Annotated in this window: 196 protein-coding genes and 3 pseudogenes (1 of these 199 only partly in view); 104 read left to right on the top strand and 95 right to left on the bottom strand. The window is 69.2% G+C overall.

Annotated features, from left to right (window positions below):
• From ACE3SG_RS10560 to ACE3SG_RS10550, 3 genes are all read left to right on the top strand, one after another.
• On the top strand, positions 1–1528 hold the 3' portion of the coding sequence (locus tag ACE3SG_RS10560; RefSeq protein ID WP_374564831.1) for a serine hydrolase. The gene continues 968 nt to the left of window position 1, outside the view; only the last 1528 of its 2496 coding nucleotides appear in the window; its start codon lies beyond the left edge, outside the window; its stop codon occupies positions 1526–1528.
• A gap of 112 nt (positions 1529–1640) precedes the next feature.
• Positions 1641–2378, top strand: coding sequence for a winged helix-turn-helix domain-containing protein (locus ACE3SG_RS10555; RefSeq protein ID WP_374564829.1), 738 nt, complete (start codon positions 1641–1643; stop codon positions 2376–2378).
• A gap of 43 nt (positions 2379–2421) precedes the next feature.
• A complete protein-coding gene (locus ACE3SG_RS10550; protein WP_374564828.1) occupies positions 2422–4500 on the top strand; it encodes a PAS domain S-box protein in 2079 nt (692 codons plus the stop codon).
• Positions 4501–4512: 12 nt separating this feature from the next.
• On the opposite strand, the gene ACE3SG_RS10545 is transcribed toward ACE3SG_RS10550, so the two are convergent.
• Complete coding sequence (locus ACE3SG_RS10545) at positions 4513–5304, bottom strand: Crp/Fnr family transcriptional regulator (RefSeq protein ID WP_374564827.1); 792 nt, start codon at positions 5302–5304, stop codon at positions 4513–4515.
• A gap of 235 nt (positions 5305–5539) precedes the next feature.
• Here ACE3SG_RS10545 and ACE3SG_RS10540 point away from each other — a divergent pair, with 235 nt between their 5' ends.
• Complete coding sequence (locus tag ACE3SG_RS10540; protein ID WP_374564826.1) at positions 5540–6043, top strand: ornithine carbamoyltransferase; 504 nt, start codon at positions 5540–5542, stop codon at positions 6041–6043.
• 45 nt (positions 6044–6088) lie between these two features.
• Here the strand turns inward: ACE3SG_RS10540 and ACE3SG_RS10535 are convergent, their stop codons facing one another.
• Entirely contained in the window at positions 6089–6703 is a 615-nt protein-coding gene (locus ACE3SG_RS10535; RefSeq protein WP_374564825.1) for a hemerythrin domain-containing protein, read from the bottom strand.
• Between the two features lie 140 nt (positions 6704–6843).
• Between ACE3SG_RS10535 and ACE3SG_RS10530 the strand changes: the two genes are divergently transcribed.
• A complete protein-coding gene (locus tag ACE3SG_RS10530; RefSeq protein WP_374564824.1) occupies positions 6844–7974 on the top strand; it encodes an ATP-binding protein in 1131 nt (376 codons plus the stop codon).
• A gap of 87 nt (positions 7975–8061) precedes the next feature.
• Here the strand turns inward: ACE3SG_RS10530 and ACE3SG_RS10525 are convergent, their stop codons facing one another.
• Entirely contained in the window at positions 8062–8748 is a 687-nt protein-coding gene (locus tag ACE3SG_RS10525) for a response regulator transcription factor (protein WP_374564823.1), read from the bottom strand.
• Positions 8749–8898: 150 nt separating this feature from the next.
• On the opposite strand from ACE3SG_RS10525, the gene ACE3SG_RS10520 reads away from it, so the two are divergent.
• The 18 genes and pseudogenes from ACE3SG_RS10520 to ACE3SG_RS10435 all read left to right on the top strand — a co-directional run bounded on the left by ACE3SG_RS10520 (position 8899) and on the right by ACE3SG_RS10435 (position 32216).
• On the top strand, positions 8899–10614 hold the full coding sequence (locus tag ACE3SG_RS10520) for a methyl-accepting chemotaxis protein (protein ID WP_374564822.1): 1716 nt from the start codon (positions 8899–8901) through the stop codon (positions 10612–10614).
• A 141-nt stretch (positions 10615–10755) separates the two neighbouring features.
• Complete coding sequence (locus ACE3SG_RS10515; RefSeq protein WP_374564820.1) at positions 10756–11802, top strand: peptidase U32 family protein; 1047 nt, start codon at positions 10756–10758, stop codon at positions 11800–11802.
• A gap of 13 nt (positions 11803–11815) precedes the next feature.
• A complete protein-coding gene (locus tag ACE3SG_RS10510) occupies positions 11816–12778 on the top strand; it encodes a U32 family peptidase (protein WP_374564818.1) in 963 nt (320 codons plus the stop codon).
• Positions 12775–13251 carry an SCP2 domain-containing protein gene (locus ACE3SG_RS10505; RefSeq protein ID WP_374564817.1) on the top strand — a complete coding sequence of 159 codons (477 nt, stop codon included), beginning with the start codon at positions 12775–12777 and terminating at the stop codon, positions 13249–13251. Before ACE3SG_RS10510 ends, ACE3SG_RS10505 begins: the two co-directional genes overlap by 4 nt.
• Positions 13248–14174, top strand: coding sequence for an acyltransferase (locus tag ACE3SG_RS10500; RefSeq protein WP_374564908.1), 927 nt, complete (start codon positions 13248–13250; stop codon positions 14172–14174). The genes ACE3SG_RS10505 and ACE3SG_RS10500 overlap by 4 nt, the downstream gene beginning before the upstream one ends.
• A gap of 16 nt (positions 14175–14190) precedes the next feature.
• Positions 14191–14409, top strand: a complete 219-nt coding sequence (locus ACE3SG_RS10495) for a DUF3079 domain-containing protein (protein WP_374564815.1) — start codon at positions 14191–14193, stop codon at positions 14407–14409.
• Between the two features lie 98 nt (positions 14410–14507).
• A complete protein-coding gene (locus tag ACE3SG_RS10490) occupies positions 14508–14807 on the top strand; it encodes a DUF2249 domain-containing protein (RefSeq protein WP_374564814.1) in 300 nt (99 codons plus the stop codon).
• Positions 14808–14846: 39 nt separating this feature from the next.
• Positions 14847–17120, top strand: a complete 2274-nt coding sequence (locus ACE3SG_RS10485) for a nitric-oxide reductase large subunit (RefSeq protein WP_374564812.1) — start codon at positions 14847–14849, stop codon at positions 17118–17120.
• A 9-nt stretch (positions 17121–17129) separates the two neighbouring features.
• Positions 17130–17603 carry an Rrf2 family transcriptional regulator gene (locus tag ACE3SG_RS10480; protein ID WP_374564810.1) on the top strand — a complete coding sequence of 158 codons (474 nt, stop codon included), beginning with the start codon at positions 17130–17132 and terminating at the stop codon, positions 17601–17603.
• Entirely contained in the window at positions 17600–18016 is a 417-nt protein-coding gene (locus ACE3SG_RS10475) for a metal-sulfur cluster assembly factor (protein WP_374564808.1), read from the top strand. Before ACE3SG_RS10480 ends, ACE3SG_RS10475 begins: the two co-directional genes overlap by 4 nt.
• Complete coding sequence (locus ACE3SG_RS10470; RefSeq protein WP_374564806.1) at positions 18013–19149, top strand: hypothetical protein; 1137 nt, start codon at positions 18013–18015, stop codon at positions 19147–19149. The genes ACE3SG_RS10475 and ACE3SG_RS10470 overlap by 4 nt, the downstream gene beginning before the upstream one ends.
• Positions 19150–19166: 17 nt before the next feature.
• Positions 19167–20342, top strand: a complete 1176-nt coding sequence (locus ACE3SG_RS10465; protein ID WP_374564804.1) for an NnrS family protein — start codon at positions 19167–19169, stop codon at positions 20340–20342.
• A 1-nt stretch (position 20343) separates the two neighbouring features.
• Positions 20344–20727: a SirB2 family protein gene (locus tag ACE3SG_RS10460; RefSeq protein WP_374564802.1), complete on the top strand. Its 384-nt coding sequence runs from the start codon at positions 20344–20346 to the stop codon at positions 20725–20727.
• Between the two features lie 141 nt (positions 20728–20868).
• Entirely contained in the window at positions 20869–22782 is a 1914-nt protein-coding gene (locus ACE3SG_RS10455; RefSeq protein ID WP_374564801.1) for a response regulator, read from the top strand.
• An 86-nt stretch (positions 22783–22868) separates the two neighbouring features.
• On the top strand, positions 22869–23897 hold the full coding sequence (locus ACE3SG_RS10450) for a diguanylate cyclase (protein ID WP_374564799.1): 1029 nt from the start codon (positions 22869–22871) through the stop codon (positions 23895–23897).
• A gap of 2 nt (positions 23898–23899) precedes the next feature.
• Positions 23900–29104, top strand: a complete 5205-nt coding sequence (locus ACE3SG_RS10445; RefSeq protein WP_374564797.1) for a PAS domain S-box protein — start codon at positions 23900–23902, stop codon at positions 29102–29104.
• A gap of 126 nt (positions 29105–29230) precedes the next feature.
• Positions 29231–31543 (top strand): annotated as a pseudogene (locus tag ACE3SG_RS10440) (ribonucleoside triphosphate reductase).
• Positions 31539–32216: an anaerobic ribonucleoside-triphosphate reductase activating protein gene (locus ACE3SG_RS10435; protein WP_374564907.1), complete on the top strand. Its 678-nt coding sequence runs from the start codon at positions 31539–31541 to the stop codon at positions 32214–32216. The pseudogene ACE3SG_RS10440 and the gene ACE3SG_RS10435 overlap by 5 nt, the downstream one beginning before the upstream one ends.
• On the opposite strand, the gene ACE3SG_RS10430 is transcribed toward ACE3SG_RS10435, so the two are convergent.
• The 4 genes from ACE3SG_RS10430 to ACE3SG_RS10415 form a co-directional block, all read right to left on the bottom strand.
• A complete protein-coding gene (locus tag ACE3SG_RS10430; protein ID WP_374564905.1) occupies positions 32217–33539 on the bottom strand; it encodes a 4Fe-4S binding protein in 1323 nt (440 codons plus the stop codon). It abuts the gene before it with no gap.
• A gap of 86 nt (positions 33540–33625) precedes the next feature.
• Positions 33626–34456 carry an FTR1 family protein gene (locus ACE3SG_RS10425; protein WP_374564795.1) on the bottom strand — a complete coding sequence of 277 codons (831 nt, stop codon included), beginning with the start codon at positions 34454–34456 and terminating at the stop codon, positions 33626–33628.
• Between the two features lie 11 nt (positions 34457–34467).
• A complete protein-coding gene (locus tag ACE3SG_RS10420; protein ID WP_374564793.1) occupies positions 34468–34809 on the bottom strand; it encodes a cupredoxin domain-containing protein in 342 nt (113 codons plus the stop codon).
• Positions 34809–35366, bottom strand: a complete 558-nt coding sequence (locus ACE3SG_RS10415) for an iron transporter (protein ID WP_374564791.1) — start codon at positions 35364–35366, stop codon at positions 34809–34811. The genes ACE3SG_RS10420 and ACE3SG_RS10415 overlap by 1 nt, the downstream gene beginning before the upstream one ends.
• A 158-nt stretch (positions 35367–35524) precedes the next feature.
• On the opposite strand from ACE3SG_RS10415, the gene ACE3SG_RS10410 reads away from it, so the two are divergent.
• Complete coding sequence (locus ACE3SG_RS10410; RefSeq protein WP_374564790.1) at positions 35525–36175, top strand: YitT family protein; 651 nt, start codon at positions 35525–35527, stop codon at positions 36173–36175.
• A gap of 79 nt (positions 36176–36254) precedes the next feature.
• Here ACE3SG_RS10410 and ACE3SG_RS10405 read toward each other — a convergent pair whose 3' ends face one another.
• Positions 36255–36755 carry a YHS domain-containing (seleno)protein gene (locus ACE3SG_RS10405; protein ID WP_374564788.1) on the bottom strand — a complete coding sequence of 167 codons (501 nt, stop codon included), beginning with the start codon at positions 36753–36755 and terminating at the stop codon, positions 36255–36257.
• Between the two features lie 35 nt (positions 36756–36790).
• The gene (locus ACE3SG_RS10400; protein ID WP_374564786.1) at positions 36791–37339 is read right to left on the bottom strand and encodes a carboxymuconolactone decarboxylase family protein; all 549 of its coding nucleotides are present in this window, start codon (positions 37337–37339) and stop codon (positions 36791–36793) included.
• Positions 37340–37478: 139 nt separating this feature from the next.
• Here ACE3SG_RS10400 and ACE3SG_RS10395 point away from each other — a divergent pair, with 139 nt between their 5' ends.
• On the top strand, positions 37479–38378 hold the full coding sequence (locus ACE3SG_RS10395; protein ID WP_374564784.1) for a LysR family transcriptional regulator: 900 nt from the start codon (positions 37479–37481) through the stop codon (positions 38376–38378).
• 70 nt (positions 38379–38448) lie between these two features.
• Here ACE3SG_RS10395 and ACE3SG_RS10390 read toward each other — a convergent pair whose 3' ends face one another.
• From ACE3SG_RS10390 to nosZ, 7 genes and pseudogenes are all read right to left on the bottom strand, one after another.
• Complete coding sequence (locus tag ACE3SG_RS10390) at positions 38449–39879, bottom strand: diguanylate cyclase domain-containing protein (RefSeq protein WP_374564783.1); 1431 nt, start codon at positions 39877–39879, stop codon at positions 38449–38451.
• 94 nt (positions 39880–39973) lie between these two features.
• Positions 39974–40498 (bottom strand): nitrous oxide reductase accessory protein NosL, encoded by a 525-nt coding sequence (locus ACE3SG_RS10385; RefSeq protein ID WP_374564781.1) that lies wholly within the window; start codon positions 40496–40498, stop codon positions 39974–39976.
• Positions 40495–41310 (bottom strand): ABC transporter permease, encoded by an 816-nt coding sequence (locus ACE3SG_RS10380; protein WP_374564904.1) that lies wholly within the window; start codon positions 41308–41310, stop codon positions 40495–40497. The genes ACE3SG_RS10385 and ACE3SG_RS10380 overlap by 4 nt, the downstream gene beginning before the upstream one ends.
• 5 nt (positions 41311–41315) lie before the next feature.
• Entirely contained in the window at positions 41316–42257 is a 942-nt protein-coding gene (locus tag ACE3SG_RS10375) for an ABC transporter ATP-binding protein (protein WP_374564780.1), read from the bottom strand.
• The gene (locus ACE3SG_RS10370; protein WP_374564778.1) at positions 42229–43488 is read right to left on the bottom strand and encodes a nitrous oxide reductase family maturation protein NosD; all 1260 of its coding nucleotides are present in this window, start codon (positions 43486–43488) and stop codon (positions 42229–42231) included. The genes ACE3SG_RS10375 and ACE3SG_RS10370 overlap by 29 nt, the downstream gene beginning before the upstream one ends.
• A 10-nt stretch (positions 43489–43498) precedes the next feature.
• A pseudogene (locus ACE3SG_RS10365) lies at positions 43499–46092 on the bottom strand (4Fe-4S binding protein).
• A 139-nt stretch (positions 46093–46231) separates the two neighbouring features.
• Entirely contained in the window at positions 46232–48163 is a 1932-nt protein-coding gene (gene nosZ / locus ACE3SG_RS10360) for a TAT-dependent nitrous-oxide reductase (protein ID WP_374564776.1), read from the bottom strand.
• A 199-nt stretch (positions 48164–48362) separates the two neighbouring features.
• Here nosZ and ACE3SG_RS10355 point away from each other — a divergent pair, with 199 nt between their 5' ends.
• The 3 genes from ACE3SG_RS10355 to ACE3SG_RS10345 all read left to right on the top strand — a co-directional run bounded on the left by ACE3SG_RS10355 (position 48363) and on the right by ACE3SG_RS10345 (position 51904).
• Positions 48363–48764 (top strand): cytochrome c5 family protein, encoded by a 402-nt coding sequence (locus tag ACE3SG_RS10355; protein ID WP_374564775.1) that lies wholly within the window; start codon positions 48363–48365, stop codon positions 48762–48764.
• Positions 48765–48784: 20 nt separating this feature from the next.
• Positions 48785–49837 carry an FAD:protein FMN transferase gene (locus tag ACE3SG_RS10350; protein WP_374564774.1) on the top strand — a complete coding sequence of 351 codons (1053 nt, stop codon included), beginning with the start codon at positions 48785–48787 and terminating at the stop codon, positions 49835–49837.
• A 156-nt stretch (positions 49838–49993) separates the two neighbouring features.
• A complete protein-coding gene (locus ACE3SG_RS10345; RefSeq protein ID WP_374564772.1) occupies positions 49994–51904 on the top strand; it encodes a serine hydrolase domain-containing protein in 1911 nt (636 codons plus the stop codon).
• 13 nt (positions 51905–51917) lie between these two features.
• On the opposite strand, the gene ACE3SG_RS10340 is transcribed toward ACE3SG_RS10345, so the two are convergent.
• The gene (locus ACE3SG_RS10340; protein WP_374564770.1) at positions 51918–52136 is read right to left on the bottom strand and encodes a hypothetical protein; all 219 of its coding nucleotides are present in this window, start codon (positions 52134–52136) and stop codon (positions 51918–51920) included.
• A gap of 268 nt (positions 52137–52404) precedes the next feature.
• Between ACE3SG_RS10340 and ACE3SG_RS10335 the strand changes: the two genes are divergently transcribed.
• The 22 genes and pseudogenes from ACE3SG_RS10335 (at position 52405) to ACE3SG_RS10230 (ending at position 80061) form a co-directional block, all read left to right on the top strand.
• Positions 52405–53136 carry a Crp/Fnr family transcriptional regulator gene (locus tag ACE3SG_RS10335; protein ID WP_374564768.1) on the top strand — a complete coding sequence of 244 codons (732 nt, stop codon included), beginning with the start codon at positions 52405–52407 and terminating at the stop codon, positions 53134–53136.
• Between the two features lie 66 nt (positions 53137–53202).
• Positions 53203–55053: a type IV pili methyl-accepting chemotaxis transducer N-terminal domain-containing protein gene (locus ACE3SG_RS10330; RefSeq protein WP_374564766.1), complete on the top strand. Its 1851-nt coding sequence runs from the start codon at positions 53203–53205 to the stop codon at positions 55051–55053.
• The gene (locus tag ACE3SG_RS10325; protein WP_374564765.1) at positions 55050–55715 is read left to right on the top strand and encodes a response regulator; all 666 of its coding nucleotides are present in this window, start codon (positions 55050–55052) and stop codon (positions 55713–55715) included. The genes ACE3SG_RS10330 and ACE3SG_RS10325 overlap by 4 nt, the downstream gene beginning before the upstream one ends.
• 275 nt (positions 55716–55990) lie before the next feature.
• Positions 55991–57292: a nitrate/nitrite transporter gene (locus ACE3SG_RS10320; RefSeq protein WP_374564763.1), complete on the top strand. Its 1302-nt coding sequence runs from the start codon at positions 55991–55993 to the stop codon at positions 57290–57292.
• A gap of 31 nt (positions 57293–57323) precedes the next feature.
• Positions 57324–58712, top strand: a complete 1389-nt coding sequence (locus ACE3SG_RS10315; RefSeq protein WP_374564761.1) for a NarK family nitrate/nitrite MFS transporter — start codon at positions 57324–57326, stop codon at positions 58710–58712.
• 196 nt (positions 58713–58908) lie between these two features.
• On the top strand, positions 58909–62715 hold the full coding sequence (locus ACE3SG_RS10310; protein WP_374564759.1) for a nitrate reductase subunit alpha: 3807 nt from the start codon (positions 58909–58911) through the stop codon (positions 62713–62715).
• Positions 62712–64235: a nitrate reductase subunit beta gene (narH, locus tag ACE3SG_RS10305; RefSeq protein WP_374564757.1), complete on the top strand. Its 1524-nt coding sequence runs from the start codon at positions 62712–62714 to the stop codon at positions 64233–64235. The genes ACE3SG_RS10310 and narH overlap by 4 nt, the downstream gene beginning before the upstream one ends.
• An 11-nt stretch (positions 64236–64246) precedes the next feature.
• Positions 64247–64951 carry a nitrate reductase molybdenum cofactor assembly chaperone gene (gene narJ, locus ACE3SG_RS10300; protein ID WP_374564755.1) on the top strand — a complete coding sequence of 235 codons (705 nt, stop codon included), beginning with the start codon at positions 64247–64249 and terminating at the stop codon, positions 64949–64951.
• Positions 64948–65757 (top strand): respiratory nitrate reductase subunit gamma, encoded by an 810-nt coding sequence (gene narI / locus ACE3SG_RS10295; protein ID WP_374564753.1) that lies wholly within the window; start codon positions 64948–64950, stop codon positions 65755–65757. Before narJ ends, narI begins: the two co-directional genes overlap by 4 nt.
• 15 nt (positions 65758–65772) lie before the next feature.
• On the top strand, positions 65773–66513 hold the full coding sequence (locus tag ACE3SG_RS10290; RefSeq protein WP_374564751.1) for a peptidylprolyl isomerase: 741 nt from the start codon (positions 65773–65775) through the stop codon (positions 66511–66513).
• A 12-nt stretch (positions 66514–66525) separates the two neighbouring features.
• Positions 66526–67356 (top strand): carbonic anhydrase, encoded by an 831-nt coding sequence (locus tag ACE3SG_RS10285; protein WP_374564749.1) that lies wholly within the window; start codon positions 66526–66528, stop codon positions 67354–67356.
• Positions 67357–67388: 32 nt separating this feature from the next.
• Positions 67389–69002, top strand: a complete 1614-nt coding sequence (locus ACE3SG_RS10280; protein WP_374564747.1) for an FAD-binding protein — start codon at positions 67389–67391, stop codon at positions 69000–69002.
• A gap of 22 nt (positions 69003–69024) precedes the next feature.
• Entirely contained in the window at positions 69025–70680 is a 1656-nt protein-coding gene (locus ACE3SG_RS10275) for an acetolactate synthase large subunit (RefSeq protein WP_374564745.1), read from the top strand.
• Positions 70681–71001: 321 nt separating this feature from the next.
• Complete coding sequence (locus tag ACE3SG_RS10270) at positions 71002–71994, top strand: methyl-accepting chemotaxis protein (protein ID WP_374564743.1); 993 nt, start codon at positions 71002–71004, stop codon at positions 71992–71994.
• Between the two features lie 6 nt (positions 71995–72000).
• Complete coding sequence (locus ACE3SG_RS10265) at positions 72001–72372, top strand: response regulator (RefSeq protein WP_374564741.1); 372 nt, start codon at positions 72001–72003, stop codon at positions 72370–72372.
• A gap of 9 nt (positions 72373–72381) precedes the next feature.
• Positions 72382–72741, top strand: coding sequence for an STAS domain-containing protein (locus ACE3SG_RS10260; RefSeq protein WP_374564739.1), 360 nt, complete (start codon positions 72382–72384; stop codon positions 72739–72741).
• A complete protein-coding gene (locus tag ACE3SG_RS10255) occupies positions 72738–75014 on the top strand; it encodes a chemotaxis protein CheA (RefSeq protein WP_374564737.1) in 2277 nt (758 codons plus the stop codon). Before ACE3SG_RS10260 ends, ACE3SG_RS10255 begins: the two co-directional genes overlap by 4 nt.
• Positions 75011–75556: pseudogene (locus tag ACE3SG_RS10250) on the top strand (PAS domain-containing protein); the annotation flags it as partial. The gene ACE3SG_RS10255 and the pseudogene ACE3SG_RS10250, both read left to right, overlap by 4 nt.
• Positions 75530–77599, top strand: a complete 2070-nt coding sequence (locus ACE3SG_RS10245; protein ID WP_374564903.1) for a methyl-accepting chemotaxis protein — start codon at positions 75530–75532, stop codon at positions 77597–77599. The pseudogene ACE3SG_RS10250 and the gene ACE3SG_RS10245, both read left to right, overlap by 27 nt.
• A gap of 11 nt (positions 77600–77610) precedes the next feature.
• Complete coding sequence (locus ACE3SG_RS10240; RefSeq protein WP_374564735.1) at positions 77611–78147, top strand: chemotaxis protein CheW; 537 nt, start codon at positions 77611–77613, stop codon at positions 78145–78147.
• Positions 78148–78172: 25 nt separating this feature from the next.
• Positions 78173–78988: a protein-glutamate O-methyltransferase CheR gene (locus tag ACE3SG_RS10235; RefSeq protein ID WP_374564733.1), complete on the top strand. Its 816-nt coding sequence runs from the start codon at positions 78173–78175 to the stop codon at positions 78986–78988.
• Positions 78989–78996: 8 nt separating this feature from the next.
• Positions 78997–80061 (top strand): chemotaxis response regulator protein-glutamate methylesterase, encoded by a 1065-nt coding sequence (locus ACE3SG_RS10230; RefSeq protein ID WP_374564731.1) that lies wholly within the window; start codon positions 78997–78999, stop codon positions 80059–80061.
• 18 nt (positions 80062–80079) lie between these two features.
• Here ACE3SG_RS10230 and ACE3SG_RS10225 read toward each other — a convergent pair whose 3' ends face one another.
• Complete coding sequence (locus tag ACE3SG_RS10225; RefSeq protein WP_374564730.1) at positions 80080–80841, bottom strand: hypothetical protein; 762 nt, start codon at positions 80839–80841, stop codon at positions 80080–80082.
• A gap of 290 nt (positions 80842–81131) precedes the next feature.
• On the opposite strand from ACE3SG_RS10225, the gene ACE3SG_RS10220 reads away from it, so the two are divergent.
• Complete coding sequence (locus tag ACE3SG_RS10220) at positions 81132–83294, top strand: ATP-binding protein (RefSeq protein WP_374564728.1); 2163 nt, start codon at positions 81132–81134, stop codon at positions 83292–83294.
• Here the strand turns inward: ACE3SG_RS10220 and ACE3SG_RS10215 are convergent.
• Positions 83286–85976, bottom strand: coding sequence for a GNAT family N-acetyltransferase (locus ACE3SG_RS10215; protein WP_374564726.1), 2691 nt, complete (start codon positions 85974–85976; stop codon positions 83286–83288). The genes ACE3SG_RS10220 and ACE3SG_RS10215 overlap by 9 nt on opposite strands.
• Before the next feature lie 127 nt (positions 85977–86103).
• Positions 86104–86526: a universal stress protein gene (locus ACE3SG_RS10210; protein ID WP_374564724.1), complete on the bottom strand. Its 423-nt coding sequence runs from the start codon at positions 86524–86526 to the stop codon at positions 86104–86106.
• 237 nt (positions 86527–86763) lie between these two features.
• On the opposite strand from ACE3SG_RS10210, the gene ytfE reads away from it, so the two are divergent.
• Positions 86764–87531, top strand: a complete 768-nt coding sequence (gene ytfE / locus ACE3SG_RS10205; protein WP_374564722.1) for an iron-sulfur cluster repair protein YtfE — start codon at positions 86764–86766, stop codon at positions 87529–87531.
• On the opposite strand, the gene ACE3SG_RS10200 is transcribed toward ytfE, so the two are convergent.
• Together ACE3SG_RS10200 and ACE3SG_RS10195 are read right to left on the bottom strand one after the other, a co-directional pair.
• A complete protein-coding gene (locus ACE3SG_RS10200; RefSeq protein ID WP_374564720.1) occupies positions 87511–88758 on the bottom strand; it encodes an NnrS family protein in 1248 nt (415 codons plus the stop codon). The genes ytfE and ACE3SG_RS10200 overlap by 21 nt on opposite strands.
• A 79-nt stretch (positions 88759–88837) precedes the next feature.
• The gene (locus ACE3SG_RS10195) at positions 88838–89293 is read right to left on the bottom strand and encodes a MarR family winged helix-turn-helix transcriptional regulator (RefSeq protein ID WP_374564901.1); all 456 of its coding nucleotides are present in this window, start codon (positions 89291–89293) and stop codon (positions 88838–88840) included.
• A 54-nt stretch (positions 89294–89347) separates the two neighbouring features.
• Between ACE3SG_RS10195 and ACE3SG_RS10190 the strand changes: the two genes are divergently transcribed.
• Positions 89348–89905 carry a YIP1 family protein gene (locus tag ACE3SG_RS10190; protein ID WP_374564718.1) on the top strand — a complete coding sequence of 186 codons (558 nt, stop codon included), beginning with the start codon at positions 89348–89350 and terminating at the stop codon, positions 89903–89905.
• Positions 89906–89968: 63 nt separating this feature from the next.
• On the opposite strand, the gene ACE3SG_RS10185 is transcribed toward ACE3SG_RS10190, so the two are convergent.
• Positions 89969–90256: a hypothetical protein gene (locus ACE3SG_RS10185; protein ID WP_374564716.1), complete on the bottom strand. Its 288-nt coding sequence runs from the start codon at positions 90254–90256 to the stop codon at positions 89969–89971.
• A 187-nt stretch (positions 90257–90443) separates the two neighbouring features.
• On the opposite strand from ACE3SG_RS10185, the gene ACE3SG_RS10180 reads away from it, so the two are divergent.
• Both ACE3SG_RS10180 and ACE3SG_RS10175 read left to right on the top strand, forming a co-directional pair.
• Positions 90444–91535, top strand: a complete 1092-nt coding sequence (locus ACE3SG_RS10180; protein ID WP_374564714.1) for a S1C family serine protease — start codon at positions 90444–90446, stop codon at positions 91533–91535.
• On the top strand, positions 91532–92806 hold the full coding sequence (locus tag ACE3SG_RS10175; RefSeq protein WP_374564712.1) for an MgtC/SapB family protein: 1275 nt from the start codon (positions 91532–91534) through the stop codon (positions 92804–92806). Before ACE3SG_RS10180 ends, ACE3SG_RS10175 begins: the two co-directional genes overlap by 4 nt.
• 7 nt (positions 92807–92813) lie before the next feature.
• Here the strand turns inward: ACE3SG_RS10175 and ACE3SG_RS10170 are convergent, their stop codons facing one another.
• From ACE3SG_RS10170 to ACE3SG_RS10130, 9 genes are all read right to left on the bottom strand, one after another.
• Entirely contained in the window at positions 92814–95939 is a 3126-nt protein-coding gene (locus ACE3SG_RS10170; protein WP_374564710.1) for an efflux RND transporter permease subunit, read from the bottom strand.
• Complete coding sequence (locus ACE3SG_RS10165; protein ID WP_374564709.1) at positions 95936–97186, bottom strand: efflux RND transporter periplasmic adaptor subunit; 1251 nt, start codon at positions 97184–97186, stop codon at positions 95936–95938. Before ACE3SG_RS10165 ends, ACE3SG_RS10170 begins: the two co-directional genes overlap by 4 nt.
• On the bottom strand, positions 97183–98418 hold the full coding sequence (locus tag ACE3SG_RS10160; RefSeq protein ID WP_374564707.1) for a TolC family protein: 1236 nt from the start codon (positions 98416–98418) through the stop codon (positions 97183–97185). The genes ACE3SG_RS10165 and ACE3SG_RS10160 overlap by 4 nt, the downstream gene beginning before the upstream one ends.
• A gap of 77 nt (positions 98419–98495) precedes the next feature.
• A complete protein-coding gene (locus ACE3SG_RS10155) occupies positions 98496–98882 on the bottom strand; it encodes a hypothetical protein (RefSeq protein WP_374564705.1) in 387 nt (128 codons plus the stop codon).
• Between the two features lie 72 nt (positions 98883–98954).
• Complete coding sequence (locus ACE3SG_RS10150; protein WP_374564703.1) at positions 98955–99308, bottom strand: copper-binding protein; 354 nt, start codon at positions 99306–99308, stop codon at positions 98955–98957.
• A 32-nt stretch (positions 99309–99340) separates the two neighbouring features.
• Positions 99341–99841: a plastocyanin/azurin family copper-binding protein gene (locus ACE3SG_RS10145; protein ID WP_374564701.1), complete on the bottom strand. Its 501-nt coding sequence runs from the start codon at positions 99839–99841 to the stop codon at positions 99341–99343.
• Between the two features lie 10 nt (positions 99842–99851).
• Positions 99852–101219: a multicopper oxidase family protein gene (locus tag ACE3SG_RS10140; RefSeq protein WP_374564699.1), complete on the bottom strand. Its 1368-nt coding sequence runs from the start codon at positions 101217–101219 to the stop codon at positions 99852–99854.
• Positions 101220–101236: 17 nt separating this feature from the next.
• Positions 101237–102667 carry a TolC family protein gene (locus tag ACE3SG_RS10135; RefSeq protein WP_374564697.1) on the bottom strand — a complete coding sequence of 477 codons (1431 nt, stop codon included), beginning with the start codon at positions 102665–102667 and terminating at the stop codon, positions 101237–101239.
• Positions 102668–102763: 96 nt separating this feature from the next.
• Positions 102764–103162 (bottom strand): hypothetical protein, encoded by a 399-nt coding sequence (locus ACE3SG_RS10130; protein ID WP_374564695.1) that lies wholly within the window; start codon positions 103160–103162, stop codon positions 102764–102766.
• 129 nt (positions 103163–103291) lie between these two features.
• On the opposite strand from ACE3SG_RS10130, the gene ACE3SG_RS10125 reads away from it, so the two are divergent.
• Positions 103292–103684 carry a hypothetical protein gene (locus ACE3SG_RS10125; protein WP_374564693.1) on the top strand — a complete coding sequence of 131 codons (393 nt, stop codon included), beginning with the start codon at positions 103292–103294 and terminating at the stop codon, positions 103682–103684.
• A 128-nt stretch (positions 103685–103812) separates the two neighbouring features.
• The gene (locus ACE3SG_RS10120; RefSeq protein WP_374564692.1) at positions 103813–104076 is read left to right on the top strand and encodes a heavy-metal-associated domain-containing protein; all 264 of its coding nucleotides are present in this window, start codon (positions 103813–103815) and stop codon (positions 104074–104076) included.
• Between the two features lie 48 nt (positions 104077–104124).
• Here the strand turns inward: ACE3SG_RS10120 and ACE3SG_RS10115 are convergent, their stop codons facing one another.
• The 7 genes from ACE3SG_RS10115 to ACE3SG_RS10085 form a co-directional block, all read right to left on the bottom strand.
• Positions 104125–104508 (bottom strand): hypothetical protein, encoded by a 384-nt coding sequence (locus ACE3SG_RS10115; protein ID WP_374564690.1) that lies wholly within the window; start codon positions 104506–104508, stop codon positions 104125–104127.
• Between the two features lie 46 nt (positions 104509–104554).
• Complete coding sequence (locus tag ACE3SG_RS10110; RefSeq protein ID WP_374564688.1) at positions 104555–105112, bottom strand: hypothetical protein; 558 nt, start codon at positions 105110–105112, stop codon at positions 104555–104557.
• A 118-nt stretch (positions 105113–105230) separates the two neighbouring features.
• Positions 105231–107543: a hypothetical protein gene (locus ACE3SG_RS10105; RefSeq protein WP_374564686.1), complete on the bottom strand. Its 2313-nt coding sequence runs from the start codon at positions 107541–107543 to the stop codon at positions 105231–105233.
• An 87-nt stretch (positions 107544–107630) separates the two neighbouring features.
• A complete protein-coding gene (locus ACE3SG_RS10100) occupies positions 107631–110231 on the bottom strand; it encodes a winged helix-turn-helix domain-containing protein (protein ID WP_374564684.1) in 2601 nt (866 codons plus the stop codon).
• 16 nt (positions 110232–110247) lie between these two features.
• Positions 110248–110631, bottom strand: a complete 384-nt coding sequence (locus ACE3SG_RS10095) for a cupin domain-containing protein (RefSeq protein WP_374564683.1) — start codon at positions 110629–110631, stop codon at positions 110248–110250.
• 67 nt (positions 110632–110698) lie between these two features.
• A complete protein-coding gene (locus ACE3SG_RS10090; protein ID WP_374564681.1) occupies positions 110699–110902 on the bottom strand; it encodes a hypothetical protein in 204 nt (67 codons plus the stop codon).
• Positions 110903–111019: 117 nt separating this feature from the next.
• Positions 111020–111493, bottom strand: coding sequence for a hypothetical protein (locus ACE3SG_RS10085; RefSeq protein WP_374564679.1), 474 nt, complete (start codon positions 111491–111493; stop codon positions 111020–111022).
• Positions 111494–111763: 270 nt separating this feature from the next.
• Here ACE3SG_RS10085 and ACE3SG_RS10080 point away from each other — a divergent pair, with 270 nt between their 5' ends.
• The gene (locus tag ACE3SG_RS10080; protein WP_374564677.1) at positions 111764–112123 is read left to right on the top strand and encodes a PilZ domain-containing protein; all 360 of its coding nucleotides are present in this window, start codon (positions 111764–111766) and stop codon (positions 112121–112123) included.
• A gap of 27 nt (positions 112124–112150) precedes the next feature.
• Here ACE3SG_RS10080 and ACE3SG_RS10075 read toward each other — a convergent pair whose 3' ends face one another.
• The 5 genes from ACE3SG_RS10075 to ACE3SG_RS10055 all read right to left on the bottom strand — a co-directional run bounded on the left by ACE3SG_RS10075 (position 112151) and on the right by ACE3SG_RS10055 (position 117542).
• Complete coding sequence (locus ACE3SG_RS10075; protein ID WP_374564676.1) at positions 112151–112684, bottom strand: hypothetical protein; 534 nt, start codon at positions 112682–112684, stop codon at positions 112151–112153.
• Between the two features lie 172 nt (positions 112685–112856).
• Complete coding sequence (locus ACE3SG_RS10070) at positions 112857–113078, bottom strand: DUF1161 domain-containing protein (RefSeq protein WP_374564674.1); 222 nt, start codon at positions 113076–113078, stop codon at positions 112857–112859.
• A gap of 299 nt (positions 113079–113377) precedes the next feature.
• Positions 113378–115492 carry a PAS domain-containing protein gene (locus tag ACE3SG_RS10065; RefSeq protein WP_374564672.1) on the bottom strand — a complete coding sequence of 705 codons (2115 nt, stop codon included), beginning with the start codon at positions 115490–115492 and terminating at the stop codon, positions 113378–113380.
• A 141-nt stretch (positions 115493–115633) separates the two neighbouring features.
• Positions 115634–116251 carry a CDP-diacylglycerol--serine O-phosphatidyltransferase gene (gene pssA, locus ACE3SG_RS10060; protein ID WP_374564670.1) on the bottom strand — a complete coding sequence of 206 codons (618 nt, stop codon included), beginning with the start codon at positions 116249–116251 and terminating at the stop codon, positions 115634–115636.
• 91 nt (positions 116252–116342) lie between these two features.
• Positions 116343–117542 carry a cation:proton antiporter gene (locus tag ACE3SG_RS10055; protein ID WP_374564668.1) on the bottom strand — a complete coding sequence of 400 codons (1200 nt, stop codon included), beginning with the start codon at positions 117540–117542 and terminating at the stop codon, positions 116343–116345.
• A gap of 170 nt (positions 117543–117712) precedes the next feature.
• Here ACE3SG_RS10055 and ACE3SG_RS10050 point away from each other — a divergent pair, with 170 nt between their 5' ends.
• A complete protein-coding gene (locus tag ACE3SG_RS10050; RefSeq protein WP_374564666.1) occupies positions 117713–118315 on the top strand; it encodes a DUF938 domain-containing protein in 603 nt (200 codons plus the stop codon).
• Between the two features lie 6 nt (positions 118316–118321).
• Positions 118322–119266 carry a pseudouridine-5'-phosphate glycosidase gene (locus ACE3SG_RS10045; protein ID WP_374564664.1) on the top strand — a complete coding sequence of 315 codons (945 nt, stop codon included), beginning with the start codon at positions 118322–118324 and terminating at the stop codon, positions 119264–119266.
• Here the strand turns inward: ACE3SG_RS10045 and ACE3SG_RS10040 are convergent.
• The 5 genes from ACE3SG_RS10040 to ACE3SG_RS10020 all read right to left on the bottom strand — a co-directional run bounded on the left by ACE3SG_RS10040 (position 119221) and on the right by ACE3SG_RS10020 (position 126873).
• Entirely contained in the window at positions 119221–119637 is a 417-nt protein-coding gene (locus tag ACE3SG_RS10040; RefSeq protein ID WP_374564662.1) for a VOC family protein, read from the bottom strand. The genes ACE3SG_RS10045 and ACE3SG_RS10040 overlap by 46 nt on opposite strands.
• 386 nt (positions 119638–120023) lie before the next feature.
• Positions 120024–121448: an efflux transporter outer membrane subunit gene (locus ACE3SG_RS10035; RefSeq protein WP_374564660.1), complete on the bottom strand. Its 1425-nt coding sequence runs from the start codon at positions 121446–121448 to the stop codon at positions 120024–120026.
• Positions 121445–124693: an efflux RND transporter permease subunit gene (locus ACE3SG_RS10030; RefSeq protein WP_374564658.1), complete on the bottom strand. Its 3249-nt coding sequence runs from the start codon at positions 124691–124693 to the stop codon at positions 121445–121447. The genes ACE3SG_RS10035 and ACE3SG_RS10030 overlap by 4 nt, the downstream gene beginning before the upstream one ends.
• Positions 124694–124721: 28 nt before the next feature.
• Positions 124722–125984, bottom strand: coding sequence for an efflux RND transporter periplasmic adaptor subunit (locus tag ACE3SG_RS10025; RefSeq protein WP_374564656.1), 1263 nt, complete (start codon positions 125982–125984; stop codon positions 124722–124724).
• A 25-nt stretch (positions 125985–126009) separates the two neighbouring features.
• On the bottom strand, positions 126010–126873 hold the full coding sequence (locus ACE3SG_RS10020) for an alpha/beta hydrolase fold domain-containing protein (RefSeq protein ID WP_374564654.1): 864 nt from the start codon (positions 126871–126873) through the stop codon (positions 126010–126012).
• A 115-nt stretch (positions 126874–126988) separates the two neighbouring features.
• Here ACE3SG_RS10020 and ACE3SG_RS10015 point away from each other — a divergent pair, with 115 nt between their 5' ends.
• The 5 genes from ACE3SG_RS10015 to ACE3SG_RS09995 all read left to right on the top strand — a co-directional run bounded on the left by ACE3SG_RS10015 (position 126989) and on the right by ACE3SG_RS09995 (position 133469).
• Positions 126989–127987 (top strand): LysR substrate-binding domain-containing protein, encoded by a 999-nt coding sequence (locus tag ACE3SG_RS10015; protein ID WP_374564652.1) that lies wholly within the window; start codon positions 126989–126991, stop codon positions 127985–127987.
• 96 nt (positions 127988–128083) lie between these two features.
• The gene (locus ACE3SG_RS10010; RefSeq protein ID WP_374564650.1) at positions 128084–128593 is read left to right on the top strand and encodes a pyridoxamine 5'-phosphate oxidase family protein; all 510 of its coding nucleotides are present in this window, start codon (positions 128084–128086) and stop codon (positions 128591–128593) included.
• Between the two features lie 76 nt (positions 128594–128669).
• Positions 128670–131048 (top strand): helicase C-terminal domain-containing protein, encoded by a 2379-nt coding sequence (locus ACE3SG_RS10005; RefSeq protein ID WP_374564648.1) that lies wholly within the window; start codon positions 128670–128672, stop codon positions 131046–131048.
• Positions 131045–132022 (top strand): amino acid ABC transporter substrate-binding protein, encoded by a 978-nt coding sequence (locus ACE3SG_RS10000; protein ID WP_374564646.1) that lies wholly within the window; start codon positions 131045–131047, stop codon positions 132020–132022. The genes ACE3SG_RS10005 and ACE3SG_RS10000 overlap by 4 nt, the downstream gene beginning before the upstream one ends.
• A gap of 301 nt (positions 132023–132323) precedes the next feature.
• A complete protein-coding gene (locus tag ACE3SG_RS09995) occupies positions 132324–133469 on the top strand; it encodes an FG-GAP repeat domain-containing protein (RefSeq protein ID WP_374564644.1) in 1146 nt (381 codons plus the stop codon).
• Positions 133470–133496: 27 nt separating this feature from the next.
• Here the strand turns inward: ACE3SG_RS09995 and ACE3SG_RS09990 are convergent, their stop codons facing one another.
• Together ACE3SG_RS09990 and ACE3SG_RS09985 are read right to left on the bottom strand one after the other, a co-directional pair.
• Complete coding sequence (locus ACE3SG_RS09990) at positions 133497–134834, bottom strand: sigma-54-dependent transcriptional regulator (protein ID WP_374564642.1); 1338 nt, start codon at positions 134832–134834, stop codon at positions 133497–133499.
• On the bottom strand, positions 134827–136686 hold the full coding sequence (locus ACE3SG_RS09985) for an ATP-binding protein (RefSeq protein ID WP_374564640.1): 1860 nt from the start codon (positions 136684–136686) through the stop codon (positions 134827–134829). Before ACE3SG_RS09985 ends, ACE3SG_RS09990 begins: the two co-directional genes overlap by 8 nt.
• A 306-nt stretch (positions 136687–136992) precedes the next feature.
• On the opposite strand from ACE3SG_RS09985, the gene ACE3SG_RS09980 reads away from it, so the two are divergent.
• From ACE3SG_RS09980 to ACE3SG_RS09950, 7 genes are all read left to right on the top strand, one after another.
• Positions 136993–137922, top strand: a complete 930-nt coding sequence (locus tag ACE3SG_RS09980; protein ID WP_374564638.1) for a branched-chain amino acid ABC transporter permease — start codon at positions 136993–136995, stop codon at positions 137920–137922.
• 22 nt (positions 137923–137944) lie between these two features.
• Positions 137945–139036, top strand: coding sequence for an ABC transporter ATP-binding protein (locus ACE3SG_RS09975; RefSeq protein WP_374564900.1), 1092 nt, complete (start codon positions 137945–137947; stop codon positions 139034–139036).
• Positions 139037–139049: 13 nt separating this feature from the next.
• Positions 139050–139826 carry an ABC transporter ATP-binding protein gene (locus ACE3SG_RS09970; protein ID WP_374564636.1) on the top strand — a complete coding sequence of 259 codons (777 nt, stop codon included), beginning with the start codon at positions 139050–139052 and terminating at the stop codon, positions 139824–139826.
• Positions 139827–139857: 31 nt separating this feature from the next.
• A complete protein-coding gene (locus ACE3SG_RS09965) occupies positions 139858–140562 on the top strand; it encodes an ABC transporter ATP-binding protein (protein ID WP_374564899.1) in 705 nt (234 codons plus the stop codon).
• A 122-nt stretch (positions 140563–140684) separates the two neighbouring features.
• On the top strand, positions 140685–141827 hold the full coding sequence (locus ACE3SG_RS09960) for a branched-chain amino acid ABC transporter substrate-binding protein (protein WP_374564635.1): 1143 nt from the start codon (positions 140685–140687) through the stop codon (positions 141825–141827).
• Between the two features lie 55 nt (positions 141828–141882).
• A complete protein-coding gene (locus ACE3SG_RS09955) occupies positions 141883–142818 on the top strand; it encodes a porin (RefSeq protein WP_374564633.1) in 936 nt (311 codons plus the stop codon).
• A gap of 59 nt (positions 142819–142877) precedes the next feature.
• Positions 142878–143267, top strand: coding sequence for a ComEA family DNA-binding protein (locus ACE3SG_RS09950; RefSeq protein ID WP_374564631.1), 390 nt, complete (start codon positions 142878–142880; stop codon positions 143265–143267).
• On the opposite strand, the gene ACE3SG_RS09945 is transcribed toward ACE3SG_RS09950, so the two are convergent.
• The 7 genes from ACE3SG_RS09945 to def all read right to left on the bottom strand — a co-directional run bounded on the left by ACE3SG_RS09945 (position 143225) and on the right by def (position 156407).
• The gene (locus tag ACE3SG_RS09945; protein ID WP_374564629.1) at positions 143225–144544 is read right to left on the bottom strand and encodes a patatin-like phospholipase family protein; all 1320 of its coding nucleotides are present in this window, start codon (positions 144542–144544) and stop codon (positions 143225–143227) included. The two genes, ACE3SG_RS09950 and ACE3SG_RS09945, sit on opposite strands and share 43 nt — an antisense overlap.
• Before the next feature lie 97 nt (positions 144545–144641).
• Positions 144642–145091, bottom strand: coding sequence for a hypothetical protein (locus ACE3SG_RS09940; RefSeq protein ID WP_374564627.1), 450 nt, complete (start codon positions 145089–145091; stop codon positions 144642–144644).
• A gap of 128 nt (positions 145092–145219) precedes the next feature.
• Positions 145220–148762 (bottom strand): DNA polymerase III subunit alpha, encoded by a 3543-nt coding sequence (gene dnaE, locus ACE3SG_RS09935; RefSeq protein ID WP_374564625.1) that lies wholly within the window; start codon positions 148760–148762, stop codon positions 145220–145222.
• A 91-nt stretch (positions 148763–148853) separates the two neighbouring features.
• The gene (locus ACE3SG_RS09930) at positions 148854–150437 is read right to left on the bottom strand and encodes a kelch repeat-containing protein (RefSeq protein WP_374564623.1); all 1584 of its coding nucleotides are present in this window, start codon (positions 150435–150437) and stop codon (positions 148854–148856) included.
• A gap of 206 nt (positions 150438–150643) precedes the next feature.
• Positions 150644–153463, bottom strand: a complete 2820-nt coding sequence (locus tag ACE3SG_RS09925) for a zinc-dependent metalloprotease (protein WP_374564621.1) — start codon at positions 153461–153463, stop codon at positions 150644–150646.
• A gap of 218 nt (positions 153464–153681) precedes the next feature.
• Complete coding sequence (locus ACE3SG_RS09920) at positions 153682–155763, bottom strand: DUF6600 domain-containing protein (RefSeq protein ID WP_374564619.1); 2082 nt, start codon at positions 155761–155763, stop codon at positions 153682–153684.
• A gap of 92 nt (positions 155764–155855) precedes the next feature.
• Positions 155856–156407, bottom strand: a complete 552-nt coding sequence (def, locus tag ACE3SG_RS09915; protein WP_374564617.1) for a peptide deformylase — start codon at positions 156405–156407, stop codon at positions 155856–155858.
• A 364-nt stretch (positions 156408–156771) separates the two neighbouring features.
• On the opposite strand from def, the gene ACE3SG_RS09910 reads away from it, so the two are divergent.
• The 3 genes from ACE3SG_RS09910 to ACE3SG_RS09900 are packed head-to-tail and all read left to right on the top strand — an operon-like array spanning position 156772 to position 159118.
• Complete coding sequence (locus tag ACE3SG_RS09910) at positions 156772–157971, top strand: tetratricopeptide repeat protein (RefSeq protein WP_374564615.1); 1200 nt, start codon at positions 156772–156774, stop codon at positions 157969–157971.
• A complete protein-coding gene (locus ACE3SG_RS09905) occupies positions 157968–158528 on the top strand; it encodes a DUF1697 domain-containing protein (protein ID WP_374564613.1) in 561 nt (186 codons plus the stop codon). Before ACE3SG_RS09910 ends, ACE3SG_RS09905 begins: the two co-directional genes overlap by 4 nt.
• A gap of 2 nt (positions 158529–158530) precedes the next feature.
• A complete protein-coding gene (locus ACE3SG_RS09900; RefSeq protein ID WP_374564611.1) occupies positions 158531–159118 on the top strand; it encodes a YdeI family protein in 588 nt (195 codons plus the stop codon).
• 16 nt (positions 159119–159134) lie between these two features.
• Here the strand turns inward: ACE3SG_RS09900 and ligA are convergent, their stop codons facing one another.
• From ligA to smc, 6 genes are read right to left on the bottom strand one after another with little or no spacing between them, the layout of a single operon-like run.
• Positions 159135–161189: an NAD-dependent DNA ligase LigA gene (gene ligA, locus ACE3SG_RS09895; RefSeq protein WP_374564609.1), complete on the bottom strand. Its 2055-nt coding sequence runs from the start codon at positions 161187–161189 to the stop codon at positions 159135–159137.
• Positions 161190–161222: 33 nt separating this feature from the next.
• Positions 161223–162107 (bottom strand): amidohydrolase family protein, encoded by an 885-nt coding sequence (locus tag ACE3SG_RS09890; protein WP_374564607.1) that lies wholly within the window; start codon positions 162105–162107, stop codon positions 161223–161225.
• Positions 162108–162109: 2 nt separating this feature from the next.
• Positions 162110–163333 carry a GGDEF domain-containing protein gene (locus ACE3SG_RS09885; RefSeq protein ID WP_374564606.1) on the bottom strand — a complete coding sequence of 408 codons (1224 nt, stop codon included), beginning with the start codon at positions 163331–163333 and terminating at the stop codon, positions 162110–162112.
• Positions 163320–164645, bottom strand: coding sequence for a hemolysin family protein (locus tag ACE3SG_RS09880; RefSeq protein WP_374564604.1), 1326 nt, complete (start codon positions 164643–164645; stop codon positions 163320–163322). The genes ACE3SG_RS09885 and ACE3SG_RS09880 overlap by 14 nt, the downstream gene beginning before the upstream one ends.
• Positions 164646–164679: 34 nt before the next feature.
• The gene (locus ACE3SG_RS09875) at positions 164680–165714 is read right to left on the bottom strand and encodes a cell division protein ZipA C-terminal FtsZ-binding domain-containing protein (RefSeq protein WP_374564603.1); all 1035 of its coding nucleotides are present in this window, start codon (positions 165712–165714) and stop codon (positions 164680–164682) included.
• A complete protein-coding gene (gene smc / locus ACE3SG_RS09870) occupies positions 165711–169226 on the bottom strand; it encodes a chromosome segregation protein SMC (RefSeq protein ID WP_374564601.1) in 3516 nt (1171 codons plus the stop codon). Before smc ends, ACE3SG_RS09875 begins: the two co-directional genes overlap by 4 nt.
• Positions 169227–169456: 230 nt before the next feature.
• Between smc and queF the strand changes: the two genes are divergently transcribed.
• Positions 169457–169888 carry a preQ(1) synthase gene (gene queF / locus ACE3SG_RS09865; protein ID WP_374564599.1) on the top strand — a complete coding sequence of 144 codons (432 nt, stop codon included), beginning with the start codon at positions 169457–169459 and terminating at the stop codon, positions 169886–169888.
• A gap of 15 nt (positions 169889–169903) precedes the next feature.
• The gene (locus tag ACE3SG_RS09860) at positions 169904–170332 is read left to right on the top strand and encodes an SET domain-containing protein (RefSeq protein WP_374564597.1); all 429 of its coding nucleotides are present in this window, start codon (positions 169904–169906) and stop codon (positions 170330–170332) included.
• Positions 170333–170342: 10 nt separating this feature from the next.
• On the opposite strand, the gene ACE3SG_RS09855 is transcribed toward ACE3SG_RS09860, so the two are convergent.
• The 3 genes from ACE3SG_RS09855 to ACE3SG_RS09845 all read right to left on the bottom strand — a co-directional run bounded on the left by ACE3SG_RS09855 (position 170343) and on the right by ACE3SG_RS09845 (position 174838).
• Positions 170343–171284 carry a hypothetical protein gene (locus ACE3SG_RS09855; protein ID WP_374564595.1) on the bottom strand — a complete coding sequence of 314 codons (942 nt, stop codon included), beginning with the start codon at positions 171282–171284 and terminating at the stop codon, positions 170343–170345.
• Positions 171285–171434: 150 nt separating this feature from the next.
• Positions 171435–173801, bottom strand: coding sequence for an ATP-binding protein (locus ACE3SG_RS09850; RefSeq protein WP_374564593.1), 2367 nt, complete (start codon positions 173799–173801; stop codon positions 171435–171437).
• Positions 173798–174838 (bottom strand): ABC transporter substrate-binding protein, encoded by a 1041-nt coding sequence (locus ACE3SG_RS09845; RefSeq protein WP_374564592.1) that lies wholly within the window; start codon positions 174836–174838, stop codon positions 173798–173800. The genes ACE3SG_RS09850 and ACE3SG_RS09845 overlap by 4 nt, the downstream gene beginning before the upstream one ends.
• A gap of 129 nt (positions 174839–174967) precedes the next feature.
• On the opposite strand from ACE3SG_RS09845, the gene dapC reads away from it, so the two are divergent.
• From dapC to ACE3SG_RS09815, 6 genes are all read left to right on the top strand, one after another.
• Positions 174968–176170, top strand: a complete 1203-nt coding sequence (dapC, locus tag ACE3SG_RS09840; protein WP_374564590.1) for a succinyldiaminopimelate transaminase — start codon at positions 174968–174970, stop codon at positions 176168–176170.
• Positions 176171–176182: 12 nt separating this feature from the next.
• Positions 176183–177007 carry a 2,3,4,5-tetrahydropyridine-2,6-dicarboxylate N-succinyltransferase gene (gene dapD / locus ACE3SG_RS09835; RefSeq protein WP_374564588.1) on the top strand — a complete coding sequence of 275 codons (825 nt, stop codon included), beginning with the start codon at positions 176183–176185 and terminating at the stop codon, positions 177005–177007.
• A gap of 71 nt (positions 177008–177078) precedes the next feature.
• Positions 177079–178257, top strand: coding sequence for a PilT/PilU family type 4a pilus ATPase (locus ACE3SG_RS09830; RefSeq protein WP_374564898.1), 1179 nt, complete (start codon positions 177079–177081; stop codon positions 178255–178257).
• A gap of 122 nt (positions 178258–178379) precedes the next feature.
• Complete coding sequence (gene dapE / locus ACE3SG_RS09825) at positions 178380–179525, top strand: succinyl-diaminopimelate desuccinylase (protein WP_374564586.1); 1146 nt, start codon at positions 178380–178382, stop codon at positions 179523–179525.
• Between the two features lie 6 nt (positions 179526–179531).
• Positions 179532–180404 (top strand): 50S ribosomal protein L3 N(5)-glutamine methyltransferase, encoded by an 873-nt coding sequence (gene prmB, locus ACE3SG_RS09820; RefSeq protein ID WP_374564584.1) that lies wholly within the window; start codon positions 179532–179534, stop codon positions 180402–180404.
• Positions 180405–180590: 186 nt separating this feature from the next.
• Complete coding sequence (locus tag ACE3SG_RS09815) at positions 180591–181208, top strand: hypothetical protein (RefSeq protein ID WP_374564582.1); 618 nt, start codon at positions 180591–180593, stop codon at positions 181206–181208.
• A gap of 21 nt (positions 181209–181229) precedes the next feature.
• Here ACE3SG_RS09815 and ACE3SG_RS09810 read toward each other — a convergent pair whose 3' ends face one another.
• The 4 genes from ACE3SG_RS09810 to ACE3SG_RS09795 all read right to left on the bottom strand — a co-directional run bounded on the left by ACE3SG_RS09810 (position 181230) and on the right by ACE3SG_RS09795 (position 184077).
• Positions 181230–182732 carry an AAA family ATPase gene (locus ACE3SG_RS09810; protein WP_374564580.1) on the bottom strand — a complete coding sequence of 501 codons (1503 nt, stop codon included), beginning with the start codon at positions 182730–182732 and terminating at the stop codon, positions 181230–181232.
• A gap of 156 nt (positions 182733–182888) precedes the next feature.
• Positions 182889–183311 (bottom strand): TfoX/Sxy family protein, encoded by a 423-nt coding sequence (locus tag ACE3SG_RS09805; protein ID WP_374564578.1) that lies wholly within the window; start codon positions 183309–183311, stop codon positions 182889–182891.
• The gene (locus ACE3SG_RS09800; RefSeq protein WP_374564576.1) at positions 183308–183463 is read right to left on the bottom strand and encodes a hypothetical protein; all 156 of its coding nucleotides are present in this window, start codon (positions 183461–183463) and stop codon (positions 183308–183310) included. The genes ACE3SG_RS09805 and ACE3SG_RS09800 overlap by 4 nt, the downstream gene beginning before the upstream one ends.
• A complete protein-coding gene (locus ACE3SG_RS09795; RefSeq protein ID WP_374564575.1) occupies positions 183460–184077 on the bottom strand; it encodes a TetR/AcrR family transcriptional regulator in 618 nt (205 codons plus the stop codon). The genes ACE3SG_RS09800 and ACE3SG_RS09795 overlap by 4 nt, the downstream gene beginning before the upstream one ends.
• A gap of 191 nt (positions 184078–184268) precedes the next feature.
• Between ACE3SG_RS09795 and ACE3SG_RS09790 the strand changes: the two genes are divergently transcribed.
• Complete coding sequence (locus ACE3SG_RS09790; RefSeq protein ID WP_374564573.1) at positions 184269–186260, top strand: ABC-F family ATP-binding cassette domain-containing protein; 1992 nt, start codon at positions 184269–184271, stop codon at positions 186258–186260.
• Between the two features lie 108 nt (positions 186261–186368).
• On the opposite strand, the gene ACE3SG_RS09785 is transcribed toward ACE3SG_RS09790, so the two are convergent.
• From ACE3SG_RS09785 to ACE3SG_RS09765, 5 genes are all read right to left on the bottom strand, one after another.
• Positions 186369–186872 carry a DUF1579 domain-containing protein gene (locus ACE3SG_RS09785; RefSeq protein ID WP_374564572.1) on the bottom strand — a complete coding sequence of 168 codons (504 nt, stop codon included), beginning with the start codon at positions 186870–186872 and terminating at the stop codon, positions 186369–186371.
• A 31-nt stretch (positions 186873–186903) separates the two neighbouring features.
• Complete coding sequence (locus ACE3SG_RS09780) at positions 186904–187572, bottom strand: NIPSNAP family protein (RefSeq protein WP_374564570.1); 669 nt, start codon at positions 187570–187572, stop codon at positions 186904–186906.
• A gap of 139 nt (positions 187573–187711) precedes the next feature.
• The gene (locus ACE3SG_RS09775; protein WP_374564568.1) at positions 187712–188932 is read right to left on the bottom strand and encodes a choice-of-anchor tandem repeat GloVer-containing protein; all 1221 of its coding nucleotides are present in this window, start codon (positions 188930–188932) and stop codon (positions 187712–187714) included.
• Positions 188933–189061: 129 nt separating this feature from the next.
• Complete coding sequence (locus tag ACE3SG_RS09770) at positions 189062–190489, bottom strand: dihydrolipoyl dehydrogenase (protein WP_374564566.1); 1428 nt, start codon at positions 190487–190489, stop codon at positions 189062–189064.
• A gap of 106 nt (positions 190490–190595) precedes the next feature.
• Positions 190596–191093, bottom strand: coding sequence for a MarR family winged helix-turn-helix transcriptional regulator (locus ACE3SG_RS09765; protein ID WP_374564564.1), 498 nt, complete (start codon positions 191091–191093; stop codon positions 190596–190598).
• Positions 191094–191288: 195 nt separating this feature from the next.
• Here ACE3SG_RS09765 and modA point away from each other — a divergent pair, with 195 nt between their 5' ends.
• Genes modA through ACE3SG_RS09745 form a run of 4 tightly spaced genes read left to right on the top strand, consistent with a single transcriptional unit; the run spans position 191289 to position 194273 of the window.
• Positions 191289–192041 carry a molybdate ABC transporter substrate-binding protein gene (modA, locus tag ACE3SG_RS09760; protein ID WP_374564562.1) on the top strand — a complete coding sequence of 251 codons (753 nt, stop codon included), beginning with the start codon at positions 191289–191291 and terminating at the stop codon, positions 192039–192041.
• A 19-nt stretch (positions 192042–192060) separates the two neighbouring features.
• Positions 192061–192735, top strand: coding sequence for a molybdate ABC transporter permease subunit (gene modB, locus ACE3SG_RS09755; protein WP_374564560.1), 675 nt, complete (start codon positions 192061–192063; stop codon positions 192733–192735).
• 7 nt (positions 192736–192742) lie between these two features.
• Positions 192743–193438, top strand: coding sequence for a sulfate/molybdate ABC transporter ATP-binding protein (locus ACE3SG_RS09750; RefSeq protein WP_374564558.1), 696 nt, complete (start codon positions 192743–192745; stop codon positions 193436–193438).
• Positions 193431–194273: a TOBE domain-containing protein gene (locus ACE3SG_RS09745; protein WP_374564556.1), complete on the top strand. Its 843-nt coding sequence runs from the start codon at positions 193431–193433 to the stop codon at positions 194271–194273. Before ACE3SG_RS09750 ends, ACE3SG_RS09745 begins: the two co-directional genes overlap by 8 nt.
• 9 nt (positions 194274–194282) lie before the next feature.
• Here the strand turns inward: ACE3SG_RS09745 and ACE3SG_RS09740 are convergent, their stop codons facing one another.
• On the bottom strand, positions 194283–194519 hold the full coding sequence (locus ACE3SG_RS09740; protein ID WP_374564554.1) for a SlyX family protein: 237 nt from the start codon (positions 194517–194519) through the stop codon (positions 194283–194285).
• A 156-nt stretch (positions 194520–194675) separates the two neighbouring features.
• On the opposite strand from ACE3SG_RS09740, the gene ACE3SG_RS09735 reads away from it, so the two are divergent.
• The 5 genes from ACE3SG_RS09735 (at position 194676) to ACE3SG_RS09715 (ending at position 198352) form a co-directional block, all read left to right on the top strand.
• Positions 194676–195560, top strand: a complete 885-nt coding sequence (locus ACE3SG_RS09735; RefSeq protein ID WP_374564552.1) for a hypothetical protein — start codon at positions 194676–194678, stop codon at positions 195558–195560.
• A gap of 123 nt (positions 195561–195683) precedes the next feature.
• On the top strand, positions 195684–196049 hold the full coding sequence (locus ACE3SG_RS09730; protein ID WP_374564550.1) for a hypothetical protein: 366 nt from the start codon (positions 195684–195686) through the stop codon (positions 196047–196049).
• Positions 196050–196447: 398 nt separating this feature from the next.
• On the top strand, positions 196448–196708 hold the full coding sequence (gene infA, locus ACE3SG_RS09725) for a translation initiation factor IF-1 (protein WP_374564548.1): 261 nt from the start codon (positions 196448–196450) through the stop codon (positions 196706–196708).
• An 80-nt stretch (positions 196709–196788) separates the two neighbouring features.
• Positions 196789–197175: an RNA recognition motif domain-containing protein gene (locus tag ACE3SG_RS09720; protein ID WP_374564546.1), complete on the top strand. Its 387-nt coding sequence runs from the start codon at positions 196789–196791 to the stop codon at positions 197173–197175.
• A 220-nt stretch (positions 197176–197395) separates the two neighbouring features.
• Positions 197396–198352: an ATP-binding protein gene (locus ACE3SG_RS09715; RefSeq protein WP_374564544.1), complete on the top strand. Its 957-nt coding sequence runs from the start codon at positions 197396–197398 to the stop codon at positions 198350–198352.
• Positions 198353–198569: 217 nt separating this feature from the next.
• Here the strand turns inward: ACE3SG_RS09715 and ACE3SG_RS09710 are convergent, their stop codons facing one another.
• From ACE3SG_RS09710 to ACE3SG_RS09700, 3 genes are all read right to left on the bottom strand, one after another.
• Positions 198570–199757, bottom strand: a complete 1188-nt coding sequence (locus ACE3SG_RS09710; protein WP_374564543.1) for an acetyl-CoA C-acyltransferase family protein — start codon at positions 199755–199757, stop codon at positions 198570–198572.
• Positions 199758–199853: 96 nt separating this feature from the next.
• Positions 199854–200366, bottom strand: coding sequence for a pilin (locus ACE3SG_RS09705; RefSeq protein ID WP_374564541.1), 513 nt, complete (start codon positions 200364–200366; stop codon positions 199854–199856).
• A 71-nt stretch (positions 200367–200437) separates the two neighbouring features.
• Complete coding sequence (locus tag ACE3SG_RS09700; protein ID WP_374564539.1) at positions 200438–201280, bottom strand: hypothetical protein; 843 nt, start codon at positions 201278–201280, stop codon at positions 200438–200440.
• A 23-nt stretch (positions 201281–201303) separates the two neighbouring features.
• Between ACE3SG_RS09700 and ACE3SG_RS09695 the strand changes: the two genes are divergently transcribed.
• Together ACE3SG_RS09695 and ACE3SG_RS09690 are read left to right on the top strand one after the other, a co-directional pair.
• Entirely contained in the window at positions 201304–201888 is a 585-nt protein-coding gene (locus ACE3SG_RS09695; protein ID WP_374564537.1) for a TVP38/TMEM64 family protein, read from the top strand.
• A 50-nt stretch (positions 201889–201938) separates the two neighbouring features.
• Positions 201939–202412, top strand: coding sequence for a GFA family protein (locus ACE3SG_RS09690; RefSeq protein ID WP_374564535.1), 474 nt, complete (start codon positions 201939–201941; stop codon positions 202410–202412).
• Positions 202413–202441: 29 nt separating this feature from the next.
• Here the strand turns inward: ACE3SG_RS09690 and ACE3SG_RS09685 are convergent, their stop codons facing one another.
• Positions 202442–204118, bottom strand: coding sequence for an NAD(P)/FAD-dependent oxidoreductase (locus ACE3SG_RS09685; RefSeq protein ID WP_374564533.1), 1677 nt, complete (start codon positions 204116–204118; stop codon positions 202442–202444).
• Positions 204119–204245: 127 nt separating this feature from the next.
• Complete coding sequence (locus ACE3SG_RS09680) at positions 204246–204413, bottom strand: hypothetical protein (RefSeq protein WP_329716279.1); 168 nt, start codon at positions 204411–204413, stop codon at positions 204246–204248.
• A gap of 111 nt (positions 204414–204524) precedes the next feature.
• Here ACE3SG_RS09680 and ACE3SG_RS09675 point away from each other — a divergent pair, with 111 nt between their 5' ends.
• Together ACE3SG_RS09675 and ACE3SG_RS09670 are read left to right on the top strand one after the other, a co-directional pair.
• A complete protein-coding gene (locus ACE3SG_RS09675; protein WP_329716278.1) occupies positions 204525–204671 on the top strand; it encodes a hypothetical protein in 147 nt (48 codons plus the stop codon).
• A gap of 19 nt (positions 204672–204690) precedes the next feature.
• The gene (locus ACE3SG_RS09670; RefSeq protein WP_374564531.1) at positions 204691–205578 is read left to right on the top strand and encodes an ion transporter; all 888 of its coding nucleotides are present in this window, start codon (positions 204691–204693) and stop codon (positions 205576–205578) included.
• A gap of 20 nt (positions 205579–205598) precedes the next feature.
• Here ACE3SG_RS09670 and ACE3SG_RS09665 read toward each other — a convergent pair whose 3' ends face one another.
• From ACE3SG_RS09665 to ACE3SG_RS09655, 3 genes are all read right to left on the bottom strand, one after another.
• Positions 205599–207041, bottom strand: a complete 1443-nt coding sequence (locus ACE3SG_RS09665; RefSeq protein ID WP_374564529.1) for an NAD-dependent succinate-semialdehyde dehydrogenase — start codon at positions 207039–207041, stop codon at positions 205599–205601.
• A 111-nt stretch (positions 207042–207152) separates the two neighbouring features.
• On the bottom strand, positions 207153–207653 hold the full coding sequence (locus tag ACE3SG_RS09660; RefSeq protein WP_374564527.1) for a hypothetical protein: 501 nt from the start codon (positions 207651–207653) through the stop codon (positions 207153–207155).
• A gap of 111 nt (positions 207654–207764) precedes the next feature.
• Entirely contained in the window at positions 207765–209198 is a 1434-nt protein-coding gene (locus ACE3SG_RS09655; RefSeq protein WP_374564525.1) for a PLP-dependent aminotransferase family protein, read from the bottom strand.
• Positions 209199–209297: 99 nt separating this feature from the next.
• On the opposite strand from ACE3SG_RS09655, the gene ACE3SG_RS09650 reads away from it, so the two are divergent.
• The gene (locus ACE3SG_RS09650) at positions 209298–210434 is read left to right on the top strand and encodes a pyridoxal phosphate-dependent aminotransferase (protein WP_374564523.1); all 1137 of its coding nucleotides are present in this window, start codon (positions 209298–209300) and stop codon (positions 210432–210434) included.
• Here ACE3SG_RS09650 and ACE3SG_RS09645 read toward each other — a convergent pair.
• A complete protein-coding gene (locus tag ACE3SG_RS09645) occupies positions 210424–210837 on the bottom strand; it encodes a CHRD domain-containing protein (RefSeq protein ID WP_374564521.1) in 414 nt (137 codons plus the stop codon). The two genes, ACE3SG_RS09650 and ACE3SG_RS09645, sit on opposite strands and share 11 nt — an antisense overlap.
• Positions 210838–210959: 122 nt before the next feature.
• On the bottom strand, positions 210960–213596 hold the full coding sequence (locus ACE3SG_RS09640) for a putative bifunctional diguanylate cyclase/phosphodiesterase (RefSeq protein WP_374564519.1): 2637 nt from the start codon (positions 213594–213596) through the stop codon (positions 210960–210962).
• A 261-nt stretch (positions 213597–213857) separates the two neighbouring features.
• On the opposite strand from ACE3SG_RS09640, the gene ACE3SG_RS09635 reads away from it, so the two are divergent.
• A complete protein-coding gene (locus tag ACE3SG_RS09635) occupies positions 213858–214349 on the top strand; it encodes an Lrp/AsnC family transcriptional regulator (RefSeq protein WP_374564517.1) in 492 nt (163 codons plus the stop codon).
• On the opposite strand, the gene ACE3SG_RS09630 is transcribed toward ACE3SG_RS09635, so the two are convergent.
• The 4 genes from ACE3SG_RS09630 to ACE3SG_RS09615 all read right to left on the bottom strand — a co-directional run bounded on the left by ACE3SG_RS09630 (position 214288) and on the right by ACE3SG_RS09615 (position 218300).
• A complete protein-coding gene (locus ACE3SG_RS09630; RefSeq protein WP_374564515.1) occupies positions 214288–215730 on the bottom strand; it encodes an ABC transporter substrate-binding protein in 1443 nt (480 codons plus the stop codon). The two genes, ACE3SG_RS09635 and ACE3SG_RS09630, sit on opposite strands and share 62 nt — an antisense overlap.
• A 162-nt stretch (positions 215731–215892) precedes the next feature.
• Positions 215893–216651, bottom strand: coding sequence for a LytR/AlgR family response regulator transcription factor (locus ACE3SG_RS09625; RefSeq protein WP_374564513.1), 759 nt, complete (start codon positions 216649–216651; stop codon positions 215893–215895).
• A complete protein-coding gene (locus ACE3SG_RS09620; protein ID WP_374564511.1) occupies positions 216644–217684 on the bottom strand; it encodes a sensor histidine kinase in 1041 nt (346 codons plus the stop codon). Before ACE3SG_RS09620 ends, ACE3SG_RS09625 begins: the two co-directional genes overlap by 8 nt.
• A 46-nt stretch (positions 217685–217730) precedes the next feature.
• A complete protein-coding gene (locus ACE3SG_RS09615) occupies positions 217731–218300 on the bottom strand; it encodes a hypothetical protein (RefSeq protein WP_374564509.1) in 570 nt (189 codons plus the stop codon).
• A gap of 157 nt (positions 218301–218457) precedes the next feature.
• On the opposite strand from ACE3SG_RS09615, the gene ACE3SG_RS09610 reads away from it, so the two are divergent.
• The 3 genes from ACE3SG_RS09610 to ACE3SG_RS09600 all read left to right on the top strand — a co-directional run bounded on the left by ACE3SG_RS09610 (position 218458) and on the right by ACE3SG_RS09600 (position 222199).
• Positions 218458–219213, top strand: a complete 756-nt coding sequence (locus ACE3SG_RS09610) for an ABC transporter ATP-binding protein (RefSeq protein WP_374564507.1) — start codon at positions 218458–218460, stop codon at positions 219211–219213.
• Positions 219206–221572: an ABC transporter permease gene (locus ACE3SG_RS09605; protein WP_374564505.1), complete on the top strand. Its 2367-nt coding sequence runs from the start codon at positions 219206–219208 to the stop codon at positions 221570–221572. The genes ACE3SG_RS09610 and ACE3SG_RS09605 overlap by 8 nt, the downstream gene beginning before the upstream one ends.
• 132 nt (positions 221573–221704) lie before the next feature.
• Entirely contained in the window at positions 221705–222199 is a 495-nt protein-coding gene (locus tag ACE3SG_RS09600) for a GNAT family N-acetyltransferase (RefSeq protein ID WP_374564503.1), read from the top strand.
• Here the strand turns inward: ACE3SG_RS09600 and ACE3SG_RS09595 are convergent.
• Entirely contained in the window at positions 222187–222714 is a 528-nt protein-coding gene (locus tag ACE3SG_RS09595) for a hypothetical protein (protein WP_374564501.1), read from the bottom strand. The two genes, ACE3SG_RS09600 and ACE3SG_RS09595, sit on opposite strands and share 13 nt — an antisense overlap.
• A gap of 132 nt (positions 222715–222846) precedes the next feature.
• Here ACE3SG_RS09595 and ACE3SG_RS09590 point away from each other — a divergent pair, with 132 nt between their 5' ends.
• Complete coding sequence (locus tag ACE3SG_RS09590) at positions 222847–223035, top strand: hypothetical protein (RefSeq protein WP_374564499.1); 189 nt, start codon at positions 222847–222849, stop codon at positions 223033–223035.
• Positions 223036–223062: 27 nt separating this feature from the next.
• Here the strand turns inward: ACE3SG_RS09590 and ACE3SG_RS09585 are convergent, their stop codons facing one another.
• Positions 223063–224292, bottom strand: coding sequence for an RICIN domain-containing protein (locus ACE3SG_RS09585; RefSeq protein WP_374564497.1), 1230 nt, complete (start codon positions 224290–224292; stop codon positions 223063–223065).
• Between the two features lie 91 nt (positions 224293–224383).
• A complete protein-coding gene (locus tag ACE3SG_RS09580; RefSeq protein WP_374564495.1) occupies positions 224384–225613 on the bottom strand; it encodes an RICIN domain-containing protein in 1230 nt (409 codons plus the stop codon).
• A gap of 206 nt (positions 225614–225819) precedes the next feature.
• On the opposite strand from ACE3SG_RS09580, the gene ACE3SG_RS09575 reads away from it, so the two are divergent.
• The gene (locus tag ACE3SG_RS09575; RefSeq protein WP_374564493.1) at positions 225820–226692 is read left to right on the top strand and encodes a GyrI-like domain-containing protein; all 873 of its coding nucleotides are present in this window, start codon (positions 225820–225822) and stop codon (positions 226690–226692) included.
• A 114-nt stretch (positions 226693–226806) separates the two neighbouring features.
• Here the strand turns inward: ACE3SG_RS09575 and ACE3SG_RS09570 are convergent, their stop codons facing one another.
• On the bottom strand, positions 226807–227247 hold the full coding sequence (locus tag ACE3SG_RS09570; RefSeq protein WP_374564491.1) for a hypothetical protein: 441 nt from the start codon (positions 227245–227247) through the stop codon (positions 226807–226809).
• Between the last annotated feature and the right edge of the window lie 321 nt (positions 227248–227568).

Genomic DNA, 227568 nt, shown 5'->3' with positions numbered 1-227568 from the left:
CTACACCGGCACCGGCCTGTGGCTGGATTTCACCCACCACCGCTTCGTGGTGCTGCTGACCAGCCGGCTGCACCCCGACGGCCGGGGCGACGCGCGCCCGCTGCGCCGCCAGGTGCTGGCACTGGTGGCCAGCCTGAGAGCCCCGGCGCCCCCGGGCGCCGAAGCGCCGCATGAGTCAACGAAGGGCCGCTCCCGAGTTGACTCACCCCCATGGGGGGCGGAAACGTCGACGACGTTTCCTGGGGGCGCTCTCTACCCGCAGGCGCCGCGGCCCGACGACGGCCCGGCCCCCGTGTGGACCGGCATCGACGTGCTGCGCCAGCAGGGCTACGCCATGCTGCAGGGCCACCGCGTCGGGCTGGTGACGCACTCGGCCGCGATCGACCGCCACGGCTGGCGCACGCTGGACCGGCTGCGCCACGCACCGGGTGTCCAACTCGTGCGCCTGTTCACGCCCGAGCATGGCTTGAACGCCGACGCAGAAGGCCGCATCGACTCGGGCACCGAACCGTTCAGCGGGCTGCCGGTGGTCAGCCTGTATGGCGCCTCGCCGCGGCCGTCGCCCGAATCGCTGCAAGGCATCGACACGCTGGTGATCGACCTGCAGGACGCCGGCGTGCGCTTCTACACCTACCTCGCCACGCTGGGCGAATGCCTGCGTGCCGCCGCCAAGGCCGGCATCCCGGTGGTCGTGCTGGACCGGCCCGACCCGGCGCGCGCCGACCGGGTGACCGGGCCCACGCTCGACCCGAACCTCAAATCGTTCACCGCCTACACCACGCTGCCGGTGCAGCACGGCATGACGATCGGTGAACTGGCCCGTTACCTGGCGGCAGAGCTGAAGGCCGACGAAGGCGTGGGGGTCGACCTGCAGGTGGTGGCGATGCGCGGCTACCGGCGGGCGATGGACTTCGAAGACACCGGGCTCGACTGGGTGCCGCCCTCGCCCAACCTGCGCCGCCCCGACAGCGCGCGCCTGTACCCCGGCGTCGCCTGGGTCGAAGGCGCGCCGGTCAGCGTGGGCCGCGGCACCGAGCACCCGTTCGAATGGGTCGGCGCGCCGTGGGTGGACGGCGCCCGGCTGGCCCAGGCGCTGACCGAGCTGACCTTGCCCGGGCTCGCGGTGCGGGCGATCCAGTTCGTGCCGAAGGCGGCGCCGTATGCCGACCAGCGCTGCGAGGGGGTGGCGCTGCGGGTGACCGACCGCGCGCGCTTCGACCCGGCGCTGCTGGGCGCGGCGCTGGTGCAGGTGCTGCACCGGCTGTGGCCGCGGCAGTTCATGGCCGAGCGCACGCTCGGCATGGTCGGCTCGGCGCAGGTGCTGCAGCAGCTGCGCGACGGCGTGCCGCCCGCCCAGGTGCGCGAGCGCTGGCAGCAGGCCTGGGGCGGCTTCGTGCAGCGGCGCACGGCCGCGCTGCTGTACGAGGCGCCGGGCCAGGCGCCGAACCAAACGCCGAACCAGGCGCCGAACGACGCCCAGCCGTCAAATATGACGGCCCCGACCGCTGCAGCATCGGCGACACGTTGACCCTACGTCGGCGGGCCGTTTTGCCGTCTGGGCAGGTTTACGATCGTATAGTGGCGCCGCCCTTGGCCGCTTGCGGACCAGCCAGCCAGCCCGGCCTTTTAGACGACCGAACGTGACCGTCCCACTTCACATTGCTGTTCTCGACGACGAAGTCGACATCACCACACTGCTGGCCAACTACCTGAAAAGCCATGGCTATCGGGTCAGCCAGCTGCACTCGGGCCGGGCACTGATGGAGCTGATGGCAGGCGACCCGCCGGCGCTGGTGCTGCTCGACCTGGGCCTGCCCGGCGAAGACGGCTTCTCGATCGCCCGCCAGTTGCGTGAGCACTGGCACTGCGGCCTGGTCATCGTCACCGGCCGCGGCGATTCGGTCGACAAGGTCGTGGGGCTCGAAGTCGGCGCCGACGACTACGTGACCAAGCCGTTCGATCTGCGCGAGCTGCTGGCCCGCATCAAGGCCGTGCTGCGCCGCCTGACGCCCGGCGACGCCCCGGCCGCCGCCGCTGCCGCAGCCAGCGCCCCCGCCAAGACCACGCTGTCCTTCGCCGGTTGGGCGCTCGACACCGCGGCGCGCCGGCTGACCGGGCCCCATGGGCAGGACGTGGCCTTGACCACCGGCGAGTTCGACCTGCTGTGCGCCTTTGCGCAGCACCCGGGCCGTGTGCTGTCGCGCGATTTCCTGCTCGAGCAGACGCGCGGCCGCGAAGCCGCCCCGTTCGACCGCACGATCGACGTGCAGGTCGGCCGCCTGCGCAAGAAGCTCGAAACCGATGCAGAAGACCCGCAGATCATCAAGTCGGTGCGAGGGGCCGGCTACATCCTGGTCCCGCCGGTGACTGCGGCGTGACGCCCCCGAGGCCTGCCTGAACCCCAACGGAGGCACCGCTGCCATGAACGCTCCGACGATCCCTGGCGCCCTGCCCTCCGGCATCGACGACGACAGCGTCTTTCTCTCGCTGTTCGGCGCCTACCCCGACGCGCTGCTGGTGGCCGACGCCGCCGGCAAGATCGTGCTGGCGAACCCGGCCGCCGCGAAGCTGCTGGGCTACACGATCGAAGAGCTGATCGGCGCCGGCATCGAGATGCTGGTGCCCGACAGCATCCGCCCGCGCCACGCCGCCTACCGCGAGGCCTATGGCCGCGCCCCCCGCTCGCGGCCGATGGGCACCCAGATGGAACTGGTGGCCCGGCGCCGGGACGGCAGCGAGGTGATGGTCGAGATCGCGCTGAGCCCGCTGCAGGACCACGGCCTGCCGCTGGTGGTGGCGGCCATCCGCGACATCGGCGCCTACCCGCGTGTGTTGCAGGCCCTGCAGCGGGCACGCTACAGCGAGCACCTGGCGCAGCTGGGCCGGCTGGCGGTGGATGCGCGCGACCCGCAGGCCCTGCTCGACCAGGTCCCGGCGATCGCCGCCGAAGCGCTGCAGGTCGAATCGGCATCGGTGATGCTGCTCGAACCCAGCCGGCTCGAGTTTCGCGTCGCCGGCGGCGTCGGGCTGCTGCCCGGCGAAGGCGTCGGCGCGCGGGTGCCCAACCGCCCCGACAGGCCCGCGGGGCTGGTCTACGCCGAGGGCAAACCCATCGTTGTCACCGATTACCGCACCGAACAGCGCTTCCAGATGCCGCCCGCCTACGCCGAGGCTGCACTGACCAGCGGCGTGGCCGTGCCGCTGTCCGACCGCGGCCGGGTGACCGGCGTGCTCACGGTGCATGCGCGCGGCGACCGCCGTTTTGGTGACGACGAGCTGCGTTTTCTCGAATCGTTGGCCAACCTGCTGGCCAGCAGCCAGCAACGGGCCCAGTCGGAAGAGGCCTTGAACCACGCCCAGCGGCTCGAGAGCGTCGGCCAGCTGACCGGCGGCATCGCCCACGATTTCAACAACCTGCTGACGGTGATCCAGGGCAACCTGCAGGTGCTGGAAGAGCTGCCGGGCCTGGCCGACGATGCCTATGGCCAGCAGCTGGTCGCCGCGGCCGCCCGTGCCAGCCGGCGTGGCGCCGAGCTGACCAGCAAGCTGCTGGCGTTCTCGCGCCGGCAGGTGCTGCAGCCCAACACGGTCGACGTGAGCCAGCTGCTGCATTCGCTGGCCGACATGCTGCGGCGCACGCTCGACCAGCGCATCCGCATCGAGGTCGACGCGTCGCCGGATTGCCCGGCGGTGCTGGCCGACCCGGGCCAGCTCGAATCGGCACTGCTGAACATCGCCATCAACGCCCGCGACGCGATGCCCGACGGTGGTTCGCTGCGCTTCAGCGGCCGTGCGCGCGCGCACCTGCCGACCGAGCTGCGCAGCGAGCTGGACGACCCCACGGCGCCCGACGAGCATTTCGTCGCGATCTCGATCGCCGACACAGGCACGGGCATGCCCGACGAGGTGAAAGAGCGGGCGTTCGAGCCCTTCTTCACCACCAAGGAACTCGGCCGCGGCACCGGCCTGGGGCTCAGCACGGTCTACGGCTTCGTCAAACAGTCCAAGGGCGCGGTCGAGATCCAGAGCGCCGCCGGCAAAGGCACTACGCTGACGCTCTACATCCCGCGGCCGGGCACCGACATCGGCCGCGAAGAGGTCGACCCCGCCACCGGCGACGCCGTGCCACTGGGCCTGAAGGTGCTGCTGGTCGAAGACGACCCGGAGGTGCGGGCGGTGGTGCGCACCTTCCTCGACACGCTGGGGTGCGTGGTGACGGCGTGCACGAGTGCCGAACAGGCGCTGGACGTGCTGTCGCCCGACGCCGATTTCGACCTGCTGCTGACCGACATCGCGCTGGGGGCCGGCATGCGCGGCACCGCGCTGGCCCAGCTCGCCCAGCAGCGCTTCCCGCGGCTAGCGATCCTGCTGATGTCGGGTTTCTCGTCAGAGCTGCTCGATGCCGACCGCGAAGCGCCAGCCAGCTGGGAGCTGCTGCCCAAGCCCTACACCCGTGCCCAATTGGCGCGGGCGATCGCCCGGGTCATCTCGCAGGCCTGAGCCTGCGCTGGGTCACTGGAGAACGGGGCTCGCAGCGGGTGCCAGGCAACCCTGGATGAACTCGCTCAGCGCGTTCACCTCGGGGATGTGGATGTCGCGGCGGCCCTTCTCGACGAAGCGAATCAGGTTGTCGCGGGCCAGCTTCGACAGTGCGCGGCTGACCGTTTCCAGCGTCATGCCCAGGTAGTTGCCGATCTCGGCACGGGTCATGCGCAGCGTGATCTGGTCGGTGCGCATGCCGCGCTTGGCCAGCGATTCGGCCCAGTAGCGCAGGAAATCGGCCACGCGGGCATCGGCCGGCAGCGTGCAGACCGACATCAGCGAGTCGCGGTCACGGGCGATTTCGCGGCTCATCGCCTCGTGCAGCACCGTCAACAGCGCCGGCTGGGCCGCGCAGGCCGCCAGCAGCGTGTCGTAGCGGACGATCCAGACCTCGCCGATGTCCATCGCCACCGCGTCGCAGGCGTATTCGTTGTTGGCGATGCCGTCGAAGCCCAGCCAGTCGCCGCGGAACTTCAGGCCCACGACCTGCTCGCGGCCATCGGGCGACACGGTGACGATCTTGAAGAAGCCCGAGTTCAGGATGTAGAGGTTGCCGAAGCGCTCGCCGGCCTGGTAGATCACGTCGCCAGCATGCACCACGCGGCGCTGCGGCGACAGGCGGTCACCCAGCAGCTTCAGCGTGTCCGAGGTCGCCTGGCTGGCGCGCTGGTTGGCGGCCGCATCGCTCTTGGGCACCCAGCTGGCAGCCACGGCAGCGCGGTTGAACGGGGCGGCGGCGTGGGGGGTGGCGGTGCTCAGCATGTCGGTCTCTCCTGAAGGGTCGGTGCTTGGGGCGGTGAGTGAATGCTAGGCAGCGCCCGGCAATGGCGTGACAACGGCCGGCGTCGCTCGGTAACGCTGCGTGAACACCTTGTGTCAACTCGGTATCAACACGGAGTGCACGGCGGTGGGTTGACGGGCATCAAAGCCGCGGCCGTGCGGGCCCGTAGGCTTCGTTCCCAAGATCCCTGTCGTGCGTACCACCTCCCCAAACGCCATGCACCCGCTCGCCCAACCCGGCTCTTTTGACGGACCTGCCAAGCTGCCTTGGCCCGACCGCCAGACGCTGCTCGACAGCGCACGCCAGTTGCAGCGCGCCGCCCAGGCCGGGACCACGCAACCCTTGTTGCGGGGAAAGAAGCTGGGGCTGCTGCGCGCCAACGACGAGACCACCGCCGCACAAGATTTTTGCGCCGCCGCCGCCGCGCTGGGCGGGCATGTGGCCGTCATCCGCTCGGCGTTCACGCCGCAAAGCCAATACAACGAGGTGCAGGACACCGCCCGCCTGCTCGGGCGCCTGTACGACGCCGTCGAATGCCAGGGCCTGCCGGCCTCGCTGGTGCAGCAGCTGGCCGGCGTCGCCAGCATCCCGGTCTACGACGGGCTGGCCACGGCCTCACACGCCAGCGCCGAACTGGCGCCACTGCTGACCGGCGACGAGCCGCTGGCCGACAAGCGCCGCTACGTGATGCAGGCCGTGCTGCTGTCCACGATCATCTGATGGACCGGCCGGCCGGCGCAGGCGGCCGGTCAACTCTTCTTCCACTCACCCCCGACGGGCAGCGGCCTTGGCCGCGGTCGATGCCGGGCCCAGGCCGAGCGGCGCAGGCACCAGATTGACGATGCGGGTGAACAGCGCGCGGTATGGGCCCTCGGCGTCGTGGCCGGTCAGCGGGTCCTGGTTGGCGGCAAAGGCCTCGTCCAGGTCGCGCCAGTCGTCGGCGGTGAGCACCCGTTCGGCCAGCGGCAGCACCTCGCGCTCTTCCAGCGCCATGTGGGCCAGGTAGAAATCGACGTAACGCGCCATCGCCTGCTCGAACGCGTCGCGCCGCGACTCACCCATCATCTCGAAGCCGAGCAACGCATGCTCCAGCTCGCGCACCCGCTGTTCGCCGCTCGCGTGGTCCTGGTCCAGGCGGTCCAACAGGGGCCGCGCCAGCGGGGTGCGGGCCCGCAGCTTCGGGAACAGCAGCTCGGTTTCCTTGCGGTGGTGGCGCTTCTCGGGAAACTCGTCGACGTAGAACAGCATGGCCCGCAGCACCGAGAAATCCGGCAGCGTGCCGCGTTGGCGGTGGTCGCCCAACAGCAGCAGCACCGAGCGCAGCATCGCGGCCAGCGCCGCGTGCTCGTCGCGAAGAACGGTCAGGGTCAAGGGGGCCATGGCAGAAATCTCCTTCACCACAGCTTCGCTCGGCGGCGCCCCTGCCCCCTTGCTGAAGATCAAGCCGCGAGACCGCTGGGGCACGGAACAGGCCGCAGAATGCCAAGAAGAAGCCTGATCCATCTTGCAAGGCCATCCCGATGAGCGACGAATTCGACAACGGTGTCGATTACTACATGCGGCTGCTGGTCGACCGTGTGCCGTCGATGCTGGCCTACTGGGACCGCAACCTGCGCTGCCGGTTCGCCAACCGGGCTTATGAGCGATGGTTCGGCGCCGACCCCGATCGCCTGATCGGCACTTCGATCCGCGACCTGCTCGGCCCCGACCTGTTCGCGCAGAACGAGCCGTACATGCGCGCGGCGCTGGCCGGTGAAAGCCAGGTGTTCGAGCGCATCGTCCCGGGCCCGGGGGGCGTTCAACGCCACAGCCTGGCAGAGTACATCCCCGACGTCGTGGACGGTGTCGTCCGGGGGTTCCTGGTCCAGGTGACCGAGGTGACCCAGCTGAAGGAGACGCAAGCCGCCCTGCGCCGCGAGCAGCTTCTTCGAAACCAGATCGAAGAGCATGCGGCGGCGCTGGATGCGTTGCTGCACGAGCGGACGGAAATGCTCGATGTCCTCGCCCACGAAGTGCGGCAGCCGCTGAACAACGCCTCGGCCGCCCTGCAGAGCGCGCAAGGGGCGCTGCGCACGATGGGCGAGGGTTTCGCGGCAGAGCAACTGGTGCGCGCACAGACCGTGCTGGGCCAGGTGTTGGGCAGCATCGACAACACGCTGGCCGTGGCGGCCTTGCTGGCGCGGCCAGAGCCCATCCTGCGCACCGATACCGATGTGGACACGCTGATCGCCGTGAGCATCGCGGACATGCCCGACGCCGAGCGACATCGGATCCAGGTTCGGCGCAACACGTCGACGCGGACCGCCTTCATGGACATGAGCCTGGCGCGGCTGGCGCTGCGCAATGTGCTGTCCAACGCCTTGAAATTCAGCCCGCCCGGCTCGCCGGTGAAGGTGCTGATCGACGATTCGGACGACCCGCTGGGCCTGGTCATCGAGGTGAGCGATTCGGGCCCGGGGATCCGCCCCGAACTCTTGCCCACCCTGTTCTCGCGCGGCGCACGGGGCAGCGACAGCAACACCGGCAACGGCCTGGGGCTCTACATCGTCCGGCAGGTGATGGCCCTGCATGGCGGCACCGTCGAGGTGGCGCGCACCGGGCCCGAGGGCACCACGCTGCGCCTGGTGATCGACCAGACGGGAGCAGGCTAGACGCCGCCGTCAGGGCGACGCTGAATAAGTCCCCGCGAGGCTGCGCGCAGGCACGCGCGACCCGCGAGGGACTTGTTCAGCGTTGACTTAGATCGCCTTGAGGGGGGCTCGAAAGGCGTAGCCGACCCCCGACTTGGTCTGCAGCGGCACGGTCGCCGGCGTGGCACGCTCGATGCGGCGGCGCAGGCGAAAGACCGTGGCGTTCAAGCCGCCCGAGGCCTCGGGGTCGTCGGTGCGGCCAAGGCGCTGCAGCAGCGTCTCTCTCGGGACGACCTCGCCTTTTGCCTCGACGAAGCACTCGACGAGGCTGCGGTCGGCGTCACTCAGGTCGACCCGCGCCCCGTCGGGCGCGATCAGTTGGCCCACGCGCCGGTCCAGGCGCCAGACGTTCTGCGTCGCGTCCAGCGCCACCGACCGGCGACACACCGCCTCGATCGCCAGGGCGATCTGCTCGAACTGCACCGGCTTGGTCAGGTACATGTCCGCCCCGGCCGTGATGACCTGTTTGAAGGTTTCCGGGGCCAGGCGGCCCGACACCACGAGCACGCCGGCATTGGTTCTTTGCCGAAGGATCTTGATGAGGTCCGCTCCGTCGACGCCCGGCAGCATCAGGTCGGTGACGTAGAACTCGTAGCCGTAGGGATCGGCGTGCGCCAGCAGGTCGTTGCTGTCGGCGAACGCGTCGACGCTGACCCCCAGTTCGCGCAGATAGCGCGACAGGCCTTCCGAGTATTCCTGATCGTCCTCGATCAGGGCCAGGGTCTTGGGGAGCATGGATGACGGAGTGGGTCAGGGCCCTGCCGATTCAATCACAGCGGCGCCAAGCCAAAAGCGCGATGAGCCCGGTGAATTCGCATTTCATTCCCGAAGAGCGAATAAATTCGCTAAACAGTACGGAGATTCGCGCCGATAGGCGTGTGACGGTTGCCGCCGCCCGGTCGCCGGCACTTCTGCCGATCTGAAATCCTCCAGGAGTCTCGCAGTAATGAGCGACTTTACCGATCTGAAAACCGCCGCGCCGCCGCGCTGCCCCTCACTCACCTGCGGGGGGAACCCATGATGTTCGACAACATGTCCGTCCGTCTCAAGCTGCTGACGTCTTACGGAGCGTTGGCGCTGATGGTGCTGCTGGTGGCGGGGCTGTCGCTGAAATCACTGTCCGATGCCGACACCCGTTTCAGCGGATTCGTTCACGGCGCCAATGCGCGCGTGCTGTTGGCCGAGAGCGTTCGCGACGCGGTGGGCCGCCGAGCCATCGCCGTGCGCAACCTCGTGCTCGTCACCAAGCCCGACGATCTGGCGGTCGAAAAGGCCGCAGTGACCCAGGCCCACGAAGATGTGCAGATGCGAATGGCCAAGCTGCGGGACATGGCCAATGCCCCCGGCGTGCCCGAGGATGTGCGCCAGAAGATCGGCGGCATCGACAAGGTCGAGGCGACCTACGGCCCGATTGCGACGGCCATCGTCCAGTTGGCACTCGACGGCCATCGCGACGACGCGATCACCAAGATGAACGACGAATGCCGGCCGCAGCTCGTGGCGCTCGTCAAGGCGAGCGAAGACTACCGCGCATTCGCCGCCAGCGGCGCCGCAGCGCAGGTGGCGCAGGCTGAAGAATCGTTCCGGACCCAGCGCAACCTGCTCGCGGCGACCTGCCTGTTGACCTTCGCCGCCGCGGGGCTGGCCGGCTTTCTGATCGCGCGCAACCTCACCCGCGCCCTCGGCGACGAGCCGGCTGCGCTCGGCGTGGTGGCGCAGCGTGTGGCCAATGGGGAGCTCACACCAGTCCCCGGCGCCGAGACCGCGCCCGCCGGCAGCGTGCTGGCTTCGTTGGGCGCCATGCAGGCCAGCCTGGCGCGCATCGTGGGTGACGTTCGTGGCGCCTCCGAGTCGATCGCCACCGGCTCGGCGCAGATCGCCACCGGCAACGCCGACCTCAGCCAACGCACCGAGGAACAAGCCAGTGCCCTGCAGCAGACCGCCGCGACGATGGATCAGCTGGGCGCGACGGTGCGAAACAACGCCGACAGCGCGAAACAGGCCAGTCAACTCGCCATCGGGGCCAGCGAGGTGGCGATCAAGGGTGGCGCGGTCGTCTCCCGCGTGGTCGACACGATGAAGGGCATCAACGACGGCAGCAAACGCGTCGCCGACATCATCGGCGTGATCGACGGCATCGCGTTTCAAACCAACATCCTGGCGCTGAATGCGGCCGTCGAGGCGGCGCGTGCCGGCGAGCAAGGGCGCGGTTTCGCGGTCGTCGCCAGCGAGGTCCGCAGCCTGGCCCAGCGCAGCGCCGAAGCGGCCAAGGAGATCAAGAGCCTGATCACCAGCAGCGTCGAACAGGTCGAGCAAGGCACCTCGCTGGTCGACGAAGCCGGCCGGACGATGGAGCAGATCGTGGGCGCGATCCAGCGTGTCAGCGACATCGTTGCCGAGATCAGCGCCGCGAGCACGGAGCAAAGTGCCGGCGTTGGCCAGGTTGGCCAGGCGGTGTCGCAGATGGACCAGGTGACGCAACAAAACGCGGCCCTGGTGGAAGAAAGCGCCGCCGCCGCGGAAAGCCTCAAACAGCAGGCGCAGCGTCTGGTGGGTGCCGTGTCGATCTTCAAGCTGACGGCGCAGCCCACCGGCTGCTGACGGCGGGGGCCGGGGGTTGGAGCCCGTCGCCCGGTGCGGCGCCGGGCTCGCCACCGCGTGTTTGCGCAACCCTTGCGGTGACGCAAAACCATGGTGGCGTCGGCTGGCGATAGTCGGCCGAATCTCGACCACCGCCTGACCGTGAACCCCAACGACCACCCGCCCACAACGGCCAAAACCCATGCCCGCCCACCTGAACTCGTCTGCCCTGCCGGCTCGCTGCGCGCCCTGGTGGCCGCGGTGGACGCCGGCGCCGACGCGGTCTACCTCGGGCTCAAGGACGCCACCAACGCACGCAACTTCGCCGGCCTGAACTTCGACGACGCGCAGGTGCGCGAGGGCGTGGCCCACGCCCACGCCCGGGGCGCGAAGGCGCTGATGGCGCTGAACACCTTTGCCGACGCACGCGACCCGGGGCCCTGGCGCCGCGCGGTCGACAAGGCCGTCACCCTCGGCGCCGACGCGCTGATCGTGGCCGACAGCGCGGTGATGGCCTATTGCCGCGATCACCACCCCAACCTGCGGCTGCACCTGTCGGTGCAGGCCTCGGCCACCAGCCATGCGGCGATCGAGTTCTACCGTCGCCGCTACGGCATCCAGCGCGCGGTGCTGCCGCGCGTGCTGACGCTGCAGCAGGTGGGCCAGGTCATCAAGCACACCGATGTCGACATCGAGGTCTTCGGCTTCGGCAGCCTGTGCGTGATGGTCGAGGGCCGCTGCGCGCTGTCGTCTTACGTGACCGGCCAGTCGCCGAACAACGCCGGCGTATGCTCGCCGCCCTCGGCCGTGCGCTGGCAGGACGACGGCCCGGCCGGCATGCAGGCACGCCTGAACGGCGTGCTGATCGACCGCTACGCGCCAGACGAGCCGCGCGGCTACCCCACGCTGTGCAAGGGCCGCTTCTCGGTCAACGGCGAGCGCGACTACGCGCTGGAAGAGCCGACCAGCCTGAACACCCTGGCCATCCTGCCCGAGCTGATGGCGATGGGCGTGAAGGCGATCAAGATCGAAGGCCGGCAGCGCAGCACCGCCTATGTCGAGCAGGTCACGCGCGTCTGGCGCGCGGCGATCGACCAGGCCGCGGCGCAGGGCCGCTACAGCGTCCAGCCCGAATGGACCACCACGCTGGCCAGCCACGCCGAAGGCCAGCAGCACACGCTGGGCGCCTACAACCGGCCCTGGCGCTGAACGCTTCGACACGATGACACCCCAATCGACGACAACCACCGCCGCCGCCGCGCCGCAACGCATGGCCCTGACCGTGGGCCCGGTGCTCTACCACTGGTCCCGCGACACCTTGCTGCACTTCTACGCCGACCTGGCCGACAGCCCCGCCGACACGGTGGTTCTGGGCGAGGCGGTGTGCGCGCGCCGGCGCGAGCTGCGGCTGGACGACTGGCTGGCCCTCGGGCGCGAGCTGCAGGCCGCCGGCAAAGAGGTGGTGCTGGTCGCGCAGACGCTGATCGAAACCGAGGCCGACCTGCGGCTGCTCGAGCGCCAGGCCGAGCAGCAGGGCTTTGCGGTCGAAGCCGGCGATGCCTCGGCGCTGCAGCTGCTGGCCGGGCGCGTGCCGCTGGTGCTGGGGCCGCACCTGAACATCTACAGCCGCGAGGCGCTGGCCGAACATGCCGACCTGGGCGCCTCGCGCTGGGTCGCGCCGGTGGAGCTGGCGCTCGATGCACTGGCGCTGATCAACCCGCCCGCCGCGCCGGTGCACACCGCCCAGGGCGAGGCGATCACGACCGAGGCCTGGGCCTTCGGCCGGCTGCCGCTGGCGTTCTCGGCGCGTTGTTTCACCGCACGCCACCACCGGGTTGGCAAGGACGACTGCGGATATCCTTGCTTGTCCGATCCGGACGGCCTCTTGCTGGCTTCGACCGAAGGCCAGCCATTTCTCGTGCTCAATGGCACCCAAACCCAATCCGCCGCGGTGCAAAACCTGATCGGCGATGCCGCAGCGTTGCGCGCCGCCGGCGTGTCGCGCCTGCGGCTGTCACCCTGCGCCAGTGGCTTCAGCCAAGTGCTGCGCGATTTCGACGCCGTGATGAACCACGGCCGCCCGGCCACCGGCTGCGCCGACGCCTGGCTCGGCCAGGGCGTGCCCGGCCCGTTCAGCAACGGTTTCTCGCGCCGCCTGCCCGGCATGGCCTGGAGCGCCGCATGAACGGCACCGCCCCCGAGTTTTCGCTGCCACCGGGCCTGCCGACGATGCTGGCGCCGCTGCACCGGCGCGTGTGCGCGCTGGTCGAGCGCTTGCCGGTGCAGCCGCCCTCGTTCGTGCTGGCCCGCGCGCTCGACCGCGTGCTGCTGCCGCGCCTGCCGGCCGATGCGCGCCAGGCCCTGGCCGGCCGCTGCGTCGAGCTGCGGGTCACCGATTTCGGCCTGCGCGTGCGCCTGCAGCTCGGGCCGGGCGGCTTTGCGCTCGCATCGTCAACGGCCGAGCCGGCCCTGCGCATCACGGCGCCGGGGTCGAGCTACCTGCGGCTGCTGCGGGGCGACGACGACCCAGACCGACTGTTCTTCGAGCGCGCCCTGGTGATGGAAGGCGACACCGAGCTCGGCTTGGTGCTGAAGAACACGCTGGACGCGATCGGCCCGCTGTGGCCGCGCCGCGCCGCGCCGGCGGCCCGGCGATGATGGTCGTGGCCTGGCTGCGCGGCGCCCTCACCGGCCTGCTGCTGGCCGTGAACACGGTGCTGGTCTTCTCGCTGATGATGCTGCCGGCGCTGGCCAAGCTGGTGCTGCCGGCCGGTGCGCTGCGTGTGGCCTGCGACAAGGCGTTGAACAGCCTGGCCTCGTGCTGGGTGGCGGTCAACAACGCCTGGCTCGCGGCCGCCGCCTCGAACCCCTGGGAGGTGAGCGGCCTGGACGGCCTGAACCCGCGCGGCTGGTACCTCGTCTCCAGCAACCACCAGAGCTGGGTCGACATCCTGGTGCTGCAGCGCGTGTTCCACCGCCGCATCCCGTTCCTGAAGTTCTTTCTCAAGCGCGAGCTGATCTGGGTGCCGGTGATCGGCCTGGCCTGGTGGGCGCTTGACTTTCCGTTCATGCAGCGCGGCAAGGGCCGCGGCGGCAGCCGTGACGACCTGGCCACCACCCGCCGCGCCTGCGAGAAGTTCAAGCGCATCCCGACCTCGGTGATCAACTTCGCCGAGGGCACGCGCTTCACCCACGCCAAGCACGCGGCGCAGCGCAGCCCTTACCAGTACCTGCTGATCCCCAAGGCCGGCGGCCTGGGCGTGGCGCTGGCGACGATGGGCGAGCAGTTCGACGCCCTGCTGGACGTGACGCTCATCTACCCCGAGGGCACGCCCAGCTTCTGGGACCTGCTCTGCGGCCGGGCCGGCGCGGTGTGGGTTCATGTGCGCCGGCGCCCGGTGCCCACCGCGGTGGTCGGCGGCGACCTGGTGCGCGACAAGGCCTACCGGCAGCGCGTGCGCGCCTGGATCGACGAGCAGTGGGCCGAGAAAGACCTCTTCATCGAGACCCGGCTGCGCCAGTACCACGCCGGCCGCGCCGCCGCCGGGGCTGGCGCGCTGCAACCGGAGCACGAGGCCTGAAGCCGCGCACCGCGCCATGGCCAAACGCTTCCCGATCCGCCCGAGCCACCCCGAGCGCAACTGCTGGGGCTGCGACCGCTTCTGCGCCGCCAACGACCTGATCTGCGGCAACGGCTCGGAGCGCACCCAGCACCCGGTCGAGCTGTTCGGCGACGACTGGCTCGAGGCCTGCACGGACGAAGCCGACCGCGTGCTCGCCCCACCAGGCCAGCCCGCCCCAGACCCCCAGCGCTGACAGACCTGCGCACGGCCGGGTTGATGTGGATCAACCTTGTGTGGCGGGCGCGTCCCTAGCATAGATGCATTCTGAATGCATCTTCAAAAGGACGCGCCATGCCCTCTGCCCAAGCCCAAGCCAAAGCCCACGCCACCATCGATGTCCGCACCGTCGCGCCGATGGAGCGGCACCCGCTGATCTTCTCGACCTTTCGCGAGTTGCCGGCCGGCCTGGCGATGGATCTGGTGAACGACCACGATCCGAAGCCGCTGTACCACCAGTTCCAGGCCAACATCCCCGGCCGTTTCGGCTGGGACTACCTGCAGTCGGGCCCCGATGTCTGGCAGGTCCGCATCACCAAGCTGGCTGACCCGCACGCCGAAGGCCGCTGCTGCGGCGGCTGCGGCGGCGCCTGAGCCACCTTCTCCCCGTCTCAACTACCGGGAAACCAAATCATGAACACTTCGCAAAGGCTGTGGCGTTGGCTCGGCCTGATCTTCGTGCTGTCGTTCGGCGCGCTGGGTTATCTGGGCGTCCAGATCTACCTCAGCGCCCCGCCGATCCCCAAGGCCGTCGTCAGCGCCGACGGCGAAACGCTGTTCACCGGCGAGCAGATCCAGCTCGGCCAGCAGGCCTGGCTTGCGGCCGGCGGCCAGCAACTGGGCACCGTCTGGGGCCACGGCAGCTATGTCGCGCCGGACTGGTCGGCCGACTGGCTGCACCGTGAGGCCGTGGCGCTGCAGGACATCCGCGTGCAGCAGTTGAACAAGGTCGCCAGCAACCTGACGCCGGCCGACCATGGCGCGATCGACGCGGCGCTGAAAGACGAGATGCGGCGCAACACCTATGACGAGACCACCGGGGTCATCAAGGTGTCGGCCGAGCGTGCGCAGGCGATCAAGCATGTTGCGCACCACATCGAAGGCCTGTTCGGCGACGAGGCCTCGCTGGCCCACTTGCGCGACCAGTACGCGATGACCGAAGGCTCGCTGCCGGCGCTGACCGACCGTCAGGCGCTCGCCGCGTTCTTCTTCTGGACCGCCTGGGCCGCCGCAACCGACCGGCCGGGCGAGCAGAACCTGTCGTACACCAGCAACTGGCCGCACGAGCCGCTGGTGGGCAACACGATGACCAGCACCGCGGCCGTCTGGTCGATGGTCAGCATCGTGCTGCTGCTGGCCGGCATTGCCGCGATGCTGTGGTTCCACGGCGGGCAGAAGCATGAAGCGCCTGCACAACCGCCCAAGACCGACCCGCTGATCGGCGCGGTCGCCACGCCGTCGATGAAGGCCACGCGCAAGTACTTCTTCGCCGTCGTCGGCCTGATGCTGCTGCAGATCGGCATGGGCGCGATCACCGCGCACTACGCGGTCGAGGGCCAGGCCTTCTTCGGCATCCCGCTGGCCGAGGTGCTGCCTTACACGATCAGCCGCACGATCCACACCCAGGTCGGCGTGTTCTGGATCGCCACCGCGTGGCTGGCCACCGGCCTGTACATCGCGCCGCTGCTGTCGGGCCGCGAGCCCAAGCTGCAGAAGCTCGGGGTGGACGTGCTGTTCTGGGCCCTGATCGCGATCGTCGTCGGCTCGACGGCCACCGGCTGGCTCGGCACGCTGCAACACCGCGGCGTCGACTTCAGCTTCTGGATCGGCAACCAAGGCCTCGAATTCACCAGCATGGGCCGCGTCTGGCAACTGCTGCTGTTCGTCGGCCTGCTGTTCTGGGTCTTCCTGCTCGGCCGCGCGCTGTGGCCGGCGCTGACCAAGCCCTCGGAAACGCGTGGCCTGATCGCGATGGTGTTCCTGTCGGCCACCTGCATCGGCGGCTTCTACGCCAGCTCGCTGACCTGGGGCCAGCACACCCACTACTCGATGATCGAGTACTGGCGCTGGTGGCTGGTGCACCTGTGGGTCGAAGGCTTCTTCGAAGTGTTCGCCACCGCGGTCGTCGCGCTGATCTTCACCAACCTGGGCCTGGTGCGCGCCGAAAGCGCCAACCGCGCGATCGTCGCCGAGACCATCGTCTTCCTGTTCGGCGGCATCCTGGGCACGCTGCACCACCTGTACTTCACCGGCACGCCCACATCGATCATCGCGGTCGGTGCGGTCTTCTCGGCGCTCGAAGTGGTGCCGCTGACGCTGATCGGCCTCGAAGCGCTGCAAACCTACCGCCAGTCGAAGTCGCTGCCGTGGCTGGGGGCCTACAAGTGGGTCATCCTCAGCTTCGTCGCGGTGGGCTTCTGGAACACGGTGGGCGCCGGCCTGCTGGGCTTCGCGATCAACCCGCCGGCCTCGCTGTACTACGTGCAGGGCCTGAACATGACGGCGGCCCACGGCCACGCGGCGCTGTTCGGCGTCTACGGCATGCTGGGCATCGGGCTGATGCTGTTCTGCCTGCGGGGCCTGTACGCCCGCGGCCTGCACGTCGACCGCCTGCTCAAGCCCGCCTTCTGGAGCCTGAACATCGGCTTGGGCATGATGGTCTTCCTGTCGCTGCTGCCGGCCGGCATCTACCAGGCCTGGGCCAGCGTCGACAAGGGCCTGTGGTTCGCCCGCTCGCCGGAGGTGATCCACTCGGGCGTGATGGAAACGCTGGTCTGGCTGCGTGTGCCTGGCGATATCGTGTTTGCCCTCGGTGGCTTGCTGTTGGCGCTGTATGCGGTCAAGCTATTGCGTCGGCCCACCGGGGCCCAGGCCACGGCAGCGCTGCCGGCGGCCCAACGCACCTGAAGCACCACCATGAAGCTCACCGCCTTCACCGACTACAGCCTGCGCGTGCTGATCTACCTGGCGGCCCAGCCGGGCCGGCGCAGCACGATTGCCGAGATCGCCAAGGCGTTCAACGTGAAGGAGAACCACCTGACCAAGGTGGTCCACTTCCTCGGCAAGGCCGGCCTGCTGGCCAATGTGCGCGGCAAGGGTGGTGGGCTCAACCTGGCGCTGGCGCCGGAAGACGTGGTCCTCGGCCGCGTCGTCCGGCAGACCGAAGGGGCCGACACGCCGGCCGAGTGCTTCGGCGAAGAGCCGAGCCTGGGCCGCTGCTGCATCGAACCGGTCTGCCGACTGCGCCCGGTGCTGCACGAGGCGGTCGAGGCCTTCTACGCGGTGCTGGACCGCTACACCCTGGCCGACCTGGCGCGCAACCGGCAGTCGCTGGCGAACATCCTGTTCGTCGACCGCCGGCCGGGCCCGCGGGAGGGGTTGGCATCGTGAGTACCCCCAAACCTGTCGCCCTGCGCCAGGCCCCCCAAGGGGGTCAAGAAGTCTCGGGAACGGCCCGTCGCCTTCTTGAGAGCACCGACACGCCGTTCCCCTACAGCGGCCCCGAGGCGCTGCGCCAGCCGATCGTCGCCGCGCTGACGCGTGTCGTCGACCCCGAGGTGGCGCTGAGCATCGTCGACGTGGGCCTGGTGCTCGGCGTCACCGTGTCGGCCGAGCGGCTGCACGTGCTGCTGACCATGACCTCGGCCGCCTGCCCGGTGGCCGGCCTGATCATCGAAGAAGTCGAGGCCGAGCTGGCCGGGGTGGCCGAACGCGGCATGGCGATCGATGTCGAACTGGTGTGGGAGCCCCCGTGGACCCCCGACCAGATGAGCGAGCGCGCCCGGCGCTTCATGCAGTGGTGACCCGCACCGCCCCACCCCGCAGCCCGGCGGCGTTTGCCAAGCCCCTGCTGCTGGGTCTGGTGGCGGTGTCCCTGGTCGGCGGGGTGTTCGGCGGGCTGGCGCGCTACGGCGCCGCCCCGGCCTTTCTCGACGGCCAGGCCTGGCTCGGCCAAGCGCTGCTGTGGCATGCGGCCTTGATGGTCTGCGGCTTTTTGGGCACCGTGATCGGCATCGAGCGCGCGGTGGCCGTCAAGCGGCCCGTCGCCTTCTTGGCGCCGGTGCTGTCGGGTGCGGCGGGCGTGTCGCTCGTCGCAGGCGCGGCCACGCTGGCCGGCGCGCTGCTCGTCGCCGCGGCCACGGTCTTCGTCGCCGTCAACATCGTCATCGTTCGCCGCCAGCGCGCGGCCCACACTGTGTTGCTGCTGGTGGCCGCGCTGGCCTGGCTGGTGGGCAACCTGCATTTCGCCATCGGCACCACCGTCGCGCGCCCCGGCCTGGCCACACTGGCCTGGTGGTTCAACTTCCTGGTGCTGACGATCGCCGCCGAGCGGCTGGAGATGACCCGGCTGATGCGCCGGCACCCGGCCGCGCACCCATCGTTCTACGCGGTCGTTTCGCTGCTGCTGGCCGGTGCTGCCGCGTCGGCCGTCTGGCCGGTCGGCGGTGGCCTGCTGTTCGGTGCGGCGCTGGCGCTGATGGCTGCCTGGCTGGCGGTGTTCGACATTGCCCGCCGAACCGTCTTCGCCGCGGGCCTGCCGCGCTACATGGCCGTGTGCCTGCTGGGCGGTTATGCCTGGCTCGCGGTGGCCGGCGTGGCCTGGGCCGCGATGGTGCTGGGGCTGCCCACGCGCGACACCGCGCTGCATGCCCTGGGCCTGGGCTTCATCATCAGCATGGTGATGGGCCACGCACCGGTGATCCTGCCGGCGGTGGCCCGCGTCAAGCTGCAGTTCGGGCGGCCGTTCTACGGGCCCTTGTTCGCGCTTCACCTGTCGCTCGCGCTGCGCCTGGGCGCCGGCGCGTTCGACGGCCAATTGGGCGCCGCGGGCGCCGCATTGAACGCCCTCGCCCTGGTCTGGTTCGCGGCCACCGTGCTGGGCGGTATCGTGGCCTGGCGCTGGGCCCACCCCTCTTTGAAAGAAAAGCCCCAATGACCGGCTTCGTGCAAATCATGGAACCGCCCCGGCGCCCGAACAGCGCCCCGGGCTTCGCGCTGTGGCAACTCGGCTTCCGGCCGTTCTACCTGCTGGCCAGCAGCTTCGCCGCGCTGTCGATCGCGCTGTGGGCGCTGCAATACGCCGGCTGGCTCGACCACGCTTACCTGCGCGGGCCGGCCTGGCACGCGCACGAGATGCTGTTCGGCTTCACGCTGGCGGTGGTCGTGGGCTTTCTGTTCACCGCCGGACGCAACTGGTCGAATCGGCCCACGCCGACCGGCGCGCTGCTGGCCGCGCTGGCGGCCTTGTGGGTGGCCGGGCGCGTGCTGGTTCTGACACCCTTCGGCCTGACGGCGGCGGTGGTCAACGCCGCCTTTCCGCTGTCTGCCGCGATCGCGCTGGCGGTGCCGTTCATCGCGGCGCGCAACCAGCGCAACTACTTCTTCATCGGCCTGCTGCTGCTGATGTCGGCCGCGCAGATGCTGTTCCACCTGGCGCAGCTGGGCGTCATCGCGGCGCCGCCGTGGATCGGCATCCAGCTCGCGCTCGATGTGGTGCTGTTCATCATGGCGGTGATGGGTGGCCGGGTGATCCCGATGTTCACCAACAACGGCATCGCCGGTGCCGCGGCCACGCGCCAGCCGCTGGTCGAGAAGGCCGCGCTCGGCTCGGTGCTGCTGCTGTGGGCGGCCGATGCGGCGCAGTTGCACGGCACGCCGATGCTGCTGCTGGCCGTGCTGTGCGCCGCCGCCCACCTGGCGCGCTGGTCGCTGTGGCAGCCCTGGGTCACCTGGCGCACGCCGCTGGTCTGGGTGCTGCACCTGGCCTACCTGTGGATCCCCGTGCACCTGCTGCTGCGTGCGGCGGCCGAGGCGGGCTGGCTGGCGCCGTCGCTGGCCACCCATGCGCTCACGGTCGGCGCCATCGGCGGCCTGATCATCGGCATGATGACCCGCACCGCACTGGGCCACACCGGCCGCCTGCTGCGCGCCGGGCCCTGGGAAACGACCTGCTATGTGCTGGTGGCGCTGGCCGCGGTGGTGCGCATCGGCGTGCCGATGCTGTGGCCCGAGGCCTCGCTGCACGCGGTGCTCGCCGCCGCAGCGCTGTGGTCCACCGGCTTCGGGCTGTATGCCGTGGTCTACTGGCCGATCCTGACCCGCTCGCGGGTCGACGGTCGACCCGGCTGATATGGACTACGCCCTCGTCAAGACCATCCACCAGACCGCCGTCGCGCTGTCGTTCACCGGCTTCTTCGCGCGCGGGGCGGCGTCGCTGCGCGGCGCGCGCTGGGTGCAGGGGCGCGCGGCCAAGACCTTGCCGCACATCGTCGATTCGGTGCTGCTGCTGTCGGCCCTCACGCTGGCCTGGATGCTGCGGCTGAACCCGGCCCATGCGCCGTGGCTGCTGGCCAAGATCATCGGGCTGCTGGTCTACATCGGGCTCGGCATGGTGGCGCTCAAGCCCGGCCGACCGGCGCCGGTGCGCGCCGCCGCGTGGGTGGCCGCGCTGGCCACCTTCGGCTGGATCGCTTCGGTCGCGATCACCAAGAATCCGCTCGGCCTGCTTTCCTAGGCGGCTCCTCACAAGGACCGGAGCGCACTGCCGCACGGGACCGGCAATTCCTTTATGCTCAGTCTCATCCGCCATCCCCTTGCCGACTGACAGAATAGGCAAGCCTTGACATGAGCGGCACACGAGCCCAGGGGACACGTCATGACTGAGCGTCAGTTCAGCTTGCTGCTTGTGGATGATGACCCTTCCGCGGTTCAGGCCATGAGCCGCATGTTGGCGGACTACACCAACCAGCGATTTGCCACCTCTGGCGCGGATGCGCTACGCGTGGCCCGCGAATCTCCACCGGACCTGATACTCCTCGACGCGGAGATGCCTGGCATGAGTGGCCTTGAGGTGTGCAAGGCGTTGCGCGCCGACTCTGCACTGGCGCACATTCCCGTCATATTCGCGACCAGCCATGACTCTGCGGAACTTGAAGTCGCGGCTCTGCAAAGCGGGGCAGTCGACTTCGTCACCAAACCGATCGCAGAAACGCAGTTGCGATCCCGCGTTCGCGCACGCTTGCGAACCCACCAGGCGCTTCATGAGCCTGCGGCTGCAGCGCGTCATGACGTGCTGCAGCCACCGGAGCGCCCCTCACGTTTGCTGATCGTCGACGACGAAGTGAACGCCATCCATGTTCTGTCCCAGACGCTGTCCCAGCTTGGCGAGCTTCACTATGCAAGCTCGGGCGAAGAGGCCCTCAGAATCGCCCCGTTGGTGTCGCCTGACATCATCCTTCTCGACATCCACATGCCGGGTATCGATGGCTTCGCCGTCTGCGGTGTGCTGAAGGCGTTGCCGGACTTCGCATCGGTGCCGATCGTCTTCGTGACGCGCCACTCCGAACCCGAAATCGAAATGCGTGCGTTGGATCTCGGCGCCGCCGAATTCATTGCCAAGCCCTACACGCCAGCGGTGCTTCGCGCGCGGGTGCGTAATCTCCTGCACCTCAAGCACCGAACCGACGCGGACCTGCGTGCCGTGAGCGAGCGCTGGCAGCGTGTGAGCGACGCCCGAGTGGCGGGCATCGTAGAGGCCGCGACGGATGCGATCCTGACGATCGACACCCATCAACGCTTGGTGCTGATGAATGGGGCCGCCTGCCGCTTGTTTGGCGTGCAACCGGACGAAGTCATGGGTCATCCGGTGCGGAATGTCCTCGGCAGCCTGTTGGACGATCTCAGCGTTGGCGGTGCAGCGCCCGTTCGCTTGTCACTGCCATTCAGCGGTGACGGAGCAGTAACAGTCGAGATGTCGGTTTCCACGTCAGACGAAGGCGCCCAGCGTTTGACGACCGTGGTGCTGCGCGACGTGAGCGACCGCGAGCGCCTCGACCGAGAAACCCAAGCACGCGCCGAGGCTGAAGCCACGGCGCAGATCAAGGCCCGTATGCTGGCCTACTTGGCACATGAGATAGGCAACCCGCTGAACGGCATCATTGGGTTCGGTCAATTGATGGCCGCTGACACTGAACTCGCCCTGCATCCGGTTCAAAGGCAAAGGTTGGCCCATCTGCTGTCCAGCGCCCGCCACCTTCAGACGCTGATGCGTGACGCGCTCGACTTGGGCCGCTTTGAATCAGGTCAATTGGCGTTCGAGATCCGAGATATCGATGTATCCCCTCTGTTGACCATGGCCATCGAGGCCAGCCAGTCCCTCGCCGCAGAGCATCGCGTGGAACTGCGGCTCGGTGCTCAGTCAACCTTCGCCGTCTGGGCGGACAGCAGCCGCCTTCAGCAAGTGTTGTTGAACCTGCTGTCGAATGCGGTCAAATACAACCGTGCCGGCGGTAGGGTCGACGTGGAAGCGTCCCGGCGTGCCTCCACCGTGGCCATCGCCATCCGCGATAGCGGCCTCGGCATGGACGCCGAACAGCGAAAACACTTGTTCGAGCCATTCAACCGCCTCGGCCGGCAGGGCTCGGGCACGCCGGGTGCTGGCCTGGGATTGCTGATCACCCGCCAGCTGGTGGAAGCGATGGGGGGGCAGTTGGAGGTCGACAGCATTCCTGGGAGTGGCAGTTGCTTCACGGTGCTGCTGCCCAGCGCTGACAGCCCGCGTCCAGACTGACGCAAACCTGCCGCCAAGATGCGCCCGGGGTATATATTTCTCTCGAAGCTCATGCCACAGCCGGCTGAAGCACCGAAAGGAGCAGGTTGAACCACGACATCTTGCTGGTGGACGACGATCCCGGCGCCATCCAGTTGATGGCCCGGATGCTGGCAGGCCTAGGCCGCCTGCGGTTTGCCACCAGCGGGGCGATGGCTCTCGGCATGGTCCGCGCATCGGCACCTGACCTGATTCTTCTCGACGCGGAAATGCCAGGCATGAGCGGCTTCGAGGTCTGCCGTGAGCTGCAGGCAGATCCAGCCTTGGCGAGCATCCCGGTGATCTTCGTCACCAGCCACAGCGACACGAAGACCGAGGTCGCGGGCTTTGAGTTGGGTGCGGCTGACTTCATCAGCAAGCCCATCAGCGAACCGTTGGTGGTTGCCCGCGTCAAGACCCAGCTGCGGATCAAACGACTGACCGACGAATTGAGGCGCCTGAGCACGATCGATGCGCTCACCGGGGTGGCCAATCGCCGCCGGTTCGACGAGACGCTGGTCGCCGAATGGCAGCGGGCACGCAGATCGGGAGACTCTCTGTGCCTGCTGATCGTCGACGTCGACCATTTCAAGCGATTCAACGACACCTACGGCCACCCGGCGGGCGACGCGGCGCTGTGCGCGGTGGCCCGGGCGCTCACCGAGTCGACACAGCGCACCAACGATTTGATCTCCCGTTTCGGTGGCGAAGAATTCGCCATGCTGTTGCCGTGCACGCCCCGGGCGGGCGGGAAGCATGTGGCGCACCGCGTCGTGCAGGCGGTCGCGGCCATGAACCTGCCCCACGCGGCCTCGCCCACGGCCCCCTGCGTGACGGTAAGCGTCGGGATGTCGTGCTACGACGAAGACAGCGCCTGTTGGATCACTGCATCGCCCGACTCCCTCGTCATGGGCGGCGACCAGAGGCGGCGCACCGCACAGGAGCTGCTCAAAGCCGCCGACGAAGCGTTGTATGCAGCCAAGAGGGCCGGCCGAGCCCGGGCCTATTGGCTTGATGTCTCAGACGTGGACGAGCCTGCCCGGGCTCAGCCCGTCGGCGAGATGCAGATCCAGGGAGCATCACCGCACGGCGAATGAGCATGCATCACTATCCCATCCGCGCAGCGCTCGGCGTCTTGGCCCTGGGGATGGTGGCAGCCCTCGTGCTGACGCAATGGTGGTCACGCCACGAGCAGGAGAACGCCGAAAGGCAATTCGAGGTCCTGACCGATCGCACGCTCGGCCAGGTGGCCGAGCGAATTCGAACCTACGAGTACGGTCTGAAGGGCGCGCGTGGAACAGCCGTCGTGGCTGGCAGGCAAGGCATCGATCGGGCGGGGTTCAGGCGCTACAGCGAATCCCGCGACATTGACCGTGAATTCCCCGGCGCGCGTGGCGTGGGCCTTATCTGGCGAGTGCCCGAGCAGCAGCAAGACACATTTGTGGAAGCTGCACGGCGCGATGGCTGGCCCACCTTCGAGATCCGGCAGCTCAAACCCAGCGCCGGTGATCGCTATGTGATCCAGTACGTCGAGCCGATTGAGCGCAACAAGCCTGCGGTGGGGCTGGACATTGGGTCTGAGCCTGTTCGTCGCGAGGCCGCCGACAGCGCCGCTCGCAGCGGCAAAGCCACATTGTCCGGACCCATCACGCTGGTGCAGGCCGCCGGCAAAGCCCGCCAGTCGTTTCTATTTCTCCTGCCCATCTATCGCGCGGGAGCCCCTTTGCGTACGCCCGAAGAGCGTGCCGAGGCGGCCATAGGCTGGAGCTACGCGCCGCTGGTGATCGACGAGGTCCTGGCCGGGTTGGACCTCCACGAGGTATCCGTCGTCTTGCGAGATGTGACCGGCCCGACGCCGCAGCAGTTCTTTGCGCCGCCAGAAGGCGACCAGGCAGCAGCCCTTGGACTATCGCGAGACTTGTCCGTGACGCTGTACGGCCGAACCTGGCAAGCCGACATGCGGGCCAAACCGGCTTTTGCCGCCCGTCTGAGCCGGCTCGCCCCACGGGCCCTTGGGGCGATGGCTACCGCCATCGCGGCGCTGCTGAGCCTGCTGACCTACGCCTGGGCGCGGAGTTCGGCGCAGGCCGCGGCGGTGCGCGAAGAGCAGGCCCGCCGCGCCACCTTGATGGCAGAGCTCAACGCATCCCTCGACAAGCTGGTGGCGGAACGGACGGCCGAGCTGGAACTCTCTCGCCGCGACCTGCAGACCATCCTCGACGCCGTGCCATCGATGATCGGCTACTGGGACAGTCAGCTGCGCAACCGGGTGGCCAACAAGGCCTACAGCGACTTCTTCCGGGTCGATGCCGCGCAGCTGCGCGGCAAGCACATGCTGGAGCTTCTTGGCCCGGAGCTGTACGAGCGCAATCGACCCTACGTCGAAGCGGCCCTGCGCGGCGAAGCCCAGACCTTCGAGCGCACGATTCCGCGGCCCGACGGTGCCGGGTCTCGCCACACATTGGCCCACTACCTGCCGGACACGGTGGATGGCGACGTGCGCGGTTTCTACGTGCTGGTCCATGACATCAGCGAGATCACTGCGAGCCGTCAACAGCTGGCAGCGGCACTGAGGGACAACGAAGCACTGCTGCGCACGATCCATCAACACGCACTTGTCTCCGCGACGAGCCCCGACGGACGGATCATCGAGGTCAACGACAGCTTCTGCCGAGTCTCCGGCTACACCCGGGACGAGCTCGTGGGCCGGGACCACCATCTCGTCAGCTCCGGGCTTCATGAACCGCCCTTCTGGGCTGACTTGTGGCAGACCATCAGCCAGGGCCATTCCTGGCGCGGAAGCATCTGCAACCGCACCAAGGACGGCGCGCTCTACTGGCTGGACTGCACCGTGGCGCCGTTCATCGACGAACAAGGCCGAATCGCGAAGTACATCGCCATCCAGACCGACATCTCCGCCGCCAAGCGACTGGAAGCGCAGCTGCGCGAGAGCCAAGCCTTTCTCGACCGTGCCAGCCGCGTGGCCGGTGTCGGCGCCTGGCAGTTCGATTTGGATCCACCGGCCATCACATGGTCGCCGGAGATGAACCGCATTCATGAGGTCGAACCGAGCTACCGCCCCAGCCTCAAGGAAGGTTTGGAGTTCTACCCACCCGAAGCGCGCCCGGCGATTGAACAGGCAGTTCAGCAGGCGATCGAGTCGGGCCGGGGCTGGGATCTCGAGCTGCCGCTGCGAACCGCCAAGGGCCGGCTGCGCTGGGTACGCGCCGTCGGCGAACCCGAATTCGCCGAGGGTCGGCCGGTGCGGCTCGTCGGCTCGATGCAAGACATCACCAACCGCAAGGAGATCGAAGCCTCGCTGGCCTATGAGCGCCATCTGATGAGTGCATTGCTCGACACCGTGCCCGACCAGATCTATTTCAAAGACCGCGACAGCCGCTTCTTGCGCATCAACCCCGGCTTGGCACGCCGCTACGGCTTGAGCGACCCGGCCGAGGCGGTGGGCCGATCGGATGCAGACTTCTTCACGCCCGAACACGCCCAACGGACCGCCGCCGTGGAGCGACATATCGTCGAAACCGGCGAACCGGTGCTGAACCTCGAAGAAATGGAGACATGGCCCGATCGCCCCCCCACCTGGAACATGACCACCAAGATGCCGCTGCGCGACCCGCAGGGCCACATCATCGGCACCTTCGGGATTTCGCGAGACATCACGGCCCGCAAACGCATCGAAGATGAATTGAAGGAGACCACCGAGCGTTTTGCGCTGGCGTCGGCCGCAGCCAGCATCGGCGTATGGGAATACCACATCGCCGAAGGCCGCCTCGTCTGGGACGAAGGCATGTATCACTTGTATGGCGTGAAGCGCAGCGGCAACGCCGCCCCATACGATTTGTGGGCCAGCCACCTGCACCCCGACGACCGGGCCCGAGCCGAGGGCGAGGTCCAGCATGCCATCGAGACCCTGGGCGCGTTCGAGTCCGAGTTCCGCATTCGTCGCCCCGATGGCGAAGTCCGCCACCTGCGCGCAGCCGCCCGCCTCCAGTGCGACGAGCAACACAGGCCGGTCCGGATGACCGGCGTCAACTTCGACATCACCGAGCGCAAGCGCGCTGAAGAGCAGCTCGTCGAGACCTCGTCGCTGCTTCGCAATGTGTTGGAGTCGGCGACGGAAGTGTCGGTGATCGCGGTCGCCCCCGACGGCACGATCCGGGTCTTCAACCGAGGCGCCGAGCGGCTGCTCGGTTACCAGCGCGACGAGGTCATCGGCAAGGCGTCGTCGCTTCAGTTCCACGATCGCGCAGAGCTGAAAGCCCGCGCTGAAGAGTTGACGGCACGCCTGGGTCGCCCGGTGCGACCCGGCACCGTCTTGGTGGAGCCCGAAGTGCTGGGCGAGCCGCACGAATGGAGCTACCTGCGGCGCGATGGCGGCAGCGTCACCGTGTCGCTGGTGGTGACGGCGCTTCGCGGCGACGAGGGCCAGTTCTTTGGCTATCTCGGCGTCGCACACGACATCTCACGGCAAAAGCAGGTCGAGTTGCGCCTGCGCGAAGCGGTTCACCAGGCCAAGCGGGCCAACCAGGCCAAAAGCCAGTTCCTCGCCAACATGAGCCATGAGATTCGCACCCCGATGAATGCGGTGATCGGCCTGACCTACCTGTTGGGCCAGACAGACCTGAGCGGCGATCAGGCCACCTTCGTCGAGAAGATTCGCCTCGCCAGCAAGTCGTTGCTGACCATCATCAACGATGTCCTGGACCTGTCCAAGATCGAAGCAGGCGAGCTGAGTATCGAGCGCGAACCGTTCGATTTGCACGCCGCGCTGGCCGAACTGCACGCCGTGATGCAAGTGCAGGCCCAGGCCAAGGCAATCGAATTGACCTTCGAACTGGCCGAGAACTTGCCGACTGACGTTGTCGGCGACTGGGTTCGGCTCAATCAGATTCTGACGAACCTGCTGTCCAACGCCATCAAGTTCACCGAACGCGGAAGCGTACGCCTGCGAGCCCAGTTGCTCTTGAGCGAGGCCGGACGCGCCAGGCTCCGCTTTGCCGTTCAGGACAGTGGCATCGGCATTGCCCCGGAGGTACAGGACAAGTTGTTCGTTCCCTTCGCCCAAGCAGATCAGTCCACCACGCGCCGCTTCGGCGGCACGGGCCTGGGCCTGTCCATCGTCAAACGATTGACGTCGTTGATGGGGGGCAGCGTCGGGCTGTCCAGCACGCCAGGCCAGGGCAGTGAGTTCTGGGCCGAGATCGAAGTAGGCCTGGTAAAGGCGCAGGGGACCGGAGCGCGTCAAAGCGTGGGGGCAGGCCCGGCGCCGGCCCCCGACCTGAACGGGCTGCGCATCTTGGTGGTCGATGACAGCCCCCTCAACCTGGAGGTGGCGCGTCGGATTCTGGAGCACGCTGGCGGAAAGGTCGATCTGGCTGACGACGGCCAGCAAGCCGTCGCACGATTGGGCGCAGGCCCAACCGACTACGACGTGGTCTTGATGGACATCCACATGCCGGTGATGGACGGGTTCACCGCCACCACCACGATCCGCCAGAACTTGGGGCTCGTCGACTTGCCAATCATCGCGCTGACCGCGGGAGCGCTTGCCAGCGAGAAGGAGCAGGCACGAATTGCCGGTCTCAACGACTTCGTCAGCAAGCCGTTTGATCCGCATGACCTGGTCCGGTGCATCCTGCGCCATGCAACTCCACCGGTTGGTGGCGACCGACCGGCTGTTGCATACGATGTCGCCCAGGCGGAGTCTTGGCCACCGATCAAGGGAATCGTGACCGCAGAGGTGAAGCTGCGCACTGGCGGAGACGTCAAATTCTTCCGCAGCATGCTCAAGCGGCTGTTCGCAGAATTTGGCGACCTGGCATTTCCCACAGACCAGACCAACCCAGGCGCACTGGCAGACCATACGCTTCGCATGCACAAACTGTGCGGCAGCGCGGGCACGTTGGCAGCTTCGGCCGTACAAGAAACCGCACGCCAAGCAGAAGCGGCCTGCCGCTCAGGCGACATTGCGCAGGCCGCAATCCTGACGGCCGGTTGCCGGGCGCAATTGGACGCGTTGCGCCAGGAACTGCCCCAAGACTGGCTGCAAGAGGACGAGACCCCACCCACTGTGACGGCGGACCCGCAAACTGCCATCGACAAGCACGCATTGACCGAGCTTCGGCGAAACCTGCGTGAGCAGAGCATGGATGCCCTTGATCGGTTTCAAGCTCTTTCCGACGTGCTGCATCAGCGGCTGGGCTCAACCGCCTTCTTGCGTCTGCTCGAAGACATCGAGAACCTTCGCTTCTCTCAGGCGCTGCAGTTGCTCGACCCTTTGGGCTGATCACCGATTTCGGCGCCGAGGCGTATGGCGAGCCCAGGAAGCGCCGGGCAAGCGCCGAAACCCTGATCCTGATCAAGTTCCAGGGCTTGGTTCGCCAGCAGACCCTACCTATAGTGTCTGCACCGAATGAACACCCCACATTTAGTGCCCGACATGCCCAACACCGCCTACACCCCGCCGTCGCCGGTCGCCCGCTCGCTGCCGATCGCGGTGATCAAACGCGAGGGGCGGACGGTTGGCTTCGACCCCGGCAAGATCGAGGGCGCGCTGGCCCGCGCCGGCGCCGCCACCGGCGAATTCGGCGGTGAACGCGCCGCTGAACTGACGCAGCAGGTGGTGGCACAGCTGCACGGCCGCGTGGCCGATGTCGAGACCATCCAGGACCTGGTCGAGCGTGTGTTGCAGCAGGCCGGGCACTTCGACACCGCCCGCGCCTACATCGTCTACCGCGAGCAGCGCCGCAGCCTGCGGCAAGACCGCGCGGTGGCGATCAACGTCGAGCGCTCGGTCAACGAATACCTCGCGCGGCAGGACTGGCGCGTGCAGGCCAACGCCAACCAGGGCTATTCGCTCGGCGGGCTGATCCTCAACGTGGCCGGCAAGGTGATCGCCAACTACTGGCTCGACCATGTCTACCCGCCCGAGATCGGGCTGGCGCACCGCGAGGCCGACTTCCACATCCACGACCTGGACATGCTCTCGGGCTACTGCGCCGGCTGGTCGCTGCGCACGCTGCTGCACGAGGGCCTGAACGGCGTGCCGGGCAAGGTCGAGTCGGGGCCGCCGCAGCACCTGTCGAGCGCGGTCGGGCAGATCGTCAACTTTCTCGGCACGCTGCAGAACGAATGGGCCGGAGCGCAGGCCTTCAGCTCGTTCGACACCTACCTCGCCCCCTATGTGCGCAAAGACGGCCTGAGCTTCCTGCAGGTGCGCCAGTGCATGCAGGAGCTGATCCACAACCTGAACGTGCCCTCGCGCTGGGGCACGCAGACGCCGTTCACCAACCTGACCTTCGACTGGACCTGCCCCGAAGACCTGCGCGAGCAGGTGCCGGTGATCGGCGGCCGCGAGATGCCGTTCAGCTACGGCGACCTGCAGGCCGAGATGGACCTGATCAACCAGGCCTACATCGACGTGATGATGCAGGGCGATGCCAAGGGCCGCGCGTTCACCTTCCCGATCCCGACCTACAACATCACCCGCGACTTCGACTGGGAGCACCCGAACACCGACCGGCTGTTCGAGATGACCGCGAAGTACGGCCTGCCCTACTTCCAGAACTTCCTCAACTCCGACCTCGAGCCGCACATGGTGCGCTCGATGTGCTGCCGGCTGCAGCTGGACCTGCGCGAACTGCTCAAGCGCGGCAACGGCCTGTTCGGCTCGGCCGAGCAGACCGGCTCGCTCGGCGTGGTGACGCTGAACTGCGCCCGCCTGGGCTACCTGCATGCCGGCGACGAGGCCGCGCTGCTGCGCCGCACCGACCGGCTGATCGAGCTGGCGCGCAACAGCCTGGAGATCAAGCGCAAGGTGATCCAGGGCCACATCGACAACGGCCTGTTCCCCTACACCAAGCGCTACCTCGGCACGCTGCGCAACCATTTCTCGACGCTGGGCGTGAACGGCATCAACGAGATGATCCGCAACTTCAGCGGCGGCACCGAAGACATCACCACCGAATGGGGCGAGGCCTTTGCGCTGCGCTACCTCGACCACATCCGCGAACGCATCGTCGCGCTTCAGGAAGAAACCGGCCACCTCTACAACCTCGAGGCCACGCCGGCCGAGGGCACCACCTACCGCTTCGCGAAAGAAGACCGCAAGCGCTTCCCGCACATCCTGCAGGCCGGCACGCCCGCACAGCCCTACTACACCAACTCGTCGCAGCTGCCGGTGGCCTTCACGACCGACCCGTTCGAGGCCCTGCAGCGGCAAGAAGCGCTGCAGCGCAAATACACCGGCGGCACGGTGCTGCACCTGTACCTGGGCGAGCGGGTCTCGTCCGCCGCTGCGTGCAAGGCCCTGGTGCAGCGTGCGCTGGGCCGCTTCCGCCTGCCCTACATCACCGTCACACCGACCTTCTCGATCTGCCCGACGCACGGTTACCTGGCCGGCGAGCATGTCTTCTGCCCACAGTGCGACGAGGCCGCGCTGGCCCGCAAGCGCCGGCAGTACGAAACCCAGACGCCAGCGCACCAAAGAGCCTGAGAGGCTCTGACCCTTCACCCACTCAAGGAGACCCCGATGTCCTCTGCCGCCTTCCTGTCCGAACCCTTCACCTTGGCCGAACACGAGCGCCAGCGCTGCGAGGTGTGGACCCGCGTGATGGGCTACCACCGGCCGATGGCCTCGTTCAACACCGGCAAACAAGGCGAGTTCAACGAGCGCCGCTACTTCGTCGAGCCGCCGGCCGACCCCTCGCCAGCCAGCCGTGATTGAAATCGGCGGCTTCACGCCGTTGAGCACCAGCGACTGGCCGGGCCGGCTGTGCGCGGTGGTGTTCATCCTCGGCTGCCCCTGGCGCTGCGGCTATTGCCACAACCCCGAGCTGCAGGTTCGCACCGGGCACAGCGACATCGGCTGGGCCTCGGTGCGCGAGACCTTGCAGCGCCGTGTCGGCCTGCTCGACGGCGTGGTCTTCAGCGGCGGCGAGCCGACGCTGGACCCGGAGCTGCCCGCCGCGCTGCACGAGGTGCGGGCGATGGGCTTCGAGACCGGCCTGCACAGCGCCGGCATCTACCCCGCCCGCCTGGGCCCGCTGCTGCCGCTGCTGGGCTGGGTGGGGCTGGACGTGAAGACCAGCGCCGCGCGCTACGACCAACTCACCGATCGGCGCGGCAGCGGCCGCGCCGCCTGGCGCGCGCTGGACACGGTGCTCGCCAGCGGCGTCGACCACGAGCTGCGCACCACCTACCACCCCGCGCTGATCGACGATGAAGCCCTGATGGACACCGCCTGGGCCTTGCGCGCGGCCGGCGCCAAGCGCTGGGTTCTGCAGCGCCTGCGCGGTGTCGATGGCGCGGCCACCGCCCAATGGCCCGATGGCTGGGCCTGGCCCGAACCGCTGCTCGATGAGGTCCGCGCGCTGGGGCTGGCGCTGACGCTGCGCTGATCAGGCCCCGAACAGCATCCAGACCCAGATCGTGCCCATCAACGCCACGGGCAGGCCATAGCAGGCCAGCGCCACGGCCTTGCGAGCGCCCCCGGCGGTGGCACCCGCCAGCAGGCGAGCCCCGAGCACCAGCGACCAGCCCACGGCACCGCCGAGCAACAGCACGCGCAACGGGCCGAGCCAGGCCAGCGGCACGCCCTCGGCGCGCAGGTGGTTCGCCGTCGTCATCGACAGGCCGAGCACCAGGCCGGCGCCGGCCAGCGGCACCAGCGCCATCGCCAGGCGGTGGCGTGTGAAGGCGCCATCGCCGAGCACGCGCACCGCGGCCCCCAAGGCCAGCCACACCAGCCCACCGACCAGCAGCGCATGGCCGCCGATGTAGGCCAGGATGGCCAAGCCGTCGAGCCAGCTGAACACGTCGCTCGCCGCGGGCTGGTGGGTCAGCAGCCACCACGGCGCGTTGTCGGCCAGCAGCGTGTACTGGTCGTGTGCGATCAGCCACTCGGCAGCGCCCTGCTTGGCCGCGACGAAGGCCGACGACAGGCTCCACTGGAAGGCGCCGACCGCCACGCCCAGCAGGCCGAACACCAGCAGGCCGGCCGAGGTGTCGTCGCCCGTGCGCACCGGCCCCAGGATCTCGGCGTTCGGCGAACGCGTCGCCAGCTCGATCGCCCCGCGGTGGCCGCTGCAGCGCCCGCACGAATGGCAGGCCGAGGCGCTGTCGAGGTGGCGCAGGTTCAGCAGCGGCGCGCAGTCCACCCGCGGCACCGCGCCCTGGTGGCGCCGCCAGGCCGCCTCGTCGGCGCGAAAGTGCAGCGGCGCCACCTTGGCCAGCAGCGCGAACACACCGCTGACCGGGCACAGGTAGCGGCACCACACGCGCTTGCTCTGGCCGTACAGGTAACCCACCAGCATGGCGGCGAGTGTCGAGCCGCCCAGGATCAGCAGCGTGGCCTGCGCGTAGTCGTAGACGCTGATGAGCTGCCCGTAGACCGTGGTGGCGATGAAGGCCAGCGTCGGCCATCCGCGCCAACGCACCCAGCGCGGGATGCTGCCGCCGCGGCCGTGGCGGCTGGCCCATTCGGTCAACGCCCCCTCGGGGCAGAACACGCCACACCAGACGCGGCCGAGCAGCATCGTGGCGGCGATGACCAGCGGCCACCAGACGCCCCAGAAGACGAACTGCGCGAACAGCGTCAGGTTGTCGACGATGCTGGCCCCGGCCGGCGGCAGCGGCAGGCAGGCCGGCAGCACCACGAGGAAGGCGTAGAACCCGACCACCGACCACTGCACGGCCTGGATCACCCGGCGATGGCGCTGCATCGCGTCGCCCAGGCGCGCCGGCCAGGGCCGCGGCGCCGGCGTGTGGCCCACGGCAGCGGCCGGCAACGGCGCCACCGCGATCGGGATCACGCGGCGCATCGTGCTGGCGCCGTTGCCGCCGGCTTGCCGGCCCGCGAAAGCAGCGCCCAGGCCAGCAGCCAGAAGCCCGCATAACCCGCCAACAGGGTGGCCGATGGCCGGGCGCGGTAGCCGGCAAAGTCGGCCAGCACACGGCCCAGGCCGGTGCTGTCGTCGAGCAGCCGGGCGCTGTCCCAGACCGGGTCCCAGCCCGGTGACAGCCAGTCGAGCGCGATCATCTGGTCGATGCCAGTGGCCACCAGCGAGGCGGCGACGATCAGTAGCAGCACCTCGCTCAACCGCATCAACCGGCGCGTGCCGAGCGAGCGCGCACCGCGCCCCAGCAGCCAGGCGCAAGCCAGCGCAGCCAGCAGCCCGCCCAAGCCCGCCAGCCAGCGCGCGGCGGCCGTGCCGCCGGTTTCCCAGCCGATGCCGCACAGAAAGACCACCGTCTCGGCGCCTTCGCGCGCCACCGCCAGCGCGGCGACCCAGGCCACGCCCGAGGCGCCCGACACGCGAGAGGCCTTGGCTTCGAGCGTGTGGCGCATCGAGGCACCGTGCCGGCGCATCCACGCCACCATCTGCAGGATCAGCGCCGCGGCACCCAGCGTGACCGTCAGCCGCACGGCGTCCAGCGCCTGGCCTTGCAGCTCGGACTGCGCCAACAGCGTCGCCACGCCCAGCAACCCGGCCAGGCCCACGCCGCCGGCGGCGCCGGCCCACAGCCCGCGCCGCAAGGGGGCGGGCGCCGGCTGGCGGGCGATCCAGGCCAGCAGCACGCCGATGATGAGCAGCGCCTCGACGCTTTCGCGCCAGACGACGATGAAGGTGTGGAACATCGAAGCAGCCTTTACTTGGCGGTCAGCGTGAGCGGCGCGCCGTCGGGGTGGAATTCATCGACGAACTGGTAGCTGCCCGGGCGCAGCGGCGGCAACACCACGGTCGACGCGGCGCCGGGCGCGAGCACCTTCTCGATGCGCAGGCCGAGGTTCTCGAACTCGCAGGGGCCGGTGCCCCCGTTGCTCACCGCCAGCCGCAGCCGCACGCCGGCGGGCACGGCCAGCGTGGCGGGCTCGATGCGGCCGTCGCGCACGACGACCGGGTAGGTCGGCAACTCGGCAGCCACCGCGCCGACGGTCATCACCGTGGCCAAGGCTGCTGCCAGCGCCGATGCAAGTCGTTGGCGAAACATCAGTACCCGCCCTTCTTGCCGACGCCGGCGAAGGTGAAGTCCCATTCCACGGCGAAGGGCTTGAACCAGGGCTGCACGCCGGTCGCGCGGTCGGTGTGGCGGCCGAAGTGGTGGCCGATCGGGTTCTCTGTCGCGCTCGGCGGGTAGACCGTGTACTTCAAGTGGTAGCGGCCAGGGCCTTGCAGCTTGACGTTGTCGCCGTAGTGCGGCCCGTCGCTGGCCACCATTGCCATGAAGTCGCCGACGATCGGCTCGCCACCACCTTGCTTGCGGATCTCGTAGCGCACGAACAGAAAGGGCACCCACGCGCCCTCGGTGTAGCCATGCGGGTTGTGGTCCAGCGCGTGAATGTCGGCCTCGATGTGCACGTCGGATTCGGCGGCCTTGCGCATGTGGCCGTCGGGCTCCATCTCGACCGGCTGCAGGTAGACCGCGCCGATCTCCATGCCCGCCAGCTTCTGCGGCGAGCCGATCGGGTACTCGAGCGCCGCGGCGGGCGCGCCGATGCCGGCGACGGCAGCCGCCACGAGTGCGGCGCGAATCAAAGAGGGTCCCATGGGTGCATGTCGAATGAATAGGAATGATTCGCATCATCTCCACTCACCCGCCGCATGGGTTTGATCCACGACAAAGACCCACGGGGTTGCCTCGATTGACCAACGCTTGCGCCATCTCAACCGGGCGCGCGAGGATCCGCACGACACTGGCAGGCAGCATGCCCCACCGCACCACACCCCATCCGCTGGTCGACGACCTGCAAGCGCTGGCCACGGCCATCCTGCTGGTTTCGCTCGGCCTGTCGCTGATCGGCAGCGCCGGCCTGTTGACGGGTGGCACCCCCGGCATCGCCTTCTTGCTCAGCTACGCCACCGGCCTGCCGCTGGGCGCCGCGCTGTTCGCCGTCAACCTGCCGTTCTACCTGCTGGCCTGGCGCGAGCTCGGGCTGCGCTTCACGCTGCGCACGCTGGCCGCGGTGAGCGCCTTGTCGGTGGGCGTCGAGTTGGTGGCCCGCTTGCTGAGCCTGCGCGCCGTGCACCCGCTGTACGCGGCGATCGCCGGCGGCACGCTGATCGGTGTCGGCCTGATCGTGCTGTTTCGCCACCGGGCCAGCCTGGGCGGCGTCAACGTGCTGGCGCTGAGCCTGCAGCGCCGCTGCGGCTGGCGTGCCGGCGCGGTGCAGATGGCGGTCGACGCGGCCATCTTGCTGGCCGCGCTGGTGTCGTTCGAGCCCGGCCGCGTCGCCTATTCGATCGTCGGCTCGCTCGCGTTGAACCTCGTGCTGCTGTGGAACCACCGGCCAAGCCCGTCACTTGGCGGTGGGCGCGAGCAGCTGCGCCCTGGGGGAAGGCACCTGAGGGACGCGTGAAGGGCGCATAAGGGGCGCATGAGGGGCGCGCGCCGAGCGTGCAGCCCCTTTCGCCAGGCGGGCAATGCCGCCTTGGCGCTCAAAGGTCCTTGGGCGCCTTGGTCTTGATCTGCGGCCAGCTGCCGTCGGCCTTCACCAGGTTGCCCGGCACGTCTTCCAGCCACTTCTTCTGCACGTCCTTGTTGACGTTCAGGTAGAGCTTGTTGTCGACGATCTTCCACGCGGTCGGGTCACCGTCGAGCTTTCGGCCCAGCGCCACGCCCATGGCGCAGAAACCACCGTATTGGGGCGCGTACTTCGCCGGGCTGGCCTTGAAGGCGTCGCGGTGGGCGGCGGTGGCGAACTGGTAGGTCACGCCGTCGTGCTTGACGCTGAATTCGGGCTTGCCGGGGGTCGGCGCACCGTCCATGAAATAGGCCACCACGTCGTGGCCCTTGACGGCAATGCCCTGCGCGTCGACGTTGAGCGCGCTGGTGGAGTTTTCGTCATAGGCCTGGGCCGACGAAGGCAGCACGGCCAACGCGGCCGCCACGGAAATCAGGGTGGCCAACAGCGAGCGGCCGACAAACTGGGTACGCATAGTGAAATCCTCGGAATGTGAATCGTTTGGGTGTGTCAGGCAGTGGCCTTGGCCGTGACCACGGGGAAATCGATGTCGGTCGACGCGACGTTGTTGACATAGTTGGTCAACACGTTGAGTGCCACGTTCAGCACGATCTCGATCACGCTGGCCTCGTCGAAATCCGCCGCCCGCAAGGTGGCCAGGTCGGCATCGCTGACGCGGCCGCGCGATTCGGCAACCCGGCGCGCGAACTTCAGCGCGGCAGCGGTGCGAGCGTCGTCCGAGCGTGCATCACGCGCCGCGTCGACTTCGGCGGCGCTGACCTTGGCGACGTTGGTCGCCAGGTAGGCGTGGGCCGAGAGGCAATAGTCGCAAGCGTTGTATTCGGCCACGGTCAGCGCAATGCGTTCACGCAGTTGCACGCTGAGCTTGCCCTTGGCGAGTGCGCCGTTCAACGCCAGGTAACCCTCGAGCGCGGCGGGGCTGTGGCCCACGAGCTTCATCAGGTTGGGCACCACGCCCAGTTGCTGCTGCACGGCGGCGAGCAGCGGCTTGGAAGCGGCCAGAGACTGGTCAACGGTGGGGATGCTGAGTCGAGACATGGTGGAACTCCGGGTGGGTCGTGAATGAGGTTCTTGGTTCGATTCGCGGCGGCGTGCAGCGAATGAATGCACTGTCGTTGATCCACTCGATGATTAGAATCACCGCCACATCTAAGACACCGTTTCGCCCGGAGTAATAGTGGACCAACTGCACCTGATCAACGTCTTTGTGGCCGTGGTCGACGCGGGTGGCTTCGCCGGCGCCGCACGCAAGCTCAACCTCTCACCACCCGCCGTGACGCGGGCGATCAGCGTTCTGGAGTCGCACCTCGGCGTGCGCCTGTTCACCCGCACGACGCGCGTGGTGCGCGTCACCGAGGCGGGGGCTCGGTATGTCGAAGACTGCCGGCGCATCCTGGCCGACCTGGCAGAGGCCAACGAGTCGGTGAGCGGCATGCATGGTGCCCCCCGCGGGCGCTTGACGCTGACGGCCCCGGTGTTGTTCGGCGCGCTGTTCGTCACACCGATCATCACCGAGTACCTTCAGCGCTACCCGGAAGTGAACGCGTCGTGCTGGTTCCTGGACCGCGTCGTGAACATGATGGACGAAGGCATCGATGTGGCCGTGCGCATCGGCGAGCTGCCCGATTCCAGCATGCAGGCCGTGCGTGTCGGGCAGGTGCGGCGCGTCATCTGTGCGTCGCCCGACTACCTTGCCGCGCACGGCAGCCCGGCAACGCCCGACGACTTGATGCACCACACCATCGTCTCGGCCACCGGCGTGACGCCGGCGCCGGAATGGCGCCTGGTCGAAAACGGCGCGCCCAAGGTCGTCAAGTTGGCGCCGCGCATGGTCACCACCACCAACGACTCGGCGGTGGCCGCGGTGGTGGCGGGCTTCGGCGTCTCACGCTTGATGTCGTACCAGATCGCGCAGCATGTGCAGGAGGGCCGCCTCCAGGTCGTTCTGAGCGAGTACGAGGCGGCCCCTTTGCCAATCCATCTGGTGCACCGTGAAGGCCGGCACGCATCGCAAAAGGCGCGCGCCTTCCTCGACCTGGCGATCGAGCGGCTGCGCGCGCAGGCCGCGTTGAACTGAGTCGGGGGCGAGGCCGGGCCTCGCATCCACTCCGGGCTCAGATGAGCATCTCGAAGCGAGCCCAAGCGCTCTACGCTTCGGGCTCGGCCCCGACCAGGACGACCCGGTTGCTGCCCTGCCGTTTGGCCCGGTACATCGCTTCGTCGGCCGCACGGGCCAAGGCGTCGCCGTCGGCGCCATCGGCTGGGTAGACGGCCACACCGATGCTGGCGGAGATCTGCAGCCGCTGGCCCGCCAGTTCGAAGGGCTGGTCCAGCGCCGCGCGTATCTTCTCGGCCACCGCCGCGGCATCGGCGGCGGCCGCCATGGGGTGCAAGACCACCACGAATTCGTCGCCGCCCACGCGCCCGACCGTGTCCGATGCTCGCAGCAGGCGGCGTATGCACCCCGCCACAGCCACCAACAGCGCATCGCCCACCGCGTGGCCGAAGTCATCGTTGACGGGCTTGAACTTGTCCAGATCGATGAACAGCAACGCCAGATGCTCGCCGCGCCGCCGAGCCTGGCTCAGGGCCGCGTCAAGACGGTCGTAGAACAGGGTGCGGTTGGGCAGATCGGTCAAGGCATCGAACTGCGCCATGTGGCGCAGCTGCGCGTCGCGCTGGGTGCGCTCGATCGAGGTGGCCAACTGGGTCGACACGAACTGCAGCAGCTCCCGGTCGGCGGGCGTGTAGTGGCGCTGCCCCGCGCGCGTCTGCACGACCAGCGCCCCGATGAGCTGGTGCTCGGCATGCAAAGGCACCCCCAGCCAGTTGCAAGGGCCCGGTGTCGGGTCCAGCGTCTCGCTGCCCTCGATGGTCGTGGCAAGAATGGGCTGCCCGGCCGACATCACCTGCGACGTGAGCGGTGTCTCGGCCCAAGGCACAACCGGCGGCGCCGGCACCTGGTCATCCGCCCAATAGGGAAAGCTCAGGCCGCCTGCATCGCCCTCACGCAAGGTCACATGCAGATGACCGGCCGGCAGGATGGCCGAGATGATGCGATGCACTTGCGGGTACAGCGCGGCGGGAGATTCGCAGTCGTGCGCGCACTCCGAAATGGCGTGCAAGGTGGCCTGCAGCAGCGCCGCGCGCTTGCGCTCGGTGATGTCCCTGAACACGACCGTCACGCCATAGCGATTGCCGCCCGCGTCGCACAGCGGTGCCGTGCGGTACTCGACCGGAAAGCTGCTGCCATCTTGTCGCCAGAAGACGTCTTCCGACACCTCGCGCGGCACACCGTCCTGGACGGTGGCGAAGATGGGGCAGTCCTGCAGCGGGAAGGCCGAACCGTCGGCGTGGTGGTGGTGAATGGCGGCATGGCCGAGCTTGCCCACCAGACAGTCGTCGCACCAGCCCAGCATGCGCACCGAGGCATCGTTCTCGATGATCACCCGGCCCTGCATGTCGATGACATGGATGCCGTCGCTCACCGAGCTGAGGATGTGCCGGTGCAGGTCCGGCGAGTCCAGGATATGGGCAGGAATGCCCTGCGGCTCTGGCGACGAGGCAGACTGAACCACGGCATGCCCTTTCGTGTGCACGTGCCGTGTTTTTACACCCGATGGCGCCGCCTCACACCGCGCGCGGCGCTCCAGGTGCGGCCAGCCGCCACCGCTACATGCGCGTGTCGTGCACCGCACCACCGCCCAGGTCGGCCATGTCCGGCGTGACCTGCGCGAAGGCCAGCACCTTGCCACCATTCGCCGCGGCGAAGGTCTTGGCATCGGCCTCGGCGGCGAAGCTGGCGATCGTCGGGCCCATCGAGCCGTGCCGCTTGCTGCCGACAACGTAGAAGCCGGTCTTGGCATCGAACCAGTGGCCGCGCGGCTGTTCCCAGTCGGCCTTGGCCATGTCCTGCACGAAGACCTTGCGCACCGCGCGCACCTGCTCGGGCCGCAGCAGCGTGGCGAACATCTCGACCGTGTCGCAGAAGTAGGTCGGCACGGCCTGCCCCACGTAATGGATCTGCGCTTTCGGCCCGGGGTAGTCGGCCAGCAGCATGCCGTCGAGGTCGCAGGTCGTGGCGCCGTCGATCTCGACCGGTGCCACGGCCTCTTCGGTGACCGATCGGCCGCAGCCGATCAACAAGGCGGTGGGCGTGGCGCAGGCGGCCAGCAGCAACAGGCGGCGGCGGTTCATGGTCGGAATCTCCAGGTCGCGATGCCGAGCGGCGCAACGATCCAGCCGAGCATCACCAGGCCCATCAGCCAAGGCTTGGCCAGGGCCGACGGAACGATGCTGGCGAGGCCATAAAGGCTGCGCACCTCGTCGAGTGAAAAGACATTCAGGATGCGGAACACATCGGCCGGGTTCAGCAGCAGCAGGTACGGGAACCACGCGCCGCCGGTCTCGCCGCCGGTGGCCACCAGCAGGCCCAGCAGCAGCAGGTCGAACACCAGCACGAAGAAGAACCACAGCGCGATCGCCAGGCCCGAGGCGCGCGCCCGGTCTGACGCCAGCACCGACAGCATCACCGCCAGGCTCAGGAAGGCCAGCCCCAGCAGCACCGAGCTGAACATGAAACCGAGGTAGGGTTCGAGCCCCGCGGTTCCCGTTTGCACCACCAGCAGCACCGCCACCAGCCCGAAGCCGACCAGCGTCGACAGGGTCAGCGCCGCGGCGAGCCCGAGGTACTTGCCCAGCAGCAGCTCGAGCCGCGTGATCGGCAGCGTCAGCACCAGCTCGAGCGAGCCGCGTTCACGCTCGCCCACGATCGCATCGAAGCCCAGCAACAACGCGATCAGCGGGATCAGGTAGATCACCAGGCTGACCAGGCTGGCGATCGTGAACTCGATCGAGCGCAGGCCCACCGCCCCTTGCTGGGCGCCGCCGAAGTAGGCGATGACCAGGGCCAGCGCCGCGAACACCAGCGCCACCGCCACGACCCAGCGGTTGCGCAAACGGTCGCGCAACTCTTTCATCGCGACGGCGAACACCTGACGCAGTTCCATCATGGTCAATCTGCAAAGCCGAAGAAGACGTCCTCGAGCGACGGCTCGTGGACCACGACATCACGCACCGCGCCATCGAGCGCGGCCAGCGCACCCAGCACCGCCATCTTCGCCGGGCGCGGGCAGTTGGCGTGCGAGCGCAGGCCCTGGCGCTGCAGGTCTTGCACCGGCAGCCGCGCCAGCGCCGCCGCCACCGCGTCGGCCCCCGCCTCGTGGGCCAGCACCTCCAACCTCAGCGGCAAGGCCATGTGCTCGCGCAGCTCTTGCACGCTGCCCAGGGCCTGGATGCGCCCGGCCGACAGGATGGCCAGCCGGTCGACCCGCTCTTGCAACTCGGCCAGGATGTGCGAGGTGATGATCATCGTCACACCTGCGTCGCGCAGCTGGCGCAGCGTCTGGTAGAACGCGCGCGTCGCCTCCGGGTCCAGCCCGGTGGTGGGTTCGTCCAGAAACAGCACGCGCGGCGAGCCGAGCAGCGCTTGCGCAAAGCCCAGGCGCTGGCGCATGCCCTTGCTGTACTCGCGCACGGCGCGCTTGGCCGCGGCGCCCAGGCCCACGCGGTCGAGCACGGCCTCGCACTCGGTGAGCGCCACGCCCTTCAGGCGGGCGAAGTAGCGCATCGTCTCCAGGCCGCTGAGGTTGTCGTAGAGCACCACGTTCTCGGGCAGGTAGCCGATGCCGCGCCGCACGCTGCGAAAGCTGCGCTCGTTGACCGGCGCGCCCTGGATCAGCAAGCTGCCCGCGTCGGCCTTGACCAGCCCGAGCATCATCTTGAACAAGGTGCTCTTGCCTGCGCCGTTGCGGCCGATCAGGCCGAAGACCTCGCCGCGCCGGATGTCGAGATCGACACCATCCACGGCGCGCACCGCGCCGTAGTGCTTGGCCACCCCGCGCAGCGTGATGGCGCAGGCCGACGGGTCAGCGCCCGGCCGGGTGTTGCTTTCCATTCCATTCGCTCCAGTTCGGGTGGGCCGGCCGCATCTGCGGCTTCGGGTCGACGACGCTGGGCACGCGCAGCACCGGGAACTGCTGGCCCACCAGGCGCAGCGCCTGCACCGCGGGGCTGGCCAGCAGCAACTTGGCCGACGGGTGTTGCCAGACCAGGCGGTCGACGATGTCGTTGGCCTCGTAGCGCACGTCGCCGCGGCCGTCGCCGTCGCGGTCCCAGCCGAGGTAGTTGTCCCAGTGGTTGCCGTGTTCGGCGCCCCAGGTCTCGTCGCGCGCACCCACGTAGCGCACCTGCTCGCGGTTGCCGACGAAGTCGTTGCCCTCGACCTGGTTGCGGGTCGAGCCGGCCGACAGGTGCACGCCGATCGCGTTGTCGACCACCAGGTTGCCCTTGATCTGCGCGTACTCGACGTCGTAGATGAAGAAGCCACGCCCGTTGCCGGCCACCACGTTGTTCTCGATCAGCGAGTCTTGCAAGGTGCGCAGCATGATGCCGTGGTCGCTGTTGCCCCAGGCGCGGTTGTTGCGCACCACCTGGTCTCGCACTTCCATCAATGCGAGGCCGCCGCGGTTCAAGTAGGTGTCGTTGTCTTCCCACAGGTTGTGGTACGAGTTCATGTAGTGCGTGCCATAGCGGCTGTGGTGCAGCCGGTTGCCGCGAAAGATCGCGTGGTGCGACACGTCGACATAGAGCGCATCACGCACGAAGCTGATCTGGTTGCCGATGATGCGCGCGCCGGTGGTGTTGTAGAGCTGCACGCCGTTGCCGCGCTGCGACGACGCGTATTCGCGCTTGCCGACGATCAGGTTCTGCTCGACATGCACGTCGTTGGCCTTCTCGATCCACAGCCCGAACAGGTTGTAGACCAGGTCGCAGTGCCGCACGACGGCGCGGTGCGCGCCGGGCCGCACGTAGATGCCGGCGTTCTGGGCCAGCAGGCTGTCGCCCGAGTCGCGCACGATCAGGCCTTCGATCGTCACGTCGGGTGCGGTCACGCGGATCGTGTCGCCCTGCATGCCGCCGCTGATCGTGGGGCGGCCCAGGCCGCGCAAGGTCAGCGGCTTGTCGATCAGCAGGTTGCCCAGGTAGTGGCCATGCTGCACCTCGACCATGTCGCCCGCGGCGGCGTGGTCGAGCACCGGCTGGATCGCCTCACCGGGGTGAACCGTCCAGGTCGCGGCCTGCGACCACAGCGGCAGCAGGCACAGCAGGCAGGCGAGCCACTTCATCGCATCGCCTTCACTCGGCCAGCCCTCCCAGCGCCTTGAGCACCAGGAACAGCGCCGCGCCGATCAGCAGGTTCTTGAAGCCCACGTAGCACAGCATGTCCATCACACTGGCCACGCGGTAGCGCCGGCCCCACCAGGGCCCGTCTTTCACGTAGCGCTTGGCGCCCAGGCGGATGATGACCTCGTAGACGCTCCAGCCGAACCACCAGCCGATCACCGCGCCGGCACGCAGCTCGCCGAGCGCGGCCAGGCCCCAGACGATCGTCGCGGCCAGTGCCAGCGAGACACCGGCCGCTTGCAGTGCACGGCTGGGTTGTGGTGCGCCACGGCGCCAGGGCCAGACATGGTCCCAGGCTTCGGCACACAGCCAGCCACAGACGCCGGGTTGACCGGCGGCATACGAGGGCTCGGCCGGGTCGGTGGGCATGCGGGGGTCGACCATGGGCCTCAGTCCTTTGCCGGGTAGATGGGGATGAAATAGCCGTCGCGGCCGATGCGTGTCAGCGGCTGGCCCTGGCGCTCGCGCTGCTTGCGCTCCTTGGCCAGCGGCGGGCAGGCGTGGCTGTCGGTGTAGAGGATCATGCAGTCCAGGCAGTGCAGGCACTCGCGGTGGTCGATGCGGCCATCGGCGTCGATCGCGAGCGAGCCGCAGCCGACGGCGCAGGCCTTGCAGGTGCTGCATTCTTGCTTGCGCCGCAGCCCGAACCAGCGGAAGGTCGACGGCATCGCCAGCGACGCACCCAGCGGGCACAGGTATTTGCAGAACGGCCGCTCGACGAAGATCGAGATGCCCAGCAACGCGCCGGCAAACAGCGTGTACGGCCACGAGCGCTGGAACCAGCCGACCAGGAAGGTGGTCTTGAACGGCTCGACCTCGGCCAGCATCTCGGCCCAGCCCATCGAGAACACCGACACCACCAGCAGGCCGAAGAACACGCCGTACTTGATCCACTTGAGCTTGTCGTGCAGCGGCTTGGGCAGGGCGAACTGGAAGCGCTTCAGGCCGACCAGCCCGCCGAGCTTGAACAGCAGCTCAGACAGCGAGCCGAAGGGGCACAGCCAGCCACAGAACAGGCCACGGCCCCAGACGAACACGGTGATCGCGATGAAGACCCAGAACAGGAACACGAACGGGTCGCTGAGGAACAGCTCCCAGGTCCAGTGGAACAGCAACGCGTGGAACCAGGTCAGCACCTGCGTGATCGACGGCTGCGCCATCAACCCGAAGCCGACGAAGCCGATGCTGATCAGCCAGGCCGAATACTTGAAGGCGTTGACCGGCCACTTGTTCTTGCGGGTCGAACGGCGCGTCAGTTGGTCGCGCAGCGCATAGACCACCGCCACGCCGACCAGCAGCGCGACGAACAGCACGATCTCGACCACCCTCGCCTTCCAGACCTTCAGCCACGGCGCGTCGGGCTTGTCGATCACCGGGCGGCCGCCTTCCAGCGTGGCCGCCGGCAGCCAGTATTCGGTGTCGAAGTTGGCGAAGCTGCGGGTGCCGGTAGCGCGGTCGACGCGGTTGCCCAGCAGGCTCAGCTTCCACGGGAACGCGGCCGAGAACGCCGGCGAACGCACGATGAAGATCGCCGACTCGTTGAAGCTCGGCGCACCGGCGGCTTCGAGGCCGTAGAGATTGAGGTAATCGAGGTCGCGGAAGGTGAAGGTGTCCAGCCCCTGGTGCACCTGCACGCGGTCGTAGATGCCGCCGCGCACGAAGCCCGAACCCTTGAACGACTCGGCACCTTGGGTGCGGATCACGAACAGCGCATGTTCGCCCGGCTTCAGCTGCGCCATCAGGCTGGTCCAGCCGGCCTCGCCGAGCAGCGAGCGGCCGATGTCGGGCTGGTTCAGGTAGCCGAACCACAGCTCGATGAAGGGGGTGGCCGATCGGTCCAGCCCGACCTGTTCGGGTTGCACCACCAGACGCTGCACGGCGCCTTCTTTGACCAGCGTGGGCCAGTCGGATGTTCGACCGGTGGCAACGAACTTCGCCTGCGGGCGGATCGTCGGCGCAAGGATGCCGGTCTGCCGCGCGACCGCGCCGCCCGAGGTCATCATGACCTGGTTCTGCGCGATCACCGTCACGGTGGCGCCCGAGATCGCGTCGAGGCCGATGATGCCCTCGTCGGGCCGCGAGCGGCCGATCTCGATCTTGTCGCCGACGAACTTGCCCAGGTACTGGTCGTTGAACTTCGTCAGCGCGGTTTCAGGGATGCCCAGCAGCAGGATCGGCTCGGAGTGCTTGAGCACCTTGACGCCGACGAAGCGGCCTTTCAGATCCATGCCGATCAGCGTCACCACTGGCTTGCCGGAATAGGCCGGCGTGTCGGTGATGTCGGTCGACAGCATCACATAGCCGAGCAGCTTGGGCTTGCCCTGCTCGTCGGCATACGCCTCGACATAAGGGGGTTGGCCCTTGCGCTCGGAAAACGAGGTCGCGCCGGGGAACACATCGGCACACGGCGCGAAATCGCACAGCTTCTTCGCGCTGTGGATCTCGGCCGGCAGCGCGGCTTCGTAAGCGGTGGCCCAGATTGACGGCGCAGCCAGCAATGCAGCGGCCGCCACGCACAGGCGCAGCACAAGGGCGAGCAGGTTCATGGAGGGTCAGTGGTTGAGGCGCATCCGACTCCGCCGATCCTCGCGCACGCCACCATCCAAGTGGCGTGCGCGGATCCGGCTCTGCCGGTCCGCTGCGCGAGCCCCCTCGGGGGGCAGCGACCGGCAGGGAGCGTGGGGGCTAAGCTTCCACGATCATGCGGCTGCGCATTTCGAGGTGCAGCGCGTGGCAGAAGTGGGTGCAGTAGCACCAGAACACGCCGGGCTTGTCGGCGATGAAGGTGACCGACTTCGTCTCTTGCGGGTTGACGATGAAGTTCACGTTGTATTTCGGGATCGCGAAACCGTGGGTCAGGTCTTCGACCTTGTCCAGGTTGGTCAGGATCAGCGTGACCTCGTCGCCCTTCTTCACCTTGAACTCGCGCAGGCTGAAGGCCGGCGCCTGCGACGTCAGCCTCACGGTGACCTTGCGGCCATTGCGCTCGACGCCGCTGTCCTTCGGGTCTTTCACCGCGAGCGGGAATTCGTCGAGCGTGTAGACCTGCTTCGGGTGCAGCAGCTCGCGCTTGAAGATGATGAAATCGTGCGGCTCGCCGCGCACCGGGTGGTCGGCCATCAGCACCATCTTCTCGCCCGAGATGTCGATCAGCTGTTCGTTCTCGGGGTGCAGCGGGCCGACCGGCAGGAAGCGGTCTTTCGAGAACTTGCAGCCCACGCACAGCCACTTGCCGTCGGCCGCCTTGGTTTCCGATTGCGAGGCGTTGACGTGGCCCGGCTGGTACTGCAGGTCGAGCCGGTCGACCACGTACTTGGCGTTCTTGTCACCGGCGTGGAACTTGATCGCGGCCTCGACGTTCCACTTGACCAGCGCGCTGTCGAGGAACAGCGTGGTGTAGGCGTTGCCGCGGCCGTCGAAGGCGGTGTGCAACGGGCCCAGGCCCACTTCCACCTCGGCGACGATCGCCGAATCGAGCTTTTCGAGCTTGCCGTCGAACCAGTCGAGCACCTTGGCCAGTTCGATCACCGTGCAGGTGGGCGAGAGCTTGCCGGCACAGATGAAGTACTTGCCGTCGGGCGAAGCGTTCACGCCATGCGGGTTCTTGGGCACGCTCACGTAGGCGGTCAGCGCGGTCTTCGGGTCCTTGTTGGATTCGCGCGTGCCGTCGACCACCGGCACCTTCGAGTCGCCGTAGGTCTTGAACTTGCCGGCCTTCACCGCCGCCTCGATGCGGGCGACGTTGAAGAACAGGCAGGCGTCGCGCTCGGCGGACATCATGTCCTCGTACTTCACGCCGTTCTCGACGTTGTACTGGTTGGTCGCGGCCAGCTTGCCGTCGTATGACGTGGCGGTCAGGTCGCAGTTGCCGTCGATCAGCACCTGCCAGCGCACCTCCATCGACTCGGCGTCGACGCAACTGAACAGCGCGCGGTACTTCTCCGGCTTGTCGATGTCGGCGCCGTTGTTCGGCAGCGGGATGTGGAACTCGGCGCCGCAGAACACGCGCGTCGTGTAGTTGATCTTCGGGTCGACCGGGTCGCACTTGTCGGGGAAGATGCCGTGGAAGCCCTGCACATTGGGCAGCTCGGTGATCTTGTCGCAGACGAAGTAGTCGAGCCGGATGCGCGCGATGCGGGCATTGATCTTGTCGTTGATCCAGGCGTAGCGGCCGTCGTAGTTGCCGTCCTTGTACGAAGCGTGCGTGTGGTGGGTGTCGGCCACCGTGTAGCGCAGGCTGCCGTCGGCCTTGCGGCCCATCACGTCCTTCGACTCGTTGGTCACGCCCCAGCCCACCAGCGCATCGGGCACGAAGCACGGGATGCGGGTGATCTCGCGGCCCGACGGCAGACCCAGCACGCGCATGTCGCCGGTGTGGCCACCGCTCCACAGGCCGTAATAGGTGTCCAGCTCACCGGGTTTCAGGTGCACCTTGCTGCTGCCTTCGGCGTGCCCGCTGGCGCTGCCGCTGGCGGCCGGTGCCACGGCGGTGGCCGGCTTCTCGGAGCATGCGGCCATGCCCACCCCCGCCAGGCCTGCGGCCGCGGCGGAGTTCAAGAATCGCCGACGCCCCATGCCGGTGTCGGAATCGGACGTGTTCTTCGTGCCTTCTTTCATGGAGGGTTCCTCGATCGGTTCGGTCACTCACTACGAGATGCAGTGCAGATCGGCAGCGTGGGCCGCCGCGCACCTTCTTTGGCTGAGCGAATGATCGGCGGGTGATCGCTTGACGGGCTTGCGCTGCGTCAAGTAAAAGGTGCATCGCAAAGGTTCCAATTGCCCCACTCCCATCCATTTCACCGACACCTGCTTCGCCATGAAACACCTGACCCTCACCTTGACCCTGTGTGCCGCTGCCCTGCTCTCTGCTTGTGGCAAGCAGGAAAGCGCGGCGCCGGCCTCGACGCCGGCCCCGGCCGCCGCACCGGCCCCTGCCCCGGCGCCCGCCCCCGCCGTGGCCGAGAACACCCTGGGCAAGTCGGTCTTCGGCAAGACCTGCGCGCTGTGCCATGCCGCCGGCGTGGCCGGCGCGCCCAAGCCGGGCGACAAGGCCGACTGGGGCCCGCGCATCGCGCAGGGCAAGGACGTGCTCTACAAACACGCGCTCGAAGGCTTCACCGGCAGCAAGGGCCAGATGCCTGCGCGCGGCGCCAACGCCGCCCTGACCGACGACGAGGTCAAGGCCGCCGTCGACCACATGGTCGACGCTTCGCGCTGATCCACCGGCAGGTGCATCCGATGAACGGCGCCCCCCGCTTCGCGGCCCCTCACCCGCCCGACGCCGGCCGGCGCCGCTTCGTCCAGGCCACGGCCATGGCGGCCTGCGTGGCCGCCTGGCCGCTGTCCAACGCCCAGTCCAACCCGCCCGCACGCTTGCGCGACTCGCGCACGCTGATGGGCACCCAGGTCGACATCGCGGCCGAGTCGAGCGACGCCGCGCTGCTGCGGCCCGCGCTCGACGCGGCGTTCGACCGCATGGCCGCGCTCAGCGCGATGATGAGCCACTACGAGTCGACCAGCCGCATCGCCGCCATCAATCTGGCCGCCGGCCTGATGCCGGTGGCGGTGCCGCCCGAGCTGATGCAGGTGCTGCAGATGGCGCAGGCCATGTCCCGCCGCAGCGATGGCGCGTTCGACGTGACCATCGGGTCGGTCGGGTCGTGGCATTTCGATCCGCAGAACCCGCGCATGCCGACCTCGGCCTACATCGCCCGCCACCTGCCCGATGTCGACTACCGGCACCTGCTGCTGTCGCCGCGCGACGGCACCGCGCAGCTGACGCGGCGCGGCATGCGGGTCGACCCCGGCGGCATCGCCAAGCTGTACATCCTCGAAGCCGGCCTGCAGACGCTGAAGCAGCGTGGGCTGGACACCGCCCTGATCAACGGCGGCGGCGACGTGGTGGCGATGAGCCGCCCGGCGGCCCGCCCCTGGCGCGTGGGCGTGCGCGACCCGCGCCAGCCGGCCCGCCTGCTCGGCGCGCTCGAGATCCGCGAAGGCTTCGTCGCTTCGTCGGGCGACTACGAGCGCTTCTTCGTGCGCGACGGGCGGCGCTACCACCACCTGCTCGACCCGAAGACCGGCTACCCGGTGAACGGCCCGCACGGCGTGACACTGGTGGGCAACGAGTTGGCCGCCCTGAACGGCCTGGGCGCGGCGGCGATGGTGCTGGGCACCTCACCAGCGCGCGAGCTGATCCGCAGCACCCCAGGCGTCGAAGGCCTGATCGTCGGGCGCGACGACAGCGTGTGGATCACGCCGTCACTGCGCCAGCGCCTGGCCGCCGCCTAACCCAGCGCCCGCGCGACGCTGCGCTCGATGCACCGCCGCCTCGTGCGGGGGTGCCCATGCATTTGGTCCTACGGCTCGTGCAGCCTGTCGCATGGTGGGGCGGCTCGAAGGGTGCCGTCCCTACAGTGCGCCGACCCAATCAAACGAGCAGGCTGCATGCGACTGACTTTCAATGGAGGGCGCGGCGCGCCGGCATCACGGCGCGCGCGCCTTTGGCTGCCGCTGGGCATGCTGATCGGCACGCTGCTGCTCGGCGGCAAGGCTGGTGCGGCTGCCGACGAAGCGGCGCTGCCGAGCGACATCGCGGGCCTGGACCGCCAACTGGCCGAGCTGTTCAAGGCCGGTGCGGTGCCCGGCGCCTCGGTGGTTCTGATCGAGAACGGCCAGATCACCTTTGAGAAGGGCTATGGATTCGCCGATGTGGCGAAGCAAGTCCCTGCCACGGCCGCGACCCCTTTTCGGGCCGGCTCCATCGCCAAGGGCCTCACGGCCATCGGGGTCATGGCCTTGGTCGAACGTGGGCGGCTGGCACTCGATGCACCGCTGCACACCATGGCGCCGGAAATCCCCTTCACCAACCCCTGGGAACAGACCAACCCCGTGCGCCTGGTGCACTTGCTGGAACACACCACCGGCTGGCCCGATATTTCGACGCGGGTCTTGTCCAAGAGCGAGGCGACCTGGTCGACCTTGCAAGGCATCGAGTTCAGCAGCACCGGCTTCACCAGCCAGTGGAAACCAGGGACGTTCCCGGTCTACAACAACGCCGGCCCCGCCGTGGCCGGCTACGCGATCGAGAAGGTCACGGGCCAGACCTTCGACGACTACATGCGAGCGGCCATCCTCGTGCCGATGGGCATGCGCGGCGCCGACTTTTCGCTGACGCCCGCCCTGGCCAGCAGCATGGCCAAGAGCTACGGGTCGGATGGGGCGCCCACGCCGTACCAACACATCGTGCTGAAGCCGGCTGGCTCCCTCGTCGTCAGCGCCCATGAATTGGCCCAATTGGCGCGCTTCTATGTCGGGCGCGGCAGCGTGGACGGCCGGCAACTGTTGACGCCCGAATCGGTGGCACGCATCGAGCGCGCCGAGTCCAACCTGGGTGCGAAGTTCGGTTTCGGCAACGGCTACGGCCTGGGCAACACGCCGATCGCCGACAGCGGCATCACCTTTCGAGGGCACAACGGCAGCATCGATTCGTTCACGTCGGTGCTGGGCTACACCCTGCGCAACGGATCCGGCTACGTGCTGATGGCCAATGGCGGTGAGGGCGTCGACTTCGCCAGCCCGGCCGCGCACCTGATCCAGCGCTGGCTGACACGGGGGCTGCCGCTGGACCCGCCGGCGACGGTGCCGCTCAGCCCTGCCGAGCTGCAGAAATACGCGGGCTTCTATCGTTCGATCACGCCGCCCAGTGACCTGCTGCGGCCCTACGCCGAGGTCCTCGGCCTGAGCCGGGTGGTGGCCGGCCAGGGCAAGTTGCTCGTAGGCGGCAAAGATTTTCTGCCGACCGGGCCCCACAGCTTTCGCCGCGCGGACCGCAGCGAAGCCACCGTGGCCTTCGTCGAGCAGGACGGTGCGGTCTTCAAGATCAACACCACCTCGGCCCAACGGAAAGTGACGCTGTGGCATGTGGCCGGGCTGTGGCTGCTGGGCGTGATCCTGGTGCTGGCGCTGCTGGTGGGCATCGTCATGCTGATCCCCTGGGTCCTTGCCTACCGGCGCGGGCGTCTGGCCAGCAAAGGCGGCTTGTGTTTTCGCTTGCTGCCCTTGGCGGCCGTGGCCGCATTGGTGGCCACTCTCGCGCTGCCTTTGCTGGCCTTGTCAGGCTCCGGCGGCACCGCCGTCCAGCAATTGGCGAGCATCGGCCCCTATTCGGTGCTGATCCTCGCCTGCAGCGTGCTGTATCCATTGCTCGCATTGACGGGGGTGGTGTCGACGGTTCGCAACCACGCCGCCCCGCGCTGGATTCGTGCCTATGTCGGCCTGTCGTCGCTGGCCCTAGCCAGCATTGCTACCTACGCAGCGGCCATCGCATGGCTGCCGCTGCGCACCTGGGCGCTGTAGGCACTGGCGGCGCTCAATGCACCACCGTCTCGATCGCCGGCGTGCTGAAGTCGCGCCCGATCAGCGTGTGGGCGAACAGGTAGTTGTTCAACGCGCGTGGGCTCAAGGCCGCCAGGTCGACGTGGCCTTGCGCGTCACACGGGAACGCAAAACCGCGGCCTTCGTCGAACAGCGAGCGAAAACGCAGCAGGTGATCGACACAGGCGGGTGAGCCGTTTGGCGTGGTGTTCATCGTGACCTCCAGATGCCAAGGTGAGAGTCGATGGCGCCACTGTGGGCGGCATCTGGCAACGCTCGGCCAACGCGAGGCAACGAACGGCAACGGTGGGTGAACGGCGGGTCGCGGGCCTGTAAACGGTTTCCCTGGCCGCACCGGCCCGCACGGCCGCCGCGGGATGATCTGGATCAAGTTCACCGGCGGCGGACTTTGACCTCCCACAATTCCATGCTTGCTTCAGGTGCTGAAAGTGGCCTCACCACCACGTCCGTACCGACACGCCATGGAAACCGTCTCCCTTGCCCGAACGATTGCGGGTTCCGCGCCGAAACCCGACTTCAGCGACAGCGACGGCCTGGTCGGCCTGTTGCAACAGGCCTGCCTGCCCACCGCGCTGCCCCTGGCCGATGCACGGGCGCTTGCGCGCATCGGGCAGATGCACCGCGTGGCCGCCGGCAGCAGCCTCTGGCACCAGGCGCCTGACGAGCCGGCCCTGTGGCTGGTCGCCAGCGGCTGCGTGACGGCCGGCGGTGTCGATGGCAAGGCACCGCCGCTGCGCTCGCTGCACCGGGGCCAGTGGCTGGACGCGGCCAGCGCCTGGCTGCGCCAGCCGGTCAAGGAGCGCTGCGTGGCCGACATCGACAGCAAGGTCTATGCGTTCCCGATCGCCGAGGTCGAGGCGCTGTGCCAACGCCAGCCCACGCTGGCGCGCGCGCTGCTGGGCCTGTTGGCCAGCCATGTGCGGGGCTCGATGCAGACCGCGCACAACCTGCTGACCAAGGACACGCTGGCCCGCAGCGCCGATTGGCTGCTTGAGGCGCTGCACGAGGCCAACGACGGCAACACCGTGGTGCTGGCCGAGCGCAAGAGCGTGGTCGCCTCGCAAATCGGCACCTCCCCCGCCACCTTCTCGCGCATGCTGCGGCGCCTGCGCGAGATGGGCGCCATCGACGTCAAGGGTGCCCGCATCCGCGTGCTCGACGAACGCGCGTTGCAACGCCTGGCCGCCGCGTAGCCCCAGGCGCGAAACGGCTTGACCGCCATCAAGCCGCCCGCCGGGTCGCGACCCTAGAGTGCGGCCATGCGGCCCCGCCAGACCCTTGCGTTCAAGCTGGTCGCCACCGGCACGACCTTCTTGCTGGTGGCGCTGGCGTCGATCGCCTTGACGCTGTGGGTCACCTGGCAGCTCGAAGGCGGCGCCGCCGCCGTCAACGAGGCGGGCCGGCTGCGCATGATGAGCTACCGGCTGGCGCTGCGCGCAGAGGCCGACGACCCGATCGCGCTGCGGGCATCGGCCCAGCAGCTGGACAACACGCTCGAACTGCTGCGCCGCGGCGACCCGTCGCGGCCCTTGTTCATCCCCTGGAGCGACGAAGCCCGCAACGCCTACGCCGACGTGCGAGAGGCCTGGGGCGGGCTGCGTGGCCGCTGGCTGGCCGGCGACCCGGTGCCCGAATCCGACATCGACGCGCTGGTCGGGCGCATCGACCACTTCGTCTCGTCGATCGAGCAACGCATGTCGTACTGGACCGCGGTGCTGCGCGGGGCGCAGATGGCGATGGTGCCGCTGGCGATCGCCAGTGCCGTGCTGATGCTGTTCGCCAGCCACCTGCTCGTGCTGGACCCGCTGCGCCGCCTGGGCCAGGGCCTGGCCAGCATCCGCGCGGGTGACTTCGGCGCCCGCGTCACGATCGACGTGGCCGACGAGTTCGGCGAGCTGGCCAATGGCTTCAACGACATGGCCGAGCACCTGGCCACGCTGTACCGCGACCTCGAGAGCAAGGTCGAAGAGAAGACCAACACGCTCGAGGTCGAGCATGCGCGGCTGCGTGCGCTGTACGAGGTCAGCGAGCTGGTGGCCCGCGCCGACTCGCTGGACGGCCTGGCGCGCGGCTTTGCCAGCCGGGTGCGCCGCGCCGCCGCGGCCGACGCGGTGGCGATCCGCTGGTCCGACGAATCGAACCAGCGCTACCTGCTGCTGGCACAAGAGGGCCTGCCGCCCACGCTGGCCTCGCAGGGCCAGTGCCTGCCCACCGGCCGGTGCCACTGCGGCCAGCCGGCGGGCGAGGCCCAGGTGCGCTGGGTCACCGCCGCCGAGCTGGCACAGGGCCAGGGCCATTGCCGCCGGGCCGGCTTCGAGGCACTGCTGACGGTGCCGGTGCGGCTGCACCAGCGCGTGCTGGGCGAGATCGACCTGTTCTTCCGCAGCCCGCACACCGCCGATGCCGACGAGCTGGCACTGATCGAGACGCTGGCCGGCCACCTGGCCGGCGGCATCGAAAGCCTGCGCGTCGCCGCGGCCGAGAAAGAGACCGCCGTCGCGGCCGAGCGCACGATGCTGGCGCAAGAGCTGCACGATTCGATCGCCCAGTCGCTCGCGTTCCTGAAGATCCAGGTCGGGCTGCTGCGCGAATCGCTGCGCCGCGGCGATGCCGACGCCGCCCAGCGCACGCTCGGCGAGATCGACACCGGCGTGCGCGAAAGCTACAGCGACGTGCGCGAGCTGCTGCTGCACTTCCGCACCCGCACCAGCGGCGAAGACATCGAGCCCGCGCTGCGCAGCACGGTGCAGAAGTTCGAGCACCAGACCGGCCTGCCGGTCAAGCTGGACATGCAGGGCCACGGCGTGCCGCTGCCGCCCGACCAGCAGGTGCAGGTGCTGCACGTGCTGCAGGAGGCCCTGTCGAACGTGCGCAAACACGCGGGCGCGCACCAGGTGCGGCTCACCGTTCGCCAATCGCCCGAGTGGCGCTTCGAGGTGGCCGACGACGGCCGCGGCTTCGACCCGGCCGACCACCCCGGCGAGAGCCACGTGGGCCTGCGCATCATGCGCGAGCGCGCGGCAGGCATCGGCGCCGAAGTCAGCGTGCAATCGGCCCCGGGCGAAGGCACCGTCGTGGCCCTGAGCGTTCCGGCACGTGCCCACTCATGAACAACACACCCATCCGCCTGCTCGTCGTCGACGACCACACCCTGTTCAGGCGCGGCCTGATCGCGCTGCTCGCCCAGTACCCGCAGGTGCAGGTGGTGGGCGAGGCGGCCGATGCCGGCGAGGCGCGCCGCGGCGCGGCCAAGCTGCAACCCGACCTGGTGCTGCTGGACAACCACCTGCCCGGCGTGCGCGGCATCGACGCGCTGCCCGAGCTGAAAGCCGCGGCGCCGGCGGCCAAGGTGCTGATGCTGACCGTCAGCGAAGACGAGCAGGACCTGGCCACCGCGCTGCAGGCCGGTGCGCAAGGCTATGTGCTGAAGACGATCGACGGCGCGGCCCTGCTCGACGCGATCGAGCGCTGCGCCCGCGGCGACACCGTCGTCAGCCCCGAGCTGACCGGCAAGCTGGTCACCGCGCTGCGCGGCGCGCAGCAGCGCCCCGCCGCCGACGATGACGAGGCGGCGACGCGCCCGGCGCTGTCGCCGCGCGAGCTCGAGATCGTGCGCCACATCGCCCGCGGCGCCAGCAACAAAGAGATCGCGCGCGCACTGGAGATCGCCGAAACCACGGTGAAGATCCACGTGCAGCACATCCTGCGCAAGCTGGGCCTCAGCTCGCGCGTGCAAGCCGCCGTCTACGCGACCGAGCACCTCGGCGCCTAAGAGCCCCCCGCCCGACGCGGCCGGGAGGCCGCGGACGTGCACGCCGCTGCCGCCCTGATACGCGGCATTCACACAGTGTCACCCGCCGTCACCGTCGGTTCGCCGCCGGTTGCCGGCGCGCACCGATGCTGCCGGCCGGGCCGCCGGCATCGTCCATTCGAACGATGCCGCACCGGGCCCGCATCGTTCTTCCGCCGCGCCCCACGCGCTCCACGGAAGGATGTTCGCGGCGCCTCGCAAGGTCGAAAGTTCAGTTCAGGAAAGAGGAGTACGTCATGGCCCTGGCCACCCACCCTGCCCCGTTATCGAGCGCCACCGCAACCAGCACTGCCCTGCCCAACCGCAGCCGCCAGGCCTTGTCGGTGCTGATCGTCAGCACGCTCGCCTTCACCGTTTGCTTCATGGTCTGGATGATGTTCGGCGTGGTCGGCATCCCGATCAAGAAGGCGCTCAACCTCAACGCCACCGAGTTTGGCCTGCTGACCGCGATGCCGGTGCTGTCGGGCTCGCTGGTGCGCGTGCCGCTGGGCATCTGGACCGACCGCTTCGGCGGCCGCATCGTGATGGCGCTGCTGATGGCGCTCACCGTGCCGGCGATCTGGATGATGTCCTACGCCACCGCCTACTGGCACTTCCTGACGATCGGCCTGTTCGTCGGCCTGGCCGGCGGTGCGTTCTCGGTCGGCACGCCGTATGTGGCGCGCTGGTTCCCGAAGTCGCGCCAAGGCTTTGCGATGGGCGTCTACGGCGCCGGCAACTCGGGCGCGGCGGTCAACAAGTTCGTCGCCCCGGCACTGGTGGTCGCCTTCGGCTGGACCATGGTGCCGCAGGTCTATGCCGCGGTGATGCTGGGCACGGTGGTGCTGTTCTGGATGTTCAGCCACAGCGACCCGCAGCACCTGGTGCCGAGCAACGTGACCTTCGTCGACCAGCTGAAGGCGCTGAAGGACCCGAAGGTGCTGAAGTACTGCCAGTACTACAGCATCGTGTTCGGCGGCTACGTCGGCCTGTCGCTGTGGATGGTGCAGTACTACGTCGGCGAATACGGGCTCGACATCCGCGTCGCGGCCTTGCTCGCAGCCTGCTTCTCGCTGCCCGGCGGCGTGCTGCGCGCGGTGGGCGGCTGGTTGTCCGACCGCTTCGGCGCGCACAGCGTCACCTGGTGGGTCATGTGGGTCAGCTGGATCTGCCTGTTCCTGCTGAGCTACCCGCAAACCGATTTCACGGTCTTCACCGTCAAGGGCCCGCAGACCTTCCACATCGGCCTGAATGTCTACTCGTTCACCGCGCTGATGGCGGTGCTGGGCGTGGCCTGGGCCTTCGGCAAGGCCAGCGTCTTCAAGTACATCAGCGACGACTACCCGAAGAACATCGGCGCCATCAGCGGCATCGTCGGCCTGGCCGGCGGCCTGGGTGGCTTCGTGCTGCCGATCCTGTTCGGCGCCCTGCTCGACCTCACCGGTGTGCGCTCGTCGGCTTTCATGCTGCTGTACGGCGTGGTCTGGGTCTCGCTGATCTGGATGTACTTCACCGAAGTGCGCCGCACCCGCCTGATGGGTTCGCCCGCCACCGCCTGAATCCCCCTCTACCCTCAACAAGGAGCACCTGATGGCTTCTTCTTCACTGATCGCGCAATGGAACCCCGAAGACGGCGGGTTCTGGCGCTCCCAGGGCGCATCGATTGCGCAACGCAACCTCTGGATCTCGATCCCTGCGCTGACGCTCGCGTTCGCGGTCTGGATGGTCTGGTCCGTCGTGGTGGTCAACCTGCCGCAGGTGGGCTTCCGCTTCTCGACCAACCAGCTGTTCTGGCTGGCATCGCTGCCGGCCCTGTGCGGCGCGACGCTGCGCATCTTCTACTCGTTCGCGGTGCCGCTGTTCGGCGGCCGGCGCTGGACGGCGATCTCCACCGCCTCGCTGCTGCTGCCGGCGCTGGGCATCGGCCTGGCGGTGCAGAACCCCGACACGCCGTACGAGGTGTTCATCCTGCTGGCGCTGCTGTGCGGCTTCGGCGGCGGCAACTTCGCCTCGAGCATGAGCAACATCAGCTTCTTCTTCCCGAAAGAGAAGAAAGGCACCGCGCTCGGCCTGAACGCCGGCCTGGGCAACCTCGGTGTCTCGCTGGTGCAGGTCGTCGTGCCGATGGTCATCGGTGCCAACGTCTTCGGTGACATCGGCGGTGCGCCGCAGGCCGTCACCAAGGTCGGTGGCCCGATGGTGCTGTGGCTGCAGAACGCCGGCTACATCTGGGTGCCGTTCATCGTCGCCAGCGCCCTGGCAGCCTGGTTCGGCATGAACGACCTGGCCGATGCCAAGGCCTCGTTCGCCGACCAGGCGGTGATCTTCAAGCGCAAGCACAACTGGCTGATGTGCTGGCTCTACCTCGGCACCTTCGGCAGCTTCATCGGCTACTCGGCCGGCTTCCCGCTGCTGATCAAGAGCCAGTTCCCCGGCATCAATGCACTGCAGTACGCCTGGCTCGGCCCCTTGGTCGGCGCCCTGGTGCGCCCGGTGGGCGGCTGGCTGGCCGACAAGGTGGGCGGTGCCCGCGTGACCTTCTGGAACTTCGTCGCGATGGTCGTCGGCGTGCTGGCGGTGATGCAGTTCCTGCCCTCGAACGGCCAGGGCGGCAACTTCATCGGCTTCCTGATCGCCTTCCTGTTCCTGTTCGCCGCCTCGGGCATCGGCAACGGCTCGACCTTCCGCATGATCCCGGTCATTTTCCTGAATGAGCGGCTGGCGGATGCCAAGAACAAGGGGCCGGCCGCCAAGGAACAGGCCGTGAAGGACGCGAACAAGGAAGCCGCCGCGGTGCTGGGCTTCAGCTCGGCGATCGGCGCCTACGGTGGCTTCTTCATCCCCAAGAGCTACGGCACCTCGATCGCGCTGACCGGCGGCACCGACGCCGCGCTGTACTGCTTCATCGCCTTCTACGTGACCTGCATCGTCGTCACCTGGTGGTACTACAGCCGCCGCAACGCACCGATGCCTTGCTGAGTGCCCTGTCCCGCAGACAGCGGGACACGGCATTGACCCGGGCGGCCCCAACGGCGGGGCCGCGCACGGGGCGAATTCAAACCCCGGTTACCGGGCTGACACGCAGCATTCACGCACTGTCACGCAGTGCCGTGATGGTGTCGCACGCCATTGCCCCTGGCCCCCAACACTCCACTCCGATTCAACGGAGCCCTCGATGAGCCACTTTCTCGATCGACTGACCCACTTCTCGCAACCCCGCGAAGACTTTGCCGATGGGCACGGCGTGACCACCGGCGAAGACCGGACCTGGGAAGACGCCTACCGCAGCCGCTGGCAGCACGACAAGATCGTGCGCTCCACGCACGGCACCAATTGCACCGGCTCGTGCTCTTGGAAGATCTATGTCAAGGGCGGCATCGTCACCTGGGAAACCCAGCAGACGGACTACCCGCGCACCCGGCCCGACCTGCCCAACCACGAGCCGCGCGGCTGCGCCCGTGGCGCCTCGTACTCGTGGTACCTATACAGCGCCAACCGCGTGAAGTACCCGATGGTCCGCGGCCGCCTGCTGCAGCACTGGCGCGCCGCGCGCGCGGTGGCCCGCACGCCGGTCGATGCCTGGGCGATGGTGGTCGAGAACGCCACGCAACGCGAAGACTGGGTGCGCCAACGCGGCCTCGGCGGCTTCGTGCGCTCGACCTGGGACGAGGTCAACGAGATGATCGCCTCGGCCAACGTCTACACGATCAAGAAGCACGGCCCCGACCGCATCATCGGCTTCTCGCCGATCCCGGCGATGTCGATGGTCTCGTACGCCGCGGGCTCGCGCTACCTGTCGCTGATCGGCGGCGTGTGCATGAGCTTCTACGACTGGTACTGCGACCTGCCGCCGTCGAGCCCGCAGGTCTGGGGCGAGCAGACCGACGTGCCCGAATCGGCCGATTGGTACAACTCGACCTTCATCATCGCCTGGGGCTCCAACGTGCCCCAGACCCGCACGCCCGACGCCCACTTCTTCACCGAGGTGCGCTACAAGGGCGCCAAGACCGTGGCGGTGACGCCCGACTACGCCGAGGTCAGCAAGCTCGCCGACCTGTGGATGCACCCCAAGCAAGGCACCGACGCCGCGCTGGCGATGGCCATGGGCCACGTGATCCTGAAGGAGTTCTACTTCAGCGGCGGTGCCGCCGACGGCTTCAAGGTCCGCAGCGCCTATTTCGACGACTACGCGCGCCGCTACACCGACCTGCCGATGCTGGTGATGCTCGAAAGGCGCACCCTGCCCGACGGCCGCGAGGTGCTGGCCAGCCAGCGCTACCTGCGCGCCAGTGATTTCAATGGCCGCCTGGGCCAGCAGAACAACCCCGAGTGGAAGACGCTGGCCTTCGACCAGGACGGCCGCGTGGTCGCGCCGCACGGCTCGGTCGGCTTCCGCTGGGGTGCCGAGGGCACGCTCGACGCCGGCAAGTGGAACCTCGAGAACAAGGAAGCCCGCCACGGCGAAGAGGTGACGCTGCAACTGTCGGCCAGCGAGAACGCCCAGGGCCACGAGGTGGCCGAGGTCGCGTTCCCCTACTTCGCCGGCATCGAGACGCCGCACTTCAGCGCCAACCAGCAAGGCGGCGACGTGCTGGTGCGCAAGGTGCCGGTGCAGCGCATCCGCCTGGGCAAGGAAGGCGAGCAACGCGAGGCGCTGGTCGCCAGCGTGTTCGACCTGATGGCCGCGCACTACGGCATCGAGCGCGGCCTGGGCGACGGCGCCAAGAGCTACGACGACGACGCGGCCTACACGCCCGCCTGGCAGGAAAAGATCACCGGCGTGCCGCGTGACCAGGTCATCACCGTGGCGCGCCAGTTCGCCGACAACGCCGACAAGACGCACGGCAAGTCGATGGTGATCATCGGCGCGGCGATGAACCACTGGTACCACTGCGACATGAACTACCGCGGCATCATCAACATGCTGATGCTGTGCGGCTGCATCGGGCAAAGCGGTGGTGGCTGGGCCCACTACGTGGGGCAGGAAAAGCTGCGCCCGCAGACCGGCTGGACCGCGCTGGCCTTCGCGCTGGACTGGACACGCCCGCCGCGCCAGATGAACAGCACCAGCTTCTTCTACGCCCACACCGACCAGTGGCGCTACGAGCGGCTGGGCGTCGGCGAGATCCTGTCGCCGCTGGCCGACAAGGCCGAGTTCGGCGGCAGCCTGATCGACTACAACGTGCGCGCCGAACGCATGGGCTGGCTGCCCTCGGCACCGCAGCTCAAAACCAACCCGCTGCAAGTGGCCCGCGACGGCGGCAGCGATGTCAAGGCCCACGTGGTGGCCAGCCTGAAGGACGGCTCGCTGCAGATGAGCTGCGAAGACCCCGACCACCCGGACAACTGGCCGCGCAACATGTTCGTCTGGCGCTCGAACATCCTCGGCTCGTCGGGCAAGGGCCACGAGTATTTCCTGAAGCATTTCCTCGGCACCTCGCACGGCGTGCAGGGCAAGGACCTGGGCCACGACGATGCCAAGCCGCAAGAGGTGCGCTGGCACGACAAGGCCCCCGAAGGCAAGCTGGACCTGATCGTCACGCTCGACTTCCGCATGAGCACGACCTGCCTGTATTCGGACATCGTGCTGCCCACCGCCACCTGGTACGAGAAGAACGACCTCAACACCAGCGACATGCACCCGTTCATCCACCCGCTGTCCACCGCGGTGGACCCGGCCTGGGAAGCGCGCAGCGACTGGGAGATCTACAAGGGCTTCGCGAAGAAGTTCTCCGAGGTCTGCGTGGGCCACCTCGGTGTCGAGAAAGAGGTGGTGCTCAGCCCGCTGATGCACGACACCCCGGGCGAGCTGGCCCAGGCCTTCGACGTGCAGGACTGGAAGCGCGGCGAGGTCGACCTGATCCCCGGCAAGACCGCACCGTCGATCGCGGTGGTCGAGCGCGACTACCCGGCCACCTACGCCCGCTTCACCGCGCTGGGCCCGTTGATGGAAAAGCTCGGCAACGGTGGCAAGGGCATCGGCTGGAACACCGCCGAAGAGGTGCGCCAGCTGGCCGAGCTGAACGGCAAGGTGCACACCGAAGGCCCGACCAAGGGCATGCCGAAGATCGAGACCGACATCGACGCCACCGAGGTGATCCTGATGCTGGCGCCCGAGACCAACGGCCACGTGGCCGTGAAGGCCTGGGACGCGCTGAGCAAGTTCACCGGCCGCGAGCACGCCCACCTGGCGCTGCACCGCGAAGACGAGAAGATCCGCTTCCGCGACGTGCAGGCCCAGCCCCGCAAGATCATCAGCTCACCCACCTGGAGCGGGCTGGAGAGCGAGAAGGTTTCGTACAACGCCGGCTACACCAACGTGCACGAGCTGATCCCCTGGCGCACCCTCACCGGGCGGCAGCAGTTCTACCAGGACCACGCCTGGATGCGCGCCTTCGGCGAAGAGTTCACCAGCTACCGCCCGCCGGTGGACCTGAAGGCGATCGCCGGTGTGAAAGGTCGAGAAGGGGGCATCAAGCCCAACGGCAACAAGGAAGTGGCGCTGAACTTCATCACGCCGCACCAGAAGTGGGGCATCCACTCGACCTACAGCGACAACCTGATGATGCTGACGCTCAACCGCGGCGGCCCGGTCGTCTGGCTGAGCGAGGACGACGCGAAGGAAGCCGGCATCGTCGACAACGACTGGATCGAGCTGTTCAACGCCAATGGCGCCATCGCGGCCCGCGCAGTGGTGAGCCAGCGCGTGAACCGCGGCATGACGCTGATGTACCACGCGCAGGAAAAGATCATCAACACACCGGGCAGCGAGATCACCGGCCAGCGCGGCGGTATCCACAACTCGGTGACTCGCATCGTGACCAAACCCACCCACATGATCGGCGGCTACGCGCAGCTGAGCTACGGCTTCAACTACTACGGAACCATCGGCACCAACCGCGACGAATTCGTCGTGGTGCGCAAGATGAACAAGGTCGACTGGCTCGACGACGAAGGCACCAACCCGGGAGAACAAGCATGAAAGTCCGCGCACAAATCGGCATGGTGCTGAACCTGGACAAGTGCATCGGCTGCCACACCTGCTCGGTCACCTGCAAGAACGTCTGGACCAACCGGCCGGGCATGGAATACGCCTGGTTCAACAACGTCGAGACCAAACCCGGCATCGGCTACCCGAAAGACTGGGAGAACCAGGACAAGTGGAACGGCGGCTGGATCCGCAATGCCGACGGCTCGATCGAGCCCAAGCAAGGCGGCAAGTGGAAGCTGCTGATGCGCATCTTCGCCAACCCGAACCTGCCGCAGATCGACGACTACTACGAGCCCTTCACCTTCGACTACGACCACCTGCAGTCGGCGCCCGAGAGCAAGGCCGCGCCGACCGCCCGGCCGCGCAGCCTGATCACCGGCAAGCGGATGGAGAAGATCGAGTGGGGCCCGAACTGGGAAGAGATCCTGGGCGGCGAATTCGCCAAGCGCTCGAAGGACAAGAACTTCGACGCGATCCAGAAGGACATCTACGGCCAGTTCGAGAACACCTTCATGATGTACCTGCCCAGGCTGTGCGAGCACTGCCTGAACCCGGCGTGCGTGGCGTCGTGCCCCTCGGGCTCGATCTACAAGCGCGAGGAAGACGGCATCGTGCTGATCGACCAGGACAAGTGCCGCGGCTGGCGCATGTGCGTGTCGGGCTGCCCGTACAAGAAGATCTACTACAACTGGCAAAGCGGAAAGGCCGAGAAGTGCATCTTCTGCTACCCGCGCATCGAGGCAGGCCAGCCCACCGTCTGCTCCGAGACCTGCGTCGGCCGCATCCGCTACCTCGGCGTGATGCTGTACGACGCCGACCGCATCCAGCAAGCCGCGAGCACCGAGCGTGACCGCGACCTGTACCAGGCGCAGTGCGACATCTTCCTCGACCCGAACGACCCCAAGGTGATCGAGCAGGCGCGTGCCGACGGCATCCCCGAGGCCTGGCTGGCCGCGGCCCGCAAGAGCCCGGTCTGGAAGATGGCGATGGAGTGGAAGATCGCGCTGCCGCTGCACCCCGAGTACCGCACGCTGCCGATGGTCTGGTATGTGCCGCCGCTGTCGCCGATCACCGCCGCGGCCAACGCCGGCGACATCGGCGTCAACGGCGAGATCCCGGACGTGCGCCAGCTGCGCATCCCCGTGCAATACCTGGCCAACCTGCTGACCGCGGGCGACACCGAGCCGGTCGTGCGCGCGCTCGAACGCATGCTCGCAATGCGCGCCTACCAGCGCGGCAAGCATGTCGACGGCGTCGAGAACCTGGCCCTGCTGCAACGCGTGGCGATGACCCAGCGCGAGGTCGAAGACATGTACCAGGTGATGGCGATCGCCAACTACGAAGACCGCTTCGTGATCCCCACCACCCACCGCGAGTACGCCGAGAACACCTTCGACATGCGCGGCGGCTGCGGCTTCTCGTTCGGCAACGGCTGCTCGGACGGCAGCAGTGACACCTCGCTGTTCGGCGGCAAGAAGCGCCGCACGGTGCCGATCAAGGCCACGGTCTGAAGGAGCATGGCATGAAGAACACCCCCAAGTCCCTGGCCCTGCGCGTGCTGTCGGCCCTGCTCGGCTACCCCAACGCCGAGCTGCGCGCCGCGATGCCCGAGCTGGCCGACGCGCTGGCCCGCACCGACGGCCTGTCGCGCACCCGGCTGGCCGAGCTGCAGGCGCTGACGCGCTGGATCGGCGCAAGCGACCCGTATGAAGTGGAGGCGCGCTACGTCGACACCTTCGACCGCGGCCGCGCCACCTCGCTGCACCTGTTCGAGCATGTGCACGGTGACTCGCGCGAGCGCGGCCCGGCGCTGGTCGACCTGCAGCAGACCTACGAACGCGCCGGCCTGCGCCTGGAAGGCAAGGAGCTGCCCGACCACCTGCCGATCGTGCTGGAGTTCGCCTCGACCCAGCCCGACAAGCTGGCGCGCGAGTTCCTCGGCGAGATGGCGCACATCCTGACCGCCGTGTTCAGCGCCCTGCTGGAGCGCGAGAGCCCCTACGCCTCGGTGATCGCCGCGGTGCTGGAGCTGTCGGGCCAGAAGGTGCAGGCCGTGCCGGTCGTGGCCGACGTCGCCCTCGACGAAGCCTGGGCCGAGCCGCCCGCCTTCGACGGCTGCTCGACCGCCGGCCAGGCCAAGCCGGGTGCGCCGCAGCCGATCCACATCGTTCGCAATCACAACACCAACAACACCGCTCGCCAGCCAGCCCAAGGAGCAAGCGCATGACCACCTGGTTCGACACCTTTCTGTTCGGCTACTACCCGTACATCTGCCTGTCGGTCTTCCTGATCGGCAGCCTGATCCGCTTCGACCGCGACCAGTACACCTGGAAGAGCGACTCGTCGCAGCTGCTGCGCGCCGGCAGCCTGCGCTGGGGCAGCAACCTGTTCCACCTCGGCGTGCTGTTCCTGTTCGCCGGCCACAGCGTGGGCATGCTGACCCCGCACTTCATCTACGAGCCGTTCATCAGCGCCGGCCACAAGCAGCTGATGGCGATGATCTCCGGCGGCCTGTTCGGCCTGCTGGGTTTTGCCGGCGTCTCGCTGCTGCTGCACCGCCGCCTGTTCGACGAGCGCATCCGCGCCACGTCGAAGACCAGCGACATCGTGTTGCTGGTGCTGCTGTGGCTGCAGTTCGCGCTCGGGCTGTCGACGATCCCGCTGTCGGCCCAGCACCTGGACGGCGGCATGATGATGCGGCTGGCCGAATGGGCGCAGCGCATCGTCACCTTCCGCGAAGGCAGCGTCGAGCTGCTGGCCGAGGCCAGCTGGGTCTTCAAGGCACACATGGTGCTTGGCATGTCGATCTTCCTGGTCTTCCCGTTCACCCGCCTGGTGCATGTGTGGAGCGGCTTTGCCAGCGTGGGCTACGTGTTCCGCCCGTACCAGATGGTGCGCAGCCGCAAGCTGAACCTGCCGGCCGGCCACCTGACCCCGCAGCGCCAGCTGGCCTCGCGCCCCGCAGCAGCGCGGCCGGCCCCCGCACGGGCGGCCGACGTGGCCCAGCCGGTGCACCGCCCCCGCAACGCCTGAGACGGAGCACCCACGATGACCACGACCCTGCTCGCCCCCGCCACGGTCAACGGCGTGCCGCTGCACCAGCCCGGCGAAACACTGGACGACGACACGCTGCGCCAACGCGCCTGCACCGAGCTGCTGCGCCAGGCGGCGCAGCGCGCCGGCCTCGAGACGGTCTCGGTGCCCGACGCGATCGAGCGCCTGCTGGACCAGGCGCTGACGCTGGACGAGCCGACCGAAGAAGCCTGCCGCCGCGCGTTCGACGCCAAGCCTGAGCGTTATGCACGGCAAGAGCGCCTGCACCTGCGCCACATCCTGTTCGCGGTGACGCCGGGGCTGGACATCGCGGCGCTGCGCCGGCGCGCCGAGGCGTTGCTGATCGAGCTGCGCTGCGCCGAGCCCGGCAGCGACGCCTTCGGCGACGCGGCACGCCAATGGTCCAACTGCCCCACCGGTGCCGCGGGTGGCGACCTCGGCTGGCTGACCCAGCAAGACTGCGCCGACGAGTTCGCCCGCGCCGTCTTCGGTCAAGAGACGATCGGCGTGCTGCCGCTGCTGGTGCACTCGCGCTTCGGCCTGCACATCGTCGAGGTGCTGGCGCGCGACGCCGGCGCCGCCCCGGCCTTCGAAGACGTGCGCGCTGCCGTCGCCCAGACGCTGCGCCAGCAGGCCTGGGCCAACGCCGTGCGGCACTACCTGCACACGCTGGCCGACGAGGCCGTGCTCGAAGGCGTGCGGCTCGACGCCGAGGCGACCACGCTGGCGCAGTGAGCTGACACCCTCATGCCCGACGAGCTGCTGCAGCGACTGCGCCGGTTTCGCGACGACGCGTTCCCGCGTTACCAGGCGCGCTTTCGGGAGCTGGTCGACGACGGCCAGCACCCGAGCACGCTGTTCATCGGCTGTTCCGACTCGCGCCTGGTGCCCTACCTGCTCACCGGCGCGGGCCCGGGCGATCTGTTCATGGTGCGCAACGTCGGCGCGCTGGTGCCGCCCTGCTGCGGCCGGCTCGACGCCAACGACCCCGAACCCGGCGCCGCCGGCTGGCTGACCCGCGCCGCCCCCGAAGGCCCTGCGCGCTGGAGCGGCGGCTACCACGGCACCGCCGCGGCGATCGAATTCGCGGTGCTGAACCTGCACGTGCGCCACATCGTCGTCTGCGGCCACAGCCACTGCGGCGCCATCAAGGCGCTGTACGAAGACCTGTCGCCCGAGGCGGTGAACCTGGGCGCCTGGCTCGACCTGGCCCGCGAGGCGGTGCTGCCGGTGCGCCTGTTCGCGCCCGAGGCCGACGACCCGAAAGACGGCCTGCGCCCCGAGGTGCTGCGCCGCACCGAGCAGCGTTCGATCGTGCTGCAGCTCGAACGCCTGATGAACTACCCGATGGTGCGCCGGCGCGTCGAGCGGCGCGAGCTGGCCCTGCACGGCTGGCACTACGTGATCGAAGACGGCGAAGTGCATGTCTTCGACCTGAAGAGCGGCGGCTTCGTGCCCGCCTCAGAGGCCGAGCACAGCGGCGACGGGCCCTTCACGCTGGCCGACGAATCGCCGCTGTTCAACGAGATCGACGATTCCTACGCCCCGGCCGCCCTGACCGGTGACGAGGGCCGCTGAGCGGCACCCGAGCTGCATCGATCGCCCGCCCGATGATCGATGACACAGCGTCCGATGTCGTGATCGCCGGCGGCGGCCTGGCGGGCATCGTCACCGCGCTGCAGGCGCTGCGCGCCGGCCTGAAGGTCACCCTGGTCGACCGCGACACACCCCAGCGCCTGGGCGGGCTGGCCCTGTGGGCCTTCGGCGGCATGGCGCTGGTGGGCACGCCGCTGCAGGCGCGCATGCGCATCCCCGACACCCCCGAGCGGGCCCTGCGCGACTGGCTGCGCTTCGGCGAGCTCGACCCGGGCGATACCTGGGCCCTGGCCTGGGCCCGGCACTATGTCGAGCGCTCGCGCGCCGAGGTCTACGACTGGCTGCTGGGCGAAGGGCTGCGCTTCATGCCCGCGGTGAACTGGGTCGAGCGCGGCCTGCACGGCGAGGGCAACAGCCTGCCGCGTTACCACATCGTGTGGGGCACCGCGCGCGAGCTCACGCGGCGCCTGTCGGCGGCCATGCACCAGGCAGACCCCGGCGGGCGCCTGGTGGTGTGGCACGGCCACCGTGTCACCGAGGTCGAGCGCTCCGCGGGGCGGGTCAGCGGCGTGGTCGCGGTGAACGAGGCCACCGGCGCCGAGCGACGGCTTCGCGCGGGCGCCGTGGTGCTGGCGATGGGCGGCGTGAACGGCAGCCACGAGCAGGTCCGCGCGCATTGGCCGGCCGGGCAGCCGCAGCCCGCCACCATGCTCAACGGCGCCCACCCCTTCGCCGACGGCTTGCTGCACCACCACGTAGGCGACCACTGGGGCGGCCAACTCGTGCGCGCTGGCGAGATGTGGAACTACGCCGCCGGCATCCCGCACCCCTACCCGCATTTCCGCGGCCACGGCCTGTCGCTCATCCCCTGCAAGTCGGCCCTGTGGCTGGACCACCGCGGCCGGCGCATCGGCCCCGAGCCGCTGGTGGCCGGGTTCGACACGCACTGGCTGTGCCAGCGCGTGTCGGCCCAGGCCCGTCCGTGGACCTGGCAGCTGCTGAACTGGCGCATCGCGGCCAAGGAATTCGCCATCTCGGGCGCCGAGCACAATCAGCGCATCCGCGACAAGCAGTTCCCGCTGTTCCTCAAGGAGACCCTGCTGGGCAACCACCGGCTGGTGCGCCAGATGGCGCGCGAAAGCAGCCACTTCCTGGTCGACGACACGCTGGCCGGCCTGGCCGGCCAGATGAACGCACTGACCTGCTCGCACGACGTGCAGGCCGCGGTGCTGCAAGCCACGGCCGACGCCTTCGACGCCAACTTCGCCCGCGGCGCCAGCCTGCACAACGATGACCAGTTGCGCCGCATCCTGCATGCCCGCCAATGGGGGCCCGACAAGCTGCGAACCTGCGCCCCGGCGCCGCTGCAGCAAAAGGGCGCGGGGCCGTTCATCGCCATCCACATCCAGCTCATCACCCGCAAGAGCCTGGGCGGCCTGCGCACCGACCTGCACAGCCGAGTTCTCGACAGCCACGACCAGCCCATCGACGGCCTGTATTGCGTGGGCGAGGCGGCCGGCTTCGGCGGCGGCGGCGCCCACGGCAGGCGCTCGCTCGAAGGCACCTTCCTGCCCGGCTGCATCCTCACCGCCCGCGCGGCGGCCCAAGCCATCGCCACCGGCCGCTGAACCACCCCGAGGAGACCCACCGATGATCGGCGCCCAAGCCCTGATGAAGACCCTGGTCGACGCCGGCGTCGAGGTCTGCTTCACCAACCCCGGCACCAGCGAGATGCATTTCGTCGCTGCGCTCGACGGTGAGCCCGGGATGCGCGCCGTGCTGGCGTTGTTCGAAGGTGTGGCCACCGGCGCCGCCGATGGCTACGCCCGCATGGCCGACAAGCCCGCCGCCACGCTGCTGCACCTGGGCTGCGGCCTGGGCAACGGCCTGGCCAACCTGCACAACGCGCGCAAAGGCAAGGTGCCGGTGGTCAACATCGTGGGCGACCACGCCACCACCCATGTGCGCTACGACGCGCAACTGCAGTCCGACATCGAGACCGTGGCGCGCAATGTCTCGCCCGGCTTCGTGCGCACCGCGCGCAGCAGCGCCGGCCTGGGCCGCGACGCGGCCGACGCGATCGCCGCGGCGCGTGGCCTGCCGGGCAGCGTGGCCACGCTGATCCTGCCGGCCGATGTCTCGTGGAGCGAAGGCGGCGAACCCTGCATGCCCCCGCCGCCAGCCACCCCGGCCGCTGCAGACCCCGCCAGCGTGGCCGCGGTGGCGGCGGCCATTCGCGCCGGCGGCCGGGTAGCGCTGCTGCTGGGCGGGCGGGCCCTGCGCGAGCCGGCGCTGCTGGCCGCCGGGCGCATCGCCGCGCACACCGGCGTGAAGCTGCTGGCCGAAGTCTTCCCCACCCGGCTCGAGCGTGGTGCTGGCCTGCCGCCGGTCGAGCGCATCGCCTACCTGGCCGAGATGGCGGGGGTGCAGCTCGCCGGGCTCGATCACCTGGTGCTGGTCGATGCCAAGGCGCCGGTGTCGTTCTTCGCCTACCCCGGCAAACCCAGCGACCTGGTGCCCGAGGGCTGCCAGGTGCTCAGCTTGTCCACCCCCGCGCAAGACGCCGCGGCGAGCCTGGCCGCGTTGGCCGAGGCCCTGGGCGCCGCCCAGGCCATGCCCGCGCGGCAAGCCGCGCAGCGCCCCGGCCGGCCCCGCGGCCGGCTCACGGCGCCCAAGGTCTGCAAGGCCGTGGGCCACCTGCTGCCCGAGCGGGCGATCATCGTCGACGAGGCCATCACCTCGGGCCTGATGCTGGGCCTGATGACCGCCGGCGCCCCGCGCCACGACCTGCTGACGCTCACCGGCGGCGCTATCGGCCAGGGCCTGCCCAGCGCCGCAGGCGCGGCCATCGCCTGCCCCGGCCGCCCGGTGCTGGCCCTGGTGGGCGACGGCAGCGCGATGTACACCGTGCAGGCCCTGTGGACCATGGCGCGCGAGGCGCTGCACGTGGTGGCCATCGTTTTCAACAACGCGTCGTATTCAGTGCTCAACGTCGAGCTGGAGCGCGTGGGCGCCGGCACCGGCGGCCCCAAGGCCCGCTCACAGCTGAACCTGGGCGAGCCGGCGCTGAACTTCGCGCAGATGGCCCAGTCGATGGGCGTGCACGCGGTGCGCACCGACGACGCCGGTGAATTCGCCAATGCCCTGGCCTACGCGCTGGACCACCCCGGCCCGCACCTGATCGAAGCCCTGGTGCCCGAATCGCTCAGCGGCGCCAAGCGCAAGCTGCTGCCCTGGTTGCTGCGGTCGTTGCCGCATCTGCCGCAGCCGCTGGCACAGGCGCTCAAACGCAAGATCGCGCCCTGATCGCTGCGGGCGTGGTGTGCGCTGGCCGCACACCCATAACCGCCCAAATAGCGGGCAAAAGCCACTCACCGGTTCGATTAGAAACAGGCGGGGCCGCTTAACTGCCCCGCCCGTTGGTCGATACATCGCAAAGTTGTGGCGACCCCACACCCACCACCCTCTGGCGGCAGGCCCTGTCATGCCCGCCACCGGAGGGCCTCACTTCAGAACAACCAAGAGCAGTAAAGCCCCCCAAACACGACACGGTCACTCATGAACGCATCCATGCTGGCAGGCGCGGGGACGACGCCTTCCGACTCCAATCGCTCAGCAGGATCGAGCATGACGAGGCGCTTTCTCTCCTGGTTTCGAACCGGGCCCGACAGGCAAGGCCTGCAGGCCGATGCGCCCACCGACCACGCGGCGCAGATCGCCCACTGCCTGGGCACCGCGGCCGCGACCTGGACCACCAACCTCGGCATGGCGCAGTCGCAGATGCGCGATGCGACGAACGAGTTGCTGCAAGGCTTTGCGGCGATCCTCGACCAGCTCGACGCCATCGTCGAGCCCGGCGGCGCGCGGCCGACCGAGGCATCGCTCGACCAACGCGCCGATGTGCTGGGGCAGTGCGAGGTGCAGCTGCGCAGCCTGCTCGACAACTTCCAGGGCTTCGTCAAATCGCGTGACGAGATCATGCAATCGGTGCAGACCTTGGCTGGCGACTCGGCGCATCTGCGCGGCATGGCCGAAGACGTGGCCAAGATCGCGCGCCAGACCAACCTGCTGTCGATCAACGCCGCGATCGAAGCGGCCCGTGCCGGCCCCGACGGCCGCGGCTTCGCGGTGGTGGCCGCCGAGGTGCGCCGCTTGTCGACCGAATCGGGCGACACCGGCAAGCGCATCGGCGACCGTGTCAACGCCTTCAGCTCGCGCATGCAGGACGCGCTGACGCGTGCCAGCGAACACACCGAGCGCGACGCCGGCACGATCCGCTCATCGGAACAGACCATCGGCCAGGTGGTGGCGCAGGTCAACGGCGCGGTCGAAGGGCTGAATGCCCGCGCGGCGGAGCTCGGCCAGCGTGGCCAGGCCGTGCGCGACCAGGTGCAGCAGCTGATGGTGAGCTTCCAGTTCCAGGACCGGGTGCACCAGATCATGGACCAGGTCGGCCAGTCCATCGCCCAGGGCATGGCCCGGCTGCAGGCCGACCTGCTGGCCGGCCGCGCACCGCAGCGCACCGAATGGGCCGCCCTGCTGAGCAACGGCTACACCACCCAAGAGCAGCGCACCGCTGCGCAGTCCCCCCGCGCCGAATCCACCACCACCTTCTTCTGAACCACCATGGCCAAGACCATCCTGATCGTCGACGACTCCAGTTCATTGCGCACCGTCGTCCGCATGGCGCTGGCGCGGGCCGGCTACGACGTGCTCGAAGCCGCCGATGGGGTCGAGGGCGTGGCCCAGCTCGACAAGGCGGGCAAGGTGAACCTGATCGTCAGCGACGTCAACATGCCGAACATGGACGGCATCACCTTCGTCACCAAGGTCAAGCAGCACCCGCGCCACAAGTTCACGCCGGTGATCATGCTGACCACCGAAGGCCAGGACGAGAAGAAGAACCAGGGCCGCGCCGCCGGCGCCAAGGCCTGGATCGTCAAGCCGTTCAACCCGCCGCAGTTGCTGGACGCGGTGTCCAAGCTGATCCTCCCCTAGGAGCGCACGATGGCCAGGCGATCCAAAGCCAAGACGGGCACCCCGCCCACCGCGTCTTCCCAGGCGTTGGTGCTGCCCGCTGAAATAACCATCTACACGGTCGGCGAGCTGCATCCGCAGTGGCTGGCCTGGCTGGGCCAGCTGAGCCCCGCCTCGCCGCCCGGCGAGGTGGCCGAGGTGCAGGCCGCGGCGGTCGACCAGGTCGACGCCGCCGGGCTGCAGCTGCTGCTGTCGCTGCAGCGCGCGCTGGCCGCGCTCGGCCGCCGCTGCTGGCTGCGCGATGCCAGCGCGGTGCTCGGTGCCGGCTGCGCAGCGCTCGGCCTGTCGGACTGGCTGGCCCAACAAACCGCAGCCGGGCAAACCGCATGAGCGCCGGCACCGACCTGGACCTCAGCTTCATCGCCGAGGCGTTGCCCGCCTTCATCAGCGAGGCGCAGGAGCAAATCGAGTCGCTGGAGCAACTGCTGCTTCAGCTGGAAGACCGCCCCGACGACCGCGAGCTGCTGAACGCGCTGTTCCGCTGCGCCCACACCGTCAAGGGCTCGGCCGGCATCTTCGGCCTCGACCTGGTGGTGGCCTTCACCCACCATGTCGAAACCCTGCTCGACCAGCTGCGCGAAGGCCGGCTGGCGCTGACACCGGCCCTGAGCACCCTGCTCTTGCAATGCAACGACCAGATCCGCAGCCTGGTCGAGCGCGCCCGCGACGCCGCAGGCGACGAAGACAGCGACGCCGCCACGCGCGAGGCGCTGGTGCAGCAGCTGCAGGCCGCGGCCGGCACCAGCCCCGAGGCGGCCCCGGCCACCGAGGTGCAGGCCGCCGCCGCGCCATCGGCCGTGGCCCACCGCTGGCATGTCTCGGTCACCTTCGGCCCCGACACCTTCCGCAACGGGATGGACCCGCTGGCGCTGCTGAACTATGTGCGCGGCCTGGGCGAAGTGCCGCAGATCGTTTGCGACATCGACGCCGTGCCGCCGCTGGACCAGCTCGACCCCGAAAGCTGCCACCTCGGCTTCGAGTTCGGCCTGGTCAGCGAGGCCTCGCGCGCCGAGATCGAGGGCGCGTTCAGCTTCGTGCGCGACGACTGCCAGCTGCACGTCATCCAGCCCGGCGCCACGCCCGAGCACTTTGCGGCGCTGATCGAGTCGATGCCCGACAACCCGCGCCTGGGCGAGATCCTGGTCGCCTCGGGGGCCATCACCCGCGCCCAGCTGCAGCTGGGCCTGCGCACCCAGGCCGCCGCGGTGGCACAGGGCAGCACCACGCGGCTCGGCGAGGTGCTGCAAACGGTGGCCGGTGTCAGCCCGCAGGTGGTGACGGCGGCCCTGAACAAGCAGAGCAAACAACGCGACGGCGCCGCGGCCGATGACCAGCGTTTCATCCGCGTGCAGGCCGACCGGCTGGACGCGGTGATCAACCTGCTGGGCGAGTTGGTGATCGCCGGCGCCGGCGCCCTGCTGCTGGCGCGGCAGACGCGCCAGGGTGCGCTGATCGAGGCCAACGACCAGATCAGCCACCTGATCGAAGAGATCCGCAACGGCACGCTGCAGCTGCGCATGGTGCCGATCGGCGAAACCTTCAACCGCTTTCGCCGCGTGGTGCGCGACACCGCCTGCGAGCTGGGCAAGGACGTGCAGCTGGAGATCGTCGGCGCCGAGACCGAGCTCGACAAGAGCGTGGTCGAGCGCATTGCCGACCCGTTGATGCACCTGGTGCGCAACGCGCTCGACCACGGCCTCGAATCACCCGAGCAGCGCGAAGCCGCCGGCAAGCCCAGGCAAGGCAAGCTGACGCTGTCGGCCTGCCACGAGAGCGGCAGCATCCTGATCCGCATCGACGACGACGGCCGCGGCATCCAGCGCCAGAAGGTGCTGCAGCGGGCCTGGGCCGTCGGCCTGGTCGAGCGCGGCGTGGTGCCGCCCGAGGCCGAGATCGACCAGCTGATCTTCGAGCCGGGTTTTTCCACCGCGAGCCAGGTGACCAACCTGTCGGGCCGCGGGGTCGGGATGGACGTGGTCCGCCGCAACATCCAGGCGCTGCGCGGCAGCGTCGAGATCCAGAGCACCGAAGGCGTGGGCAGCCGCATCGAGATCAGGCTGCCGCTGACGCTGGCCATCATCGACGGCTTCCTGGTCGGTGTCGGCCCGAGCAAGTTCATCCTGCCGCTGGAGTCGGTGGTCGAGGTGATCGAGTCGCGCGCCGCGCCGGCGCAGTCCGACGCACGCGGCCGCAGCTGCGTCGAGCTGCGCGGCCAGGTGCTGCCGGTGGTCAGCCTGCGCGCGCTGTATGCGCTGGATTCGCCCGAGCCCGATCGCGTCAGCGTCGTCGTCATCCAGGCCGGCGGCAACCGCTTCGGCGTGATGGTCGACCAGCTGCTCGGCCAGCACCAGACCGTCATCAAGCCGCTGGGCCGCATGTTCCGCAGCCTGCGCGGCATCTCGGGCTCGTCGATCCTCGGCAATGGCGAGGTCGCGCTGATCTTCGATGTTCCTGCCCTCGGCCGCCTCGCGGCCGAAGCTCGCACTTCTGGCCGCTTGGCGGCCGAGCCGTCCGCGTCGGTCTGTCATCCCGCCGCCGTCTCCACCCCCGCGCACTCCGAGCGCACCGTTCGCCAAGTTTCATCCGAAGGGAAAGCCACATGAACCCGTCCAGCCCATCCTGGATCGCGCGCTTGGTCGCCGGCGCCGAACTGCAGCAGGCCGATGCCGCCCTGGCGCAGGCCGAGAGTGCCCGCGCCGCCGCCGAGAAGGCCCGCGCGGACGCCGACGCGGCACGCGCCGACAGCGACGCGACGCTGGCGCAGCTGAAGGCGCGGCTGGACGCGGTCGAGTCGGAGCTGAAGGTGCGCACCGACATCATGAACCTGACGAGCATCGTCTCCGAGGCCGACAAGAAGGGCGACATCCTCAGCGTCAACCAGAAGTTCCTCGAGGTCTCGAAGTACCCGAAGAACGAGCTGATCGGCTTCGGCCACAACACCACCCGGCACCCCGACATGCCCAAGGAGGTGTTCAAGCAGATGTGGGCCACCATCGGCCGCGGCGACATCTTCCGCGGCACGGTGAAGAACCGCGCCAAGGACGGCACGCCGTACTACGTGGACGCGGTCATCGCGCCGATCCTGGGCGAGAACGGCAAGCCGATGAAGTACCTCGGCGTGCGCTACGACATCACCGAGGCCGAGCTCGAGCGCCAGAACGCACGCGGCATCCTCGGCGCGATCGACAACAGCTACGCCTTCGTCGAGTTCGATCTCGGCGGCCACGTGCTGGCGGCGAACGAGAACTTCCTGAAGACGCTCGGCTACACGCAAGACGAGGTCAAGGGCAAGCACCACCGCATGTTCTGCGACGCCGAGCTGGCCAACAGCGCGGCCTACACCCAGTTCTGGCGCGACCTGAACGCGGGCCAGCCGCGCTCGGACGTCTTCAAGCGCATCACGAAGGCCGGCAAGGAGATCTGGATCCAGGCCGTCTACGCGCCGGTGAAAGACGAGATGGGCCGGGTCGCCAAGATCGTGAAGATCGCCACCGAGGTGACCGAGGCCAAGCTGCGCGCCGCCGACTTCGAAGGCCAGCTCAGCGCCATCAGCAAGGCGCAGGCGGTGATCGAGTTCAAGCTCGACGGCACGATCCTGAGCGCCAACGAGAACTTCTGCCGCACCCTGGGCTACTCGCTCGACGAGATCAAGGGCAAGCACCACTCGATGTTCGCCGAGCCGGGCGCGGCGGGCTCGATCGAGTACCGCATGTTCTGGGACAAGCTGGGCCGCGGCGAGTACGACGCCGGCCAGTACAAGCGCATCGGCAAGGGTGGCCGCGAGATCTGGATCCAGGCCTCGTACAACCCGATCCTCGACCTGAACGGCAAGCCGTACAAGGTCGTCAAGTACGCCACCGACGTGACCGCCCAGGTCAACGCGGCGCGCATGCTGGAGCAGGCCGTCGAGCAGGCCCAGGTGGTGACCACCGCGGCCAAGAACGGCGACCTGGGCCAGCGCATTCCGCTCGACGGCAAGAGCGGCCCGATCCGCGCGCTGTGCGAAGGCGTCAACGCGCTGATGGAGACCACCTCGGTGATCTTCGGCGATGTCGGCCGCGTCTTCGGCGCCCTGTCGGCCGGCGACCTGAGCCAGCGCATCTCGCGCGACTACGACGGCGTCTTCGGCCAGGTCAAGGACGACGCCAACGCCACCAGCGAGAAGCTCTCGGCCATCATCGAAGACGTCGGCCGTGTCTTCAGCGCGCTGGCCAACGGCGACCTCACGCAGCGCATCAGCCGCGACGCCGAGGGCGTGTTCGACCAGGTCAAGAACGACGCCAACAGCACCAGCGAGAAACTGGCCGCGATCATCGAGGAAGTGCGCGCCGCCGCCGACGCGTTGACCGGCGCCGCCACCCAGGTCAGCGCCACCGCGCAGAGCCTGTCGCAAAGCGCCAGCGAGCAGGCCGCCTCGGTCGAAGAGACCACCTCGTCGATCGACCTGATGAGCGCCAGCATCTCGCAGAACAGCGACAACGCGAAGGTCACCGACGGCATGGCCACCAAGGCCAGCAAGGAGGCCGGCGAAGGCGGCACCGCGGTGACGCAGACGGTGCAGGCGATGAAGCAGATCGCGCAGAAGATCAGCATCGTCGACGACATCGCCTACCAGACCAACCTGCTGGCGCTGAACGCGGCGATCGAGGCGGCACGCGCCGGCGAGCACGGCAAGGGCTTCGCGGTCGTCGCGGCCGAGGTGCGCAAGCTGGCCGAACGCAGCCAGGAAGCGGCCAAGGAGATCGGCGACCTGGCCAGCAACAGCGTGAGCACCGCCGAGCGCGCCGGCAAGCTGCTCGACGAGATCGTGCCCAGCATCCAGAAGACCAGCGAGCTGGTGCAGGAGATCGCCGCGGCATCGCAAGAGCAGAGCCAGTCGGTCGGCCAGATCGGCAGCGCGATGGGCCAGCTGAGCAAGACCACGCAGCAGAACGCCTCGGCCTCGGAGGAGCTCGCCGCCACGTCGGAAGAGCTGTCCGGCCAGGCCGAGCAGCTGCAGCAATCGGTGGCCTTCTTCAGCCTCGGCGCCCCGGTGGCCGCCACACCGGCCCGCCGGGGTGTCGCCGACGGGGCCCCGGTCGATCGCCGGGCGCCGAACTCGCCGATGCGCGGCACCGCGAAGCCGGCCGCTGCGCTGCCGCGCGGGCACCTGGGCACCGGTACGAACGGCAACTTCCGCCCCTACTGAAGGAGGCCGCGATGGGCACCCTTGTGAAGGCCGAGGCGCCCGCCCAGGCGCCCTCGGCCACCGACGACGCCGCAGCGCAGTACCTGACCTTCTCGCTCGGCGACGAGGTGTTCGCGATGGACATCCGCACCGTGCGCGAGATCATCCAGCACGGCGCGGTGACCACCATCCCGCTGATGCCCGACTTCGTTCGCGGCGTGATCAACCTGCGCGGCGCAGTGGTGCCGGTGATCGACCTGCATGCCCGCTTCGGCCGCCCGGCCGCGCGGGTCGGCAAGAAGACCTGCATCGTGATCTTCGACGCGGTGCGCGACGGCGAGCGGGTCGAGCTCGGGCTGATGGTCGACGCGGTCAGCGAGGTGATCGAGATCACCGGCGACGACATCGAGCCCCCGCCGAGCTTCGGCGCCTCGGTGCAGCGCGACTTCATCAGCGGCATGGGCAAGGTGGCGGGCCGCTTCGTCATCATCCTCGACCCCGACCGCGCCTTCGATGTCGGCGAAATGGCCGACCTGTGCGAAGCCGCCCAGGCCACCGTCGCAGCCTGAGGCCGCACCGCAGCGCAAGAGACCCATGCCCGCACCGCAACTCGACGACCACGCCTTCAGCCGCATCAGCGCCTTGATGCACGCCACGGTGGGCCTGGCCTTTGCCGACAGCAAGCGGCCGCTGGTGTCGTCGCGCCTCACGCCCCGCATCCAGCGCCTGGGGCTGGGCAGCTTCCATGACTACCTCGCGCTGATCGAAGGCGGCGGCGATGGTGGCGAGTTCCAGGTGGCGGTGGACCTGCTGACCACCAACGAGACCTACTTCTTTCGCGAGCCGGCGCACTACGACCTGCTCGAACGCGAGCTGTCGCGCCAGCGCCCGGCTCACCTGGCGGTGTGGAGCGCGGCCTCGTCTTTCGGCGACGAGGCCTACAGCACCGCGATGCTGCTGGCCGACCTGGCCCAGCAAGGCCGCATCGGCGGCGACTGGTCGGTCCTGGGCACCGACATCAGCGACCGGGTTCTCAGCAGCGCCGCCCAGGGCATCTTCCCGGCCGAGCGGCTGCGCGACGTGTCGCCCGAGCGGCTCAAGCGCTACTGCCTGCGCGGCGAGGGTGAATCCGAAGGGCTGGTGCAGATGCAGGGCAAGCTGCGCCAGCGGGTGCAGTTCGGCCAGCTCAACCTGTGTGCGCCGATCGACAACCTGGGCCCGTTCGACGTGATCTTCCTGCGCAACGTGCTGATCTATTTCGACGCACCGACCAAGAGCGCGGTGGTCGACCGCGTGCTTGGCCAGCTACGCCCGGGGGGGCTGTTCTTTCTCGGCACCGCCGAGGGCCGCGTGCCTTGCGACACCGCGCTGGACGTGCTGGCGCCGGGCGCCTTCCGCAAGCGGGGCTGAGCGCGGCCATGGTGATCAAGGTCTTCGTCGTCGACGACTCCGCGGTGGTGCGCCAGACGCTGCAGCACCTGCTGCAGGGCGACCCGGAGATCGTGCTGCAAGGCAGCGCGCCCAACCCGCTGATCGCCGCGCCGATGCTGCGCAAGCAGGCGCCCGACGTGCTGCTGCTGGACATCGAGATGCCGGGCATGGACGGCCTGACCTTCTTGCGCCAGCTGATGAGCGAGACACCGATCCCGACCGTGATCTGCTCGACATTGACCACCGAGGGCAGTCACATGGCGCTGGACGCGCTGGCCGCCGGCGCCGTGAGCGTGGTGGCCAAGCCGCGGCTCGGGCTGCGGCAGTTTCTCGAAGACTCGCGCCGCGAGCTGTTGCAGGCGCTGAAGACCGCCGCCCGCTCGCGCCCGCGGCCCCGCAGCGCGGCCACCGCCACCGCCATTCGACCTGCGGCGCCGCTGGCCGCGGCACGACCCGTGCCGGTGCAGCACACGCTCAGCGTCAACAAGCCGGTCGTGGTGGGTTGCTCGACCGGCGGCACCCAGGCGCTCGAGCAGGTGCTGACCGCCCTGCCCGGCGACGCGCCGGCGATCGCCGTGGTACAGCACATGCCGGAGAAATTCACTGCGATGTACGCGCAGCGCCTGGACGGCCTGTGCGCGATGACCGTGCGCGAAGCGCGCGACGGCGACCGCATGGAGCGCGGCACCGTGCTGATCGCCCCCGGCGGCCGGCACCTGCAGCTGCGCAAGGCTGGTGGCCAGTATTTCGCGGTGGTCGCCGACGGCCCGCCGGTGAACCGCCACAAGCCCAGTGTCGACGTGCTGTTCCGCGCCACCGCCGACTGCGCCGGCAAGGACGTGCTGGCCATCATGCTCACCGGCATGGGCAACGATGGCGCGCGCGGCATGAAGAAGCTGCACGACGGCGGCGCCCGCACCATCGCGCAAGACGAAGCCAGCTGCGTCGTCTTCGGCATGCCCAAGGAGGCGATCAGGCTCGGCGCCGTCGACGACATCCTGCCGCTGGACCGCGTGGCCCGCGCGATCCTGCAATTCGACGCGCGCGGCTGATCAGCGCGCCACGGCCGATCACCGCACCACGATCGGCACCCGCCGCTCGCGCCGCACCAGCGCGCCGCCCACGCCCGGCAGGGCCTTGCCGTTGCGCAGGGCGGGCCGCACCATGAATACCGCCGGGTCTTCGCCGGCTTCGAGCAGCAGGTGGCGCACCCGCCGCTGCCACAGCTGCCCCAGCACGGCCATCTCGGCACTGTCCAGCGGCTCGCGCGCATTGCGCTCAATCAGGCGCTGCAGCTCGGGGTCAGCCGGCACCAGCGACAGGTCGGCCGCCGCGTCGACCGCGGCCCCGGTGTCGAGCCGGCGAAAGCGCAACGACATCGGCAGGTCGGGTGCGATGCGCAGCAGCCCGGCGCGAGAAAACCGGCCCCACAGGCCCTTGAACCCGGAGCTGCCGGCGGCGCCGGTCAGCATCTGCACCACCGTGGCGACCACGCCCACCTCGCCCGAACGCGCACTGTCCCTGAACTGCACCTCGATGCCGCCGCGCACCGGCAGCTCGCCCGGGTACAGCACCCGCAGCGAGCGCACGGTCAGCCAGTAGGCCATCGCCACGGTCGGGCACGAATGCCCGGTCAGCCGCACCGCATCGGCGTAGCCGTATTCGAACAGGCCCCCCTCGGCACAGCCCAGCAGCTCGGCCATCGGGTCACGCACCATCAGCTTCGGCACCTGGTCGAAAAACGCCGGCAGCCGCATCGTTGCTGTCGTTGCTGTCGTTGCTGTCGCAACGGGTATGGCGCTGGCGTCCGGGGGCTCGTCGGTCCGGTTCATCGGGGGCTCCGTGGGGGTGTGCTGCCGGGACCTTGATTGGCGCACTGCGGCGCGCCCCGGCGATTGACACCCGTCAAGCCGCCGGGCACGCTCAGCGCGGCGGCGTGAACTCTTGCGCACGCCGGCACGGGGCGGCCCGCCGCGGCGCTCGTGCCGATGCCGCCGCACCGGATCTCAGCAAGAGCCTTGCCAGAATTGGCGCCTGCACGCGGCACCGCGCCGTCTCTTGACCAACATCAAGCGCCGGACCCGGCGGCCCAGGCAGATTGGCAGCCTCAGCCTCCGCCCACATGAACGTCGTCCCCCTCGTCCCCTCGCCCGATCAGTGGCAATCGCCAGACGGCGCGCAGCTGCGCCGGCTGCTGGATTTCTACCGCGCGCTGTCCGACATGCACCGGGCCGCCGTGCAGCTGAAAGACCCGCAGGCGCTGTACGAGGCCATCTGCGGCATCGCCGTGGCGTCGAGCCCCGCGATCATGGCCTGGGTCGGGCTGCCCGAAGGCGGCCAGGTGGTCCCGGTGGCGTGCAGTGACTCGGCGCGCGACTATGTCAGCGGGCTCGAGATCCGCGTGCCGGCAGACCCGGGCAGCGAGCAAGACTGCGGCCCGACCGCGCTGGCGCTGCTGCGCGGCGCGCCCTACATCTGCAACGACTACATGAACGACGACTGCACGCTGCCCTGGCGCACCCGCGCCGCTGCCTTCGGCGTGCGGTCGGCCGCGGCGTTCCCGATCACCCGGGGCGAGCGCGTGGTGGGCACGCTGAACCTGTATTTCGACCGGCTCGACGTGTTCGACGACGCCCAGGTCGCGCTCGTCGACCAGATGGTGTCCGACCTGTGCCTCGCACTCGCCCGCCTCGACCACGAAGAGGCCCGCCTGGCCGCCGAGCGGGTCGCGCAGGAGAGGCAGGCGCAGCTGAGCAGCATCATCGAGACGGCGCTGGACGCGATCATCACGGTCAATGCGCGCTTCGAGGTGGTGGTGTTCAACCGGGCCGCGGCGCAGATGTTCGGCGTCGCCCCCGAAGAAGCCATCGGCCAGCCGCTGGACCGTTTCGTGCCGCTGGAGAACCGCTCGGCCCACCACCAACAGATGGCCGCTTTTGTCGCCTCGGACATGGCCTCGCGCTACATGGGCCGCCCGCGCGAGCTGCGCGGCGTGCGGGCCAACGGCGAGGTCTTCCCGATGGAGGCCTCGATCTCGCGCGCCGGCGAGGGCGAGCGGCTGCTGATGACCGTGACCGCCCGCGACGTGACCAAGCTTCGCCAGGCCGACAAGGCCAAGATGGCCAGCGCCGCGGCCGAAGCCGCCAACAGCGCGAAGACCCAGTTTCTCTCGCGCATCAGCCATGAGTTGCGCACGCCGCTGAATGCCGTGCTCGGTTTCGCCCAGCTGATGCGCACCGACACGCGCGACCCGCTGGCGCCGCGCCACCAGGCCCAGATCGACCTGGTGTTGCAGGCCGGCGAGCACCTGCGAACGCTGATCGACGAGATGCTGGACGTGACCCGCATCGAATCGGGTCGCATGTCGATCGAAGCACGCGACTTCGTGCTGTGCGACCTGTTGCGCAGCGTGCTGCACATCAGCGAGCCGCATGCACTGCAACACCAGGTGCGGCTCGAAGAGGCCTACTCGCCGACCTGCCAGCTGCAGCTGCACACCGACCCCGACCGGCTGCGCCAGGTGCTGCTGAACCTGGTGTCCAACGCGATCAAGTACAACCGGCCGGGCGGCTGGGTTCGGCTGGAGCTGATGCGCGACGAGTTCTTCGTCCACATCGTCGTGCGCGACAACGGCCTGGGCATGACCCCCGAGCAGCAGGCGCAGCTGTTCCAGCCCTTCAACCGCCTGGGCCGCGAACACAGCGCCGTGCAGGGCACCGGCATCGGCCTGGTGCTGGTACGCCAGCTGGTCAGCCTGATGGACGGCGACCTGTCGATCGACAGCGACCCCGAGATGGGCACCAGCGTGCGGGTCACGCTGCCGGCGCCGGACGCCCCGGCGGACGGTGGCCCCGACCTGCAGGCCCCGCCACGGGTGGTGGCCCCGGTGGGCGATGCACGCCCGCCGGTCGGCACGGTGCTCTATGTCGAAGACAACCCGACCAACGTCACGCTGGTCGAACAGTTGCTTGCCCGCTGGCCCGGCACCCGCCTGGTGGTGGCCACCGACGGCGCCAGCGGCCTGGCGCAGGCACGCGCGTTGCACCCCGATGTGATGCTGCTCGACATGCAGCTGCCCGACATGGCCGGCATCGACGTGCTGCGGCTGCTGAAGGCCGACCCGGCCACGCGCGACCTGGTGGTGGTGGCGCTGTCGGCCAGCGCGGTGCCCGCCGAGGTGGCGGCCACGCGCGAGGCCGGCGCGGCCGACTACTGGACCAAGCCGATCGACTTCGAGCGCTTCATCGAAGGCATGCGCCAGCGGCTGCCCGCCGGTTCAGACTGACGGCACCACCGCGTCGGCCGACGGCTGGCCCAGCGTCTTGACCAGGCGCACCTCGCCGCGGCCCTGGTCCTCGCCATCGACGCGGGCAAAGCCCAGCTCTTGCGCCAGCGCCAGCATCGCGCGGTTTTCCTCCAGCACCCAGCCCACCAGGCGTGGCGTGCCGGCGGCGCGCGCATGGCGGATCAGGTGGTCCATCAGCAGACGGCCCAGCCCCTTGGCCTTGAGGTCGCTGCGCACGCTGATGGCGAACTCGGCCTCGGTGTTGTCGGGGTCGCGCACGGTGCGCGCGACGCCCAGCGTCTCGGGCTGGCCCTGTTCGTCGTCGGCCACGGCGATGAAGGCCATCTCGCGGTCGTAGTCGATCTGCGTCAGCCGCGCCAGCTCGCTGCGCGGCAGCTCGCGCCGGGTCTGGAAGATGCGCATGCGGATGTCTTCCGGGTCCAGCCGCTGGATGAAGCGCAGGTGCTGGTCTTCGTCTTCCGGGCGAATCGGGCGCAGCAGCACATCGCGGCCCAGCCAGTGCAACCGCTGCTCCCACTCGGCCGGGTAAGGCCGGATCGCAAAACGCCCGGCCCCGGCCACCGGCTCTTTCGCCAGCCGGATGCGCGCATCCAGCGCCAGCACGCCGTGCTCGTCGGCCCACAGCGGGTTGATGTCCAGCTCGGCCAGGTGCGGCAGGTCGGCCAGCATCTGCGACACGGCGATCAGCACGTCGTGCAGGGCCTGCGCGTGCACCGGCGGGTGATCGCGAAAGCCGGCCAGCAGCCGCGACACGCGGGTGCGCGAGACCAGGTCGCGCGCCAGGCTGCGGTTCAGCGGCGGCAGCGCCACGGCGCGGTCGGCCATCACCTCGACCGCCGTGCCGCCCTGGCCGAACAGGATCACCGGGCCGAACAGCGGGTCGATGCTGGCACCGACGATCAGCTCTTGCGCATGCGGGCGGCGCGCCATCGTCTGCACGCTGAAGCCGGTCAGGCGGGCCTGCGGCCTGGCGGCCTGCACGGCGGCCAGCATGTCGGCCGCGGCGCGCTCGACCGCGGCCGCGTCAGGCAGGTCGAGCCGCACGCCGCCCACGTCCGACTTGTGGGTGATGTCGGGCGACACGATCTTCAGCGCCACCGGGTAGCCCAGCTCGCTGGCCAGGCGCGCCGCGTCGGCCGCAGTGGGCGGCGCGGTCACGGTGTGGACCACCGGCACGCCGTAGGCCGCCAGCACCGTCTTGGCCTCGACCTCGTTGAGCCACTCGCGCCCTTGCGCCAGCGCGGTCGCAACGCAGGCCTGCGCCTGGGCGAGATCAGGCACCGGGTTCTCGCTGGCCGAAGGCGCTTCGAGCAGCACCTCCTGGTTGCGGCGGTAGGTCTGCAGCATCGCGAACGCGCGCACCGCCTCTTCCGGGGTCGGGTAGTCGGCCGCGCCGGCGGCCTCGAAGCAGCTGCGGGCCTCGGCCACCGCCGCGCTGCCCAGCCAGCAGCTCATCACCCGCCCGGGTGCGGCCTGCACCAGCGGCGCGCAGGTGCGCGCGATGTCGATGCTCGGCACGATCGCGGTCGGCGAATGCAGGAACAGCACCGCCCCGCTGGACGGGCTTTCGATCAGCGCCGTCAAGGTGGCGGCATAACGCTCGACCGGTGCGTCACCGATGATGTCCAACGGGTTGGCACGCGACCAGTTGGCCGGCAGCACCGCGTCCAGCTTCTGCAGCAGTGCCGGGTCGACCTCGGCCAGCGCCACACCCTGCATCGCGGCCGCGTCGGCGGCCATCACGCCGGCGCCGCCGCCGTTGGTCATGATGCTGAGCACCGGGCTGTGATTGCCGCGAAAACGCGCCAGCGTCTCGGCGGCGGTGAACAGGTCTTGCAGCGTGTCCACGCGCAGCATGCCGGCGCGGCGCATCGCGGCGTCGAGCACCACGTCGGCCCCGGTCATCGCGCCGGTGTGCGAGGTGGCGGCCTTCACGCCATTGCCGGCGCGGCCGGCCTTGACCACGATGACCGGCTTGTTGCGCGCCGCCGCGCGCGCGGCCGACATGAACTTGCGTGGCGACTGCACCGATTCGACATACAGCAAGATGGCGCGGGTGCGCGCGTCGCTGGCCAGGTAGTCGAGCAGGTCGCCGAAATCGACGTCGCAGTGCTCGCCGATCGACACCATGTGCGAGAAGCCGATCGCCCGGCCCTGCGCCCAGTCGAGCATCGCGGTGACCAGCGCGCCCGACTGCGACACGAAGGCCAGCTCGCCCGGCGTGGCACCGATGTGCGCGAAGCTGGCATTGAGCCCGGCATGCGGACTCAGCAGCCCGATGCAGTTGGGGCCCAGCAGCCGCAGCACATGCGGGCGCGCCGCGTCGAGCATCGCCTGCTTCTGTGCCGCCGTCAGCCCGGCGGTGACGATGACAGCCGCCCGCGTGCCCAGCGCGCCCAGCTCGGCGACCAGCGCCGGCACCGTGTCGGGCGGCGTGCAGATGACGGCCAGCTCCGGCACCGCCGGCAAGTCGGCCGCGCGGGCATACACCGGCGCGTCGCCGAGCCGGCCACGCTTGAGGTTCACCGGGTACAGCGCACCGCGAAAGCTGGCCTGCAGGTTGCGCCAGACGGTGGCACCCACGCTGCCGGCCCGCTCGGAGGCGCCGAACAACGCGACCGAGGCCGGGTTCAACAGGTGGTCGAGATGGCGGATCGTCAATGCAGTCTCCCAGCGTGGAACGCCATGATGGCCAAGGCCCGAAAGCCCCGCTCGAGCACGGTCAAGCGGGGTGGGCACGCGAGCGCAAGGCTACGCGAATCGAATGACCCAACCTTCGTTCACCCCTTCAGGGCACCAGCAGCACCGGCCGGCGCAAGCGCGCCAGCACGCCGGTGGCCACCGAGCCGAGCACGACGTTGGCCAACGCGGTGTGGCCATGGGTGCCCATCACGACGAGGTCGAAATCGCCGTCGCGCGCCACCTGGGCGATGACTTCGCCGGCGTGGCCGACGATCTGGCGCGTCTGAAGCTCCCAGTGGTTCATCGCGGCGAACTTGCGCACCGGCTCGAGCACGGTGTCGCCCTCGCTCTCGTACCAGCCGTCGATCGCCGACTGCGGCAGGTTGGCCGACGCGTGCGACGAGATCGGCGTCACCACCGTGACGGCGGTGTAGCTGTGCTGCGGGCCGAGCAGCTCGTCGTGCGCGGCGATGTAGGCGAGCATGCGTTGGGTCGTGGCACTGCCGTCGACGGCGAGAAGAATCTTCATGGCGGGTCCAACAATCGGTTGTGCGGAAAACACGATCGTCGCGGCAGCCGCCCTCGCAGCGCTTGCGCGATGTCAAGCCCTGGGCCACTGCGCCGGCACCGGCCCACGCCTGGCCCCTCACCGCGGGTTGCCCGGGATCAAGGACCGGTCGCCCCCCAAAACATACACTTCAGATGCGTCTTATAGGTGCCCGGGCAGGCGACGTCTGCGCCGCGCGCCAACCCCTGGAGTACAAGCATGACTGCCTCGCCCCTTCTGGACCGTTCGCTCGGCGACCTGGCCCGCAGCATCCCCGGCGCCACCGCGATCTTTCACCAGCACCAGCTCGACTTCTGCTGCGGCGGCAAACAAAGCCTGCGCGATGCGGTCGCGCCCCTGGCCCTCGATGCCGAGAGCCTGGCCCGCCAGCTCGAAGCGCTGGGCGGCTTGGCCGACGTGCAGCAGCGGGACTGGCGCGAAGCCTGCGTGCGCGATCTGACCGAGCACCTGGTGGCGCGCTACCACGAGCGCCACCGCCAGCAGTTGCCCGAACTCATTCGACTCGCGCGACGGGTGGAGATGGTTCACGCCGATCGGCCCGAGTGCCCGCACGGCCTGGCCGATCACCTCGAAGACATGCAGCGTGAGCTGGAGAGCCACATGCAGAAGGAGGAGCAGATCCTCTTTCCGATGCTCAACCACGGCACGCCGCCGATCGGGCTGCCCCCGGTCGAGGTGATGCGGTTCGAGCACGAGCAACACGGCCAGGCGCTGGCCCGCATGGTCGAGCTGGCCCACGGCCTGGTGCAACCCCGGGGCGCCTGCAACACCTGGCGCGCGCTGCTGGCCGGCCTGCACACCTTGCGCGAAGACCTGATGCAGCACATTCACCTCGAGAACAACATCCTGTTCGAGGGCCTCAACGCCAGCTCGGCCGGGTGCGACGAGGGCTGCGCCTGCGCCGGCACGGCGGCGTCAGGCATATCGACATCAGGTGTATCGACATCAGGCACGGGCCACGCCTGAAGCCTTCGGCCCGCGCGCAGCCGGCTGCTGGCCCAGCCAGCGCCCGTGCCGCGCCGTCCATACCAGCGCCACCAGCAGCCACGCCACACCGGCCGCCGGCAGCATGAGGCCGCTGTAGGCCGGCCACCATGCCGCGGCCACGCGCAGGGCGGTGGCGGCCTGCAGCACCGCAAACAGCAGCCGGCCCTGGCCATCGATGGCCTGTGAACGCCCCTGGTGGGTGGCGCTGACCCGCGTCGCCATGGCCAGCAAGGTGCCGCCGAGGTAGCCGACGGTCAAGGCATGCAGCCCCGCCATATGCAGCCGCCGCGCTGCGTCCGGCGCCAGGCCGGGCCAGGCGGCAGCGGCCAGCATCAGCAAGGCGATCAGCCACCAGAGCGATGCGCCATACAGCATGCGAACCAGCGCAGACTTCAACGCCGGCGCCCCCAGCCAGCGCAGCGTCAGCGCCGCGCTGCCCGCGCAGGCCAGCAGCAGGTGGGCGCTGTTCAGCCCCCTGCCGATCTCGCCCCCCGTGCCGGGCGAGAAGGCCCAGGCGCCTTGTGATGCCGCCACCGAGACCAGCAGCCACAGCGGCCAGCGTGGCCAGCGCCGCTCGAGCGCCGGCCACAGGCCATCGCCCAGGAAGGGCAGCATTCGGTGCGAGGCGACGATGAAGACGCTCACCGGGCCCCACCACAGCGCGGCGCGTGCCATCGCCACAAGCATGCCACCCTGCGCCGCCCACACCGCCCACGCGGCGCCGACAAGCCCCAGGCTCATCAGCCCCAGCGCCCCGACGATGAGACGGGGATGCAGCGTGTCGGCGCGGGTACTGCCACGCACCATCAGCACGGCGCGCCAGGTGAGCAGGCCCAGGCCCGACGCCGCCGCCAGCAGGCCCGCGGCGGCCACGCGGCCATCGAGCGCGGCGCCCAGCGCGGTGAGCAGCCACCCGAGCGAGAACACCACCACGCCGACCCGCAGGCCGGACGCCTCGACCGCCGGCGCCTGGACCCATTTCGGCCCGGCCGTCAGCACGAAGCCCACGATGAACAGCGGCATCGCCCCGAGGCTGAACCACAGCGCGTGCAGCGCCACCGACGGCACGCCGGCCATGTCGCCCCCCCACACCAGGGTGGCGGCCCACCAGAGCGCGCTGGCCAGCCACTGAACCCCGGCGCCGAAGAAGCACAGCCGGTGCGGTGAATCGAGAAGCGTGCGCGGCCGCCACCGTGTCGGGCTCATGGCGGCGGCGCCTGGCGTTGTCCGGGCCTGGCGGAAGCTCTTCCACACGGCGAACGCACAGGCAAGAGCGCTCCGCCGGCTACCGCTTGCGCGGCGTTGGAGTCACCGCATCCGCCCGCAGCGTCATTCCCAGTTCTTCGAGTTCGCCGAGCAAGCGCCTGATCTCGTCCCGGTGCTCGGCGGCGACCCGCTCGAGCAGCTTTTCGCCCTTCGCCAGCAGGTGAACCTCGACGACGCGCTTGTCGTCGCGCCCAGGCTGGCGCTTCAACAGCCCCAGCCGTTCGCAGCGATCGACCAGCGCAACGACGCCGTGGTGCTGAGCCTGAAGGCGTTCCGCCAGCTCGCCGATCGTGGCCCAGCGGCGTTGCGGAAACCCGATCACGTGCAGCATCAGTTGGTACTGCAGCGCGGTCAGCCCGCTGCGCTTGCACAACACCTCGCTGGTACGCAGGAACCGTCGGAGCCGATAGCGAAAGCCGGACAGGCGTTCGAAATCGGCCTTGTCCAGGGGGGGTTGCTCGCGAAGTATTGACATCGAGGACACCCTGAATTTATAACCCAAAATATCATGACGTGATGTTTTGGGACCATGAAACTGACCGTGCTCGCCAAGATGCCGTGGTCCGTCAACGAAGGCTGGCCGGAACTCGCGCAACGCCATCCAGCCGTCCTCGATGTCGTCGCCTCGCTGGCCCTGCCGCTGGCCCTGTTGCCACCGGCCATGCTGTATTTCGCCGGCACCCGCTATCCGGAGGCTTTCGCTCCACTCGTGCCCACCAAGGACTGGGCCGCGGTGGCGCTTGTCTTCCTCCTGGCCGAGATGCTGACATTTGTCGCCATGGGTTGGCTGATCAAGAAGGTGGCCCAGACCTACGAGCTGCATGTCGACCGCCACGATGCCTATCTGCTGGCGGCCATCACACCCGTGCCCCTGTGGCTGGCTTCGCTGGGCCTGCTCATTCCCAGCCTGATCGCCAACCTGGTCTTGTCGGCATTCGCGCTGGGCATCTCTTGTGCGCTGCTCTACAACGGCCTGATGGCCTGGAGCCGCGAGCACGAGTCGATGGCCGCCGTGCGGGTGGTGCACGTGGTGACCAGTGCGGGCCTCGCGGCCTGGGCGCTCTTGCTGGTGCTCGCCTTCTTCTGACTCGTCGCACACGTGCCCGCAGCGGCCGCCAAACGCCAGGCAGGTCTCGGCCCGCGGGCGGGGTCAGGTGCGGCGGTTGCCCTGGCGGCCTTTCGGCCGGATCATGCGCCAGCAGCGCCACGCCGCCAGCGCCAACCCGACGAGCGAGAAGGTCTTGCTGCGCTGCCGCCGCCCCGCGCCGCCGACCAGGCCCACCAGGCCCACCACGCCGTGGCCCAGGTCGGCCCAGGGCGCCACCTGCGCCCGCAGCGCCGCCAGGTCATGGCGCAGCGCCAGCCGCTGCAACTCGGCCCGCATCACCAGACACTCGCGGCGGCGGGCCAGCGCATCGGCCTGCGTCGGGCTGGTCATCGTGGGGTCGAACACTTGAGCATCGGGCCATGCTACGGAGCACACGCCGACCCGACTTGATCGGGCGCAAGCCGAGCCACCCCGGGCGGGCTCCTGGTCGCACTTGCGCGCCGTCAAGCCGGGGCCGCCATCGGCCGCTGACACTGCAAGCCGAAGGGCAAGCTGGGCAAGGCCCGCGGAGTCGACCATGTTCTCAAGCATTCAGACACGGCTCGCCATGCTGGCCGCCCTGGCCGCGGCCCTGGTGCTGGCGGGCTGCGCCAGCGGGCCGGTGCGGCCCATGGTGCTGCGCGGCCATGTTCGCAGCGAGATGGCCAACTTCGCGACCGCGCTGGCGCGCGGCGGCCCGGCGGCAACGGGTGTCTACGGCGTGCACCAGACGCCCAACCCGGACGATGACGACGATGGCGCCACCGTCTCGCGGGCCGACGGCGAACGAAGCGAACCGACCGACGCCGCCCACCCCGGCGCCAGCGTGCAGCTGGGCTCGGGCTTCTTCGTCTCGGCCGATGGCCTGATCGTCACCGCGGCGCACGTGGTGGTCGATGCCACGCAGATCATCGTCAAGCTGGCCGACCAACGGGTGATGCTGGCCGAGCTGGTGGGGGTGGACGGCGATGCCGACATCGCGGTGATCCGCGCGCCGATCACCCGGCCCGCGCCGCCCGAATTCGGCAGCTCGGACGCGCTGTGGCCGGGCGACTGGGTGCTGGCGATCGGCGAGCCCTACGGCCTCGATCGCTCGGTGGCGGCCGGCGTGGTCGGTGGCCGCAGCCGGCACTTTGCCGACGATGGCGAGCTGCTGTTCATCCAGAGCGACCTGGCGTTGAACCCCGGCAACTCCGGCGGGCCGCTGCTGGACACGCAAGGCCGCATCGTCGGCATGAACCTGCGCACGGTCGTCGGCTCGCCCGGCGGGCCGAGCCTGAGCCTGTCGGTGCCGATCGAGCTGGTGCTGCAGATCGTGGCCGACATCACCAGCCCGGGCGGCAGCACCAGGCCCCGCTTGGGCGCCGGCTTCGCAGACGTGACGCCGCCGCTGGCGATCGCGCGTGGCCTGGCCTACGCCAACGGTGCGCTGATCAACGACGTCAGCCCCGACGGGGTGGCCGCCGCGCTGGGGTTGCGCAAAGGCGATATCGTGGTGGGCATGAACGGCCGGCCGATCGGCGACAGCGCAGACTTTGCCGACGCCTTGCTGCGCTGGCGGTCGGGCGACCCCACCCGGCTGACCGTGTTTCGCGATGGCCACTACCGGCACCTGACCACCGACCCATGAGCCTTGAACTGGCACGCAGCTTCCTCGCCGCACTGTTGATCGGCATCCTCGTCGGCATCGAGCGCGAAAAGAAAAGGCACACCGAGCCTTCGCACACGATCGGCGGCATCCGCACCCACGCGCTGCTGGCCTTGGCCGGCGGTGCCTCGGCGTGGTTGGCGCGCGAGCTGCAGATCGCCGGGATCTTTCTGGTGATGCTCGGCGCGGTGGGCGCGATGGCGGTCACCAGCCTGGTGCGCCGCGGCCGCGACGGGCAAGACGAAGCACCCGGCATGACCAGCGAGATCGCCGCGATGGCGGTGGTGCTGCTGGGCGCGATGGCGGTCGTCGGCAACCAGGCGCTGGCGGTGGCGCTGGCGGTCGCCGTGTCGGCCGTGCTGGCCTACAAAGAGCCGATGCACGAGCTGGTGCGCCGCGTCGGTGTCGACGACATCCTGGCGGTGCTCAAGCTGCTGATCGCCTCGGTCATCGTGCTGCCGCTGGTGCCCGACGAACTGGTCGACCCCTGGAAAGCGATCAACCCCTATCAGCTGTGGCTGCTGGTGGTGCTGATCTCAGCCCTGTCGCTGGCGGGTTATGTCGGCATGCGCTGGCTGGGCCCGGCCCGCGGCACCGCCGTCACCGGCCTGGCCGGCGGGCTGGTGTCGTCGACCGCCACCACCTTGAGCTTCGCGCGTGACAGCCGCGCCGGCACCCCCTTCACCAGCGACGCGATCAGCGCCGGCATCCTGCTGGCGTGGCTGGTGATGTTCTTGCGCGTGACGGTGATCGTGGCGATCGTCAACCAGCAGCTGCTGCAGGTCGTCTGGCCGCCGCTGATGGTGATGGCCGCGGTCACCGGCGCCTTCGCCGCGCGCCACTACCTGGCCGGCGCCGCTGCGGCGACGACCACGGCCGACCACCCGATCGTCGTGAAGAACCCGTTCAGCCTCAGCGCGGCGATCCGCTTCGGCGCGCTGTTCGCGGTCGTGCTGGTGATCGTGAAGCTGGCCCAGCAGCACCTGCCCAGCGCCGGCCTGTATGCCGTGTCGGCCCTGGCGGGCGCGGCCGACGTGGACGCGATCGTGCTCTCGCTGGCCAGCGACGGGCGCACCGCCCCACCGGGCGCCGAGCAGGCCGCGGTGGCGTTGCTGCTGGCGCTGGCGGCCAACACGGTGGTCAAGCTGGCGACCGTGGTGATTCTCGGCCGCGGCCCGGTGCGCCGGCACGTGGCCATCGCCACCGTCTGCATCGCCGCGGCCGGCGGCGCATCGGCCATGGCCTGGATCTGAACCGCCGTCAGCCCGGCCGGCGGCGGCGGTGCAGCAGGTACCACGCCGCCGGGATCACCAGCATGCTCAGCAGCGGCGCGGTCACCATGCCGCCGACCATCGGCGCGGCGATGCGGGTCATGATCTCGGACCCGGTGCCGCTGCCCCACAAGATGGGAAGCAGGCCGGCCATCACCACCGCCACCGTCATCGCTTTCGGCCGCACGCGCAACACGGCGCCTTCGCGGATCGCGGCGAGCAGCGTCTGCTCGTCGTCCGGCTCGCCGGCCGCGAGCCGCCGCTGCCAGGCGTGGTTCAGGTAGACCTGCATCACCACACCGAACTCGGCCGCCACGCCGGCCAGTGCGATGAAGCCCACGGCCGTCGCCACCGAGACCGCGTGGCCGAGCGCCCAGACCAGCCAGAATCCGCCCACCAGTGAAAACGGCACCGCGGCCATCACCAGCGCCGCATCACCGAACGAGCGAAACAGCAGGTACAGCAGCACGAAGATGACCGCCAGCGTGGCCGGCACGACGAGCTTCAGCCGCTCGCTCGCGCGTTCCAGGTATTCGAACTGGCCCGACCACGAGACCGCGTAGCCGGCCGGCAACGCCACCTGCTGCGCCACCGCGACCTGCATCTCGTGCACCACCGAGCGCAGGTCACGCCCGCGCACGTCCACATAGACCCAGCCCGACAGCCGCGCGTTCTCGCTGCGCAGCATCGGCGGCCCTTCGGCGACGGCAACCCTGGCCACGTCCTTCAACAGCACCGTCGCCCCGGCGGCGGTGACGAACGGCAGCTCGCGCAGCCGGTCGAGCGAGTCGCGGATCTCGCGCGGGTAGCGCACGTTGACCGGGTAGCGCTCACGCCCCTGGATGACCTCGCCGACGTTGTCGCCGCCCATCGCCGTCGAGACCACCGCCTGCACGTCGGCCACCGACAGGCCGTAGCGCGCAGCGGCCAGCCGGTCCACGTCGACATCGATGTAGCGCCCACCCGTCAGGCGCTCGGCCAGCGCCGACGACACGCCCGGCACGTTCTTCACCGCGGCTTCGATGCGGCTGGCCAGCCGGTCGATCGTCGGCAGGTCCGGCCCCGCGACCTTGATGCCGACGGGGCTCTTGACGCCGGTGGCCAGCATGTCGATGCGGTTGCGGATCGGCGGCACCCAGATGTTCGACAGCCCCGGCACCTTGACCGTGCGGTCCAGCTCTTCGACCAGCTGGTCGGGGGTCATGCCGGCGCGCCATTGGTCCCGCGGCTTGAACTGGATGGTGGTCTCGAACATCTCCAGCGGCGCCGGGTCGGTGGCGGTGTCGGCGCGGCCGGCCTTGCCGAACACGCGCTCGACCTCGGGCACCGACTTGATCATGCGGTCGGTCAGCTGCAGCAGCTCGGCCGCCTTCGACGCCGACAGCCCCGGCAGCGCCGACGGCATGTAGAGCAGGTCGCCCTCGTCCAGCGGCGGCAGGAACTCACCGCCCAGCCGCGCGACCGGGATGGCGGTCAGTACCAACACGAAGGCAGCCACCGCGAGCGTGGCCAGCGGAAAACGCAGCACCGCGTCCAGCAGCGGCCGGTAGGCGGCCATCAGCCAGCGGTTGAGCGGGTTGCTCGCCTCGCTCGGGATGCGCCCGCGGATCAGGTAGCCCATCAGCACCGGCACCAGCGTGACCGACAGGCCCGCCGCCGCGGCCATCGCATAGGTCTTCGTGAACGCCAGCGGCGAGAACAGGCGCCCCTCTTGCGCTTCGAGCGTGAAGACCGGCACGAACGACAGCGTGATCACCAGCAGCGAGAAGAACAGCGCCGGGCCGACCTCGGCCGCCGAGTCGGCCACCAGCCGCCAGCGTTCGTCCAGCGTGGGGTGCCGGCCGTGGCTGGTTTCGAAAGCTTCGAGCTGCCGGTGCGCGTTTTCGATCAACACGATGGCCGCGTCGACCATCGCCCCGAGCGCGATCGCGATGCCGCCGAGGCTGAGGATGTTCGCGCTGACGCCTTGCTGGTGCATCACGACGAAGGCCGCCAGCACGCCGATCGGCAGCGTCACCACCGCCACCAGCGCCGAGCGCAGGTGGAAAAGGAAGACCGCGCAGACCAGCGCGACGACGATGAACTCTTCGATCAGCTTGTCGCGCAGGTTCGTGACCGCGCGGTCGATCAGCAGCGAGCGGTCGTAGGTGGGCACCACCTCCACACCCTTCGGCAGGCTGGCCGTCAAGGCCTGCAGCTTCAGCTTGACCGCCTCGATCGTGGTGCGGGCGTTCTTGCCCGAGCGCATCACCACCACGCCGCCAGCGACCTCGCCCTGCCCGTCCAGCTCGGCCATGCCGCGCCGCATCTCGGGGCCGATCTGCACGAAGGCGACATCGCGCAGCAGCACCGGCGTGGCGCTGGACACGGCCAGCGGGATGGCGCGGAAATCGTCGAGCGACTGCAGGAAGCCGCGCGAGCGCACCATGTACTCGGCCTCGGCCAGCTCGACCACCGAGCCGCCCGCGGCCTGGTTGGCCTTTTGCAGCGCCTCGACCACCATCGCCTGCGACACGCCCAGCGCCCGCATCTTGTCCGGGTCGAGCACGACCTGGTACTGCTTGACCATGCCGCCGATGCTGGCCACCTCGGCCACGTCGGGCACGGTCTTCAGCTCGTATTTCAAGAACCAGTCGTTCAGCGCACGCAGCTGGCTGATGTCGTGGCGGCCGCTGCGGTCGACCAGCGCGTATTCGTAGACCCAGCCGACGCCCGTGGCATCGGGCCCCAGCGCGGCCGTGGCCCCGGCGGGCAAGCGGCTTTGCACCTGGTTCAGGTATTCGACGACACGCGAGCGGGCCCAGTACGGGTCGGTCTTGTCGTCGAACAGCACGTAGACGAACGAGTCGCCGAAGAACGAGTAGCCCCGCACCGTCTTCGCCCCCGGCACGCTCAGCATCGTCGTCGTCAGCGGGTAGGTGACGAGGTCTTCGACGACCTGCGGCGCCTTGCCCGGGTACGGCGTGCGGATGATGACCTGGGTGTCGGACAGGTCGGGCAGCGCGTCCAGCGGCGTGCGCGCGACCGAGAAGATGCCGGCGGCGACGAGGAACACCGTCGCGATCAGCACCAGAAAGCGGTTGGCCACCGACCAGCGGATCAGCGCGGCGATCACTTGGCGCCCTCCCCCGTGGCCAGCCGGTCCAGCACCGAGCGCAGCCGCGCCTCGGAATCGACCAGGAACTGGCCACTCGCCACCACCTGATCACCTTCGGCCAGGCCGTGGGTGATTTCCAGCTGGTCGCCAAGATCGGCACCGAGCGTCACCTCGCGCGGCTCGAAGCGTTGGTCGCCGGCTCGCACAATGGCTACCGCCCGCGTGCCGGTGCGGATGACCGCTTCGGCCGGCACGACCAGGCGCGACACGCCGGGCCCGTCGATGCGCAGGCGCAGCAGCATGCCGGGGATCAGCCGGCCCTGCCGGTTGTCGACCTCGATGCGCGCCTGCAGCGTGCGGGTGGCAGCGTTGACCTGCGGCAGCAGCTCTTGCAGCGCACCGTCGAACGCCTGCGACGGGTCGGCCTGCAGCGTGGCCTTGACCTTCTGGCCGCGCGCCAGGCGGCCGGCCTGCGCCTCGGGCACCTCGGCCACGGCCCAGACCTTGTCGAGGCCGGCGATGCGAAACAGCGTCATGCCGGGCGACACGGCCACGCCTTCACGCACGCCGAGCTCGGCCACCACGCCGTTGGACGGCGCCGCGAGGGTGTAGCGCGCTTGCGGCGTGGCCCCTGTTTCGGCCTGGCGGACCAGCTCGGGCGGGATCGACATCGCGCGCGTGCGCTCACGCGCCGCGGCCACCAGGTCGGGCGAGGCGCCGGCGCGCTGCAGCGCCACCAGCTCGTTCAGCGGGCCCAGCCAATCGGGCGCGAAGACGGTGGCCAAGGCCTGGCCCTGGCGCACCCGCTGCATCGGCGCACGCACCGCCAGGTGCTCGACCCAGCCCGGCGCGCGGGCCTGCACCGCAACGGTCAGACGCTCGTCGAACTGCACGCTGCCCACCGCGTCGAACGACGAGGCGACTTCGGTGCGCGCCACCGCCACCGTGCGCAGGCCGAGGTTCTGCTGCACCTGCGGGCTGATCTTGACGCCGGCCGCGTTGCCCGATTCATCGTCCTCGTCGGCATAGACCGGCTCCAGCTCCATGTCCATGAACGGCGACTTGCCGGGCTTGTCGAACTTATGCCCAGGCGACATCGGGTCGTGCCAATAGAGCACCTTGCGCGGCGCAGACGCTGCGGCTGCGGGCGCCGCCGCAGCTTGCGCCACCGCAGGCTCGACCGACCCGCGGCCGAGGTAGAAGGCGCCGGCCGCGATGCCCAGGGCAGCGGCCATGGCGGTGAGCGTGATGGGTAGACGGTTCATCGCGCGGCTCCCAGGGCGATCGGCTTGAGACTCAGTTGGGCTTGAGTGCGGGCCAGGTCGCGCTCGAGCGCGAGCAGCTTGCGCTGGGCCTGCACCTCGGCATGGCGGGCTTCGAACAGCGCCACCAGGCTCATCTGGTTGCCGCGGTAGGCGGCCAACGCCACCACGCTGCGCTGCTGCGCCGGCACCAGCACCGTGGCGCGGTAGCGCTCGATGCGCGCCTGCAGCCGCGCCGCGTCGTTGACCAGCGCGGCGTATTCCCCGGTGGCCGCGCCCTCGGCGTCGTCGAGCTCGGCCTGGGCCTTGTCGACCAGCGCCTGCTTGGCCGCGGTCTCGCGGTCCTGCCGCGCCGCGGGCGCCACGGTCAGCGGAATGCTGACGCCGAACGAGACCATGTCGGGGTAGCCGGTGCGCTGGCCGTACGAAACCTCCCAGGTCCAGCTCGGTTGGCGGTTCAGCCGCGCCACGGCCAGGTCCTGCCGCGCCACCTCGAGGTCTTTTTGCTTGGCCACCACCGCGGGGTGGGCGGCCACGAACGGGATCTGCGGCGGCGCGGCCAGCGGTGGCGGCGCGCTCAGCTCGGGCGCCGCCAGCCCGACCCAGCGCTGCAACGCGGCCTCGGCCGCGCCGCGCTGTTGGCGCAGTTCCTCGGACTCGTCCTCGGCCATGCCGAGCGAGCCGACCAGCGCCAGTACGTCGGCGCTGTTGCCGGCGGCGGCCTTCAGGCGCGCCTGGCCGGCGGCGAGCTCTTCCCGCGCGTGCTGCTCGTTGTGCTCGGTGAGCTGCAGCGCCTGGCCGGCGAAGTAGGCGTCGAGATAGGCCAGCGCAGTCTGCAGCCGCGTGTCCGCCGCGGCCACCTGCTCCATCACCGACTCGCGCTCGGCCAGTGCGTTGGCCGCGGCTTCGCGCGCCGCGCGCTTGTCCTGCGGCACCCACTCCTGTGCGATGCCGATGCGCTTCATCGTCATGCCCTCGGCGGTGGTGCTGAAGCGGTCGGCACCGGTGACGGGCAGGTTGTCGACGCCCACGGCGAGCATCGGGTCGGGCAGCTGGCCCGACGAACGCGCCATTTCGGCGGCGCTTTGCGCACCGGCGCGGGCCGCGCGCGCCATCGGTGATCGCTGCACGGCCAGGTCGATCGCCTGGTCGAGGGTCAAGGGCGCCGCGGCGGCCCAGGTGGCAGTCAGCCAGGCGCCCGCCAAGGCGGCGGCACGCAAGAAGGGGGTGGTCATCGACACTCCGAAGACGAACGGGCACATCGCTGGTCGGCGAGCTCGCCGCACCAGCACCGGTCAGTCAACGAAGCGGGTCAGACCCGCAGCCTGAGCGTGGACAGAAAGAGAGGGTCGGGGGGCGGCTGCCCCTCGGTGGTGGCGGCCACCGGCACAGCGCCGCGGGGCGCGTGGGCCGCCGGCACGAGCGGGTGCTCGATCACCTGCACGATCGCCGGCAGGCCGGCGGCAGGCAGCTTCACGGCCTCGAAGGCCTTGCCCGGGTCGGCCGAGTGCTCATGGCACAGCGCCGGCTGCACCGGGTCCATGCCCTGGCAAGGCACGCCGGCCTGCACCATCGCGGCCATCGCCTCGACGCCGGCCTGCTGTGGGCACACATAGCGCGCCAGCGCCAGCTGCGCAAACAGCAGCGACAGCACCACGAAGAGCGTGGTGGTCAGGCGGTGTGAGCGAAGGCGCAACATGGGCCGTTTCAGTCTAACGCCCTGTCGGCCTGCAAGGTGATTGCAGCGGCTGCGCGCTTGCGATTCGTCAAGCTACTTGACGGCTTCGATCGCCGTCACGGTGATCGCGCCATTGACCCGGTCGGCCGTGAAGCGCACCTTGTCGCCGGGCTGGAGCTTGTCGAGCATCTTCGGATCGGCCACGCGAAAGACCATCGTCATGCCCGGCATTTCGAGGTTGGCGATCGGGCCGTGCTTGAGCGTCAGCTTGGCCTGTTCTTTGTCGACCTTGCGGACCTCGCCCTCGGCCATCGCGCCGGCGGGCGCCGATGCCGCGGCCACCAGGTGGTGCGCGGCGTGGTCGGCGGTGGTCGTCTGCGCCTGGGCCATAGGCACCAGCAAGAGGCAGGCGATCGAGGCGGTGGAAAAGATGGTGGCGACGTTCATCGAAAAAGCCTTCGGTGGGTGGAGGCGGACACTCATTTGACGACCAGCTTGCCGACCATGCCGGCCTCGAAGTGGCCGGGGATCAGGCAGGCGAACTGGTACTCGCCGGCCTGCGTGAACTGCCAGACGATCTCGCCCTTGGCGCCGGGCTTCACGTGGGCCATGTTCGCGTCGGCGTGTTCCATGTCCGGGAACTTCTTCATCAGCTCGGCATGCTCTTTCAGCTCTTGCGGTGTGCCGAGCACCATCTCGTGCAGCTGCCGGCCGTGGTTGCTGACGACGAACTTCACCGTCTCGCCGCGGCGGATCACCACGTCGGACGGGGTGAAGCGAAACGCGTCGCTCATGTCGACCTTGATCGTGCGGCTGACCTTTTTCGGGTCGCCCTCGCGGCCGAACGCACGCTCTTCGACCTTCGACGCGTCGAAAGGCGCCTTCTTCGCCGCGTGTTCGGCGTCGCCGTGGGCGAACGCGGCGTTGGCGGCCAAGGCACACAGGGCGACGGCCAAGCCGAACGGTTGAATGAACCTCATGAGGAATCCTTCAGTGGCCTGAATGGCCGGTGGGTTTGCGAACTTGCAGTGTGTTCGAGTCGGCCCGCGGCGCCGGCGCTCGAACGGCTGGCGGCGCCTCGGCCGTGTACTCACTGGCCAGCGTGCCGGCGGGGTGCTGGTAGGGCCCGGGGTCTTTGTAGTCACCGCGCGCCACGTTGTCGCGCACCTTCACCACGCTGAACATGCCGCCCATGCCGACCGGGCCGAACGGCCCCTGGCCGGTCATCATCGGCAAGGTGTTGTCGGGCAGCGGCATCTCCATCGTGGCCATGTCGTGCATGCCCTTGTCGCCCATGACCATGTAGTCGGGCACGAGCTGGGTGATCTTCTTCGCCACGTCGCGGTGGTCCACGCCGATCATCGTCGGCACGGCGTGGCCCATCGCGTTCATCGTGTGGTGCGACTTGTGGCAATGGATGGCCCAGTCGCCGGCCAGCGCGTTGAACTCGAACGCTCGCATCTGGCCGACGGCGATGTCGGTCGTCACCTCGGGCCAGCGCGCGCTCTTGGGCACCCAGCCCCCATCGGTGCCGGTGACCTCGAAGTGTGGGCCGTGCATGTGGATCGGGTGGTTGGTCATCGTCAGGTTGCCCACGCGGATGCGCACGCGCTCACCCGTGCGCGCGACGAAGGGGTCGATGCCGGGGAACGCGCGGCTGTTCCAGGTCCACAGGTTGAAATCGAGCATCGTGTTGACGCGCGGCGTGGCGCTGCCGGGCTCGACGTCGTACGCGTTCAGGATGAAGCCAAAGTCGCGATCAACCTTCATCTGCCGCGCGTCCTTCGGGTGGACGATGAACATGCCCATCATGCCCATCGCCATCTGCACCATCTCGTCGGCATGCGGGTGGTACATGAAGGTGCCCGAGCGCTGCAGCACGAACTCGTACATGAAGGTCTTGCCCACCGCGATCGGCGGCTGGGTCAGCCCGGTGACCCCGTCCATGCCCGAGGGCAGCAGGATGCCGTGCCAGTGCACGCTGGTGACCTCGGGCAGCTTGTTGGTCACGAAGATGCGCACGCGGTCACCCTCGACCGCCTCGATCGTCGGGCCGGGGCTGGTGCCGTTGTAGCCCCACAGGTTGGCCTTCATGCCAGGAGCGATCTCGCGCACCACCGGCTCGGCCACGAGGTGAAACTCCTTGACGCCGTCTTTCATGCGCCAGGGCAGCGACCAGCCGTTGAGGGTCACCATCGGCAGGTAGGGCCGGCCGTTGGGCGGCGGGGGCGGCAGCTGGGTGTCGGCCGATGTCTGCAACACGGCTTCGGGCAAGGCCGCGGCACCGGCGCGGCTGACGGCGGCGGCACCCAGCAAGGTGGCGCCGGCCGCGTGGAAAAAGCTTCTGCGATTGGTCATGGTGGTTCTTCCTGCCATCAATGGCCGGCCGGCGACGCGGCCGCGGGCTGGGCGGGCGACATCGCGGGGCCGGCGCCGGGCGAGCGGCCGGCCAGCGCGGTCTGCAGGCGGGTTTCGGCGACCCAGTAGTCGCGCAGTGCCTGCACCGCACCGGTCACGCCGGCGATCTGGTCCCGCGCGTCGGCCAGCAGGTCGAACACGCTCGACAGCATGCCGTTGTAGCGCAGCAGGTTTTCGTCGGAGATGCGCTTGCGCAGCGGCACCACCTCGTCGCGGTAGTGCTTGGCCAGCCCATGCGCCGTCTGGTAGGCCGAGTAGGCTTCGCGCACCTCGGAGCGGGCGTTGAGCGCCACCGCCGCGGTGCGGTGCACGGCCTGCATGTAGGTCGCCTCGGCGCGCGCGACGCGGGCCGAGCCGAAGTCGAACAGCGGCAACTCGAGCTCGATCTCGTAGCCGTGCTTCGGCGCCTCGCCGGTGCTGCTCTGGCTCTGGTAGCCGGCATGCAGCACGTTGATGAAGCGGGTCGCCTTGGACAGCCCGAGCGAGTGGGCCGTGGCCTCGGTGGCACGCTTGGCCATCAGCACGTCCAGCCGCCTGTCCATCGCGGTCTGCTCGGCGTCTTTCGGCGTGGCCGGCTGGTCGGGAAGATCGGGTAGGCGGTCGGGCAGCGTGAAGCCGAGCTGCGCACCGCCCAGGCCCAGCACGCGCACGAGTTGCTCGCGCGCGGCCAGCGCCTGGTGCTGCGCGCGGGCCAGTTGCATCGTCGCGTCCGAATGAAACGCTTGCTCGCGCATCTGGTCGAGCGGGCTGAAATTGCCCGCGGCGCGCATGCGCTGGGCCAGCTCGTTCGAGGCCTCAGCCGCCTGCTGGACCTGCGCCTGGTAGCCGGCCAGCTGTGCGGCGGCGACCGCCTCGAAGAAGGCGGTGCGGGCCTCGGCGGCAACGCCAACCGTCTCATACGCCGCCTGCAGCTGGGTCTGCTCGAAACGCTGCTGTTCGGCCTGCCGGGCCAGCGGCATCGTGAACAAGCCGAGCACGTCGAAGACGACCGCGCGGTCGATCTCGACCACGCCGCCGCCGCTCAGGCGGCCGAAGCTGAACGAGGGGTTGGCGAGCCGGCCGGCGCGCACCAGATCACTCTCGGCGATGCCCAGCTCGGCGTAGCTGGCCTGCAGGCCGCGGTTGTTCAGCAACGCGATCTCGACCGCGCTGTCGGCCGTCAGCGGCTGCTTCAGCAGCTCGGCCACGCGTGCGCCGGCGGCATCGGCCTGCTCGGGCGTGCGCTGCAGCTTGGGCGCCTGGCCGATGCGGTCTTGGGTCAATTGCTCGACGGTGCCGAAGCCGCCGTCTGGCGAAAACGAGGCACAGCCGGCGAGCAACAAGGCCGCCAATGCCGCTGCGCTCAGGCCGGCGGCGCGTGGCACCGGCCCGTGGGGGAGTCTTTTCATGGTTCGAAGTCGTCTGATGCGCTGGCCATGGCGGCCAGCCGTCGCCCGTGCCAGCGGCACGAGCGCCATCAGGCCTCGCGCGGAGGCCTCAATGGGTCAGAAGCTTCGGGGTGGGCGCTCTTGCCCGTCGGACAGAAAACTCGGCGCCGGCGCCGACACATCGGGGAACGACGCGGCGGCCAGGCCGTGGGGCTGCGGCACGCTGGGCATCGCGCTCAGCAACGGGGTCGCCGAGCAGCAGGCCGAGCACAGGTTGCACTTGTCGTGGCCGGCCGGGCCCTTGCTGTCGTGGGTGTGGTCGTGGGTGCCGCCGTGATCGCCATGCTGAGCGCTGTCGGCATGGTCGTGCGGGGCGTGGTCCTGATGACCATGCTGCATCAGCATCGTGTCGCTGCCCACCGCAGCCGGCGGGCACAGCATGGCCGCCGCGATCGCGCCCCGAGCGGGGAGCAGCGCGGCCAGCAACACCAGAAGCCAGATGCGAATGACTTTCACGGCGTGCAGGTTAGCAGAAGGGCATGGTCCGAACCGGGCATGCGCCCAGTGTGAACCTTGCCCCCGTGGCAAGGTCAAGCGGTGGTTGCCGGCTGAGCAGGCGGCTGGTTCGCCACTACATTGCTCGGCATGAAAACCCACACCGCCCTCACCCTCTTGTTGACCCTGGCCAGCGGCGTGGCCGGCGCCGCCGAAGCCGACCTCGTCTCCATCGTCTGGGGCGCGGACGGCCGCTTCGCCCACGAGGCCATGGTGCCGCCGTCCAAGTTCGTCGAGATCTGCGGCCAACTGCCGGCCGGCACGAACGTCGACTGGGCCTTCGATGCGGCCGGCCCGCTGAACTTCAACATCCACTTCCACGAGGGCAAGCAGGTCCGCTATCCGGCCAAGCAGGACCAGGTGGCCAAGGCCGACGGCACGCTGCGCGCCGAGATCGAGCAGGACTACTGCTGGATGTGGACGAACAAGGCCGCCCGCGCCGCGACGCTGAAGCTGACGCTCAAACGCACCGAAATGCGATGAGCCCCCCGCCGCGCGCCGGCGCGGCATGGCGATGTTGACCTGCGTCAAGCTGCCCCCTTTGGCCGCTTGACCTTCCAACGGTAGCAAGGCGCACATTCGGCCCATCGACCACCCTCGGAGACCCAGTGATGCTTGCCTACCGTGTTGAAGACATGACCTGCGGCCACTGCGCCAGCACCATCACCAAAGCCATCCGCGCCGTGGACGCCGGCGCCCGCGTCGAGGTGGACATCGCCCAGAAGCTGGTGCGCGTGGAGCCCACCGAAGCCGACGCCGCGACCCTGAGCGACGCCATCAAGGAAGCGGGCTACACGCCGGTGCCCCAAGCGCCGGAGCGGGCTGCGGCCATGGCCGCGCCGAAGGCCGGCGGTTGCTGCGGCTGCTGCCGCTGAACTCGCTCGTGATCGGCAATGTGGGTTGAAACGCCCGAGCGGCGGCGTTCACAACGCCCGCCAGGCGTCCAGGCAGTGCGCCGCGAGCGCCGTCACCCAGCGCTCGCTCGCCGGGTCGAAGGCCAGGCCGAACCGCGGGCTGACGACGAAGCCGGCGCGCTCGAACACGCCCAGGTCGTGGTGGCGAACGTGGCGATGCAGCGCTTCGAACGGCACCACGGCAGCGCCCAGGTCGACCGTGGCCACCTGCTGGGTGATCTCCTCCAACCGGCCCGAGGTCTGGAACCGGAACACCGTCGAGCCGTAGTCGAGCTCGATCAGCCCGACGATGTTGAAGCCCTCTTGCGCCGGCTGGCCGTGAAGGCGCAGCACGTCTTCACGCGTGGCGCTGAACGGCAGGCCGTTCACACTGACGAAAGGGACGAGCTTCACGCGCTCACCGCCGGCCTGTGCGCATCACTCGCGCGTCATTCGCGCGTCACTTGACCCGGCGAAGGGCGACCTTGGCGGGGCGGCCGGCAAAGTGGCGCTCTCGGGCATCGCGCCACAGCATCGGCACCAGGCGCCACGCCAGCTCGCCGTCCAGGCCGGGCACCGGCAGCAGGTTGAAGGCGGCGATCAGCAGGCTGAAGGGGCCGAGGATCGCCGCCACGATGCTGAAGTACGGGTTCGCGCCCAGCGGTGTGGCCTGGGCCAGCACGATCAGCGGCAACGCGATTGCCAGTTGCAGCAGCGCGCCGCCCCACGCGATGGTGGCCTCTTCGCGCAGGTAGTGGGCGCTGTCGTACTCGCACATCCCGTGAAACAGGCCGATGTAGATGCCCGTGGTGTCGTAGCCGAGCCGCCGGGCCATCAGCGCGTGGCCCAGCTCGTGCAGCACGATCAACGCGAAGTACGACGAGACCGCCAGCGCCGCGTGAACGGGTTGCCGCATCAACGCGCCGAACAACACGCCCGCGCCCAGCAGCGCCGACCAGTGCAGGTGCAGGCCGATGCCCAGGCTCTTCGGGCGCTTCAAGGTGATGTAGCTGCGCATGCGCGAGGGGGTGGGCTGTCGAAGTCTGGCGCGCATTGTGCGTTTGACCGCCGCGCGCGCACTCAACGAAACACCAGGTTACAGTGCCTCGGCGCGCGTCGGCAGGCCGCCCCTGGGCTCACTGGCCTTGCCCGGCCTTCCACTTCAGCAGCAGGTCGGTCAGCGCCTTGGGCCGGTTCTGCGGCTCGGTGAAGCCGTTCTTGGTCTGGCTGTTCAGGCCATGGCAGCTGGCGCAGGTGCGGATCTCGCCGGGCGCGAAGCTGACCCACACGCGCTCGCGCACCACCGCCTCGTTGGTCGGGCTCATCACCTGCCAGGTCAGCGCGCGGCCGGCCGGCACGAAGGCGGCCATCGAGCCATCGGTGCCGAGCTTGACGGTGCCCTGCGGCGCGCCGGCGAAGGGCGGCAATTGCGCCTCGACGTTGGGGTGCTGCTTGCTGTCGTGCAGCGGCTTCACGTAGACGCGCCGCCCCTTGCCCCTGACCGCGTAGGCGCGCGTCAGGTCGGCCTGCAGCACCTGCATGCGGTCGACCGAGTAGACCTTGCCGCCGTCGGGCACGTTCTTCACGCCGCCGGGCACCTTGAGGTTGTAGGGCTGCGAGATGTCGGCGCGGTCGCGCATCGTCACGTTGCGCGAGACGATCAGCGCCATCTTGTTCTCGACCAGCCAGTCGCGCAGCTGCGTGACGTTGACGCCCGCGTCGGCGATCGCGGCCTGCTCGATCGGGTCGACGGCCATCGTGCGCGGCAGCGGCCGCGCGCGTGGCCGCACCTCGACCACGTCGACCTCGTTGAGCGGGCCGTTGTACTGGTGGGGCTGGGATTCGTCCTGCCACCAGCGGATGTTCTTCACCAGGCCGCCGGTCAGCGAGGCGCCGGCCAGCCAGTCGGGCCCGTTCTGGTTCTTCACCATCGGCTTGAGCTGGAAGACGTAGCGCGGCTTGTGGTGCAGGCCATCGGTCGACTCGTCGGCATTGACACGGTACTCGGGCGTGTGGCTGACGTAAAAGGCGCCATCGGTCGTCTTGACCGGGTTGCGGTAGTGACCGGTCTGCTGCGGCGTGGGCGGTTTGTCGCCGTAGGGGTCGGAGTCGAGCGAGGCGTTGGTGTAGTCGGTGATCGCCACGTCTTCGGGGTTGGCGCCCGGCGGCATCGTGAACTCCATCAACCGGCCGGCGGCCTGGCGGCTGAACTCTTGCGCATAGACGCCGTAGTAGCGGCCGGGCTGGGTCGGGTCTTCCTTCAGCTGGAACAGGCCGGCGTCGCCGCGCATCGTGGCGCGCATCGCGGCGTTCGCATCGAAGTTCGGCAGCAGGTAGCTCAGGTTCGGGTCGTCGAGGAAAACGCCTTCCATGAAGGTGCCGCCGAATTCGTGCCGGCCGATGTGGTTGAGCGTCTCTTCGCCCGAGCCGTCTTCGTTGATCTGCCAGATGAAGAACTGGTTGAAATCCTGCAGCGCCTCGTTCGGGTTGCGGGTCGGGTCTTGCGCGACGCGGGCCTCGGGGTAGATGTCGTACAGCACGCCCTTGGGGTCGGCGATCAGCTTGCCGTTGTCGTCGTAGGGCGGGTAGGCCTTGGGCTTGGCGGTCGGGCTTTCGTCGGGGTAGTCCTGCGGCTTGTACTGGCCGCCGTTGTAGCGGTCGCTGTCGGCCTGCTGGTCGCGTTTCAGGTGGTCCCACTTGGTGAACAGCAGGCGGCCATAACTGTCGAGGTAGAGGTCGAACACACCGCTGGGCGCATGCTCGATCATCGCCAGCTCGCCGGTGGCGGGGTCGAGCTTCCAGATGCCGCTGGTGGTGTCGGTGTTCTCGTACTCGTCCAGCTGCGGGTAGGTGTGCTTCATGCCGAACAGAGGCTTGTCGCTGCTGAACAGGATGCGGTCGTCGCTGCCGTAGATCGGTGAGATGTTGTTGTAGGCGGGCTGGTTGGCCACTTTCTTGATCTTCGCGGTCTGGCCCTTCTTCAGCCCGATGACCTCGTAGATCTGCCAGCGGCGCAGCGGGTTTTCGTAGCGCGCCGTCGGGCCGCCGACCAGCATCGAGAACAGCGCCTTGTCGCCCGACCAATGCACCGTGGGCTGCCGCACCGCGATGGCCTTGGCGCCGCCCTGGATGCCGCCGCTGTCGACCCCCCAGCCGGCTTCGCGCGTCAGGTTGCGCAGCGTGCCGTCGCGGTAGCGGATGTACAGGTCACCACCCGGCACGGCGTTGCGGATGTCGGTGCCGAAGTTGCCGAAGGTGTTGAGCTGGTGGTTGAAGCCGGTGCCGGGCACGGTGGTGGCAAACAGCAGCGGGTGCGGCGTGGCCAGTTGGCCGGCGGCGCGCGTGGCCGGGGCCGTGGAGGTGGCCGGCGTGGCCGACAGCGCCGGCACCGTGCCCGCGAGCACGGCGGTGGCGGCCAGGGCCGCAAGAAGCGTGAGCCGGTGTGTCATGGCAGGGGCTGGGCGGTAAGGCGCCCGGTGGTGATTGGAATCCGGCCAGTGTTCCGTGCCAAGCCCCTGGGCGGGGTCACGGATCGGTCAGGAAACGCTGGGTAACCCGTTGTAGCTCCGCTCGCGCTCGGTGGCACGCAAGGCGATGCGCCGCAGCTCGCGCGGTGGCAGGCCGCGGCCCTCTTCGCGCAGCCGGTTGAACGCCGGCTCGCCCAGGCGCAGGTGGGCCATGCGCTGCGCGCGCTCGGCCGCGCGGGCCTCGTTCAACTCGCGCTGGCCCTGGCTGCGGGCGGCGCGCAAGGCATCGGCGGCACCGATCAGCCGCGCGGCGTCGCCAGGCCGCGCTTCCACCGCCGCCAGCCACGCGCCGTGGTCGCACAGAAACGGCATCGTGCCTTCGTCCGACAGCGACCAGGCCTCGCCGGCCGCGATGCGCGCCTCGGCCGGGTCACCGGCCACCAGCCAGGCCGCCGCGAGGTTGAGCCACACGTAGCTGAGCTGGAAGCGGTGGCGCGTGCCGTGCAGGCTGGCCACCAGCGCGCGGCTCAGCTCGATCGCCGAGCGCGCGCTGCCGGCGGTCAGCTCGAGGTCGGCCAGGCCGATGCGCACGTCGATCGCACCGACCGAATCGCCCGCCTCTTCGGCGAACGCCAGCGCCTGCCGGTAGGCCACGATCGCGCCGTGGAAGTCGCCGTGGCGCGTGCGCCGGGCGCCGTCGAAGTAGTGGCCCTGGAAGCGCGCGAACGCCGGCAGCGCCGCGCATGGGATCGCCTCGATCTCGGCCAACCAGGCCGCCTCTTGCGCCGCCGTGGCGGCGGTGCCGTGGGCACTGAGCTGGGCCCACAGCGCGCGGTGCAGGCCGGCGTGGTCGCCGAGCTGGCGGCACAGCGCTGCCGCGTCGGCCCCATGGCGCGCCGCCTCAGGGTGCTGGCCCCAGAACCGGCACGCCCCCAAGGACCAGCGGACGCGGGTGGCCGGGGTCAGCGCCGGCGTCACGTGGGGCTGCGTGGCGAGCCACAGGCGGTGGCGCTCGGCCTGGGCATCCCGCTGCGCCGCGAAGTTGAACGGCGCCATCAGCGCCACGGCCGTGGCGGGCTCGTGCACCAGCGCCCAGGCCATCGCCTCGCGCGCGTCGGCCAGCTCGGGCCGCAGCGCGGCGAGCGCATCGTCGAGCCGGCAGTCACCGGCGTAGGCGGCCGCGGCCAGCGCATCGAAGCGCTGGGCCACGGCATGCGCGTGGCGGGCGCGCCAGGCGGCCGTCTCGCCCGCGGCGGCCAGGCATTCGATGGCCAGCGCCCGCGGCGACTCGAGCCAGCGAAAGCGCCGTGGCATCTGGTCGACGACGGGCTCGGCCACCAGCAGGGCTCGATCGACCAGCTCGTTCAGCCCGGCCAGCACCTGCCAGACATCGACCTGGTCGTCGGCCGCCACCTGCTGCGCGGTCTCGAGCGTGAAGGCGCCCACCAGCACCGACAGCCGGCGAAAGACCAGCTGCTGGACCGGCGTCAGCAGGCCATGGCTCCATTCGAGCGCGGCGCGCAGCGTGTGCTGGCGCGGCGGTGCGTTGCGCGGCGCCCGTGTCAGCAGCTGCAGCCGATGGGGCAGCGCGGCGGCCAGCGCGGCCGGGCCGAACATCGGCAGGCGCGCCGCGGCCATCTCCAGCGCCAGCGGCAGGCCGTCGAGGCGGCGCACGATCTCGACGACCGGGCCGACCACCTCGGGGCCCCAGGCAAAGCGCGGGTCGAACCCCTCGGCCCGGCGAACGAACAGGCCCACCGCGTCGAAGCCGATGGCCTGCGCCGCGTCGATGGCTGCGCCCTCCGGCGGCACCGCCAGCGGGCCCAGCGGCAGCAGCCGTTCATCGGCCAGGCGCAGCGGCAGCTGGCTGGTCACGACCAGGGTCGCGCACGGCGCCGCGTCCAGCAAGGCCTGCGCCAGCCGCGCGGTGGCGTCGACCAGGTGCTCGGCGTTGTCGAGCACCACCACCATCGCCAACGGCCGCAGCGCCGCCGCCAGCGCCGCCATGGGCTCGCCAGGCCCCAAGGGCAGGCGCCACGCGCGGGCCAGCTCGGCGGCCAGCAGCGACGGCTCGGTGACGGCCGACAGATCGCACCAGCCCACCCCATCGGCCGGTGCGGCAGACTGGGCGAGCCACTGCCGCACCAGGCTGGTCTTGCCAACCCCGCCGGGCCCGCAGACCGTGACCAGCCGATGCGCCGCAGCCAGTTGCGCCAGCCGCGCCAGCTCATGCTGGCGGCCGACCAGCGGCGAGGCCGGCGTCGCCGGGCCCGCCAGTTCATCGGGCAATGGCGGCGCAGTGCTCGGCACCACGGCCGGCGCCACCTGGGCCAGCAGGCGATACCCCCGGCGCGGCACGCTCTCGATGCGGCAGCCTTCGGTGCGGCCGTCGTCGCCCAGGGCATCTCGCAGCACATGGATGGTCGTCTTCAGCACGCCAGCGCTGACATGCCGGTGGCCCCAGACCGCGTCGAGCAAGGCCTCGCGCGACAGCAGCTGGTTGGCGTGGCGCACCAGGCAGCTCAGCAGCGCAAACGGTCGCCGCGCCAGCACGACCTCGCGGCCGGCCCGCCACAAGCGCCCCTGGGCCTCGTCGAGCACGAAGGCCCCGAAGCGCACGACCTGCGTCGGCGGCGCGGCCAGCGCCGGCTCGTGGTGCGACAGGTTCATCGCGCGCCGCCGCGGCTCACCACGGGCCGGCCACCGCCACCGCTTCGGCCTCGCCGGGCCAGGGCGGCATCGTGACGCCGACCGCGGCCACCGCCTCGGTGGCCGACGCGCGAAACTGGAAGTGCGTGCCCAGGGGGATGGTCAGGCACACGCCCGGCACCAGGCTGACCACCTCTTCGCGGCCGTCCTGGCGGCGCCACATCTGGCCGCTGCCCGAGACGACGAACCAGATTTCTTCGACCGTGCGGTGGGTGACGGCCTGCGAGGTCTGGCCGGCGGCCAGCTCGAAATGGGCCATGCTGCCACCGGCCAGGCCCAGCAGCACCCGCACGTCCGACCCGTCCGGCGCGGTCACGGTGGGCTGCGCCGGCAGCGGCATGGTGGCGAACGGGCGGCTCATGCGGGCCGCCCTTCAGCGCAGCGCTCAGTGCCGACGATGGGGCACCGGGCGGCCCGCCGCCGGTGCATCAACCGCGATGGCCCAGCATGCGCGCCGGCAGCAGCACGATCGCGCGCAGCAGCGCAAACACGCCCTCGACCGCCACGCCCAGCAGCCGGAACGGCAGCGCCACCAGCCAGACTAAGGGGAACAGGACCAGCGCCAACAAGGCCACCGGCCAGGCCACGACGAACAGAATGCACCAGCCAACGAACAGGATCAGTGCGCTCACGAGGTCCTCCGACAAGCCACATGCCCGGGCACCGGGCGGTCAAGGGCCGGCGCTGGGGCACCGGTGCGGCCATTCTGCGGCGGGCCGGCCCCGCCGCGGCAGCGATGCGACAGGCCGTCATCGGGCGGGCACGGGCTGCGGCTGGTCGTCCCAGACGGCTTCGGCCAGCGCGCCCACCTCCAGCGGCACCCCGCCCTGCTGGGCCTTCTTCCACTCCGGCGGCAGCGGTGCCGGGCGCCTGGTCTCCTTGCCGCCCCACAGCGCGACCTTGAGCGCGAACACCACCGGGCCTTTGCGGGCCTCGAAGGGCTTGACCGCCTCGGCCTTCGCGACGAGCTGCTTGCGGATCTCCAGGTCGAGCAAGGTGTCGAAGTCGAGCCAGACCTTGGACTGCTCGCCCGGCCGCACCGCAACGACGAGGTAGCCGCCGGTCGATTGCCGGGCCTGGCTCGTTGCCACCGCATCGCGCGCGGCCGCCTCGATGGCCTTGATGTAGTCGGCCATCGCGTCGATGCTGGCCACGCGCTCTTCGAGCACCGCGCTCGGCTGCAGCAGCACGACGTTGAAGTTGGTGAACGGCTCTCGTGTCAACGAAGGGTCGTTCCCGAGTTGACTCACCCCCTTGGGGGGCGGAAACGTCGAAGACGTTTCCTGGGGGCCCTCTGAAGCGCGTGCACTCAACGCGGCGACGAAGAACACGAGCGACAGGACGAGAAAGCGCATGGGCCAGACGAAGGGTTCAGGGCGAAACGGGCGTCGGGCCACGGGTGGCCGCAGCCCTGAATGCTAGTGCAGTGCCGGGCATCTGAATTGCTCCAACCCTGGGCAACCCCGCCCATCCGCCCCACCATGAGCCTCACCATGTCCATCGTCCATGCCGAACGAGCGCCGAAGCCCATCACCCAGGACCTGCGCTCCGAACCTCGCCGGGCCTTGACGGTGGCCGTGGTGGTTGCGCCGGTGAGCGCGCCGGCGATCCAGGGCACCACCGGCAACGTCAGCGCGCACGGCATGGACCTGGCCTGCGACACCGATCTGCGCCCGGCCACGCGCTGCGAGGTGACGTTCTCGTTGCCGATCGGCGGCCAGCTGCGCGCGCTCAGGCTGCAGGCCTGCGTGGTGCGCAGCGCGCCCACGCCCGACGGCTTCAGCCTCGGGCTGGTGTTCTTCGGCATGCCGCAGCGCACGCAAGAGCTGCTGGAGTCGTTCGTCTGGTCTTGACGCCGCTGAGCGGCGACGGCCGGCCGTTCAGCGCTGCGCCCGCTCGGCCGCCATCGCCAGGCGGGTCACCGCCGCCCGCAGCAACACGCGCGAGTACAGCTTGTGAAAGCCGAGCAGCGCCCGAAAGGCGAAGCCCATGCGGGGTTTGCCAGAGCGTGCCCCGCCGAGCGGCACGACGGCCGAGCCGAAGTACAAGCGCGTGCTACCGGCTGCCCCGGCCGGCGCCGGCACGCACATCAGCCACGACCGGGTGCGCTGGTGCATGTCGGCCATCAACAGCTGGCCGTTGACACGCGCCTCGACGTTCCACGCCGCGAACGAATTGCGCCGCTCGTGGGCCAGGTCGCGCGCCTGCTGGTCGGTCGAGGGCCGCGAGGCAAACCACGCCAGCAGCCGCCGCTCGAGCTTGAACACCGCGGTGGTGTAGAACGCCTCGACGAACTCGGGTTGCGACACGTTGCCGGCCACGTCGATCCGGTAACAGTCGGCGTAAGCGCCTTCGTCCAGGTACCTGCGCAGCAGTGCATTGGCGGGGAGTTCGCAGGCGTGGATGTCGGGCATGCTAGTGCAGTGTTTGATGCTAGGCGGAACTTAAGAAAACCGATGAATTTGGGCGTCTGGCTAGGCGCCAACCACAGCGATGCCCTGTGGCATCGCGAGGATTTGCAACGACGCCAGGCGGCCAAAGGCGCGGTTTGATGTTCCGCATAGCGTCGAACACTGCACTAGGACGTCAGTTCTTGCTGTAAACGATCTTCTTCTCACCACCTTCGCAGCTGCCGACCACCTTCTTGTCGCCGACCTGGTCGACGGCGACGATCTCGAGCGTGTAGCCCGTGACGCCTTTGGCTTCCAGCTTGGCGGCGATTTCGCTTTTCAGCTCTTCGCACGGCTTGCCGGCGGCCATGGCCGCGGGGGATATCAACGCAACTGCCAACAACGAAACCAGCTTCATGACCGATCTCCAGGGGTTGAAAAAGCGAGGTGCGATGGTAGTCGACCCGCGGGTCGGGCCGCGCGGCGGGGCGCACAAGGGCCGGCACGCACAAAAAATCAGCCCCGGGCTTGGCCGGGGCCGTAAAGCCCGGCGCCTGTCGAAGCGGCGGGCCCTGCTCAGGGAGGAAAAGCAGGGGGCGGTTTGGGACGCCCGTCTGCACTGTAGCCGCCGCCATGCGGCTGCCGGCACGTGGGAACCCGTAGACACCCCCGGCGCCGCCCGGCGCGGGGCGTGCACTTGTGCGCAGACTGCGGCCGTTATGCGCCCGGGGTGGTCGCGAGCGCAGGCGGGTGCGCCTGCGGCAACGTCAGCGTGAAGACGCTGCCCACGCCGGCCTGGCTGGTCACGCTCAAGGTGCCCCTCATCAGCTCGGTCAGGTTCTTCGCGATCGTCAGCCCGAGGCCGGTGCCCTGCACCGCGGTCGCCTCGGCCCCCAGGCGGTTGAAGGGCTCGAACAGGCGCTTCAGCTGCGCCTCGTCCAGCCCGATGCCGGTGTCTTCGACGTCGATCGAGACCTGGTCGTCGGCGCTGCGCACCCGCATGCGCACGGTGCCGCCCTCGCGGTTGTACTTGACCGCGTTCGACAGCAGGTTCAGCAGCACCTCTTGCAGGCGCACCGCATCGGCCAGCACCTGGGCCTGGTCGGCCGCGCCCAGGTCCATCTGCACCTGCACGCCGGCCGCCACCGCCTGCTGGTGCACCAACGCCGCCGCCTGCTCCAGCGCCGGCGCCACCGGTATCGGCTCGATCGTCAGCGCCACCGCGCCGGCCTCGATGCGCGCCAGATCGAGGATCTCGCCGATCAGCTCCAGCAGGTGCTTGCCGGCGTGCTCGATGTGGCGCACGAACCGCAGCTGGCGCGCGTCCTGCACGCCGCCCTCGCCCACCTGCAGCAGCTGCGCAAAGCCGAGGATGCCGTTCAGCGGCGTGCGCAGCTCGTGGCTCATGCGGGCCAGGAAGCTGCTCTTGGCCTTGTTCGCCTGCTCGGCGACTTCACGCGCCAGGCGGTGCTGCTCCAGCTCTTTCACGGCCGTGATGTCGATCACCGTCGTCACGTAGCTGATCTCGCCCGGGTGGGTGAGCGGCAGAGGCTGCGCCTCGCTCATCACATGGACCACCCGGCCATCGGGATGCAGGAAGCGGAATTCGTCGTGGTAGGGCCGCCGGCGCGCCAGCGCGTCCAGCCAGGCCTGCTGCACGCGCGCTGCGTCATCGGGGTGCAGGTACCGGCCCCAGCCGCTGCCCAGGCACTCGTCGCGCGGCACCCCGACGATCTCGGCCGCGCGGGCGTTGACGTAGATGACCGACCCGGTGTCGTCGCAGGCCCCGATACCCACGGTCGACAGATCGGCCAGCGTGCGAAACCGGAACTCGCTGGCGCGCAGCGCCTCTTCGGTCGCCTTCAGCGCGGTGATGTCGGTGGCGGTGCCGACGACCTCGCGCACCGAGCCATCGGCCCCGCGCGCGAAGACCTCGTCGCGGCCGAGAAACCAGCGCCAGCTGCCGTCCGCGTGGCGCATGCGGTAGCTGATGTCGGCCACCTCGCCGTCCGGCAGCCGGGACAACTCGGCCAGGTGCCGCTCGAACGCCGGCCGGTCTTCCTCGTTCATGTGGTCTGCCAGGCCGTCGGTGCCAACCACGTCGGCCGGCGCGTGCCCGAGCAGGGACTGCACCGCCCGGTTGACGTAGGCCACCCGGTGCTCGGCCGTGTCGTAGAGGTAGATCACGCTCGGCACGACCTCGACGATGCGCTGGTTGAAGTGCCTCGCGGCCGTCAGCTCCTCGCGCATGCGGCGCTCTTCGAGCAGCATCGCCTCGTACTCGGCGCGCAGGCGCGCCTCTGACGCTTCACGCTCGCGGGCCACGTGGGCCAGCGCGTGGGCGGTTCGGCGCAACTCGAGCTGGGCCGCCACCTGGTGGCCGAGCGTGCGCAACAGAAACCGCTGCGCCTCGCTGAGCTGACGCGGCTCACGATCGATCACATTGAGCGTGCCCAGCGCATGGCCATCGGTGCTGAGCAGCGGCGTGCCGGCATAGAAGCGGATGTGCGGCTCGCCGGTGACCAATGGGTTGTCGGCGAAACGCGGGTCGGACCGCGCGTCCCGGACCTCGAAGATCTCGTCGGGCTGCAGGATCGCGTGGGCGCAGAACGCGAACTCGCGCGGGGTCGATTCTTGCCGCAGGCCATGGTGCGACTTGAACCACTGCCGCGATTCATCGACCAGCGACACCAGCGAGATCGGCATCTGCAACAAACCGGACAGCAAGGCGGTGACCTCGTCGAACGAGGCGTCCGGTGGCGTGTCGAGCACCTCGCAGGCGCGCAGCGCCTGCAAGCGCAAGGGTTCGTCGTCCGGCAACGGTGCATTCAAGGGCGAGCCTCCCGAAGCGGTGTCCGGCGGCGCTACAAACCCACACGCTCGCGCGGCCTGGTCGTCGTCGCCGGCCAACCGGCGCTGCTGGACTCTAACCCGACAAGCCCCCGGCGGGAAGCCTGTGGCCGGCCCGGCCGGTCAGAGCTTGGGAATGCGGATGCGGCTGATCATCAGCGAGCCCGACAGCGCGAACAGCAACACCAGCGGGTGCAGCGTGAAGCCGGCGATCTTGGTGAAGCCGAACCACAGTTGCTCGCCGATCGCCCCTTGCCAGGCGGCCACGGCCATCAACCACACCAGCACCAGCGAGGTCGGGATCGGCGTGCCCTCGAAGTACTTGACCTTGCCGGCGTCGTCGGACAACGACTCGGCGGTCACGTTGTAGCGGGCCAGGCGCGACACCCCGCAGGCGACGAAGAAGCCGAGCACCAGGCGGTCGTACAGGCCCTGCATGCCGCAGCCGTAGGCGATGACGGCCGGCGCCACGCCGAACGAGATGACATCGGACAGCGAATCCAGCTCGCGGCCCATGGCCGAGCTGCGCTGGCGCCAGCGGGCGATGCGCCCGTCGAGCACGTCGAACACCAGCGCCGCCGAGATCAGCGCGCAGGCAAAGTAGATGTGAAAGATGCCGCGCGTCTGCAAGAACGACATCACGGAGAACAACGCGCCCACGCCGCAAACAGCGTTGGCCAGCGTGAACCAATCGGCGAGGTGAAACTCGCGGATCATCGAAAAGGGCTTGGGTCGGTTCATGCGGCAAGCTTAGTGCAATCCGCATGCCTGGCCGGCGAAGGCTGGGCCGCCCCCTGGGATTGCGGCAACCGCGGCGCGTGTGGACGGGCCGTCAAGCCGTGCGGGTCACCATGCTGACAACCCGCTTGAGCATCGGCGTGACCACCGGCACCGTCAGCATCGTGCTGCCGATGGCCATCAGCAGCAGCGCGGTGAAGGTCTCGCTGGTGATGATGTGCTTGTCCAGCAGCACGTTGGCAAAGATGATCATGATCAGGGCCTTGGTTTGCAGCAACCAGCCGATCAGCGAGGCTTCGCCCGGGCGCCAGCCCAGCAGCCGCCCGGCCAGCTGCAAGCCGGCCAGCTTGCCGAAGATCGACGCGGCCAGCAGCACCGCGCCCGCCAGGAAGACCATCGCCCCGCCGACGCCGAAGTTGGTCTTCAGCCCGGTGCTGAGGAAGAACACCGGCATCAGGATCAGCAGCAGGATGCGGCGCAGCTCGTCCAGCTGGCGGGTCTCGAACCAATCGCCGTCGATCACCGCGCCGGCGAGGAACGCGCCGACCATGAAGTGCAGGCCCGACCAGTCGGCCCCGAAGGCCACGACGACGAGCCAGATGATGCCGGCGTACCAGCGGTCGGCCTCCTTGATCGCGGCCATCAAACGGCGGAACAGCCAGGTCGCCACGGCGAACGCCAGCAAGAAGACCACCTGGCGGCCGACACGCTGCCAATCCATCAGGATGATCGCCAGCACGCCCCAGATCGCGATGTCGTCCAGGCTCGCGTAGCGCAGGATGCGCTGGCCCAGCGGCTGGCGCAGGATCTCGAGCTTTTCCATCAACAGGATCAGGATCGGCAGCGCCGTCACCGCGCACGACATGCCAACGCCGGCGACGAACTGCCAGGTCTGCGCCGCCGGCCCCATCCAGCCCGGCAGCTCGGCCATCGCCAGGCCGACCACGCTGCCGGCCACCAGCGGCACGCCCAGCGCCAGCCCGGCCGTCAGGCCACTTTCGCGCCGGTGCGTCCACGCGGCTTTCAGGTCCAGCTCGATGCCGGCGAGCCAGACGAACAGCATCACGCCCCACCAGGCAATGCCGTTGAGCGACTGGATCACCGCCGGCGTGAAGACGAGGCCGAACGCGTCCGGAAAGGCCTTGCCCAGCACGCCCGGGCCCAGCAGCACGCCGCCGACGATCTGCACCACCACCAGCGGCGCGAAGTAGTCGGTCTGCCCCAGACGCCACACGAGGTAGGGCAGCGTCAGCACGATCAGCATCGCGATCAGAAAGAGTTCGGTCGTGGTCATGGGGCGAGGGGCTGCGGCGAAGCCAAGGCAGCCGTCGAAAAAATGATGCGCCGGTATCGAAGCGATCAGCTTACTGAAAGCGGTTTCAGACGGCCAGCCGGTGTTTGCCCCGATGGATGGGCGCCAAGCCGTACATTGTGGCTTCGACCACGCGCCCAACGCCCCAGACCGTGACCACCCCACCGCCCTTCAGCCCTGCGGCCGACCGCAACAAGGCGCCGATCTTCGACGCATTGCGCCCCCTGCTGCCCCGCGCGGCCCGCGTGCTCGAAGTGGCCTCGGGCACCGGGCAACACGCGGCCCACTTCGCCGCGCACCAGCCCGGCTGGCAATGGCAACCCACCGATGGCGACGCGGCCGCGCTGCCCGGCATCGGCGCGCAAAGCGTGGGCCTGGCCAACGTGCTCGCGCCGCTGCACCTGGATGTGCTGGCGCCCTGGCCCGCCACGCTGGGCATGTTCGACGCGGTCTACTGCGCCAACATGCTGCACATCTCGCCCTGGCCGACCTGCGCCGCCCTGATGCGCGGGGTGGCGGCTCACCTCGTGGCCGGCGGCCCACTGCTGCTGTACGGCCCCTTCGTCGTCGATGACGAACCCACCGCCCCGAGCAACCTGGCCTTCGACGCCGACCTGCGGGCCCGCGACGCCCGCTGGGGCCTGCGCCGCCTGGCCGAGGTGACCGACACCGCCTCGGCCCACGGCCTGGCATTCGCCCAACGCCTGCCGATGCCGGCCAACAACCTGCTGCTGGTGTTTCGGCGCCAACCCTGACCCACGATGAACCCCTTGCTCGACCTGAGCCCCGAAGTGGCCGCCGCGCTGGCCGACCAGCGCCCGGTGGTGGCGCTGGAATCGACCATCATTTCGCACGGCATGCCGTGGCCGCAGAACGCCGAGACGGCGCTCGCCGTCGAGGCCGAGGTGCGCGCCCATGGCGCGGTGCCGGCCACGGTGGCGGTCATCGACGGCCGCTTGAAGGCCGGCCTGAGCCGCGAGCAGATCGAGCGGCTCGGCCGCAGCGGCGGCGAGGTGGCCAAGGTCAGCCGGCGCGACATGGGCTTGCTGGTGGCGCGCGGCGGCACCGGCGCCACCACGGTGGCCGCGACGATGATCGTCGCCGCGCTGGCCGGCATTCGCGTCTTTGCCACCGGCGGCATCGGCGGCGTGCACCGCGGCGCCGAGACCAGCTTCGACATCTCGGCCGACCTGCAGGAACTGGCGCGCACGCCGGTGGCCGTGGTCTGCGCGGGCGCCAAGTCGATCCTCGACCTGCGGCTGACGCTCGAATACCTCGAGACCCACGGCGTGCCGGTGCTGGGTTACCGCACCCGCCGCCTGCCCGCCTTCTTCACCCGCGACAGCGGGCTGGACCTGGATGCGCAGCTGGACGAGCCGGCCGACCTGGCGCGCGTGATGAAAGCGCAGTGGGCGCTGGGCTTCACCGGCGGCATCGTCGTCGCCAACCCGATACCGGCCGAACATGCGCTGCCCACGGAGGCTGTCGATCGCGCGATCGAGCAGGCGCTGGCCGATGCACAGGCGCAAGGCCTGAGCGGCAAGGCGGTGACGCCGTTCCTGCTGGCGCGTGTGAATGCGCTGACCGGCGGCGTCAGCCTGGCCGGCAACATCCAGCTGGTGCTGAACAACGCCCGGCTGGCGGCGCGGGTGGCGGTGGCCTATTCGGCCTTGTCGTGCGCATCAGCCTGCGACAGGGCTTCGTAGAGTTCCAGCGGCAGGCCATCCGGGTCGGCAAAGAAGGTGAAACGCCGGCCGGTGTATTCATCGACGCGGATCGGCTCGACGGCGACGCCGCGGGCCTGCAGCGTCTGCTGGCAGGCGGCCACGTCGTCCACCACAAACGCCAGGTGCCGCAGGCCCTGCGCCTCGGGGCGCGACGGGCGGGCGGGTGCGTCGGGAAACGAAAACAGCTCGATCTGCGACCCGTCGGGCAGCGCGAGGTCGAGCTTGAACGATCGGCGCTCGGCGCGGTAGTTTTCGGCCAGCACCGCCAACCCCAACGTCTGCGTATAGAAACGCTTCGAGGCTTCGTAGTTCGAGCAGATGATGGCGGCGTGGTGAATGCGTCGCAGCATGGCGTGTCGTCGGGCTTGGCGGTCATCAGATTGTGACCACCGTGGGCCGCCCCCGAGACTCGCGCCGGCTGCAACAACCAGCCGTCAGCGGCCAGCTGACGGCCGCATGGCAGCCCGGCGACCGATGCACCGGGTCTTCACCATGCGGCTCGGACAGACCCTCCACAACCCGACACTGTGTCTGGTGGCCATGCGCAGCAGGTGCTGGCGGCATGGCAGGCTGTGTTGGCGGTTGGAGGGGTGTCGCCCTTGGGGCTTGTTGTTCTCAACCGCGCTGATTCGCATCATCGCGGCCGGCCCGCAGCCGGGCGATCACCCATTTGGGGGGTGGTGGTGCCAAAGAGACGTCAATTGGTGATCTATTGCCGGTCTGCACCCGCCGCCGGTCAGCGCAAGGCGACCTGGCTGTCGCCGCCCCACCCGCCGCCCAGCGCGCGGATCAGGCCGACTGTCGACTGGAACTGCGCGACCTTGACCTGCACCTCTTGCCGGCGGCTGCGCAGCTCGCTGCGCTGGGCGTCCAGCAGCTCGAGCTGGCTGACCAGGCCGTTGCGGTAGCGCGATTCAGACAGCGTCGTCGCGCGGGCCGCCGACTCGACCGCCCTCGCCTGCGCCTTCGAGCGCTCGTCCAGCGACCGCAGCAGCGCCAGCTCGTCCTCGACCTCGCGGAAGGCGCCCAGCACCTGCTGCCGGTAGTCCGCCAGGCTCAGCTCGAGCGCAGCCTGGGCCGCATCGACGCCGGCCTGGCGCCGCCCGCCATCGAACACCGGCAGCGACAGCAAGGCACCGACCGCCCAGCTGCGCGCCGACCACTTGAACACGTCCGACAGCTCGGGCGACGCATAGCCGCCCGACGCCGTGAGCGACAGGTTCGGGAACCACGCCGCCTGCGCCACGCCCACGCGCAACTGCGCCGCCTGCATCTGGCTCAGTGCCGCGGCCACATCGGGCCGGCGGGCCAGCACCGCGCTGGGCACGCCGGCCGGGACCTGCGGCACCACGCCGCGCCACGGCGCCGCATCGATGGCAAAGCCCGCCACGTTGTCGCCCACCAGCACCGCGATCGCATGCTCCAGCAGCGCGCGCCGCGCGTCGAGCGCCAACGCTTCCGACTCGGTCTCGGCCAGCTCGGTGCGCACCCGCGCCACGTCCAGCTCGGCCACGTCGCCGGCGCGTTGGCGGCTTTCGACCAGGCGCAGCGTGTTGCGGTGCGCCGTCAGCGTGTCGCCAACGATGCCGCGTTCCACGTCGAGCGCGCGCAGCTGGAAGTAGCTTTGCGCCACATCGGCCTGCGCCATCAGCCGCGTGCTCTGCAGCAGCGCGTCGCGCGCTTGCGCATCGAGCGTGGCGGCCTGGGCCGAGCGCGACAGGCGGCCGAACAGGTCGGCCTCGTACGACACGCTGGCGCCGGCGCTGCCCAGGTTGGCGGGCTGCCAGCCGGTGTCCGGGCTGGCCAGGCGCTGTACGCCGGCCGACACCCCCACCTGCGGCCAGCGCTCTGCATTGGCGCGGCCCAGCAGCGCCCTCGCCTGCGCCAGGCGCGCCGCAGCGGCCTGCACGCTGGTGTTGCGCTCACCGGCGCGTTCGACCAGTTGGTCGAGCACCGGGTCGGCAAAGGCCTGCCACCAGGCGCCGCGCGCCTGGGCCTCGGCCGGTGCCGTGGGCGCCCATTGAGCACCCGCCTCCTTGAACGCGGCCGGCACGGGCGACACCGCCACCGGGTCGATCGCCGGCGTGCTGGCGCAACCGGCCAGCCACAAGGCCAGCGCCAAGGCCGGCAAGGCGAACGGAAATTGCAGGTTCTTCTTCATGCTTCATGCCTCGAGATCGGGGCGGCCGGCGCGTGCTTCAGCGGCCCGCCGCCATGGGGTTCAGCGCTGCCGGCAAAGCCTTCGAGGTGCGGCACCTCGCCGTGCAGCTTCAAGGGCCGGTTGCCGCTCAAGGCACGCAGCGCGACATAGAACACCGGCGTCAGGAACAGGCCGAACGCGGTGACGCCGATCATCCCGGCGAAGACCGCCGTGCCCATCGCCTTGCGCATCTCGGCGCCGGCGCCGCTCGACAAGACCAGCGGCAGCACGCCCATCACGAAGGCCAGCGAGGTCATCAGGATCGGGCGCAGCCGCAACCGGCTGGCCTCGATCGCGGCCTGCACCGGCGTGCGGCCGGCGAACTCCAGCTCGCGGGCGAACTCGACGATCAGGATCGCGTTCTTCGCCGACAGCCCCACCAGCACCATCAGCCCGATCTGCGTGAAGACGTTGTTGTCGCCCTTCGACAGCCAAACGCCGGTCATCGCGGCCAGCAGCCCCATCGGCACGATCAGCACGATCGCCAGCGGCAGCGCCAGGCTCTCGTACAACGCGGCCAGCACCAGGAACACCAGCAGGATCGCGAGCGGGAACACCCACACCGCCGAATTTCCGGCCAGGATCTCCTGGTAGGTCAGCTCGGTCCACTCGTAGCCGATGCCCGGCGGCAGCGTTTCGGCCGCGATGCGCTCGACAGCGTCCCGCGCCTGGCCCGACGAATAGCCCGGTGCCGGGCCGCCGTTGATGTCGGCCGACAGAAAGCCGTTGTAGCGCATCGCCCGTTCGGGCCCGAAGCTGGGCTTCACGTTCATCAGCGCCGACAAGGGCACCATCTCGCCGCTGGCCGAGCGCACCTTCAGCAAGCCCACGTCTTCAGCGCGGGCGCGGTGCGCCGCATCGGCCTGCACACGAACCGAGTAGGTGCGGCCGAACTTGTTGAAGTCGTTGACATACAGGCTGCCGAGGTAGATCTGCATCGTGTCGAACACATCGGTCACCGCCACGCCCAGCTGGCGCGCGCGGGTGCGGTCGATGTCGGCATACAGCTGCGGCACGTTGACCTGCAGGCTCGAGAACAAGCCCGCCAGCTCCGGCGTCTGGTAGGCCTTGGCCATGAAGGCCTTGGTCGCCGCATCGAGCGCTTCGTAGCCGAGCGAGCCGCGGTCTTCCAGCTGCAGCTTGAAGCCACCGGTCGTGCCCAGGCCCTGCACCGGCGGCGGCGGGAACATCGCGATGAACGCGTCTTGGATCGCGCCGAACTGCTGGTTCAGCGCACCGGCGATCGCCGCGCCGTGCAACTCGGGCGAGCGGCGCTCGGCAAACGGCTTCAGCGTGACGAAGACGATCCCCGAGTTCGAGCTGTTGGTGAAGCCGTTGATCGACAGGCCAGGGAAGGCGATGGCGCTTTCAATGCCCGGCTGCTTCAGCGCGATCTCGCCCATGCGGCGGATCACCTCTTCGGTGCGGTCAAGCGTAGCGCCATCGGGCAGCTGGGCGAAGCCGATCAGGTACTGCTTGTCCTGCGCCGGCACGAACCCGCTGGGCACGCTGCGAAACAGCAGCCCGGTCAGCACGGCCAGCACCAGGTACATGCCGATCATCAGCGCCTTGCGCGAGACCACCCGCTGCACGCCGCCGCTGTAGCGCTCGGCGCTGCGGCCAAAGAAGCGGTTGAAGCCGCGAAACAACCAGCCGAACCAGCGGTCCATGCCGCGTGTCAACGCATCTTTCGGCGCACCGTGCTTTTGCAGCAGCAGGGCCGACAAGGCCGGCGAGAGCGTGAGCGAGTTGATCGCCGAGATCACCGTCGAGATCGCGATCGTCAACGCGAACTGGCGGTAGAACTGCCCCGTCAGGCCACTGATAAAGGCCAGCGGCACGAACACCGCGATCAGCACCAGCGCGATCGCGATGATCGGGCCAGACACTTCGCGCATCGCGCGGTAGGTGGCCTCGCGCGGGCTCAGGCCCGAGGCGATGTTGCGCTCCACGTTTTCGACCACCACGATCGCATCGTCGACCACGATGCCGATCGCCAGCACCAGGCCGAACAGGCTCAGCGCATTGATCGAAAAGCCGAACAAGTGCATCATCGCGAAGCTGCCGATCACCGACACCGGCACCGCCAGCAGCGGGATGATCGACGCCCGCCACGTCTGCAGGAACAGGATCACCACCAGCACCACCAGCGCGATCGCTTCGAGCAGCGTGTGGATCACCGACTCGATCGACGCGCGCACGAACTGCGTCGGGTCGTAGACGATGCGGTAGTCCACGCCTTCGGGCATCGCCTTCTTCAGCTCGGCCATCGTCGCGCGGACCTGGTTCGAGATCTCGATCGCGTTCGAGCCCGGCGCCTGGAAGATCGGGATCGCCACCGCCGGCTTGTTGTCCAGCAGCGAGCGCAGCGCGTATTCAGACGCGCCCAGCTCCAGCCGGGCCACGTCGCCCAGCCGCGTCACCGCGCCGTCGGCACCGGTCTTGACGATGATGTCGGCGAACTCTTCTTCGGTCTGCAAGCGGCCCTGCGCGTTGATCGACAGCTGCAGGTCTACGCCCGGCAGGCCCGGCGAGGCACCGACGACACCGGCCGCCGCCTGCACGTTCTGCTCGCGGATCGCGCGCACCACGTCACCGGCCGACAGGCCCCGCTGTGCCACCTTCTGCGGGTCGAGCCAGACGCGCATCGAGTAGTCGCCCGAGCCGAACAGCAGCACCTGGCCCACGCCCTGCACGCGCGCCAGCCGGTCCTTGACATTGAGCACCGCGTAGTTCCGCAGGTAGGTCATGTCGTAGCGCTCGTTGGGCGACAGCAGGTGCACGACCATCGTCAGGTCGGGCGCGCTCTTGACGGTGGTCACGCCGAGCCGGCGTACCTCTTCGGGCAGCCGCGGTTCAGCCTGCGAGACACGGTTCTGCACCAGTTGCTGCGCCTTGTCGGGGTCGGTGCCGAGCTTGAAGGTCACCGTCAGCGTCATCAGGCCGTCGGTCGTGGCCTGGCTGCCCATGTAGAGCATGCCTTCGACGCCGTTGATGGCCTCTTCGAGCGGTGTCGCCACCGTCCCGGCGATCACCTTCGGGTTGGCGCCGGGGTACTGCGCGCGCACCACCACCGAAGGCGGCACGACCTCGGGGTATTCGGAGATCGGCAAGGCCTTGAGCGCGATCAGGCCGGCGATCAGCATCAGCAGCGAGAGCACGCCGGCAAAGATCGGCCGGTCGATGAAGAATTTCGATAAGTTCACGGGAAGGCTCGCTTGTTGTTCTGTTCGTTCAAGAGGGCTTGGCGCCGCTGCGCTCGGCGTGCAGCTCGGGCTTTGCGTCCATCGCCACGTTCTGCGGCGCCAGCAGCGAGCCCGGCCGCACGCGCTGCACGCCGTTGACGACGATGCGCTCACCCGGCTGCAGGCCGGCGGTCACGATGCGCAGCCCGTTGACCGACGCACCCAGCGTCACCTCGCGGTAGGCGGCCACGTCACCCTTGTCGACGACGATGACGAAGCGCTTGTTCTGGTCGGTGCCGACCGCGCGCTCGTTGATCAGCAAGGCCGGCGCCGCGGTGGCCTGGCCCATGCGCAGGCGGGCGAACTGGCCCGGCATCAGCGTGCCGTCGGCGTTGTCGAACTTGGCGCGCACCCGCACCGTGCCGCTCTTCGCGTCGACCTGGTTGTCGACCAGCTGCAGCTGCCCGCGGTAGGGCGTGTCGCTGCTGCCGGCCGTGCCCAGCTCGACGGGGATGCGCTCGATGTGGGCGCGCGCGCTGGCACCGCCGGGCAGGTCTTTCAGCGCACGGACGATCAGCTGCTCGTCGGCGTCGAAGCTGGCGTAGATCGGGCTGACCGAGACCAGGGTGGTCAGCACCGGCGCACCCGGGCCGGCCGCCACCAGGTTGCCGGGGGTGACCTCGATCTTGCCGATGCGCCCGGCGATCGGCGCGCGCACCTGCGTGTAGCCGAGGTTCAGCTGCGCGGTTTGCAGCGCGGCTTGTGCGGCGCGCAGGTTGGCTTGCGCTTCACGCAGCGCGTTGGTGCGCTCGTCGAGCTCACGCTGGGCGATGGCCTGCTCTTCCCACAAGCGCTCGGCGCGGGCGTGCTCGCTTTGCAGGTGGGTCACGCGGGCTTGCGCGGCCGCGGCCTGCGCCTCGGCGCGGTCGAGGTCGGCCTTGTAAGGGGCCGGGTCGATGGTCGCGAGCAGGTCACCCGCCTTCACCAGCGAGCCCTCGCGGAAATGCAGCGCCTGCACGGTGCCCGCGGCGCGCGAGCGGATCTCGACCCGGTCGACCGCTTCGAGCCGGCCCGAAAACTCGGCCCAGGCCGCCACGTCGCTGCGGGTCACGGTGGCCACCGAGACCGGGGTGGCGGGTGGCGCCGCGGCCGGCGCGTTGGCCGCGGCCGGGTTGCCATGCAGGCCGAAGATGGTGATCGGCACCGCGGCGATGGCGGCGAGCGCGGCGCTGAGCGTCCAGGCGGTGGTCTTGCGCGAGCGCAGCGGGGTCGAGGGTGAGGTCGAGGTCGTGTGGGGGATGGGCGAATTCATGGGGTTCTTCTCCGGTGGATGTCGTTCAGTTCTTCGGGTGTTCGGTCGGCAGCCCTTGCATGAACAAGCGCAGGCGCTCTCGGGCCACGGCCACCCAGGCCGGGTCGCAAGCTGGCGGCGCCTCCATGTAGGGCGCGGGAAAGTGGGTGGGCGGCGGCAACATCAGGCGCACCACCGGCACGCCTTCGCCGCGCAAGCGGCTGGCGAACGCGGTGGCCTCGTCGCGAAACGGGTCGTCTGCCGCGCTGAACAGCAAGGTCGGCGGCAGGCCGGCCAGGCGCGCCGCAGCACCGGGCGTGGCATAGGGGTGCAGCGCGTCGTTGGCGTGCGGCAGGTAGTCGTGCCAACCATCGGCCCAGCGGCAGCCCACCGGGCCAGCCTGCGCGCGCCGCAGCGACGCCGTGGCCACGCACACATCGAGCATCGGCGAGAACAGGATCTGGCCGGCCAGCGGCGGGCCGGCGCGGTCGCGCGCCATCAGGCTGGCCGCCGCGGCCAGGTTGCCGCCGGCCTCTTCACCCGCTACGAAGATTCGTGACGCGGCCCCGGCCCAGGCGCGGCGGCGCTTGTGCAGATGCGCCAGCGCTGCATGCGCGGCTTCGGCCGCCTGGGGGAACGGATGCTCCGGCGCCAAGGGGTATTGCAGCGACACGACCGCCGCGCCAGCGCTGTGCAACAGGCGCACGACGCAGGGAACGCCTTCGCTCGGCGCACTGACGAAAGCCCCCGCATGCAGGTGCAGCACCAGCGGCGCGTCGGCCTTGTCTGCGCGGTACAGCAGCGCCGCGCAGTCGGCCCCGTTGCCAAGCGGGATCGACAGCGGTTCGGCGTCGGCCAGCAGGTGGTCGTCTGAAGAAATGGCGGGGCCGGACATGGCGGGGGTGCTCACACAGAAAAACGGTGAATGGAAGATAGGGCGCCCTCGCCCGCCCACAAATAGCCCCGCAGCTCAAGGACTATTTCAAGCCGAAGAACAATGCGCCGCAGACCGACCTGGAGATCGAATGGACAAGCTGGCCGCCATGCAGGCTTTCGTGCGTGTTGTCGAAGCGGGCACTTTCACCAAGGCCGCTGACACGCTGTCGCTGCCCAAGCCCACCGTCACGCGCCTGGTGCAATCACTCGAAGCCGAGCTCGAGACCCAATTGCTCAAGCGCACGACGCGGCGTGTGACGGTGACGCCCGATGGCGCCGCCTACTACGACCGCGCGGTGCGCCTGCTGGGCGAGATCGACGAGCTCGAATCGAGCATGACGCGCGCCAAGGTCAGCCCACGCGGGCGCTTGCGCATCGACGTGGGCTCGACCGTGGCGCAGCTGCTGGTGATCCCGGCGCTGCCCGATTTCTATGCGCGCTATCCGCACATCCAGATCGACATGGGCGTGAGCGATCGCCCGGTCGACCTGATCGGCGAAAACGTCGACTGCGTGCTGCGCGGCGGCGAGATCACCGACCAGTCGCTGGTGGCGCGCCGCATCGGCGACTTCCACCTGATCGTCTGCGCCTCGCCCGACTACCTGAAGCGCCACGGCACGCCGCAGCACCCGAGCGAGCTCGAAGACGAGCGCCACACCGTCGTCAACCATTTCGGCCACCGCACCGGCCGCGTCTACCCATTCACCTTCGCCAAGGACGGCGAGAAGCTCGAAGTGCACGGCCGGCACGCGCTGTCGGTCAACGACTCGAACGCCAACCTGGCCGCGGGCCTGGCGGGGCTGGGCATCGTGCGGGTGTCGACCTTCCAGGCCGCGCCCTTCCTGGCCTCGGGCGCTTTGCAGCCGCTGCTGCTCGACTGGTGCGCCGACTCGGTGCCGCTGCATGTGGTCTACCCGCCCAACCGGCACCTGAGCGCGAAGCTGCGTGTCTTCGTCGACTGGGTGGCCGAGCTGTTCGCGCGCAGCGACCTGATCCACCGCAAGTGCAGCCTGCCCAAGCCGCACAGCGCAGCGCTGGCGCAGGCTCAAGCGACGCAAGAGCCGGCCGCCCTGGCGATGGCCGACTGAAGCTCTTTCCGACTGCACGGTGCGCCGTTGGCCTACAGCGGCCAGGCCGTGCATGCGGCAGCCTGAGGGACTCACCCCTCAGACAAGGAGATTCGCATGCACACGCCGGAAACCGACAACATGGCCAAGCTGTGGGACCTGATCGGCGACATCCGTTTTGCGATGTTCACCACGCGCCACCACACCAACGGCCACCTGCACTCGCGGCCGATGACGACCCAGAACTCGCGCGACGACCACGACACCAAGCTGTGGTTCTTCATGTCGCGCCAGGGCGAGCCGGTGGCTGAGCTGGCCGCCGAGCCGAGCGTCAACGTGGCCTACGCCAACCCGGGCAAGGACACCTACGTCTCGGTGTCGGGCAACGCCGCCGTCGTCGACGACGTGGCCAAGAAGCGGCAGCTGTGGACCAAGCTGACCGAGGCCTGGTTCCCCGGCGGCCCGACCGACCCCGACCTGGCACTGGTGCGGGTGGACATCACGCACGCGCACTTCTGGGACGTGCACGAGAACAAGCTGGTCCAGCTGTTCGAAATGGGCAAGGCCGCGGTGACGGGCCACACACCGCCCAAGATGGGGCGCCAGGGCGAAGTGCGGATGGCTTAGCAACCCCGGCCGGCGCGCCACCGGCGCTTGCGGCGATACTGTATGAACGTACAGATATCGCCATTACCCCGGTCCGATGCCATACGCCCTACCCGGCGCCCCCGCCACCCCGCCGCTGACCGTGGCCGTTCGCACGCTGTGCGAATTCGCGGCCAAGCATGGTGACCTGGACGCGCGCTTCACGCCGTCGCCCACAGCCGAGCAAGGCCAGGCCGGGCATCGCCGGGTGGTGCAATCGCGCGGTGCCGGCTACCGCGCCGAGGTGAGCCTGCAAGGCACGCACCGCCAGCTGCAGGTGCGCGGCCGGGCCGATGGCGTGGATGCCGAGCGCCAGCTGGTCGAAGAGATCAAGACCTACCGCGGCTCGCTCGCGCGCATGCCCGCCAACCAGCGCGAGCTGCACTGGGCGCAGGCCAAGGTCTACGCCTGGCTGCTGTGCGAAAAGCACCAGGCCACCGCCTGGAACGTGGCGCTGGTCTACTTTCATGCCGATCGGCAAGAAGAGGCGCCGCCGCTGGTACAGCGGTTCGAGGCCACCGAGTTGCAGCGCTTCTTCCACACGCTGTGCGAGCGCTACATGGCCTGGGCCGAGAGCGAAGCGGCGCACCGCGCGCAGCGCGACGAGGCCCTCGCCCGGCTGGCGTTTCTGCACGGCACGTTCCGCGAAGGCCAGCGCACCTTGGCCGAGGCGGTGTTTCGCGCCGCGCGCCACGGCCACTGCCTGGCCGCGCAGGCGCCCACCGGCATCGGCAAGACCGTGGGCACGCTGTTCCCGCTGTTGAAGGCGATGCCCGAGCAGGCACTGGACAAGGTCTTCTTCCTGACCGCCAAGGGCTCGGGGCGTGGCATTGCGCTGGACGCGTTGGCTTCACTCGGCGACTCGGGCGCCAGGCCACTGCGTGTGGTCGAGCTGGTGGCGCGCGACAAGGCCTGCGTACACCCCGACAAGGAGTGTCACCCCGAGTCCTGCCCGTTGGCGCGCGGCTTCTACGATCGCCTGCCCGCCGCCCGCAGCGAGGCGGCCACGCTCGCCGGCAGCTTGTCGAAGCCAGCGCTGCAGGCCGTGGCCGAGCGCCATGCGGTGTGCCCCTACTACCTCGGGCAAGAGATGGCGCGCTGGGCCGATGTGGTGGTCGGCGACTACAACCATTTCTTCGACGTCAGCGCATCGCTGCATGCGATGACGCTCGTCCACGGTTGGCGCGTCGCGGTGCTGGTCGACGAGGCGCACAACCTGGTCGAGCGCGCCCGCAGCTGCTACACGGCCGAGCTGGGCTGGGGCCTGTTCGCCGCGGCGCGGGCCGTGGCACCGGCGGCGCTGAAGAAGCCGATCGACCGCGTCGCGCGGGCCTGGCGTGCACTGGCGCGTGCGCAACCCGCGCCGTACCAGGTGGTGCCGCAGCCACCCGCCGCGCTGGGCCTGGCGTTGGCCCAGTGCACCCAGGGGATCGGCGATTTGCTGGCCGATGGCGTGCAAGGGCCGCACGCGCTGCCCACGGCGTTGCTTGAATTCCACTGGGCGGCCTTGCACTACCTGCGCCTGTGCGAATCGTTCGACGCCGCGCATTCGCTGGTCGACGTGACCACCCACGCACCACCCCACGGGCGCAAGGCCCCGCAAGCCGATGTCTGCCTGCGCAACGTCACCCCGGCGGACTTCCTGCAGCCGCGCTTCGCTGCCGCGCGCAGCGTGGTGCTGTTTTCTGCCACGCTCGCGCCGACGCGCTTTTATGCCGACACGCTGGGCCTGCCCGAGAGCACCGTGTGGCTCGATGTCGACTCGGGCTTTGCGGCCGAGCAACTGAAGGTGCGCATCGTGCCGGCGGTGTCGACCCGCTACAGCCGCCGTGCCGACAGCCTGGCGCCGATCGCCGAGCTGATCCATCGCCAGTATGAGCAAGAGCCTGGCAACTACCTGGCCTTCTTCAGCAGCTTCGACTACCTGCATCAGGTGGCCGCCGAATTCGCCGCCCGCCACGGCGAAGTGCCCACCTGGCAGCAAACCCGCCAGATGGACGACGCAGCGCGGCAGGCGTTTCTCGACCGCTTCGAGCCGCAGGGCCGCGGCATCGGCTTCGCGGTGCTCGGCGGCTCGTTCGCCGAGGGCATCGACCTGCCCGGCTCGCGCCTGATCGGCGCGCTGATCGCCACGCTCGGCCTGCCGCAGCTGAACCCTGTGAACGAGGCGCTGCGCGAGCGGCTGCAGCAGCGCTTTGGCGCCGGCTTCGAATACGCCTACCTCTACCCCGGCCTGCGCAAGGTGGTGCAGGCCGCCGGGCGGGTGCTGCGCACGCCCACCGATCGCGGCAGCGTGCACCTGATCGACGAGCGTTTTCGGCGGGCCGATGTGCGCCGCCTGCTGCCGGCCTGGTGGCGCATCGAGACGCTGGCGCTGCCCGCGGTGAGCCCCCGCAATAGCCCTACAGCGGGTGCCACTATGATGGCGGCCCGATGACGTTTCTGGCTCGAAGTCTTCTTGGTGTGCCGCTGGCCGCGCTGGTCGTCTGGGCCGCACCGTCCACCGGGCAGGCCGCCGCGCCCGCGGCGTCTGCCGCCGCGGCGCCGGCCGCTGCGCCGTCGTCGGCCCTGGCCGAATCGGCGGTGCTGCGCAAGATCCGCGACACCGGCGTCATCGTGATCGGGCACCGGCTGACATCAGTGCCGTTTTCGTACCTCGACGCCAAGCTGCGGCCGGTCGGCTATTCGATCGACCTGTGCCACAAGGTGGTCGAGTCCATCCGCCACAAGCTCGACCTTCGCGACCTCGAGGTCAAGATGGTGGCCGTCAGCTCGGCCACCCGCATGCCGCTGGTGGCCAACGGCACGGTCGACCTGGAATGCGGCGTCACCACCAACACGGCCGAGCGGCAGAAGACGCAAGCGTTCTCGATCACGACCTTCGTCGCGGCCAGCCGGCTGCTGGCCAAGAAACAAAGCGAGATCCACACGCTCGACGACCTGCGCGGCAAGGTGGTCGCGTCGACCATCGCCACCACCAGCATCCGCTACCTGAACAACCTCAACGAAGCGCTGAAGCTGGACATGAAGATCGTTGCCGGCCAGGACGACACCGACGCTTTCCAGATGGTGCAGGCCGACCGCGCAGTGGCCTTTGCGATGGACGACGTGCTGCTGCGCAGCTTGATCGCCAGCGCACCGAACCCTGCCGACTACACGATCTCGGACGACACGCTGTCGATCGAGCCCTACGGCATCGGCCTGCCGCGCGACGAGCCGGCGTTCAAGCAACTGGTCGACGACACGCTGATGGCGATGTACCGCAGCGGCGAGGTCTACTCGATCTACAGCAAGTGGTTTCTCTCGCCGATCCCGCCCAAGGGGATCAACCTGCGCATGCCGATGAGCGAGCCGTTGCTGCGCGCGATCCGGCAGCCGACCGATTCGCCGGACCCGCAGGACTACCGCTGACGCCCACGGCATGGCGCGCAGGGCGCCTGCCGCCGGCCAAATCACCGAAACGCAGGGCCGGCGAGCGGCGCCGCCACACGTTTCGTGGTTTTTGGCACACCCTCTTACGTTTTGAGCTGGCGCAAGTGGCACCCGCCGCAAGCCGGTTTCAATGGGCCCATGAGCCGAGCAGTTCCAGCGTGCCCAACGGGCGGCTGAGGCGGCTGAGAAGGTGCATGCGAGAAAGACCTTGAGCGGTGGCTCGGGCGGACACGATCCGTCCCGCTGAAGACTCGCGCGGAGGGATCAACGGAGAAACACCATGTATGCAAAAACCATTGCAGGCGCGCTGCTGTGCGCACATTCCTTGTTTGCGTTTGCCCAGTACAGCGCGCAATACATCGAGACGTCCAAGGCCTGGAGTTCGACCGTCGCGGATTTCAACAACGACGGCCACGACGACATATTCATCAGCGGCCACGACGAACACGACCGCATCTGGTATTGGACGGAATCAGGCTACGTGCCGTCGCCGCACGAGTTCGTGTGGGTCGACCGCCACGCGTGCGATGCGGCCGACTTCAACCTCGATGGCTTGCTGGACTTGTTCTGCACGGTCGGCGCCGACAGAGGCAATGGCATGGGCCCGAATGAGCTGTGGATCCAGAGTGCCGGCGACGTGTTCACCAAGATGCCGGTGCACGGCGCAGAAGACCCCTACGGCCGCGGCCGATACCCGGTCTTCTTCGATTTCAACCACGACGGTTATCCCGACATCTATGTGACGAACGAGGCCACGATCCGCTCGGACGGCCAGATCAACATCAACCATGTGTTCGTCAACCAGGCCGGCACCGGCTTTGTCGAGGCGACCACGCTGGCCACCGGGCCGCGCGGCTTCTTGTGCACCGGCAAGGGCGATGTCAACCACGATGGCTGGGACGACCTGCTGGTCTGCTACGAGGGCGGCCCGGGGCACATCTACATCAACAACCAGGCGGGCGACTTCACGGGCCTGGTGTCGCCGGCGCTGAGCGTCAAGATGCGCGACGCGAAGCTTGAAGACATGAACGGCGACGGCCTGGATGACCTGGTGCTGATCAACGGCAACAACGCGCTGCAGATCTGGCTCAACACCGGCCACGAGCCCTATTTCGTGAGCCCGGTGTATGAAAAGAAGCTGATCTACCAGTCCAAGTGGCTGACCATCGGCGACTTCAACCGCGACGGGATCAAGGATGTCTATGTCGTGCTGCAGAAGAGCGACTGCAAGACCACCCTCCAGGACGTTGCGCCGGACGTCGTGTTCGAGGGCCGGACGGGGCCGACCTGGTTCATGAAGAAGCAGACGCAGGCCTACAGCGGCTGCGGCCACATGGCCGAGACCGTGGACGACTCGAAGGTGCTGCTGCTGAACGGCGGCGTTGCCTACCGCGGGCCGAACTACGTGATCAAGTGGGGCGAGTGACGCCGTTGCCCAGCACCGGCCGCCTCGTCACGTCCGGAACCGGTCGACATCGATCTCGTGCCGGTGCAGCTTGTCGTAGAGCGTCTTCTTCGCAATGCCCAGGGTCTCCATGACCTTGGGCATGCGGCCCTGGCACTGGCGCAGCGCCTGCTCGATCAGCGCCTTCTCGACCTTGTCCATCTGCTGCGCCAGCGTCACCGGGGCGACGCCGGTCGTGGCCGAGGTCAGGTCGCCGATCTCCAGCACGAAGCGGTCGGCGGCGTTGCGGATCTCGCGCACGTTGCCCGGCCAGTCGTGCGCCATCAGCTCGCGCAGCTTCTCGGGCGTCATCTCGGGCGGGGCCAGGCCGTAGCGGGCGCTGGCCTGGCCGGCAAAGTGCTCGAACAGCAGCGGGATGTCCTCGCGCCGCTCGCGCAGCGGTGGCAGCTCGAGCACCGCCACGTTGAGCCGGTAGTACAGGTCGCCGCGGAACTTGCCTTCGTCGCTCAGGGCCCGCAGGTCGCACTTGGTGGCGGCCACCACGCGCAGGTTGACCGGCACCTCTTCGTTCGAGCCCAGGCGCTCGATCTTGCGCTCTTGCAGGATGCGCAGCAGCTTGATCTGCATCTGCATCGGCATCGTCTCGATCTCGTCGAGCAGCAGCGTGCCGCCGTTGGCGTGCTCGATCTTGCCGATGCGGCGCTTGGCCGCCGAGGTGAAGGCGCCCGGCTCGTGGCCGATCAGCTCGCTTTCGAACAGCGTCTCGGGCAGGCCACCGCAGTTGATCGCGACGAAGTTGCGGTCACGCCGGTTGCTGTGGTCGTGCAGGCAGCGGGCGACCAGCTCCTTGCCGGTGCCTGTCTCGCCGAGGATCATCACGTCGGCCGAGGTGTCGGCCAGGCGCACGATCTTGCGCCGCAGCTCTTGCATCACCGGCGAGTTGCCGAGCAGCACCGATTCGATGCCGCTGCGCTTTTGCAGCTGGGCGCGCAGGTCGTCCAGCGCGACGCGCAGCACCCGCTTGTCCAGCGCACGCACGGCCGTGTCGACGAAGCGCTCGGGCGCGAACGGCTTCTCGATGAAGTCGTAGGCACCCGCGCGCATGGCCCGCACGGCCATCGAGACATCGCCATGCGCGGTGATCAGCACGACCGGAATGCCCGGGTCGGTGGCGACCACGTGGTCCAGCAGCGCCAGGCCGTCCATGCCGGGCAGGCGCACGTCGGTAACGACGATCAGCTGCGCACCGGCCGCGATGTGCGGCAGCGCGTCTTCGGCCGAGCCGCAGGGCTGCACGTCCAGACCGGCCAGCTCCAGTGTCTGCGCCAGGCTCATGCGCACCGGCGGGTCGTCTTCGACGAAGAGGACCTTGAACCCCTCAAACATAAACTTCCTTTTGCGCAAATTCCAAGTCGAATTCAAACACCATGCCTTGCTCGGTGGGCCGAGCACGCAGCGTGCCGCCGAATTCGCGCACGATCTTCGATGAAATCACCAGGCCGAGCCCCAGGCCCTGGCCGGCCGGCTTGGTGGTGAAAAACGGCTCGAACAAACGTTCGAGATTGGCCTCGGGAATGCCCTCGCCGCTGTCGGCCACCTGCACGGTGACCCGGCCGTCGTCGACCCGGGCGCTGAGCCTGAGCTGCTTGTCGGGCGTCGAGGCCATTGCGTCCAGCGCGTTGGTGAACAGGTTCAACAGCACCTGCTCCAGGCGGTTGGTGTCGGCCCGCACCTGCAGTGCGTCGGGCACGTCGACCTGCACCTGGATGCGCTCGGCCCGCAGCCGGTGTTCGAGCAGCAGCAATACATTGGACACCGCCGCCGCCAGGTCCACCGGCTGCGCGACGCTGCCGCCCTTGCGCGCGAACGACTTCAGCTGCAGTGTGATGCGGCCCATGCGCTCGGCCATGTCGTCGATCAGCTTCAGGTTGTCTGCCACGGCCTGGGTGCGGCCGCTTTGCAGCAGCAGCGCGGTGTTGCGCGACAAGGCGCGCAGGGCCGTCAACGGCTGGTTGATCTCGTGCGAGATGCCGGCCGACATCTGGCCCAGCACCGCCAGCTTGCCCGCTTGCATCAGCTCGTCTTCGGCCTGCAGGCGCTGCGCGATCTGGCGCTTCAGCTCGTCGTTGGTGGTGCGCAGCTCGCGGGTGCGTTCGTCGACCTGGCGTTCGAGCTGGTCGTGTGCCTGCTGCAAGGCGTTGCGCGCCCTGAACAGCTGCCGCAGCGCGCGCCGGCGATGCAGCCAGTACAGCGCCAACAAGCCCAGCACCGCCCCGCCGGCGCCCCCGCCCCAGGCGGCATAACGCGCCCGGCGCCACACATCCAGCGGGTCGGACAAGGTCATCAGGCGCACCGCCAGCGGCACCACCGGGCGCTCTTGCGCCAGGTGCAGGCTGTGGCCGGCGCTCTGCACGTCGGCCAGCCGCACCACCGTCGAGCCAGACTCCGCACTGCGCTCGATCGACATGCCCAAGGGTGCGAGCGTGGCGCCCACATACCGCCCCGAGGACTGCAGCGCCTCGACGTTGACCGAGCCCAGCATGCGGTACTTCCACGCCGGCACCGACGACATGATGACCACGTCGTTCTGGTCGACCACCAGCAGCTTCTCGCTCTGCGAGCGCAGGCCCAGGTCGACCCAGGTGGCTTCGAGCGGCGCCAGGCTCACCTTGACGACGATGTGGCCGCGGTAGGTGCCCGAGCGGCGCACCGGGTACACGAAGTAGTAGTCGGTGGTGCCGTCGGTTTCGTTGGAGGCGAAGAAGTCCACCGCGTCTTCACCGAGGTTGCGTGCGGCTTCGGGCAGCGGCGTGCGCCCGCCCGGCACATCGCCGTGGCGCTGGTAGCCGTTGCTGGCGGCCAGCGCCTCGCCATCGGCCGCCGTCACGAAGATCAGGATTGAGCCGGCCCGCACGTTCACGCGCGCCAGCTTCAGCCTCGCGCGCTGCTGCACCTGCGCGTTGTGCGGATCGTCGAGCAGCGCCTGCACGTCCTCGTCGATCGCGATCAGGCTGGGCAGGTAGGCATAGCGCGCCAGTTCGGTCTCGAGGTTCGACGCGTACAGCTCGAGCCGCTCGCTGGCCACCGCCGCCAGATCCGCCAGGCCGCTGCGTTCGCTGATGCGATAGCCCATCACCATGCCGACCACGACGAGCGCCACGGTCAGCAAGGCAATCAGTTGGGGGGCCGCCCGCTGCAGCTGCAACGCATGGGGCGATAGAAAGTCACGGGTCGGCATCAGGCACCGTAGTGTGCCCAACTCGCGCCCGCCCGTGGGTCAAAGCCTGTGGCTTCGGTGCACGGCCGGCGGCCCTGAAAGCCGCTCGAAAACAGCCGCTCAAGCAGGTGGGCGGAAATCCACACCGGTACTTTTGGCGCCAGTGCGGATTTCCGCCCTGTTTGTTCAGCGCCTCGGCGCTTCAAGCCCCGAAATGGGGGTCAACAGGCCGGTTTTGTCCGGGCTTACCCGCGGAAAAAACATGTTGGCACAACCTGTGCTCTATCAGCCGCGGTGGCTGGCAACGGCCGAAGCGAAAGCACATCAATGGATATCTTCGTACAACAGATCATCAACGGATTGGTATTGGGGAGCATGTACGCGCTGGTGGCGCTGGGGTACACGATGGTGTACGGGATCATCTCGCTGATCAACTTTGCGCACGGCGAGATCTTGATGGTGGGGGCGCTGACGAGCTGGACGGTGGTGCAGGCCTTGGCCGACACCGGCTGGCCGGGGTGGCTGCTGCTGCTGATCTCGCTGATCGCCGCAGTGATCGCGTGCTCGGCGCTGAACTTTGCGGTCGAGAAGATCGCCTACCGGCCGCTGCGCAACGCGCCGCGCCTGGCGCCGCTGATCACCGCGATGGGCATGAGCCTGCTGCTGCAGACGCTGGCCATGATCCTGTGGAAGCCCAACCCCAAGCCCTACCCGCCGCTGCTGCCGCAAGACCCGCTGTTCCTGTGGGAGGCGGGCCCGGTGATCACGCCCACGCAGATCGTGATCCTGGTGACCACGGTGGTGGTGCTGGCCGCGCTGCTGTGGCTGGTCAACAAGACCAAGCTCGGCCGCGCGATGCGCGCCACCGCCGAGAACCCGCGCGTGGCGGGCCTGATGGGCGTGCGCCCTGACCACATCATCAGCGCCACCTTCATCATCGGCGCCACGCTGGCGGCCATCGCCGGGATCATGTGGGCCAACAACTACGGCACCGTGCAGCACTCGATGGGCTTCCTGCCCGGGCTGAAGGCCTTCACGGCCGCGGTGTTCGGTGGCATCGGCAACCTCACCGGCGCAATGGTCGGCGGGGTGCTGCTGGGCCTGATCGAAGCCATCGGCGCCGGCTACCTCGGCCAGCTCACCGGCGGTGTCTTCGGCAGCCAGTACGTCGAGATCTTCGCCTTCCTGGTGCTGATCCTGGTGCTCACGCTGCGTCCGTCCGGCTTGATGGGCGAACGCGTCGCGGACCGCGCTTGATCAGGAGGCAACCATGCAAGACATGAACAAACAAACCAAGCTGATCGTCTTCCTGATCGCCGCGGTGGCGCTGATGGCGCTGCCGCTGGTGGCCGCGCAGTTCGGCCAGGGCTGGGTGCGCATCATGGCGCTGGCGCTGCTGTACGTGCTGCTGGCGCTGGGCCTGAACATCGTGGTCGGCTACGCCGGCCTGCTGGATCTGGGCTATGTGGCCTTCTACGCGGTGGGCGCCTACATGTTCGCGCTGCTGGCCAGCCCCCACCTGACCGACAACTTCCCGTGGATCAAGGAGGCGTTCCCCAACGGGCTGCACACCCCGATCTGGATGGTCATCCCGCTGGCCGCCGGCTTGGCGGGGCTGTTCGGCGTGGTGCTCGGTGCGCCGACGCTGAAACTGCGCGGCGACTACCTGGCCATCGTGACGCTGGGCTTCGGCGAAATCATCCGGGTGTTCATGAACAACCTGGAGTACCCGATCAACATCACCAACGGCCCGCGCGGCGTGAGCCAGATCGACGCGATGAGCATCGGCGCGCTGGACTTCTCCAAGACGCTGCACTTCGCGGGGCTGGAGATCCCGCCGGTGGCGCTGTACTACTACCTGTTCCTGGCGCTGGTGGTCGGCTCGGTGATCGTGTGCACCCACCTGGCCAACTCGCGCATCGGCCGCGCCTGGATGGCGATCCGCGAAGACGAGATCGCCGCCAAGGCGATGGGGCTGAACACCCGCAACCTCAAACTGCTGGCCTTCGGCATGGGCGCCACCTTCGGCGGCGTGTCGGGCGCGATGTTCGCGGCCTTCCAGGGCTTCGTCTCGCCCGAGTCGTTCACGCTGATGGAGTCGGTGATGATCGTCGCGATGGTGGTGCTGGGTGGCCTGGGCAACATCCCCGGGGTGATCCTGGGCGCCTTGCTGCTGTCGGCCCTGCCCGAGGTGCTGCGCTACGTGGCCGGCCCCTTGCAACAGCTGACCGACGGCCGGCTCGATGCGGCCATCCTGCGCCAGCTGCTGATCGCGCTGGCGATGATCGTGATCATGCTGCTGCGCCCGCGTGGCCTGTGGCCCAGCCCCGAGCACGGCAAGGCGGCCCCGACGCCCGTGACGGCCAAGTGAGGAGAACAACAACATGAGCACATCCGTTCTCAAAGTCAACGGCGTGTCCAAGCGCTTCGGCGGCCTGCAGGCCCTGTCGGACGTGGGCATCACGATCGAGCCGGGCCAGGTGTATGGCCTGATCGGCCCCAACGGTGCCGGTAAAACCACCTTCTTCAACGTCATCACCGGGCTGTACACGCCCGACGGCGGCAGCTTCGAGCTCGGTGGCCAGCCCTACACCCCGACCACCGTGCACGAGGTGGCCAAGGCCGGCATCGCGCGCACCTTCCAGAACATTCGCCTGTTTGCCGAGATGACGGCGCTGGAGAACGTGATGGTCGGGCGCCACGTGCGCAGCCACTCGGGCCTGATCGGCGCGGTGTTCCGCACCCCGGGCTTCAAGAAGGAAGAAGCCGAGATCACCCAGCGCGCCCGGGAGTTGCTGGAGTACGTGGGCATCGGCAAGTACGCCGAGTTCAAGGCCCGCACGCTGAGCTACGGCGACCAGCGGCGGCTGGAGATCGCCCGAGCCCTGGCCACCGACCCGAAGCTGATCGCGCTCGACGAGCCCGCAGCGGGCATGAACGCGACCGAGAAGGTGGTCTTGAGAGAGCTGATCGACCGCATCCGCAAGGACGGCCGGACCATTCTTCTCATTGAGCACGACGTGAAGCTGGTGATGGGGCTGTGCGACCGGGTGACGGTGCTGGACTACGGCAAGCAGATCGCCGAGGGCACGCCGTACGACGTGCAGCGCAACGAGAAGGTCATTGAAGCCTATTTGGGCGCCGGTCACAAAGCCCATTGAGCACAAGGAACAAGACATGACACAACAGACCATGCTCAAGGTCAGCGGGCTGAAGGTCGCCTACGGCGGCATCCAGGCGGTCAAGGGCGCGAGCTTCGAGGTGCACCAGGGTGAACTGGTCAGCCTGATCGGCGCCAACGGTGCCGGCAAGACGACCACGCTGAAGGCGATCACCGGGATCCAGCCGATCGCGGCCGGCTCGGTGGAGTTCCTGGGCAAGCCGATCAAGGGCCAAGGGGCCTGGGACCTGGCCCGCCAGGGCCTGGTGATGGTGCCCGAAGGGCGCGGCACCTTCACCCGCATGACGATCACCGAGAACCTGCAGATGGGTGCCTACACCCGCAACGACAAGGCCGAGATCGCGGCCGACATCGACAAGGTGTTCGGCATCTTCCCGCGGCTCAAAGAGCGGGCGCTGCAGCTGGCCGGCACGATGTCCGGCGGCGAGCAGCAGATGCTGGCGATGGGCAGAGCGCTGATGGCAAGGCCGAAGGTGCTGCTGCTGGACGAGCCCAGCATGGGCCTGAGCCCGATCATGGTCGACAAGATCTTCGAGGTCATCGACACCATCCACAAGCAAGGCACCACCGTGCTGCTGGTCGAGCAGAACGCCAGCCGCGCCCTCAGCCTGGCCAACCGCGGCTACGTCATGGAGTCCGGCGAGGTCACCATGAGCGGGCCCGCCAAGCAGTTGCTGGCAGATCCGAAAGTTCGGGCAGCCTACCTCGGCGAGTAGCGCCAAACAGTTCAGCGGGTCATACCAAAGGGATCGGTGAGAGGCAACACCCGCGTGCCTCTGCCCGGCCACAAGCCGGGCGTCATCGCATCCGCCAACCCACGACGGAGAGAGAGACCTCAATGAAGTTCAATCTGAACTGGAGCGTTGCCGCGATCAGCCTGGCATTTGTCGGCACCGCGATGGCTGAAGACGTGGTCGTCAAGATCGGCCATGTGGGGCCGACCAGCGGTGCGATTGCCCACCTGGGCAAGGACAACGAGAACGGCGCACGCATGGCCATCGATGAGCTGAACGCCAAGGGCGTGACCATCGGCGGCAAGAAGGCCAAGTTCGAGCTGCTGGCCGAAGACGACGCTGGCGACCCCAAGCAAGGCACCGCTGCCGCGCAGAAGCTGGTCGACTCCAAGGTCAACGGCGTGATCGGCCACCTGAACTCGGGCACCTCCATCCCGGCTTCGAAGGTCTACTCCGACGCTGGCATCCCGCAGATCAGCCCCTCGGCGACGAACCCCAAGTTCACCCGCCAAGGCTTCAAGACCACCTTCCGCGTGGTGGCTGACGACGTGCACCTGGGTGGCACGCTGGGCAAGTACGCCGTGACCGAGCTCAAGGGCAAGACGATCGCCGTGATCGACGACCGCACCGCCTACGGTCAAGGCGTGGCCGACGAGTTCGAAAAGGGTGTCAAGGGCGCTGGCGGCGCGATCGCCAAGCGTGAGTTCACCAACGACAAGGCGACGGACTTCACCGCCATCCTGACCAGCATCAAGGCCGCCAAGCCCGACGTCGTGTTCTACGGCGGCATGGACGCGGTGGCCGGCCCGATGATCCGCCAGATGAAGCAACTGGGCATCACCGCCAAGTTCATGGGCGGCGACGGCATCTGCTCGGGCGAGCTGCCCAAGCTGGCCGCGGGCGCGATGGCCGACGGCCAGGTCGTGTGCGCTGAAGCCGGTGGCGTCGAAGGCGCGCAGAAGACGGCGATGGAGAAGTTCAAGGTCGACTTCAAGAAGAAGTTCAACGCCGACGTGCAGATCTACGCCCCGTACGTCTATGACGCCACGATGGTGATGGTCGACGCGATGGTCAAGGCCGGCTCCGCCGATCCGAAGGTGTACCTGCCGGCACTCGCTAAAACTTCTGGTTATAAGGGCGTGACTGGAACTATCGCTTTTGACGATAAGGGCGACATCAAGAACGGGGCACTGACGCTTTTTACCTACAAAGCAGACAAGCGCGAGCAGATCGCAGTCGTCCGCTGAGACAGGCTTAGGCAGAATTCGGGTTCCCCCCTAAACGAGAGGAAAGAAGACTCACATGAATAAGCAAATCGCGCTCGGCCTGCTGGCCGCTGTGGCCGCCTCTGGCGCCTTCGCCCAGTCGTCGGTGACCGTGTACGGCCGCTTGAACGTGACGGTCGAAAGCATCAAGGTCGGTGACGAAGACCGCCAAAGCGACGTCCACAACAACTCGTCGCGTATCGGCTTCAAGGGCACGGAAGACCTGGGTGGCGGCCTGAAGGCCGGCTTCCAGATCGAGCATGGCTTCGACCCGACCACCGGCACGGCTGCTGCCACCTTCTGGGGCCGCCAAGCCGAAGTCAACCTGAGCGGCAATTTTGGCAAGGTGCGGCTCGGCACCTTCTTCCCGGGTTCGTACTATGCGCTGGCTGACTACATCAGCATGCACAACCACGACACGGGCGACTCGTCGGACGCGCTCTACGCCACGAAGTTCACGACCCAGAACAAGGTCGGATACATGTCGCCCACTTTCGGCGGCTTCCAGTTCGAAGGCTCCGTGGCCGAAGGTTCGTCGACGACCTCTCGCAACTACGATGTGGCGGGAAACTACGACAACGGTCCTCTGCACCTTGGCTTTGGCTACGAAAAGCAAGGCGATCAGAAGCAACTCGGCATTCGCGGCCTCTATGAACTGGGTGCGTTCACCATCGGTGCACTCGTCCAGCGCGACACCGACATGTACGGTGTTGGCTTCGGTGATCGCACTTACTTCCGCGTGGCCGGTATGTACGCGATGGGCGCTTCGGAGTTCCACCTGAACGTTGGCCGCGCAGGCGAGTACGACAACGTGAGCAACAGCGCTGCCACCCAGTGGACGGCCGGCTACAACTACAACCTGAGCAAGCGCACCAAGGTGTACGGCTACTACACCCGTATCAGCGATGGCGACGCGGCGGTGTACGGTGGCGACTACAACGCCTTCGCTCTGGGCATCCGCCACAACTTCTGATCCGACTCCGGTCTGATCCGAACTGAAAGCCGTACCGGGCAACCGGTACGGCTTTTTTCATGGACGGTCATCTGCATCGTGGCATGCTTACACCGATGCAACAGCGCTCGATTTCTCATGGCTTCCTGGTCCGCGCGCTCCTGGGTGCCCTCGGATCCTGCCTGGCAGCGCTGGCACTGGCCGCCTCGCCACGCACGACCGACCTGAACCTAGCCAACCAAGCCGAATTGGAGATGGTCAAAGGGATCGGGCCGCAGTTGTCCGAGCGCATCCTGACCGAACGGGCGCAAGGCCGCTTCGACAGCTGGGAAGACTTCATCGGCCGCATGAAAGGCATCGGTCCGAGCCATGCCACCCGGCTCTCTGCCGCCGGTTTGCGCGTGGCGGGACAGCCTTACGCGATCAGTCAGGCCGGCAGCGGTACGGCCGCCTCGGCGCCGGCAAAGTAGTGCACGGTTTCCGGCGTCAGTGGGTCCGTGACCGCCGATGCATGCCGCTTCGCCGGCGCTGCTGATTCCTCGCTGGCAGCAGGCCAGCGCGGCACCCAGCCGAAAAACGCAGCCACCTCGTCGCGGCGGGCCAGCGTGTCGCTTTCGCCCAGGTCCATCAGTTCGCGGGTGAAATCGGCCTCGAACAACAGGTAGCTGGCCAGCGCCGCGCCACGGGCAGCGCTGCCCTGCCCGCTGACCCCAACGCCGCGCAGCAGGGTGCGAATGGTGCGCGGCAAGGCGTCCAGATGCCGGGCGGCGATGTCGTCCAGGCGCTGGCTGGGGGCGATCAGCAAGACGTCGATCGGCCGCAGTGCACTCTTCTCGCGTGCCTCGGCCGGCAGCAGTTGCAGCGTGCGGTTGATGCGCTGCAGGCGTTCGAAATCAACCGCCAGTGCATCGAGGAAGATGTTCGACAGCGCATGGCCAGCGATCTGCGCCATCGTCGGGTAGTCACCGCTGACCTGGCGCTTTCCGGGCGGCTCGTGCATGCGGCCGGCACCGATCACGAGGATGCGTTCGGCGCCCAGGTGGATGGCCGGCGAGATCGGCGCCGCCTGGCGCATCGAACCGTCGCCGAACCACTCCGGCTCGCCATCGATGGTCAGTTGCTTGGCCGGGAAGACAAACGGAATGGCTGACGACGCCAGCAGGTGCGGCAGCCCGATATGGTCGCGCACCGCGCGGCGCTGCGAGCGCACCCAGGCCGTCACCTCTTCGGCAGCGTTGTAGAAGGTCACGTGCTCGCCCGAGGTGTAGCTCGACGCGCTGACCGCCAAGGCCTTCAGGTGCCCGTCTCGGATCAACTCCGGGATGCGCTCGAGCCGCACCATCCGCTCCAGCAGACCGGCCAGTGGCTCGTTGTCCAGCAGCGAACGCGGCTTCAGCCGGCGCCAGCGAGCGATGACCCAGCCGATGGACATCATCGTCAGCCAACGGGCACCGGAGCGGATCACGCCGATCGAGTCCGAGCGGTAGACCTGCTCGGCGTGGAAGCCTTGCCAGATCGACACCAGCTTGGCCACGCCTTGCTCGAAATCGTCCGCGTCGCCAGCCAGCGCGGCGGCATTGATCGCGCCGGCAGACGTGCCGGCGATCACCGGAAACGGGTTGCCCTCGGGCGCCACGCACTGGCGGCGAATGGTGACCAGGGCCCGCAGCACGCCCACCTGGTACGCCGCACGCGCGCCACCACCGGTGAGGATCAGGCCAGTGACAGGCGTGGCGGAGGGCTGCATGATGCCGACCAGTCTAGGTCGGCCGGTCGGGGCCGAAAGCCCCAAATGCAAGGTAAGCGCGCCTCATTTGAGGGGGCAGAACCCCGGCGCGCAAGACTCAGTCGTGCCCGTGGCCACGACCGCGGCCTTGAGCGTGCTCGGGCGGGCCGCGGCGGTCCATCATCGGAGCGGGCGCCACATGCGCGCGGTACCACTCTTCTTTCACGAAGTAGACCGGCACGCCACACGCGTTGTAGCGGTAGCAGTGCTTGCCCCAGTTCTTCTGGTGGCCCGGCGGCACCCACAGGTAGACCGGCTGCACTGGCTGCGCCACCACCACGCGTGGCTGGCGGATGACCACCGGCTGCGGGACGATGAGTTCCGGCTGCGGGAAGCGGCCGATGTCGATGCGGCCGTAGACACCCGGCTGGCTGACCGAGATCGACACCCCCACGTCGGCGGCACGCGAGGCCGGGCTGGCCAGCAGGCCGACCAGGCCCACGGCAGCCAGCGTCAACGTGCAAACCGCGGCGCGTGCGGCCGAGTGGGCAAAGGAGGTTTCTTTCATCGATCTCATCATCAACATCCCGATGGGCGAGCTGGCGCAACACAAGTTCACATTGCAACGCGCTGGTCGGCTTTTCGGTTGGCTGATAAAGCCCAAGAAACCAACTATTACCACTGCTCGATCGGGGCTTATCCGTAGACGATCGCCGCCTTGCCCTCGTGCGCGAGTTGGCGCCACCGGGCCAAGGCCTGGTCGCTGGGCCAGAAACGTCCGGCGGCGCCGAGCTCCAACTCCGCCGTTGCTCCCGGTCGCTTGACCATCAGCCGCACGGCCAGGCCCTGCACCAGGTCGCCGGCGCCTTCTTCGCTGGCCTGCTGCACCCGCGCGGGGAAGGTCCGCACCAGGTCGCTCACCGGCGCGGCGCCACTGCCGTTCAGTTCGACCGCCAGATAGCGCCCGAAGCGTGCCCGAGCGCCGGCCAGGTCCCATACCTGGTTGATGTTCAAGCGCAGGCCACCCGAGAACCGATCGGGCTGCACCTTGCCCTGCACGACGATCAGCTCGTCTTCGCGCAGCAGGTCGCGGTTAGCATCGAGTTGCTCTTCATTGACCACGGCTTCAATCGGCTCGCTGCAGTCGTCGAGCTTGAAGATGCCGACGCGGCCGCGCTGGCCATTGACCACCCGCAGGTCCGTCACGATGCCGGCCAGCAGCTGCGGCTCGCGCGAGTCGATCAGGTCAGCCACGCGGCGCGGGCAGAAGCGCCGCACCTCGGTCTCGTTCTCGTCGAACAGGTGGCCCGACAGGTAGAAGCCGATCGCCGTCTTTTCCAGGCTCAGCTTCTCGCGCACGCTCCAGGGCTCGGCCGGTTGCAGCGGCGGCTCCTGCGTGTGCGAGCCATGCGCGGCGTCCTCGCCGCCGAAGTCGAACAGGCCGCTCTGCAGCGCGTTTGCCGCCTGCGTCTCGGCCCAGTCGAAGGCCAGGCCGACGCTGGCCAGCGTGGCAGCGCGGTCCGGGTGCAGTGTGTCGAAAGCACCGGCCTTGATCAGCGCCTCGACCACGCGCTTGTTGCACTTGCCCTTGTCGACCCGCGCGCAGAAGTTGAACAGGCTGGTGAACGGGCCGTCGGCCTCGCGTGCAGCGACGATCGCCTCGATCGCGCCCTGCCCCGTGCCCTTGATCGCGCCCAGGCCGTAGCGCAGCTTCTTGCGGCCCTCCGGCCCCGGCATCGGCTCGAAGCGGTAGACGCCGCTGTTGACGTTGGGCGGCTCAAACTGCAGCTTGAAGTTCTTCGTCGCATCGGCGAGCAGCACCTTGAGCTTGTCGGTGTCGCCCAGTTCGATCGTCATGTTGGCCGCGAAGAACTCGGCCGTGTAGTGCACCTTGAGCCAGCCGGTGTGGTACGCCAGCAGCGAGTACGCGGCGGCGTGCGACTTGTTGAAGCCGTAGCCCGCGAACTTCTCCATCAGGTCGAAGATCTCGTCGGCCTTCTCTTTCGGGATGTTGTTGCCCGCGGCCCCCTTGCGGAAGATCTCGCGGTGCTCGGCCATCTCCTCGGCCTTCTTCTTGCCCATCGCGCGGCGCAGCAAGTCTGCGCCGCCGAGGCTGTAGCCGCCCAGCACCTGGGCGGTCTGCATCACCTGCTCCTGGTAGACCATGATCCCGTAGGTCTCGGACAGCACTTTCTCGACCAGCGGGTGCGGGTACTCGACCTCTTCGCGCCCGTGCTTGCGCGCCACGAAGCTGGGGATCAGGTCCATCGGGCCCGGCCGGTACAGCGCGTTCAGCGCGATCAGGTCTTCCAGCCGGCTCGGCTTGGCATCGCGCAACATACCCTGCATGCCGCGCGATTCAAACTGGAACACCGCTTCGGTCAGGCCGTCGGAGAACAGCTTGTAGACCGCCCGGTCGTCCAGCGGCAGCGTTTCGTAGGCAAAGTCTTTCTTGTCCGGGTAGCGGGCGACGATGAAGTCTTTCGCCAACTCCAGAATGGTCAGCGTCGCCAAGCCCAGGAAGTCAAACTTCACCAGGCCGATGGCCTCGACGTCGTCCTTGTCGTACTGGCTAACCGCCGAGTCACTGCCCGGCTGCTGGTACAGCGGGCAGAAGTCGGTGATCTTGCCCGGCGCGATCAGCACGCCACCGGCGTGCATGCCGATGTTGCGCACCATGCCCTCGACACGCGCCGCCAGCGACAACAGCTCGGCCACTTCTTCTTCAGCCGCCTCGCGCTGCTCGAGCTCGGGCGCTTCTTGCCGCGCGTAAATGATGCCCGGGTCCGGTTTCTCGGGCACCTTGGCCAGCGTCACCGTCTTGCCCGGCGGCGCGGGGATCAGCTTGGCGATCGAGTCGACGTGGCCGAAACCCATGCCCAGCACGCGGCCGATGTCGCGCAGCGCCGCCTTCGCAGCCATCGTGCCGAAGGTCGCGATCTGGCTCACCGCCTGGCGGCCGTACTTGTCCTTGACGTAGTCGATCACCCGGTCGCGGTTGCCCTGGCAAAAGTCGACGTCGAAGTCGGGCATCGAGACGCGTTCCGGGTTCAGGAAGCGCTCGAACAGCAGGTTGTATTGCAGCGGGTCCAGGTCGGTGATCGACAGCGCATAGGCCACCAGCGAGCCGGCGCCCGAGCCCCGGCCCGGGCCCACCGGGCAGCCATTGGCCTTGGCCCACTTGATGAAGTCCGACACGATCAGGAAGTAGCCCGGGAAGCCCATCTTCAGGATCGTGCCGATCTCGAACTCGAGCCGTTCGACATAACGCGGCCGTTCTGCGTCACGCTTGGCGACATCCGGAAACAGCAGCTCCAGCCGCTTTTCCAGCCCCTCGAACGACTCCTGGCGGAAGAACGCGTCGATCGGCATCGGCGTGCCATCGGGCTGGATCGGCGTCGGAAAGTCAGGCAGCCGGGGCTTGCCCAGCACCAGCGACAGGTTGCAGCGCTGGGCAATCGCCAGCGTGTTCGCCACCGCCGAGGGCACGTCGGCGAACAGCGCCTCCATCTGCGCCTGGCTCTTGAAATACTGCTCGCGGCCGAAGCGCTTGATGCGGCGCGGGTTGGCCAACGTCTCGCCCTCGGCCACGCAGACCCGCGCCTCGTGCGCTTCGAAGTCTTCCGGCGTCAGAAACTGCACCGGGTGCGTGGCCACCACCGGCAGCTTCAGCTCGGCGGCCAGCGGCACCGTCGCACGGACCAGCGCCTCGTGCTGCGCGAGGCCGGCACGTTGCAGCTCAAGGTAAAAGCGCCCCGGGAACAGCCCGCTCAGGCGCTCGGCCGCCTGCGCGGCGCGTGCGCGGTCACCGGCCAGCAGCGCCATACCCACCGCACCGTGCTCGGCACCAGACAACGCGATCAACCCGTCGCCCAATTCGGCCAGCCACTCCCAGGTGACCCAGGCCTGCGCGCGCTGCACATTGCGCGTCCAGGCACGGGCCAGCAGCTCACACAGGTTCAGGTAACCGCGGCTGTTCTGCACCAGCACCAGCAGCCGGCTGGCGGCCTTGTCGCCAGCGTCGGACGGCTCGAGCCAGATGTCGGCACCCAGCAGCGGCTTGACGCCTTTGCCCCGGCAGGCCTTGTAGAACTTGACGGCGCCAAAGAGGTTGGCCAGGTCGCTGATGCCCAGTGCCACCTGGCCGTCCGCGGCCGCCGCGGCGGCCGCATCGTCGACACGCAGCGTGCCGTCGACAACTGAAAATTCGGTGTGGGTGCGCAGGTGGACAAACGGCATGCGGCATTCTACGAAGCCCCTCGCCCACGCTGCGCGCCCTGCTCACCCCCGCGCCCTCCCGGGCGCAGGGGCAGCGGCACTCGCTGCGGTGTTACTGCGCGCAGCTGCCGATCGGCACGTCGGCCGGCGCGCCCGTGCCGGCCACCTGGTCGGCCGTCAGGGTCACGCACAACGGCAGCGATTGCACGCCCGCACCGCTGACCACGATCTTCGACACCCCGGCCGGCGTGCCGGCCTTCAGCGTCAGCTTGACCGTGGACGGCTTCTTCAGCTGCACGCCCGTGTTGTCCCAGTTGTAGGTGCGCGCATAGCGCACGGTGCCACCGGCCGTGAAGCTGACGATCGGGTAGTTCTCGTCCGACTCGGCGTCATCGCCGTAGCCGCTGCCGGCCGACACGCCGTTCATGCGCAGCCCCGTCAGCGTGAACTTGCCCGCGCCGTCGTAGTGCAGCGATTGCGGCACCGGCTTGGCCTTCTTCGGTGCGTCGCCATCGGGCGTGTAGATCCAGACATCGCTGGAGCCATAGTTGAACATCACCTGCCCGGTCGGCAGCACCAGCATGTGCGTCAGGTAGGCCGACTGGTTCATCGTCACCGGGAAATCCGGCTGGATGGGGTTGATGGTGTTGGACACCGGGTCATAGTCGAACAGCTGGGTCGGCGCTTCGAAAGTGCCCTTGGTCGGCGCAGCGTCGGCGGCCAGGATGATGTGGCCGCTGGGCAGCTCGGCGGCCGGCGCGTCGTCGGCGCCGAACAAGACCTTCTTGCCATTCAGCGTGCCCATGATGTCGGGGCCCGCCAGCCAGTTGTTGGTGCCGATCTCGTACATCGCCGTGTGGCCGGTGGCGCCGATGAAGAACACCTTGCCGCGGCTGTCGGCGCTGCGCAGGGTCAGCGCCGGGCCGGTTTCGTAGCCCAGGAACTGGCTGCTCAGCGCCGGGATGCTGCCGGTGGCGCCACCATCGCTCGGGCTGCGGCTGGACCAGCTGTGCGTCTTCGGGTCGTAGGCTTCGGCGTACGAGCCGTTGGCCGAGATGCTGTGGAACAGGTCATGCGTCAGCACCTTGCCGTCGGGCAGCTTGACCCAGGTCTCCTCGTCGCTGCTTTCGTCGCTGTAGATCTTGTTGCCGGTGGACGTCCAGGTCTTCTTCTTCAGGTCGTAGATGAACGACGTGGGGTTGGACAGCGAACCGGCCAGGATCTTGTTGCCGTTCAGCAGCATCGACGGCACGTCGCCGTAGTTCGATTCGGGGTGGTGCGGGAACGGGGTCCAGGTGTTGGCCAGCGTGTCGTAGGTCTCGCCGGTGTTGATCCAGGTGGCATCGAGGTTGGGGCCGCTGTACTCACCGCCCAGCACCCACACGTTGCCGTCCGGCGTCACGTGGCTGGCGAAGTAGACGCGGCCGGTGTTCATGCGCGCCACGTTGGTCCAGGTGCCGTCGACGTAGCTGCCGTTGGCCGCCGGCGTCAGCTTGCGCCAGATGCTGCCGGGCAGATCCTGGCTGTGCGCCAGCACCGTGCCGTCGGTCAGCAACAGCATGGTCTCGACGGTGCCGGACGGCGCGTGGGTCAGGCGGGTCCAGGTGGCGGCGTTCGCCAGGGGCGCCAGGGCCAGGAAGGCGGCCGCGGCACATGCATGCCTGACCCAAAGGTTTTTCGAAGCCGAATCGATCATCACACTCACTCCTGCGCCCATCGCGGTGGCTAGGGCTGCATCACAGAGAACACCCCCGGCGCTGCGGGGGTGGACGAGCGGTGAGTATCGTGACTGCGCCAGGCCCTGGCGAGGGAGCCGGGCGCGCTGCGGCCGGCTCGATGAAGATTCTTGTCAATGCGGCCGGGTGATCACCAGCTGGCCGTTAGGCCGCCGCCGAACGCCCGCTACACCCCGGCGCGCTGGATGGTCGCTGTGAGCGCGCTGCGCAGCGCCTCGGCACTGTCGGCCAGGTGGGCGCGGGCCTCGGGCGACAGGTCGGCGCGCCGGCTGGCGTTGGCCATGCGGTCGAGCAAGCCGCGGGCCTCGGCGCGCAGCAGGCTGCGTGCGTCGGCGCGGCTGTTCGCCGAGGGCTTCAGCAGCAGGTTGGCCAGGCGCGCCAGGTGCTCGCGCTGCAGGTCGCGACGCGCGGCGGTGATGTCGCCCGGCCGCCCCAGCTCGGCCCAGATGTCACGCGTGAGCCGGCCGTACAGCTCGGCCAGGCCGAACGCTTCTTTCGGCGAATCTGCCTTGGCCTGTGCGTCCAGCAGCCGCGCCGCCAGCGTCTCGCTCATCAGCTGGTTCAGCAAGGCGCGCTGAAGGTCCAGCACGATGGCGTCGATCGTGTAGTCGGTCGGCACCGGCTCGGTACCGCTGAAGCGCTCGAGGTAGTCCGGCGCCAGCTTGCGCGCCAGCGACGGCGAGACGTGGAAGCTGCCCGCCGCCAGGAAACTCTGGGCCAGCATGTCCAGCGCCTCTCGCTGGACGGCCGCCGGCACCGGCTGCAGCGGGTCGCGGCCGGAGCCGGGGAAGTCGCGCAGCGTGCGCAGACCGCCGATCTGGCGCGCCAGCACGCCGGCGGCGCGGGTCGCGTCGCGCAGCGCGTAGCCGAGCGCGCGGCGCAGCACGGTGTAGTCCTCGGTGGCCTTCAGCGGCCGGCGCTCCTGGCGCTCGAACAGATCGCGGGCAATCGCGATGCGCTTCTTGGCAAAGGTCAGCGGGTCGTCGCCAAGGTCGAACACCAGCGATTCGGGGTCGAGGCCGAGCAGGTTGTCTTCGTCGGTGCCGTAGGCCAGCTCCGGCTCGGACGAGCGGGCCGCAATGCGCTGCAGCTCGGCGTCTTGCTCGGCGGCCGGGGTGCCGTCGGCAAACGGCTTGTAGGCGTACTCGATCGCCCAGTAGTCGTAGGGGCCCAGCGTGCTCTGGAACGGCGCCGGCACCGGCGCGCCGGGGCGGCCGAGGTTGACCGGCGCGTATTCCATCACCGAGCCGGCCAGGCTGTGGCTGCGGGTGAACTCGGGGTCGGACAGCTGCTTGTCGCTGTAGATGCGCGACGAGCGGAAGTTGTGCCGCAGGCCCAGCGTGTGGCCCACCTCGTGCATCGTCACGTCGAACAGGTAGGCCTGCACGAAGGCATCGGCCTCGGGGCCGGCGGGGTCGATCTCGCCGCGCGCGTCCATCACGTCCAGCGCGTAGGCCAGCTGCTCGGCGGCCATCGCCCCATGCTGGCATTGCACGGCCGCCTCGCCATGCTGCATGAGCTCGGCCAGGCGGGCGTCGCCGTCGGCCTGCAGCAGCGTGGATGCATCGGCCATCGGGCGGCCGGCCAGCACCTGGGCACGCTCGCTGCGGCGGTTGCGCGACGACAGGCTCTCGATGCCGATGTCGGCATCGAGGATCTCGCCGGTGCGCGGGTCGACATGGCTCGGGCCGATCGCGCCGAACGCCGGGTCCGCGTTGGTCATCCAGCGGATCGATGCATAGCGCATGTCCAGCGTATCGAACTTCGCGTCGTCGGGCTGCTGCTGCACGACCAGTGCGTTCTTGAAGCCGATGCGCTCGAAGGCCGCGTTCCAGGCCAGCACGCCGCGGGTGATCGAGTCGCGGTAGCGCTCGGGGATGTCGCGGTCCAGCCAGAAGGTGATGGGCTTGACCGGTTCTGACAGGGCCGCTGCCGGGTCTTTCTTCTCCAGCCGCCAGCGGCGCACGTAGAAGCGGTTGGGCGTGCGCACGGTGTCGTTGCCGAAGTCCAGCACCGAGGTCGTGAAGTAGCCGATGCGCGGGTCGGCGCGGCGCGGCACCATCGGCTGCGCAGGCAAGGCGGCCAGCGAGTAGTGCAGCCCGAGGAACATGCTGCGCGGGTCAGGCAGCGTGGTTGGCAGGATCGGCACCGGCGCCCCGGCGGGCGCCCCCGGCGCCGCGCTGGACAGGCTGCCGGTGCTGTAGTGCAGGTTGAGTTCGAGCGTGACGACATCGGGCTCGCTGCGCACCTGCGTGAAGGCCGAGTTGCGAGCGTCGAAGCCGTAGTTCTGGCGGTAGGTGCGCTGCAGGTTGATGCCCAGGCCCATCAGGTCGGCCACGAAGATCGGGTTCGCCTCGACCAGCACGGCCTTGTTGTCGGCGTTGGGCTGGCTGGCCACCGGTGCGCTGCCGAGCAGGCTGTCGGAGAACGCGTTGGCCACCGCGCGCGCCTCGGGCGACCCGGCCGGCGCCATGTAGCGCTCGTTGCGCGCCACCAGCATCACCTGGTTGTGCACGCGGCGGAACTCGACGATCTGCGGCCGGCCGCCATATTGCAGCCCCAGCATGCTGCCGCCGAAGATGGCCTGCTCGCCGATGCCATGCGAGAGCTTGGGCGACAGGAACATCGGCTTGTTGAAGTCTTCCGGCTTCAGCTCGAACCAGACTTTTTCGTCCTTCTGCCACAGCGCCAGCAGCCCGTCGGTGCGCTTGGCATCTTTGATCACCGTGGCGAAGGCCGGCGGCGAGCCGGGCGCCGGCGCGGCGGCCGCCGCCCCGGGCTTGGGCGCGGAGGGTGCGGCGATCGGGGCGCCCGGGATCGACGACCCGGCGTTGGCCGGCGCCGTTTCGGCCGGCGCTGCCGGGGCGGGCGCCGACGCGGCGCCCGGCGGCACGGTCGAACACGCCACCAGGCTCAGCAGCAAGCTGCCCGACGACAGCGCCAAGCCGGCGCGTGCACGCGAAATCGGTTCGTAGAGGTAGGGCATCGGGTGACAGGCAAACCGGAAGAAGACGGCAACGACGACCGGCGCCCCACGCTGAATCGGGGCGCCGAAGAAAGAACGTCGCGGCACCGATTGCTCGGTGCCGCGACGGCTGGGCGTGAAACGATTGTGCCCTCACGTGGGCTCCGCGCCGAGCGGGAAGACTCCCGTACCCCGTGCGGTTGACCACTGCGGCACGCAGCCGCAGCGTTGGAGTGCGTTCAGTTCAGCGAGTTCGCTCCATCGCGACGGTCGTGCTGGCCGTCCTTGTGCTCGCGACGGCGCTCCGGTTGACGCTCGGGCTGGCGTTCGACTTGACGCTCGACCTGGCGCGGCTCGGGCTGGCGCTCTTCGCGCGGGGCCACCCGGGGCACCGGCTGCGGCGCCGGCTGAACCGCGCGCGGCGCCTCGCGCACTTGCTCGCGCTGCTGGAAGCCCGGCACCTCGCGCCCCTCGCGCGCCTCGCGTTGCTCACGCTCGCGCTGGTTCTGGAAGCCCGGCACCTCGCGGCGCTGCGGCTGCTGCTGTTCGCGCGGCTGCTCACGTTGCGGCTGGAAGCCCGGCGCCTCGTTCTCGCGCCGCGCTTGCGGGATCACCTGGCCCGGCTCGCGCTGCACGCCCGGCGCATTGTTCGTCGCACCGCTCAGCGGGGGGCGCGCCACGTGCGGGCGGGCGTTGTCGGGCTGGCCAGCCGACGGGCGGCCCACCGTGGCCGGGCCATTGCCGTTGCCGTTGTTGCCGTTGGGCGTGCGGTCATCGTCACGGCCGGCTTGCGGGCGCGTCACCATCGGCGTGCCGGGGCGGGCCGGTGCCACGTTGCCAGCGCCGTCCGGGCGGTTGTCGGGGCGGTTGCCCTGCACGCGGCCACCACCGTCCTTGCCGTCGGCCTGCAGGTCACGCGCGGCCATCGCGGCACGCGGCGGCGGGGGCGCCTGGGTGCGGCCCGGCTGGGCCACCTGGCGCGGCGCGAACGAAGCGTTGGCCGGCGTCGGCGGGGCCACCTGGGTCACGCCGCCACCGCGCGGGTTGCGCAGCGCACGCACCACGTCGGCATCGGCCGGGCGGTTGGCCGCATTGACTGCCTGGCGACGGGTCAGCACGTCGGACGACACCACCGTCACGCCACCGGCGACCCCGGTGTTGCGGTACATGACCGGCCGCGCCGGGCGAACCTGGTTGATCACCGTCACGTGGGTGATGTTGACCTGCTTGATGTAGGTGGGTGAATAACGGTAGGTCGGGTAGTACTGCTCACGCGGCGCCAGCGGCACCCAGCCCACCGGCTGGCCACCACCGATGTGCACCGACACGCTCAGGTTCGAGCCGCCCACCCAGGCCACCATCGCCGGCGCGTAGACCGGGCGGCGTACATAGGTGCCCGGCGCCCAGCACCAGCGGCCACCCCAGTGGACCCAGCGGCCGTAGTGGAACGGCGCGAAGCCCCAGGAGGCGTCATCGACCCAGGTCCAGCCCCAGGGGCGAACCCAGGCCCAGTGGCCATAGCGGTAAGGCGACCAGCCGGCCACCACGGTCGTCGGGTACCAGATGGCACCGTACTCGGGGTGCTGGCCCCACTGGCCGTTGCGGTCCAGGTCGTCGGCGCCGGTCATTTCGGGCGACACGGGGCGCTGGGCGGCATAGCGCTCGTCGCGCGAGTCGTCGCTGCGCACCCATTGCTCGAAGTCGTCATTGGCCGGGGTCGACCAGTTGTAGTGCGTGCGGTGGTCGCTCGGGTCGAGCCACAACTCGGCGCGCTGGCCGGGGCGCAACGACAGCTGGCTGTCGCTGGATTCGAAATCCAGCTCGCCCTGGGTGGTGCCGGCGGTGCTGCCGCGCTCGCCGTGGTCGATGCGGTACAGCCCGGCCGTGCGGGGCTGGAACCGGCCTTCGGCGGTGGTGATCTGCAATTCGCGCGCCACTTCCGGCGAGCGTACCCGCACCGCGGCGGCGCCGTCGTGCAGCGTCAGCTCGATGCGGTCGTCGTCCAGGCGGTTGACCTCCAGGTCGCTGCCCTGGTCGAGCCGGACGATGGTGGAGCCGATCTGCAGCTCGACGCGGGCGTCGCGGTCGGTCGCCACGCGGTCGGCGGTGGTGATCGGCCGGTTGTTCGCGGCCGCCTGCCACTCACCCTGGCCCGCCTCCAGCAGCCAGACCTGGCCCTTCATGTCGGCCAGGCGGCCAACGCGCCCCGGGGGGTCGTCTTCGGCGTGGGCTGCCATGGCGGCCAGGCCCAGCCCGCCGGCGATCAACGCCGCCGCCAGCCCGCGAGCGGCGGTGGACAAGCGATGTTTCCAGATGTTCATGTGTCTATCTCCAGACTCTTCCGGATCCACAACGCCGGTCGGGGCATTCCGGCTGACGTCGCAGTGTTGCTGGCATGTAACTGGCACCGGCTTCAGTCGTCGCTGGCCGGGTCGAGATCGGGGAACAGCACGCTGGTAAACCCGAGCTTGGTCAGGTCCCGCATGCGGGTCGGGTACAGCCGGCCGATCAGGTGGTCGCACTCATGTTGCACCACCCGGGCATGAAAACCTTCGGCTTCGCGCTCGATGATGCGGCCCAACTCGTCGACCCCGGTGTAGCGGATGCGCCGAAACCGGGGCACGACCCCGCGCAAACCCGGCACCGACAGGCAGCCTTCCCAGCCTTCTTCTTCGGCCAGCTGGCCATCAGCCTCGGGCAGCGGCGTGATCACCGGGTTCAGCAGCACGGTCTTGGGCACCGGCGGCGCGTCCGGATAACGCTCGTTGCGATCGAAACCAAAGATCACCAATTGCAGGTCGACGCCGATCTGCGGCGCCGCGAGGCCCGCGCCCTGGGCCGCGGCCATGGTGTCGAACATGTCTTGCACCAGCGCCCGCAGCTCGGGCGTGCCAAAGGCCGTGACCGGCGGCGCCAGGCGCAGCAGGCGCGGGTCGCCCATCTTCAGGATCTCTCGCACCGCCATCGCTAGTGTCCTGTCTCAGAAATATGCTGCATTGAGATTCGATCAGATGGTGATGATGGTGCGTCCGGACAGCTGGGCAGATACCCAGCGTATCTGCCCTGATGGCCGGGCGTGCCAGCGCGCCATCTGGTCGAACCCTTCGGGCGGGCCGAAATGGGGCGCTCGCAGCGCCGCCAAGCCAGGCTGATACCGCCAGGTATCAACCTGGCTCGTCGTCTCGCGATCATCCCCATTGCGGCCCGTCCAATGCAGCATATTTCTGAGACAGGACACTCGTCACCTTCTCGTGCATGGAAGGTCGGCATTATGTGACGGGCCTTCGGGCATGACAGCCACCCGCCGCGTTGATACCCTCGCCGACTCGATGACCGCCCCGCCCGCCCCCTCGCCCACCGCCGCGCATTGGCGCGAGCGCGCCCGCCTCGCGCAGGCACAGGGCCGGCTGGCCGACGCGATCGCAGCGCAAGTGCAGGCGGCCAACAGCGCCCAGGCCGAAGCACTGCCGGCGACCGAACAGGCCGCCGACTGCCACCGCCTGGCCACACTCTTGTTCACCGCCCGCGACCCGCACGGCGCCGTCACCGCGCTCACCCGGGCCCGCTCGCTCGACCCAGCCCGGCCCGACCTGGCCCTGAACCTCGGCATGGCGCTGCTGGCCGCGAACCAGGTCGATGCCGCGCTGGTCGAACTGCAAGCCGCCGAACGCGAACGGCCCGACCCGCCACCGATGCTGCTGGACGCCCTGGCCCACGCCTGGGGCCGCGCCGGCCGGCTCGACATGGCACGCGCCTGCGGCGAGCGCTCGCTGCTCGCCAAAGACGCCGAAGCCTGCCCGCCCCCTGAGGCCACTGCGCCCACCCCACCCCTGCCGGCCTTCGACCCCACCGACAGCCGCCGCCACATCATCTCGTTCAGCCTCTTCGGCACCCAGCCGCGCTACCTGGACGGCGCGCTCGCCAACGCCCACGCCGCCACCCGCCTGTACCCCGGCTGGACCTGCCGCTTCCACGTCGACGACAGCGTGCCGGCCGAGACCTGCGCGGCGCTCGTGGCCAGCGGCGCGCAGTTGCGCCGCATGCCGCGCCCACCGCGCCTGGCCGATGGCTTGTTCTGGCGCTTCACCGTGCTCGACGACCCCGACGTGACGCACTTTCTGCTGCGCGACGCCGACTCGGTGCTCAACGCCCGCGAGGCCGCTGCGGTGCAGGCCTGGCTCGCATCGGGCCGCGGTTTCCACGTGATGCGCGACCACCCGGCCCACACCGACCTGATGCTGGCCGGCCTGTGGGGCGGCGTGCGCGGCCGGCTGCCGCCGCTGCGCGCCCTGCTGAACGGTTTTCACTACCGCACCGGCACGCAAAGCCGCTCGGCCGACCAGGTGTTCCTGGCCGAGCGCGTGTGGCCGCGCATCCGGCACGACTGCCTGGTGCACGACAGCGTCTACCGCGTGCTGGGCGCACAAGACTTTCCGCCCGGCAGCGCGCTGCCGCCGGGCCGCCACGTCGGCGACAACGCCGCCGCCTTCGGCGCCCCCACACCCAACCCGCCACCCCGTCCCGAATGAAGCCTTCCGCCACCACCAGTTATGTCGCCCTGCTGCGCGGCATCAACGTCGGCAAAGCCAAGCGCGTGCCGATGGCCGAACTGAAAGCACTGGTCGAATCGCTCGGCTACACCGACGTGAAGACGTTGCTGAACAGCGGCAACGTCGTCTTCCGCGGCCCCAAGGGCAAGGCGGCCGACGCGGCCAAGCGCATCGAAGCGGCGTTGCCCGGCACGTTCGGCTTCGAAGCCAAGCTGACCGTGCTGGACGCCGCGCAATGGGCCGAGCTGCTGGCCGACAACGAGCTGCTCGACCAGATGAGCGACCCGTCGCGGCTCGTGGTCGCCGTGTGGCGCAATGCCGCGGCCCGCGCTGGCGTCGAGAAGCTGGCGGCGCAAGACTGGTCGCCCGATCTCTTCACCACCGGCCGGCATGCCGGCTACCTCGTGTGCACCGAGGGCATCCTGGCCAGCAAGGCGGCCATGGCGCTCGACAAGGCCTTGCGCGACGAGGTTACCAGCCGCAACTGGGCCACCGCGCTGAAGATCGGCGCAATGCTCGAACCCGCCAAGCCCTGACGATGGCCACGACGACCGAACCCCACTACTTCGCCACGCCCGCGGCCCTGCGCGCCTGGTTCAAGAAACACCACGCCACGGCCACCGAGCTGTTGCTCGGCTACTGGAAGGTCGACAGCGGCCAGCCGAGCGTGACCTGGCCGCAGTCGGTCGACGAAGCCCTGTGCGTCGGCTGGATCGACGGCGTGCGCAAGCGCATCGACGACCAGCGCTACACGATCCGCTTCACGCCGCGCCGCCCGGGCAGCGTCTGGAGCCAGATCAACGTGAAGCGGGTGCCCGAGCTGGTCGCCGAAGGCCGCATGCAGCCCGCCGGGCTGGCGGTGTTCGAGGCGCGCGGCGAGCAGCATCAGCGCGGCTACTCGTTCAGCGACCGGGCCGAACACCTGCTGCCAGCCCACGAACAGGCGATGAAGGCCAACCCCGCGGCCTGGGCCTACTTCAACAAGCAGCCACCAGGCTACAAGCGCGCCGCGGTGCACTGGGTGACCAGCGCCAAGCAAGAGGCAACGCAGCTCAAGCGCCTGGCCACGCTGATCGAAGACTCGGCCGCCGGGCAGCGGCTGGGCCGCACCGAGAAGTACAAATAGGCAGCCGCCCCGCCGGTCACCCGGCGAGCAGTGCGCGCAAGCCCGCTTCGTTGAGCACCTCGACCCCCAGTTCGCGGGCCTTGTCGAGCTTGCTGCCGGCCTCTTCGCCGGCGATCACGTAGGTCGTCTTCTTCGACACCGAACCGCTGACCTTGCCGCCGGCGGCTTCGATCATCTCCTTGGCCTCGTCGCGGCTGAGCGTGGGCAAGGTGCCGGTCAGCACCAGCGTCTTGCCCAGCAGCGGGCGCGGCGCGTCGTTGGCCGTGCCCTCTTGGTCGGGCCAGTGCACGCCGCCGGCCCGCAGCTGCTCGACGATCTCGCGGTGGTGCGGCTGGTCGAAGAAGTGGCGGATGCTCTCGGCCACGATCGGGCCGACGTCGTTGACCTCGAGCAGCTCTTCGAGCCGCGCGTCCATCAGCCGATCGATGTTGCCGAAGTGGCGCGCCAGGTCCTTGGCGGTCGTCTCGCCGACCTGCCGAATACCCAGGCTGAAGAGAAAGCGGCCGAGCGTGGTCGACTTGCTCTTCTCGATGCCGGCCAGCAGGTTCTGCGCACTCTTCTCGCCCATGCGCTCCAGTGCCATCAGGTTGGTCAGGCCCAGGCGGTACAGGTCGGGCACGGTCTTCACGATGCCACCGTCGACCAGCTGGTCGACCAGCTTGTCGCCCAGGCCCTCGATGTCCATCGCGCGGCGGCTGGCGAAATGCAGCAGCGCCTGCTTGCGCTGCGCCGGGCAGGTGATGCCGCCGGTGCAACGCCAGTCGGCCCCGCCCTCTTCACGCTCGATCGGGCTGGCGCAGACCGGGCACTTGCCGTTCAGCCGCTTGTACAGGTCGAACGGTTCGCCCACGTCGGCCGGGCGCTTGTCGGCCACGATGCCCACCACCTCGGGGATCACATCGCCCGCGCGGCGCACGATCACCGTGTCGCCGATGCGCACGTCCTTGCGGCGGGTTTCGTCTTCGTTGTGCAGCGTGGCGTTGCTGACCGTCGTGCCACCCACGAACACCGGCTCCAGCTTGGCGACCGGCGTCAGCTTGCCGGTGCGGCCGACCTGGATGTCGATGTCCAGCAGCCGCGTCATCTGCTCTTGCGCCGGGTACTTGTGCGCCACGGCCCAGCGCGGCTCGCGGCTGACGAAGCCGAGCTTTTGCTGCAACTCGCGGTCGTTGACCTTGTAGACGACGCCGTCGATGTCGAACGGCAGCGCGTCGCGCTTGTCGGCGATGCGCTGGTGAAACTCGACCAGACCGGCCGCGCCCTGCGTCACCGCCCGGTCGGCGTTCACCGGCAGGCCGAAGGCGGCGATCGCGTCGAGCGTGGCGCTGTGCGTGGCGGGCCGCTCCCAGCCCTGGGTGTCGCCCAGGCCGTAGGCGAAGAAGCTGAGCTTCTTGTCGGCCAGCGAGCGGGTGTCGAGCTGGCGCACCGCGCCGGCCGCGGTGTTGCGCGGGTTGATGAAGGTCTTGCCGCCCTTCTCGCGCTGGCGCTCGTTCAGGCGCTCGAAGTCGTCGCGCCGCATGTAGACCTCGCCGCGCACCTCCAGCACCGGCGGCGCCTGGCCGATCAGGCGCAGCGGGATCTGGCCGATCGTGCGGATGTTGTGGGTCACGTCTTCGCCGGTCTCGCCGTCGCCGCGCGTGGCGGCCTGCACCAGCACACCGTCTTCGTAGCGCAGGTTGATCGCCAGGCCATCGAACTTCAGCTCGGCGGCGTACTCGACCGGTGCATCGCCCTCGGCCAGGCCCAGCTCGCGCCGCACGCGGGCGTCGAAGGCCTCGGCGCCGCCGGCGGTGGTGTCGGTCTCGGTGCGGATGCTGAGCATCGGCACCGTGTGCTTCACCGGCACCAGGTGCGGCAACACCTGGCCGATCACGCGCTGGGTGGGCGAGTCGGGCGTGCGCAGCTCGGGGTGCGCCGCCTCGATCGCCTCCAGCTCCTGGAACAGCTTGTCGTACTCGGCATCCGGCAGCTCCGGCGCATCGAGCACGTAGTAGAGGTGGGCGTGGTGGTTCAGCTGGGCGCGCAGTTCAGCGGCGCGCTGGGTGCTTTTCAAGTCGGCGGGTTCGGGCATGCGGCGCAGTTTACGCAGCCCGGCGGCACGCTTTCATGGCGACGACACCCCAAACATCGAGGCCGCATTGCCCCAGGCGATGCGTCGCGCGCTGTCGGCGTCCAGGCCGCCCAGCCAGCGCCGGGCATCGGCCATCAGCCGCTCGTACGAATCCCAGCGCTCGTTGATCCAGGTGTCGGAGCCGACCACGAAACGGTCGGGAAACCGCGTCAACACGGCTTTCCACTCGGCCGACAGCTGGCCACCCGAGTCGGTCAGGCCCGGGCGGTAGGACAACTCGCCCATCAAGGTCGGGTGCGCCGTCAGCAGCTCGCGCACCCGCGCCACCGGCACGCCGCCAATGCCGGTGTGCGCCCAGATGATGCGCGCGTCCGGCGCATGGGCGAAGAGCAGTTCGATCGCTGCATCGTCGACATGGGCCAGCACCACCAACCGCCGGCGCTCGGCCAGTTGCATGAGGCTGCGGGCCACGGGGCCATTGGCGTTGGCGCTGTCGTAGAGGTGAAACTCACCGAGACCGCGGTACGGGCCGGCCGCGGTGCCCGCCGCCAGCTCTGCCTCGACCATCGCCTCGATGCTGCGGTCGCGGAACCAGGTGGTGTAGTCGTCCCGGTTGCGGTAAAGGCGCACGAACGGCACGACGGTCACACCCGCCGCCTGGGTCAGCGGGCTCGCCGCGAGCACCTTGGTGCCGTCGTTCGGCCGGCTGTTGGCGACCACGGCGCGCACACCGGCGCGGCTCATGCGCCTAACCACGTCGGCGATCGGGTACGGCCCTTGCGCGGCCTCGACGTTGTAGTGCAGGTGGGCGTCGAACAAGGGGCCGGCATACGGCGCCGGCTCTGCGGCGATCACCGGCACGGCCAGCAGGGCCATCGTGATGACGGCGCCGACCAAGGCTCGACGAGGCTGGCCCATCTCTACTCCGACGCCGGCACGACCCTCGCCCGCCCCGACTGCTTGGCCTGGTACATCGCGCGGTCGGCGCGGTCGATCAGCGTGGCCACCCCATCGTTGCGACCGATCGCGGCCACGCCGGCCGAGAAGCTCAGGTGCAGATCCGCCGCGATGTTCGGGAAGCGCACCGCTGCCAGCTTCTTCTGCAGCCGCTCGGCACAGACGATCGCGTCCGACGCCGAGGTAGCCGGCAGCAGGACCAGAAACTCCTCGCCGCCCCAGCGGCCCAGTGCGTCCACGTCGCGCAGCTGCTCGCGGGCCAGGTCGGCCACGGTGCGCAGCACCTCGTCGCCAGCTGCGTGGCCATAGGCGTCGTTGACGTGCTTGAAGTGGTCGAGGTCGATCATGATCACGCTGCACGGGGTGCCGAAGCGTGCTGCCAGCGCCATCGCCTGGCCCAGCCGCTCGGTCATCGCGCGGCGGTTCAGGCAGCCGGTCAGCGCGTCCTGCGTGGCCAGCAGGCGGTTCTGCTCCAGCGCGGCTTCGAGCGCGGCCTTCTGCCGTTTGCTTCGCTCACGCATGCCGCCCAGTCGCGCGGTCAGGATGCACACGCCCATCAGCATCAGCAGCAGCATGCCGAAGTTGACTTCTTCGACCGTGCCCACCCCGGGCACGCCCTGGTCGCGGCGGGCCCAGTAAAGCGACGCGGCGCCGAACAGCATCGACGTGTAGATCGCCACGCCGATGACCTGCCGCACCGACAGCCCGAACATGCCGAACATCAGCACGACCGCCACGATCGGCAACGCGGCGCTGCGCACCGGGCCGGCCAGCACATAGCCGCCGGCGGCGCAGGCCGTGGCGTACAGCATCTGGAACATCGCGAGCGACGGGTCGCTCCAGCGCCGGCTGATGCCGCTGCGAATCAACACGAACACGGCCACCATGCCGCCCAGCGCCGCCGCGGTCCACGGCCAGATCCAGCGGTGTTCGAGGCTGTGGCGGTCGGCGCCGGTGTGCAGCAGCATCACGCAGCCGAGCATCAATGCATTCGCCAACGCCGCCTGACCCAGGCGGATACGCTGGTGCACGTCGGCCGTGAAGACCCAGCGCGAAATGCGGTCGCCCCAGCCCTCTGGCGGGTTCGGGCGTGGGGCGCTCGTAGCCACCTGCGGCGGGGTGTTGGGCGCAGCCGCGTCCCGCTGCGCCAGCGCGGTTTCGATGCCTTTGTCGTCAGGCCGATTCATGGGTGCCGGCGGGCCCGGCCGCGGGGGCCTGCCGCGCAATCATCACCTGGTCCACTCGGTATCGGTCCACGTCCATCACCTCGAATCGCCAGCCTTGCCAGACGACATGGTCGGTGCGCTTGGGGATTCGCCGCAACATCACCATCAGAAACCCCGCCAGCGTGTCGTATTGGCCCGGCTGCGGCCAATCGTCGATCGCCAGCGCGCGCTGTAAATCTGGCACTGGCGTACTGCCATCGGCAAGAAAGCTGCCATCGTCGCGCCGGATGATCTGCTCTTCGTCGTGCGGCACGACCATGGCCCCCATCACCGTGCTCATCACGTCGTTCAGCGTGATGACGCCGACGACCAGGCTGTACTCGTTGACGATGACGGCGAAGTCTTCATGCGCCTGGCGGAACTGCGTCAGCATCTCGGCCAGCGTCAGCCGGTCAGGCACGATCAGCACCTTCTTCACCAGGCCTGAGTCGGCGCAGGCCCCCAGGCTCATCGGTTGCCCCAGCAGCACGCGCTGGAACAGGTCGGTCGCGTCGATGTAGCCCAGGATCTCGTCGATGCCCTCGCCGCAGACCAGGTAGGTCGAATGCGGCGACTCGGCCACGCGGTTGCGCAGCAAGGTGTCGTCGTCGTCCATCGACAGGTAGACGACCCGCTCGCGGGTGGTCATCGCCGTCTCGACGGTGCGGGTGTCCAGCTCGAACACGTTCTCGATCACCTGCTGCTCTTCGCTCGCCACGGCGCCGGCCAGCGTGCCGGCCGCCGTGAGCGCCAGGATGTCGTGGTGGGTCACCCGGTCGTCGCGCTTGAGCGGCAGGCCGAGCAGGCGCGACAAGCCATCGGACAGCCCGTTGAAAACCCAGACCAGCGGCTTGAGCAAAGTGGTGAGGCTGCTCATCACGCCCACCGTGCGCATCGCCAGCTGCTCGGGCTCGTTCATGCCCAGGCGCCGCGGCACCAGGTCGGCCAGCACGATGAACAGCGACGTGATCGTCAGGAACGACAGCGCGAAGCCCGCCGCCTGCGCGCGCTCGGGTTCGAGCACCAGGCCCAGCAGCGCGGCATAGTGCGGCGTCAGCGCCCCCTCACCGACGATGCCGCCGAGGATGGCGACCATGTTGAGCCCGATCTGGACCACGGTGAAGTAATGGCCGGGCGCCTCTTGCACGGCAATCACCCGCGCGGCACGGCTGTCTCCGTCGTCGGCCAGCCGGCGCAGCTGCAGGCGGCGCGCGGCGGCCATCGAGATCTCGGCGGCCGAGAAGAAGGCGGCGCCGGCGATCAGCAGCGCAATGAGCAACAGGTCGGTGGCCATGCCGTCAGCATACGGCCTGCGCGCGGTTTGACGGTCAGCTGAACAGGCGTCGCGCGGCCGGGCTGCCGGCGGCCAGGTCACGCGATTCGAGCGCGCGGTACAGGCGGTCCAGCTCGTGCCCGATGGCGGCAAAGGCGTGCAGCGTGATCGGGTTGGCCTGGTCGTCGACCAAGGTCGCGTCCAGGTCGTCGGCCAGGCGGCGCGCGCAGTGCTGCCAGGCGGCGAACGGCTCGGCCGATTCCAGCGTCTGCGGCACGTCCAGGCTCAGGCTGAGTTCACGCAAGGCGGCATGGCCCGGGTCTTCGGACAGCGCCACCTGCGGGTCGAACGCCAGGATCAGCACCGGCGGTGCGCCCTCCTCGGCCCCCGGCAGCACCAGCCGGCCCGGCACCGAGCCGGGCACGAAGCCGTGGCGGCCGGCGGCTTGCTGGATGTAGCCGACCGACCAGGCGATCGAGTTGGCCCGCAGGATCGCCGTCAGCTGCGCGTCGTGCTGGCTCGCGAACGAATCGAGCTCGCGGGCGCGGGCCACCGCGTCCAGCATGTCGGGGAAGTCGACTGCGGCGCTCAAGGCCTCGGCAAAGGCCTCGACCTTCTGTACGAACTCGGAGTACTCGATCTCGTTGACGGCACCGTGGCGGTTGGCCATCTGCAGCCCGGCCTGAAATTCGCCATAGCGCTGGCCAGCGCGAGGCAGTTCCCAATCACCGGTCTCGGCGTTCAGGCCTTCGATGTGAAACGGCTTGGTGCCGGCGCGGCGGCTGCCGGGCAGGTGCTGCAGCGCAAGCTCGCCGGTGATCGGCGCCTCGGGCATGATGGTGGCGATCGCATCGATCAGCGCGTCGACGCGGGCCTGGCGGCGCGGCATGACGGTCGGCAAGGGGCGTGATTCGCCCAGATCGGGTTCGTGCTGCCCGGCCAGCGTCGGCTCCATGCGGGGCGCCGCCTCGACGCCGGGCGCCATCTGCGGCAAGCGGGGCTGCTCGCGTCGCGCCGTCCACGCCCCATGCACCACCACGGCCATCAGCACCAGGCCGGCCAGCATGGCCAGCGCCACGGTCAACGTCATGCCGCCTCCACCATGCCGACGGCCGCTTCCATGTCAACCGCCACGATGCGCGACACGCCCTGCTCCTGCATCGTCACGCCGATCAACTGTTCGGCCATTTCCATCGCGATCTTGTTGTGTGAGATGAACAGGAACTGCGTGCCCTTGGACATCTCGCTGACCAGCTTGGCATAACGCTCGGTGTTGGCGTCATCCAGCGGTGCGTCCACTTCATCGAGCAGGCAGAACGGCGCCGGGTTCAGCAGGAAGATCGCGAACACCAGCGCGATCGCGGTCAGCGCCTTCTCGCCGCCCGACAGCAGGTGGATGGTCGAGTTCTTCTTGCCCGGCGGCTGCGCCATCACCTGCACGCCGGCATCGAGGATCTCGTCGCCAGTCATGATGAGCTTGGCCTGGCCACCGCCGAACAGGCTGGGGAACATGCGGCCGAAACCCTCGTTGACCTGGTTGAAGGTGGTCATCAGCAGGTCGCGCGTCTCCAGGTCGATCTTGTGGATCGCGTCTTCCAGCGTCTTGATCGCGTCGTTCAGGTCGGCGTTCTGCGCATCGAGGAAGGTCTTGCGCTCGCGCGCCGCGGTCAGCTCGTCCAGCGCGGCCAGGTTGACGGCGCCCAGCGCGGCGATGTCGCGGTTGATTCGGTCGATCTCGCCTTGCAGGCCCCAGAGCTTGACGTTGCCGTCGGCGATCGACTGCGCCAGCGCCTCGAGGTTGACCTCGGCGGCGGTCAGCTGCTCCATGTACTGCGCGCCGCCCAGCTGCGCGGCCTGGGTTTCGAGCTGCAGCTTGGTGATGCGTTCGCGCAGCGGGTCGAGGCTGCGCTCGAACTGCAGGCGCTGCTCGTCGGCGGCGCGCAGCTTGGCCGACAGGTCGTCGTACTCGCTGCGCGTGGCGGCCAGCGCCTCTTCCTTTTCGAGCTTGATCGCCAGCGCATCTTGCAGGCCGGCCTGCGCCGCCTGGTCGTTGAAGCTGCCGAGTTCGAGCTGCAGTTGCTCGCCGGCCTGGGCATTGGCCTGCACCTGGCTGGCCGCTGTTTCGATGGCGCGCTGCAGCTCGCCGCGGCGAGCGCCCAGCGCGCGGGCCTGGAACTGCGCCTCTTGCGCCTGGCGCTCGAGCGAGCGCAGCTGTTCGCGGGCGTCGTTCAGGCGCCGCTCGGCCTGGATCACCGCTTCCTCCAGCTCGGCGTGGCGCTCTTGCGTGTTGGCCAGCTGCATGTCGAGCTCTTCGAAGCGGGCCTCGCCGGTGGCGCGGCGCTCGGACAGCTCTTCCATCTGGCCATCGACTTCGGCCAGCTCGTCTTCGAGTTGGCTGCGGCGCGTGCTGGCGGCTTCGGCCTGCTGGCTCAGGCGAAGCAGCTCCACGTGCAGTTGGTGGGCGCGGGTCTGCGTCTCGCCGGCTTCGCGGCGGGCTACCACCAGCCGCTGCGAGGCCTCGGTGTAGGCGGCTTCGTGGCGGACCAGCGCGGTGCGCGCCTCGTCGGCGATCAGCGCCTGGGCGCGGCTCTGGCGCTCGAGGTTCTCGATCTCCTGCGCGCGGGCCAGCATGCCGGCCTGCTCGGAGTCGGGCGCATAGAACGCCACCGCGAACTGCGACACCGCATGACCCTCGCGGGTCATGATCACCTCGCCGTGCGTCAGCTGGCCGCGCTGGGCGAGCGCTTCGTCAAGGCTCGGCGCGGTGTAGACGCCCTCGAGCCAGTCGTTCAGCAGCGCCTTCATGCCGGCGTCGTTGAGCAGCAGCAGGTCGGACAGGCGCGACAGCGTCTGGTGGGTGTTGGCGATCGCCGCTTGCGGCAGCGAATAGAACGCCAGCTTGGCAGGCGGCGCATCGGCGGCGAAGGCACGCACGATGTCGAGCCGGCCGACCGAGAGGGCATTCAGCCGTTCGCGCAGCGCCGATTCGAGCGCCACCTCCCAGCCTTGCTCGATGTGGATCTTGGTCCACAGGCCTTGCAGGCCATCGAGCCCGTGCTTGGCCAGCCAGGGCTTGAGCTTGCCCTCGGTCTGCACCTTCTCTTGCAGCGCGCGCAGCGCTTCGAGCCGGGCGGTGATGTCGGACTGCTTGGCCGACTCGCGGTTGACGGTGTCGTGCTGGCTGCGGCGCTGCTCGTCGAGCAGCGGCACTTCTTCGCTCAGCTCGTGCAGGCGGGCATCGGCCTCGTCGCGCGCGGCATCGGCGGCTTCGCTGTCTTCTTTCAGCTGCGCCAGGCGGTCCATGTCGGGCGCGGCCAGGCCCTGGCGCTCGGCGGCAAGGCGCTCGCGGCGGGTGCGCAGCGTGCGGGTCTGTTCGTCGATGTTGCGGCTTTCGGCGGCCAGCACCTGGATCTGCTGCTGCACCTGGGTGACCTGGGTGCGCTGCTCGTTGGCCTTGGCCTGCGCGGCCCGCACGCCGTCTTCGAAGTTGGGCGTCGACATCGACTGCTCTTCGGCCTGCGCGGCCAGGATCTCGGCCTGCTCTTCGGCGGCGGCGATCTGCTCGGCAATGGTCTCCAGCTCGGCCTTCGCGTCGGATTCGCGCGCCGCCCACTGCGCGTTCTGCGCCTGCAGGTCGGCCAGGCGGGCCTCGGCGCGCTGGCGGCCTTCGACCACGTAGCGGATGCGTTCTTCGAGGCGGCTGACCTCGAGCTGGGCCTGCGCGAGGTCACCCTGCTTGGCATGCAGCGCGTCGGACGCGGCGTAGTGCGCCTGGCGCACGGTCTCCAATTCGGCCTCGACGTGGCGCAGCTCGGCCAGACGCGCTTCGAGCGCGTTGGTGGCTTCGAGCGAGGCCAGCTTGACGCGCTCTTCCTCGGTGGTCGCGTCGCGATGCTTCAAGAACCACAGCTGGTGCAGCTTCAGCGTGCCCTGCTCTTGCAGGCCGCGGTACTGCGACGCGATCTCGGCCTGGCGTTCGAGCTTGTCGAGGTTGGCGTTCAGCTCGCGCAGGATGTCGTCGACGCGGGTCAGGTTCTCGCGCGTGTCCTTCAGCCGGTTCTCGGTCTCGCGGCGGCGCTCTTTGTATTTGGAGACACCCGCGGCTTCTTCGAGGAACAGGCGCAGTTCCTCGGGCTTGGATTCGATGATCCGGCTGATCGTGCCCTGGCCGATGATGGCGTAGGCGCGGGGCCCTAGGCCGGTGCCGAGGAACACGTCCTGCACGTCGCGGCGGCGCACCGGCTGGTTGTTGATGAAGTAGCTCGAGGTGCCGTCGCGCGTCAGCACGCGCTTGACGGCGATCTCGCTGTACTGGTTCCACGAGCCGCCGGCGCGGCCGTCTTCGTTGCTGAACACCAGCTCGACGCTCGCGCGGCTGGCCGGCTTGCGGTTGCCCGAGCCGTTGAAGATCACGTCCTGCATGGACTCGCCACGCAACTCGCTGGCCTTCGACTCGCCCAGCACCCAGCGCACCGCGTCCATGATGTTGGACTTGCCGCAGCCGTTGGGGCCAACCACGCCGACCCGCTGGCCGGGCAGCTGGAAGGTGGTCGGCTCGGCGAAGGACTTGAAGCCGGACAGCTTGATCTGGTTGAGCCGCATGAAGGGGAACGGAGCGGGGCGAAGGGTCGGCCTGGAGCCGCCGAGCCATCGCCCTAAGTCATTGATTTATCAGTGGATTTTGGCCAGAACCAGGCCTCGAAAGTGGCCGGGATGATACCATCGTGCCCTTCTTCGAACCCTCCCCCAAGCTGCCGCCTTTGGCGGCTGACGCCGACATGGCCCGTACGCCCGCCAAAGCCAAGACCGCTGCCGAACCGAAGCAGCGCCCGATGCCGCCGAACCCGCCCAGCGCGCCATCGAAGGAACTGCACGTGTTTCCGAACCCCGCCCCCGAGCGGGACTACGTGATCCAGTTCCAGATTCCCGAATTCACCTGCCACTGCCCGCTGACCGGCCAGCCCGATTTCGCGCACTTCACGATCGACATGGTCTGCGACAAGCTGTGCATCGAGCTGAAGAGCCTGAAGATGTACATGTGGAGCTTCCGCAATGAAGGCGCGTTCCACGAGAAGGTGACCAACGACATCCTGACCAAGATCGTCGAGGTCACCAAGCCGCGCTACGCCCGCATCACCGCCAAGTGGTATGTGCGCGGCGGCATCTACACCAACGTGGTGGCCGAGCACCGCAAGAAGGGCTGGAAGCCCGAACCCGTGGTGACACTGCCGGCGCACGCCGCCGAAACCGGCCTGCGAGGCTGAGCCGCGACAAGCAGCATGGGCGCACTCGCCGGCAACCCGCCTTACCAGAAGTTCGAGGTGGCCGTGCGCCGCAGCCCGATCGACGGGTTCGGCGTCTTCGCGCTCGAGCCGGTGCCCAAGTGGCAGAAGATCGGCGAGGTGCGGGGCGAGTCGATCACCGTCGCCGAGGCCCGCCGCCGCGCCGCGATGCTCGAACGCATCATGATCGTCGAGGTCTCGCCGAAGAAGGCGATCGACCTGGCGAAGTCGACCGACCCGATGCGCTTCACCAACCACAGCTGCCAACCCAACGGCCAGCTGCGCGTGCAAGAAGGCCGGATCGAGTTTTACGCCCTGCGCAACATCGCGCCGGGCGAAGAGATCACGGTCGATTACGGCGAAACCCACCATGAAGGCCGGCTGACCTGCCGTTGCGGCGCGCCGGGGTGCACCGGGCGGCTGTGAGCGTTCGGCGTCAATGGCCGCTGATGCCCAGAACGATGCCGGCGTTGCGCGCGTCGGTGCCCCAGATGCAGTAGTCGTAGCGGCCGGCCACCGCGGGGTTGACCCACTTGTTGTTCACACAAGCCCCGACGTGCAACTCTTTCGGAAAGTCACCGCCATGACCCCACGGAATGGCGCACGACAGCAGGTCGATCGAGCGCACGTTCTGCATCGACTTGCCCACCAGCGGCAGCACCGACGCCTTGGACGTGAAGCCCGGTTGCACCAACTGGTCACACTCGCCGTACAGGCCGTTCGGGTCGCTCGAGCCCTTGTAGTGCAGGGCACCCAGCATCACCGCGTTGCCGTGCCCGTCGTTCGGGGTGCTGACGCAGTAGCTGTACGGATGCTTGCCTTTCGGGCAATCCACCGCTTTCGGGGCCGCCACCTTGGCCGCCGTGGCAGCCGTGCAAGCCACGGTCACGAGAGCGGAGATGGTTCGCGGGTCTTTGCCTGCGGGGCGGATCAGCCCGAGCTTGGGTTGCAGGTCGGCCCCGGTCGGGCAACCTTCGTACAGGGCGTTCGGGTCGGTGTGCACGTTGAGCTTGAGCACACCGAACTCGACCCAGTTGCCCATGCCGTCGTTGGTGGACTCCATGCAATAGTCGTACGGACTGCCGCTGGGGCAGGCCAGCTTGTGGAAGCCGCCGCCGCCGGTGAAGTGGTCGCAGCGCAGCACCTTGATGGCCAGCACGTCGAGAACGCCTTCGCCCACGTACTGCAACGCATCGAGCTTGCTGCCCATCGACGAATTGACGCCGCAGTGGCCGTACAGCGCGACTGGCTCGGTTGAGCCATTCCACAGCGAGGTTTCGGACTGCGCCGACGCGCTGCCGGCGGCCCACACGCACACGCTCGCGATGGCGGTGATGCGTGCCGCAGCCTTGATGGCCGGTAGGGTGAAGAAGCTCATGGGTATCCTCCTTGCTGTTCGAGACCGGCGCTGGTCCGGACATCGGCGCGCCTCGGCCCCGGACGCACTGTGCGCGTGTGCCTCGCGGCGGCGTTGATCCATCGCAACTTGAATGGACACGCCGCGCCGCCCAGCCGCGGCCCCGGGGGATCAAGGGACCGTTCGGTCGGTATCCGCCGGCCCGAGCCACTCGCGCAGCAACTGCTCCAGCGCCTTCGGATCGACAGGCTTGGACAGGTACGCGTTCATGCCCGCGTTCAGGCATTGCTGGCGATCGTCTTCGTAGACGTTGGCCGTCATCGCGATGATCGGCGTGTGCTGGTGCAGCGGCTGGCGGCGGATGCGGCGCGTGGCCTCCAGGCCGTCCATCAGCGGCATGTGCATGTCCATCAACACCAGCGGGTAGGCCTCGTGTTGCGCCATCGCGACCGCCACCGCGCCGTCGCCGGCCAGGTCGGCCACCAGGCCGTGGCGGGCCAGCAAGGCCTGGATCACCTCCTGGTTGACCGCGTTGTCTTCGACGACGAGCACCTTGCCCGGCAGGCGCCAGCGCGGCAGCCCGGCGGGCGGTGCCGTGGCCTGGCCGGCCGTCTCGGGCTGGGCCTGCGCCACCAGGCGCTGCAAGGGCAGCAGGATCCAGAAGCGGCTGCCCTGCCCCGGCTGGCTGGCCACGCCGATCTGGCCGCCCATCAACTGGCACAGCTCGCGGCTGATCGTCAGCCCCAGGCCCGAGCCGCCGAAGCGCCGGGTGGTCGATGCATCGGCCTGCTCGAACGCGTCGAACACGCGCACCTGCTGCTCGGGCGTCAGGCCGATGCCGGTGTCCCACACCTCGAAGCGCAGCCAGACGCGCTCGTCTTCGTCTTCGCGCATCTGCGACACCGCCAGCCCCACCTCGCCGTGGTGGGTGAACTTGACGGCGTTGCCGAGGAAGTTGAGCAGCACCTGGCCGAGCCGGCGTTCGTCGCCCAGCAAGCGCTGCGGCAACCCGGGCGCCAGCCGCTTGTGCAACTGCAGGCCTTTGGCCTTGGCGGCCGAATCGATCATGCCCAGCATGCGCTCGACCAGCGCGTCGAGATCGAACGCCACGGTCTCGAGCGACAGCTTGCCGGCCTCGATGCGCGACAGGTCGAGCACGTCGTTGATCAGCCCCATCAGGTGCTGGGCGGCGTCGAACACGCGCTTCAGCCGCTCGCGCTGCACAGGCTCGTGGCTGTCGTCGTGCAGCAGCTGGGTCAGGCCGATCACCGCGTTCATCGGCGTGCGGATCTCATGGCTCATGTTGGCCAGGAACGCGCTCTTGGCCCGGCTGGCGGCCTCGGCCGCCTCTTTGGCGGTGGCGAGGTCGGCCGTGCGCTCACGCACCTGGCGCTCCAGCTCGACGTTGGACTGCAACAGCCGGGCCTCGCTGTCGCGCAGCGCCGCTTCGGCCGCGCGGCGCTGCGCGAGCTCGTCCGACAGCGATCGCACGGTCTGCCCGAGCCGTTCGTTCATCGCATTGAAGGCCTGGCCGAGGCGGCGAAACTCTTCGGTGCCGCGCACGGCCACGCGCCGGCCCAGGTCGCCGGCGGCAATGCCCTCGGCCGCTTCGCTCAGGCGCGCCAACGGGCGCGACAGGATCGCCGCGATCAGCCACACCGTCCCCATGCCCAGCAGCGCCAGCAGCCCCACGAAGCCGAGCCATTCGCGCTGCAGCAGGTGCAGCGGCGCATCGAACTGGCGCTTGGGCTCGTAGACCATCACCAGCCAGCGGGTGCCGGGCACCGGCTGCACATGGCCGTGCCAACGGCGGCCCGCCCAGTCGGGCTCTTGCGCGCCGGGCGAGGTGTCGACGTGAAACTCGGGCGGCAGCCGCAACTGCCCCGCCAGGCGCGAGTCGGTGCCGGCGAACAGGTGGCCCTGGGCATCGAAGACGATGCCGTGCAGGTCGCCATGGGTGCTCAGGCTCTCGGCCAGCACCTGGCCGAGCAGGCCGGCCTCGAGCCGCAGGCGCAGCACGCCGAGCACCTCGCCATCACGCTTGACCGGCGCCACGGCGAACAACGCCGGGTGGTCGTCCCAGCTCGGCGTCAGCGGGCCCATCAGCTGCGGGTAGCGCAGCGTCAGCACCTCTTTCACGTAGGCCTCGTCGGCCTCGCTGCGGCCCACGCGCGGCACCTGGGTGTCGGCGAGGTTGCGCCCTTTCGCATCCAGCAAGCCCACCGAGGTGGCGTTCAAGGGCTCGCGCAGGGCCACCAGCGTCAGCACCCGGTTGGCCCACAGCAAGTCGGCCGCGCCGGGCTTGTCGAGCAGCTCGGGCAGGCCGGGCATCGCCACGTCGGCGCGCAGGTTGTCGAGGATGCGATCGGCCCGGGCGCCGAGGTCGCGGGCCGTTTCCTGCGCCAGCGAGCGCAGCTCGGCGTTGCGCTCGTCGGCCACGCGGCGCGATTCGCTCAGGTACTGCCAGCTGCTGACCAGGCCCAGCGGCAACAGCGTCACGCTGACCAGCACGCCGGCGATCAGCAGCCGGGTCTTCACGGCAACAGGTCTCCACGCAGAAAGTCGGCCGGCTCGACCGGCCGGGTCAGCATGCCCTTGTCGAGAAAGAAGGCGCTGTAGCGCGAGACCACCGGGCCCAAGGCCTGGGGCGCCCCGTCGGCCCCCAGCAGCCGGCGGTTGTCGGCCAGGCGCATCAGGCGCACGCCCTTGAGCGAGACCTTGGCCGCCTCGCTGTGCACGCGGCGGGCGATGCGCTGGTTGCCCTCATCGGGGTGGTCCAGCCACCAGTCCGCCGCCCGCAGCCAGGCGCCGACGAAGCGGCGCAGCTCGGGCGCGCGCCGGTCTACGGTGGCGCGGGTGGCGGCCAGCACGTCCGGGATCAGCCCGGGCGTGTCGGCGCTGGAGAACAGCCGCACGGCCCCGGCCGCCTCGGCTTCGCTGGCGTAGGGCTCCCAGGTGTGGCCGAGGTCGACCTCGCGGGCGGTCAGCAGCAGCGGCACATCGGCCGCATCGGCGTTGATCCACGCGATGCGGGCCGGATCCATCCCCTGGCGGCGCAAGAATTCGCGCGCGAACAGCTCGCCGAAGCCGCCCAGGTTGGTGGCCAGCGACAACTTGCCGGTGCCCTTCAGGTCGACCCCGCGGCGCACCAGCAACGCATCGCCACCGGCCGATTCGTCACTGACCAGAAACACTTGTACCGGCGTGCGGCCGTGAGTGGCGTTGATCAGGTCGCCCAGCGCCACCGCCACCACGTCGACCTGGCCGGCGGCGAACTCGGCCATCATGCGGTCGGTGTTGGCCGGGAAGCTGATCGTCAGCTTGACCTGCGCCTCGGCGAGGTAGCCCAGTTCGTCGGCCAGCAGGGCCGGGTAGTAGCCGGGCCACAGGTCCATCGCCAGCCGCAACGGGGCCAGCTCGGCCTCGGGTGAATTGCGCTCGGTGCACGCCGGCAGCGCCACCGCAGCGGCCAGGCCGCCCAGGGCCATCAGGCAGGCGCGGCGCCCGAGCACCTGGGCGCCGGCCGCGTCGGCCACCGCGTCTTCACCGCCTGGACTGTTGCCGCTGTCGCCCATCGGTTGTGCTTGCCTGACTCTGCGCTTGCCTGGGATGCCGGCCATTGTGTCTCGCCGCCCGGCGCACGCCTACCAATGGCCGACAGAAAGCCTGGCAAGTGGCCGAAAGCACTCGCTGATAATCGGCCCATGAACCCCCTGCTCGGCAGGCTGCACGCCTACCCCTTCGAGCGCCTGCGGGCGCTGACGCGAGACATCACGCCGAATCCCGCCTACCGGCCGATCAGCCTGGGCATCGGCGAGCCCCGCCACCCGGCGCCGGCCCTGGTGGAAGAGGCCTTGTGCGCCAACCTGTCGGGCCTGTCTAGCTACCCCGCCACCGCCGGCGAGCCGGTGTTGCGCGAGGCGATCGCCGCCTGGGTGGCGCGCCGCTACGGCGTCGGGCTGAACCCGTCGACCCAGGTGCTGCCGGTCAACGGCTCGCGCGAGGCCTTGTTTGCCTTGGCGCAAACGGTGATCGACCCGACCCGGCCCGGCGCGACCGTGGTCTGCCCGAACCCGTTCTATCAAATCTACGAGGGTGCCGCGCTGCTGGCCGGCGCCCAGACCGCCTTTGCCAACAGCGACCCGGCGCGCAACTTCGCTTGCGACTGGGGCCAGATCGACGAGGCCACCTGGGCCCGCACGCAGCTCGTCTACGCCTGCTCGCCCGGCAACCCCACCGGCGCGGTGATGCCGCTGGCCGAATGGAAGACGCTGTTCGAGTTGAGTGACCGCCACGGCTTCGTGATCGCAAGCGACGAGTGCTACTCGGAAATCTACTTCCGCGACGAAGCGCCGCTGGGCGCGCTGGCCGCTGCCAAGGCGCTGGGGCGTGAAGGCTTTCGCAACCTGATCGTGTTGTCGAGCCTGAGCAAGCGCAGCAACGTGCCCGGCATGCGCTCGGGCTTCGTCGCCGGCGACGCCGACATCCTCAAGGCTTTCCTGCTCTACCGCACCTACCACGGCAGCGCGATGAGCAAGGTGGTGCAGGCCGCCAGCGCCGCCGCCTGGAACGATGAGGCCCATGTGGAGGCCAACCGCGCCCAGTACCGCGCCAAGTTCGCGCAAGTGACGCCAATGCTGGCCAAGATGCTCGACGTGAAGCTGCCCGATGCGGGCTTCTACCTCTGGGCCGGCGTGCCAAAAGATGCCCATGGTGGTGACGACATTGCCTTCAGCCTGGGACTGCTCGCTCAATACAATGTGGCAGTCCTGCCCGGCAGCTTGTTGGCGCGCGAGGCCCACGGCCAAAACCCCGGCGCCGGCCGCATCCGCATGGCGCTGGTGGCCGAAGGGCCCGAATGCCAGGAAGCCGCCGAACGCATCGTTGCCTACACGCGATCCCTCTGACCCCACCCCCTCATGACGCACGCTTTGCAAACCCTCATCGACCAGGCCTGGGAAGAACGTGCCCAGCTCAACGCTGCCACGGCCTCGCCTGACATCCGCAAAGCGGTGGACCAAGTCATCGCCGACCTGAACGGCGGCCGCCTGCGCGTGGCCGAGCGCCAGGGCGTGGGCCAATGGACGGTGAACCAGTGGGTCAAGAAGGCGGTGCTGCTGAGCTTCCGCCTGAACGACAACCGCAAGATGCAGTCGGGCGACCTGACCTTCTACGACAAGGTCGAGACCAAGTTCTCGCACATGGACGACGCGGCGCTGGCCGCCGCCGGCGTGCGCGTGGTGCCGCCGGCCGTGGCGCGCCGCGGCAGCTACATCGCCAAGGGCGCGGTGCTGATGCCGTCATACGTCAACATCGGCGCCTACGTCGACGAAGGCACGATGGTCGACACCTGGGCCACCGTGGGCTCGTGCGCCCAGATCGGCAAAAACGTGCACCTCTCTGGCGGCGTGGGCATTGGCGGCGTGCTCGAGCCGCTGCAGGCCAACCCGACCATCATTGAAGACAACTGCTTCATCGGCGCCCGCTCCGAAGTGGTCGAGGGCGTGATCGTCGAGGAGAACTCGGTGATTTCGATGGGCGTGTACATCGGCCAGAGCACCAAGATCTACGACCGCGCCACTGGCGAGGTGATCTATGGCCGTGTGCCGGCCGGCTCGGTGGTCGTCAGCGGCAACCTGCCCTCGCCGGACGGCAAGTACAGCCTGTACTGCGCGGTGATCGTCAAGCGGGTGGACGCCCAGACCCGGGCAAAGACCAGTATCAACGAACTGCTGCGCGGCTGATACCCTGCCACATACGCCCCAACCAAGCGCTGCAACCTTTCACCCCCGCCGGGAGATATGCCGTGATCACGATGGAAAACGTGTTGCGCCTGATGGCCGACAAGAGCGCTTCGGACCTGTACCTCTCGGCCAACGCGCCCATCTTGCTGAAGGTCAACGGCCAGCTGGTGCCGGTGACCGACCATGTGCTGCCGCCGGCCGCACCGCGCCAGCTGCTGACCGAGATCCTCACCCCGCTGCAGCTCGAAGAGCTGGAGCAAGAAGGTGAGCTGAACATCGGCTTCGGCATTCCGAAGGTCGGCAGCTTCCGGCTCTCGGCATTCAAGCAGCGGGCGACGATCGCGGCGGTGGTGCGTTGCATCCCGGTGCGCATCCCGGCGATCGACTCGCTGCACCTGCCGCCGATCCTGGCGACGCTGGCGCTCGAAAAGCGCGGCCTGATCCTGATGGTGGGCGCCACCGGCACCGGCAAGAGCACCACGCTGGCGGCGATGCTGGAGCAGCGCAACCAGCAGATGGCCGGCCACATCCTCACCATCGAGGATCCCATCGAATTCCTGTTCACCAACAAGAAGTCGGTGGTCAACCAGCGCGAGGTCGGGCGCGACACCAACACGCTGCAGGTCGGCCTGAAGAACGCGCTGCGCCAGGCCCCCGACTGCATCATGATCGGCGAGATCCGCGACCGCGAGACGATGTCGCAGACGATCTCGTACGCGCTGTCGGGCCACCTGGTGCTGGCCACGCTGCACGCCAACAACAGCCACCACGCGCTGGGCCGGATCCTGTCGTTCTACACGCCCGAGTCGCGCCCCGCACTGCTGGCCGACCTGGGCGCCGCGATGAAGGCCATCGTGTCGCAGCGCCTGCTGCGCTCGGGCTCGGGCGGCCGCATCCCGGCGGTCGAGGTGCTGCTGAACTCGAAGCTGGTGTCCGAGCTGATCGAGAAGGGCGACTTCGGCGGCGTGCGCGAGGCGATGGAGCGCTCACTGGCCGAAGGTTCGCAGACCTTCGAACACGACCTGGCACGGCTGATCACCGAAGGCATCGTCTCGCGCGAAGAAGCGCTGATCCACGCCGATTCGCCGACCAACCTGTTGTGGCGCCTGCAAAACGAGAGCGAGCCCGTCTCGCGCGTGCCGGTCAGCAAGCCCGAGCCCGAGAGCCCCTCGTTCACCGAAATCACGCTCGACGTGGTGCCGGAAGACCCGAAGCCGAAGCCTTTGGTCATCAGCGCAAGGACGCGTTAGCCCCCACGCCCGCTCCGGCGGGCTGCCCCCCGAGGGGGCTCGCGCAGCGGACCGGCAAAGCCGGATCCGCGCACGCCACTTGAAGGATGCCTGCGCCGAGCGCGGCATGCCCATGGACACGAATGACGGCCGTACTTCGCCTGCTTGAAGACCTGCTCGCCCGCCCCAGCGTCACCCCCGACGACAAAGGCTGCCAGGCGCTGATTGCCGAGCGCCTGGGGGCGGCGGGCTTCGCTTGCGAGCACCTGCCCTTCGGGCCCGACGACTTTCGCGTGGCCAACCTGTGGGCCGTGCGCAGCGGTGGTAGGCCGGGCCCGACTATCGTCTTCGCCGGCCATACCGATGTGGTGCCCACCGGCCCGCTGGGGGCGTGGAGCAGCAACCCGTTCGTGCCCAGCTACCGCCACGGCAAGCTGTACGCCCGCGGCGCGGCCGACATGAAGACCTCGGTCGCCGCGATGGTGGTGGCAGCCGAAGAGTTCGCCCTCGCCCATCCCCAGCACGCGGGCCGCATCGCCTTCTTGCTGACCAGCGACGAAGAAGGCCCGTCGGTCGACGGCACGGTCAAGGTCGTGCAAACGCTGTGCGAGCGTGGCGAGCAGCTGGACTGCTGCATCGTCGGCGAGCCCACGTCGGTCGAGACGCTGGGCGACATGATCAAGAACGGCCGCCGCGGCTCGCTGTCCGGCAAGCTCACGGTGCGTGGCGTGCAAGGCCATGTGGCCTACCCGCAGCTGGCGAAGAACCCGATCCACCTCGCTGCGCCGGCGCTGGCCGAACTGGCGGGCATCCAGTGGGACAGCGGCAACGAGTACTTCCCGCCGACCACCTGGCAGGTCTCGAACATCCACGGCGGCACCGGCGCGACCAACGTGATCCCCGGCGAGCTGGTGGTCGATTTCAACTTCCGCTTCTCGACCGCATCGACGCCCGAGGGCCTGAAGGCACGTGTCGGCGAGGTCTTGAACCACCACGGGCTGGACTGGTCGGTCGCCTGGACACTGGGCGGTGAGCCGTTCCTGACGCCGGTCGGCTCGCTGGTCTCGGCGCTGTCGTCCGCCATCACCGCAGAGACCGGACAGACGCCCGAGCTGTCGACCACCGGCGGCACCTCCGACGGCCGCTTCATCGCCAAGGTTTGTGAGCAGGTGGTCGAGTTCGGCCCGGTCAACGCCACGATCCACAAGATCGACGAGCACGTGGCGATCGACGCCATCGAGCCGCTGAAGAACATCTACCGGCGCACGCTGGAAACGCTGCTGGTGTAGCCACGCATGACCGTCATCGAACTCATCGAGCAAATGAGCGCGCGCCTCGAGCAGGCGGGCGTTTCGTTTGGCCACGGCACGACCAACGCCTTTGACGAAGCCGCCTGGCTGGTGCTGTGGGCCGTGGGCCACCCGCTGGACGGGCTGGACCTGGTGGCCGAGCAGCCGGTGGGCGACGCGCAGGTGGCCAAGGCCGCCGCGCTCATCGAGCGCCGCATCGACACCCGCCGGCCCGCCGCCTACCTGACCGGCGAGGCCTGGCTGCAAGGCGTGCCGTTCAGCGTCGACGAGCGGGTCATCGTGCCGCGCTCGTTGATCGCCGAGTGCATTGCCGACGCGACGATCGACCCCTGGCTGGGTGCCGACACGCGTCGCGTGCTCGACCTGTGCACCGGCAACGGCAGCCTGGCCGTGCTGGCCGCGATGGCCTGGCCGGATGTCGATGTCACCGCGTCGGACCTGTCGGCCGATGCGCTGGCCGTGGCGCGCGTCAACGTGCGCAGGCACGAGCTGCAAGAGCGGATCCAGCTGATGCAAGGCGACGGCCTGGCGGCACTGGCCGGCCAGCCGCCCTTCGACCTGATCCTGTGCAACCCGCCCTATGTGAACGCGCAGTCGATGGCCGAGTTGCCGCCCGAGTTCCGCGCCGAGCCCGAGATGGCGCTTGCCGGCGGCCGCGATGGCATGGACTTCATCCGCAGCCTGCTGCGCGACGCACCGGCCCACATGACGCCGGCCGCCGTGCTGGTGCTCGAGATCGGGCACGAGCGCGAGCACTTCGAGGCCGCCTTCCCGACGCTCGACGTGGTCTGGCTGCCCACCAGCGCCGGCGACGACCAGGTGCTGCTGGTCACGCGAGACGCACTGGTCGCCGGCTGACGCCGGCCCTTGGCCAACGCCCCGGAGCATCGCGCTCTGAATGAAGGGGCTGCAAAAAATTCTTTCGGCAGGTGCGTCCAAGTGCCGGAAGGCTCCGTAGGTCGGTTCGTCACTTTCCGGTGACGACGCGGCACCCCGCCATGTGGCGGGGGTCGCGATTCCATCCAACCCCAAGGAGCCATTCCCATGTCAATCCTGACCCATCGTTTCTTCAAGCTGCCCCTCGTTGTTGCCGCCGTCGGTGCGGCGTGCCTGGCCTCGGTGGCACCTGCACACGCCGCAGACAAGGCGTCGTTCCGCATGGTCCGCTCGCCGGCGCTCAACGCCTTCCCGTCGTGCGTGCCCTACGCCACCGCGAAGGTGAGGATCGTCTCGAGTGGTGAGGTCGAGACGATGACGGTGGACGTCGACGGCCTGCCCCCCAACACGGGCTTCGACCTCTTCGTTCTTCAGCAGCCCAACGCGCCGTTCGGCATGGCCTGGTACCAGTCTGATCTGGAGACCGACCAGTACGGCCATGGCAGCGTGAAGGTCCTGGGCCGCTTCAACATCGAGACCTTCATGGTCGCTCCCGGCACGGTGGCCGCGCCGCAAACCCAGCCGACCGCCGCGGCATCGAACCCCGCAACGCCGCCGATTCAGATGTACCACCTGGGCCTCTGGTTCAACTCGCCGACCGATGCCGCGGCCGCCGGCTGCCCGGGCGCGACCACGCCCTTCAACGGCGAGCACAACGCGGGGGTGCAGGTGCTGAACACCAGCAACTTCGACGCCCTCTCGGGCCCGCTGCTGAAGATCAACTGATCGCGCTCAGTCCGCCCCAGCTCAGTCCGCACTGACGGTGCGGTCTGCCGCCCACGCCCGCAGCTCGGCGATGGCTTCGGCCCTCGTCACCGACAGCGGGCGTGTGCGCAGCAGCTCGCGCATCACGGCCTCGTGCTGCGGAGGTTCGCCGCGGGCATGGGCTTCGTAGCGCGCGGCCACCACCGCGGCCTCGATCTCGGCGCCCGAGAAGCCTTCGCTGCGCTCGACCAGTGGCCCGAGCGCAGCGTCGTCGAAGGCGATGCGGTGCTTGTGCAGGTGGATGCGGAAGATGCTTTGCCGCACCTCTGGCGCCGGCAGGTCGACGAAGAAGATCTCGTCGAACCGACCCTTGCGCATCAGCTCGGGCGGCAGGCCCTCGATGTCGTTGGCCGTGGCAACGAGGAACACGCTGGACTCGCGCTCGGCCATCCAGGTCAGCAGCGAGCCCAGCATGCGCTTGCCGGCGCCCGTGTCGCCATCGCCCTGCCCGCCCGCCAGGCCCTTCTCGATCTCGTCCATCCACAGCACGCAGGGCGCCATCGCGTCGGCCACCTTCAGCGCCTCACGCAGCTTGCGTTCGCTCTCGCCCTGGTACTTGTCGAACAGCGCGCCAAAGTCCATGCGAAACAACGGCACCTGCCACGACGCGGCAATCGCCTTGGACGCCAGGCTCTTGCCCGAGCCCTGCACGCCCAGCATCAGCACGCCACGCGGCACCGGCAGGCCCGAGGCTTCGGGGTCGAGGAAAGGTTCGCGGCGCAACAGCAGCCAGCGCTTGAGCGCCTTCATGCCGGCCACGTCGTCCATCGCCGGCAGCTTCTGCTCGAACACCAGCAGCTCGGCCTCGCCCAGCGTCTCTTGCTTGGCCGACAACACGCGCGCCAGGTCTGCGGTGCAGATCACGCCATCGGTGAGGGTGAGCCTCACCAGGTGCCGCACCGACGCCTCGGGCAGCCCGACCATGTGGCGCAACAGCGATTCCAGCGTCTTGCGGCAACCGCTCACACCCGGCTGCCTGTCGAGCTCTTCCTTGAACAGCTTTCTGACCATGTCGATGGTCATCGGCTCCACCTCGAAGCGGCTGGTGAAGGGCACCAGTTCGCTGGGCAGCTCGATGTCGTGCCCCACGAACACGATCTGCTGCCCCTTGCCTTCGCCCTTGAGGGCAATCTCTTTCATCGCCCGTGTGATCAGCGGGTTGCTCAGGTAGGGGTGGACGTCGAGAAAGATGACCAAGGCCCCTGCCGACAAACGATCGACCGCCTGCAGCGCCTCGGGCAGTTGCTTGGTGTCGGCCGCGTCCACCGTGGTGTTGCTGCCGAAGTCCGTGAGCGACAGCTTCAGGCCATGGGCGACCTTCAGGCCGCGGCTGGCCGACCACGTCCACACCTCGCGCTGCGTGCGCGCGGCGATGCGCTCGAACAGGGCCAGCACCCGCTTTTCCTCGTGGGTCTCGATCATCACGATCGGCGTCTTGGTGTCGAGCAGCGAGAACAACTCGTCGGCTTGCTGGAGCAGAGGCATGCAGGGTCCTGAAATGAGTGCGGCGGCCCGCGGATTGTCTGGCATGGATGCCAGCGTTCCACGCCCACCCCGCGCGCGGCCCGGCCCCGCCGCGACGACCATCACGGACCTCCTTCTCGCCTTCCGGTCGACATCACAGCGAGGCCATCGCGCCGCTCAGGCGCGCGTCGTCGGGCGCTTCGTCGGGCGCTTCGTTGTTCGCGCTTTCGCCGTGCGTGGCAACTTGGCCGCCGGCGTCGCGGCGGCGCGGCGCGCCACCTCCCAACTCAGCCGGCACCACTGCGCCAGTGACTGCCGGTCGTCCCAGGCGCTGGCCGGCATCGCCCCGAAGCGCCGCACGGTCACCTGCCGGCCTCCGGATTTGCCGTAGGTGAACGGCTCGCCGCCGCCAGCGGCCTGCAGTGCCGCCCGCAGCGCATCGTCAACCGTCAACCAGACCTGCCCCTGGATCACCGCGGCGAACTGCGTACCGTCCAGCCGCAGGCCGTCGCCACCGAAGAAGCGCACTACGTCCACCGGCGCCCAATCGGCCAGCGCCTCGCGCAACTCGACCGCCACCGTCGATGCGGCGTGGCTCACGGTGCGCCGAGCGGAAAGAAGCCGGCGACATCCACCAGCCGACCATCGGCCGCGTGGCGCGCGCTGCAGCGTGCGGCCATCGGCAGCGCACAAACGCCACCAGGCCCGAGCTGGGCATCGCGTGGCCAAAGATGGTCAGCGGGAAGGGTCATGCGGATCTCCTCTTGCGTCGGGTGGCGGGGGCCGGCGTTGCGGCCAGCGCCGCGAACTCGGTGTCGATCAACGGGGCCAACTCGCTGTCGGGCCGGCCGCCGCGCACGAGCACCAGCACGCCCTGGTACAGCGCGAGCAGGCGCAACGCGAGCCCGGCCGGCGATGCGGCGCGCGGCAGGTGGCCCGCATCGATGGCCTCTTGCAGGCTGTTCTCGAAGGCCTGACGCAAGAGATCCAGGCCCTCGTGGACACCGGTCAATGCCTCGCCGCCGGCCGGGCCGAACTCGATCGCGCTGTTGGTCAGCAGGCAACCGTGCCGGGCGCCTGCTGGCTCGTGGAGCAGCGACCGGAAAAGGCCGTGAAGGCCCGCCAGCCCAGCACCGGGCGCCAGGTACTGCGCGATGCGGCCGCCCACCACGGTGTCGTTGTAGTGCGCCAGCGCGGCATTGAACAAGCCCTGCTTGTCGCGGTAGCCGTGGTAGAGGCTGCCCGAGCGCAAGCCGGTGGCCTGTTCCAGGTCCTTGATCGACGTGCCGGCATAGCCGCGCTCGCGAAAAGCCTGCATCGCCGCGCGCAGCAGCGCTTCGTCTTCGTAGGTCTTGGGTCGCGACATGGTGAGGTTTGTTGGCCGATCATTCTAGAATGATCAATCAAAAAAGCAGGCCCCGCCAGCCTCCCGACACGCCGACTGACCTACACTGCGCTCCCCGCGCGCGTGCACGCTGCGCCCGTGGCCGCTGCACTGCGGCCGCCCCCTCGGCCGGCCTCGTCGTCCCCGTTTTCCCTCGTTCCTTTTCCCTCTTCATGATCACCCTGCGCAACGTCACGCTCCGGCGCGGCACCAAGGTCGTGCTGGACAGCGCTTCCGTCACCCTGAACCCCGGAGAGAAGATCGGCCTGGTCGGGCGCAATGGCGCCGGCAAATCCAGCCTGTTCGCGCTGCTCGCCGGCCGCCTGGGCGCCGATGGCGGCGACTTCGAGATCCCGCCGCGCTGGCGCATGGGCGAGGTCGTGCAGCACATGCCCGAGACCGAAGACCCGGCGACCGATTTCGTGCTGCAAGGCGACACGCCGCTGATGGAAGCCCAAGCCGAGCTGGCCGCCGCCGAAGCCGCCGACGACGGCGAGGCCATGGCCCACGCCCACCTCTCGCTCGAAGAAGCCGGTGCCTTCGACGCCCGCGCCCGCGCGCAAACGCTGCTGCTGGGCCTGGGCTTCAAGCGCGACCAGCTCGACGCGCCGGTCAATAGCTTCTCGGGCGGCTGGCGCATGCGCCTGCAGCTGGCCCGCGCGCTGATGTGCCCGGCCGACCTGATGCTGCTGGACGAGCCGACCAACCACTTGGACCTGGACGCGCTGGTCTGGCTCGAAGGCTGGCTGCAGCGCTTCAGCGGCACGCTGCTGGTCATCAGCCATGACCGCGAATTCCTCGACGCGATCACCCAGGTCACTCTGCACCTCGAAGACGCCAAGCTGACGCGCTACGGTGGCAACTACACCACCTTCGAAGAGATGCGCGCCGTGCGCCTGAGCCAGCAGGCGGCCGCCTTCTCGAAGCAGCAAGAGCGCATCGCCCACCTGCAGCACTTCATCGACCGCTTCAAGGCCAAGGCCAGCAAGGCCAAGCAGGCACAGAGCCGCGTCAAGGCGCTCGACCGCATGGAGCGCCTGGCGCCAGTGCTGACCGCCAGCGACTTCAACTTCGAGTTCCGCGAGCCGCAAAGCCTGCCGAACCCGATGCTCGCGATGAGCGACATGGTCTGCGGCTACAAGCACGCCAACCCGGACGGCAGCGACAAGGCGATCGTGCACAACATCAACCGCACGGTGCTGGCTGGCCAGCGCATCGGCGTGCTGGGTGCCAACGGCCAGGGCAAGTCGACCTTCGTCAAGACGATCGCGCGCGAGAACCCAGCCCTGGGCGGCACGGTGACCGAAGGCAAGGGCCTGTCGATCGGCTACTTCGCACAGCAGGAGATGGACCTGCTGCACGCCGACGACACGCCGCTGCAGCACATGGTGCGGCTGGCCCGCACCGTGGGGCCGGAGGCTCGCGAGCAAGAGCTGCGCGATTTCCTCGGCCAGTTCCGCTTCGTCGGCGAGATGGTGCACCAGACCATCGGCACGCTGTCGGGCGGCGAAAAGGCGCGCCTGGTGCTGGGCTCGCTGGTCTGGCAGCGACCCAACCTGCTGCTGCTGGACGAGCCGACCAACCACCTGGACCTGACGACGCGCGAAGCGCTGTCGATGGCGCTGAACGAGTTCGAAGGCTCGGTGATGCTGGTCAGCCACGACCGCGCACTGCTGCGCGAGGTCTGCGACGAGTTCTGGCTGGTGGCCGACGGCGCGCTGAAGCCTTTCGACGGCGACCTGGACGACTACCAACGCTGGCTGCTGGACCGCAGCCGCGAGGCCGCACGGGCCCTGTCGGGCAAACAATCGGCCCCTGCACCCGCACCGGTGGCCGCGCCGGCACCGAAGGCCAGCGCGGCACCCGCCCCGAAAGCGCCGGCCCCAGCGCCCGCCGGCCGCGACGACCGCAAGGCCGCGGCACAGGCCCGCGCCAAGCTGGCCGACCGCACCCGCCCACTGCGCAACGAGGTGCTGAAGATCGACCAGCGGCTCGCCAAGCTGCACGCCGAGCAGGCCGCCGTCGAGGCGCAGCTGGCCCAACCCGGCCTGGCCGGTGAGCAATTCGGCGAACTCGGCCGCCAGCTCGCCCACGTGCAGGCCGAGGTTGCGATGCTCGAAGAGCGCTGGCTCGAACTGCACACCGAGATCGAGGCGATGAAATAGCGCCCCCACGGCCCCTTCCGGGGCCTGCCCCCCGAGGGGGCTCGCGCAGCGGCCCGGCCAAGCCGGATCCGCGCACGCCACTTGAAGGACGGCAGCGCTGCGCGCGCCTCACCCAATCCTTTCGAAATCCATTTCCCAGTTCGTTTCCCAGGTCTTGCCACCGTCCTGCGAGAAGGCCTGTTCCCAGCGCGGCGTTTCGGTGCGGGTGCGCAACCACAGGAAACGCACCTTGATCGGCTGCCCGCGGAAGGTGTCGTCGGCGTAGAACACGCCGTCGCCGCCTTCGAACTTGCCGACCATCGGCACATCGATCTGGCCAGGCATGCGCGCATCCAGCCACCAGATCGACCACTGCTGGTTCTGCGGATCCCAGCAGCGGATCGTCGATGCACGGTAGCGGCCGCTGGGCAGGTCCAGCACGTTGTGGTCGACGTTGCCCTGCCCGCCCATCAGCGGCTGCATGTGGCTGACACCTTCGAACAGCTCCCATTCGGTGCAACCCGCCAGGCGGTCGCGCAGTCGGCGGTGGTGCACGCGCCAGTGGCCGAACAGCGGGTCGAAATCGTGGCAGGTGCCTTCGTGCGGGGTGGTCAGGTCGGTGATCGTGGGCATGGTGGTCTCCTGGGGACGTGGTGGGTGAAGATCAAGCGCGCTGCGAGCGCGCGGTGGGTTCGAGCGTGAGCACAAGGGGTTCGGCGCGCAGCCAACGCGCGAGTGCCGGCAGGCCCGGCACCGGTTGATCGGTGGGCCACGCGGCCAGCAGCAGCAGCACCGGGCCATCGGTGCGCACCGGCAAGCGCGCAAAGTTGTTCTCGGCCGGCTCGGTCTCGAGCACCGCCAGGTCTTGTGCGCCGGCTTGCCGCAGCGCGGGCAACCAGTGCGCCGCCACGTGGTCACGCAAGCCGGGGCCGGCCGGCTCGGCCAGCGGCAGCACGATCGCGCGCCACGGCCGCGGCGGCATGGCGCGTTCGGCGGCGGCCAGCGCCGGCAGGCCCGGGCTCGGCCGCAGCAGCAGCACATCGTCCGAATCGGCGATCGTCGCGTTGGCCGCGTTGCGAAAGGCCTGCCAGACCGGGCCGGAGTAGAAGGCGTTCAAGCCCGCTGGCCGCGACGGCATGTCGGCAAAGGCGCGCAGCCAGGTGAAGCGGTCTGGCTCGGCCGGCTCGCGAAAGAGGCCGGGCAGCCGCATGCCGGCCGCCTCCTGGCTCTCGATGAACTCGCGTTCGAACAGCGCAATCAGCTCGTCGCGCCGGCCCGGCTGCGTGCGGTAGCGGCGCAGCTCGACAACGGTGAGGGGTGTGGGGGTGTCCATGGCGGCATGATGTGCCGCCATACATGACACCGAATGTCATGTTTTCACATCAACGATTCACTTTCGGCCCCCTCACCCCAAATGGGGAGACCGACGGCCCGATGATTCGCTTCGCTCGTGCCGGTGACGCCGCGGTGGCTCAGCGCTTCGGACGAGGCACCTGCCTGCCGGCGATGCTGAAGAGAACGCCTGAGTCGGTGGTGCCACCCGCTTCCGTCACACCGTAGAGGCGACCGTCGGTGCCTTCGACAAGCTCGCCGTCCCCTTCGGCACCGTCGGGGCCGCTGAAGGAGTGGACCTCCGTCAGCTTGCCGCTTGGCGTCAAGCGGTAGACCCAGCCCTTGTCCGATGCACCACCCCAGAAGACCGTGCCATAGAAGTTGCCATCGCTGGCCTTCAAGAGCCCCCCCGAGGGGCGCGCCCACACGTCCATCACCTTCACGCTGCCATCGCGCCTCAGCAGGAACAAGGCACCTTGGTCCTGCGAGCCGCCGAAGTTCGACGTGCCGTACAGGCTGCCGTCGTCGCCCTCGATCAGCGGGCTGGTCGAGCCGTTGGCGTCGCCAGCCTGCGCGCCGAACCCATGCACACGCGTCATCTGGCCGTCGAGTGTCATGCAATACACCGTGCCACCACCCCAGCGTCCACCGGTGTAGGTGGTGCCGCACAGGTGACCGTCGCGGGTCTGGATCAACGGCGCGAGCGGCCGTTGCCCGTCCTTCCGGCTGGCGCCGAAGTGGTACATCACCTCGAAGGTGCCGTCGAGCGCGATCCGGTACACCGTGCCGTGCCCGTACTGACCGCCGCCGCTGGTGGTGCCGTAGAGGCGGCCATCGCTCGCCTGGACCAGGCCGGCACCTGGATCACCACCGTCGTCGTCTCGGAAGGTGTGCAGCGTGGTCAACACCCCCGCCGGATCCAACCGAAACACGGTGCCAGCCGGGAAGCCCCCTCCAACGCCCCCCGAGGAGGTGACGCCGTACAGATTGCCGTCGCTGGCCTGGATCAAGGTGCCCTCGGGGCCGTAGCCATCGCTGACATTGAACGAATGCACGGTGGTCACCGCACCGCTCGGCTTCACCCGGTAGACCGTGCCAAAGTCATTCTGCCCGCCGGCATATGACACGCCGTACAAGTTGCCGTCGCTGGCCAGCATCGGCGGACGGGGCCGCGCGCCACCGCTGTGAGGATCCTTGCCAAAGGCAAACGAATGCACGGTGCGGAAATGAACGACCGACTCGCTATCAGCCGATGCCGACTGGGCATGCGCCATGGCGACAAATAGCAACGTCACGGCGCCTGCCAGCCACGGACGAAACGCAACGGAGCGACGCTGCGAACCAGTGGATTCAGTACTCATGCCTAGCTCCCAACTTGAACGCACGGTCGGCCGAGCATAGCCATGCACCGGCCGGCGTCAAGCCAAGCCATCGGCTCGAGGCGATCACCCCCCTAACTCCACAACGTGGCGGCAACTCCCGTGCCCGCCTCAGGCACCCGGGCCGCAATCGAGGCAGCGCTCCACCGGCACCGGCCCCATGCGCAGCGAACGCTGCAAGAAGCGCAGCGCCGTGCGCAGGCCCTCTTCGATCACCGGGTGGTAGAACGGGCTGTCGAGCATCTGCTGCACCGTGTCACCACGCTGCACCGACCAGGCCAGCAAGTGCCCGATGTGTTCGGCCGCCGGGCCGATCATCTCGGCCCCCAGGAAGCGCCCGCTGCCATGCTCGGCGTACACCCGCAGCGCGCCCTGGTTCTTCAGCATCACGCGGCTGCGGCCCTGGTCTTCGAACAGCACCTCGCCGGTCTCGAACGAGACCTTGTCATGGCACAGCTCGAGGTGGCTGCGGCCGGCCAGCATGATCTGCGGGTCGGTGAAGGCCACGGCCAGCGGCGCGCGGCGCGGGCGCTCGCGCACATCCGGGTAGCGGCCGGCGTTGTCGCCGGCGATGCGGCCCTCGTCGGCAGCCTCGTGCAGCAGCTCCATCTCGCTGTTCGCGTCGCCGGCGATGAAGACGTGCCTGTCGCCGATCTGCGAGGTGCGGCGATCGAAGCGCGGCACACCCTGCGCATCCAGCGGCAGGTGGGTGTTCTCCAGGCCCAGGCCGCGCAGGTTCGGCGCCCGCCCGGCGGCGGCCAGCACCCAGTCGAAGCGTTCGTCGCCGGCCTCGGTCTGCACGACGACCTCGTCGCCTTCGCGGCGCAGCTGCAGGTTCTTGGCCTCCAGCTGCAGCGGCAGCTCGCGGCTGAAGATCTCACGCGTCAAGGCCTGCAGCGCCGGGTCGGTCAGCGGGCCGATGCGCGCGCTGCGGCCGTACACCCGCACCCGCACGCCGAGCCGGTGCAGGGCCTGCGCCAGCTCCAGCGCGATCACGCCGGCGCCGAGCACGGCCACCGACTTCGGCAGCGTCTGCCAGCTGAACACGTCGTCGTTGATCAGCAGGCGGTCGCCTGCCGCTTCGCGCCACTGCGCCGGCACGGTCGGGTGCGAGCCGGTGGCGATGACGATGCGCTCAGCGCGAACCTGCGTGTGGTCGTCGACCTGCAGCGTGTGCGCGTCGATGAAGCGGGCATGGCCACGCAGCTTGTGCTCGGCCGGCCAGTTCTCGACCGCCTCGGTGACGAAGCCAACAAAGCGGTCGCGCTCGCTGCGCACCCGGCGCATGACCACTTCGCCGTCGATGCGCAATGGGCCGGCGTGCACACCAAAGGCACCGGCATGCTGGGCCGTGTGCGCGGCCTCGGCCGCGGCGATCAGCAGCTTGCTCGGCATGCAGCCCACGCGCGCGCAGGTGGTGCCGTAGGGGCCGCCTTCGATCACCAGCACGTTGCGGGTGTGTGCCAACGCGGAGCGGTAGGCCGTCATGCCGGCGGTGCCCGCCCCGATGATCGCCACGTCGACCTGCCTGTGCTTCATGAGTCGCCTTTCACCAGCCTGCCAGCGGCCGGCCCCGCAGCGTAGCGCGGCGGCGCGGCCGGCGCCAGGCGAAGGGGCTTGTCGATCGCCGTCGGCCGCGGCGCGGTCAGCCTTCGCTGGGTGCGCGGCTGAGCGCGTTGTTGGCGGTGACCAGCTGGTTCAGCATGCGCAGGAACTCGGCCTGCTCTTGCGGCGGCAGGGGCTGCAGCATGCGCTCTTGCGCGCGGCGCATGGCCGGCACCACCTCGGTCAGCAGCGCGTGGCCAGGGCCGGTGAGCGACAACAGTCGCACGCGCCGGTCGGACGGGTCCAGGTCGCGCCGCACCAGGCCGCGCGCCTCCAGCCGGTCGATCACGCTGGCGATGGTCGAGGTGTCGAAGCCGATCGAGCGGGCCAGCGAGCGCTGGTCCACACCCGGCGCGTTGGCCAGCGCCTGCATCGTCGCGTACTGCACGGGGGTCACGCCATGCGGCTCGGCCTCTTGCAGAAAGATCGCCACCGCAATCTGCTGCAGGCGGCGGATCGAATGGCCGGGCAGGCTGTCCAGCGCGATGGGGTTGGCGGCAGCGGCAGCGCGGCTCTTGTTGTCCTTGGGGGCGGGCATGAGGGCAGGCTTCTGGAAACCGATTCCAGAAACGCGCCGGATGCTATCACCGCCCTTGCCCGCTGAGCGCCTTCGCGCCAGCCGTTGCGCTGTATCAATGACCACATAGCGCTTGTCTTCCTTAGAGTATTCGATATGGCGCACAAGCAAAATATACTGCCGTATATATCGATCACCGATCCACACGCTCTCGCCATGCCTTCAGCACGCCCCATCGTCCTCGCGCTCGGCGCCTTGCTCGTCAGCTGGAGCGCCCATGCCGCCGAGCTGACCGTGTCGGCCGCCGCCAGCCTGACCAACGCCTTCCAGGGCCTGGCACCGTTGTTCGAGCGTGCGAACCCCGGCACCAAGCTGCAATTCAACTTCGGCGCGTCCGGCGCGCTGTTGCAGCAAATGGCCAAGGGGGCACCGGTCGACGTGTTCGCCAGCGCCGACCAAGAGACGATGGACCAGGCGCAGGCCCAATCGCTGGTGCAGGCGGCGCAGCGCCGCAACTTCGCATCGAACACGCTGGTGGTGGTGGTGCCGCAGGCGGCCGCGACCCTGCCGAAAGATGTGAAAGACCTGAGTCGACCGGCCTATGCGCGCATCGCGATCGGGCTGCCCGGCAGCGTGCCGGTGGGCCGCTACACCAAGCGCGTGCTCGAAGCCGCCGGCCAATGGGCGGCCATCGAGCCGAAAATGATCGGCGCACAGAACGTGCGCCAGGCGCTCGACTACGTGGCCCGCGCCGAGGTCGATGCCGGCTTCGTCTATGCCACCGATGCAGCGCTGATGCCCGACAAGGTCAAGGTCGCGCTGACGGTGCCCACCACCACGCCGGTGCTCTACCCCGCCGCACCCTTGGTGGCCAGCCCGAACGCCGAGTTGGCCAAGCGCTTCGTCGAGTTCCTGCTGGCGCCTTCTGCCCAGGCCGTGCTGGCGAAGCACGGCTTCGGCCAGCCCTGAGCCACGCGGGCACGGTCAGATGGAAGGCGCCTGGGTCCCGTTGCTGCTGACGCTGAAGGTCGCGGGTTGGGCAACAGCGCTGAACCTGCTGTTCGGTGTCGGCCTGGGTTTCGCGATGGCGCGCTGGCGCTTTGCCGGGCGCGACCTGCTGGACGCCGTCTTCACGCTGCCGATGGTGATGCCGCCCACGGTGCTGGGCTACTACCTGCTGGTGCTGATCGGCACGCAGGGGCCGATCGGCGGCTGGCTTTTCCGGCACTTCGGCGTCCGGCTGATCTTCAGCTGGCAGGCGGCCGTGTTGGCGGCGACCGTGGTCGCCTTCCCACTGGTGTTCAAGGCGGCGCGGGCCGCGTTCGAAACCGTCGACACGCAGTTGGAGCAGGCGGCGCGCACGCTGGGTGTCAGCGAGGCTGCCGTGTTCTTCCGCGTGTCGTTGCCTTTGGCCTGGCGCGGCATCTTGTCGGGCCTGCTGCTGTCTTTCGCGCGCGCGATGGGCGAGTTCGGCGCCACGCTGATGGTGGCCGGCAGCATCCCGGGCAAGACGCAGACACTGTCGATCGCGGTCTACGAGGCGGTGCAGGCCGGGCAGGACGACACCGCCAATTTCCTGGTCGCCCTCATGTCGTTGGTCAGCATCGCCGTCCTGCTTGCCGCGGGCCGGCTGTTGCCGGGGCGCGTGGCGCGCGCCGCATGAGGCCGGAATGACCTGGGACATTGCACTCACCAAGACGCTGCGCCACGACCAGGCGCGGTTCCAGCTCGATGTGCGCTTCGCCAGCGCTGCGCGGCGGCTGGTGCTGTTCGGCCCATCTGGGGCGGGCAAGACGCAGACGCTGAAGATGATCGCCGGCATCACCCGGCCCGACACCGGCCACGCACGCGTCGCCGGCCAGACGCTGTTCGATGCGCAGCAGGGTGTCGATCTGCCACCCCAGCAGCGCCGCCTGGGCTTTGTGTTCCAGGACTACGCGCTGTTCCCCCATCTCACGGTGCGGCAGAACATCGGTTTTGCCCGGCGCACCAGCTGGCTCAACCCCGCGCCCCGGCACACCGACGACGCGGTCGAGCGCTGGCTGCGCGACTTTCATCTGGCGCCGATCGCCAACCTGTACCCGGCGCAGTTGTCGGGCGGCCAGCGCCAGCGCACTGCCCTGGCCCGCGCGCTGGTGCGCGAGCCGGCGGCGCTGCTGCTGGACGAGCCCTTCGCCGCGCTCGACCAGAACCTGCGCGCACGCCTGCGCGGCGAACTGGCCGAGCTGCTGAACCAGGTGCAGTTGCCGATGCTGCTGATCACCCACGACGAAGGCGACCTGCACAGCCTGGCCGACGAGGTCGTGCACCTGCACGACGGCCACGTGCTCGACACGCCCCCCACCACACAGGTGGCCCATGCCTGAGCGCGGCAACACGGCCCGCACCGGCCGCCGGCGCAGCACCCGACTCGGGCTGGACGGCGCGGTGTGGCTGACGGTCGGCGGCGAAAACCTCGGCGGCCACGCCCGCGTGGCGCTGCTGCGGGCGGTGGCCGAGCAAGGCTCGATCACCCAGGCCGCCAAGGCGGTCGGCCTGAGCTACAAGGCGGCTTGGGACGCGATCGACCAGATGAACCAGCTGGCCGGCGAACCACTGGTCGAGCGCAGCACCGGCGGCCGCGGCGGTGGCTCGACCCGGCTGACCGGGCGCGGCGAGCGGCTGGTGCAGCGCTATGGCCAGATCGACGCCGCACACCAGCGCTTCATGCGCCTGCTGGACCAGGCCTCGATCGACCTCGACCAAGACTTCTCCCTGCTGAGCATCCTCAACATGAAGACCAGCGCGCGCAACCAGTTCGTCGGCACGGTCACCAGCGTGCGCGCAGGCGCCGTGAACGACGAGATCGAGCTGACGCTGCCCGGCGGCGCCCGGCTGGTGGCCACCGTGACCCGCGAAAGCACTGAATTGCTCGGCTTGCGGACCCACATGACGGCGATCGCGCTGGTCAAGGCTTCGTCGGTGATGCTGGCCACCGGGCTGGCGGGCAGCAAGGTTTCGGCACGCAACCAGTTGACCGGCGTCGTCGCAGTCGTCACGCCCGGTGCGGTGAATGCCGAGGTCGAGCTGGAGGTAGCGGGGGCCGGCCGCATCGTCGCCATCGTCACGCAAGACAGCGTGAAGGCGCTCGGGCTCGTGGCAGGCGCCCCTGCCACGGCCTTGTTCGATGCGTCGAGCGTGATTTTGGCGGTGGCGGCCTGACGGCGTGGGTCAGTAGTGCGGCGGCAGCTCGTCGCGCAGCGTGCGCGGCGTGCCCGCGCTGTCGTTCGGCAACTGGTCGCGCAGTTGGCGCAACTCGCGCATCAACAGCTCGATCTGCTGCTGCTGGCGCACGATCGCCTCGTTGAGGTGGTCGATCAGGTCTTCGCTGAAGCTGGCCTTGATCTCCAGCTCCATCAGGCGGCGGTCGATCTCGGTCGAGGAAGGGTCGTCATGCAAAGCGCTCATGGCGCTATTGGACCAGCGATTGGCCCACGAACAGGCAGTGAACCGCGCGGCGTGAATCCCCACATCGCCAATCAGCCAGCCGGCCGAGCCCCTAACCCGATAGGCTGGCGCCCGCCGCCGCCCGGCGTAGAGTGCCCCGCAGGAGGCCACCTCGCCATGCCCGTTCCGCTCAAGCAGTACGCACCGCTGGATGTCTTGCTCGGCCGGCCATCGGCCGCCAACTTTCCACAGCACCCACGGCGCTTTCTGGCCCAGGGCGACTCGTGGTTCTCGTTCGGCTCGGTCAACCCGCTGGCCACCGGCAACATGATGGACGGCATGACCTTCGAGAAAGACAGCTGCGTCGTCAACTGCGCCCACCCGGGCGATGTGCTGGACCACATGGTCGACAAGCGGCGCGAACCGCTGTTCGCCAACCTGCTGATCGGCCGGCAGGCCTGGCGCTGGGACGCGATCCTGCTGTCGCCCGGTGGCAACGACCTGATCGACTTCATCCGCGTGCCACAGGTCGACGGCAACGGCCAGCCCGTGCCGGCCTTCTTGCGCGCCTTGCTGACGGCGGACGAGCGCGGTGGCGCGCCCGACCGCGCGGCGGCCTACGTCAGCGAGCAGGGCTGGGACACCTTCGTGCAGCACATCGTGCCGCAGTTCCACGAGTTCATCGCCATGCGCGACACGGCGGCGAGCCAGAGCCGGGACGCGCCGATCTTCGTGCACACCTACGACTTCATCACCCCGCGCGATGCCGGCGCGGGCCCCGGCGTCGGGCCATGGCTGTTCCCGGCCCTGACCGACTACGAGGTGCCGCAGGCGCTGTGGCTGCCGCTGACCCGGCTGTTCCTGTCGCGCCTGACCGGGCTGATGCGCAGCATGGCGCTGCCGAACTTCCATGTCATCGACACCCAAGGCACGCTGGTGCCCGCCGACCTGGGCAGCCAGGGCGACGACCACGACTGGGCCAACGAGATCCACCCCAACCCGGGCGGCTACCTGAAGCTGGGCGCGGTGTTTGCCGCTGGCATCGAGGCGCTGATGCCTTGAGGGCCCGCCACGCGTGGGCCACATCGTGAAGCGAATGTAAAGCTGCCGCGCCGAGCGCGCCGCTCGTCGGCAAGGGCCTCGGCTGATGCGTTGAACCGTCACGTTTCAACAGCGGGGTTTTCAATGAACTCGCCCAGACATTCGATGCGGGCCCTGGCCGCGGTCCTGACCGCCAGTGCCATGTTGTCCGCCTGCTACGTCGTGCCGGCGCGGCCGTACCGTGGTGGCTACGCCTATGACGATGGTTACGCTTACGGCCCGCCGGTGGCCGTGGCCCCGCCTGCGCCGCAGGTCGAGGTAGTCGGCGTGGCGCCCTTCCCGGGCGCCATCTGGATCGGCGGCTACTGGAATTGGGTCGGTGGCCGCCACGTGTGGGTGCGGGGCCGCTGGGATTCACCGCGCCCGGGCTACCGCTACGAGCCCCACATGTGGCAGCGCGACGGCCAGGGCTGGCGCGAAGCACCGGGGCGCTGGCGCCCTGTCAACTGAGCCGGCCACCCCGGCTCCAAGCCCAGCGCCGCCCCGAGCGGCGCTTTTTCGTGGGGCAAAAGCATCGGAGACGAAGGGCACCCTGATAAACCCACCACGCGCCCAAGCAGTGGGGTAGACTACTGGGGTTGCCGCGTTTTTGCTCACTGTCGCGGCAAGTGCGGCCCGACGGCCCGACAAAGCTTACCCCGGCCTGCCCGATATCTCCGCAGCCCGCCCCTCGCTCCGAACCGGCGCACACGCCTGGTCCCCGCGGTCGTCAACCTCACCTCCGCGGCGAGCTCCATCCCCGGCCCACACCTGCGCAGCGGCCGGCAAACTTCTCCAACGGTCCATCGCCCCTGCCCTCAGGCACGTCGGTGCGTTGGCTGACTCATCGTTTGCCCCAAGGAAATTCATTGGCGAAAGAAGAACTGATCGAAATGCATGGCAAGGTCGAAGACGTCCTGCCCGACTCACGCTATCGCGTGGTTCTCGACAACGGCCATGTGCTGGTTGCTTACACCGCCGGCAAGGTGCGTAAGAACCACATCCGTATCCTCGCCGGCGACCGCGTGTCGCTCGAGCTCTCCCCCTATGACCTGAGCAAGGGGCGCATCACCTTCCGGCATCTCGACCGTGGCGGCCCCCCGCGCCCTGGTAGTGCCCCCCGTCGCTGAACGGGCAATCTTTTGTTAACTTCGCGGACCCGGCGACAGGAAGCGCCGGGAATGCAATTTCCCCACCAAGAAAGGGCCCCATGGGCAACAAACTCTACGTCGGCAACCTCGCTTACAGCATGCGCGACGACTCTCTCCAACAAGCTTTCTCCGAATTCGGTACCGTCACGTCCGCCAAGGTCATGATGGACCGTGACACCGGCCGTTCGAAGGGCTTCGGCTTCGTCGAAATGGGCTCGGACCAGGAAGCGCAAGCCGCCATCCGCGGCATGCACGGCCAGTCGGTCGACGGCCGCGCCCTGGTTGTCAACGAAGCTCGCCCGCGTGAAGAGCGCCCGGGCGGCTTCGGCGGCGGCGGTGGTGGCTACGGCGGCGGTGGCCGCAGCGGCGGTGGCGGCGGCTACGGCGGCGGTGGCCGCAGCGGTGGCGGCGGCTACGGCGGCGGCGGTGGCCGCGGCGGCTACTGATTCTCTGCAGTAAGCTGGTTACCGGTTTTGACGGGCCCCTCGGGGCCCGTTTTTCATGGGCGACGCACAACGAGCGCCCGTGGTGCAGGCGCCACGTGGCCAAGCGGCGATTTGTTCACGGCGCAGGCGCCCGTGGTCGAGCACAGCGTTGAATTTGTCGCGCGCGAAGCCGAACAGGACATTGAAGAATCCTCCGTCCTGCCTTGCACAGAAAGCGCCGATGCTCGCCGACAGCCAACGCCCCGCCGACGACGCCCAAGAGATCCGAGCCCTGCGCGAAGAGGTGGTGCGCCTACGGGCCTTCAACCGCGACGTGGTGCACCAGATGATCGGCGCCTCGTCGTCGATGAACCACCTGGCGGCGCTGGGTGAGCTGGCGCTGGAGCGCGGCGAGCCGGAGCGGCTGTCCACGTTCCTGAGCCTGATGCGCGAGGAGTCCGCCGCCGCCGACGCGCTGGTCGAAGGCTTGATGGCGTTGGCCGAATCACCTTGCCAGCCGGCCGATTGCGAGGTGGTGTCGCTGTCGGCCTGCGTCGCCAACGCGCAACGCCAGCTGATCCTGGCGGGCCGCCATGAGTCGACCGCGGCCACACCGGTGGTCGTTGGTCATTTGCCGATGGTCTGGGGCAACGAGGCCCTGCTGACCCAGGTGTTCGTCAACCTGATCGGCAATGCGCTGAAGTTCTCTCGCCGCAACCCCAACGGCCGCGTCGAAGTCTTCGCCCAGAAGCAAGACGACCAGGTCGCCATTTGCGTGCACGACAACGGCGTCGGCTTCGACGACACCCAGGCCGAGCGCATGTTCGACCCGTTCCACCGCAGCCACGGCAGCGCCTACCCCGGCCATGGCCTGGGCCTGACGGTCGTGCGCTCGATCGTCGAGCGGCACGGCGGCCAGGTCTGGGCCGAGTCGCAACCCGGCCGCGGCGCCCGCTTCTCCGTCTCGCTGCCGGTCTGCTCGCCGATCCACCTGACGAACCACCTGCCCGCCTGGGCCGACAGGCCGCAGGACGCCGAACAGTCCGAATCATTCATCGACGAAGCGCGCCTGTCCGCCTGGTCCAACGCCTTCGTCGCCAGCCCCGAAGATGTCCGCGAGGCGGTGCGGCGCGTCGGCTCCGACGTCCAGGGCATGGGCCGCTACCTGCTGGGCTTGCGGCCGGCGATGACGCAGTAGCTGAGGCCCCCACGGCCCCTTCCGGGGCCTGCCCCCCGAGGGGGCTCGCGCAGCGGACCGGCCAAGCCGGATCCGCGCACGCCACTTGATGGACGGCGACTCCTTCGGAGCGCCTGGGGGTTTGCGGCTGTTCCCCTGGGGCCGCAGGCCCTCGGATGGGTCAAGCCGAGCCCGCACACTCCTTTGGGGCGGCGACCCACCCCGGCGGTGCGCCGAGTCAGAGTCGCTCGAAGATCGCGGCGATGCCCTGGCCGCCACCGATGCACATCGTGACCAGGGCGTAGCGGCCGCTGGTGCGCTGCAGTTCGTAGATGGCCTTGGTGGCGATGAAGGCGCCGGAGCAGCCGATCGGGTGGCCCAGGGCGATGGCGCCGCCGTTCGGGTTGGTCTTGGCCATGTCGAGCTCCAGCCCGCGTGCCACGGCGATCGCCTGGGCGGCGAAGGCTTCGTTGCTCTCGATCACGTCGATCTGGTCGAGCCGCAGGCCGGCCTTCTTCAGTGCCAGCTTGGTCGCCGGGATCGGCCCTTCGCCCATGATCTCGTTCGGCACGCCGGCCACCGCGTAGCTGACCAGCCGCGCGATCGGCTTGTAGCCGGCGGCTGCGGACACCGTCGCATCACCCAGCACGAAGAAGGCCGCGCCGTCGTTGATGCCCGAAGCATTGCCGGCGGTCACCGAGCCGTCTTTCTTGAACGCCGGCTTCAGCTTGGCCAGCGATTCCATCGTGGTGTTGGCCTTCACGTACTCGTCGGTGTCGAACACGACGTCGCCCTTCTTCGTCTGCTTGACGATCGGCACGATCTGGCTCTTGAAGCGGCCTTCGGCAATTGCCAGCGCCGCGCGGCGCTGCGATTCGACCGCCAGCGCGTCCTGCTGCTCGCGGGTGATGCCCCATTTGGTGGCCAGGTTCTCGGCCGTGATGCCCATGTGGCCGACGCCGAACGGGTCGGTCAGCGTGGCGACCATCGTGTCGATCAGCTTGGTGTCGCCCATGCGGGCGCCGGTGCGCATCGCGGTGCTGAGGTAGCCGCCGCGGCTCATCACCTCGACCCCGCCGCCCACGCCGTAGTCGCAATCGCCCAGCAAGATGTTCTGCGCCGTGGTCACGATGCCCTGCAGGCCCGACGAGCACAGCCGGTTGACCGCCATCGCCACCGAGTCCATCGGCAGGCCGGCCTGGATCGAGGCGACCCGCGCCACGTAGGCAAAGCGGCTGTCGGTCGGGATCGTGTTGCCCACCGTCACGTAGTTGATCGCCTGCGGGTCGACGCCAGAGCGCTCGACCGCCGCCTTCATCACCGTGCCGGCCAGCTCGGCCGGCTCGATATCGGCCAGCGATCCGCCAAAACTGCCGATCGCCGAACGCGCAGCACCCAGAACCACCACATCACGTGTCGCAGCCATGCTCAAGCTCCTTGTGTCAAAACAGCCCGCATGATGCGCCAGCCCGCGGGCTTTGGGGGCCGTGGGCCCTTGATCTGGCGCAAGCGCCCGAGGCGCTCAGCCGCCCAGGCGGCGGCAGTTCACCGGCAGGAAACGGCTCTCGATGTCGGTGCGGTCCTTGCCTTGCACCTCCATCTTGTCCGGCACCCTGCCGCCGCCGGCGCACAACCAGGCCGGCGGCACCACCGGTGTATCGGGCACCACCGCGGGGCGAAGGGTCAAGGTGTGGCCTTTGATCGCGCCGTTGGCGTTGTTGCCGAACGTGATGTGGATCGCCCCCGCTTCGACCGTGACCGCGCTGACGAAGTTGCCGACGATCTTGTCCGGCGCCGGCGCATTCGCTGCTGCGTTGTCGGCCGGCATCTCGTTGTTGGCACGCCAGTAGTCCGCGACCGGCCCCTTCGCCACGTCGGCCAGCTTGGCCGCCTCGACCACCTGCTCGCGCACCAGGCGCTCCTGGATGCTAGGCACCGCGATCATTGCCAGGATCGCGATGATGGACACGGCGACCATCACCTCCACCAGCGTGAAGCCCGGGGTCGTTCGGCGTGGGGGGTATGGCTGCGGCACGGTGAGGGGTGGCCGGGATGGCGCGTCGTGAAGGCCGCCGAACTGTACGACGACGCGGCGCGGCGCTTGTTTCAGCGCGGTGGCGCCGAGGCGGCGTCTGCCTCGGCCACCGGCCCGGCAAACCATTCCAGCGCCCCGCGCAGCGGCGCCGCATCGACCATGTGGCCCCCGGCCACGAACTCGAGCTTGACCCGCTTGAAGCCGGCCGCGCGCAGGTCGTCTTCGATGCCGCGGTGCTGGGCCGGCGTGGCCACGCGGTCCTTCAGGCCACCTTGCAGGAACACCGGCACCGCCCGCATGGCCTCGTCGAGCCCGCCGAACTGCTTGGCGGCCTCGCCCAGCGCGTTGGTGTTGACGCCGGCCATGTAGACCCCCGCCACCCGGGCGCCGCGGCTGCGGAACAGCGCGGCCAGCCAACCGGCGTATTTGGCGCCGCCGGAAAAGCCTGCGAAGGCGATGCGCGGCTGCTCGGCCCCCTTCCACAGCGGCTTCAGCACGGCCAGCGCGGCATGGCCCAGCACGTAACGCAGTTGCAGCAGGTCGTCGTCCTGGCCCACGGCGGGTTCCGGGTCTGCCGCCACGATCACCCACCCCGCGTCGCCGGCCGCTGCGCGGTACGCCTGCAGCAGCGCACGGCTGGAGCTGTAGCCCGGGTCCGAGGTCGCGTTGACGATCAACACCGGCCAGTCGCGCGCGGCATCGAAGCCCGGCGGCAACACCACGGTGACCAGGGCCTGCTCAACCTTCGACGGCACACCGCCCCGCCCCGCCGCCTGGCGCCATTCGGCCGACAGGGCCACGCGCTGTTGCAGCGGCTGCGCAGTCTCGACCTGCGCCTGCGCCAGCGCGGGGCACACGGTGGCCAGCCAGGCCGCCAGCGCGCAACCACCAGAAAGCTTCTTCCAACCAGGCATGCGGCGATTCTCACCGCGCCGCCATGCCCCAGAATTGCCGCATGTCGCGTTACTTCCGTCTGGCCCTGGTCGTGCTGTTCCTGGCTGCGTTGTGGGCCGTGTTCGAGCTCACAGGGCTGCGCTCGCATGTGAACCTGGCGTTCATCCACGACAGCTTCGTGCTCCACCCGGTGACGGGCCTGTTGATCTTTTGCGGCCTGTTCGCGCTGGGCAACCTGGTCCAGATCCCGGGCTGGGTGTTCCTGGGGGCGGCGCTGCTGGCGCTGGGCCGCTGGTGGGGTGGGCTGGCGACCTACGCCGCGGCCTGCTTCTCGTGCTGCGTAACCTTCTGGGTCATCCGCGTGCTCGGCGCCGACGCCTTGCGCAAGCTGCGTGGCCGGCTGGCCGACAAGCTGTTTGCGCGGCTGGACGCCCACCCGGTGCAAAGCGTGCTGCTGTCGCGCCTGGCGTTCCAGACCGCGCCGGCGCTCAACGTGGCGCTGGCCCTGTCGGGCGTGCGCTTTCGGCCCTATGTGCTGGGCACCGTGCTCGGGTTGCCGCTGCCGATCGCGTTGTTCAGCTTCTTCTTCGATTCGCTGGCCCACGCGATGCACTGGTCATTGGCCTGACCCGGCGTGCAGCGTTGCGCCACCAGAAGCCCCATTCAGGAGACTGCCCCATGCTGCTCGAAGGTTCCTGTCACTGCCGCGCGGTGCGCTTCAGCGTCGAATCGCGCTCGCCCGTGCCGTTCATGCGCTGCTACTGTTCGATCTGCCGCAAGACGGCCGGCACCGGCGGCTTCGCCATCAACCTCGGCGCCGATTTCGCCACTCTGAAGGCGCAGGGCCAGGAGCACCTGTCGGTCTACCGCGCAATCATGGAAGACGGCCACGAGAGCACGGGCCAGCGCCATTTCTGCAAGCGCTGCGGCACGGCCCTGTGGCTGTGGGACCCCACCTGGCCCGAACTGGTGCACCCGCATGCCGGCGCGGTCGATACGCCGTTGCCGGTGCCGCCGTCGGTCACCCACATGATGCTGGGCTCCAAGCCCGCGTGGGTCGAAGCGAACATCGGCGCCGACGACCGCGAGTTCGACGAATACCCGGACGAATCGCTGGCCGAATGGCACCAGCGGCACGGGCTGGCCGGCTGACGGGCCGGCGGGCGCGCATGCGCCCGTCGTCAGCGCGCCGGCTGCAGCATCCGGGCACCCAGGGCTTCGGCCACCTCGATGCCGTCAACGCCGGCCGACATGATGCCGCCGGCATAACCCGCCCCCTCGCCGGCCGGGTACAGCCCGGCCACGTTCAGGCTCTGGTAGTCCTTGCCACGGGGGATGCGCAGCGGCGACGAGGTGCGCGTCTCGACACCCGTCAACACGGCATCGGGCATCGCGAAGCCGCGGATCTGCTTGTCGAACGCCGGTAGCGCCTCGCGGATCGCCGCCAGCGCGTAGTCGGGCAGGCTGCCCCGGCCCGGCTCGGCCAGGTCGGTCAGGTGCACGCCGGGCTTGTACGAGGGCAGCACGCTGCCGAACTCCCGCGCCACCGCGTCGCCATGCCGGCCGGCGATGAAATCACCCACCAGCTCACCCGGGGCGAAGTAGTTGCCACCGCCCAGCTCGTAGGCGCGCGACTCCCAGAAGCGCTGGAAGGCCATGCCGTCCAGCGGCGACACGGGGCCGGTGGTCAGCCCGTCCTGCCGGTAGTCCTGCGGCGAGATGCCGACGACGATGCCGGCGTTCGCGTTGCGCTCGTTGCGCGAGTACTGGCTCATGCCGTTAGTGACGACACGCATCGGCTCGGACGTGGCCGCCACCACCGTGCCGCCCGGGCACATGCAGAAGCTGTAGACCGCGCGGCCGTTGCTCGCGTGGTGCACCAGCTTGTAGTCGGCCGCGCCGAGGATCGGGTGGCCGGCATTGGGGCCGAAACGGGCCTTGTCGATCACGCTCTGCGGGTGCTCGATGCGGTAGCCGATCGAGAACGGCTTCGCCTCCATCGCCACACCGCGTTCGTGCAGCATCGCAAAGGTGTCGCGCGCGCTGTGGCCCAGCGCCAGCACCACGTGGTCGGCGTCGAGTTGCTCACCACTGGCCAGCGTCAGCCCGCGCACCGCCCCGCCTTCGATGCGGATGTCGGTCACCCGCTGCTGGAAGCGGATCTCGCCGCCCAGCGCCTCGATGTCGGCCCGCATCTTCTCGATCATGCTGACCAGGCGGAAAGTGCCGATGTGCGGCTTGCTGACGTAGAGGATCTCGTCCGGCGCGCCGGCCTTGACGAACTCGGTCAGCACCTTGCGGGTCAGGTGGCGCGGGTCGCTGATCTGGCTCCAGAGCTTGCCGTCCGAGAACGTGCCGGCCCCGCCTTCGCCAAACTGCACGTTCGACTCCGGGTTCAGCTCGCTCTTGCGCCACAGGCCCCAGGTGTCCTTGGTGCGTTCGCGAACCTGTTTGCCGCGCTCCAGCACGATCGGCCGCAGGCCCATCTGTGCCAGCACCAGCGCCGCGAACAGGCCACACGGCCCGAAACCCACCACCACCGGCCGCGGCCGCTGCGTGGCATAGAAATCGGCCGGCGCCGAGCCGACCAGCTTGTAGCGGGTGTCGGGGCTGGGCCGGATGTGCGCGTCACCACTGTGGCGCGCCAGCACCTTGGCCTCGTCCACCCCATCGGCGAGCTGGCAATCGACGGTGTAGATCAACACCATCGCCGTCTTCTTGCGCGCGTCGTACGCGCGGCGAAAGACCGTGAAATCAGCCAGCTGCTCGTCGCGCAGCTTCAGCCGGGCGACAACGGCGGGGCGCAGCGCCCCTGGCTCATGGTCCAGCGGCAGGCGCAGTTCAGTGATTCGAAGCATTGGAAACCGCCCGCGGCGCGCGTAGCGCCGCCGCCCTCAAGTGGCGTGCGCGGATCCGGCTTCGCCGGTCCGCAGCGCGAGCCCCCTCGGGGGGCAGGCCCCCGGCAGGGGCCGTGGGGGCTCTATTTCAGCCGCCCTTATGGGGGCGCTTGCCCGGGTTCTTCTTGCTGCGGGTGTGCGAGCCGCGTTCCAGGCTGATCTTCTGGCCCTTGCCGGCGGTGTAGGTGACGCCGTTCGGCGCGACGGGACGCGGGGTGGCCTTGCGGTCGGCTTCGGTGATGATCTTGTTGCCCATGGAATTGCTCCGGTCGGTGGGTGGGATGAAGTGAAGGGCGAGATTATCAACGCTCGCGGCTACCATCACGGGCGGCGCATTGCCAACCAACCCACAACTCTTGGAGGACCTATGGCCAAAGGCATTCAAACCGCCAACAAGATGACCAAGAAACCGAAGAAGGACGCTGCGCCCACCAAGGCTGCCGGTTCAGACCGGCCGGTGCCGCCGGTGACCGCCGTGCTGCCCAAGGGCAAGCTGAAGAACAAGCCGGGCTGAGCGCCCGCCTGCCCCGCTGATGGCCGCGCGCCACCCGGCCCAGCCCGCCCCGCCGGCACCGCCCGCGGCCGAAGAAGCGTTCGGCAAGCCCGAGGCGGGCTGGCGCCGGGCGCTGTACCGCGTCGTCTTCGAGTCGGACACGCGCAGCGGCCAGCTGTTCGACGTGGCCGTCATCGTGGCGATCTTGCTCAGCGTGGCGGTCGTCATTGCCGACAGCATGGCCACGGTGGTGGCGCGCCACGGCGCCACGCTGTCGGCCGCGGAATGGACCTTCACCGGCCTGTTCACGCTCGAATACCTGGCACGCCTGGTCAGCGTGCGCCGGCCGCTGCGCTATGCGCTGAGCTTCTATGGCGTGATCGACCTGCTGTCGGTGCTGCCCACCTACCTGGCCATCCTGTGGCCCGAAGGCCAGCTGCTGATCGACGTGCGGGTGCTGCGGCTGCTGCGGGTGTTCCGGATCTTCCGGCTCACCGAGTACATGGACGAGTTCAGCCAGCTCGGCAGCGCGCTGCACGCCAGCCGCCGCAAGATCCTGGTCTTCCTGTCGTTCGTGCTGATGGTGGTGCTGGTGATGGGCACCGTGATGTACGTCGTCGAGGGGCCGAAAAACGGCTTCACCAGCATCCCGATCGCGATGTACTGGGCGGTGACGACGATGACCACCGTCGGCTTCGGCGACATCACGCCGCACACCGACATCGGCCGCATCATCGCCTCGGCCATGATGCTGCTGGGCTGGGGCGTGCTGGCGGTGCCCACCGGCATCGTCACCGCCGAGATGACGGCCCAGCGCCGCGACGGGCCGGCCAGGCGCCCTGCATGGCGCTGCACCGCCTGCCGCGCCGAGGGCCACCTCGACGAGGCGCGGTTCTGCTGGCGCTGCGGCACGGCGTTCGATCGCTGAGCGCCACGCCGCGGCGCGCGTCAAACCGCCATGATCGACACGCTCTTGGTGACCAGGTAGGCCTCCATCGCCTCGGGGCCGCCCTCTGAGCCGTAGCCCGAGTCCTTCACGCCGCCGAACGGCATCTCGGCCACCGGCGCGGCCGGCTGGTTGATCCACAGCATGCCCACCTCCAGCCGGTGCGACAGCTGGTGCGCGGTCTTGATCGAGCGGGTGAAGGCGTAGCCGGCCAGGCCGAACGGCAGCCGGTTCGCTTCGGCGATCGCCTCGTCCAGCGCATCGAACGGGCGGATCGCCGCCACCGGGCCGAACGGCTCGTTGTTGAACACGTCGGCTTCCAGCGGCACATCGGTCAGCACCGTGGGGGCGAAGAAGTTGCCGGCGCTGCCGACGCGCTCGCCGCCGGTCGCCACCGTGGCGCCCTTGGCGCGGGCGTCGTCGATCACCTTGGTCATCGCGCTCAGCCGGCGCGCATTGGCCAGCGGGCCGATCATCGTGCCTTCGGCCAAGCCGTCGCCCTGCTTCAGCCCCGCGGCATGCTTGACCAGCGCCTGCGCGAATTCGTCCTTCAGGCTGCGGTGCACCAGAAAACGCGTCGGCGAAATGCAGACCTGGCCGGCGTTGCGGAACTTGGCGCCGCCTGCGGCCTTGACGGCCAGCGCCACGTCGGCGTCTTCGGCCACGATCACCGGCGCGTGGCCACCCAGCTCCATCGTCACGCGCTTCATGTGGCGGCCGGCCAGTGCGGCGAGCTCTTTGCCGATCGGCGTCGAGCCGGTGAAAGTGACCTTGCGGATGACCGGGTGCGGGATCAGGTAGCCCGAGATCTCGGCCGGGTTGCCGAACACCAGGCCCACCACGCCGACCGGGATGCCGGCATCGACGAAGGTGGCCAGCAGCGCAGCCGGCGAAGCGGGGGTTTCCTCGGGCGCCTTGACCAGGAACGAGCAGCCACTGGCCAGCGCCGCGCCCAGCTTGCGCACGATCTGGTTGATCGGGAAGTTCCACGGCGTGAACGCCGCCACCGGGCCCACCGGCTCCTTCAGCACCAGCTGCTGCGCCGCCAGGTTGCGCGACGGCACGATGCGGCCATAGGTGCGGCGGCCCTCGTCGGCAAACCACTCGATGATGTCGGCGCCGGCCAGCACCTCGCCGCGCGCTTCGGCCAGCGGCTTGCCCTGCTCTTGCGTCAGCAGGCGGGCGATGGTGTCGGCGCGCTCGCGCACCAGGCCGGCGGCGCGGCGCATCACCGCGGCGCGCTCGTGGGCCGGCACATTGCGCCAGGTCTCGAAGCCCTTCTGGGCCGCGGCCAATGCGCGGTCCAGGTCCGGGATGCCGGCATGGGCCACCTTGCCGATCGGCGCACCGGTGGCGGGGTTCAGCACGTCCAGCGTCTTGCCGCTGGCCGCGTCGACCCATTGGTTGTCGATCAGCAGTCGGGTATCGGGGTAGGAAGTCGTCATGTTCAGCTCGGTTGGTCGCGTGTCGCAGCCGACATTGTCGGCCGAGCCAGCGATTCGAGCTGTCACCTGCGCGGCCGCCCCTCGGCCGCGTGCGGGTGTGGGGCTACCGGGTCAAGCCAGGGCGACCGGATCCAGCCGGCGGTGCGGCACCTTCACCAGCTCGCGCCGGTGCCAGCCCTTGCCCGGCACGATCGGGAATTCGGCCGCGAAGCAACCGTCGGCCGAGATGATCTCGAGGTACATGCAGGGCTCGCCGCCGGGGCGCCGGCGTTCGCAGACGTAGGCGAACAAGGCCTCGACGCGCTTTTCGGCCAGCAGCAAGTCGAACAGCGCGCGCCGGCGGGCCGGGTCGGCCAGCGGCAGCGCACCGTCCACCCCGCGGCTGGCTACCGGGATCCACTCGGTGCCCAGCAGCTCGCCGGGGATGCACGGGTCCATCTCGAGGGCGTAGATCTGGCCCTCGTTGCTCATGCCACGTCGCACGCCGGTGCGCAGCGGCTCGAACAGTTCTCGAAACGCCGCATTGATGTCGGCCGATTCCATGAAGCGGTGCTGGCGGTTGCCTTGCGGATCGCCGAACCACGGGGCAGAAGCGTCGTCGCGAGTGTCCATGCCCGGGTCTTCGGCCCGATCGGCGCGGTATTGAGGGCTCGAAAAGCGGTGTCCGTTGCACTTCGCAACGATTTGCCGGCAACGCCGATCCAGCCCAGGCTCAGCCCAGGCTCAGCCGAGCGTGGCCGCCAGGCGGCCCAGCGCCCGCACGCCCTTGTCCAGGCGCGGGCTCCAGCCGTAGCCGCCGCTCAGGCGCAGGCAGCGCTCGTAGCGGCCACTGGCCGAGAAGACCACGCCCGGCGCAAAGCAGATGCCCTGCTCCAGCGCCTGGACGAAGAGCCGGCGGGTGTCCACCGGTTTGGGCAGTTCCAGCCACAGCACGAAGCCACCGGCCGGCTGAGAGACCTTGGTGCCGGGCGGAAACGACTGGTCGATCGCCACCACCATGCGGTGCAAGGTGTCCTGGAACACCCGGCGCATGCGCCGCAGGTGGTGGTCGTAGCCGCCCGAGGCCAGAAAGCTTGCCAGCGCGAGCTGCGGCAGCACCGGGCCGCACAGCGTGGAGGCCACCTTGGCCTCGATCAGCCTGGGCATGAAGCGCTCGTCCGCCGCCACCCAACCCACGCGGTAGCCCGGCGCCAATGTCTTCGAGAACGAGCTGCAGTAGATCGTCTGGCCGCGCGGGACCAGCGCTGCGAACGGGCGTGGCCGCTCGGTGCCGAAGCCGATGTCGCCGTAGATGTCGTCCTCGATCAGCGGTACGCGGTGCTTGGCCAGCAGCGCCAGCACCTGCAGCTTCTTCGCCTCGCCCATCGTGCAGCCCAGCGGGTTGTGGAAGCTCGACGCCAACACGCAGGCGCTGACGGTGTGGACCCGGCAGGCGGCGTCCAGCGCCGCCAGATCGACCCCCGACTGCGCATCGGTGGGCAGCTCCAGCGCCTTCAGGCCCTGCGCCTGCAGCACCTGCAGCAGCCCGAAGTAGGTGGGCGACTCGACCGCCACCGTGTCGCCCGGCCGCGCCACCGCGCGCAACGCCAGCGACAGCGCCTCGGTGCAGCCGCAGGTGACGAGCAGGTCGTCAGGCCCCAGCGCGTGGCCCACCCGCAGGGCCCGGCGCGCGATCTCGCGCCGCAGCGACAGATCGCCGCGCGGCGGCGTGTAGATGTTGTGCTTCACGCCATGCACCCGCGCGGCGCGCGCCAGGCAACGATCGAGCCCGCCCGAGGCCAGCAGCTGCGGGCTCGGGATGGCGCAGCCCAGCGGCACCAGCTTGGGGTCGGACGCATGCTCCAGCAGCTTCAGCATCACCGCCGGCACCGCCACCTCGGTGGGCCGCGCCGGTGGCCGCGTCTTGGCCGGTGCGGCAATCGCATGCGGTGTCTGCGCAACGTAGAACCCCGACTGCGGCCGCGCCTCGATCAGGCCGCGGTCTTCGAGCAGGCGGTAGGCCTGCAGCGCGGTGGTCACGCTGGTGCGGCGCTGGCGGCTGATCTCGCGCAAAGACGGCACGCGCGTGCCCGGCGGCAGGGTGCCGCGCCGGATCAGGCCGGTGATGAACTCGGCCAGCGCCTCGTAACGAAAGGCCGCGGCATCGGTGGTGGGCATGGCGGCCAACTGTACTGCCCTCAATCACCGTGGACTGTGGCTGTTATCTAAGCCCCTGCCGGCGCACGATGGCGCATCTTCCACCCTTGCGAGCTACCAATGAATCGCTTTGCACCCAACGACATCATTCACCTGGTCGGCGACGCGCCGCGCTACGACCTGGCCGAGAGCCTGGGCCCGAACCTTCGGCTGTCGGACCTGCTGGACGCCGATGCGCTGCAGGCGCTGGCCGGCTTGTCGCTCGGCTACGGCACCGCCGAGGGCGACGCCGGCCTGCGGGCGCAGATCGCGCAGGCGCATGGGGTGCGGGCCGACGACGTGGTGGTCACCGCGGGCGGCATGCAGGCGCTGTTCCTGATCGCCTTCACGCTGTGCGGCCCGAGCACCGAGGCGGTGGCGGCAACGCCGCTGTTCCCGCTCGCCCACAACGCATTGCAGGCCGTGGGCGCCACCGTGCGGCCGTGGCCGCTGGCGTTCGAAGCCGGTTACCAGCCCGACCTGGACGCACTGCGCGCCCTGCTCTCACCGCAGACCCGGCTGGTGAGCCTGGCCTCGCCGCAGAACCCGTCGGGCGTGGCGATCCCACTGGCCACGCTGCGCGAGATCGTGGCGCTGACGGCCGAGCATGCGCCGCAGGCGTTCGTGCTGGTCGATGAAACCTACCGCGACGCGGCGTATGGCCACCAGGCCGCCGCCACCACCGCGCTGGAGCTCGGGCCGCGCGTGGTCAGCACCGCTTCGCTGTCCAAATGCCATGGCGCGCCGGGCCTGCGCATCGGCTGGGCCATCAGCCGCGATGCCGAGCTTCGCAAGCAACTGGTCACCGCCAAGTTCAACACCACCATCGCCTGCGGTCAGATCGACGAGGCGCTGGCACTGCGCCTGCTGCGCCGCGGCGACGAAGGCCTGGCCGCGCGCCGGGCCGAACTGGCCGAGAACCTGGCGCTGACCGCACGCTGGGTCGAGCACGAATCGGCGCAGGTCGACTGGGTGCGACCGGATGCCGGGGCGTTGTGCTGCGTGCGGCTCAAGCCCGCGGTGTTCGACGCCGCGGCGGTCGAGCGCTTCCATGCGGCGCTGCCGGCCCACGGCGTGCGCGTGGGCGACGGCCGCTGGTTCGGCGAGTCGGCGCGCGTGTTCCGGCTCGGCTTCGGGCTGTTGCCACCGGCCGAGCTGGCGGCAGCGCTGCAGGCGCTGTCGGCCGCGCTGCGCCAGGCCCGTCAGGTCACGGCTTGATCTGCGCGCGGACCTCGCCGTCCTTGTTGGCGGCCGAGTGCACGTTCACGTACAGCTCGCCGGCCTGGTAGGCCTTCAGTTGCTCGGGCGTCAGCTTCGAGCCGGCCGGCACGGACCAGGTGTTGTCGCCCGACTTGGTCAGCGGCAACACCACCGGGCCGCTCTTGCCGGCCGCGGCGTGGTGGATGTGGGCCGCCGTGCCGGTCATGCCGGTGGTCGTGACGCTGCCGGTCACGGCCCCATCGGTCGCCACATTGATGCTGCCGGTGCCGCTGGCGCTGGTCTTCACCGGCGGCGCCTCCTGGTCGCCGCTGAGCTTCAGGTCGGCGCTGAAGGCGGGGGTCGATGCCAGGCAGGCGGCCATCAGCAGGCCGGTCCACACGGAAACTTGACGAGTGGTCATGGAAATGCCCTTTCGCTTGGGGGGATGGAACCACCCCCAGGGCATTCGGCGTGCCTGCGTCTGGGCCCCTTGCCCGCGCTGCGGCAGGCAAGAATTTCAACCTAACCGGCCATTCGGCGGCGTCACGCCTCGGCGGTGGCCGGTGTGTCGAGCTGGGCCCGCAGCAGTTCGGTCGCACCGGCGGCCGGGCCAGGCTTCGAGTGCAGGAAGCCCTGGATCACGTCGCACGACCAGCCGCGCAGCAGCGCTTCTTGCTCGACCGTCTCGACCCCTTCGGCGGTGACTGACAGGCCCAGCGAATGCGCCAGCTCGATCACCGTGCGGACGATGGTGTTGTCGTGGGCCGCCGCGCCCAGCTGGTTGACGAACGAGCGATCGACCTTCAGCCGGTTGAGCGGGAACCGGCGCAGGTACGACAAGCTCGCGTAGCCGGTGCCGAAATCGTCGATCGCCAGTTGCAGCCCCATCTCGCGCAGCGCATGCAGCTGGGCGATGCTGGCCTCGGCGTCGTTCATCACGCTGCCCTCGGTGATCTCGAGCTCGATCTGCGCCGGGTTCACGCCGGTGTCGCGCAGCGTGTCGCGCACGGTGGCCAAGAAGTCGGGGTGGTTGAACTGGCGCGGTGAGATGTTGACCGCCACCTTCGGCACGCCCAGCCCGGCGTCGGCCCAGGCCTTGGCCTGCGTGCAGGCCTGGCGCAGCACCCAGGCGCCGATGCGCACGATCAGGCCCGATTCTTCGGCCAGCGGGATGAACTGCGCCGGCGAGATCATCTTGCCGCCGTCGCGCCAGCGCAGCAGCGCCTCGAAGCCGCAGAAGCGGTCGCTGCGCACATCGCGCAGGCCTTGGTAGAACAGCTCGAAATCGCCATGCTCGATCGCCTTGAGCATGCGCGTTTCCATGTGCAGCTTGTCGCGCTGGCTCTCGCCGATGCGGGTGTCGTAGACCACGTGGGTGTTGCCCGGGTCGGCATGCGTCTGCAGCTTGGCCAGCTCGGCGAGGCGGGCCACCTCGTGCGGCGTGCTGGCGTCTTTCGGGTACTGCGCCGCGCCCAGGCCGATCGAGACGATCAGGTCCTGGTTGCCGATCTCGAACGGCGCGTCCATCACGTTCGCCAGGGCCTCGAGCAGCTCTTGCAGGCACAGCTCACGGTCGTCCATCGTCACGATCGCACCGAAGGTCACGCCGTCGACCCGGTACAGGCGGCCGCCATGGCGCGACACCACCTGGTTCAGGCGGGTGGCGATCTGGCACAGCAGCAGGTCACCCAGCTGGTGGCCGACGCTGCCGACGATCAGGCCGAACTGCTTGACCGACAGGCTGACGCAGCAGTAACGCTCGTTGACCAGCGCCTCGGTGTGGGCCTCCATCGCGCGGCGGTTGAACAAACCGGTCACCGCATCGTGCGTGCTGGCGTATTCGAGCGACTGGTTGTTCTCGGCCAGCCGGCGGTTCGAGTCGCGAGCCCGCAGGTACAGGCGCCACGCGATCACGCCGCCGGCGCCCATCGCCGCGGCGAGCAGCAGGCTCAGCGTGCGCTCGATCGCGCGGCGGCTGATCTCGGCCGCCTGCAACGCGTTGTCGTGCTGCAGCTGCTCCATCTGCCGCTGGCGCTGCTGAAAGCTCGATTCACGCTGCAGCGCGATCACCGTGCTCAGCCGGTCGCGGCGCGACAGCTCGGTCTCCAACAGCAGCGCTTCGCGCAGCCGCAGCCAGCTCTCGCTGGTCTCGCCGCGCCGCTCAAGCGCGGTGACATAACGGTTCAGCTGCACCAACAGCTCGGCATCACGCCCGCGGCTTTCCAGCATCGCCAGGCCGGCGCCTGCGGCCTTCATGCCGGCCTGCACGCGGCCCACGCCGAGATCGGCCAGGCCCATGTTGATCAGCGCGTGGCCAAGCGAGTAGTCATCGTGCCGCAGCTGCGCCTGGTCGTGCGCGCGTTGCGCCAGGTCGCGCGCGGCGCCGAAGTTGCCGACGCTCAGGTGCAGGCCCGACAGGCCCAGCAAGGCATCGATCTCGGTGCTCAGCCAACCCTCGCCGCCTGCCTGCGAGTTGACGACCTGGCTGGCCGGCGCCGCCGGGCGCGGCACCGACTCGGCCGCGCGGCGGGCGCGCGCGCTGCGCGCGGCGTCGCCCAGCGCCTCGGCCGTCAACGCCTCCATCACCCAGCCGGCGGCGATCAGCGACGGATCGCTGCCGTGCGCCGCCAGTTCGCGAACCCGGGCAGACAGCTCCAGCGCACGCGCCACCTCGCCTCGCACGATGCGCAGCGGCACCAGCGCCAGCAGCGATTGAGCCTCGCGGCGCGGGTTGTGGCCGGCGTGCGCGGCTTCGACCGCGTCATCGAACAAACGGATGCTCTCGTCGACCTGGCCGTTCGATTGGGCCAGGTCACCCGCGGTCTGGAAGACCCAGTAACGCAGGTCGGTACTGGACGACGCCTTCGCCAGCGGCACCGCACTCTCGATCCAGCCGAAGGCGGCGCGCACCTGGCCGGCCACCTGCAGCGAGGTGGCCTTCAGCGCGTAGGCCGAGGCCAGTGTCGCGGCGTCGCCGCTGCGCTCGCCGATGTCGGTCAATTCTTCGATCGCCGCGTCGGCCACCGCGGGCTTGTCGGTGGCGGCGTGGGCGTAGCCCCAGGCGGCCAGGAAGATGCGCAGGTCCTCGCCCTGGCTCGCGCGCGCCTGCGCCTCCAGCGGGCGCAGCAGCTCGATCACCTGCGGCGGGTTGCCGCCATGCTCGGCCTCGATCGCGAACACCTTGTCGCCGATGGGCCCGGCCTGGGCTCCCCCCGCCGCCCCGCAACAAACTACTGCAGCCAGGAGCCGCCATGCCGCACGCGCCATCTGCGAAGGCGCGGCAAACCTGACGGGCATGAGTGATGCAAGTCGTTGGATGTCCACGACGGGTTATCGACGCCTCACCCCGACGCTGTAGCAATCGCACACGGCAACACTTCACGCTGCGGGCGGCCCGCTTGGGGAGAATGCGGCGTTTCGAACCACCGCAACGCCCGCCCCATGGAACTGGACCGCTTCGACCTCGCGATCCTCGACGCGCTGCAGCGCGACTGCCGCGTGGCCGCCGAGAGCCTGGGCCAGGCGCTGGGCCTGTCGGCCACGGCGGTGCAACGCCGCATCCGCCGCCTGAAAGCGGAAGGCGCGATCGAGGCCGAGGTCGCGCTGCTCGCCCCGGGCGTGATGGCCGCGCAGGTCACGGTCATCGTCGAGCTGGCCTTCAAGCAAGGGCTGACCGCGGCGATCGATGCCTTCAAGCGCCAGGCGCTGGCCCAGCCCGAGATCCAGCAGTGCTTCTACGTGGCCGGCGAGTACGACTTCGTGCTGGTGGTCGTGTCGACCAGCATGGCCGACTACGAGCGCTTCACCCGGCGCGTGTTCTTTCCCAACGACAACATCGCGCGCTTTCGCTCGACGGTGGTGATGGACGCGGTCAAGCGGGGCTGGCAGCTGCCGTTGGGGCCGCTGGGGCCGCCGGGGTCGCCACCGGCTTGAACGGCTCGTGGCCGTGCGGCGCCAGCTGCACGCCGGGGCCGTGGAACAGGCGCTTGTGGTCGCGGCAGACGGGGATGCACAGCCACTGCGCCTCGAGCTCGATCAACGCCGCCGTGAAGGCCGCCGTGCGCGCGCTGGCCCACGGCAGGTGCCGGGCCGCCGCCACCTGGGCCTCGAAGCGCAGCCGGTGCTGGTTGGCCACCGCGCCGGGGGCCTGTCTCTCGTAGATGCCGACAAACTCCTCGGCATCGTCCAGGTCTTGTGCCCAGCCGCGCGCCACCACATCGAAGCAGCCCTGGGCGACCAGCCCGTAGACCTGCGCCGGCTCGGCCACCTCGATCACACGGTGCGGCAGGTCGTGCCGCACCAGCGTGCCGGCCAGCGCGGTGAGGATCTCGCTCAGCGGGCCGCGGCCGGGGCAATAGACGATGCGCAGGGCCTGGCCCGCCAGCTCGCCGCGCCAGCGCCGGGCAAACTCGGCCGGGTCGAGCGCCGGCCTTGGCCGTGCCCGATACGCCGGCGTGCTCAAGTCGTCGGGCAGCAGAAACGGCTCGAACGCATCACCGAACAGGCCGCTGGCCAGGCCCTGCACCATCTGGCCAAAGTCGCGCCGCAGCTCGGTGCTGTGCAAGGCACCGGCGGCGTTGACCATCAGCGCGCCAACCCAGCGGTCTCTCAGCGGCGTGGAGGTGAATCGGTCGGCGAACAGCGGCTGGTGCGTGCGCTCGACCGACACCACGTCGACCGCCTGCGCAGCCAGCGCCTCGGCCAATGCCTGCGGCGTGTCGTGGCCCACCAGGCGCAGCTCACGCGGTGCCACGCGCGGCCCGCGGTAGGCCGCATGCTCGACGAAGTGCAGCGACGCGCCCGCCTGCATCGGCATCAACGGGCCCGAGCCCACCAGCCGACCGACCGCGCCCTCGCGCAACACCCCGAGCATCGGATGTGCCAGCAGCTCGGGCAGCGGCACATACGGCGCCGCGAGGCGGATGCACAGGCAGCGCTGCGCCTCGTCGACCTCGAACGATTCGGCGATCTCGCCGTCGTGCGCCGTGCCACCGCGCCGCAGCAGGCCACGCAGCATCGGCGCGAACAGCGATGTCGACCCCGGCCACACATGCCGCGACAGGCTCCAGGCCATGTCGCGCACCCGCACTGGCGTGCCGTCATGAAAACGCGCCTCGCGCAGCCAGAAGCGGTGGTCGCAGCCATCGGCCGACGGTTCCCAGCGTTCGGCCAGGTCGGGCACCGGCGGGTCGCCGCGGCGGTCGATGTGCAGCAGCGGCTGGTACAGCGGCGCGATGACGGGAAGGGTGCAGACGGCAGTGTCGGCCGGGTCGAGGCTCAAATGCTCGGCCAGCAGGCCAATGGTCAAGGGCATGGCGACTTCACGAGGTGGCGGTGCCCCAGTGTCGCCACGCCCCACCGCCGCCGGGCGGCCATTTGCAGGCGCCCAGCGCCGCCTGGCGGCAGCGCCGCGTACGCGAGGCAGGGCGGCCCGGCTGCCGATTCGCGCAGTGGTGTGGCGTCAAACGGCGCGGCGTCAAGCGACCAGATGCCGCAAGGCCTGGGCCTTGGACCGGCTGACCGGCAGCATGGTGCCATCGTGCAATTCGGCGGCCAATGCGCTGCCGTCCTGCCGCTTGAAGGCCTTGACCTGGTCGAGGTTGACGATGTGCGCGCGGTGGATGCGCACGAAGCGCTGCGGGTCCAGCCGCGCTTCGAGCTTGTTCAGCGACAGGTGCAGCAGCTGCATGCCGCCGGCCGCGTGCACCGCCACGTAGTCGCCGATCGCCTCGAAGCGCGACACGCCGGCCACCGCCACGGGCACGATGCTGCGGCCGTTGCGCACGAACAGGCGGCTGATCGGGCCCGGGCTCATCGCCTCGCCGAAGCGCTCAAGCGCCGCTGGCGCCGGCTCGCCCAGCGCGGCGCGCACACGCTCCAGCGCAGCGGCCAGCCGCTCGGCCCCGAAGGGCTTGAGCAGGTAGTCGAGCGCGCCCAGCTCGAAGGCGGTGACGGCGTGTTCGGCGAAGGCGGTGGTGAACACCACCACCGGCCGGTGCTGCAGCCGCGCCATCACGTCGGTGCCCAGCAGGCCGGGCAGCTGGATGTCGAGAAAGACCAGGTCGGGCCGCTGGCTGTCGATCGCCGCCAGCGCAGCCGGTCCGTTGGCGGCCTCGCCGATGCATTGGATCCACGGCGCATCGGCCAGCAGGTGGCGCAAGCCGGCGCGGGCGATCGGCTCGTCGTCGACGATCAACGCCGAGATCTTCGCCGAGACGAGGGCGGCGTCATTCATCGCCGCCCTCCTCGGCCGCGGCACGGCGCAGCGGCAGCTTCAACGTCGCGCCAAAACCCTGCCCCGGTGCGCCGCGCAGCACCAGGCCGGCGCTGCCGCCGTACAGCCAGGCCAGGCGCTCGCGCAGGCGGCGCAGGCCGGTGCCGGCACTCCCCTCCACCGCGGCCAGATCGGCCCCCACGCCGTCATCGTCGACCTCGACCAGCAGGTGGCCGCCGTGCAGCCGGGCGCCGATGCGCAGCGTGGTCGGCTCGATCGCCGGCGCGGCGCCATGGCGCACCGCGTTCTCGACCAGCGTCTGCAATGCGAACGACGGCAGCTGCGCATCGAGCAGCGCCGGGTCGATCTCGCTGCGCACCACCAGCCGCTCACCGAAGCGGATCGCTTCGATCTCCAGGTAGCGCTGCACGAAGCCCCATTCGTCGTGCAGCGTCACCCACTCCTTGTGTTCGCCGATCGCGCTGCGCAGCACACCGGCCAGCAGCTCGGCCGCATGCACCGCGCCACGCGGGTCGAGCGGGATCAACTGCACCACCGTGTGCAGCGCGTTGAACAAGAAGTGCGGGTGCAGCTGCGAGCGCAGCGCGGCCAGTTGGCTGCCCGCGGCCAGGGCCTGGAGTTGCGCCGAGCGTTCGGCCTCGCGGCTCGCGTAGGCCACGGCCGCCACCATGCAGTAGAGCCACATGCCGACGACGAGATAGGGCCCAAGGCCCGGCCCGATGGGGATCGCGATGGTGCCGCGCAGCAGGCTTTCGACCACCGCATTGAGGCCGAACCAGCTGATCGCATAGACCAGCCCGCCCAGCAGGTGCACGGCGATGAAGCCGAGGCGAAACGGGTGCGGCCACGGCAGCCGCGCCGTCAACCGGTGCACCACCATGCCCAGCGTCGCGGCAATCGCCATCAGGCGCAATGCATACGGCGCCGCCTCGTCCACCGGTGCCTGGTGGGCCGACATCATCAGCACCGTGAACAGCGCCCACATCGGCAACCAGCCAATGGCCAGCTGCGTCCAGACCCAGGCGCGTGGCATCACCCCTCCATTGCGACAACGAAGCGGCGATTGTCGCGTGCGGGGTTCAGCGCGGCGCCTTCGTCGCCACCCGCTTGGCGACGATCACCAGCGCGCCCTCGTCCCAGCTCGCGCCGTTGTCGGTCGAGCGGTCTTGCCGCATCTTGAAGCCGTCGGCGCTGATGTCGACGAAATGCGTGCGCGTCAGCATCGGCTTGCCGTCGGCGCTGGTGCCGCTGCCGTCCACGCGCATCTCGCCGCCCTGCCACTGGCCGGTGGCGCTGGAGAAGCGCACGCGGTAGACGTCCAGGTGGCTGATCAACCAGCGCTGGGCCTTGGCGTCGTAGATGCGCTGGGCATGCGCCAACACCGCGGGGTTGCCCGAGCCGTCGACCACACGCAGCTCGTCGTCGATGCCCTGGCCGTCGAACGCGCGCCAGGCCTTCCAGCTGCCGGTGAGCTTGGGTTGGCCATGGATCAGCTTGGCCAGGCTGTTGACCTTGGGTTGCAGCTCCACCTCCCACTGGCCGACGAGGAAGTCGAACTGCGCGGCTTCGCGCGCCGGCGCCGCGGCGGTCGGTTGGGCATGGGCCAGCGGGACTGCCGCGAGCGCAATGACAAGGGCCAGGGTCTTCATGGAATGGAGCGGGGGTTGGATCGACATGGCGCCAGCATGCCGCTGCGCCGCAGCATTCGACACCGGCTTTCGCCGAACGGGCGAACGGGGCCGGTGAGTGGCACACGCCGATGAGGGCCTGCCGCCTAAAGTCTCCTCACCCGATGGAGACACCAGATTGAACGACCACCCCACCGCCACGATCCGCTTGCAGCAGGCCAGCAAGACCTACCCCAGCCTGGGCGAACCCTTCACCGCGCTGCACCCACTGACGCTGGCGATCACCAAGGGCGAGTTCGTCGCCGTGGTCGGCGCATCGGGCAGCGGCAAGTCGACGCTGCTGAACCTGCTGGCCGGCATCGACCGGCCGAGCGCCGGTGAGGTCTGGGTCGGCGGCCAGGCGCTGCACCGCCTGAACGAGGCGCAGCTGTCGGCCTGGCGCGGCCGCGGTGTCGGCATCGTGTTCCAGTTCTTCCAGCTGCTGCCGGGGCTGACGGCGGCCGAAAACGTGATGCTGCCGATGGACTTCTGCCGCCAGTGGCCGGCCGCCGAGCGGCGCGACCGCGCGCTGGCGCTGCTGGCCCGGCTGGGTGTGGCCGACCAGGCCGACAAGTTCCCGGCCGCGCTGTCGGGTGGCCAGCAGCAGCGCGTGGCCGTGGCCCGCGCACTGGCCAATTCACCGGCCGTGCTGCTCGCCGACGAGCCGACCGGCAACCTCGATTCGCACAACGCCTCGGCGCTGCTCGACATCTTCGCCGCGCTGGTGCGCGACGAGGGCCTGACGGTGGTGATGGTCACCCATGAGCGCGCGGCGCTGCGCCAGGCCACGCGCCGCATCACCCTGCTCGACGGCCGGGTCATCGCCGACGAGCCACAAGCTGGGCCGCACGCCGAACCGCGCCCCCACCACCACGAGGCACTGGCCCATGCTTGACACCCGTTGGCGCAAGGCCCTGCGCGATCTGGGCCAGCACAAGGCGCGCTCGCTGCTGGTGGCCGTGGCGATGGCGTTGGCGCTCACCGGCGCCGGCACGGTGCTGAACGCTTGGGCGCTGGTCGGGCGCACCACCGAGCAGGGCTTCATCGCCAGCCTGCCGGTGTCGGCCACGCTCGAGATCGACGGCGCCATCGACCCGGCCGCGGCGGCCGAGGTGCGCGCGCTGCCCGCCATCGGCGCCGTGCGCCTGCGCCGCATGCTGACGCTGGGCGTGCAGGCCAATGGCGCCTGGCAGACGGCCGAGCTGATCGCGTTCGACGACTTCGCCGCCCCGGGCATCGGCCTGCTGCACCCCGAGGGCCCCTGGCCGCCGCGCGACGGCGAGTGGGCCATCGAGCGCTCGTCGCTCGACTTCTCCGGCGCCACCGTCGGCGACGCCGCCACGCTGCGCACGCGCCGGGGCGAAGCCCTGGCCCTGCCGCTGCGCGGCGTCGTGCGCGACGTGAGCCAGGCCCCGGGCTGGATGGAGCACCTGGTCTACGGCTTTGCCACCAGCACCACCTTGCAACGCCTGGGCGCGCCGGCGGGCTTCGGCGAGCTTCAGCTTCGGGTGCGCGACCCGCACGCCGACCGCGCGACCGTGCGGCGCATCGCCGCCGAAGCCGCCGCGGTGCTGGAGCGGCGCGGCCTGCGCGTCACCAGCGTCGAGGTGCCGGTGCCGGGTGAGCATGTGCACGCCGCGCAGATGAACTCGGTGCTGCTGACCCAGGGCGCGTTCGGGCTGCTGGCGCTGCTGGTCTGCGCGTTCCTGGTCGTCAACCTGATCCAGGCGGCGCTGGCCGGCCAGGCGCGCGAGATCGGCGTGATGAAGACGCTGGGCGCCGGCCCGTGGCCGATCGCGCGGCTGTACCTGGCGCAGAGCGGGCTGCTCGGGCTGCTGGCCGCGTTGCCCGCCTTGCCGGCGGCCTGGTTCATCGGCCGGCGCTACGCGGGCTTTCGGGCCGAGATGCTGAACTTTCCGCTCGACGACCCTGCGCTGCCCTGGTGGGCGTTGGCGCTGCAGCTGGCGGTGGGCCTGGCGCTGCCGGTGGCCGCCGCGGCGTGGCCGGTGTGGCGGGCCTGCCGCGTGCCGGTGGGCGAGGCCTTGCGTGACATCGGCATCGTCGCGCCCGGCCGCGCGCTGGCCAGCCGGCGCCGGGTCGCGCTCGGTGGCTTGCCGCGGCCTTTGCTGCTGGCGCTGGGCAACGCCTTTCGCCGCCGCCAGCGCATGCTGCTGACGCTGCTGGCGCTGGCCGCCGGCGGCTCGGTGTTTCTGGGCGCGGCCAACCTGCGCGGCGCGGTGCAAGCCTCGGTCGGCCTGCTGTTCGAAGGCCAGCACTTCGACGCGTCGCTGCGGCTGATCGACGCCCAACCAGCCGCCGCGCTGGAGGCCGCCGCCCGCGCGGTCGACGGCGTGGCCCATGCCGAGGCCTGGCGCGGCCGCCGCGCCACGCTGGCCGACAACGGCGACGATCTGTCGCTGGTCGGCCTGCCCGACGACGGCGTGGCCTTGCGCCCGCGCCTGGTCGAGGGCCGCTGGCTGCGCGCCGACGACACGGCCGACAGCGTGGTGCTGAGCCGTGCGCTGCTGCGCCAGCAACCGCAACTGGCGCTCGGCAAGCGGGTGGTGCTGCGCAGCGATGGCGTGGCCCGGCCGTGGACGATCGTCGGCATCGTCGACGCCGGCCCGCAGCCGGTGGCCTACACGCGCCGCGCGCGGCTCGAGGCCCTGGCCGGCGACACGCTGGCCAGCACCGTGGTCGTCACGCTCGAAGGCAGCGGCAGCGACGCGGTGCAGCTCGACGCGATCGCGCGCCTGCGCAGCGCGCTGGCCGAGGCCGGCATGCCGGTGGCGAGCAGCCAGCGCGTCGACGAAGGCCGCCGGTCGTACGAAGACCACCTGTTGATGGTGGTCGACTTCCTCGGCTCGATGTCGTGGCTGATGATCGCCGTCGGCGCGATCAGCCTGGCCTCGACGATGGGGCTGGCGGTGCTGGAGCGCCGGCGCGAGCTGGGCGTGATGCACGCCATCGGCGCCCGCCACGGCACGACGATGGGCATGCTGCAGGCCGAGGGGCTGGTCATCACGCTGCTGGCCTGGGTGGCGGCGCTGCCCTTGTCGGTGCCGATGAGCGTGGTGCTGGCCGAGGCGTTCGGCCGCGTGATGTTCCCGCTGCCCACGCCCTGGTGGCCCGACCCGGCGGCGGCGCTGCGCTGGCTGGCCGTGATGGTGCCGGTGTCGCTGCTGGCCTGCGCCTGGCCCGCCTGGCGCGCCGCGCGGGCGCCGGTGGCGACTTCGCTGGCATACGACGGTTGAGCCTGGCGAGACGGCGCGTTGTGGGGACGCCGTGGTGATCGACAAACGCGCCGTTCAGGTGGACCATGTGCTGATCTCGCGCCGAGCGCCGTGGCTCGCCGAGCTCACCCGACGATCGAAACGGTCCTGCCCGTGAACGAGCCCTGTGCCGCCGTCCTGCGCCCTGCCCGCCTGGCCGACACGCTCGCCATGGCCGAGATGTCGCGCGACCTGATCGAGGCCGGGCTCGGCTGGCGCTACACGCCGGCGCGCATGGCCACGCTGATCCGCGATGCCGAGACCACGGCGGTCGTCGCCTGCGACGGGCCGCGCCTGTTCGGTTTTGCCGCGATGCACTTCGGCGACGAGCGGGCGCATCTGCTGCTGTTGTGCGTGCAGCCGGCGCAGCAGCGGCGTGGCATCGGCCGTTGCCTGGCCGAGTGGCTGCTCGATTCGGCGCGCGTGGCCGGCATCATCACCATCACGCTCGAGCTGCGGGCCGACAACGCGCCCGCGCTGGCCTTCTACCGGCAGCTGGGTTTCGCCGAGACCCAGCTCGTGCCCGGCTACTACAACGGCCGCGTCGCCGCGCGGCGCATGCAGATGGCGCTGGGGCCGCCGGGCGGGCGCGGCGATCAGCGGCCCTGAGCGCCCGGCTTGCCGTAGCCGCTCTCGACCCAGGCCGCGGCGCTGGTGGCGTTGAGCTTGAAGCCCGCCGACACGCGCACTTCGGCCAGCGGCTCGCCCAATGCGTCGTGCGCGGCCAGCACGGCGTAGGGCTCGAACTCGTCGGGCACGATGTCCAGCGTCACCGTGACGCGCTCGTCGCCGATGTCGACGCTGACATTCTTGTGCAGCATCGCGTGCAGCTGCTGCTCATGGCGGCGGATCACCTCTGACGCGGTCTTGACCAGCGTGTTGAAGGCTGCGGTGTCGAGCGGCTTCGGGTTCTTCTTGTCGCGCCCCATCGTCCACGGCCCGACCAGCGCCGGCTCGGCCTCGCCGTCCTTGGTCATCGCCACGGCCCAGCCGTCATCGTCTTCGTTCTTGATGACCTTGGCCGTCCAGCCGTTGTCGCGCCACAGGCGCGGCTCTTGAATGGTGTCGGGCAGTTCGCCCTCGCCGGGCAGGTCATCGGCTGGGTGGTCGGCATCGAGTGTCATGGCCGGCATGGTAGCGGGCCCCCAAGGCGCTCGACCCCCGGGGGCCGCCGCGGCAAGCCGCGGCGGCCACGGGCATGGCGTTTGCCCGACAGGCCAGCCACTCTCGGCCAGGCCAGCACCATGGGCGCCACCATGAACTCCTCCTCTTCTTCTCCTCAAACTCCGCCGGCACCGCCGCGACCGGCGGCGCCGCCCCAACCAACGTCCGAGACCTACACGCCCGACCGGCCCTCGTACACCCCGCCGTCGAGCGACGAGCTGGGGCCGGTGGAGAGCGAAGACGACATTCCGCGCGAGGACAACGACACGCCGCGTGAGTGAGACTCGGCGGTCGTTGCCGTCACCGGGTCAGCGCTCGACGAGCTTGAACGACTGCGCGGCCGTGCCGTTGCAGTCCCAGAGCTGCATCTGCGCGCCGTTGCTCTTCGAGGCGCCGGGCACGTCCAGGCACTTGCCGCTGGCGCGGCCGACGAACTTGTAGGCGCCGCCGCCTACAGGGACAGCCTGCCATTGCTGGTTCTGGCCGCCACCGTAGGTCCACAGCTGGACGCGCGAGCCGTTGCCCGTGCCCCAGTCGGCCACGTCCCAGGCCAGGGCCTGCGCCTGCTGCACATGCACCTCGTAGTAGCCGTCGCCGGTGGGCCTGAACTGCCAGCGCTGGTTCGCCTGGCCGCCGGTGTTGCAGGCCCATTGCTGCAGCTTCGCGCCGTTCTGGCTGCTGAATTCGGCATCGTCGACGCAGCTGCCGCTGTTGACGTTGACCACGTTGTACCAACGGTTCGGGTCGATGTCGGGCGGCGGAGGCGGCGTGCCCTTGTTGAAGTCGACCTCGAAGTGGTTGCTGCGGCCGCCGTAGCCGTTCTGCCAGGCTTCGAAGCCGGCTTCGACGTCGATCAGGTACCACGCGTCGGACAGCAGCCCGCGGTTTCTCGAATCGTCGAAGAAGGGCTTCAGGTCGAAGTCGACATCGTTGCGCGTGCCGGTGGCCACGTACGACACGATGTGCCACTTGTCGTTGAAGCCGGCGCTGCCCTTGGGCGCGGTCCAGACGTCCCAGTTCATGCCGTTGATGTTGACGTTGCCGGTCATCTGGCCCGCCGGCCTGACGCTGCCCGAATGGTTGATCCAGACCATGATCTCGGTGCCGTCGGGCTGGCCCGGCGGGTTGGGCGACTGGGCGAACCAGATGTCGTACGAGATGTTCCACTGCCCCGGCCCCGGCGGTGTCACGCTCCAGCGCGTCGGTGCGCTGGTGACGGTGTTCAGCGCCAGCGGCAGGCCGCTGTTCTTGCTGCAGCCACCCCAGTGGCAGCCCTTGTAGATCGACGGGTAGCCGCCCGGTGCGCCGTTGGTCGGCACCGAGTTGTTGCCGGTCACCGTGAAGGCGCCGCTGCCGGCGTCCACGTTGATGCATTGCGAGCCACCCGGGCCCGGGTTGTAGAAGTTGTTCTGAACGATGTAGGTGCCGTTCAACGCCGGCAGCGAGCCGAACTGGTCGCAGGTGGTCTGCGCGAACGCGACACCGTGGCCCAACAGCAGCGCCAGCATGGCGAGCCTGGGCCGGGATGTTTTCATCATCTCGACGTCTCCTCTGGGGTGGTGGAATGGCCGCGCCCGAACGAGCGCGGCCGGGCTCTGGCCGAGGCCTCGTAGCCCCGGCCTCAGGCGCTCAATGCGCGATCAGCTTGAACGACTGCGCCGCCGTGCCGTTGCAGTCGTAGATCTGCAGCTGCACGCCGTTGTCCTTCGACGCGGCCGGCACGTCCAGGCACTTGCCGCTGCCCTTGCCGACGAACTTCCACGCGCCGTTGCCCAGGCTTTCGGCCTTCCATTGCTGGTGACCGGTGCCGCCGTAGGTCCACAGCTGGATCGGCGTGCCGTTGGTGGTGCCCTGGTTGGTCGTGCTCCACGCCAGCGTCTTCAGCTGCTGGACGAGGACCTTGTAGTAGCCACCGCCGGTCGGCTTGAACTTCCAGAGCTGGTTCTTCGCCGGCGCGGTGCCGTTGCAGTCCCACTGCTGGACCTTGGCGCCGTTCTTGACGCCGAACTCGGCATCGTCGACGCACTTGCTGCTGTTCACGTTCACCACCTCGTACCACTTCTTCGGGTCGATCTTGTCCGGCGGCGTACCGCCCGTCTTGACCGTCACGTCGAACTGGTTGACCTTGACGGGGTAGCCGTTCTGCCAGGGCTCGGTGCCGGCTTCCACGTCGATCAGGTACCAGTTGTCTTCGAGCAGGCCGCGGTTGTGCGAGTCTCTGAAGAACGGCAGCAGGTCAAAGTCGACCGCGTTGCGCGGGCTCTTGGCCACGTACGACACGATGTGCCACTTGTCGTTGAAGCCGGCAGTGCCCTTGGGCGCGGTCCAGACCTCGAAGTCCATGCCGTTGATCGTGGCGTCGCCGGTGCGCTGGCCGGCCGGCGAGACCACGCCCGAATGGTTGATCCAGACCATCACCTCGGTGCCGTCCGGCTGGCCGTCGATCGTCGGGGTCTGGGCGAACCAGACGTCGTACGAGATGTTCCATTGGCCGGGGCCGGCCGGGGTCACGTCGAACTTGCTCTGCACCGACGACAGGTCGCTGACCTTCTGCGGCATGCCGCTGTCTTTCGAGCAGCCGCCCCAGTGGCAGCCCTTGTAGATCGACGGGTAGCCGCCCGGTGCCGCGTTGGTGGGCACCGAGTTGTTGCCGGTGACGGTGAACGCACCGGTGCCGACGTCGACGTCGATGCACTGCGTGCCGCCCGGCGCCGGGTTGTAGAAATTGTTCTGGACCAGGAAGGTGCCGTTCACGGCAGGAACCGACCCAAATTGCTCGCAGGTCTGCGCGGCGAAAGCCGGCCCCTGGCCGACAAGCAGCGCCAGCGCGGCGAGCTTGAACCCGGCTTGTTTCATCATCTCAATGTCTCCTCTAAGTGGTATGGTGGCCGCGCTATGACAACGCTGTCAAGAATCGGACCGCCTGCAGCTTAGGCGTCGCGGCCGACGCTGCGCCCCGCCGGAATTGCGGCGAAACCCGGCCGGGATTGACGAGAATTGCCTTGTGCGCCGCGCGTCAAAACGACCCGTCACACGCTCAACATTTCGTCACAAGGACACCCCCGATGGGCCGGCCCCCGATACCGAGCCAGCAGTACGGTTACCGGCTCAACCTGGTGCTGGATTTCATCGACAGCCACCTCGACGGCGACCTCAGCCTCGAGGCCCTGGCGGCGCAGGCGCACTTCTCGCGCCACCACTTTCTGCGGGTCTTTCAGGACTGGTACGGCGAAGCGCCGATGGCCTATGTGCGCCGCCGGCGGCTGGAGGCTGGCGCCACGCTGCTGCGTTATTCGGACGACCATGTCGCCGACATCGCGCTGCGCTGCGGCTTCGACACGGCCGACGGCTTCGGCCGCGCGTTCCGCCAGTACTTCGGTGCCACGCCCACGCGCTGGCGGCAAGAGGTGCGGGCCGCCGCGGCCAACCCGCCCGCCGTCGCCGGCTGGCCGGCGCTGCGGCCCTGGCCGGTGCGCATCGAGCAGATGCCCGACGTGCGGGTGGCCTACACCCGCCGCGTGGGCGCCTACGGCGAAGCCAGCGCCGCCCAGTGGCACCAGCTGGCCGACTGGATGCAGCGCCAGGGCCTGGGTGCGCTCACGCGCTACGGCATCGGCCTGGACGACCCGGGCCAGACCCCGACGGCCAAGTGCCGCTACGACGTCTGCGTGGCCCTGCCCGACAGCTTCGAGCCACCGCCCCGCACACCGATCAAGACCCTGCCCGGCGGGCCGCACGCGGTGCTGTCTTATGCCGGGCCGCCGCAGGGCAGCGGCGCGGCGTGGGTCTGGCTGCTGCTGGACTGGCTGCCGCGCTCGGGCCACCAGTTGGCACCGCGCGCCGCCTTCGAGCGTTACCCCGCCGCGCTGCCCGACCCCGGCGCGCAGGCGCAAGACTGCGAGCTCTGCGTGCCGCTGATGGTGGCCGGCGGGCTGTGAGCGACGCGCGCCGAATAAGACCTCTGCTACCGCTACGACGTAAGCAGCAGCCATTCCATCCTGAACGACCTCACCGCCGCGGAGATATCAATCGTGCCAAATCGGCCAGCAGGTCTAGCCCGCCGGCTGAAGAATGGCTTGAAGTCGGGGAATTAGTACGTCTGAGTCGTCCATCGACATCGCTGCTTCATAGATCGCATCATCTAAAGCGCCCGCTCCATTGGATATCGCCATCAATATTGCGGATGCCACCCGCGCCTCGGAAAAAAGCATCAAAGCACGACTCCTGGCTTCCTCACTCTGTTGTTCATTTAGGAGAAAATATTCCTCATCTTTTTCTTCGGAAAATTTCTGCAATTTCCGAATTAACTCATCGCGACCTTCTGTTTTTCCGCGGAGGAAATCCAGTCCGATATTGATTATCTCTTCTCTTCTCGGAAGTTTGTCAGCTACGTACTGACAGGCTCCTAGCACTGCATCATGCTTGGCAGCATCGTCGGCGTGGCGGAACGCAGAATCCAACTGAGGAGACAAGGTATGAAGGCGAGAGAGCATATCAATGGTCCTTGAGGAGCGACAGGAAAAACGTCTGCACCAAATATATTGCCCGCACAACCGGCGCAGATGTCTCGTGGCCCCTACGCCTCCGAGCGTCAGTCCGTACACGTCAGAACCAATTGCCTCTTGAATCGGCCCGCCGAAGTACTCTCGATCTTCCCTGCGACTAGAAGCCGCCGACTTGTCCTTACGCTGACGCGACGCGACAGCTCATACGAGACATCCACTGCGGCGTCGTTTGTACCGCCACTTGGTGAACCCGCTAAGGATGGTCTGCACAAAACAGGTCGCGATGTGCAGGTGCACCGAAGAACGCGG

The sequence above is a fragment of the Ideonella sp. genome, assembly GCF_041914305.1.
Classification (GTDB): Bacteria; Pseudomonadota; Gammaproteobacteria; order Burkholderiales; family Burkholderiaceae_C; genus Ideonella.
The sequence above is the reverse complement of the archived record's forward strand: the minus strand, read 5'-3'. Positions and strand labels throughout refer to the sequence as shown.

Coding starts and splice junctions, on each gene's coding strand:
- ACE3SG_RS10285 (WP_374564749.1), top strand. CDS start 66,526: ATGCCCGACGAGCTGCTGCAGCGACTGCGCCGGTTTCGCGACGACGCG.
- ACE3SG_RS10165 (WP_374564709.1), bottom strand. CDS start 97,186: ATGAACCGTCTACCCATCACGCTCACCGCCATGGCCGCTGCCCTGGGC.
- ACE3SG_RS09645 (WP_374564521.1), bottom strand. CDS start 210,837: ATGACCACTCGTCAAGTTTCCGTGTGGACCGGCCTGCTGATGGCCGCC.
- ACE3SG_RS10120 (WP_374564692.1), top strand. CDS start 103,813: ATGCTTGCCTACCGTGTTGAAGACATGACCTGCGGCCACTGCGCCAGC.
- ACE3SG_RS10175 (WP_374564712.1), top strand. CDS start 91,532: ATGAGCCTTGAACTGGCACGCAGCTTCCTCGCCGCACTGTTGATCGGC.
- ACE3SG_RS09605 (WP_374564505.1), top strand. CDS start 219,206: ATGCTTGACACCCGTTGGCGCAAGGCCCTGCGCGATCTGGGCCAGCAC.
- ACE3SG_RS10410 (WP_374564790.1), top strand. CDS start 35,525: ATGCCCCACCGCACCACACCCCATCCGCTGGTCGACGACCTGCAAGCG.
- ACE3SG_RS09955 (WP_374564633.1), top strand. CDS start 141,883: ATGAATAAGCAAATCGCGCTCGGCCTGCTGGCCGCTGTGGCCGCCTCT.
- ACE3SG_RS09630 (WP_374564515.1), bottom strand. CDS start 215,730: ATGCCCTTGACCATTGGCCTGCTGGCCGAGCATTTGAGCCTCGACCCG.
- ACE3SG_RS10345 (WP_374564772.1), top strand. CDS start 49,994: ATGCGACTGACTTTCAATGGAGGGCGCGGCGCGCCGGCATCACGGCGC.
- ACE3SG_RS10150 (WP_374564703.1), bottom strand. CDS start 99,308: ATGAACGTCGCCACCATCTTTTCCACCGCCTCGATCGCCTGCCTCTTG.
- ACE3SG_RS10530 (WP_374564824.1), top strand. CDS start 6,844: ATGAGCGACGAATTCGACAACGGTGTCGATTACTACATGCGGCTGCTG.
- ACE3SG_RS09815 (WP_374564582.1), top strand. CDS start 180,591: ATGTCAATCCTGACCCATCGTTTCTTCAAGCTGCCCCTCGTTGTTGCC.
- ACE3SG_RS10195 (WP_374564901.1), bottom strand. CDS start 89,293: ATGTCAATACTTCGCGAGCAACCCCCCCTGGACAAGGCCGATTTCGAA.
- ACE3SG_RS09780 (WP_374564570.1), bottom strand. CDS start 187,572: ATGGACACCCCCACACCCCTCACCGTTGTCGAGCTGCGCCGCTACCGC.
- ACE3SG_RS09985 (WP_374564640.1), bottom strand. CDS start 136,686: ATGCCGACCCGTGACTTTCTATCGCCCCATGCGTTGCAGCTGCAGCGG.
- ACE3SG_RS09930 (WP_374564623.1), bottom strand. CDS start 150,437: ATGATCGATTCGGCTTCGAAAAACCTTTGGGTCAGGCATGCATGTGCC.
- ACE3SG_RS09570 (WP_374564491.1), bottom strand. CDS start 227,247: ATGCTCTCTCGCCTTCATACCTTGTCTCCTCAGTTGGATTCTGCGTTC.
- ACE3SG_RS10540 (WP_374564826.1), top strand. CDS start 5,540: ATGCACCCGCTCGCCCAACCCGGCTCTTTTGACGGACCTGCCAAGCTG.
- ACE3SG_RS09745 (WP_374564556.1), top strand. CDS start 193,431: ATGCCTGAGCGCGGCAACACGGCCCGCACCGGCCGCCGGCGCAGCACC.
- ACE3SG_RS09735 (WP_374564552.1), top strand. CDS start 194,676: ATGCCCGTTCCGCTCAAGCAGTACGCACCGCTGGATGTCTTGCTCGGC.
- ytfE (WP_374564722.1), top strand. CDS start 86,764: ATGACTGCCTCGCCCCTTCTGGACCGTTCGCTCGGCGACCTGGCCCGC.
- ACE3SG_RS10260 (WP_374564739.1), top strand. CDS start 72,382: ATGGCCAGGCGATCCAAAGCCAAGACGGGCACCCCGCCCACCGCGTCT.
- ACE3SG_RS09995 (WP_374564644.1), top strand. CDS start 132,324: ATGTATGCAAAAACCATTGCAGGCGCGCTGCTGTGCGCACATTCCTTG.
- ACE3SG_RS10510 (WP_374564818.1), top strand. CDS start 11,816: ATGACACCCCAATCGACGACAACCACCGCCGCCGCCGCGCCGCAACGC.
- ACE3SG_RS10010 (WP_374564650.1), top strand. CDS start 128,084: ATGCACACGCCGGAAACCGACAACATGGCCAAGCTGTGGGACCTGATC.
- ACE3SG_RS10400 (WP_374564786.1), bottom strand. CDS start 37,339: ATGTCTCGACTCAGCATCCCCACCGTTGACCAGTCTCTGGCCGCTTCC.
- ACE3SG_RS10350 (WP_374564774.1), top strand. CDS start 48,785: ATGAACGGCGCCCCCCGCTTCGCGGCCCCTCACCCGCCCGACGCCGGC.
- ACE3SG_RS09890 (WP_374564607.1), bottom strand. CDS start 162,107: ATGGGCCAGCCTCGTCGAGCCTTGGTCGGCGCCGTCATCACGATGGCC.
- dapC (WP_374564590.1), top strand. CDS start 174,968: ATGAACCCCCTGCTCGGCAGGCTGCACGCCTACCCCTTCGAGCGCCTG.
- ACE3SG_RS10080 (WP_374564677.1), top strand. CDS start 111,764: ATGTCCATCGTCCATGCCGAACGAGCGCCGAAGCCCATCACCCAGGAC.
- ACE3SG_RS09810 (WP_374564580.1), bottom strand. CDS start 182,732: ATGCCTCTGCTCCAGCAAGCCGACGAGTTGTTCTCGCTGCTCGACACC.
- ACE3SG_RS09730 (WP_374564550.1), top strand. CDS start 195,684: ATGAACTCGCCCAGACATTCGATGCGGGCCCTGGCCGCGGTCCTGACC.
- ACE3SG_RS09695 (WP_374564537.1), top strand. CDS start 201,304: ATGCCCCAGAATTGCCGCATGTCGCGTTACTTCCGTCTGGCCCTGGTC.
- ACE3SG_RS10465 (WP_374564804.1), top strand. CDS start 19,167: ATGGAACCGCCCCGGCGCCCGAACAGCGCCCCGGGCTTCGCGCTGTGG.
- ACE3SG_RS09615 (WP_374564509.1), bottom strand. CDS start 218,300: ATGAAGACCCTGGCCCTTGTCATTGCGCTCGCGGCAGTCCCGCTGGCC.
- ACE3SG_RS10220 (WP_374564728.1), top strand. CDS start 81,132: ATGAACGTCGTCCCCCTCGTCCCCTCGCCCGATCAGTGGCAATCGCCA.
- ACE3SG_RS10265 (WP_374564741.1), top strand. CDS start 72,001: ATGGCCAAGACCATCCTGATCGTCGACGACTCCAGTTCATTGCGCACC.
- ACE3SG_RS10075 (WP_374564676.1), bottom strand. CDS start 112,684: ATGCCCGACATCCACGCCTGCGAACTCCCCGCCAATGCACTGCTGCGC.
- ACE3SG_RS10490 (WP_374564814.1), top strand. CDS start 14,508: ATGCCCTCTGCCCAAGCCCAAGCCAAAGCCCACGCCACCATCGATGTC.
- ACE3SG_RS09950 (WP_374564631.1), top strand. CDS start 142,878: ATGGACGGTCATCTGCATCGTGGCATGCTTACACCGATGCAACAGCGC.
- ACE3SG_RS10425 (WP_374564795.1), bottom strand. CDS start 34,456: ATGTTCCACACCTTCATCGTCGTCTGGCGCGAAAGCGTCGAGGCGCTG.
- ACE3SG_RS10045 (WP_374564664.1), top strand. CDS start 118,322: ATGAACCCCTTGCTCGACCTGAGCCCCGAAGTGGCCGCCGCGCTGGCC.
- ACE3SG_RS09940 (WP_374564627.1), bottom strand. CDS start 145,091: ATGAAAGAAACCTCCTTTGCCCACTCGGCCGCACGCGCCGCGGTTTGC.
- ACE3SG_RS09925 (WP_374564621.1), bottom strand. CDS start 153,463: ATGCCCTACCTCTACGAACCGATTTCGCGTGCACGCGCCGGCTTGGCG.
- ACE3SG_RS10225 (WP_374564730.1), bottom strand. CDS start 80,841: ATGAACCGGACCGACGAGCCCCCGGACGCCAGCGCCATACCCGTTGCG.
- ACE3SG_RS09680 (WP_329716279.1), bottom strand. CDS start 204,413: ATGGGCAACAAGATCATCACCGAAGCCGACCGCAAGGCCACCCCGCGT.
- nosZ (WP_374564776.1), bottom strand. CDS start 48,163: ATGAAAGAAGGCACGAAGAACACGTCCGATTCCGACACCGGCATGGGG.
- ACE3SG_RS10210 (WP_374564724.1), bottom strand. CDS start 86,526: ATGAAGATTCTTCTCGCCGTCGACGGCAGTGCCACGACCCAACGCATG.
- ACE3SG_RS09920 (WP_374564619.1), bottom strand. CDS start 155,763: ATGAACATCTGGAAACATCGCTTGTCCACCGCCGCTCGCGGGCTGGCG.
- ACE3SG_RS09845 (WP_374564592.1), bottom strand. CDS start 174,838: ATGGGCGACAGCGGCAACAGTCCAGGCGGTGAAGACGCGGTGGCCGAC.
- ACE3SG_RS10355 (WP_374564775.1), top strand. CDS start 48,363: ATGAAACACCTGACCCTCACCTTGACCCTGTGTGCCGCTGCCCTGCTC.
- ACE3SG_RS10335 (WP_374564768.1), top strand. CDS start 52,405: ATGGAAACCGTCTCCCTTGCCCGAACGATTGCGGGTTCCGCGCCGAAA.
- ACE3SG_RS09715 (WP_374564544.1), top strand. CDS start 197,396: ATGCTCGCCGACAGCCAACGCCCCGCCGACGACGCCCAAGAGATCCGA.
- pssA (WP_374564670.1), bottom strand. CDS start 116,251: ATGAACCGACCCAAGCCCTTTTCGATGATCCGCGAGTTTCACCTCGCC.
- ACE3SG_RS09690 (WP_374564535.1), top strand. CDS start 201,939: ATGCTGCTCGAAGGTTCCTGTCACTGCCGCGCGGTGCGCTTCAGCGTC.
- ACE3SG_RS10340 (WP_374564770.1), bottom strand. CDS start 52,136: ATGAACACCACGCCAAACGGCTCACCCGCCTGTGTCGATCACCTGCTG.
- ACE3SG_RS09990 (WP_374564642.1), bottom strand. CDS start 134,834: ATGTTTGAGGGGTTCAAGGTCCTCTTCGTCGAAGACGACCCGCCGGTG.
- ACE3SG_RS09655 (WP_374564525.1), bottom strand. CDS start 209,198: ATGCCCACCACCGATGCCGCGGCCTTTCGTTACGAGGCGCTGGCCGAG.
- def (WP_374564617.1), bottom strand. CDS start 156,407: ATGGCGGTGCGAGAGATCCTGAAGATGGGCGACCCGCGCCTGCTGCGC.
- narJ (WP_374564755.1), top strand. CDS start 64,247: ATGAAGAACACCCCCAAGTCCCTGGCCCTGCGCGTGCTGTCGGCCCTG.
- ACE3SG_RS10160 (WP_374564707.1), bottom strand. CDS start 98,418: ATGACCACCCCCTTCTTGCGTGCCGCCGCCTTGGCGGGCGCCTGGCTG.
- ACE3SG_RS09750 (WP_374564558.1), top strand. CDS start 192,743: ATGACCTGGGACATTGCACTCACCAAGACGCTGCGCCACGACCAGGCG.
- ACE3SG_RS10505 (WP_374564817.1), top strand. CDS start 12,775: ATGAACGGCACCGCCCCCGAGTTTTCGCTGCCACCGGGCCTGCCGACG.
- ACE3SG_RS10240 (WP_374564735.1), top strand. CDS start 77,611: ATGGGCACCCTTGTGAAGGCCGAGGCGCCCGCCCAGGCGCCCTCGGCC.
- ACE3SG_RS09675 (WP_329716278.1), top strand. CDS start 204,525: ATGGCCAAAGGCATTCAAACCGCCAACAAGATGACCAAGAAACCGAAG.
- ACE3SG_RS10550 (WP_374564828.1), top strand. CDS start 2,422: ATGAACGCTCCGACGATCCCTGGCGCCCTGCCCTCCGGCATCGACGAC.
- ACE3SG_RS09965 (WP_374564899.1), top strand. CDS start 139,858: ATGCTCAAGGTCAGCGGGCTGAAGGTCGCCTACGGCGGCATCCAGGCG.
- ACE3SG_RS10000 (WP_374564646.1), top strand. CDS start 131,045: ATGACGTTTCTGGCTCGAAGTCTTCTTGGTGTGCCGCTGGCCGCGCTG.
- ACE3SG_RS09770 (WP_374564566.1), bottom strand. CDS start 190,489: ATGAAGCACAGGCAGGTCGACGTGGCGATCATCGGGGCGGGCACCGCC.
- ACE3SG_RS10320 (WP_374564763.1), top strand. CDS start 55,991: ATGGCCCTGGCCACCCACCCTGCCCCGTTATCGAGCGCCACCGCAACC.
- ACE3SG_RS10070 (WP_374564674.1), bottom strand. CDS start 113,078: ATGAAGCTGGTTTCGTTGTTGGCAGTTGCGTTGATATCCCCCGCGGCC.
- ACE3SG_RS10100 (WP_374564684.1), bottom strand. CDS start 110,231: ATGAACCTGTCGCACCACGAGCCGGCGCTGGCCGCGCCGCCGACGCAG.
- ACE3SG_RS10545 (WP_374564827.1), bottom strand. CDS start 5,304: ATGCTGAGCACCGCCACCCCCCACGCCGCCGCCCCGTTCAACCGCGCT.
- ACE3SG_RS09650 (WP_374564523.1), top strand. CDS start 209,298: ATGAATCGCTTTGCACCCAACGACATCATTCACCTGGTCGGCGACGCG.
- modA (WP_374564562.1), top strand. CDS start 191,289: ATGCCTTCAGCACGCCCCATCGTCCTCGCGCTCGGCGCCTTGCTCGTC.
- ACE3SG_RS10190 (WP_374564718.1), top strand. CDS start 89,348: ATGAAACTGACCGTGCTCGCCAAGATGCCGTGGTCCGTCAACGAAGGC.
- ACE3SG_RS09855 (WP_374564595.1), bottom strand. CDS start 171,284: ATGAGCTTCTTCACCCTACCGGCCATCAAGGCTGCGGCACGCATCACC.
- ACE3SG_RS09910 (WP_374564615.1), top strand. CDS start 156,772: ATGACCGCCCCGCCCGCCCCCTCGCCCACCGCCGCGCATTGGCGCGAG.
- ACE3SG_RS10155 (WP_374564705.1), bottom strand. CDS start 98,882: ATGTTGCGCCTTCGCTCACACCGCCTGACCACCACGCTCTTCGTGGTG.
- ACE3SG_RS10185 (WP_374564716.1), bottom strand. CDS start 90,256: ATGACCAGCCCGACGCAGGCCGATGCGCTGGCCCGCCGCCGCGAGTGT.
- ACE3SG_RS10290 (WP_374564751.1), top strand. CDS start 65,773: ATGACCACGACCCTGCTCGCCCCCGCCACGGTCAACGGCGTGCCGCTG.
- ACE3SG_RS09590 (WP_374564499.1), top strand. CDS start 222,847: ATGAACTCCTCCTCTTCTTCTCCTCAAACTCCGCCGGCACCGCCGCGA.
- narI (WP_374564753.1), top strand. CDS start 64,948: ATGACCACCTGGTTCGACACCTTTCTGTTCGGCTACTACCCGTACATC.
- ligA (WP_374564609.1), bottom strand. CDS start 161,189: ATGCCCGAACCCGCCGACTTGAAAAGCACCCAGCGCGCCGCTGAACTG.
- ACE3SG_RS10125 (WP_374564693.1), top strand. CDS start 103,292: ATGAAAACCCACACCGCCCTCACCCTCTTGTTGACCCTGGCCAGCGGC.
- ACE3SG_RS10415 (WP_374564791.1), bottom strand. CDS start 35,366: ATGGGACCCTCTTTGATTCGCGCCGCACTCGTGGCGGCTGCCGTCGCC.
- ACE3SG_RS10405 (WP_374564788.1), bottom strand. CDS start 36,755: ATGCGTACCCAGTTTGTCGGCCGCTCGCTGTTGGCCACCCTGATTTCC.
- ACE3SG_RS09800 (WP_374564576.1), bottom strand. CDS start 183,463: ATGACCCTTCCCGCTGACCATCTTTGGCCACGCGATGCCCAGCTCGGG.
- ACE3SG_RS10430 (WP_374564905.1), bottom strand. CDS start 33,539: ATGCAGCGCCATCGCCGGGTGATCCAGGCCGTGCAGTGGTCGGTGGTC.
- ACE3SG_RS09585 (WP_374564497.1), bottom strand. CDS start 224,292: ATGATGAAAACATCCCGGCCCAGGCTCGCCATGCTGGCGCTGCTGTTG.
- ACE3SG_RS10375 (WP_374564780.1), bottom strand. CDS start 42,257: ATGGAAAGCAACACCCGGCCGGGCGCTGACCCGTCGGCCTGCGCCATC.
- ACE3SG_RS10055 (WP_374564668.1), bottom strand. CDS start 117,542: ATGACCACGACCGAACTCTTTCTGATCGCGATGCTGATCGTGCTGACG.
- prmB (WP_374564584.1), top strand. CDS start 179,532: ATGACCGTCATCGAACTCATCGAGCAAATGAGCGCGCGCCTCGAGCAG.
- dapE (WP_374564586.1), top strand. CDS start 178,380: ATGACGGCCGTACTTCGCCTGCTTGAAGACCTGCTCGCCCGCCCCAGC.
- ACE3SG_RS09970 (WP_374564636.1), top strand. CDS start 139,050: ATGAGCACATCCGTTCTCAAAGTCAACGGCGTGTCCAAGCGCTTCGGC.
- ACE3SG_RS10535 (WP_374564825.1), bottom strand. CDS start 6,703: ATGGCCCCCTTGACCCTGACCGTTCTTCGCGACGAGCACGCGGCGCTG.
- ACE3SG_RS10040 (WP_374564662.1), bottom strand. CDS start 119,637: ATGCTGCGACGCATTCACCACGCCGCCATCATCTGCTCGAACTACGAA.
- ACE3SG_RS10315 (WP_374564761.1), top strand. CDS start 57,324: ATGGCTTCTTCTTCACTGATCGCGCAATGGAACCCCGAAGACGGCGGG.
- ACE3SG_RS10095 (WP_374564683.1), bottom strand. CDS start 110,631: ATGAGCCGCCCGTTCGCCACCATGCCGCTGCCGGCGCAGCCCACCGTG.
- ACE3SG_RS10180 (WP_374564714.1), top strand. CDS start 90,444: ATGTTCTCAAGCATTCAGACACGGCTCGCCATGCTGGCCGCCCTGGCC.
- ACE3SG_RS10015 (WP_374564652.1), top strand. CDS start 126,989: ATGGACAAGCTGGCCGCCATGCAGGCTTTCGTGCGTGTTGTCGAAGCG.
- ACE3SG_RS09945 (WP_374564629.1), bottom strand. CDS start 144,544: ATGCAGCCCTCCGCCACGCCTGTCACTGGCCTGATCCTCACCGGTGGT.
- ACE3SG_RS10455 (WP_374564801.1), top strand. CDS start 20,869: ATGACTGAGCGTCAGTTCAGCTTGCTGCTTGTGGATGATGACCCTTCC.
- ACE3SG_RS10145 (WP_374564701.1), bottom strand. CDS start 99,841: ATGAGGTTCATTCAACCGTTCGGCTTGGCCGTCGCCCTGTGTGCCTTG.
- ACE3SG_RS10200 (WP_374564720.1), bottom strand. CDS start 88,758: ATGAGCCCGACACGGTGGCGGCCGCGCACGCTTCTCGATTCACCGCAC.
- ACE3SG_RS10325 (WP_374564765.1), top strand. CDS start 55,050: ATGAACAACACACCCATCCGCCTGCTCGTCGTCGACGACCACACCCTG.
- ACE3SG_RS10445 (WP_374564797.1), top strand. CDS start 23,900: ATGCATCACTATCCCATCCGCGCAGCGCTCGGCGTCTTGGCCCTGGGG.
- ACE3SG_RS10230 (WP_374564731.1), top strand. CDS start 78,997: ATGGTGATCAAGGTCTTCGTCGTCGACGACTCCGCGGTGGTGCGCCAG.
- modB (WP_374564560.1), top strand. CDS start 192,061: ATGGAAGGCGCCTGGGTCCCGTTGCTGCTGACGCTGAAGGTCGCGGGT.
- ACE3SG_RS10270 (WP_374564743.1), top strand. CDS start 71,002: ATGACGAGGCGCTTTCTCTCCTGGTTTCGAACCGGGCCCGACAGGCAA.
- ACE3SG_RS09660 (WP_374564527.1), bottom strand. CDS start 207,653: ATGGACACTCGCGACGACGCTTCTGCCCCGTGGTTCGGCGATCCGCAA.
- ACE3SG_RS10255 (WP_374564737.1), top strand. CDS start 72,738: ATGAGCGCCGGCACCGACCTGGACCTCAGCTTCATCGCCGAGGCGTTG.
- ACE3SG_RS09635 (WP_374564517.1), top strand. CDS start 213,858: ATGGAACTGGACCGCTTCGACCTCGCGATCCTCGACGCGCTGCAGCGC.
- ACE3SG_RS09960 (WP_374564635.1), top strand. CDS start 140,685: ATGAAGTTCAATCTGAACTGGAGCGTTGCCGCGATCAGCCTGGCATTT.
- ACE3SG_RS10275 (WP_374564745.1), top strand. CDS start 69,025: ATGATCGGCGCCCAAGCCCTGATGAAGACCCTGGTCGACGCCGGCGTC.
- dapD (WP_374564588.1), top strand. CDS start 176,183: ATGACGCACGCTTTGCAAACCCTCATCGACCAGGCCTGGGAAGAACGT.
- ACE3SG_RS09790 (WP_374564573.1), top strand. CDS start 184,269: ATGATCACCCTGCGCAACGTCACGCTCCGGCGCGGCACCAAGGTCGTG.
- ACE3SG_RS09795 (WP_374564575.1), bottom strand. CDS start 184,077: ATGTCGCGACCCAAGACCTACGAAGACGAAGCGCTGCTGCGCGCGGCG.
- ACE3SG_RS10280 (WP_374564747.1), top strand. CDS start 67,389: ATGATCGATGACACAGCGTCCGATGTCGTGATCGCCGGCGGCGGCCTG.
- ACE3SG_RS10370 (WP_374564778.1), bottom strand. CDS start 43,488: ATGAAGTGGCTCGCCTGCCTGCTGTGCCTGCTGCCGCTGTGGTCGCAG.
- ACE3SG_RS09875 (WP_374564603.1), bottom strand. CDS start 165,714: ATGACGTTGACCGTGGCGCTGGCCATGCTGGCCGGCCTGGTGCTGATG.
- ACE3SG_RS10235 (WP_374564733.1), top strand. CDS start 78,173: ATGCCCGCACCGCAACTCGACGACCACGCCTTCAGCCGCATCAGCGCC.
- ACE3SG_RS10110 (WP_374564688.1), bottom strand. CDS start 105,112: ATGCGCAGCTACATCACCTTGAAGCGCCCGAAGAGCCTGGGCATCGGC.
- ACE3SG_RS09765 (WP_374564564.1), bottom strand. CDS start 191,093: ATGCCCGCCCCCAAGGACAACAAGAGCCGCGCTGCCGCTGCCGCCAAC.
- queF (WP_374564599.1), top strand. CDS start 169,457: ATGCCGCCGAACCCGCCCAGCGCGCCATCGAAGGAACTGCACGTGTTT.
- ACE3SG_RS10525 (WP_374564823.1), bottom strand. CDS start 8,748: ATGCTCCCCAAGACCCTGGCCCTGATCGAGGACGATCAGGAATACTCG.
- ACE3SG_RS09900 (WP_374564611.1), top strand. CDS start 158,531: ATGGCCACGACGACCGAACCCCACTACTTCGCCACGCCCGCGGCCCTG.
- ACE3SG_RS09670 (WP_374564531.1), top strand. CDS start 204,691: ATGGCCGCGCGCCACCCGGCCCAGCCCGCCCCGCCGGCACCGCCCGCG.
- ACE3SG_RS09580 (WP_374564495.1), bottom strand. CDS start 225,613: ATGATGAAACAAGCCGGGTTCAAGCTCGCCGCGCTGGCGCTGCTTGTC.
- ACE3SG_RS10480 (WP_374564810.1), top strand. CDS start 17,130: ATGAAGCTCACCGCCTTCACCGACTACAGCCTGCGCGTGCTGATCTAC.
- ACE3SG_RS09860 (WP_374564597.1), top strand. CDS start 169,904: ATGGGCGCACTCGCCGGCAACCCGCCTTACCAGAAGTTCGAGGTGGCC.
- ACE3SG_RS10105 (WP_374564686.1), bottom strand. CDS start 107,543: ATGACACACCGGCTCACGCTTCTTGCGGCCCTGGCCGCCACCGCCGTG.
- ACE3SG_RS09905 (WP_374564613.1), top strand. CDS start 157,968: ATGAAGCCTTCCGCCACCACCAGTTATGTCGCCCTGCTGCGCGGCATC.
- ACE3SG_RS09700 (WP_374564539.1), bottom strand. CDS start 201,280: ATGCCTGGTTGGAAGAAGCTTTCTGGTGGTTGCGCGCTGGCGGCCTGG.
- ACE3SG_RS09885 (WP_374564606.1), bottom strand. CDS start 163,333: ATGAATCGGCCTGACGACAAAGGCATCGAAACCGCGCTGGCGCAGCGG.
- ACE3SG_RS09785 (WP_374564572.1), bottom strand. CDS start 186,872: ATGCCCACGATCACCGACCTGACCACCCCGCACGAAGGCACCTGCCAC.
- ACE3SG_RS10380 (WP_374564904.1), bottom strand. CDS start 41,310: ATGGAACTGCGTCAGGTGTTCGCCGTCGCGATGAAAGAGTTGCGCGAC.
- ACE3SG_RS09975 (WP_374564900.1), top strand. CDS start 137,945: ATGAACAAACAAACCAAGCTGATCGTCTTCCTGATCGCCGCGGTGGCG.
- ACE3SG_RS09620 (WP_374564511.1), bottom strand. CDS start 217,684: ATGCCACGCGCCTGGGTCTGGACGCAGCTGGCCATTGGCTGGTTGCCG.
- ACE3SG_RS09595 (WP_374564501.1), bottom strand. CDS start 222,714: ATGACACTCGATGCCGACCACCCAGCCGATGACCTGCCCGGCGAGGGC.
- ACE3SG_RS09625 (WP_374564513.1), bottom strand. CDS start 216,651: ATGAATGACGCCGCCCTCGTCTCGGCGAAGATCTCGGCGTTGATCGTC.
- ACE3SG_RS09685 (WP_374564533.1), bottom strand. CDS start 204,118: ATGCTTCGAATCACTGAACTGCGCCTGCCGCTGGACCATGAGCCAGGG.
- ACE3SG_RS10500 (WP_374564908.1), top strand. CDS start 13,248: ATGATGGTCGTGGCCTGGCTGCGCGGCGCCCTCACCGGCCTGCTGCTG.
- ACE3SG_RS10485 (WP_374564812.1), top strand. CDS start 14,847: ATGAACACTTCGCAAAGGCTGTGGCGTTGGCTCGGCCTGATCTTCGTG.
- ACE3SG_RS09775 (WP_374564568.1), bottom strand. CDS start 188,932: ATGAGTACTGAATCCACTGGTTCGCAGCGTCGCTCCGTTGCGTTTCGT.
- ACE3SG_RS10135 (WP_374564697.1), bottom strand. CDS start 102,667: ATGAAAAGACTCCCCCACGGGCCGGTGCCACGCGCCGCCGGCCTGAGC.
- ACE3SG_RS10495 (WP_374564815.1), top strand. CDS start 14,191: ATGGCCAAACGCTTCCCGATCCGCCCGAGCCACCCCGAGCGCAACTGC.
- ACE3SG_RS09665 (WP_374564529.1), bottom strand. CDS start 207,041: ATGACGACTTCCTACCCCGATACCCGACTGCTGATCGACAACCAATGG.
- ACE3SG_RS09980 (WP_374564638.1), top strand. CDS start 136,993: ATGGATATCTTCGTACAACAGATCATCAACGGATTGGTATTGGGGAGC.
- ACE3SG_RS10310 (WP_374564759.1), top strand. CDS start 58,909: ATGAGCCACTTTCTCGATCGACTGACCCACTTCTCGCAACCCCGCGAA.
- ACE3SG_RS10330 (WP_374564766.1), top strand. CDS start 53,203: ATGCGGCCCCGCCAGACCCTTGCGTTCAAGCTGGTCGCCACCGGCACG.
- ACE3SG_RS09830 (WP_374564898.1), top strand. CDS start 177,079: ATGGAAAACGTGTTGCGCCTGATGGCCGACAAGAGCGCTTCGGACCTG.
- smc (WP_374564601.1), bottom strand. CDS start 169,226: ATGCGGCTCAACCAGATCAAGCTGTCCGGCTTCAAGTCCTTCGCCGAG.
- ACE3SG_RS10420 (WP_374564793.1), bottom strand. CDS start 34,809: ATGTTTCGCCAACGACTTGCATCGGCGCTGGCAGCAGCCTTGGCCACG.
- ACE3SG_RS10035 (WP_374564660.1), bottom strand. CDS start 121,448: ATGAAGAAGAACCTGCAATTTCCGTTCGCCTTGCCGGCCTTGGCGCTG.
- ACE3SG_RS09740 (WP_374564554.1), bottom strand. CDS start 194,519: ATGAGCGCTTTGCATGACGACCCTTCCTCGACCGAGATCGACCGCCGC.
- narH (WP_374564757.1), top strand. CDS start 62,712: ATGAAAGTCCGCGCACAAATCGGCATGGTGCTGAACCTGGACAAGTGC.
- ACE3SG_RS09575 (WP_374564493.1), top strand. CDS start 225,820: ATGGGCCGGCCCCCGATACCGAGCCAGCAGTACGGTTACCGGCTCAAC.
- ACE3SG_RS09710 (WP_374564543.1), bottom strand. CDS start 199,757: ATGGCTGCGACACGTGATGTGGTGGTTCTGGGTGCTGCGCGTTCGGCG.
- ACE3SG_RS10025 (WP_374564656.1), bottom strand. CDS start 125,984: ATGAATTCGCCCATCCCCCACACGACCTCGACCTCACCCTCGACCCCG.
- ACE3SG_RS10005 (WP_374564648.1), top strand. CDS start 128,670: ATGCCATACGCCCTACCCGGCGCCCCCGCCACCCCGCCGCTGACCGTG.
- ACE3SG_RS09720 (WP_374564546.1), top strand. CDS start 196,789: ATGGGCAACAAACTCTACGTCGGCAACCTCGCTTACAGCATGCGCGAC.
- dnaE (WP_374564625.1), bottom strand. CDS start 148,762: ATGCCGTTTGTCCACCTGCGCACCCACACCGAATTTTCAGTTGTCGAC.
- ACE3SG_RS10140 (WP_374564699.1), bottom strand. CDS start 101,219: ATGACCAATCGCAGAAGCTTTTTCCACGCGGCCGGCGCCACCTTGCTG.
- ACE3SG_RS10385 (WP_374564781.1), bottom strand. CDS start 40,498: ATGAACCGCCGCCGCCTGTTGCTGCTGGCCGCCTGCGCCACGCCCACC.
- ACE3SG_RS09880 (WP_374564604.1), bottom strand. CDS start 164,645: ATGGCCACCGACCTGTTGCTCATTGCGCTGCTGATCGCCGGCGCCGCC.
- ACE3SG_RS10460 (WP_374564802.1), top strand. CDS start 20,344: ATGGACTACGCCCTCGTCAAGACCATCCACCAGACCGCCGTCGCGCTG.